Source organism: Planktothrix sp. PCC 11201, assembly GCF_900009135.1.
Lineage (GTDB): Bacteria > Cyanobacteriota > Cyanobacteriia > Cyanobacteriales > Microcoleaceae > Planktothrix.
The window spans coordinates 441,785-672,470 of sequence record NZ_LT797688.1; the positions used below are offsets into that span (position 1 = coordinate 441,785).

Genomic DNA, 230,686 nt, shown 5'->3' on the forward strand with positions numbered 1-230,686 from the left:
TGCGGATTTGTGCGGTAGGGTCTTGCGCTAATCGTAATTGAATATAAGCCACCACACTATTTTGAAGAATTCGATTATAAAAATCAGCAACTACGTTACCTTTATAAACATCTTCTAAAAGTGCGATCGAGGAATCGGCAAATATAACATCGGTTGCCTGTTGTTTCCCTGTAATAATTTCGGGTAAAGCACGTAAACAAGGTTCTATCAGATTAACTAGAGCTTTTTGATTGCTATCTTGCAGCCAGGTTGTTTTGAATGTATCCCATTCTTGCCATAAATATGCTTGGTCAATAAATGGCTGTTTATTTATATAATTCTGTACATCATATTCCAGATATGCTTTTGCTTGCAAGATTTGTAAGCTTTCTTCTAGCCATCGCTTATAGGATTTAGCGATCGGTAAAACAAAAGTACCTTGTTCGGAACGCTTTTCAAATAAGCCTAAAGACTGCAAAGTAGTTAATAGTATTTTGTGCAACATTTCTTCCATTAAAGCAGCTTGTTCGGCGGTGGAAGCTTTGATGTCGATCGCTGGAAGAGACTGTTCCGCAAGATATGTTGGCAAACTATCCATGCAGGAAGGAAGTTCATTTTGATAATTTACGATCCATTCTTCTATGTCTTGATGCTGAGTGTTACTCCCGGATGGTAGTTGCTTTAACAAAGCTAACTGATTTAGTGGCGATCGTAGCAGGGTTTGGATGGCTGCTATACCTTCTTGGGGTTCTATTGAACCGACTCCTGCTTGTATCATGCGATCGCGATATGCACTTGTCGCCACCACACCGACACTACCCCAATAGCCCCAGTTCATCACTTTCACTGGACAAGACCATTCCTGCGCCAGTTGACTAGCAAACGCATCTTTAAAGGTACATCCAGCCGCATAATTACTTTGCCCTGGCATTTTGGCAAAGGACTGCATGGAAGAGAAAAATAGGACAAAATCTAACGCTTCCTTGGCGAACACTTGCGCTAGACGCACGCTTACATCAATTTTCGCCCTTAGCCCAGCCTGGAATTGTAGTTCATCCATTTTAGCCAAGCTTTTGTCTGCCAGGACAATTGCCGAATGAATCACGCCATGAATATTACCGTAGCTGTCTTTAATTTCCTGATACGCTGTTTGTAAAGTCTCTAGGTCGCTGGCATCAGCTTCGATGTAGATTGGTGGAGTGCCGAGTTTTGATAAAGCGTCCAGTTTTTCCTGAATCGAAGCATCTTTTTTTCTTCTGCCCAGCCAAATAATCCGCGCTTGATATTGCTCGATCATCCACCGACTCCAGGCTTCGCCAATACCACCTGCGCCGCCAATCACCACATAAACCCCATGAGAACGATAGCAAGGTTGTGATACCTCACTTTCAAAAACAGGTATCAAAGCTTGTTTAAACCATTCCTTCCCTCGATAGGCAATTGCATCGCCATTTTTATCTGCGGGTAATGTCAGCATATCGCGAACAGGCCAATTTTGCGGGGCTGCGTCCATATCTAACAAACGAATTTGCCAATGGGGATATTCTTTGGCAAGGGAACCGATCAGTCCGTGTACGCTGGCGTATGTGGGGTTGATGATGTCTTGTTTGTGTACTGCTTGTGTTTGTGTGGTAATAACTGTCCAATGTAGTTCTCGATCGCCATAACCGTACTCCAGCAGCACTTTCAGTAAACGAAATAGATAAAGTGTTCCTTGGTTTTGCTCACTAATCAGTGATTCCTGTGCTACAGAAGTTATGGGAAGATCCGGGGCTATCCAAATAATATGCAATGTGTTCTTCTGAGATGATAATGCTTCAATTTGGCGGGTTGTCTCTTCGAGTTTTGTTTCAGAACACCACAAAACATCAGAATAAATCTGTCTAAAGGTAGCTTTTTGTTGTTCGTTACCACCTATAATCAAAATGTGATCGCTAGTAAAAGTGTCGCCCTGATCTTCTATTTGCTGAAGCGAGATGGCATTCCATACAGGGGTTAACAAGGTTAAACTAGCTTCTGGTGAGACTAACGCCCGATCAAGTCCTCGTGAAGAGAAACCTCGCATCCTAACGCAAATCTGTCCCCGATCGTCGCACAGATCGATATCAAGTTTTTGCATCTGTGCATTGCTATGGCTAGATTCACGAATCCAAGCCCAACTTGGCATTAATCCTTTATCATGTATTTCCAGCGCTTCTAGTGCGAATGGTAAGGAGGGTTTGGAGACAGAGGAAACCTCGCTGTCTATAGCCAAACCTAGCGAAGCCTGCAAAGCAGAATCCATCAAACTCGGATGCAAAACAAATTCATCTGCGGTGTTGGCAACAGAGGTAGGCAAGCAGAGTTTGGCGAGTACCTGGCGATTTCCTATGTAGACAGTATCAATCCCCCTGTGTCCTGGGCCGTATTTAATGCCGACTGATTCAAAGATTTGATAACATTGATCCGCAGAAAGTTTGTTTTGCTGACACTGAGTTTGTAAATTCACTAGATCCAAAGCTTGGCTTTTATCTAAAAAGCAAAGCTCCACAAAGCCTTGGCAATGTAAGATAGTATTTGTCTGGTTGGAATCAGTATAAATTTCAAAGCTAATGGTCGTGATGTCTTCTACTTGCAATGCGGTATGCACTTTTAACGGCTGGTTTTCAACAATAATTGGTTTTACCCAAGCTACGTTAGAAAAACGCAGGTCGTATTCTTCTATTTGTGTATTGATCGCCACAGTAACCGCCTTACGAACCATTTCCAGATAAGCAACTCCAGGTAGAACTCGTTTACCTTGCACCAAATGATCGGCTAAGAAAAACTCTTTACCGCTAAAGCTAGAACTAAAACATTGCCGGAAAAAGTTTGAGGTATTTTCGTGGATCAGTGGGTGTAATTTGACAATACTTTGTTCCTCTGACAAGGCGGAATTTTCAGGTTTGATATTAAGTAATTTTTCGATCCAGTATTTTTCTGGTTCAAAGGGATAGGTTGGCAGACTGACACGATCGGGTTTTGACTCACCATAAAGTTTGTACCAATCAACCTGCAATCCCTGACTCCAAAGCTCAACTAATTTGGCGAATTTTCGGCGTTGAATCCATTTTTCGATCGCCTCCTGAAGTTCATCATCGTCAGTAAATAAAGCTAATGATTTTTTATTTCCTTTCACCTGTCCGCGATACAGATCTTCAATCCCAGTTTCACGGGCAATAAAGCGACTAAGTTTTTGTTTGAGTTCATCTAAGGAATGAACAATCAAAGCTAAACGTTCTTCCATTGCTTCACGCCCTATTTGAAGAGTATAGGCGATCTCACGCAGGGTTAAGTTGGCGGCTTGCTTTGAATTCAAGTAATCGGATAAATTTTGAGCAACACAGTAGAGACGATTTTCATTTTTTGCTGATAATGTAATGATTTGTGCTTCATTATTGCGATCGCCTTCTCTCATCTCACTAACCCACTCTTCCCTGACATACTCTTCTACAATCAAGTGAGCATTCGCTCCACCAGCACCAAAAGAAGAAATTCCCGCTCTTCTGGGATATTCTTTAGTTTCACCCTCAATCTTGATCGCTGGTCTTTTCCATGTTGACAGTGTTTGCTGCAAAACAAAGGGGGTTTTGTCAAAATTAATATTAGTGTTTAATTCAGTAGCATGAAGACTTGGCACAATTTGCTTGTGTTTCAGTTGCAGAATAATTTTTGTTAATCCTGCAATACCTGCGGCTGCTTCCAGGTGTCCCAGATTGGATTTAACTGAACCTAATGCACAGAAATTGGTAGCGGTGGTATATTTTTGGAAGGCTTTGGTTAAACCGCTGATTTCGATCGGATCGCCTAACTCGGTTCCCGTTCCATGTGCTTCAATATAACTGAGCGTGCGTGCGTCTATTCCAGCTTTATTCAAAGCTTCTTCGATTAATTCGGCTTGTGCATTCGGATTGGGTATTGTGTAACCATTGGTTTTTCCGCCATGATTCACACTTGAAGCACGAATGACTGCATAGATATTATCGCGATCGGCAATTGCTCGCTCAAGAGGCTTAAGCAATACCGCACCTACGCCTTCACCTGGCACAAAACCGTTAGCGCCTTTGCCAAAGCTTTTACATTTCCCATCTGGTGAAAGCATATTAGCCGCACACAATTGAATATAAGAAGAAGGATGAAGATATAAATTAACGCCCCCAGCAATAGCCAACTCGCACTCCCGACGACGAATATGTTCGCAAGCTTCGTGAATAGCCGTTAACGAAGAAGAACACATTGTATCGATCGGTAAGCTTGGCCCCCGCAGATTTAAAATATAAGAAACGCGATTAGCAACCGAGCTAAAAGATGTATGCGGGTAAACTATTTCGCCACGCTGCCATAGTTCTGGGCCATATAAGTTAAAACCTGTTTTGGTAATACCAACAAATACTCCGACTTGCTGTTGAAACTTATCTCGTAGTGTTTCTCTGGTGTAGCCTGCATCTTCGATCGTCTCCCAAGCAGTTTGCAAAAACAGGCGTTCCTGCGGATCGATACCGATAGCTTCACGAGGAGAAATCGAAAAGAACAGAGGATCGAAATCAGCAAAATTGGTAATAAAACTTCCCCATTTACTGTAACTTTTACCTTGAACAATAGCCTCTTCTAAATTCTCATGATAAAAGCCTTCCAAAGACCAACGTTCTGGAGGAATTTCTGTTACACAATCTTTGCCTGAGAGTAAATTTTCCCAATAAGCTTGGGGTGTATTGGCTTGAGCATAACGACCAGCTATACCAATAATTGCAATTGGTTCATATTGCCAAGGTGTCTGTACTTTTAAAGAAAGATTAGATGATATTTTAAACTCTGGAGTAACTTTAAATTCGGAGACAATTTTAGGTTTTGAAGGTGTTGATTTGTCAGTTGTAGAATCAGTAGCTAAACCAGTCCAGTTAATACATTTTTGTCTGTATTCGGTCATTAAATATTTTGCTAGTTCGCTGAGTGTCTGATGTTCATAGAGCAGAGTTTTGGAAATTTCACCAAAAATTGTTTCCAAACGAAGGTTCATTTGAATAACAATCATTGAGTCAATTCCATAGTGTTCTAGAGGTTCTTCTGCCTCGATGCGATCGACGGATAATTTAATAATGCTGCCAAAAAGAGTTTTACATTGGTGTAATGTTTTGGTTAATAGGTGGCGATCGTCGATCGCAAAATCTGAAGATGAAGGCTGATCATAACTAAGCTCTGTCGATGCAGCAAACAACCCTTGTCGAATTTTGCTCAGATTACCTGACAACACCATAACTTGATTTGGTTTTAAATTAAGTACACGCAGCAACGCATTTATGCCACTGTTAGTTTGCAAAGCTTCGATCCCTGTATTTTGTTCTAAGGCATTTAACTGTTGCTCATCCATACCCATACCGCCTTCTTTCCAGAAAGGCCAATTAATCGAAAGGCTTCGACCAAAACGTTTATTTGACGCACACAAAGTATGACGATAATGAGCATAAGCATCCATAAAAGCATTAGCAGCAGCATAGTCCACCTGACCAGCATTACCCAGCACTGCAACACCTGAAGAAAACAAGATAAAGAAATCCAGATTAATTTCCTTGGTAGCTCGATCCAAATATACCGTACCGCAAACTTTAGGTGCTAACACCTGTTGAAACTCTGCAACCGTTTTTTTAATAATAAAATTGTCCCGAATAATCCCAGCTGAATGCAAAATCCCATCAAGTTTAGTGAAATCCCGTAAAATATTTTGGATCAAATCATCCACTTCTTTCGGTTGACTGATATCAGCTTGTCGATATTCAATTCGCGCACCTAATAGTTTCGCTTCTTGTTGCAGTAATTCTTGTTTTTTCTTACTTAACAAAGAGCGACCCGCTAGAATAATAGTTGAATTCTTGACAGAACGAGCAATTTCTTTAGCAAAAATCAAACCTAAGCCACCAGCGCCGCCAGTAATTAAATAGACTCCCCCTTCTTTCCAAGGTATGTAAGTAGCTTGCTGTTCTGAAATAGGAAGTTCTTTCCAAGAAATTACTTGACGTTGGGTAAGTCGGTATCTGATTTGTAAATCTTCTGGGCACTGACTATTTTCTGGGATTTGTTTAATTAATTGGTCGTTTGTGTTGTGGCGATCGACTTCAATAACTTGCCCAATAATTTTGGGATTTTCCCAATGTGCAGTTTTCAGCAAAGCAGAAAGTCCTTGAAACAGACAACCAGTATCTTCAGGGTCATCTGTTCCGTTACCTGGAATTACAATCTGTACTAATATTTTGCCTTTCGGTTGATTCTCTAAAATTTCTTTGAGATGCGTAAAAACCTGTTCGCAAATAGATTGATAGCGTAGCGCCAAATCTTCACTCTGAGATTGAAGTACACGACAAATGACATTTTGAGATAAATGGCTTTCTTCACCCGTAGGCACATCCATTTCACAGAATAGAATCAGGTGTTGACTATAATTTAGAGAAGCAAGATCGACTGAATCTGACTCGATCGAAGTCGCCTTTTCTTGCCAAACTGGGTGACACATCAATACCCCAAAAGTTTCATCAGCTTCGACTGGTGATTCCGACAATCCATCGGATTTAGCCTTATGTTGAACAGGTGTCGGAAGCCAGTAACTTTCACGCGCAAACGGATAGGTTGGCAAACTGATCCGCTTGGGTAAAGTTCCGGTGTAAAATTTATTCCAGTTCACAGAAAGCCCTTTGACCCAAAGCTTGAGGATTTTGTCAAATTTCCTGCCCTCAATCCACTTTGCCAGTATTTCCTGTAAATCATCATCAGACCCAAAAGTTTCTACAGTATCTTTGTTTCCTTTAGTGCTACCTTCATATAAGTCTTGATTTTCTTCGCGATCGCTAATATAAACCGCCAGCTTTTCTTTAAGTTCCTCAATCGAAGAAACCACAAAACCTAAACGATATTCCATTTCCTCACGTCCAATTTGAAGCGTGTAGGCAATATCACTAAGACGTAATAGATTAGTTGAAGAAGAATTGTAGCTGGCAATGAGAAAGTTATACAAGTTGCTGGCAATTTCAACCAAACATTGCTTATTCTTAGCTGATAAAATAATTGCTCTAGCTTCGCCGTTGTCTGGCTGTTTGGCGGCTGTCTGGCTAATATATTCTTCTAAAACCAGATGAACATTAGTACCGCCAATGCCAAAACTACTGACTCCGGCACGCCTGGGTATGGGGTTTTGTTCCGCATCCTGTAAAGCCGTCCAAGCTTGAGTATTTTTCGCTAAATAAAAGGGGCTGTCAGTTAATTGCAAATAAGGGTTTGGTTCTTGAAGATGACAATTACCGGGAATGATGCGATGTTTCATCATCAATAAAACTTTTAGAACACCGGAAATTCCCGCAGCGGCTTCCAAATGTCCGATATTAGTTTTCACGGATCCCAGCGCACAATGGGGCTCTTTTGCAGGCTCACTTCCGTTTTGTTGATAAAGTTGGGCAAACGCGCCCTTGAGTCCGTTAAATTCGATCGGATCGCCAAGGGGAGTTCCCGTTCCGTGAGCTTCAATATAACTCACAGTTTCTGGGGCAATTCCTGCTTGGGTGTAGGCTGAAACTATTAATTCTTGCTGTGCTATTGGATTAGGTGCTGTGGGCGAAGTTGCCTTACCACCGTGATTTTCTGCCGAACCACGAATAATTCCGTAGATAGAATCATTGTCCTCTATGGCTTTTGCCAAGGGTTTTAACAAGATAGCGCCAACGCCCTCGCCTCTGACATAACCATTAGCACTTTTATCAAAGGTTTTGCAGCGTCCATCTTCACTTAACATACCGCTTTGATCGGCTGCAATCACCAATTGAGGGTTAGCAATAATATTTACTCCTCCAGCTATAGCCATTTCACAACTTCCTTGGCGTAAGCTTTCGATCGCACGATGAATAGCCACTAAAGAACTAGAACAAGCTGTATCTATCGCCTCACTAGGCCCGCGAAAATTCAGTAAATACGAAACACGATTAGCCAGCATAAAGGGAAACATTCCATAATATTCTGGGGAATTTTCCTTCATTAGTGCTTGCTGCATTAAATCTTTATAGTCTGTAGTAGTGACTCCTACATAAACAGCGGTTTTGCTTCCAGACAGATCGCTCGCCCGATAACACGCGTCTTCAATTGTCGCCCAAACTGTTTGCAAAAACAGCCGAAATTGCGGGTCTATTAACTCGGCTTCTACTGGGGAAATTCCAAAAAATAAAGGATCGAAGCGATCGACATCAGTAATAAAACCGCCCCATTTAACATTAGTTTTGCCACTTTGATTCTGGCGATCTCCGTAGTAATCTCGCCAGTTCCAACGGTTTTCAGGTATTTCACTAATTAGATCGCGGTTAGCCTCTAAATTATGCCAAAACTCTGTCAGATTTTCTGCGCCCGGAAATTTGCCGCTCATGCCAATAATGGCAATAGGAGCAACTTTAGTTTGATTGTTTTGAGTCAAGATAGAATCAACGATTGTGATAGGTAAAGGTTCAAAACCTTGGTTTTTCTCTATTTGCTCTGGTGCGACTTGAGGTTGGCTGGGTAAAGCAGCTTTTTTTGAGAGTTTGTATTTTTTTAGTAAGGCTTCTTGATGATTTTCTATTAGTGAGTTGGTGAGCGATCGCAAACTTGAATACTCAAAAAACAGCGTTGGCATTAATTCCAAACCATAGGTTTCATTTAAATAATTAGTAAAACTCGTAAAGCTAATCGAATCAAAACCATAAACAAAAAACTCAGCGTCAATTTCAATTTCTTCCGGTTTAACTTTCTGTAAGCGACAGATAAATGCAGCAATATCTTTATGCAGTAATCGTATTAGCCATTTCCGTTGACTTTGCTCATCCTGATTTGTCTGCTCAGAAAACTCTGATTTATCTATTTGAACTTGCTGTTGATTTTCTCTAGTTGATGATGACGATAATAAACGCGATCGAATTTTTTCAGTTTCGCCTTGAGCCACAAAAACCTGGTTAAACTCAGAAGCTAAAGCCCACTCATAAGCTTTTAACCCTGCATGAGTTTCCAATGCAATCATCCCAGTATTTTGCTGCATCAAAGTTTCAGTCTGTGCATCTACTCCCATGCCACCATCTTTCCACAAAGGCCAGTTTAGGGAAATAGTTTTACCAAAACGCTTTCCTTGCTGAACAAGGAGATTTCGCGCTTCAGCAAAGCTATCAAGAAAAGCATTTGCTGTGGCATAATCAGCTTGACCAATACTGCCAAAAACGCCTGCGATCGAAGAAAATAAAACTAAAAAATCAAGTTTTATATTTTGACAAACTTCATCTATCGCCAAAGTTCCGGCTACTTTAGGACGCAATACATTAATAAATTCTTCACTTGTTTTATTCACAATATAAGCATCTTGATTCAATCCAGCACTGTGAATAATGCCATTTAATTTGCCATACTTTTCTTGAATTTTTTGAATCAGATCTGCCACTGCTTTCTTATTGCTGATATCGCAACTTAGATAGCTAATTTCGATATCCGCTTGTTGAAGTTCTTGCAATAGTTTTTCTTTAGCTGCATTCAATGGAGAACGCCCACTTAGAATCAGCTTCAAGCCTTTAATTTGACTAAAATATTTGACAAAAATTTGTCCTAAACCGCCTAAGCCACCCGTAATCCAAACTACATCACCTTCATGTAATAAATCTGTATTAAAAAGAGATTTTTCTTGGCTATTACTAAAGTCGGATACTTCGTTTAGCTTTTTGGTTTTTCTGGTTCCAGTTTGGGTATAGAATACTTCTACATCGGGTGTGTCTGATTTGATTTCTGTTGCTACTAATTCAACAAAACTTTCTGTTCGATCGTCGATCGCATAACGAATTATTTTGCCTACTATTTTGGAATTTTCAAATCTCGCTGTTTTAAGTAAAGCAGCCAAACCTGCATAAAGATAAGTATGTTCATTTTCAGTTAAAAGTATAATTATTGGCTGAATAAGTTTAGGCTTTTGGACAATACAGCTTTTGATTTGCTGAAAAACTCGCAGAAAGTTATCCTGAACTGTTTCGGCAATATCTGCATTCACTAATGTTAGGGTTTCAATGTTTGCTGTAGGCCATTTATGGCGCAATAAGTTTTTGAGTTTTGGGTTTTCTTGAACAAGAATAAAGATAGGAACATTTGTGTCTAAAGATGTTGCTTGCTTTGAGTATTGATAATCAGATAAAGCACTTTCTTGCCATTGAGTGCTGGCATAAATTACATTACGTTGTCCCAGAGTTTTTTCAGTAATTGCCCGACCTTGTAATGCACCTGGAATGGTAGTGGTAAAGCCTTTAAATGAAACAATTATTTCGCCCTTTTCATCTATTAAGTCGATATCGTGTTTATTGGCAGAGTTCAATCTTAGATATGCGTAAGCTTGTTCAGGTATTTCTTTATATATCCAAAGATTATCTAAGGCAAAAGGAAGAGGCAAATGTTCCTGCGATCGATTCAGTAAAGAAAAGAGAACACTTGTTAAGATTGCACCATTAGTTATGCTGGGATGAAGGACATAATCTTCTCTTCCTGATTTCAGACTATCGGGTAATTGAAGTAAGGCTATTGCTTCTTTTTCGTTGTGCCATAATTGTTTGATTGTTAGTAAACTAGAGCCATGCGTAGATTGCAAAAGTCGATCGCAATCAGCCGTTTCTATCCTAGCTGAACAGCGAGAAAGAATATCCTGAATATTAAGTTTAGGGGGTGTTGCTGGGTACAAAATCCGATCAACGACCAGTTGGCATTGAAAATGTATTTTTTCTTGAGAAGTCCGATCTTGTGTGGTGATAATCAAGGGAAGTCGATCGCTTTCTTGATGCAATTGAACAGATACATCTTGAACTTGTCCAGTAATAAAAAGAAGCTGACTCCAAACAATATTTTTGAGTCCAATAATTTTCTGCCCTGTGCTAATCTGACCAGCACTGCAAGCCATTTCCAGGTAAGCTGTACCTAGCATAACTTGTTGATGATCTCGAAGAAAAAATTCTTCTCCTGTGAATCGACTGACAAATCGATCGCCGACTTGTTGATGCAATAAGGGGTGCATTAATGTTTGTGGAGAACGGAAGATCCGAGAAGAAAAACCTCTCATCACTACACAAATTTTGCCGATATCATCGCATAAATCCAAATCAAATTTTTGAATCGGGCTATCTCCTTTATTCTGCTCAGAATAGCGTATCCAAACCCACATTGAAATACTACATTTCGCCTTTATTTCCAGCGTTTCCAAAGCATAAGGTAAAGAGGAATGTTGTTCTGTATCAGATGCCTGTATACCAAGAGCAAAACCGATCGCCGCTTGCAATGCTGAATCCAGCATACTCGGATGAAGTGTAAACTGTTCGCGATCGTCCCAAACCGAGGAAGGCATTTTTAGTTCTGCTAATATCTGATTATTACCAAAATGAACTGCTGCTATACCTTGATGTCCTTCCCGGTATTCAATACCCATAGCCATAAAAACTTGATAGCATTGCTCTGGAGTGAAATGATTTTGATTTGTTGTTTCCTGCAAATCTTCCAGATCCAGATAAGTTTCACTATCAGGTGTTTTTAAGATAGCAATACCTTGACAGTGCATGGTGCGACTTTGCTGATTAGGAGAGTGTTTATCGTCAGTATAAATTTCAAAACCAACTTGTGAATTTTCTTTGGCAAACAAGCGGATATGAACCGTTTTTTCTGGATCATCAATAACTAGCGGTTGTTGCCAGATAATATTCTTGAGTTGTATGGCACCCAAATCATTAACTGAGGTGGCATTTTGCACCGCAACTCGTGCCATTTCCAGATAAGCAACACCAGGGAGAATTTTTTGACCTTGCACAAGATGATCGGCAAGGAAAAATTCTTCACCGCTAAAGGTAGAGGTAAATTTGTGTTCGTTGAGAGTAGAAGTATTACAGTGTAATAAGGGATGAAGAGCCGTAAAAAGCGGAGTAGGTTTAACTTTTGTTGGTATCCAGTGACTTACTTGAGCAAAAGGGTAAGTTGGCAAGCTGACACGGGCAGGTTTTGGGAAATTTTTCTCCAACGCATAAAGGTTTTCCCAATTTAAATAAACTCCTTGAATCCATTCCTGTGCAAGTTTATCGAGTCTGCCTTCAAGCATCCATTGTTGTAAAATTGCCTCGCTATTCTCGCCAAGGCGAGCAGTTTTTTGCTGTTTAACTTGCTTATTCTGCCAACAATTTTCTTTAATGTTGTCACCTTTTAAAAAGGCTTTTAGGTTTTCAATTAGTTGCTGTTTGCGATCGACCAGAAAAATCAGCCTAGTTTCCATTGCTTTTCGACCTACTTGTAAGGTGTAGGCGATATCTCTAAGACTGGCTATTTTCTGTGCTGCAAAACCTTCAGACTGAGAGACTAAATAATCATAAAGCCTTTGGACAACTTCTCTAAGTCGTTCTTCATTTTTGGCAGACAAAGGAATCAGTACAGATTCACTTTTCTCTATAATTTCTGTAGTTTGTGCAGAAATGACTTCGCTGGGTTCAGCAATATATTCTTCCAGAATTATATGTGCATTTGACCCGGTTGCACCAAAGGAGCTTAAGCTTGCGCGTCGTGGGTAGTTTGGGGGCTTTTCCCAGTGCTGGGTTTGATGTTGAATATAAAAGGGCGATGCTGGCAAATCAAGGTGAGGATTGATTTCTTGCGAGTGTAGTGAGGGAACCAGTGTTTTATAGTATAGTTGCAAAGCTACTTTGGTTAAACCACTAATGCCTGCGGCTGATTCTGTGTGACCAATATTAGATTTAACTGAGCCGATCGCACAAAATTGCCTATCATTAGTGTAAGTTTTAAAAGCCTTGGTTAAGCCCTGAATCTCGATCGGATCGCCCAGAGAAGTGCCCGTACCATGAGCTTCCACATAACTAATTGTTCGTGGGTTAATACCAGTTTTCTCTAAGCATTGTAGAATCATATCGCCCTGAGCTACTGGGTTTGGTACACTAATCCCAGACACTTTTCCCACATGATTAATTGTGCTGCCTTTAATGACAGCGTAAATATGATCCCGATCTTGGATAGCCTGTGCCAAAGGTTTCAAAACCACAGCACCTACCCCTTCACCTGAAACATAACCATCCCCACCGCTGCCGAAAGTCCGACAACGCCCATCGCTGGAATACATATCGAGTAAGCCATAAGTCATATATTTATTCGGGTGCAATGACAGGTTTACTCCTCCTGCGATCGCAATATCACTTTCCCCATGTCTAATACTTTCCAAAGCCAGGTGTAGGGAGGTGAGTGAGGATGAACATACGGTATCGATCACCATTGAGGGGCCGTGAAAGTCGCAAAAGTAGGAAACTCGGTTAGCGATCGACGCATAGTTCAAAGATAAAAGAAACTCTTCCCCACGCGCAATAGCTTCTGCACCGAGAAAAACATAATCTTTGTGCATCACACCAACAAACACACCAACACTTTGCCTACGATGTGCGTCTTGCTGGCGAGATACAAGAGTTTCCGGTGTATAGCCAGCATCTTCAATACATTCCCAGCAAGTTTGCAAAAACAGACGTTCCTGTGGATCTAGCACTTCAGCTTCTCGCGGAGAAATCCGAAAAAACTGGTGATCGAAGCAATCTGGGTTTTGGATAAATCCTCCCCATTTTGATATATTTTTACCTGATGGAGATTTGTATTTGGCAAATTTTTGCCAGTCCCATCGTTCTTTAGGTATTTCGCTAATACAATCTTTACCTGCAATTAAATTTTGCCAGAATTCATTAATATTATTTGCCCCAGGATAACGCCCTGCTATCCCAATAATGGCAATATCGCCCTCTTGTTTAGCTGGTGTTTTCGCAAAATTAGTAAGTAATAGATTATTATTCTCTTGGCTAGTAAGGTTTTGATTTATCAAATTCTCATTTATCAGGTAATCAGCTAGCTCGGCGATGTTTGTATATTCAAATAATAAAGTAGGAATAAGTTTAACAGCAAACGTTTTCTCTAATGCTGTAACAACTTCTAGCAGCATTGCCGAATCTAAGCCTAATTCATAATAACCAGCATCGCTATCTATTTCATCTGGAGAGCATCCTAAGTATGGGGCAATAATCTCTTTTAGTAAATTTTCTATACTTTCCCAATCTTCAGATTTATCAAGCTGAGGTAAACTTAAATTTGATTGTGGATTGCTAGAGGTTTCCTGATTTTGATTCGGCTGAGGTGTTGGAAAACTGTCTGATTTTTTGAGATTTGGATTAATAAAAGCGGCTTCTAGCACCAATTTATTAACAAATTTTTTCAATTCAGCAAATTTTTGACCAGATTCGTTAAAGAATTCCAGATCCATATAGATCATGTCTTTTTTTCTTAATACTGATGCCGTTTTAACCCTGACAATGCACTTTTGGTGAAACAAATCAGATGCACGGAAATTTTCATAAAATAATGGGAGAAATAAACGCTGTTCACCTTCAACCAATGCAGCAAATAAATTTGATGAAGCTACACTGCCACCATCCATAATAGTAGGATGAAACATAAATTCAGTATTAGTAGCAATTGCTTCTTTTGGCAGAGAAACTTCGACAATTTGTGCATCATCCAGCGTGTAAATTGTTCCTTCTGCCTTCATTATTCCTGAGTGAATCAGCTGTTGAGAACGGCACTGTGCATAGATATCACACAAGCTGATTTGCGTTTTACTGGCGGACTGGAGAGTTTGAAAATCCAGATGTTCTTCAAAAATTGGCGCTGTGCTGTGATGATACATTTCCGCTTTTATATAAAGTTGCGGCTTTTGGGTTACACTGTCATTGTGTTGTTCTCGGTCTTGTAATGCGATCGACCACAGCCCCTTAGATACTTCATCTGCTTGTAACAAAAGCTTAATACTGCCACTTGTTCCAACTATCAAAGGACGATAAATAGACAAGTTACGAAGCTCCAATACCGCAAAATCATACCCCTGCTCCCGAAAAAACTGATACAGTAAATCAACATAAGCCAACCCTGGCAATAACGCCTGACCGTAAGCTAGATGGTTTTTAACAATGGGATGGTTTGCACTGATAGTAAATTCTTTTTTCATCTTATTTGCCTCGTTTCTTTTATCCATGTTTGTCAAAGTTGATGATCTAGGTGCGTTTTATTTATGTGCTGTCGCCCCACCAGGGGTTATGGCTGGCTTCTTTTGTGTCTTGTGCTACTTTTTCCTCGATGACTGTTTCAGGAACGAAACTATTTCCTCGAACATTTACCCGTTTTAGCTGAGGTGGTGTTATCGCTTGTCGTTGCTTACCAGATTCTTCCTGCAACCAACTTTCTATAATAATATGTGCATTGGTGCCACCATCGGCAAAACAGTTGAGTGCAAACACAAGTGGCGAAGTTTCCATCCATGCACTTGATTGACGACAGAAATAAAATGGCGAAGTGTCTATATTGTAATGTGTCAAGGGCATTTGCCCAGATAAAAAGGGTACTTGCTGCTGATGGTTTAACATACACACTAGTTTGATCAAGCCAGCAATACCTTCCGCACATAACGGATGTCCAATATTGGGCTTGATGGAACCTAAGCTACAAGGTGTCTTGTTTTCACTGCGATAAACTGCTTCAATAGCTTTAAGTTCTAGCAAATCAGTTACTTCGGAACCAGAACCGTTAGCTTCAATATGAATAATATCTTGTGGTTGTTTAGCACTTTGGGCTAGGGCGCGTTGCATAACTTCTTTTAGTGCTTTGATATTTGGTGTTGCTGGGCCTGCTGTGCGACCATCGTTATTGATTGCTAGTCCTTTAATGATGGCGTAAATGCGATCGCGATCATGTTGCGCCTGCTGTAAAGTTTTTAACAACACTAGTCCGACTCCTTCACCTAAAGTGATGCCAGAAGCTCGTCGATCGAAAATATGAAACTCCGATCCTTGATTTAACAAATTACGTTGCTGAAATATCCGATGTGCATTTTCGTTAACCAGAAGACTAACACCTCCAACTACAGCTGAGTCAATCTCGCCACTAAGCAATGATTGTATAGCAAAATTCATCCCTACTAGAGCCGAAGAGCAAGCCGTATCAATCACCAAACTTGGCCCTTTTAAATCAAAGAACTGCGAAACATGAGTAGCTAGATAATTCTGTGCCGCTACAATTGGATTTTTCGCTTGATAAAGATCGGCAGCATCCACAAAATGTTGGCTGCGGGCACCCAAGAAAACTCCAGTGGCACTGCCCTTAATCTCTTCCAGAGTATAACCTGCGTGATAAAACAAGTTTAGGCATTCTTCTAACACTAAAAATGCCTGGGGATCTATTACCTTTGCATCCTCTGGCGGAATCAGGAAAAAAGCGGGGTCAAAATCACTGATATTATCAATTAAGCCTGCATAAAATGGTGTTGGGCTAGACCAGCGATCTCCCGAAACAGGACAAATCGAGCTTTTACCTTCTGATAATAAAGTCCAATATTCATCCAGATTTTTTGCCCCTGGAAATTGACAAGACATACCAACTATGGCAATTTCTAATGGCTTTGGCGATGAGGATTTTGGTGAAGTGATACCGGAGATATGAGGCTGGCTTTTTTCGAGAGGTGGAGATATTTGTGTGGTGTGTTCGCTATTTTTCGGCTCGATTTTCTGATGAATAATTGTATTTTTTAAAGCGGGTGCTTGTTTGCTGGTCAGCCAAGAGGCGAGGGATTTTAATGATGAATATTCGTATAAGCTGGAGGGAGCGATTGGTTCAATAAGTTGTTGATTGATTTTGCTTGTCAGTTGAGCCAGCCAGATAGAATCCAAGCCATAATCGGCAAAGGATTTGTCTAGATCTAATTTTTGTTTAGCGATGCCTAATTCTTGTGAAAATAAGTTGATTAAGTTATCTAGGGTAAATTTGTTAGAAATGTTGCTCTGTGTGAGAGGTTCTGCTAATGCTGGCATTTGTTGGTTTTGAATTAATGTTTGTGTGTTATTTATTTGTCTGTTCTGATGCTTCATTAGTTGTTGGGGATTCCACGAAGCAGAATGAACAACAGCAGGTAAAACCACAGGCCCCATCTTGGATGTAAGTATATTATCTAACAGTTGTAGCCCTTCTTGATTGGTTTGATGAAGTAGTCCTGTTTGTTTATATGCTGGGGTATTCGCTGCACCCATTCCGGTTTCTTGCCAACTTGACCATTGAATACTAACCAGGATACCGCCCGTAGCTTCGGCTACATAATCCATATAAGTATTAGCCATTGCATAGTCACTCTGTCCGCTAGCCAGACTGGGAATAATAGCGGATACAGAGGAAAACAAGACGGCGAATTTTAATGGCTGCTGTTGGCATTGTTTCAATAGCGATCGCAATCCCACTACTTTAGGTTCTAGCACCTTTGCTATGTCTGCGATCGACTTACGAACAAAGGCAGGATTTTCTGAGTCCACTATGCCAGCACAATGAAGAAGACCCGCGATCGGCCCAAAGTTCGTTGTGATTTGGCGCAGACTTTCTTGGACAGCTGCTTGATCGCTTAAATTCAGTGACAAAACTTCTACCTTGACACCCTGCGCTTCTAGTGCTTGAATAGCACGGATCTTTTGCTGTACCTTGTCATTTTGCGGAGTAGCCCACTCTGTACGGGGAGGCAATGCTTCCCGTACAGTTAGTACCAGGCGTTTTACTGCATAATGTTGGGCAAAATGTTGAGCACATAAAAGCCCTAAGCCGCCTGTTCCTCCAGTAATCAATAGCACTTCTTCCTCTGCAAACTGAAGTTCTGTACTTTGCGTTTTGGGCGGTTCTAGTACACGCTCTGTCAAACATGACACATAGCGTTTTCGATCGCGGTAACAAACCTCGCAGTTATCATCATTCAACAAAAACTCTGATGCAATCTGTTCTGCCAAAGCTGCCGTTTTCAGTCGAGGCTCAATATCAACATGACGGGATTGCACAAAACTATACTCACTTTGCAGCATCCGATACAACCCTACACGAGATGCACCAGATAAATTTACCTCGTCGTTTTGAAAAGACTCTAAACCTTGAGTTATACCCAGCAGTTTCAGGTTAGTTCTAGATCCTTTTTCGATCAGGCATTGAAACCACAATATCCAGTCAAGGGAATCTTCTGTTATTTCGCCTTTACAACAACCCAAAAGATCTATACAGCCGATGTATTCACTCCAATCTGTATCACTTTGTTCCAGTTGTGACTTGATGCTATTGAATTCAACGATCTGGCTGTTAGGAAATTCTTCTGCCAGCAAAGTCGCTAGTAATCGCGTTTCTTGATTACTGAGAATAGCAACTTTTCCCGTTAATTGTTTTTGGTATTGCGCTCGATCAAATATTGATTCATCAAGTACCCAATACTTTTGTAGATAATGAATTTTTCGTGAGGTTGCACTATCTTGAGTTGTGTTTGGTTGGCGATCGAAACTGCTTTGAGCGAGTCCTGGGAGATCGAACCAATAAAACTCTTTAGCAAAGGGATAGGTAGGAAGACTAATACGTTGGGGATTGCGGTTGTCATAGAACTTCTGCCAATCAATAGTGAAACCTCTCACCCACAGATTTAGCAGTTTATTTATTCTCTTTGATGCGATCCATTCATCAATTATGGTGGAAAACTCTTCTTCACTGGCAAAATCTGCCAGTAAATCTCGATCCTGTTGCAAATGCCACCGATAAAGCAGTGGAATATCTTCCTGTCCTTCAACAAAGGACTTGAGTTTGTTTTCTAATTCATCCAAACTGCTCACAATCAGTGCTAGACGCTCTTCCATTGCTTCGCGTCCTGTTTGAAGAGTGTAAGCAATATCTTCTAATCGGGGTAGTTTAGCCTCAGTTTGAGCAATTAAAAAGTGCCTTAAATTGTCAGCCATTTTAATAAGTTGCTCGGTATTTTTTGCTGACAATACGATCGCTACAGGTTGATGAATATCCTCATTGACATACTCTAAAACATCCTCTTCTGCATACTCTTCGATAATCAAATGTGCATTTGAGCCGCCAGCACCAAAGGAAGAAATACCCGCTCGTCTTGGGTATTCTTTGACTTCGCCGTTGATTTCAACAATAGGTCTTTTCCACTCCGAAAGAGTCTGCTGCACAACAAAAGGTGTTTTATCAAAAGCAATATTGGGGTTTAAATCTTCTGTGTGCAAACTGGGAACAATCTGGCGGTGCTTGAGTTGCAGGATAATTTTGCATAGTCCGGCTATACCTGAAGCAGCTTCCAAATGTCCCAGATTGGATTTTGCAGAACCTATGGCACAAAAGCCAGTATCGGCTGTTTCTTTGTTAAAGGCTTGGGTTAAGCCAGTAATTTCTATTGGATCTCCTAATTCTGTTCCTGTTCCGTGTGCTTCTATGTAGCTAATACTGCGGGCATCAACGCCTGCTTTATTGAGTGTTTGGCGAATTAAATTTGCTTGGGCTTTTGGGTTAGGAACGGTGTAACCATTGGTTTTCCCGTCGTGATTCACATGACTGGCGCGAATAATGGCGTAGATGTTGTCGCGATCGCGAATAGCCGCAGATAATGGTTTAAGTAAAACCACCCCTACGCCCTCTCCAGGCACAAAACCATTACCGCCCTTACCGAAGGCTTTGCACTTGCCATCCTTCGATAACATCCGCAACGCACACATCTGTACATAAGTAGAGGGGTGCAGATATAAGTTAACTCCACCTGCGAAGGCAAGTTGGCAGTTTTGACGACGTAAATGTTCGCAAGCTTCGTGAATAGCGATTAAGGATGATGAACACATCGTATCAATTGATAAACTTGGGCCTTGCAAATTCAAAAAATAAGATGTGCGGTTGGCGACTGAGCTAAAGGAGGTATGGGGAAAAACCTGTTCGCCGCGTTTCCATAGTTCTGGGCCATACAAGTCGAAGCCTGTTTTGGTGATTCCGGCAAATACTCCAACTTGTTGTTGATAGATCTCCCGTAAAGTGTCGCGGGTGTAGCCAGCGTCTTCTAGTGCTTCCCAAGAGGCTTGGAGAAATAAGCGTTCTTGGGGGTCAATACTTAAGACATCACGGGGAGGAATGCCAAAAAACAGCGGATCGAAATCTGCAAAACCTTCGAGAAAACTGCCCCATTTACTGTAACTTTTTCGTTGGGCGATCGCTTCATCGGCATCCTCAACAAAGAAGTCTTCTAATGACCAACGTGAGCTAGGAATTTCGCCAACGCAGTCAATTCCTGCTTGGAGATTTTGCCAATAAGCTTGTAGTGTATCGGCTTGGGAAAAGTGCCCGCTGACACCAATAATTGCGATCGCTTCTGTGACTTGGGAGTTTACCACATTTAGCACTTTCGATTTACTGATTGTAGTTTCAGGTAAAGGAGATTTGGCGATCGCTTTTTTGTTTTTCAACCCAGTCCAAGTCATGCACTCCTGCGGGTATTCATCAACCAAATAAGCAACTAATGCCTGTGATGTTTGGTATTCAAAAAACAAGGTTTGGGAAATTTCTGGAAAAACCTTTGCTAATTCCTGATTCAATTGGATAATAATCACGGAGTCTATACCGTAATGCTCAAATGCGTCTGATGCTTTAATCCGACTTGGTGCTAAACCGAAAGCTTCTCCCAAAAGACCTTTTAGTTGAATCAAAGTTTTTTCCTGAAGCTGTTGTTTTTCAACCTGTGTCAGTGATTTTTCCTGATTATTTCCTTTTAGATTAATTTTTGATCGATCTGATGTTTTTTCTGTTGATTGCTCTCTTAGCAGCCATTTTTTCAAGGTTGGAAGATGACCGCCTGCTACTAAAATCTGACTTGGCCCTGAAGCCAACCCCTTAAATAATGCCTGAACTCCTTGGACTGTATTGATCGTTTCTAGTCCCACGCTCTGCTTCATTGCTGCTTTGTGGTGAGCGTCCAGTTGCATTCCACCCGCTTCCCAAAGGGGCCAGTTAATAGAAAGTGTTTGTCCCCATCGTTGCCCAGCTTTGACTAGATCGTTACGATAGCTGGAAAAGGCATCCATGAAGGCATTAGCGATCGCATAATCAGCCTGTCCTCTATTGCCCATTGTGCCCGAAATTGAGGAAAACAACACCAAAAAATCAAGATTCAAATCTTTACTAGCTGCATCTAAATTAATCACACCTGCTACTTTTGGAGCCAATACTGACTGAAACTCGGCTGAGGTTTTTTTGATAATAAAATTATCCCGCACAATCCCCGCACAATGTAAAATACCATTCAATGAACCATATTCTTTTGTAATTCGTTGCATGAGCAGATCGACATCATTTTTATTGCTGATATCAGCCTGCCAATACTCTACCCTTGCGCCAAGTTTTTGCAGTTGATGAAAAAGAGATTTTTGCTTTTCTAAACTTAGGTCTGATCGCCCAGTTAAAATAATCGTAGAACTCTGGGTTTTAGTAGCAATTTCTTCGGCAAAAATCAAGCCCAAACCACCTGCACCACCAGTAATTAAATAAACGCCTCCTTCTCGCCAAGGGGTTTGGTAAGTGCGATTGGAAATGACAAGCTCTTTCCATGCCAATACTTTACGCTGCCCAAGATAATACCTAATCTGCTTATCTTCTAGGCATTGACGATTTTCATTGAGTTTCTTCAGCAGACTAGTTTCCGTCTCGTCAGCAGAAACTTCAATTACCTGCCCGAATACTTTTGGGTTTTCCAGTTGAGCCGTTTTGAGTATACCGGAAATAGCCGATAAGCATTGTTTTTCTGTTTGTTGAGGAACCACACATTGAATAAAGGTTTTACCCCGATTTTTACTAACTAGAATTTCCTGAATAATTTCAAATATTTTAGTAAAATGATCCTGATAAATTTTCTCTAAAGTTATGTTGTTGGGTAAAGTGTGAGCAGATGCTAAATGCACAAATTCAACACTTGGCATTTCGGATTGCATCTCCACCACAGAGATATGATCCATCCCAGATAATAAGACGAGATGCCGATCATACTCTAACGATTCAACAGTTTGGGTAACAGCTTTTTCTTGCCAGTGTGGATAACAAATTAAAGTTTCTGATGAAGATGAAGACACTGTTGGCAGTTGTTCTATTTCTTGTTCGCGATCGCTACCAAAATACTCGCCAGTAAAAGGGTAAGTAGGCAACCCTGCTAATCGATGAAATAATCCAGATTGATAAAAAACACTCCAATCTACCGATGTACCTTGCTCCCACAACTGAGCAAGTTGTTCTACTTTGCGATCGGATATTAATTTTTGAATTAAGGCTGTTTCTTCCTGATTATTTCTACTAACTAATTTTTCATTTTCTGTGCTTTTTTCTCTATTTTCAAGCCATTGTTTTAACTGTTGAATCAGAGTTTGTTGATTATTTGCAATTAAAGCTAAACGATAGGTAAACGCTTCCCTTCCTACTTGAAAAGTATACAAGAAACGCTCAAATTGAATGCCGGGATTATCTTCCAGATATCGCTTTACATTGTAGGCATAGTGTTGTAAAGTTGACTCACTTTCAGCAGAAAGTAGAAATACGCCTGGTCTAAATACGTTGATTTCTGTTGGCGATCGAGGAATATAATGTTCCAGAACCAAGTGTGCGTTAGTGCCACTAAAACCAAATGAGCTAACCGCCGCCAGACGTGAACCCTGTGCATTCAGGGGCCAAGGTTTTAGCTGAGTATTAACGTAAACAGGACTGTTATCAAAATCAATGTGTTGATTGCCCCGATCAAAGTTAATTGATGGTGGTATTTGTTGGTGTTTCATACTCAGCAAAACTTTAATCACACCTAACACACCAGCGGCAGCGGTTGTATGTCCTACGTTAGCTTTTAATGAACTGATCGCACAGAATTTTCGTTTTGCGGTAAAGGACTGAAAACTTTTATTAAGTGCATGAATCTCTATCGGATCGCCGAGTTTAGTAGCTGTTCCATGAGCTTCAATATACTGTAAATCTTCCAGATTAATATTAGCCTTTTGATAGACTAAACTTTCCAATTCACTTTGAGAAACAAAGCTAGGAACAGTCAAGCTAGAAGTTTGTCCATCCTGATTAATCCCACAACCTCGAATAATGCCATAAATTGCATCGCCATCGCGCTGGGCTTCCTGCAAACGTTTAAGAATAACAACACCAACTCCATCACCAACTACAATTCCATCGGCATTGTCATCAAAGGGGCGGCACTGACCCGTTTTAGAAAGCATCCCTGCATTGTGCATGGCGATAAAAGTACCAGGATGCTGATAAAATGTCACGCCTCCAGCAATAGCAAGATTAATTTCACCATTTTTTAAAGCTTTGCTTGCCACATCAATAGCAACTAAAGAAGAAGAACAAGCTGTATTAATAGTCAGTGCAGGGCCTTTTAAGTCTAGGAAATAAGCTATACGTGCTGATAGAATACTTGTCTCTGAACCGAGCATATCAAAATGGGAAAAACCTTTGCCGAGTGAAGCACTTCCCATCGCACCTATATAAGTTCCTACAGCTTTTTTCTTTAATGACGAAGGTTTATAACCTGCATCTTCTAAAGCGCGATAACATTCTTCTAAAAGTATGCGTTGGGTTGCATCCATCGCTTTGGCTTCTCTGGGTGAGATATGAAAAAACAGCGAGTCAAAATAATCTAAATCGGGCATCATGCCATAGCGAATGGGAAAAGTTTCTGAACAATGGGAGGCGATATAGTCAAGCCATTCGGGTTTATTCAGGTCGGCAATACAATTTTTCCCTTGACTAACTACCTGCCAAAATTGCTCTTGATCTTTGGCTCCAGCACAGCGACAGGAAATGCCGATAATCGCAATATCATTGTTTGTATTGTTGTTTATTACAGGTATTTTCTCTTCAATAAATGCAGCATATTTTTCTGCTGTTACTGATAGATTGTAATTCCATGATCTAATCGGTTTACGCCCTAATTCAACTTGGATATATTGGGCTAAATCCTCTAAATTATGGCACTCAAATATTATACTGCTGGGCAAATACAGATCAAATTCTGTGTTAATAGCTTCCAATAATTCTACTGCATTTATAGAAGTAATTCCCAATTCTCCAAGTTGAAGTCGTTCTATAGATTTGAGTTCCTGTGCTGCAAATCCTAAGATGTTAACAAAAATGTTGACTAGGATGCTTTTTATTTTCTCTAAGTTAGGTACATTCTCATTAAGTGTGGGAGGCGAAATTTCTTTAGACTTGTTCACAGATAGCTCAGTTTTTTTCAGTCCTCCCATTGGTGGATAAGGGATATGACCAATCCGCAACATTTCATCTAATGCGTGGCTATATGGTGTTTGATTGGCGATTTTTTGGGTGTTATAATCACGCCGTTCTTGTTCGCTGCGCTGAGTATCTTTTCTCAATTTTAACAAGTTATAAGTAATCCAACCTTTTTCTAGTGCGATCGCTTGATTAGCATAATTACGATAACTATCCTGACTCACTTTCGGCAAATGCTTGGTATGTTCAGCGTGTTCTGGATCATAAAGATAGTTGGAAATTTCCCTCGATACATCAATAATTTCATCAATAATTAAATTGTGTTTTGATAACAGGTCAATCCACTGTTGTTGAGTAGGGATACTAATTTCCACATTCGGATCGACAATACTACCTCGCAGATTGCCGATATAATCCATGAGCAAAATTTTTCCGTTCTCACTAAGCGCGTCTGCCATTTTCCGAAACAAAGCATCTTTATCACGAATATGAAAAGTGACTTCAACGCCGAGAATAATGTCACAGCGATCGGGGAATTTATCTTTTGAACTATCTTTGTGATAAATATGAGCGCGGGAACCCAAATTCATATTTTCAATCCGGCGATTTCCCAAAACTGCTTGAGATTCAGTAATCGTAAAACCGTAAGTTTGAATATGAGGATAAAGTGCGGCGATTTGAATTACATCCGTTCCATGACCGCATCCAATATCAAGAACAGTGTGAATTTTGGCAAAGTTTTCCCGACAAAAAAGAACCTGACGGACTTCCCGTTGTTTTTCTTTAATCATTTCTAGTTCTTCGGGATACTTTGCCGCATTCATAGCCACACGAGTCATCGAAAAGCCGGGAATTCTTTGGGGAAAAGCGCCGAAAGTTAAATACTCTTCCTGAAATTCTTCATCACAATCTTGTGACATTCTTGTATAAAATTCAACGACTTTATTTTCTTCCCCGCTTGGCTCTAAGTTGCGATTATTCTCTAAGTTACATTCAGCTTCTGAAGGTTGATTCTCATGAGGAACGATCGAGCAAGTTCTTCTCACAAAAGGATAAGTTGGCAAACCATTAATCCTGTCTAAAATTCTTTCATTATGCCACTCATCCCAAGGAATAGTATTACCTTGTACCCAAAGTTCAGCCACAGCGAGAGCATTATCAGCATCACCTTCTTTTACCCTTGCTGCTACTGCTTCTGGATTCTTGATTTTCGCTTGTGTTAAATCACCGTAAAAACCTACTTCACCTAGTTCACGGGTTTCCAGCCAACGATTAAGATATTTCTCAATTTCCTGCGATTGTTTAACTACAAAAGCTAGGCGACAGGTCATACTTTCCCGGCCTACTTGTAGGGTGTAAGCTATCGATGATAGATTGAGATTTTGATGATTCTTTAAGTAGATTAACCAGTCCTGAACATATTGTTCTAAGCGTTCTTCATTTTTGGCTGATAAAACAAACAATACAGGCTCCTGGCTCTCGCTCACAGGCTCTACATTAACAGCGTATTCCTCCACAATCACACAAGCATTCACCCCGCCAGCGCCAATGTTCATAATCCCGGCTCTCCGAGGGACTTCTACTCCATCGACGCTCACGGGTTTCCATTCGCTAAGGTCTTGTTGTAACTCAAAGGGTAGTCGCTGGAAATCAATACTAGGACTGAGTTCTCTGGAACGCAAGGTGGGTACTAGGGTTTTATTGTGCAATGATAAAATGACTTTGGTCAGTTGCGACATTCCCGATGCTGATTCGCAGTGTCCGATATTGGGTTTGACTGAGCCAATGCGATAGGCTCCTTCAACATGATAACGATCGCAAAAAACCTCAGTCAATGCACTTGCTTCTATCGCATCACCCATTTCTGAACCTTGTGCTGTGGCTTCAATATAACTGATGCTTCGCGCATCAATGCCACTATCTTGCAAAGCTTGGCGAATCACAGTGGCTTTTGGTTCAGGATTGGGGGTTTTATAGCCATTTGTCTTACCATCATGATTGACCGCACTACCTCGAATCAAGGCATAGATGCGATCGCGATCTTTAATCGCTCGATCGTAAGATTTAAGAATAACAACCCCAACTCCTTCTCCGGGAACAAAACCATCACCATCTTTTTCAAAAGCAGCACAAATCGAACTGCTGGAAACAAATTTTCCTAAAGAAAGTTCGAGATAGGACGAGGGATGTGCATATAAATTTACACCCCCAACTATAGCCATATCTCCCTTACCAGAATGAATATATTCACAAGCTTCATGTATAGCAACTAAAGAAGAGGAACACATCGTATCGATCGGAAAACTCGGCCCTTGGAGATTCAGGAAATAAGAAACCCGATTTACTAGAGAGGCATAAGATGTAGCTGGAAAAATAGCGTTGTGATCGCTATTTTCAAATTCTGTGCGATATAAATTAAAGCCTTGTTTTGTAATCCCGGCAAAAACACCAATTCTTTGCCGTAAATCAGCGGATATATGGGAAGGTGAATACCCAGCATCTTCTAGAGCTTTCCAACTTTCCTCAAGGAATAGGCGTTCCTGGGGATCAATATTAGCTGCTTCACGGGGGGTCATGTTAAAGAACATCGGATCAAATTGATCGAAGTCCTCTAAAAAACCACCCCATTTGCTATAACTTTTTCCTAATTTCACTGCTTGATTACGATCGGGATGATAATGATGTTGCCAATCCCAACGTTGCTTAGGAATCTCCTCAATGCAGCATTCGCCGTTTTGCAATTTTTGCCAAAATTCGGCTATTGTTTTCGCTTTTGGATAACGACCACTCAATCCGATAATAGCGATCGGTTGTTTTGTAGCAATATTTGGGATTAAAACAGGCTGAGTTTTGACAGATTCAACTTTTAGATCTGGAATAGCGATCGAGGTATTCCAATCAATCCATTTCCGGCAACCATCCGTATAGTTTGTGGCTAAATGATCTGCTAAATCAGCTAAGTTTTGGAATTGATAAAATAGAGTTTGAGATACAGAGCCTAACCTCTCAGTCAACTTGTGATTTAACTGGCTAATTATGATTGAATCAATACCATAATTTTCTAGAGGTTCTTCTGGATCGATCTTGTTTAAAGGTAGCTTAGTTATTTCGGCAAATAAACTTTTTAATTGGTCAAGGGTTTTTTGTTTTAGTTGCCTGTCATCCAGAATAGTTTGAGAATCACTTCCTTGAGACCGAACTGTTTTTTCTGGCAAGTTCAAAAAGAATTGTTTAAGTTTAGCCACATCACCCTCTAGGATCATCACCTGATCCTGATTGCTAGCAAAGGCTTTATACAAAGCACGAATGCCAGCCGAAGTAGGCATAGCAACTAGACCAATACTTTGCGCCATCATTTTCTCGATCGCTTCATCAACTCGCATACCACCCTCTTGCCATAAGGGCCAGTTAATTGATAAACTCCGCCCTTGACGTTGATGTGATTGCACAAGTTGATTACGGTATTTCGCATAGCAATCCATAAAGGCGTTAGCACAAGCATAATCCGCTTGTCCGACGTTACCTATAGCACCCGCTAGTGACGAACAGAAAAAGAAAAAGTCTAATGGTTGGTCTTTAGTCGCCTCATCAAGATTCACCGATCCCATGACTTTGGGCGCAAGTACTTTTTCTAACTCTTGTGATGTTTTTTTTATAATAAAGTTATCGTGAATCACACCAGCAGCGTGAATAATACCGTCGAGATAACCGAAATTTTGGTTAATATCTTCGATCAAATTTGTAACACTTTGCGAATCGCAAACGTCCACCTGTCGATATTCAATATGTGTATTACTTTTTATACATAATTTCTCTAAGCTTTGCATTCGCTGTTGCTTCGTCTCGTTAAGTGGCGATCGACCAGCAAGAATAATCGTTCCATCACAAATTTGTTGGGCAATCTCCTTACTAAAAATCAAACCTAAACCACCAAGACCTCCAGTAATTAGATATTTCCCCTTTTCCTTCCAAGGGATAAGTACTTCATCGTTAGAAATCGGTATTTCCTTCCATCCCCCAATCCGACGCTCTCCGTTGTGATAATCAATTTTTTGGTATAAAGGCGTTTGAGCGTTCGTTTTTAGTTTAACAACAATATTTTCTGCATTGTCATTCGGTGCTATGGTTATTAGTTGACCGATCAGGTTTGGGTTTTCCAGATGAGCCGTCATCAGCAAACCAGCAAGACCAGCAAAAAGCTGATGTTCAGGCAAATTACGAATTACCAACTGAAGTAGAATTTTTCCTTCTTGTTTTGTTGTGAGTAACTGTTGAATTTCTATAAATAGCTGCCACGCATAGCATTGGAAACGTTCAGCGATATTTTTTGATGGTGATTTCAGAACGAGACAATCGATCGTTTCCATCCTGCCAGCGATACTGTCCTGCATCATTCCGTTAGGTTCACAAAGAATCACCAAATGTCTGCTGTACTGCGTGATTAAGCTTAAATTTTCGTAAGCGTTCACAGGGTAAACTCCCTATCAATCAATGGGTTCATTAAAGATCGGCTCCAGACGTACTGCAATAATCACATCACCATTTTCTCAGAAGAGAAGCCACACCAGCCGATTATTAAATTTTGTGACATTTTATATTCTGAAAAATAAATTTCGGATAAACTTATTAAGTTTAAGACTCATTTTGTATTATGAGTGAAGAACTTGAGAAAGCCTCAGAGCGAAGGCTCGGTCGGTCAGAAATAGGAACAGGAACAGGAGTCGAGAAAAATCCCCTGAATCTGAGCGCCAGTTGGTACATCGCTATGCTCTCTAAGGAATTGGGGAAAAAGCCAAAAGCCATTGAGTTATTCGCTCAGTCCTTGGTTGCTTGGCGAGATGAAAAGGGTAAGCCAGTACTCATGGAGCGTTTCTGTTCCCACATGGGCGCTAGTCTGGCGCTTGGGGAGGTAAAAGAGGGGTGTCTTCAATGTCCATTTCATCACTGGCGGTACGATAACTCTGGAGAATGTGTTTCCATCCCTGAGATAGACCATATTCCCCCAACTGCGCGTCAGGCAATTTATGTCACACAAGAAAGATATGGTTACATTTGGGTCTGGTATGGTACCCAGACTCCTCTGTTTTCCCTGCCTGAGTTTCCACCTGCTGAAGACAAGCAGCATTATATGTCTCTTTCCTTAACATTCAATGCCAAAACCTCGGCACTACAGATACTAGAAAATGCGTATGATTATCGTCATGCAGTCACAGTACATAATGCGCCCCTTATTTCCACTGAAGTCACTTTGCTTGATGAGTTTCCTCTAGGTGTCGATAAGCAAAACGAACTAAGTCCTAAAAATGAAGCTTGGTATAGCATTTTAATAGAAAACAAGATTGAGAAATATGGTGGTCTAATAGGTTCATTAGTGAAGATTTTAGGGCTTAGTGTTGAAATAACGAAGGGTCAAGTAGACACCTGGCCTAGTGGACATTTAGCCTCATATTGTAACGATGGCAAAGAAGCCTATTCGATGCTACAGGGCATCACGCCAGTTGGTAAAAACAATACAACCGGGCATTTTTTATTTGCGATCAAGAAAACTGGATTTTTTTTGCTGGATATACTTTTATATGCAGTTTTTAGTCGTCTAAACAAACTTATTTTTGAAGAGGATGTACCCATTTGGAATACTCTAAATAATGATAGGAGAGGGGTTTATATCAAACACGATCGACCCGTCTTGAAGCTCAGAGAATTTTATCAAAGTTGGGTCGATAAGGTTGAGATTTAGTGGGAAAAACTCCTGGTTAAGTAGGTGAATTTGTTAATTGTATTGACACCTCTTTTCACTCAAAAATCAAACCATAATCAAATTTACTACAAAAAGGGGGAGGGAGAGGCAGGCGTTCGCCTGCAATTACTATCCTCTAAGGATAAACTCTTTTTTTTGCCTTTACCAATATATACCCAAGATTCTCACACACACTCTCAAATACTTGGAGCCAACCGTCGATCGTTTCACTCTGAACATATTGCAGATTTTCGGCTTCATACTGTTTGAACCCGGCTTTAACCTTCGGAACCATAAAAGGCATCATAAATTCGGTTACGTCATCAATTTCGATCAGGTCAAAACCAGCGGTATCAAACAGTTCTGGATAGTCTTCCTTTGGAATATGATCCGAATGCAGTTGTTCTTTAGCAAACATCTTGAATTCTTCGCTAGTGTTTGGCCCTGTTATTAAGTCCGCAATTAGTAATGTCGCCCCTGGTTTCAAGATTCGATAAGCTTCTCGTAGGGCTTTGCGGTGCCCCATGTGATAAATACTTTCAAAAAACCAGCCTCCGTCATAGGTTGCGTCGTCACAGGGTACTTGCAACGCATTGCTCTGGATGAAGTGAACTCGATCGGACATCCCAGCTTCCTCGGCTAGCTCTTTCCCCCTGTTATATTGGTACTTGCTGATTGTAATTCCATCAACGAAACATTCTTTGGCTTTTGCAATCCGTATCGCTGGGACACCTACACCGCATCCAAGATCGCAGAAACGTTCCCCCTGACGGATCTCTGACTTATCAATCATAATCTGAGTCAGCCGATCGGCTGCCTCACCAAGATTGGCATCAGGATTATTTTCACCCCAATAGCCAAAATGTAATTGGTTGTCAAAGATGAGATATAAACCCAGTTCTCCGGTTACATCGTACATTTCTGCTACTTTTTCTGGTCTAACACTAGTCATGATTGCGTTATTTTCCTCTATATTTAACTGACCACCTAAAAACATCTAGGAACACACAAGCTCCGTTGACGACATCTAGTCAATTGGCGGTGCATCTGATAATTTCTCGCCAATCTGCTATATTTAGTTGAAGTAAGTAGGTAGGCTCTATAAAACCTCCCTATGTAGACGATTGTAAATCGTTCTAACGCTCTCTAATGGCTGATCTAAGCATCCTTTACATATTGTTACATGAAAAAGTTTAATCCCGCTTACCTACTTATAATTTAATAATAGTATCTTAGATTATGACTAATAAGTTGCCTTTGCTTACTGAGGAGCAAATCACTCAGTTTTATGAAGATGGGTTTTTAGTTGTGGAAAACCTGCTTGACGAAGAATTAGTTAATCGTCTAGTTCAGCGGTTTGAACCTCTATTTTCAGGTGAGTTTGACACTGGAATTTACCCCGATGATTTGACTTGGAACTCCAATTCAGGAATTCCTAATTCTACTAGGCAAGTGGTAGGAGTTTGGAGAAGCGATCTGAGTTTTGCATCGGTTGTTCTTTCCGAAAAGCTTGGTCAGATGGCGAGCCTACTTGGAGGCTGGAATGGAGCACGTTTTTTAGGAGATAGCATTTTTCTAAAACCTTACGGAGCTTGTGAAACAGTCTTACATCAGGATCTAATAGACCCCTTGTATCCCTTCTATCATCAACCCCTTGAATTTGTGGGTTGCTGGATTGCCCTTAGTGATGCCATTCCAGGTGCAAGCACAATTGAATATGTTAAGGGTTCTCATCGATGGGTATCTATAGATACTGTACCAACTGCCATTCCAGGTGCAAGCACAATTGAAAGTGAAAGCTATCTTTGGCAAATGAAAAAAGCTGCTAAGGAAGCAGGTGTTGAGCATCCAGAAGTGTCGCAAATAGAACTAAAACCTGGAAGTTGTACATTTCATCATTGTCGTGTTTGGCATGGATCGGGTAGAAACGTTATGCCCAACACCATTAGGCGTTCTCTTGCGTGTGCTTACATTCCCGCAGAATCTCGATTTATATCAGTTGGGGAAGGAAGTTATCTCCCATACGGTTTTCACGCTGGACGCTATAAGCGTTACAGGGATGACTCAATCAATGAGAGCTTTTTCCCGATTGTCTGGCGGCAAGATGGCTACCGTAGCTCTTTCCTCGCTGATTATTGTGATGATGCACTAGCAAAAACTGCTACTTTTGTAGGAGGTTAAGCTAATGGTACATCAACCAGTCCAATTCAGTGATGAACAAGTTCATCAGTTCCGTGAGCAAGGGTTTTTGATTCTCGAGAAGTTCTTGGATTTGCAGCTAGTGGATCAAATCAATACCAGGCTAGATCTCATTGTTGCAGGTCAGTATGAAACAGGTGTTTTTCCAGATGAGTCTCATGGACGAACAGGAACAAGTCAACCTAATGCAGTTCAACAAATAACCAATGTGTGGAGATGCGATCGCACCATTGCCAGCTTTTCATTTTCAGCAGAGATTGCTCGGTTAAATGCAACCTTGGGAGGTTGGGTTGGTGCTCGCTTTGCCCTAGATAACTACTGGGGTAAACCACCAGGCTCCTCCGAAGTCTCGTTTCATCGTAATCGCGCTTATGTGTCTTCTATTGACCCATGTTCGGTGATAACTTGCTGGATTGCGGTGACAGACTTGATTCCAGAAGCAGGGACTTTAGAATTGGCACGTCAATCTCATCAATGGGTATGTTCTGACCAGGCAAGATTTCTCCATGCACCTGTGGAGGATTATCGCCAACCTTTGCGGACAGCTGCAAATCAAGCAGGTGTGAAGCATCCAGAAATTATCCAACTCACAATTCCAAGGGGAGGATGTGTATTTCTACACGGGGATTTATGGCGTGGTTTAGGGAAAAACACAACTCAAGAACAAACAAGCCGTAGCTTTGCAGTCAGCAGCTTCCCAATGGATGCTCAGTTTCAACCGCCTGGAGTTGGATATGGATATATTTTTGGGCGCTATAGAATGATTGGTAGCCTTGAGATGGATGAAAGCTTTTTTCCTATGCTCTGGACTCCTAACGGTTATCGAACTCCAATGGTGGAAGTTTATTGTCAGGATGCACTTGTTCTTCGGTAGCATTCACATCTATAGTCTAACCCTGTTTTGTCACTCTCGGAAAACAATAATCGAAGCTAATTTCTTAAATTGTGACTTAATCCAGGTTTGAGGTTTTGTTTTCTAACAAAAACTAAAACCTATAGACAAAAAGCTGAAACAAAAGCTTCGTAACTGTTTGGGCGATTCGATTCTCCCAGAGTCAGTAGACCGTAAAGATTTTTAGAAGGCTTACCATCTGTTCATTTGGGGGATACAATCCCCCAAAATACCGATATCATGTACTTTTTGAGCAATAGGGTTGTAGCGTAAGATCTCCAGCACCTGGAAAGCAAAATTAAAACAATTGAGTAGCATTGACATGATTTAATGTTGTAAGGGAATTTAAATATGCTGTTGTTGCGTCACTATAGATTAATTTAGGAGAACGATGAGCAACTATCAACCAGAAAAAGTAGCACAGATGTACGATTCCATCGAAGATCAAGGAGAGACAGCTATCCTTCTCGATCAGTATCATTTGGGCTATTGGGATGAGATAAATCCAAATGCAAGTATTACTGAAGCCGCAGATCGTCTCACTCAGATTATGATTGACAAAGTGACCATTCAGCCAGGACAACGCTTCTGCGATCTGGGATGCGGGGTTGGTATGCCAGCGATACAACTGGCACAAGCCACAGGATGTTTTGTAGATGGAATTACGATTAGTCAGTCCCAGCATGAAAAGGCACAGGAACTAGCAGCAAAAGCAGGTCTATCTGAACAGACAAACTTCATACTAGGTGATGCCTTGGCAACGCCCTGCGAGGACGCAACCTATGATGGTGGTTGGTTCTTTGAATCGATTTTTCATATGGGACACCGCAAAGCCCTGCAAGAAGCTTCTCGAATCTTGAAACCGGGAGCAACCTTGGTGATTTCAGACCTTCCAGCGCGACCCACCATGAGCGAAGAATATAGGGTACTTTGCGAGGAAGAGACTCATTCATTTATTATCCCCAAAGAAGACTATCCAGAACTGCTTGATGCAGCTGGTTTTGACTTGATTGAAATGGACGACGTGACCGAATTCGTGATTACTCCTCTTGTATCCAATATGAAGATTGCTTGCCAACAGCATGAGTCCGATTTCTTGAAATATCTCAATAGCGCACAAATGCAAGATTGGCTGCGATCGTACCAAAATAAGCGTGGTAGGGAATATATCGAGAGTGAAGCGATCAATTATTGGATTCAAATGCTCCAAGATATGTGTGACAACCTTGGGTATGTGCTTGTGACCGCTCAAAAACGAGCATAAATGCTGGTTTAGGACTCTGTATAACTTCCCATACAGTTCAGTTGACATCTCATTTCAACTTTTAGGCTTCTTCAACAAATCGTACCTCAAGAAATAGGAGAAGTATAGCAATGATCACCTATATGTTTCCAGGACAAGGTTCTCAAATCAAGGGTATGGGAAAGAATCTCTTTAGCAAATTTCCCAATTTGACGCAAAAAGCTGATTCAATTTTAGGATACTCAATTGAAAATCTTTGTTTAAACGATCCGCAACAAGAGTTGAATCAAACTCAATTCACCCAACCTGCTCTCTATGTTGTGAATGCCCTCTCCTACCGGAGTAAAATTGAGGAAATTGGTAAAAAGCCCGACTTTTTGATCGGACACAGCTTGGGGGAATACAACGCTTTAGAAGCTTCAGGCGCGATTACTTTTGAAGATGGACTAAAGCTGGTTCAACAAAGAGGTATACTAATGAGCCAAGCTCCTGAAGGAGCTATGGCAGCTGTCATCGGTGCTACTGAAGAGCAAGTTGAAAAACTTCTGAGAAAATTCAGTTTTGATATTGATATAGCTAGCTTCAATTCTCCAGAGCAAGTAGTTATTTCCGGTTTAAAAGAAGATATCGCTAGAGCTAGTGACTGTTTTCAAGAGGCAGGTACAAAATACATTATTTTAAATACAAGTGGTGCTTTTCACTCGCGTTATATGGAGTCTGCAAAAGTCCAGTTTGAAAAGTTTATCAAAGGTTTTACCTTTGCCAAACCCCAAATCCCAGTAATTTCCAATGTCACTGCACAACCATACATCCATAGCGAAATTGCTGAAAATCTGGCTAAACAGATCACCCATTCAATTAAATGGACAGAAAGCATACGTTACCTCTTGGCTCAGGGTGATGTAGAGTTTGAGGAAATCGGAGTTGGAGCCGTCTTGACTAAGTTTTTAACTTATATTAAATCTAAGGAAAAACCGATTGAAATCAAAAAAACTTTTGATAGTTGGAGTGTTCAGGAAAAGGTAGATAAATGGAATTATACCCACATGATTGGTTCAAAGGTTTATGTAAAGGGATATGAAGGCAAATTGGAAACTAGAACAGAAGCTATGGTTCTGTTTGGGCATCGAGCAGCTATTTATATGAAAGGATATAATGGTTACTTTGCCATTGATGAGGTAACTCCAGCTTAATTTAATCCCTCATTCTGTAGATATGACATACAATCAGTGATTGTGATCCTTATTGATGCTTCCCTGTCAATAATATGTTTGTACTATTAATGGCGATCGCTGTTCCAGTTGTGTAAGTCCTGAAATAGTTTGTAAAGAAATATTAAGGAATGAATAAAGACTTGCTATTATTTAGATAGTATGAGATGCTCATCAACAAGCTTTTTATTCTGTCAAGGCTTAGGCAACTGATTTAATTAGTAGGATAATCTGTTAAGCTCAAACCTGGATACTCCAGATAAGATCTAGAGCCATAACTATCCTACAATTTGATGCAAGTGCCACACTTGCATAAGTTCTAAGTTATGTGGAAAAGCTGGCAAGAAATCTCGTTTTCCAAAACACAAGGAAATAATTTATGACACTGACCGAATTACAGCAGAAAAAACTGAAAAAATTGTTCGATGCTTATGATTTCGATTCCAGTCAAAGTCTTGCAAAATCAGATTTTGAGTCATTCATAGGAGATTTAACTAGCAAACTGGAATATCAGAAAGGAAGCGCCGATTATCAGAGAGTTGAGTCTGAATTATTGGAGTTTTGGAATGGTCTGGAGCAAAAAGCAGGACTCAGCCCAGATGGGGAAGTAACATTGGAAGCGTGGCTGTCATATTTTGACAATCTGCTGCTTGACGAAAATTTCCCCTCAGCAGGAATTGACTATGGAGTTAATTTAATCTTCAACATCATAGACAAAGATGGTGATGATAAGATTTCTTTAGAAGAATATACGCAGCTATTGAAGTCTTGGAAGATTAGTGATTCCGAAGTTTCTGGGATCTATTCAAAGTTAGATCTTAACGGTGATGGTTCACTAAGTCGAGAAGAACTGAAACAACTTTACCATGACTTTTATTACAGTAACGATCCTGATGCTCCTGGAAATTCAATTCATGGATTAGTAGCGTAATAGTCATCAGAAATAGTTTGTTAGCTCTAATACTCGTTGGTTAGGAGGTTTAGGTCAACGATTAATTTGCATAAGCTAAGCAAACATTTTAAGTGCTAGGTTGAAAGATAAACTCAACCTACACATTTTTTTTCTTGCCGCCTCATGGGTAAAATGCAGTGATAACTCCCATTATTAGATCTATAACTAATTATAAAAAGCTCCGATGTTATATGATCGGAGAAGGAACATTATTACTTTCATGTAGTGAATATCTTATTGAACAAGGACAGGAAATTTGTGGTATTGTATCCTCAAATTCGTTAATTATAAAATGGGCAAAGGAACAAAAAATTCCTCTAACCGATTCAACTGAGAATTGGAAAGAAATTCTTAAAAAAACTGCTTTCGATTATTTATTTAGTATCTATAGCTTTTTCTTAATTCCTGATGAAGTTTTGTCTTTACCAAGGAGACAAGCCATTAACTTTCATGACTCTTTACTGCCTGAATATGCTGGATTTCATGCGACTTCATGGGCAATTATGCAAGGGGAAAAGCAGCATGGAGTGAGTTGGCATCTGATGACATCAAAAGCGGATGCAGGAGGAATTCTTAAACAGAAGGTCATTGATATTGGTAAAGATGAAACAGCACTGGAAGTTAATTTAAAATGTTATCAGGCTGGGATTCAATCATTTGCAGAATTAATCGATGATTTTGTTCGGGGAACTGTAAATATTAAGGAACAGAATTTAGATCGAAGAAGCTATTTTCCGCGTTATAAACGTCTGTTGCACGGGGGAGTTGTTTCATGGAAGACAACGGCAGAAGAAATTTATAATTTAGTTCGAGCTTTAGATTTGGGGCATTACCCTAAACCCCTTGGTGTTGCTAAGTTTCTGGTGAAAAAAGAGTTTTTTATTATTAAAACTTGTTCTGTCTTGCCGTCAGAGAAGAAATCACAACCAGGAAAAGTTGTCAATATAAATGAGCGCCAGATTCAAATCGCTACAGAAAACGGGTACATTCTGCTTGAAGAAATCCTCACAATTGAAGGGGAAGTATTAACAATCAGAGATTTTGTTGAACGTTTGGGAATTTATCAGGGGATGATCCTAACCGAATTAGATACCCAAATTGCCGAAAAAATAGATGCTTGCCTGAAGAAAATTACCCCCTATGAGACTACTTGGGTAAAACAATGGGAAAATTATCAGCCTGGGAAGCTCAATTGGTATTTTTCGGAAAATATAGCTATTAATTTTAGCGATCGCCCCATTATTTATCAAACTATACCCCTAAAAATTCCGACAGAATTATCAGCCTTTTTCGCTAGTCATCAATCAGAAAATCATCAAGATTTTTTAGCAGTCGCCTTCTTCTACTACCTTGCTAATATCAGCCAACAAGAATGTTTTGATATCGGGTATGGAAATCAAGAACTAATTGAAATATTTGAGGAATCGATCGGGTTCTTTGCCCCTTATGTACCCTTACGAGTCGAGGTAGAATTTAGAAAAACCTTTGCCGAATTTCTGCGTGATTGCCAGAAAAGTCTACAATCAACGAGACAAAATCATACCTATACAAGAGATTTGCGAAGTCGATATCCTTCACTTCAATCAAAGATCCAAAAACAATTATCTTTCCCTATAGTTACGCTACAAATAGACAATCCCGAAGATTATCAACCAAAGGGAGAAGATATTACTTTTATCATCTCTAATCAAAAAGTCGCTGGTTATCTGAAGTTTAATACTCAAGTATTAGAACAATTCAAAGTGGAAAAATTTGTCCGGGATTTTGAATCTTTTATCATAACGGATGTCATAACCAATAACTTTATAAAAAATGATGTTTTGCTTCTCGATTCTTCATCCACAGAAATGAACAACTCCGATCGAGATCGAGTTGATAAATGGAGACTGGTTTATAATCACATCTATGAGGAAGATCGAAAAACCTCCGAACAAGATCCCTTCTTTAACATAAATTGTTGGAAAAATAGTTATACCGGAAATAGAATGTCCGATGATGAAATGCGGGAATGGGTTGATTCTACGGTGCAAAGAATTCAAGAAGAATGTACACCTTCTCGCATTCTAGAAATTGGCTGTGGAACCGGACTTATTTTATCTCGCCTGCTTCCTGATGCCCTCTATTACTACGGAACAGATTTTTCGGAAAATGCCCTTGCCTATATTAAAGAATCTTACGATCACAGTTCCGAGAATATCAAGCATTTAGAACTATCACACAGATCGGCTGACGATTTTTCTTCATGGCCTAAACAAACTTTTGATACCGCAATTTTAAATTCCGTTATTCAATATTTTCCTAGTTTAGCTTATTTAAAAAAAGTAATAAAAGGAGTAATAGAAAAACTAGATGCTGGCGGAACTTGTTTTATTGGAGATGTTCGTAACGCTCTTTTATTGCCAATCTATTATTCTTCTGTTGCTTTATTTAACGCCGCAAAAAAAATTCCTTTGGAGCAATTAAGGCAACAAGTATTAAGGCGCGGAACTCAGGAAGAAGAACTCTGTGTTGCTCCAGAATTTTTTCTAAAAATCGGAGAAGAATTTCCCGAAATTAATCATGTCGAAGTTTTGTTAAAAGAAGGAAATAGTGTCAATGAACTAACCAAATTTCGGTATGATGTAATTCTTCGACTAGGAAAGAAAGAAACAAAAGCGGGGGAAATTCCCTGTTTAGATTGGCACAAGGAAAACTTAAATCGGCAAAAAGTTCAGAAAATTCTACGTGGCGATCGACCTCAGTATTTGAAGATTATCGGTATTCCTAATCGTCGCATTTCACAGGATGTAATGGCCTGGAGTTACATAGAATCAGCAGCAACTAATGAAACAGTTGCAGATCTACATCGCAGGTTACGAGAATTGGAAGTGATCGGAGAAACTCCCCAAGATTGGCAGCTTTTGGCTAAAGAAGAAGATTATGCTGTAACTATCAGTTGGTTAGGAAGCAATGCTACAGGAGACTTTGACGTAATTTTTAGATTACCTTCGGCAGAAAAAATCACTCTCAATAATTTGAGAACCACATCTCAACACATAACTACTTCAAAGGAAGAAACGATGTTTTCTGGAGAAAAATATAATATTCCTGTCAAATATCCCAGAGAAAAACGTATGGTGGATTTGTTTGTGGAACAAGTCCGAAAAAACCCAAACGCTACAGCACTCGTTTATCAGAATCAGAAATTAACTTATCAAGAATTGGCGGAACAGATCGATCGATTAGCAACTTATATCCGCAGTCAGGGAATAAAAGAAGAAGATTTAGTTGGTGTTTTTGTTCAACCTGCGCTGGAAATGCTGATCGCCTTGCTTGCGGTGATGAAAGCCGGAGCCGCATACTTACCATTAGATCCCTCTTATCCTGGGGAACGAATCGCTTATATACTTGATGATGCTCAAGCATCCTGGGTAATCACTCAAAAGGAAATTGCGGTAAACTTACCCGCAGTTAACAGTAAAATTTTATATGTTGAAGATAGAGAAAAAATAGAGCCAACGGAACGACAGATGAAATGGGAAAAAAATGGCGATCAAGGAGATTCTCTAGCTTATGTTATTTATACATCTGGGTCTACTGGTAAACCAAAAGGAGTTGCCATTGAACATCATAGTTTGACGAACTTTTTATGCTCAATGGCAAATGAATTCAATTGTGGACAGGATGATTATTTATTGGCGCTAACTACCTTTTGTTTTGATATCTCGGCACTAGAATTATATTTGCCTTTAATTACCGGAGGTTGTGTTGAAGTTCTGCCTAGCGAAATTACGCGAGATGGCTTAAGCTTACGAGAAAAAATAGAGAATACTAACTCCATTACTATGATGCAAGCAACACCAGCTACTTGGCAAATGTTGCTGTCATCTGGATGGGAACCGAAAAAATCACTAAAACTTTTGTGTGGTGGGGAAGCTCTCAGTGAAGAATTAGCACAGAAGTTATTGCAGAAAGAAATACAATTGTGGAACTTATATGGGCCTACAGAAACAACAATTTGGTCTACTTTAGCTAGAATAAATTCTGGCGATCGAATCACAATTGGTCGCCCGATCGCAAATACACAATGTTATCTCCTTGATGAACAACAAAACCCAGTTCCTGATGGAGAATTGGGGGAATTATATATTGGTGGCGAAGGGGTGGCTAGAGGATACCTAAGACGACCGGAAGAAACTAAGAAAAAATTTGTTAATAATCCCTTTACACCAGAAGGTTCCCCACCTTTATATCGGACTGGCGACTTAGTAAAACGGTTGCCTGATGGACGGATGATCTATGGTGGACGCATCGATTTTCAAGTAAAGTTGAGAGGCTTCCGAATTGAATTAGGGGAGATTGAAAGCGCACTCAGAAAATTAGAAAATGTAGATGATGCGGTGGTTGTGTTGCGAGAAGATGGACTCGATAAAAGACTCGTAGCATTTATTTTAGATAAACAGGGACACAGCTTATCTGTTACGAGAGAATGGACGGAAGAACTCAAAGAATGGTTGCCTCAATATATGATTCCGTCAAGCTTCATTTGTTTGCAAACCTACCCACAAACACTTAATCGCAAGATCGATCACAAATGTTTATCTACAGTTTCCCTAAATAAATTGAAAGAAGATTACGGCTTTCCAGAAAAGTCTTTTAATCAGTTATTAGAACAAGACTTGCGAGAAATTGTTGCTCAGGTCTTAAAGTTAGAAAATACAACTTTAGACATAAATTTAAATATTGGAGAATATGGATATAATTCATTACGCTTTACCAGTTTGAGCGTAGCACTGAATAAAACATATAATATTAAAACAAACCCGACAATATTTTATCAGCATTCAACTATTAGCAAAATTGCTAAATATTTAAAAGATAATTTTCCAGAAACTTTAACACAATATTATCAGCAACATCTAAAAACACTGTCTTCTGATTCAGAACCACCTAGACAAGAAAAGCAAGTTTTACCTGTATTTGATTCAAAGCCAACTCCCAGTAGATTGGATGATGCGATCGCAATTGTCGGCATAGGCGGAATTCTGCCAGGGGGAAATACATTGACAGCATTCTGGGAATCCTTACTCCAAGGAAAAGATGCTATCCGAGAATTGCCACAAGATAGACCCGATGGTGATTATTATTGCCAGAAAATGCAAGAAATTGGAATCAAACAAGTTTTGGGCGGCTTTATTGATAATGTTGATAAATTTGACGCATCTTTCTTTGGGTTGTCACCAAGGGAAGCCGAGTTAATCGACCCACGCCAGCGATTATTGTTACAGACAGTATGGGAAGCTATTGAAGACTCAGGCCATAAACCTTCCGATTTTGCTGCTCAAGAAATGGGAGTGTTTATCGGCGCAACTGGAGCGGATTATTGGGAATTGCAGCAACAGCGCAATCAACAAATAGAGGGCTACACTCTTTCTGGATATTCTACTTCGATAATTGCCAATCGAATCTCCTACTTATTCAACTTTAAAGGCCCAAGCTTTGTAGTAGATACTGCCTGTTCCAGTTCTTTGATGGCAGTTCATCGAGCTATACAGGCAATTAAAACGAACTCTTGTGAGTTAGCATTGGCGGGCGGAGTAAATCTCATGCTCAGTCCCCTATTCCATTTGGCATTATCAAAGGGAGGTTACTTAAGTGAGGATAGCAGATGCAAAACATTCGATCGATCTGCCAACGGATACGTTCGAGGCGAAGGCGTTGGGATTGTGTTGCTTCGTCCCCTCAGTCAAGCGTTAGCAGATGGAGATACCGTGTACGCCGTGATTCGTGGCTCAGCGGAGAACCACAGCGGTCGGACTAATTCTTTAACTGCGCCAAGTGTAGATTCTCAAAAAGAATTGTTAGTCACAGCGTATGATGAAGCCAACATCGATCCCGATTTATTAGGTTATATCGAAGTTCACGGCACAGGCACTAGTTTAGGCGACCCGATAGAAATCAATGCCCTGAAAGAAGCATTTAAAATTATTTATCAAAAATCGGGAAAAGAAGGAAAAGGAAGAAATAATCATTGTGCGCTAGGAGCGTTAAAAACAAATATTGGGCATTTAGAAACTGCTGCGGGAATTGCTGGTTTGCTTAAGGTTGTGTTAGCGATGAAATATGGTTGCCTTCCTAAATCGCTACATTTTCAGGAACAAAATCCTTATATCGATTTACAGGAAAGTCCATTTCGGATCGTTAAAGATCGGGAAAATTGGCAACGTTTAAAAGATGATGCAGGTCGAGAATTACCCAGACGAGCAGGAGTAAGTTCTTTTGGGTTTGGAGGAGCGAACGTTCATATTGTACTTGAGGAATATTTATCCTTAGCATCAACAAATCAAAAATCAAAACCCAATAGTAATAATTCTCAATCCTGTTTGGCAGTGTTGTCCGCTAAAAATGAGAAACAACTAAAAGTTTATGCTCAAAAATTGCACGATTTTCTCAAGAATCAAATTGAGAATCATCAAGAATCGATCGCTCTCCGAGATCTGACATACACTTTACAAATAGGCCGTGAGTCAATGACAGAAAAACTGGCTTGGGTTGTATCGGGAATAGAAGAGTTGCTCGATCGACTTTCCGCTTATCTTCAAAACCGACAAGAAGACCTTTGTATTCGGGGAAGCTCGGAGTCAGGTAAAAAAGTCCCGGCATTTGAGGGAAAAGAAGGAATCGCGTTTATTCAAAGTTTAGCTAAAAGTCAATCTTGGCAGGATATCGCTTCTTTATGGGTGATGGGATGTAATATAAATTGGCAAAGTTTATATCCCCCAGAAAATTACCCGCAACGTTTACATTTACCCACTTATCCCTTTGCCGAAGAGAGCTATTGGCTGCCAAATATAAAACCAGAAAATATAAAATCAACACTAGGAAAACAGACGGAAAATAATCTGCAAGATCATCCATTAATTCAACACCAAGTTGCAGCAGACGGGGGACAAATTTTTACTAGTATATTGCGAGCCGATGCCTTTTACTTAAAGGATCATATTGTTAATGGAGAAAAAGTGTTACCTGGGGTGGCAACGATAGAAATGGCACGCATCGCTGCCGAGATAGCCGAAGGGAAAAAGGTGCGGAAAATTCGACAAATTGTTTGGGCACGCCCGATTCAGGTGAACAGTTCTTCTTTAAACGTTGAACTATATTTGCGACGGATCGATCGATCCGTTATATTTGAAATTCGGGATGAAAAAGGAGCAGGCAAAAATTCTATTTACACGCAAGGAAAAGTAGTTTACGAAGAAGAAATTCAAGAGTCAAATAATGTAGCCAAAACAATAGATATTGAGGCGATTAAACAAAGCTGTTTAAAACATATAACTGGTAAAGAGATCTATGATCGAATACGTAAATTCGGACTAGAATTAGGAACAACATTTCAACCCATTAGAGAGTTAGTTAGTAACGATAAAGAAGCTTTATCTACTCTGGAATTACCTGATATTTTAGCAGAAGACGCAAACAAGTTCATGCTCCATCCTTCGTTAATGGATGGTGCTTTACAAACCGTGTTGGGGGGCCCTTGGGGGTTAACTTCTTCTTCATTGCACATTCCTTATACAATAGGTGAAGTGGAAATTTTCGGATCGGTAGCTCAATCCTGTTATGTATATGCGGTTTGTTCAGGAAAAGGGATGGCTACCAATAATCGCGGATTTGGCGATCGCTATGATGCCTATATTCTAGATCGAACTGGGAAAGAACTTGTCAGAATCAAAAATTTCCTGTTAAGACCTGTACACAAAAAAAATCAGCCCCCAGTAGAAACATTAGATGTGTTAGATGAACAAGCTTTATTAGACTTAACGCTGAATGATTTAGTTGGCATGGTATCTGCTATTTTGAAAATGCCAAAAGAAACAATTGTCATATCAAGAAACATGAGCGATTATGGATTTGATTCCATCAGTTTTATGGAGTTAGTAAATCCAATTAACCAAACATTTAACCTAGAGATTACTCCCGATTTATTTTTCGAGCATTCTTCATTAGAAAACTTAGCAAACTATTTATGCCAAGAATTTCGCAGCCAATTAATTCAACATTATAATTTGACGGCAAAACCGAAATTATTAGATCCGGTTAAACCATCATTAGAAGCATCTTATATTATAGATGAACAGGCTTTATTAGACTTAACGATAAATGATTTGGTTGGTATGGCTAGTTCTATTTTGAAGATGTCGAAAGAAGCAGTTGTCACATCAAAAAACATGAGTGATTACGGCTTTGATTCCATTAGTTTTATGGAATTAGTTAATCCAATTAACGAAACATTTAACTTAGAAATTACTCCCGACCTGTTTTTTGAGTATTCTTCATTAGAAAAACTAGCAAATTATCTGTGCCAAGAATTTCGCAGCCAATTAATTCAACATTATGAATTGGTTTCCCAACCGGAATTTCCCCAATCTGACTATGTAAATACAATAACTGTTGAAGAGCGAATTAACCATAAAAGTACTGAATTAAAGAACGCGAATGAACCGATCGCTATCATTGGTATTAGTGGTATCTTTGCTGGAGCGCAAGATCTAGAATCTTTCTGGCAAGGACTCATCGAGGGGAAAGATTGGATTGTGGAAGTCCCTCCAAGTCGCTGGGATTGGAAAACCTATTATGGCGATCATAAGACAGAGGACAATAAAACTAAATCCAAATGGGGCGGATTTATCAGTGAGGTAGATGTTTTTGATGCTGCCTTTTTCGGAATTTCACCGCACGAAGCGAGATTGATGGATCCACAACAGAGGTTTTTTCTGCAAGCTGTATGGAAAATGGTCGAAAATGCTGGGCTGCAAATGTCCGCTTTATCAGGTACAAAAACCGGGGTTTTTGTGGGCGTAGCTAATACTGATTATGGTGATTTATTGAAAGCTCATGCTCCTTCAGTTGAAGCCCATACATCAACGGGTACTTGTCCCTCAGTTCTAGCCAATCGAATTTCTTATTTGTTCAATTTACGCGGCCCCAGTTTACCCATAGATACAGCCTGTTCTAGTTCATTGGTAGCAGTAAATTATGCCGTTGAATCTATCCGTAATGGTAGTTGCGAAATGGCGATCGCTGGAGGAGTAAATATTATACTCACACCGCATTTTACCCTCTCATTTAGTAAGTCGGGAATGCTGAGTGAAGATGGACGCTGCAAAACTTTCGATCGCAAAGCAGACGGCTATGCTCGTGGAGAAGGTGTTGGGGCAATTTTGTTAAAACCTCTTAAACAAGCAGAAGCAGATGGTAATATCATTCATGCTGTCATTCGTGGCACAGCCATTAATCATGGGGGTCATGCAAATTCACTAACAGCACCCGATCCAAATTCTCAGGCTCAGGTGTTGATTAATGCTTATGAAAATGCAAATGTCGATCCTTCAACTGTTACTTATATTGAAGCACATGGCACAGGGACTAGTTTAGGAGATCCGATCGAAATAAAGGGTTTGAAAAAGTCATTTACAGAATTGCAAAAACGCTGGGGAACAACAAACCCAAAACAATTCTACTGTGGAATTGGTTCTGTAAAAACGCAAACTGGTCATTTAGAAGCAGCCGCAGGTATCGCCGGACTCTTAAAAGTAGTTCTTTCCCTGAAACATGAAAAAGTACCTGGAATTCTTCATTTTCAAGAACTCAATCCTTACATTAACTTGGAAAAAAGTCCATTTTACATTGTTAACCAAACAAAAACCTGGGAGCGTTTACGCAATGCTGAGGGAGAGCTAATACCTCGACGGGCGGGGGTAAGTTCTTTTGGTTTTGGAGGCGTAAACGCGCACGTTGTTTTGGAAGAATATGGAAAACCATCCAGTATTTTAAGGCATTCAAATCGGAATCAAGATTATTTAATCGTACTTTCGGCAAAAAACAAAGAACGTTTAGGAGAAATTGTTAAAAATCTCTGGAATTATCTCAGAGAAAACCAGTTGCAATCTTACCAAAAAACTGCCATTTGGGATATCACTTATACACTCCAGATTGGTAGGGAAGCTATGCAGGAACGATTGGCTTTAGTCGTATCGAGCCTTGAAGATTTGATCGACAAATTAGATGCTTATAATCAAGGAATTTCACCCATAGCCAGAGTATTTTCCGGTAGTGTAAAACCGTCACCAACAAAACTTGAGAAGCAGTCCGAAAAATCAAATAACAGCAGTTTAGTTCAGCAAGCAGTTCAACAAAAAGCACTAGAAAAAGTGGCTCAACTCTGGATTTCGGGTAATTCAATTGATTGGAATTTATTATATACAGAGTCTCCGCAACGGATTGAACTGCCCACTTATCCTTTTGCAAAAACCCGTTATTGGCTCCCTATCGATCGCCAAAAAGAACATCAATCCCCAACTACGACAATCATAAATAATGAAACAATCGAGAATCAAACTTCGGATACAGAAACAAACTTTTTAGAGTTGTATCGATCTGAATGGGTACCCCAACCTTTAGGGAATCAACAATTAAAAAATACTGTCTCTTTACAAATTAGCACAAAAAAAGTATTAGTGGTAACTCCCCCTGAAAACATCTGGCTGGAAAGCTTGTTAGTTAGAGCTTATGCTCAAGATGAAGTCTTATTGATAAAATTAGGGGAGATGGAAAATCCCCAGACTTGGTTGAGTAGTCTCGATCATCTGGAAAATCTCGATGCTATCTACTTTCTTGGTGGCATACAACCATTTTTATTGGATGAAAATTGCGATCGAATAGACCAATTAGAGCGAAGTCAAGAGTTAGGAGTTTTTTCTTTATTCCGGCTACTCAAAGCATTGCATAAGCGTTTAATGGGAGGAGCACCTTTATCTCTAAAAGTAATTACTTGTGGCGTTCACCGCATTCTTCCTGATAGCAAAATATATCCTTTTGCAGCCAGTATAAATGGGATGAGTATCACCCTTGCCAAAGAATACCCGTTATTAAAGGTAAGCTGTTTTGATATTGACCCGGAAGCCTTCGGCAAAAATTACCCGGAACAACAAAAAGAGTTTCTGATCAAATCAATTTTAGAAGAGCCAGCATCCGATCGCGGACAAGAAATAGTCCTCAGAGCCGGACAGCGATATGTCCGCACCCTCTACCCACTGGTGCTACCTCACCCTTCACAGGATCATCTGCGAACTAATGGCGTGTATCTGATTCTCGGCGGAATGGGAGGAATCGGATTAACTTTAAGCCAATATTTAGCAGAAAATTATCAAGCTCGATTGATTTTAATCGGTAGAAGTCAGATGGATCGGCAGAAAAAAGACCAGATTGCCGATCTTGAATCTAGAGGAGGTACTGTTTTTTACGGTCAAGCCGATGCTACAGACTTTAATAGTATGAAACAGGTTATTGCCGAAGCTAAAGCTCGATTTGGCTCGATTCACGGAGTTTTCCATTCAGCTTTGGTATTAGAGGATAAAAGCCTAGCTTCAATGGATGAAAATGCTTTACGAGTTGCCTTAGACCCTAAAGTAAAAGGCAGTGTGATTTTACATCATTTAGTCAGAGAAGAAGATTTAGACTTTATGATGTTTTTCTCTTCCATTCAAACCTTTATGGGCAATCCAGGACAGAGTAATTATGGTGCAGCTTGTGCTTTTAAAGATGCTTATGCTCACTATCTGAATGCAACAGAAAATTACCCAGTTTATATTATTAATTGGGGATATTGGGGAACTGTGGGAATAGTAGCCCAAAAATCCTATCAACAGCGTTTAGCTAAACAAGGTATATATTCTATTCAACCTGAAGAGGGGATAGAAGTTATTCAGCGAATGTTTGGTTCGATCGCATATCAAGCGATCGCCATGAAGACTAGCAGAGAATTTTCAGAAAGCTTAGGCGTAGATCGACAATATCAAGTAGAAGTTTTACCTCAATCTCAATCTCAATCTATTTTATCTTTAGTTGAAACCCTGGCAACAAAACTTCAGCAATCTATCACAATCGAGCCAGAAGGACTAAAATTCTGCAAGGCTTTGACACAATTAGAAAATTGGGGGACAAGATTTTTATGCAAAGTTATACAAGAGATGGGAGGGTTTGATCGAGAAACCCTTCAGATTTTACCCCAATATTCTCGTTTATATGACTGTATAGTAGATATCCTAAGCCGAGCAGGTTTGACACAAATCGATGGTCAAGGCAACATTTATTTGCTAAAAGATCGCATTCAAGAAAGGGAATTCTCCGAGCTAGAAAGAGAAAAACAACAATTATTATCCATTTATCCCCATCTCAAAGCACATATACGTTTATTAGAAGAATGTCTCAGTCATTTTCAGGAAATTTTGACAGGAAAATGTTTAGCAACTGACGTAATGTTTCCTCATTCTTCTCTGGATTTGGTAGAGGGGATTTATCAAGGAAATCCGATCGCCAATCATTTTAATCAACTAGTTGCTAACAGCGTAGTTTCCTATATTTTGGCTCGTCTCCCACAAAGAAAGGGCGATGAGAAAATTACCATCCTAGAAATAGGAGCCGGAACAGGTGGAACTAGTGCTGCTGTACTCAAAGCGATCGCACCTTACAGCCATCTAATTAAATATGTGTACACAGACATTTCTTTAGCTTTTGTTAATTATGGAAGAGAACAATTTAGCACAGATTATCCTTTCACAGAGTTTCGCGTTCTCAACATAGAAAAAGAAGTGTCTGTTCAAGGCTTCCATAAAGGAAACGTCGATCTAGTTTTGGCAACCAATGTGTTACACGCTACTCAAAATATTCGGCGAACTCTTTCTCATACTAAGGTATTGTTAAAGAAAAATGGTTGGCTCATACTCAATGAAGCGACCGAAGTTCAAGATTTTGCTACCCTAACTTTCGGTTTATTATCAGGTTGGTGGCTTTATGAAGACGAAACATTTAGACTTCCCGGAGCGCCATTACTCAGCACAAGTATGTGGGAAAACGTTCTGGAGAAAGAAGGCTTTGGGAAATGTGTTTTTCTCAACGATCGAGAAGATTTTGCCAACCTACGTCAGCATTTAATTATTTCTGAAAGTGATGGTTTAGTGAAACAGCAGATTTCCCATCAAGTGAAAGAGAATAATCAAATTGAATTAATGCTATTGTCTGAAATAAAGCGATCGACCCCTCAAGCATCACCTACAAATAAACAACCCAAGGATTTAGTTAAAGAAACCGATCATAATTCTGCCGATTTATCTGCAAAAACAGCGCAATTTTTGCAAGAAATAATGAGCGAGATTCTGCAAATGCCTGGGGAAGATATAGATGTTAACACAGCATTTGTAGATTACGGAATGGATTCAATTTTACTCAACCGATTTCATCACATTTTAGAAACAAAAATTTGCATTTTGGCGAAAAGCTTGCTTTTGGAATACCAAACAGTAAAGGAATTAACAGATTATTTATTATCCGATCATTGTCAAGAACTCATAAAAGTAATAGGTGGCTCAAATCAAAACTCGGAACAAGAAATAACTCAGAAAAAAGCTCTGACAACCCCAAACAATAACAACAGAAATATTCCTCAGCAAGATCGAGTTACCGAAAACGATATTGCTATTGTGGGGCTTTACGGACGTTATCCCCAAGCTGAAAATCTGACTCAGTTTTGGGAAAATCTAAAATCTGACACTAGTTCTATTACTGAAATTCCCAGAGAACGTTGGGATTATCAAAATTTTTACGATCCTGAAAAAGGGCGTGAAAATAAAATGTACTGCATCCAAGGGGGCTTTTTAAAAGATATTGACAAATTCGATCCTATTTTCTTTGGAATAACACCACTAGAAGCAAAAGCAATGAATCCAGAAGAACGAATTATGCTAGAAATAGTTTGGTCAACTCTGGAAGATGCTGGCTACTCTCGACAAGCCCTAAGTAAACAAAAAGTGGCTGTGTATTTAGGAGCAAATGCCTTTGGGTATCCACTGACAAAAATCAATGGAAATATCAATACTCCGATCGATTTTACCACCTACAATTTACCGAATCGAATTTCTTACTTTTTCAACTTCACGGGGCCAAGCATGGCAATAGATACCTCTTGTTCCTCCTCGCTAACAGCAGTGCATTTAGCTTGTGAAAGTATCAGACGTGGAGAGTGTGACGCAGCAATTGCTGGAGGAATTAATTTATATTTGCATCCATCAAAGTACTTACTACTAAGTCAATTTAGACTGTTATCATCTCAACCATCTTACAACTTATTTTCTCAAGATGGAGATGGATTTATTCCCGGAGAAGGAGCTGGAGCAGTGTTATTAAAATCATTACAACAAGCTAAAAAAGATAAAGATCATATCTACGGTGTAATTAAAGCTTCCGCAATACTTCATAAAGGTCGAAGTAATGATTTTCTTTTACCTTCTCCTCACGCGCAACAATTGTTAGTAAAAGAGGCGATCGCCAAAGCAGGATTTAGTGTTGAAAGCATCAGTTACTTGGAAAGTCAGGCGATGGGATCTGCTGTGGTAGACTCTGCGGAATGGGCGGGAATCAGTCGAGCTTATCGTTCATTAACCGATCGCACAAACTTCTGTGCTTACGGGTCAGTAAAACCGAATATCGGTCATTTGGAGACAGCTTCCGGTATAGCACAATTAACCAAAGTTTTGCTACAAATGAAACACCGTCAATTATTGCCAACGCGCTTTTCTGCGGAACTCGATCCAGCGATCAAATTAGAAAATTCTCCTTTCTATCTCCAACGGGAACTAAGTCCTTGGCAGAGAATTCGGGTCAAGAAAAATGGCTCATGGCAGGAATTTCCCAGGCGTGCTGCTATCAGTTCTGGTGGCGGTGGCGGAATGCTATCCCATCTTATTGTTGAGGAATACGATCCACACACATTAGAAAAAATTAGGCATAAAGGAAGAAAATCATGAGTGAAGAACTGATAGTAGTTTCGGCTAGAACAGAAGAACAACTTACCCTATATATTAGGAGTTTAAAAGATTATTTGCTTTCCCAAAATTCAGCTTCTCTAGCTGATATTGCTTTCACTTTACAAAGAGGTAGAGAAAGCTTTGCAGAACGATTTGCTGTAGTAGTAAAAACCAAATCAGAGCTTTTAAATTTGCTCACTATTTGCTTGGAAGGCACAGGTTCTCCTGCCATTTTTAGAGGCGGAAAGAAAGAATCTCGGCATCGCTTAGAAGTAACTGCTGAAGAACAAAAACAACTATATGAAAATAAAGATTTGCAGACTGCGGCAAGGTGGTGGACAAATCACATTGATATTGATTGGGAACAACTAAATCAACATTCAAATGCTAGACGTATTTCTCTGCCAACTTATCCATTTGAAAGAAAGCGTTGTTGGGTGGATAGTGAAATATCCCAACCCGATCAACCATTAGAAACTTGGGAATTGGTTGCCGACTTTTATAATAAAATGACTCCTTATATGAAGGAGTTATTAGGGACGGAAGATACCCATTTGATCTTTTCACCTTTGGCGGAGAAGATCGCAGGTTTTTCCTGGTTATTAACTTATAATGAACCGGAAAAACATCCCGAACACGCAGCGATCGTAGCGGCTAAACAAAAAGAAGCAAAACGGATTCTTTATAGCGGAATAGATTTTTCTAAAGTATATAAAGTAATGGATATTGGGTGTGGTTTTGGGACAGATTTAATCGATCTGTCTATGACCCATCTCCATATAATTGGTGATGGTTTTACGATCGCATCTAACCAAGCACAAGAGGCAACCAATCGAATCCGAAACAAAGGTTTAGACGATCGCCTACGGATTTTCTGCAAAGATAGCAGCAAAGATCCCTTTCCAGGTTTCTACGATTTAGCGATCGGTTTTGAAGTTTTTCCCCATATTGAACATAAACAAAAAACCTTTGAAAATATTTATCAACATCTCAACCAAGACGGTCGGATTATTTTAGCCGATTGTGTCGCCAATACCGTCACCGAAATTAATATGCCTAAATTGGCGATGTTTACTAGCACCGCCCCTCAGTACAGTAAAATCCTCAGTGATGTCGGACTGAAACTTATTGAGTGCGTAGACATTAGCATTGAAATTTGCAACTTCCTAGACGATCCGCAATTTGAAAGTAATTTTGCTTATTTATGTTCTGTTAACCCAATTATTAAACAATTTGAACAAGAATATCGGGGATGGTATAGTTTTGGGCAGGGAATCAAAAAGAAAGTTTTACGTTATCTTCTGTTAACTATTAGCAAAGCGGCTCCTCATGAAACTAAAGAAGAATTGCGCGAAATTAACCAGCATCATTTCGATTATCCAGTATTTTATAAAGAGGCGATTGATCGCCTCACTCCCACACCAGAAAAACCCATTTCTGCACATTCCACCATTTTACAAACTGCTCCCTTACCAGAAGAAAAGACCATGACAACTCCTATCGATCGAGTCGATATCAAACTTATTGAAAAGAAACTGGTCGATCTTACTAGCCAAGAAATGGAAATGGAGCCAGATCAGATCGATATCACGGCTCGATTTGCTGATTACGGAGTAGGTTCTTTGCAGGGTGTATTACTAATAGATGCAATCAACCGTGAGTTTGACTTAAAATTAAAAATTCAAGTAATTTATGATTATTCGAGCATTAGAGATCTCAGCCAGTTTCTTGTTGCTAACTATGGTGAAACACTAATAAAAAATCAAACACTGAAAAGCGATCGGCCACAAAGCAATACCCTAAAACAAGAAGCAAGTAAAATTCCCGTCCCAGCAGCAGAGAAAGCTCCCTCAATCACAAATACAACAGATATTGCTGTAATTGGAATGTCTGGGCGTTTTCCCGGAGCCGATAACCTATCAGAGTTTTGGGAAAATCTCAAACAAGGTGTAGATTCGATCGCAGAAGTGCCGCCAAGTCGCTGGGACGTGCAAAAATATTATCACCCCGATCCGCAAAAACCTAATTGTAGCTATAGCAAATGGGGTGGATTCCTGCGTGATGTTGATAAATTCGATCCGCTGTTTTTCAACATTTCTCCCGCAGAAGCAGAAGTCATAGACCCACAACAACGTCTATTTCTGCAAAGCTGCTGGCATACCCTCGAAGATGCCGGATATGTCGGACAGCGACTAAATAACACGAAATGTGGCGTATTTGCCGGAGTTATTTATAACGATTACAAAGCACTTTTATATAAACAAGGTCTAATCAAAAGTCATGGGCAAGTCATGTTAGGTAATGCTAACTCAATTCTTGCCTCTCGTGTTGCATACTTTTTAAACCTGAAAGGGCCAGTAATGACCATTGATACCGCCTGTTCTTCCTCTTTGATGGCGGTTCACTTAGCCTGCAAAAGTCTCCGGGATGGAGAAGCCGATATCATGCTGGCTGGTGGCGTGACACTGTACCTATCGGAACAACTTTATGTGGAAATGAGTAAAGCAGGGATGGTTTCACCTACAGGTAAGTGCAGAGCTTTTGATAACTCTGCTGATGGACTTGTTGTAGGCGAGGCTGTTGCTGTGGTAGCCCTGAAACTTTTGGATCGGGCTATAGCAGATGGGGACATGATTTATGGAGTGATTAAAGGATCGGGTACTAATCAGGATGGAAAAACCAACGGAATCACTGCTCCTAGCGGAAAATCTCAATCAGAACTGGAATTAGCAGTATATCAACAGTATAATATCCACCCCGAAAGTATTTCATATATCGAAGCACACGGAACGGGTACTAAATTAGGCGATCCCATTGAAGTAGAAGCCCTTACAGAAGCATTCCGTGTTTATACCACGAAAAAGCAATACTGTGCCCTTGCCTCAGTTAAAAGTAATATTGGGCATACCTCCGCAGCCGCAGGAGTCGTCAGTTTAATTAAAGTACTCCTTTCTTTACGCCACAAAATGATTCCTCCTACACTTTATGTAGAAAAGGAGAATACCCATAATGATTTTGCAGAAAGCCCCTTTTATGTCAACAAAAATTTGCGGGACTGGCAACCGAATTTTCCTCACCCCAGAAGAGCAGCTATTAATTCCTTTGGGTTTAGTGGCTCGAATTGTCATATTGTTGTTGAAGAATATCAAGAGTTGGTTTCAAGTTTTTTCCCGGCTCAAGAACAGGGAAAACCTGTACTTATAGTCTTATCTGCCAGGAATAAAGAACGACTCAAAGAAATGGCAACAAATTTGTGCCATTATCTCGATGATGCGAATAATATAGACCTGTTGCGTTTAGCCTATACGCTTCAAGTTGGGCGGCTGGCTATGGAAGAACGCTTGTGTTTAATTGTATCGAATGTTGAGGAATTACGAGAGATTTTGCGGGACTATGTTGAAGGCGGCGAAGATCGATCGCTAATTTATCAAGGAACTATAAAAGCAGAAGTTGCCGCATCCTTATCATCAGAAGAAATCCGTAAACAAACTCACGTTTCACTTGAGGAATTAGCGAAACTTTGGATTGAGGGAGTAGAAATCGATTGGTTAGCATTGTATCCCAGTCCGACTCCCAAAATTATGTCGTTACCAACCTACCCTTTTGCTAGAGAACGCTACTGGATTCCAGAAAAATCACAAGCAATAAAGGAAGAAGAAAGCCAAGAAGAAAGGGAAAAAGACAACTCAAACTCTGACCATGTTACTTACCAAAATTTAGAAAATTTTCGTCAAAAAATTGAGGAAGATCTCAAAGATATTTTGTCAAAAACTTTAAAAATTCCTGCTGTCAAACTCGAAGCATCAGTGCCTTTTGAAAAATACGGCATTGATTCGGTAGCAATCATCAGCTTAAATCAGGAATTAGCATCTCATTTCGGCGAGTTGCCTAAAACCTTATTGTTTGAGCGACAAAACTTATCCGAACTAGTTCAGTATTTTATCGAACATCATCAAACTGCATTGCTCAAGAAGTGGGAAAATATCCCAGAAGAAAAACCTCACACCGAATCGCAATCTCTTAAAAGTTCCGCTGCTGCTACTAGAAAATTTGATGTCGATTTGCAGCCAATATCTACAGTTAAAGATGTCAACAAACAGCCTAACAAACAATGCCAAGAAATTGCCATTATCGGGATCAGCGGTCGCTATCCACAGGCAGATAATTTAGAAATATTTTGGGAAAATCTGAAGACAGGAAAAAACTGTGTCACAGAAATTCCTCTCGAACGTTGGGATTACCGTCAGTATTACGATCGAGAAAAAAATAAAAGAGGGAAAAGTTATTGCAAATGGGGAGGTTTCATCAATAATGTCGATCGCTTTGACCCCCTATTTTTTAACATAGCTCCCAAAGAAGCTCAAATCATAGATCCACAGGAACGCCTATTTCTCCAGGTAGCCTGGGAAACGATCGAAGATAGCGGCTATACAAGGGATAAACTTCATACAAAAAAAGTTGGCGTGTTTGTCGGAGCTCTTTACTTGGAATATCAGATGCTTGGAGTCGAAGAAACCGCTAAAGGTAGACCAATGTTTTTAGGATATTCTCTTTCTTCGATCGCCAACCGAGTATCCTACTTCTTTAATTTTAGCGGCCCCAGTCTAGCTGTAGATACAATGTGTTCTTCCTCCTTAACTGCAATCCATTTAGCTTGCGAATCAATCAGACATGGAGACTGCGAATTAGCTTTAGCTGGCGGAGTTAATCTATCTCTTCACCCGAATAAGTATCTACAATTAGGTCAAAACGGATTTGCTTCCAGTGACGGACTTTGCCGCAGTTTCGGCGCAGGAGGCGACGGTTATGTTCCAGGGGAAGGCATCGGGGCAATATTACTTAAGCCACTAGATAAAGCCATTAGAGATAAAGACCATATTTATGCAATTATTAAAGGCAGTTCTCTGAATCACGGAGGCAAAACCAACGGCTATACTGTACCCAATCCCAACGCCCAAGGTTTAGTGATCAAGGAAACTCTAAAACGAGCAAATGTAAACGCTCGAACTATCAGTTATGTAGAGGCACATGGCACAGGTACGGAATTAGGAGATCCTATAGAAATTTCTGGTTTAATTCAAGCTTATCAACAAGACACAAAAGACCAGCAATTTTGCAGTATTGGTTCCGCAAAAGCTAATATCGGTCATTTAGAAGCTGCTGCTGGAATAGCAGCTATTACCAAGGTTGTTTTACAACTTAAATATAAACAACTCCCACCTTCAATTCACTCAGAAACCGTAAATCCAAACATCCGTTTTGAGCAGTCTCCATTTTATCTCCAGAGAAATCTTGAAACATGGGAAAGACCGATTATTAAAGAAGACGATATCGAAAAGACTTATCCTCTTAGAGCAGGGATTAGTTCCTTTGGTGCAGGTGGAGCAAACGCACACCTAATTTTAGAAGAATATATAGAACCGAGAAACAACGAACAATTAAACACAGAAATAAACGGACAACCCGTATTAATTCTGTTGTCTGCGAAGAATAAAGAACGTTGCACCGAATACGCCAGAAAACTGTTCGATTTCATCTCTGTTTCCTCTTCGTCCTCCGATGTTTTTCCATCGATGCAAAGTATTGCCTATACTTTACAAGTAGGTCGTGAGGCTATGGAAGAAAGATTAGCTTTGATCGCATCGAGTCCAGAAGAACTGCGGGAAAAATTGTGGCAATATTGCCAAAGATTAGGAGAGAACGCAAATTATTACCAAGGTGTTGTACAAAGTTTAGAGACAGAGATGGAGACACTCCTACAAGGAGAAATTGGAGAAAACTTTGTCCGGCAATTGCTTAATGGTCAAGAGTTAGGTAAATTAGCTGCATTGTGGACTAAAGGTGTGAACATTGATTGGCAGTTATTGTATAGTGAACCTAAACCAAAACGTTGTTCTCTACCTACTTATCCCTTCGCTCAAAAACGCTATTGGATTCCTGAAGTAGAAATATCTCAATATTCTAAATCTCCAGCTATTTACTCTCATCCTTTATTAGATGGATTTGATATTCAAGAAAGTGTAGGCATTGGAGCCGTATTTTACAAGAGTTTAACCGATAGGGATTGGATTGTTAGAGATCATCGGGTGAAAAATCAGCCAGTTCTCCCAGGTGTAGGAATTCTGGAAATTGCGATCGCAGCTTTTTCCTCAGTTCAACCCAACAAACAATACAATATTTCTAGAGTTCTCTGGCTACAACCAATAGTAGTAACCCCAGAAGGAAAAAGAATAAATATTCTCATTACCCAAAAAGACCAAGGATTTGGTTTTGAAATTCGTTGCGGAGATATCCTTCACGCTCAAGGTGAGTTCATTTTAGTAACAGAGAAAGAGTGCAGCAAAGAACCACCTTTGTTTATAGAAGAAATCAAAAAACGTTGTTTTCGGAAAATAGACAAAGTAATTCATTACACTAGTTGTCAAGAAAAAGGTGTTGATTACGGAATCCGTTTCCAAGGACTCGAACAAATCTGGGGAAACGATCAAGAAGCTGTTGGTTTATTTCAATTACCAACTTCTTGTGAAAGCGATTTTAAACAATATGAACTTCATCCCACTATAGTAGATAGTGCGCTGCAAGCGATCGCAGGTCTTTTTGATTCTCTGCAAACAAACAGTGGCGAACCAATGCTACCTTATGCTGTCGAAAAAGTAGAACAAATTCGCCCTTTACCAACTCGTGGTTATGCAGTGGTTAAAGTTTTCGGCAATTCACGTTATGATGTAACACTTACAAATGAACAGGGTGAAATCTGTCTTAAACTGAGCGATGTTGTTCTGAGAAAACTTAAAGATCCTTTAGCTGAATTTTTTTATGCTCCTAGTTGGACAATAGAAGAAAATCATCATTCTTCACGACCAACCGAAAAAGAAAGTATTTTGTTGGTGTATCCCCTGCCTTGTTTGCCTTTAGCAGATGCTCTTGCCCTTGCCCATAACAATCATAAATGTTTTAGGTTTCAATTGGGTTTAACCACTAGAAAATTAGGGGAAGATTTGTGGGAGATAAAAGCCGATGATTTACTAGCTTGGAATAACTCCATTCTTGCTTTAAGGGAAAAAATTGGCTCATCTTCTCTCACTATTTACTTTCTGGGCGGGGTTTATAAAAATAGCGAAAATGATGACAATCTGGAAGTTTTAGAACTAAGTCAGCAACAGGGTGTAATGTCACTCTTTCGACTTTTTAAGAGCATGATTTCGGACAATTTTAGCGATCACCTTCGCTTAAAAATCCTGACCAATAGAGTGTATCAAATTAAACTGGGAGAGGCGATCGATCCTTATAATGCCAGCTTACACGGTTTTACCTCCTCCCTCGCCAGAGAATATCCTCAACTCGAAGTTAGTTGCATAGACATTGACCTCGAAGATTTTGCGGTTGAAGTAACAGAAGAAAAACGACAAGCCTACATAACCCCAATCCTAACTGAACCGCCTCACCCTCAAGGAGAAGCCGTAGCAATACGTCAAGGAAAACGTTATATCCGCAAATTACTACCTATAAACCCGCCTTCCGTTTCCAAAATACCTTTTCGCAGCAAAGGCGTCTATTTCATTCTCGGCGGAGCAGGTGGTATCGGCTTAGAACTTTGTCGTTATTTAACGGAAACTGTCCAAGCTAAAGTTATTCTTGTCGGTAGAAGCGAATTAGATACCGACAAGAAAGAAATAATCCGAAGCATAGAATCCAAAGGTGGCGAAATCTTGTATTTAAAAGCCGATGCTACTGATTTGGATAGTATGAAAAAGGCAGTAACACAGGCTCAAAACCAATACGGAAAGATTCATGGAGTTTTTCATTCAGCGATTATCTTAAAAGATAAAACTCTGGAAAAAATGGATGAATCTTCTTTCAGAATGGCTTTGGATATAAAAGTAAGAGGGAGCGTTATTTTACATAAAATCTTTCAAGGTGAAGCTCTTGATTTTATGTTATTCTTTTCTTCTGCGATCGCCTTTTCAGGTAATATAGGTCAAGCGAATTACGCAGCAGGTTGTACTTTCAAAGATGCTTATGCTCATAGCCTTACTCAAAAACAAGACTTTCCAGTTAAGGTGATTAATTGGGGTTACTGGGGAACTGTAGGAATTGTTGCATCAGAGGATTTTAACAAAAAACTGGCTGCTGCTGGTCTTTATTCAATTCAACCTGAACAGGGTATGGAATCTGTTTCTCGGATTCTGTCACATCCTTTAAATCAGGTGATGTCTATCAATGCAAATCAGAAATTTTTGCAAGGGATTAATGTTGATTTTAACGATGAATTAGTCTTCTTTCCTAAAGAAATTATTCCTAGTTTAAATGCTCTGATAGACTGCACTTTTGGCGGATTTATTGAGTCAGAAAAAATCAAGCGAGGTTTTGAGGAGATTGATCGCCTTGGACAACATCTCACCCTATTATGTTTTCAGAAAGCCGGGGTATTCCGCAATGCTCATGAGAAATACGACAAACAGCAACTAAGAACAAACTTATCCATCACCCCTGACTATTGGCGGTTATTTGATGAATTATTAAACATTCTAGCTCGTGCGGAATGGATTCAATTTCAAGGACAAGAAATTGTCTCTACTACCGCAGTAGAGAACACTTCAATAGAGGAATCAATTAAATTTGTCGAAGCAGAAAAGAATCAATTGCTTTCTTCTTACCCAGAATTGAAAACTCATATAAATTTAGTATGGGTTTGTCTGGATGCTTGTTTGGACGTAATGAGTGGGAAAATTGAGGGAACAGATGTGATGTTTCCAAATTCTTCAATGGAACGAGTTGAAGGTATTTATAAAGGAAATTCCCAGGTTGATCATTATAACCGATCTGTAGCACGTAACGTCTTAGCTTATATTCGTCACCATATCCCGACATTAGGTAAAAGCCGAAAAATCAAAATTTTGGAAGTGGGTGCAGGAACTGGATCTACAAGTACGATGATTTTTGAGGCTGTACGAGAATATGGCGAACATCTTTCATATCTCTATACTGATATTTCTCCTGGCTTGATCAATTATGGTAGAAAAACTTTTGCAGCAGAGCATCCTTTTGTGGATTTCAAAATATTGGATGTGGAAAAAAATGTAGAAACTCAAGGTTACGAATTATTCGATTTTGACATCGTTATTGCTACCAATGTATTTCATGCAACCCGCAATATAAATAATACTCTTCGTTGTGTCAAACCCCTTCTCAAAACTAATGGCTGGCTGATTATTAATGAGGGCGTGAAAAATCTGGAGTTTTTGACCTACACATTTGGGTTACTGAAAGGTTGGTGGATCTACGATGATGAAAAAGTAAGGTTGCCTGGTGGCCCGATTCTCAGTTTAGCTATGTGGAGAAATGTTTTATATGAGGAGGGATTCGGATCTATTTTTAGTCTTAATGAATCTTCTCCGCTAGATTTAGATTTTGGGCAAGATGTAATTCTGGCAGAAAGTAACGGGATAATTAAACGCGATCGCAAGTCAGCAAAAATTTCCACTGTTACCAAAGCTGATTCGGTGAAATTGCGATCGCCATTAATTCAGCAACCTAAACCTAAAAAAGAAAGAAAAACAACCGATCTCAAATCCTATATTGAGGAAAGTCTGGTTCAGAATCTTATCCAAGCATTAGATATGAGTGGGGAAGATATCAATATGAAAAAACCACTTTCCGAATATGGAGTTGATTCAATTACCGGGGTAGATTTAATCAACAGAATTAATCAAACTCTCAAGCTTCAACTAAGAACTACAGCACTCTTCGATCATGCAAACCTAGAAGAATTTTCCAGTGCTATTCTCAATGAATATGGTGAACAAATTCAGGCGTTGTTAGAATTGGAATCCGCAGAACCTTTGGAGCTTTTGGAAATCTCAGAACCCTTAGAAACCTCATTAAACTCGACCTTTTCATTCGCAATCAATGAGGTTGCTGATTCATCCCAGATCAATAGCACACCAATAGATCAGATTGAAGAAAAAGAGCGATCGTCCTCGACCTATCAAGCCGTTTTTGTCAGCAAACCAGGTTTCCCAGAAGATTTAGAAATTCGTCCTATCCAACCAACTGAGCCCGATCAGGAAAAAGTAGAAATCGAAGTTAGGGCTTTCTCTCTCAATTTTGCAGATATTCTATGTATGCGTGGGTTATATCCCAATATGCCATCTTATCCATTTACGCCCGGAGCAGAAGTCTCTGGTGTCGTCTTGCGTACAGGAGCAAAAGTAAAGCGTTTTCAACCCGGAGATGAAGTGATTGCGGTAATGGGAGACTCAATGGGCGGACACTCCGAACTGGTTTTAGTTAAGCAGGAGAATATCCTTAAAAAACCTCCTACTTTAACTTATGAAGAAGCTTGTTCTTTCCCTGTAGCCTTTTTAACTATGAATCACGCCTTCAACTTGGCTAACGTAAAACCAGGAGAAAAGGTGCTCATTCAAACTGCTGCGGGAGGTATCGGTTTGATTGCCATCCAATTAGCCGCATTGCAGGGTGCAGAGATTTATGCTACTGCGGGTTCAGCAGCGAAATTAGAATACTTACAAAAGAAAGGCATTAAGCACCTAATCAACTATCGCACAGAGGATTTCGCCAAAAGAATTTTAGAAATGACCAATGGACAAGGTGTTGATGTAGTTTTTAATACCTTGTCAGATGATGCCATTCAAAAGGGTTTAAATATTCTGGCTCCTGGTGGACGTTATATTGAAATTGCTATGACTGGGCTGAAAAATTCTCGGCAGTTTGACTTGTCCCACTTGGTTGATAATCAAACTTTCCAGTCCATCGACATGAAAAGGTTATATAGCAAACAACCGAAACTTTTGACAGAACATTTGGCAATTATGGCTCAGGTACTTGCGGAAAGAAAGATAGTACCAACCTTGAGTCACATTTTCTCATTTGACCAGATTCGTGATGCTTATTACTGTCTACAACAACGGGAAAACATTGGTAAAGTTGTCGTGACAGTTCCTATTAGAAAAAAGCCTTCTATTGCGACAGTTCCTATTAATCCAATTCAAAAGAAACAGTCTGTTTTGCCGATCGCTATTATCGGTATGTCTGGGCGTTTTCCGGGAGCTTCCAATATCGAAGAATTTTGGGACAATCTAGCTAATGGTAAGGATAGCATTACCGAAGTTCCTGGCGATCGCTGGGATATCAACGCATATTACGATCCTAATCCCCAGCATCTCGATAAAACTTACTGCAAAAAAGGAGGATTCTTAACCGATATAGATAAATTTGACGCTCTTTTCTTTAAACTGTCTGGGAGAGAAGCAGAACTCACCGATCCCCAACAGAGACTCTTTTTAGAAGAAGCATGGAAAGCTTTAGAAGATGCTGGGTATGCAAATGCCTCAATTTCTAACACTAAATGTGGTGTGTTTGTGGGTGCAGATCCAGGCGATTATCGGATGAAGATGCGGGAAGCTGGAGTACCATCTGAACCCCAATCTTTTTGGGGTAATGCAGGTTCGCTGATCGCTGCACGTATTTCCTATTTTTTAAACCTCAAAGGCCCTAGTATTACAGTTGATACGGCTTGTTCGTCATCGCTGGTGGCGATTCACTTGGCTTGTCAAAGTATCCTTCAAGGTGAAAGTCATATGGCGATCGCTGGTGGCGTTTATGTTGGTATAACCCCTAATTTTCATGTTGTAGCTAGTAATGCACGGATGCTTGCACCAGATGGAAAATGTAAAACATTCGATCGCAAAGCCGATGGATTTGTTCCAGGGGAAGGTGTCGGGGCTGTAATCTTAAAACCCCTGGCTGCTGCTTGCCAAGATGGAGATCATATTTATGGGGTGATTCTGGGATCGGGTTGCAATCAAGACGGAAGAACTTATGGAATCACTGCTCCCAGTGTTACTTCTCAAAGTGAATTACAGCAGAGTGTATACCAAAATGCCAACCTCGATCCAGATACGATCGGTTATGTGGAAGCACATGGTACAGGAACAAAATTGGGCGATCCGATCGAAATTGATGCTCTAACCAAAGCCTTTCAGATTTATACTAATCAAAAAGGCTATTGTGCGATCGGCTCAGTGAAAAGCAACATCGGTCATGCCGCAACAGCAGCAGGAATTGTGGGTTTTATCAAAATATTATTATGTTTGAAACATCGCAAATTGGTGCCATCGTTGAATTTTGAACAAAGCAACGAACATATCGATTTTGAGAATAGCCCCTTTTATGTGAATCGGGACTTTAAGGATTGGTTTGTTCAGGAAGGAGAGGTAAGACGAGCCGCGATTAACAGTTTTGGCTTTGGTGGAACTAATGCACATATAGTGGTTGAAGAGTATAGAGAAAAATCCGAAAAAAGAACAGAGGAAGAAGAAGCAGTTTTAATTGTGCTATCGGCAAAAAATGGCGATCGACTTCAAGAAGTTGCCAGAAATCTCTATCGTTTCCTGTTCAATACACCATCCTATTCTCTGGCAGACATCGCATATACTCTACAGGTGGGGCGGGAAGCGATGGAAAAACGGGTGGCGTTTATCGTCGATGGGAAAGATGCCTTAAAACAAAAATTGTCGGAATTTTTGACAGATAAGAAACATGATGAAAAGTTTTATTCGGGAGAGGTTAAAGAAGGAGAAATAAAAATTTCTTCAGTTTCTTCCGCAGATATGTTAGCCACCCTAAATAATCGGGAACTGGAAAAACTAGCTTCTTGGTGGGTGTCAGGTGTGAATCTGGATTGGAATCAGTTACCGAGAACAGTTAAACCTCGACGAGTTTCTTTGCCTACCTATCCTTTTTCGCGCGATCGTTACTGGTTTGATTCATCGGCTTCTGTGAAAATTCCTCAATCCCGAAAAGACTATATTTTTAAACAGGAATTAAAATCTTCAGAACCGCTTTTAGCGCAACACACGATCGATGAAAAACCTGTTTTTCCGGCTGTAGGTTTCCTAGAAATGGTGTTAGCTGGTTTAAACCGGATTATGGGCGATCGATCTGTGATTTTGGCAGATATATTTTGGATCGCTCCACTTTATGTCCTTGATAAATGCTCCGTTCAAATTGTTATAGAAGTAGAGGGCGATACTTTTAAATACCGAATTATTAGCGAAGCAGATGAAAACACAGTTTATTGTCGGGGTAATGGGTATTGGACGCAAGCCCAGGAAACACCAAAAGCACTAGATATCAACCGCTTAAAAAGCAGTATGATCAAACAAGCATTGCCCGAAGAACCATATCGATCATTTGCCACAAATCAGGTAGTTTTGGGAACTCTTTATCAAGGAGTTTCTGAAGTTTGGACTGGTAGAGGGGAGGCGCTAATAGCGATCGATCTACCAATGCAACAAAATACAGAATACCTTTTCCATCCTGCGGCTTTTGTTGCAGCTTTACTCACCCGTTGTTGGATTGATTTTGCTGCACAAGAAATAGAAATTCCCTTCTTTGTCCAAAAAGTAGAATGGTGGAATAACGCAGAGCAACCAGCCTATACTTATGTCATGCAAGGAACAAAGAAAGAACTTGATGTGCAAATTTTAGATCGGCTAGGTCAAGTGTTGGTTCGTTATACTGGAATTAAACTCAAACCCTGGAAAAAAGTAAATCTGGAAAAGCTGATTTATGTTCCGGTTTGGGAACGTTTAGCTGATAGAAATACAATTTTTCAAGAACAACAACCCGATGGTACAACCTTGGTGGTATATCATGAAACTAACGCATCAGAGGCGGAAAAGCTGTTAAAAATCTATCGGGAACAGAAACATCAAATTCTCTCTGTTTGTCTTGCACAAGGAGAGAATCATCAGTTTGAATTTTTGGAAAATCAATTAAAACAACTTACGTCGCCGATGAGAAAAATTTATTTTCTCGCTACCTCAAACGAAACATTCCTGCTATCCGAAAATAGTTTACTGAACAATGTTTGTGAACCTTGGTATGTGATAGGTTTACTGAGTTTAGTCAGAAAATTAGAACAGTTTGGTTATGGGGAGAAACCTTTGCAATGGATATTGTTAACAAATTGTGCTTATGCTTTGCAAAAAGAAGATCAAATAGATCCGTTTGCTTCGGGAATTGTAGGATTAGCTACTGCTTTGGCGCAAGAACATATCCATTGGCAAGTTAATTTGTCCGATCGTCAAAATATACCACTATCTTCTGTTTTTCCTTCATTGTTAGAAGATCGGNGCGCCGTAGTGGGTGGAGTCGTTGTGTTACCCGCCCGAGGAAAGGGGTCGGTCACAAATCCTAATTCTAGTAATTGTTGATAAGCTTTTTTGCCTAAGTCCCTGGTGGGGGCTTGGGAGCGGATAATTTGAATTAATAGAGGGACGGCCAATTCCGGTTGGTTTTTAGCTCGGTGGAGTAAGGCTAACTGATAGGTGGCGGTATCGCGCATTTGTGCTGTGTCCCGGGCTGAATTCCTAAAATTATCGGCAATGCGGTTATCGACGCCAGAAAAACTACCTGCTAACTGTTGATAAAAATTGGATAACTGGTTAAAAACTTGACGAGCTTCCTGGAATTTTTTTTCTGCCTCGGCATAATTTTCACTAGAAACGGCACTATCAGCTTCTTGCATCAGCCGTTTTCCGCCCTCAATACTCAAAAAACTACTATCAAGGGACAAAGGACGAATATCATTAGGATTGAGGGGAGCCAAATCACCCGATGGTGGCGCAACCTCAGTTTCCGTTTCTCCCCCCATCTGTACATTCCCCTGGGCAACAGTTGGAGAAGATTCTTGAGCATTAACGTGAAACGGCGACAGGACAACCCAAGCTACCATCACGGAGACAGATAGATAGGTTGTCAGTCGAAGGAAGCTAACAGTTCCAGAGGATACCATGACTCAATTGCGCGAACGCGATAAAAAAAAACATTAAACTTCATGGATATTATCATTAATCTTGAGCAATCCCATACTGTACCAACAACCTGATCCTGCCTCAACCGATAAGGGTTATATTTTTTTGGGGGGAGGGGCTCGTAAATTGATAGAGCGGGTAACGGGCAAAAGGCAACATTAATCGAGATTTAAACCTTTAAGGAGAAAGGATAGATTAAATATGACATCATCAGTTAACTCATCAAACGTTCCACAACAAAACTATCAAGGCATTGGCGTTCCCGACGGGAGTATCGGCTTTGTTTTGCAACGGGGGGGCGAAGAATTAATCCTAAATAAAGTCTCTGACCGCTTCACGGTGCAATTATCCTCCCCTAACACCCAACTCAAGGATTTACCGCAACCTCCGATTCCCATTCAACACGCGAGTAGTGTTCCCCCTTCCTTAGAGGAGTTACAAGTCGCCTCTGAGCAACTGGATGAGGCGATGGAATTGGCTCGCAATTCCCAAGATATTAACTTTGCGAGTCATGTTTACCAACTCAATAACGACCCTGGCTCCGTTGTCTATTTAACAAATCAGCTTACCATTCAGTTTAAAGAAGAAATTGATCCCTCAACACGAGCGTCTATTGCTTCAGAATTTGGATTAAAAGAGTTAAAACCCATCGACGGTTTACCCCATGGTTTTGTTTATGAGATGACACCTAATTCCTCCGAGAATCCTCTGAAAATTACGAATCGTTTAACCCGTAATACTCAGGTTTTACTGGCTGAACCGAATATTGTGATTAAAAGTCAGCCCTGTTATGTGCCTCGGGATTCCCTATACAATAAGCAATGGTATCTCAACCATAATGGGGGCAACCAACTCGCACCTGGTTCCCATATTTCCAGCGAAAAAGCCTGGGATGTTACCCGGGGAGTTCGTTCTGTGGTGGTGGCGATTAGTGATGATTCTGTGGACATCAATCACCCAGATTTCCAAGGAGTCGGTAAAATTGTTGCCCCCCTAGACCTAAAAGGTAAAGATAATCTTCCGCTTCCAGAAGCCCCTACGGATAATCATGGGACGGCTTGTGCCGGGGTCGCTGTTGCGGAAGAAACCGGAACCGGAATTGTCGGGGTGGCTCCGGGTTGTGCCCTCATGCCAATTCGGACAACGGGATTTTTGGATGATGAATCGGTGGAACAGATTTTTAATTGGGCCATTGATAAGGGGGCTGCGGTGATTTCCTGTAGTTGGGGGGCGAGTGCGATTTATTTTCCCCTCTCAGCCCGACAAAAAGCAGCGATTAGTAAGGCTGTCACCCAGGGTCGTAAGGGCAAAGGCTGTGTGGTGGTTTTTGCCGCTGGAAACGCCAATCGTCCGGTAAACGGAATGCTCGATGAATCCGGTTGGCCGAATGATATTATTAGCGGTCGGGTGAAATGGTTGGCGGGATTTGCGGTTCATCCCGATGTGATTACGGTTTCTGCTTCTAATAGTTTGGGTAAAAAATCTGCTTATAGTAATTGGGGAGTTGGAGTTTCGGTCTGTGCTCCGAGTAATAATGCTCCTCCGGGGATGTGGTTACAGGAAACGGGTTATATCGGTACTCCTCCAGTCCTGAAAGGCACCTTACCCGGTTTGGGGGTCTTTACTACTGACCGCATGGGAGCCGCCGGTTATGATCAATCGGATTTTACGCCCTATTTTGGGGGGACATCGAGTGCGACTCCGGTGGTGGCTGGGGTGGCGGCTTTAATCTTATCAGCAAATCCGACCTTAACAGCCCAGGAAGTTCGCCGAATTCTTGAACAAAGTGCGGATAAAATTGTGGATTCTGATCCTGATCCTCAGTTGGGAATTCGGATGGGAAATTATGATAAAAATGGCTATTCTCAATGGTTTGGCTATGGCAAAGTCAATGCGTTTAAGGCTGTGGAAATGGCACAAAATAGACGCATGGTTCAGCAACAAATTTCTCGGAATATTTCCCAAGAAAATGGTCAAAGTGTGGCGATTCCTGATAATAACCCTACGGGGGTTAGTAGTTCAATTGAGATTACAGAAACCAGTCCGATTCAGGATATCCAGGTAACGGTGGAGATTGAACATAGTTTTTTAGGAGATATTGAGGTTTGGTTAGTTGCACCCGATGGAGATCAGGTATTACTCCAAAATCGAACTTTAGGGATTAAAACTCAGTTGAAAACGACCTATAACTTACAAAATACACTGTATTTGAGACAATTTATCAATATTTCCGCCCAAGGAAATTGGCAGTTAAAAGTTATCGATGCTATTCCTGAGAATACCGGAACTCTCAAATATTGGAAACTGGATTTGGGATTGTAATTAAAGACGATATTATAGAAACCGGGTTTTTCTCAAGAAGCCTGGTTTCTTATTTTATCGGAACTAATAATAAACTTCCTTCAAAGTCTTGGGATTTGCTCGGAGAATTAAACCGCCAATATTGTTGGTATTGATTTAAAAAACTTTGACCAATAATGCCATCAATTTGTAGTAAATCCAAAACTGGAGATGATAAAATAACGGCTTCTAAATTATTTTGATCATAATCCTGAATTGTGACTTTTTCCAAACGAGAAACTTCTGCATCTTCTAACCCACAAAAACCCTGAACTTGAATTGGTTGCCGATGGGAATGATCGATTTTTATTTGATTAGCCAACTGTTTAGAAATAAAAATAGTATCAGCACCCGTGTCTAATAGAAACGTAAACGGCCCTTGATCATTAATTTTAACCGAGGCTAACATCACTCCTAAACGACTTTTTAAGGGGATAGCTTCAGGGACAAATTCAGCAGGTAAAGGCGAAGAATTCAGCAGTTGTAATTGACGGGTTTTAGGATTTAATTTCAGATCAAAATTCCTTAAAAAATCCATGCCCACTACTCCCAATAATTCCTCGGGAATCACCGTTGTAGAAAATTCCAAACCCCGCAATTCTTCCACTCGAACTTGATTAATTACTAACGGGGGTAAACGGTGCAAAATAGCATTCATATTCGGACAATCATCTCCCGCTACGGCATAGGCTAACCCCTGATTCGGAATCGGTTCTCCTGTTAACCCCAACTCCTGAACAACCGTGGTGGCAATCATGGTTGTGGATGCCCCCGTATCTAATAAAAAGCTACCGGATTTTCCCCCAATGGCAAGCTGTAGGGTAAATACTTGACTTCCTTCTAATCGTTGAAGTGGAATTGTTGCCTGACCGATGGTTTTGGGATGGGGTAAATTTAAACCCTCCAGTCTGACGATCGCATTTAAAGAAAAAATACTCAATAACATTGTAGTATTTGATGCCAAATTATGATCAACTACGGGAAGTTCTAAACCCCGGGAAAAAGTAAGAGTTGGGCTGGCTAAACCCTGAATAGATAGGGGCAAAACCGCAACTAAAGTTAAGATCAAAGGAGTCAAGCATTTCATTCGCTATAAAGAGCTTGATAACAAGCATCAGATAGTTCAAAGTTTGCCGTTACATTCTGCACGTCATCTAAATCATCTAAAATATTCATTAACTTCATGAGTGATCGAGCTTTTTCAATATCATTAACTTCAATGATATTATTAGGAATCCAACGCCATTCCGCCTCAACAACATGAAATTTGTGTTCCCTTAAAACTTGGCTTAACTGTTCTAAATTCGTGATTTCCGTATAAACTTCTGCCCCATCGGTATCATTAACAGGCGTTAATTCATAGGATTGGGCTTCCCCTTCTACTAGGGTTTCCAGAAGTTTTTCTTCATCAATTGGCCCGGTTAAGGTAACAACACCTTTCTGGTCAAACATCCAACTTACACATCCGGTTTCCCCCAAGTTACCGCCATTTTTACTAAAAGCCACTCGCAAATCCGCCGCCGTCCGGTTGCGGTTATCCGTGAGTCCTTCAATTAAAATCGCCACGCCGCCAACTCCATAGCCTTCATAACGAATAAATTCTAACTCGGAAGCTCCAGCCCCGAGTTTCCCCGCCCCTTTGGCGATCGCTCGTTCAATATTATCATTCGGAATTGCCGCGGCTTTTGCCTTTTCAATCGCAGTTCGCAATTGAAAGTTTCCCGCCGGGTCACCCCCTTGACGCGCCGCCACAATAATTTCCCGGGAAATTTTTGCGAACACTTTACCTTTTACCGCGTCTACTCTCGCTTTTTGGCGTTTAATATTCGCCCACTTACTATGTCCAGCCATACTTACACAAAATTACAGCAGTATTTATAAGACGAAGGATAATCGATTTTACATTTTGATCAACTCTCAGTAACGAAAAGGTGCAAAAATTTTTTGATCTCATCGAGAACAGGGTGATTAAAATTCCAGATATCTTTTTTATTTTCCATAATATAGTTAAAATTTGTCATGCTGCATTTTCGTTCTGCTTGCTTGCGTTCTAAACGAGAACAAGTATCAAATCGTAGATAAAGACTAATCCAAAATTTATCATATTCTTTATCACTAATCGATTTATTATTACTTTCCAAACAGTTTCTCCAACTCTCTAAACAATCTGCATAAGTAGATTCTCGAGTTTTAATAAGTTTTAAGACAGTTTCTAACTCTCCTTTACCTTCTACATGGGTAAAATAACAAGCTATTTCAATACAATCATAGCCAGGAATATTAATAGTTATTAATTGTGATATATCAGAAAATTCATTATTTAGAGTAAAAACCTGTCGCAAACATTGATTAATAAATTGTAAACGCTCTTGCTGAGAATATTGATCAATATCGATCACAATTCCAATTTTACTAATTTGTCTTTTTTGAATATCAGCTAACAAAGACTTGAAAGCTTCAACTAACCTTTTTTCACTTAATCCTTCTAAACATTCATAGTCATCAATAAAAATAGGAGGATCAATCTCAATATCATAATTTAATTCCTCAATCAGAGCTTGAAGAAAAAATTTATCATTTTTACTTTCCACAATTAAAAGATTACTCACCTCTGACTCCTTTTCCATGTTCTAAAGCATATTTTAAGGTTTCTACATCCCTTTTAATTCCTATAATATCGTTGGTTTTGGGATGTCTTGCCAGTTCAAAATAAGCACTGATTTCTTCATCCATTTCTAAGCCTACATCTCCAAAAGATTGAATCATTTCTAAACTGTGGGTTGTGGCAAAAATTTGGGTATCTAGTTCTGTTGATAGTCGAAATAAGGTTCTCCAAAATTCTCGTTGATTAGTATAATGTATGCCATTTTCTATTTCATCAATCAACAAAATTTTAGGATTGTTATTGATTAATTTCAAAATAATAGTTGTAGCCCTGATAATAGCATCTCCATACAGTGAAATAGGTAAGCGACGTTTATTGATGCTCCTTAAATATAAAGTAGGTTCACCAATAGAAAAACTATCTACCTCTTGAATTGATGAATCAAGAACTTGTAACAACTTTAAAACTTCACCATCTTTTTCATCCAGACGAGCTTTATCATAAGATTCTGCTAACTCTTTGTTCGACATTCTTAAACCAGAGGGGATAATAGGTATATCAGTTGAGTCTGAGCCACTTACTGAAATTATTCCGTTTGAGCTTGCAATTACCGAAGATTCAGATATACTCTCTTGATTTTGAGTAACTTTAATATTAAGTGATGTTACTGATTCATTTTGAGAAATAAATTCAATCAGTTTTTTAATATCTTTTTGATCTTCAAAAAAATCAGAGTTAATTGTATCAGAAACATAAATCTCTACGATTTTCAGATTTTCTGAATACTTGCCAATAATTTTTATTTTCTCTTGATGTTTTTGATCTAAAAAAAAATTATCCCAAGTGCGTTCAGGTCTGGATTTTGAAATCTCTGAAGACTCTCTCCTAATTCTCTTAAGTTCAATTATGCTTTTAGGGCGAGGAAAGTTATGCAACAGTAAAGCTTCTAAAAAAGCTGTCTTTCCAGCGTTATTTTTACCTCCAATTAGATTCACTTTTTTAAATCCAGAAATTTTAGTGCTTTCAAAGCATCTAAAATTATTAATTTCTATATTTTCAAGCATATTAATCAAATTTTGTTGTAAAAATAGCCCTAATCTACTTTAACTTTAGCATATTGAAGTCAGAAGTTGTCTAGCTAGTTTTACTATTTAGCACGACTAGCAGCTAAACGAGCATAATCCAGATTTTTTTGATACTGAATAACCCGTTGTTGTGCTTTACCATAATTAATATCAGAAGTCGAAACCGCTTTCATATTTTCAATCGCTTTTTCCCATTGAGTTGCTACAAATTCCCATTCATCTTTTGATTTAGATGTTTGTGCTAAATTAGCAGCTTTTGTTGCTGTTGCAATAGCATCTCGAAAATAATTCGCTTCAGTGAGGGTTTCACTATTTTGATTGAGAATAGTTGAAACCCCAGTTTTATTAACCGTTTCAATCTTTTCAGTTCGCCCTGATTCAGTAGGATAAGAAACAACCCAAGAACCTACATTTTTAATATTTTCTATATTTTTAGAATACAGAGGAATGGATACCGCCGTAATTAAACCGACACACCCCATTAAAATTATATTTTTCTTAATTCGGGGATTTTGACAAATTAGATATTCAATTTGATAGAGATACAAAATGCACAAAATCTGTAATAATCCTGCTAATTTTACCCATTCCTGATGAGATCCAAAACGGCAATATTGAATTTGAAGTTTTTGCGTTATATAAGAATAACAATCCTGAATCGGATAAAAGGGAATTAAAACCCCTAAAACAATTAGTATAGATAAAAAGAAGACAATTAAAGCATAGGTTCCTTCCCATAAACTTCTATAATGGGGTGTCCAAGGGGAAAAATATCGTAATGATCGGTTAAAAATCCAGTGGTGCGCGTAGGAATAAATTACCCCAGAGATTAAAAATGCTATTCCTAATGCTTGTAAAAAAGGTCGAGGATCGGTTTTGATATCTGAAGTAATACTCCCTATCAATCCTCCCCAAAATGTAGTTATTTTAATAATAAATATAACCCAGATAATTAGTATAATTGTCCTCAACCAAGAATTCGGATAGGGAAACCAAGCTGGCCATTTTAACCAGGTAATAAAATTAAAGCTCGATTTGTTTTTGACAGGCTTATTTTTTTTCTCCAAACTAATACATTCAGTCCAAACAGGTTTTTCCAGTGCTAATTCTTTACCTTGAATTAAAACTGATTTAATATAAGGACAGTTTAATTTTTGTATTACTCCTTTAACAAATTCAACGGATTTTTGTTGAGGCGGAACAGGAGTAGATTCTAAGGTTATTTCAAGATAATCTTGTTTTAGTTCAGCGAAAGCAATAATCTCTTGTTCTATCATTAAATAAGTGATTAATTTAGCAATTTCTTGGGGATCACCCTGTTTTGCTAGGTCAAATGATGGTTTATTTGTCATAATTTGTATTAGAGGTAAATGGAAAGCAGCAGACAGGGGGGTGATGTGGAGAATTAAAGCGGGTAGGGATATCGATCAATAGCGATCGCTCAAACTTACTAAATTTTAGTATAGGGGATAAAATCATAAAAATAAACCGTAAATTTACGCAAATTAAGATGTAATTATTGTAAGCTACATAAGCATAGTCCACGCACCATCAACATTATTTAATACAACAGAGTTCTAGGTGAGTAAAACACAGCCTACGAGGTATATTATTAAAATGAAACGTACATTAACAATTCTTGAACATTATTTACAAACCAAATATTGTAGACAATTTAACAGTCGAGAACAATTATTAACCTGGCAAAATCAACAGGTTCAAAACTTTTTAAAAATAATTTTGCCTCAATCTCCCTTTTGTCAACAGTATTATCAAGGTTTAGATATCCAAGATTGGCAAAACTTTCCTATAATTGATAAAGCTAAAATGATGGAAAATTTCGACCAACTCAATACCGTTAAAATTTTAGCATCAGAAGCGTTTGAAATTGCCTTTCAAGCCGAAAAAACGCGAGATTTTAGTCCTAATCTTCGGGGTTATACCGTGGGTTTATCAACGGGAACCAGTGGAAATCGAGGATTATTTTTAGTTAGTTCTCAGGAACAATGGATTTGGGCAGGAACAATTTTAGCAAAATTATTACCCAATTTTATATTATTTCCTGAGAAAATAGCATTTTTTCTAAGAGCAAATAGTCGATTATATGAAACGGTAAAAAGTCGGAGTTTACAGTTTCAATTTTTTGATTTATTAGAACTAATTACGGATCATATTCAACAATTAAATGATTATCAACCCACTATTTTAGTCGCTCCTGCTTCTTTATTACGATTGTTAGCAGACGCTCAAAAACAAGGTATTTTAAAAATATTCCCAAAAAAAATAGTCTCTGTTGCTGAAGTTCTTGATCTTTTAGATCAGAATTATATTAGCAAGGTTTTTAATCAAGTTATTCATCAAGTTTATCAATGTACAGAAGGATTTTTAGGTTATACCTGTGACCATGGAACTTTACACTTAAATGAGGATATTGTTGCTATTCAAAAAGAATATTTAGACCCAGACAAATCTCGATTTATGCCGATTATAACCGATTTTAGACGCACAACCCAACCGATTATTCGTTATCGTCTGAATGATATTTTAGTAGAACGAAAAACTCCTTGTCCCTGTGGGTCAGTATTAATAGCAATTGAACATATTGAAGGGCGGCAGGATGATATTTTTTATCTACCCCATGGGTCTAGTAATGGTGAATGGGTAACAATTTTTCCTGATTTTCTTCGCAGAGAAATTGTTATGGTTTCTGATGAAATTGAGGATTATCAAGTCATGCAGTTAAGTTTAAATCGGATAGAAGTTGCTTTGAAATTCAAAAATAATAAAAAAGATCTGATTCAAGCAGGTGTTTTTAAATCCCTAGAATCGCTTTTTAAACGTCTTCATGCTCAGATTCCTGAAATTATCTTTCTGGATGACTTTCCTTCAATTCCAAAGGGTCAAAAACGTCGGAGAGTTTGGCAACGTCAGAAACTGGGTTTCTAAAAAGTTAATCCTTCTGCAAGTTGTTTTAAATATTGTTGTCGCCATTGGGTATCAGTTTTACGATCAGTTGGAATTTCTAATATTCTAATACCTGTTTGGGGGAGAGTATTTAATTTTTGTTGCAGTTGTTCCCAAGATTGGATTTGTTCATAGTCAATATTATAGGTCGCTGCTAATTTTGCAAAATCAATATTTTGAGGAGTGGCAAAATATTCCTCGAAGGGAGGATCAAATCGAGAAACAGACAACATTTCAAAAATCCCACCACCATTATTATTAATTAAAATAATAGTTAAATGTCCGATAAATTTATTTCTGATTAAAAATCCATTTGTGTCATGAAGTAAGGCTAAATCCCCCGTTAATAAAATACTGCTTTGCTGATGATGGGCAATTCCCAAAGCTGTTGATAAGGTTCCATCAATGCCATTTGCTCCTCGATTAAAAAAGGGTTGAATGTTTGAATTATTCGGACACCAAAAAAATTCTACATCCCTTACTGGCATACTATTAGCAATAAAGATTGGTGTATTTTTAGGTAGAATTTTAGAGAGTAACCAAGCAATTTTAGGTTCTATTAATGATTCAATTAGATTTAGTTTTTCGTCGATTACATTTCTGGATTTAGCTTCTAGTTCATACCAAGAATGAGCATATAACTTAGATTTATTTAAATGAGTTGGTTCTGGATTTTTAGCTTGATTGATTTGTTTTGAGAGTTGTTCTATTGATATTCTGAGATTGGTCGTTTTTCCATGTAAACCATCTAGGTTATGATAACTCGGATCAAGAATAAAATAATCCGGTTGTTGCTGGTCTAACCAATTTCTTAGGGTTTTACTGGTGGGTAAATCTCCAATTTGAATCACAACTTCAGGGGCTAGTTTTTCTGCTAAGGTTGAGTTTCTCAGGATTAAATCATAGGTTGAAATTAAATAGGGATTTAGGTTATAATAATTCCTGACGGGGGATAATCCCTCGGCTAAAACGGGATAGTTTAAGTATTTAGAAAGATCAGCGATCGCTTGACAATAAACCTCTGGATTTTGAGGTTGAGCTACTCCGGCGATAATAATTCCTTGGGAATAATTATACCATAGTTTTAAATAATTAGATATATCAAAAGTAGAGAAAGTTTGAGTTTTTGCTAGATTTATTTTAGCAAAAAAATCATCAGGAAATATGGCTTTTAATGCTTCTGTTTGCGGCTGAAAAACCGGATGTAAAGGATCACGAAAGGGAATATTAAGATGGACAACGCCGGAAATAGGAAATTGCGATCGCTCCCAAGCATAAATTAAGGTTTGTCGCAAATAACGTAACAATCCTAAATCTAAACTGGGGATGCTTAATTCCGCTTGCCAGTTGGGATAATTATTATATAATCTAACTTGGTCAATCGTTTGTCCTGCATGACAATCTCTTAATTCAGGGGGGCGATCTGCGGTTAAAATTAACAGAGGAACTCGGCTTTCTTTAGCTTCTATAATAGCGGGATAAAAATTAGCCCCGGCGGTTCCTGAAGTGCAAACCAAAACCGTCGGCAAACCAGATTTTTTGGCAATTCCTAAAGCAAAAAAAGCAGCGGAACGTTCATCTAAAATTGGGATGGTTTCAATGCTAGAATGTTGAGCAAAAGCAATTGTTAAAGGGGTAGAACGGGAACCAGGGCAAAGAATAGCAGTTTTTAATCCTAATTGAGCCAAAGTCTCTACTAATACAGAAGCCCAAATTGTGTTAATATTACGGAAGTCAATCATTTTATCTCAATTAATTTTAAGTTTAATTTAACTAAGGAACTCAACCATGTCTTTTGTAGGTTTACATATTCATAGTGATTATAGTTTACTGGATGGGGCATCTCAATTACCCCAATTAATTGACCGCGCAGTAGAGTTAGGAATGCCGGCGATCGCTGTTACCGATCACGGTGTTATGTATGGGGCAATTGAGTTAATTAAAACCTGCCGCAATAAAAACATAAAACCCATTATTGGCAATGAGATGTATGTGATTAATGGTGATGTTAAAGTTCAGGATAAGAAACGAAGAAAATATCATCAAGTGGTCTTAGCTAAAAATAGCCAAGGCTATAAAAACTTAGTTAAATTAACCACCATTTCACACCTGGAAGGGTTTCAAGGAAAAGGCATTTTTGCACGTCCCTGTATCAATAAAGAACTATTAGAACAATATCACGAAGGGTTAATTGTTACCAGTGCTTGTTTAGGAGGAGAAATTCCCCAAGCGATTTTACAAGGACGTTATGATGTGGCGAGGGAAGTCGCTCAATGGTATCAAAGGGTATTTGGAGAGGATTTTTATTTAGAAATTCAGGATCATGGTTCTCCAGAAGATCGGATGGTAAACGTTGAAATTGTTAAAATTAGTCGAGAACTAAATATTAAAATTGTCGCTACAAATGATTCACATTTTATTTCTTGTAATGATGTGGAAGCCCATGATGCTTTACTTTGTATTAATACCCAAAAATTAATTAGTGAAGAAAAACGGATGCGCTATAGTGGCACAGAATATTTAAAATCTGCCGAAGAAATGGCGCAATTGTTTCTGGATCACTTACCAAATGATATCATTCAAGAAGCGATTAATAATACCGTAGAAGTTGCAAATAAAGTTGAACCCTATAAGGGTATTTTAGGAGAACCTCGTATCCCTGACTATCCCATTCCTGCCGATCATACGGCGGATACCTACTTAGAAGAAGTTACCTGGAAAGGGTTACTAGAACGGATGAATGCTAAGACTAGAAGCGAGATTAAACCTGTCTATAAAGAGCGCTTAGAATATGAGCTTAAAATGATGCAACAGATGGGGTTTTCCACTTACTTTTTAGTGGTTTGGGATTATATTAAATTTGCCAGAGATAACAATATTGCCGTTGGGCCAGGACGAGGTTCGGCCGCGGGATCATTAGTAGCTTATGCCCTAAAAATCACCAATATTGATCCGGTTTATCATGGTTTATTATTTGAAAGATTTTTAAATCCTGAACGGAAATCTATGCCTGATATTGATACGGATTTCTGCATTGAAAGGCGGGATGAAATGATTAAATATGTCACTGATAAATATGGAGAAGATAAGGTAGCCCAAATTATTACCTTTAACCGCATGACTTCTAAAGCAGTGTTAAAAGATGTCGCCAGGGTGTTAGGAATTTCCTATAAAAATTCGGATAAAATGGCAAAATTAATTCCGGTTTCTCGGGGAAAACCCACCCGTTTGCCCGTCATGATTTCCGATCAAAGTCCCGCGCCGGAATTCAAAGAAGCTTATGATCATGAAGATGTGGCTATTCATAATGATGCCGGGGAAGAAGTTGGAACAATTAAAGTTAAACAATGGTTAGATATGGCAATTCGCATTGAAGGAACTAATAAAACCTTCGGAGTTCATGCGGCGGGTGTGGTAATTTCTAAACAGTCTTTAGACGAAATTGTTCCCCTACAACGTAATAATGATGGAGCGGTCATTACTCAATATTATATGGAGGATTTAGAGGCAGTTGGATTATTAAAAATGGACTTTTTGGGTTTAAAAAATTTAACCATGATTCAAAAAGCCGTTGATTATATTGAACAAAAACATCACTATAAAATTGATCCCGAGAAACTTCCTTCTGATATTGAAAGAAAAGCCCAAGATGCCTATAAAACCCATAAAAAGTTACCTGAAGATGTGCTAAAAACTTATAAATTACTAGAAAAAGGGGATTTAGATGGTATTTTCCAGTTAGAATCTTCTGGGATGATCGATATTGTTAAAAAGCTCAAACCTTCCTGTTTGGATGATATTTCTTCCATTTTAGCCCTGTATCGTCCCGGGCCGTTAGATGCAGGTTTAATTCCCCAATTTATTGATCGTAAGCATGGACGAGATGAAATTAGCTATGACCATCCCCTGTTAGAGCCAATTTTAAAAGAAACCTATGGAATTTTATGTTTTCAAGAACAAATTATGAGATTAGCTCAAGATTTAGCGGGCTATTCTTTAGGTCAAGCTGATATTCTTCGCCGATGTTTGAGTGGATCTACGCAAATTTTAGATGCTGCTACCGGAAACTTAGTTTCCTTAAAAGAAATTGCACAATCTCCTGAATATTGGTTAGGTAGAAAAGTCTTTTCTCTCAATCTTAATACTCAAAAAATTATTCAACAACCCATCACGGAAATTCATCCGAATGGAGTTCGGGATATTTGGCAAATTACCACGAAAACGAATCAGCAAATTAAAGCCACTGACGATCATCTTTTCTATACAGTCTTAGGATGGCAACCATTAAAATCCTTTAAAATTGGCGATCGCGTGGGTTTAGCCAAAACTATCCCTATTACGAATGAAAGTAAAGTATCAGATGCTCAAATCAAGTTGGTCGCGTATTTAATTGGAGACGGTCATTTATCCACAAAGAGTCCAGCTTGTAGTTATTTTTGTAACAGCGATCAAGAATTAATAGATGATTTTAATGCGTGTGCAAAAGAACTTTTTGGCAAACCAGCACCCATTGATCATCAAGTACATCCGGGGCGAAAATCCGTCACTTATGCTCGTATTGGATTTGTTTCTTCTTTCAATAAATGGGTAGATGATCATATTAAACGAGCTCACTCTAGGGAGAAAGAAATTCCCGAATGGGTTTTGACATTATCTCGGAATCAATTACAACTTTTCTTAGGAACTTTATGGTCAACTGATGGAAGTTTTGATACTAGCATTGGTCATACTGACTATACTTCAACTTCTCCGATTTTGATCAAACAAATTCAACATCTACTACTACGTTTAGGCATTGTTTCACTCTTTAATGTGAAAACTATTAAATATAATGGTCAACCTCACATTTCTTATCGAGTCCAAATTACCGGACGAGAAGATATGCTCAAGTTTTGTGAATTAATTAAGCCTGAATTGAGTTCTTATAAAACAGAGCAAGCAGAACTTTGTTATTTATTGATCAAAGATAAAGTTCGGAATCAATCAAAACATACAATTCCACCGGAAGTTATTACACTAATTGCTCAGGCAAAAAAAGCAACTAGGATGACATGGGATAAAATTGATCAGACTGTGGGAGTGGCAAGGGGTACTATGTCTTCTGGTTTAAATTTCCAGAAAACACCCTCTCGTAGTCTATCTCGTCATCGTGTGGAAAATTTTGCGATTGCATTTCAAAATGACCAATTAAAAGCGATCGCGGAATCGGATGTTTTTTGGGATGAAATTGTTGGAATTGAGTATATAGGCAAAGAAGAAGTGTTTGATTTAAGCATTCCTGAAACTCATAATTTTATTGCCAATAATTTTATTGCCCACAACTGTATGGGTAAAAAGAAAGCAGAAGAAATGCAGAAGCAAAGGGAACTCTTTATTGACGGTGCAACCAAAAATGGAGTCGTGCAAAAATTGGCAGAAAAGTTATTTGAGCAAATGGTTCAATTCGCAGAGTATTGCTTCAATAAATCCCATTCCATGGCCTATGCCTATGTTACCTATGAAACCGCTTATTTAAAAGCTAATTATCCCGTTGAATATATGGCGGCTTTATTAAGCGCTAATAGTGGGGATACGGATAAAATTCAAAAATATATTGAATCTTGTCAAAAATCTCTGGGAATTAAGGTTATCCCGCCAGACATTAATCTTTCGGGGATGGATTTTACCCCGTCGGATCAGAGTATTATTTTCGGACTTTCTGCGATTAAAAATGTGGGAGAAGGTGCGATCGAACATTTATTAGAAATCCGTCAAGAGGGGGGAGAATTTAAGAGTTTTCCCGATTTGTGCGATCGCATTAACCTACAAATGGTTAATAGTCGCGCCTTAGAAGCCTTAATTAAATGTGGCGCCTTAGATAAGCTTAACCCCAACCGTCGCCAAGCCATTGATCATTTAGATAAATTAATTTCTTGGGCGCAAAGTAAAGCCAAAGATCGAGCCGTTGGTCAACAAAGTATATTCGATATTTTAGGGGGTGGAACTAATACAAAAAACACCCATGAAGATGCACCAAAACCAGCAAAACTTGAGGATTTTAAAGTTCAGGAAAAACTCCAATTTGAAAAAGAATTATTGGGATTTTATGTCTCTGAACATCCTTTACAATCCATCTTAAGATCGATTTCTGTAGAAGAAAGAGTAACTTTATCGGAATTAACTGGTAAAAAATCTAAGGTTAAAGTGGTTGTTGTAATTACCGCTATTAAACTACATACCACTAAAAAAGGTGATCGGATGGCATTTTTACAAATTGAAGACTTAACTGGACAAATGGAAGCGATTATTTTTCCTCGAACCTATCAAGAGATTAAGGAATTTCCCCATGAAAATGACTTAGTATTAATTACGGGTAAAACTGACAAACAGGAAGATAAAATTCAGCTTATTATTGATGAGTTACAATCGGCGGATACCCTCCCTCGGATTGATAAAATTCCCGCTCTTTTATTAGAAGATTTGGAAATAGAGGAATCAAATTCCATGGTACTTTTACACCTAACACTTGAAGATGTTTATAACTTATCTCGACTTCAAGACCTTAGTGCTTTACTCGAAGAACAATCATCCGGTGATCAACGAAAAGCGAATATTCCTGTTGTTGCTAAAGTGATTGGTAAATTTCCTGACCATTATCAGGTGGTTAGTTTTGGACGTAAATTTTGGGTACAAAATGCTGAAGATACTATTCATGATTTAAAATCAGCTAGATTTGATGCTGAAATTCAACCGAAATTAGAGATATTAATGTGAATTCAAGCCTAAAATAAGGCCGGAAATATGAAAGTTTATTGGTCTTTAATTGAGTCTTAGATCCCCCCTAAACCATCTTAAAAAGGGAGAAAGATGATTAATCCAATTTAGACAAGATTAAGAGTTAGATTCAATCTGCAACTGGCGACGAGCTTCTAATTCCCAATGTTCAATTTCTGGCCATTTCCAAGGTTCACTTAATCCGGCTTTGACCATAGAACAATTTAAGCCTTCTTGCCAATATTTTAAAGATTCTTTTTTATTCCCTTGAGCAGATTTAACTTGTGCTAAAAGGTAATAAGCAGCAACGGATTGGTGATCTAAATCTAATGCTTTTAAAAGTAGGATTTCCGCTTGAGAATAAAGGTTTTTTTGATAATAAGCCCAGCCTAAATTTTTATACAGTGAGGCTAAAACCATCGGTTGCTCAACTCTTAATAAAATGGGTTCAATGAGTTCAATAGCAGTTTGATAATTGCCTTTTTTTATTTGTAAACGGGCTAAATTATTAATTGCTGAATATTGAACTTTTAGGGAAAATTCTATTGCTCGTTCATAATGAATTTGAGCCGAATCAATATCCTGTAGTTTTTCATAAGTTGCCCCTAAATTAAAGTGAGCACTCGCTAAATTTGGATGTAATTCAATTGCCCAGGTTAAAGACAGTTTTGCACTGAAAAACTCTCCTTTCATATATTGCTCATATCCAATTTGATTTAAAAACCTTCCAGCTTTTTCGCGCGGTTCAAATCCATTATTTTTGTAAGATTTAATCTCAATATTTTGTAAGCCAAATGCTTGTAAAATAGTTGATTTTTGTTGAGAATAATCTTGATTGTCTGCAAATAATTCATGAATTTTTGTTCTAACTTTTTGCTTTATATATTGCTTAACAAGAGGATTAAGAGTATTTTTTGATTTTCCTGATTCAGAGGTTTTTTGTAAGAAGGAACGTCTTTCTAAAGATGCCCAAATTGTTAAGAATTTATTGGGATCGCTAATACTTTTAATTTGAGATTGTAGTTCCTCGGCAGAGGGATTTTTCGACAAAAGTGCTAACCCATTTAATACTTGGTATTCGTCGGCAGATAGTCGTTCAAATTGATCATAAAAAACCAGATCGAGATGTCTACCTAACCAAGCTAAACTATCAAAATTACCGAATAAAAGTTGATTATACTCAAAAAATTCTTCTAAATTTTCGTTAAATAACTCTTGAACTTTTTGGGCTACTAATCGTAATAGTAAGGGGTGACCATCACAGGATTGAACTAATTGAATAATTTTCTGCTCTTGTGAGATAGAATTTGGTAGAATCCCACAAACTAATTGTTTTCCATCTTCTTCTAATAACCCCGGCAATGGTAAAACTTTTACAGGCTGATTTATTCCAGCTTGAAGTGATATTTCTGGAGGTTCTTCTTGACTTAATAAGATTAAACAACTCGAATGAGCGAGTTCACTAACTTGTCGGAATAGTTCACCATATTCTTGAGCATCATCTTGGTAAGTTCCCGCCAATTGTCCTTTTTCAAATAGGTTTTCGATTTCATCAAACACGATTAAACACCGACGTTTGCGAAAACATTCAATCAATTGAAAAATGCCATTGACACCTGTTTCAACGGAGGTTTGATCACCGGAGAGAGTTTGAATTAAATCGGTCAAAATTTGATCGAAGGGGGGAGCATAACGCAGACAACGCCAAATTACGAGATCAAAGTCAGGGTGAATTTGTTGGATTAATTTAATTGTCAGTGCCGTTTTGCCAATTTGCGCCATTCCGACAATCGCAACTAAACGGTTGCGATCGCTAATTACCCACTGTTGTAACTGTTCTAACTCGCCCGTGCGTCCCAAAGATTCACCGAGGTCGGGGGCGTGTTCCCAGTCAATTTTAGAAGCTGGATAGGGTTGGCTTTGATATGAAGGGACGGTGACCGTAGATTGAAATTCTAGGATCAGTTGGTGTTTCAACTGGGCTAACTTTCCAGGGCCATTGCCTTTAATATTGAATTTGCGATAAACTTCGCCCAGTCGCTTACGAACGGCGATCGCACTCAGTTCTAACTGTTGGGCGATTTCAGCCGTTGAGTAACCGGCCACAGCCAACTGTAGCGCCTCCAGTTCAGCTTGGGAGACACCACGAGCGATGGCCAGGGTTTTGATATATTCAGGGGGTAGGGGATGATCCAAGATTGTAACCGTAATTATGACAGGTTTGTGTGATGTTTTTGAATTGCGTGAACCATGTACCACTCGCATAATGTCTAAAGTATAAGAGGGCAAATTGCCATTTGCCCCTACATAACCATTGGCATCGCAGACGATTCGCGGCGTGCCAAGGGCGATCGCTTGTTATTTTTGGCGGACAATAGTCAATATGCGATCGTCACTAAGACAAGACTCCTTTTTTACAGCTACCACACACAGCCCTTAGAAACCCGGTTTCTTAGAGAAAGTCTGTTTGCTGAGCTACTCAGCAAACATTTCGGCTAAAATCTTTAAAACAGCTTGCTGTTCATCTAGGCTAATTTGTCCTAGCTGTTTGACTAATCTAGTTCGATCGACTGTTCTAATTTGGTCGAGAACTATTTGTCCTTCTTTCCCTTGAAACTGACAAGTAACTCTGGTTGGGTAAGGTTGACCTTTAGTGGTCATCGGTGCCACGATGACTTTAGCAATATGATGATTCATCTCATTAGGAGAAATTACTACACAAGGTCGAGTTTTCTGAATTTCACTGCCAACAGTGGGATCGAGATTAACTAAAAAAACGTCGAACCGATTCACTACCATTGCCATTCTTCAATTTCCCAATTGGTAGTGCTAACACCATCAAGTAGCTGGTCATCTTTTTTTTGTGCCATGATCGCAAGTTTTTCATCCCAACCAATACGCCGAGGGACTGTTGTTATATAAGATGATTGGATTAATAATTCCACTTCTGTACCTTCAGTCAGATCGCAGGGATTATTTAAGATGAATGTGCCATTACGGTATGTGGCTCTGAGAATCTGGGGCATGAGCTATTACCCTAAATTTAGTTAGCCTTTATCCTACTACAATTGATCTAGTTTTGTGAAAGTGGGAAAGGAGCGATCGCACTCCGTTTAACTTACAGAAACAGAGGATGCGTGTGGTTTTGGGAAAGGGCGATCGCAAAAGTTTCTGTTTGTTGAATTTTTTGCTAAGGGCGATCGCATGGATCGAGAAACCGGGTTTCTTCCTAAATATTTCGGTGGGATGCAAAATTTATCGCAGAAACACGGTTTCTGACCTCATGGATTTAATAATCTTGCAGGTAAACCGGGCAAAGATAAAAGAGTAAATAAAAATTTCATCAAAGGTGCAGTAGATTCTTTAGCTAATTCCCAATGAGCTTGAGAAACATCGGCATCCCACACTTGCCAAAATAATTTACCTAAACTTTTTAGCGCAAAATCATGGTTAATACAGGCTTGGTCTTGTGCGTTTTTAGGTATAGGTATCAGACATTTCTTACCATCACTGAGTTGAGTAGCGTCTCTGCTATCCCCGATGCCGCACCAAGGGGCAAATCCACTGGCGAGACTGGCGAAAGGATTAATAATGGCGCTGGCTACGTTTACAACCCAATCTGGATAAAGCCCTAATGGATCTTTATAGTTGATTGTATTGTTATTGACGTACTGGTATAAATTGCCGTTTTGGGCAGCGAAACCAATCGGATCTTTCGCCGTCCATTTCCCCGCAACTGCATCATAATCCCTAAACCCAAACCGCACTAACTCCGTATCCACATCTATCAACCCCCCGGCAAAACTAATATGCAGTTCAAACTCTGGATTACTATCAACAATAACTTGACCAAAGCTGTCGTATTCCAGAACTTTGACGAGTTCACCATTGGTATCGCAGACGACTCGCGGCGTGCCGAGTTGGTCGGTGGTGATGTAATACCAGTTGTTATCCCGTTCTAGGGCAAAGAGTAAGCCAAAATCATCATAGTGATAGCGGCTTAAACTGCCTGATGGTGAACGCACGGCGGTGAGTTGAAAGGGATGGTTGGGGTTGCCGTAGAGGTATTGGGTTGTGCCTTTTTCATCGGTACGAGCAACCCGACTGTTCATGCTGTCGTAGGTGTAGGTGATTTTTTTACCTTGTGGTTGTTCGTTGAGAGATTCAGGAAATGTGTCAGAAGTGACATTAGAATGCGAAAGGTTGTTCAATGCAGCCATACAATGTTTTCAGAGAATAAGGGCTAAGAGGTATTTATGATGCCGAAAAAGTTGCTGTTAAGGATCGGGTGACAACCCCAATCCCTTCATTTTTTGTTCATTCAACCAGTTCTGAGCATCACTCTTGGTTTGCGCCCATTGTTCTGACAAACTTGGCTTCGGTATCAGATTTTCATTGATAGGCTCATCCCACCAAATTCTCTGATATATATTGCTACCAGGAAGTCTTTTACCTGGTGGATCATTATAATTCAGTGAATTATTACCCTCAGAATTATACATATATCGCAAGAATGAGTTCATGGTAGTTGAGTTTTGCAAACTGAATCTAATTGTGCCATCATTATTTGGCGTAATATTAAGATGATCAAAACTTCCTATAAAATGCTCGGTAATATCTGCTTGTAGAGTAGCCAAACCAAACTCTATCAGACCAAAACCACCAGCAAAATCTGTCAGTGGTTCCAAAGATTCACCATTTCGTAAACACTTAGCATTTTTCTTGTAAAACATATCTCGTGCTTTGTTAACTTTTAGGGCATTTTGCATATTTTTTGCTTGAGGGGTATTCGGGCCAAATACTCGTCTCTCCCGGCTACTAGGTCCAGTTCCCATCAAAAAATCTTTGAACATTGTGAATTCTTCGTTTAGCCCTGTTGGATCTATTAAATTAACTGGATCATTGGCAACATACCGAGAAAGATTTGTATCCCCACTATCAAAACCAATTGGATCTCTTACTGTCCACTTACCCGCCATAAAATCATAATCTCTGAAACCAAAACGCACTAACTTTGTATCAGTTTCCATCAACCCACCAGCAAAGCTAATAGGCAATTCAAACTCTGGGTTACTATCACCAATAACTTGACCAAAACTGTCAAATTTGAGAACCTTAACAACTCGATCGCTCTTATCAAAAACTACTCGCGGTGTCCCTAATTGATCCGTAGTAACACCATACCAACTATCACCACGCCGAATAACTATCAAAAAACCAAAATCATCATATTCATAAACACTCAACTTTCCCGAATTATCGCGCACTGCCGTCACCTGAAACGGATGATTTGGATTCCCATAAAGATACTGCACTGTCCCCTTTTCATCAGTCCGCGCCACCCGCCGATTCATACTATCGTAGGTATAGTTAATTGCCTTACCATCAGGCCAACTCACCTCTAACAATTCCCCAGTCGCACTGTACTTGAGCGTCATATCACCACGCTGCATTAAGAAACCATCCGCATCAAATTCGTAAGGCGTTCCATCCAACTCAATCAAACGATCTTGAGCATCATAACTGGCGGTATGCTGTTGGGTTCCTAACTGCCACTCAGTCCGGTTGCCGTTGTCATCATAGACATAACGCTCGACTATTTCACCGTCACGCTTAACTAAAATCAATTGACCATCAAGATCGTAAGTGTAATCGTAAACATGGATTGTACCCGTCACCGTTTCCCGCTTCTGGACAATGCGACTGAGTAGGTCATAACTAAGCTGTAATTGATAGATGACTCGCCCGTTAACCAGATTTTTCCGAGAAATGACGCGACCGGAATTATCGTACTCAATGTCAACATTCATCTTGCCATCAGTAATCTGAGTCGGCGCACCAGTTGCCTGATTTCTTACTACTTGAAATTGACCGTATTGGGTCAGCAACCCGTCCGCATCTCGTTTCATTTCGATTTCCGGTTCGTCATCTAACTGCATCCCGACTAGGGAAAAATTATTATCGTAACGATAGCGGTAAGTCCCATTTGCAACGCCATTCCACGCCATTTCAGTCACTAAACCGCCGTCATAAGTAAAGGTCATTTCTTGGGGAGTCTCGCCATTTGCGGGAGTGCGGACGAGTTTTGTCACCCGTTTCGACTCTTTTTCGTAGGTGACATCTACCGTTGCTTCTGGGTAGGTTGCCCGTTCTAAATCGCCAGATTGATTGTAAATTCCTTGGACAGTTCGACCACTGGGAAGGGTAGAATTTGTCAGTTGTTGTTCGGAGTCGTAGGTGCTGGAATAACCCCCCCCGCCCCCCTTGCTAAGGGGGGAGTTAGAGTTAGAGGAATTTTCTTCATAGCCCCCCCTTGCTAAGGGGGGGTTGGGGGGGATCGCAGGCGGTACATAACCAGCTTCTAAATTTCCTGGCGTATAGTTCAGGCAATGCACCGCACCATTTGGCACGATAATCTGAGTCAAGTTGCTATTAGCATCGTAAGCAAAATTGTAAGTTCTGCCACTGGGTAAAGTCGTCTGAATAATTCGCCCAACTTCATCGTAGGTGTACTGAACTTGATTCCCCTCCGCATTGCCAAGACTGCTGAGGCGACCTTGCTCATCGTAGCTGTAATTAAGAATCGTTTGATTACCTTGCATGGCACTAATTAAACGCCCCCGATTATCGTAATTAAAACTGACAGATTCTAAGCCAGCAGTCTCAGTTTTAATCACCCTTCCTCCTTCATCTAAATTTAGAATGCTGCGCCGTCCTGCTGGAGATTGGTAGATAATTTGCTTGTTTTTTGCATCAAAAGTAGTAGTCGATTTACGTCCGTTAAAATCTACCGTATCGGTGAGAGAAATTAAACTCAAGGGGTCGTTAGGATCGGCAAGATTGCAATCTCGCGTTAATGATAAATTTGCTGTCAATCCGCCAGGTGTTTTCAGGACAGTTCGCTTTAACAAAGATGCTTGTTTGCCAAAACGCGGATCGGGTTGTTGTTCTTGGATGAAAGTGCTGCCATCAGGATAAGTAATGGTTTCTGTACCATCTTTGCCAGTTAGCGCAATAATCGCGCCTGTACCGCCACAACCTTTATTAACCTGACGTTCCTCACCTGTAGATAAGCGCTCAGTTAAATAGGTAGATTCGCGTCCTGTAGCGGTAATTTTAGCAACTAAAAAGCCACTTTCAGTGCGTTTGCGTGCCAGTAAATCGAAGTTGCCATCAGGTTCTTGACGGCTGTGTAAACGTCCTAATTCATCGTATTCAAACTGATAAATATTCCCTTTGGGGTCAGTGAAGCTACTTAGCAATCCCTCATGAATATAGCTAAATTTGCTGGTTTTATTGGCAGGATTAGTGACACTTTCTAAATAGCCATCAGCATTGAGATTAAAGTTGGTACGCTGACCATAAGGGGCAATAATAGCAATGGGAAGACCATCGGAATTGCGCTCAATTTGGGTGATGTTGTTGTCACCATCAGTAATAGCTTTTAAATAGCCATTATCATCGTATTCAAAGCCATAGATTAACGCTTTAGTTAGCGTGCTAATGGTGCGGAGATGGCGGCCTGTGTTGTCGAATATGTAGAGTTGACCGCCACCTTCACTGGGAATAGCGATGTCGTCAAAAATAGATGCTGCATCTGCTTTACGTCGTTGACCATTGCCAAAATATAGAGTTTTTCCTGCTAGATCATAAGCGTGATGAACGTTCAAAGTCCAACCGCCTAAACCTTGAGCGATCGCATTCCAAGTTCCCAGGGTACTCGTTCCTTCTTTCCGTTGATTATGTTCCGGGTTGGGATAGATATAAGTAGTGCAAATCCTGACAGGTTGCTTCCCAGATAATAGACGACCTTCGATATCTTTTCCATCCCAGATAAAGGTGTAACTTTGATTAGGTTCTGGCGGAAAAGTTTTGATAAAATGTTGACCAGCAATGTCAATTTCTATCTCAATTCGTTCTAATTCACCCGCAACATGGGAACCGCTAACAGGAATTGTGCGGGTATAGGCTGCTTGACGGCCTGGAGTGCGATCGCTACTGTAATTTAGGCTAAATGGCGTTCCATTAATCCCTACAACAGCACCTAAGATTTGGTTTTGAATTTCGATGAAAGAAATGGGTAGCATGATTTTTTTCCTCTAAATTATTGTGGGTTTTTATTTTCTTGATAGCCCGCGCAGGCGGGCTTTTTTCGTGTAGCCCCAGGTTAGAAACCTGGGGTTTCTGTGAGTTATTGATATCATCCACTACAAGAACCTTCTGCTAACTCCTCACTAGGTTCATACAGATTTGGGTCAATTGGTTCTCCATTTAATCGGTCAACTAAATTGGCAATATCTGGCCCCCACATTCCAATAATGCTGTTAATTCCAGACAACCAACCTTCAATACTTCCCTCCTTAATTGCGCCACCAATTGCTAAACCAGTATTGCCAATTTTGCCTAAGTATTCAAACAATGTCTTAGCCGTACTATTGAACACTCCAGCGAAGTTTGTACCGAGAGTTATAACAGAATTAAAGATGTTACCAATGGCGCTAAACCAATCGCCATTTTTAATTGATTCAATGCCGCTATAAATCATTGTCGGTACACTCTGCAAACTATTGAAAACTTGCACAAGCATCTTTTGGGAGATAGAAGCAGCTTGACCAATAAAGCTGGACAACCCAGAAGTAACAGCACCTGCGACACCTCCTAAAATTTGCAAGAAGCCCATAATATTGTCACCAGACATCATGGAACGAACACCATTAAAAGCACCCGTAGCAACAGATTTTAATCCTTGAATTGCTAATTGAGCGCTTTTAGTTAGCGCATTTCCCATACCTGCTGTCACTGCATTTACCGCCGCCATAACAATGCTGAAAATACCGCCTAACCAGTCGCCATTCATAATAGATTGAATCGCATTAATTCCAGCACTAGCCGCCGTTAAAGCAATACCTAATGGGGCTAAAGGAGTAAAGCTCAGAATAGTTCCTAAAATGCCAATGACACCGGAAATAATGCCTAATATCTTATTCCAAAAAGCCTTTTTCCGTGCTTTCCGTTCTGCGATTCGTTTCTTAATAATTTGGTCGAGCATCTGTTTCCCTTGCTCGGCTAAATCATTAGAAATATCAACCGCTTGTTCCGCTAAAGCGATTTTATTTAAAACCTCCTCGTACAACGGAGCAATAACATCATGTTCCCCTTGTAACTCTGCCGAACGCTGTAACTCTTTCAACAATTGTTGGGACGCAGCTTGCAGGTCAGATTCAGCCGTTTGTAACAATTCATTGTCTAACTGTTCATCTAAATCAATCTTATTAATCTCACTCTTATACGACTCAATTTGCCCAATCATCCCATCCATTGCACTTAGCAGGGTTTCTTGAATATTCGCCGCTTCTTTTCCTTGCAATGCTAAGTTAATATCACCCCGCGCTTCTGCTAATAAAGCCTTCACATTATCAGGTAAATCCGGTTGCTGAGTTTCCAAATCTTTCAGGGAAGTAAGAAGTCCCGCCAATTGAGTTTTTAACTGCATGGGATCTTCCGTTGGATCTAGGGTTGCTAACCCTAAATCGCCGCGAACATTATTCAAAGATTGTCGTAAATCATCCTCAGCTTGCAGTTGTTTAAGTTGTTCAATTTTAGCGGTAGTTTCTAACCGTTTACGTTCTAATTCTAAGCGATCGCGCTCCATCCGTTCCTGCACCGCTTCATCAATTTCTGCCTGATGACTTTGGGCAATTTCTTGTTCTAATTGTGCCTGTGCTAAGTTCAATTTTTCCAGCGTTACTAACTGGATAAAAGTTTGCTCGGTTTGTTCACGAATGCGAGTAATCCCATCCAAACGGGCTTGGGCAATAGCTAATTCCTGAGTTTTATTATCCCGTTCCTCCTGAGTTTCTGCAACCTTTGCATTCAAATCATTTAATAACTGTTGGGCTGTTTCTTGTTGCGTTTGCAGTGTTTTCATCTGCGCTTCTGCGGTTCTTCTCGCCGCACCAAAGGCATCTGCTTGAGCTTGGGCGCGACGTTGTAACTCGCGATTATTCAGCATTTCGACATAATAACTATTTGCTAAAATCTGATCGTTCGCATTACCAGCACCGCCAGCACAACCACCGCGATCGCCTGCTAAATCGTTATAATCTCGGTAATAAATCTCCGCCGCTGTCGCCATATCATTGCGCTGTGCAACATCCAATAAATGCTTGGCTTCTTGATAGCCAGCCGCCGTTGCTGTCTGCAAACGCTGAATAATTTGGAACTCTAAAGTATTGACTTCTTGCTGTTTTTGTGCAGCTTGTAAAGTGTAATTAGCATTCGATTGGGTAGCCTCCACTAAAGCTTTCAAAATTGTTTGATGTTCTCTAGCAGCCCTCAAATGTTGATCATTTTGAGCCAACAAATCGGTTTTCAACTGTTGTAAAGATGCCGTAAGAGCCTGACTAGCCGCTTCTGCTTGTTCCGCCAATCGTTGGGCTTCGGCCAAAGCAGCACGGGCATCATCTAATTGTTGTTGCAAATTGCTGTAATCGGCATCCGGGTCATTAATATAAGCATCCAGCAATCGCTGTTCTGCTAAAATCACCTCATTTTGTGCCGTCAACATCGTGCGTTTTTGAGTTAGCGCAGTTTGCTGTGCCGTGAGAACTGTTGCTTTATTATTCAGCCATTTCAAGGATTGATTAATTTGAACTAAATTAGTGTTCAAATTATCTAATTCTTCCTCAGTTACACCTTGATTCTGCAAAGTAATAATCTGATTTTGCAGCGCTTTTTGTTGATTTTCCAGGCTGGCACTGAGGGATTTAGTGCTTGCCAATTCGTCACTCAAAGCCACAGTTTGACGTTCAACAGTACCTTCAGCATCAGCTAATTGTTGCTGTGTTTCAATGGCTTTTGTATTCAGTTCACCACGACGTTGCAAAATATCAGCAATAGCAGCGCGATACTCCTCAGAATTAGTATCATATTCTGCCCATTGTTGCTGCACTTGAGCATTTTGGGCAGCGGCTTCTGCTTCAGCTTCTTCTAACTGTTGTTTAATGATCGGAAGTAGGTTTTCTAAACTCGCAAGTTGAACTTGATCGCCGGGAATTGACTCTCGCGCTGCTTCTAATTCGGCAAAGAAATTACGCGCTTCATCAATAGGAGGTTCCGCAGTATTCGCCGCATCGTTAGCAGCAACCCACTGATTTTTTAGCGGTTCAATACGTTCTTTTTCTTTGCGCCATTTGTCAGCTTCGACTAACTGTGCATATCCCTTTGCTCGTAATTGAGGGAATATTTGGGAATATTTTTGCCAGACAATCCAGTCATAGTCAACGTGGGTTACAGTTTCCCAATGACCTTTGCCACACTCCGGTTTCACCCAACGCTGTTCTGTCCAAGTAGGGCCATTTTTACGACTCACAGCCCAGTGATATGCTGCTTGTTGTTGATACCAATTGGCTTGCGCTAAAAGTGCATGACCTTGGGCTTCGTGGGAGGCTTGGGCTGCTTTCGATTTATCAAATAGCGCTTGCAGAGGGTTGCGTCCTTCTACGGAATCTGCATTGAGAAGAACATCCGCCCGAGTTGCATTTAATAGATTAGAAATTTCCTGATTGGAAGTGCGACCTTCTAATGTTGCTGCTTTTAATAGGTCAATTGCCGTACCGTTTTCTGAGTTTTCTGCTAGGAATAACGGACGTGCAGCAAGGCTAGTTTCTTGCGTTATCAGTGGGAGTTGCGCTTCTTTTTCTTGCTGATATTGTTTCGCGATCACATCGTGATTTTCCCAAGCAGTCCACTTCAATCCATCCCCTGTGGAACGGGTATAAATTTGACCGTTAATACCTTGGTATGTCTGCACTACTTTCCCATCAACAACTTCTTGGGAAATGCCGTCAAGGGTGTTAACAGGACTCGCTTGCCAATCAGTCCAACGCACGTTAGGGATGAGGGTACGACTGTAGAATTTGCCGTTAGATCCACGGGCACTGAATACCACTTTGTTATCAATATTATCGACTGAAAAATCACTAGCAATATCAACACCACTTGTAATGGCTGACCAGTTATTCCAGTTAACCCCATTAGCAGATTGGCGAACATAGAGAGTATTATCAGTTCCTCGCGCAACTTGAATTAGGGCATTATTAGTGACTACCATTTGAACATCACTGTTAATGCCACCGTTAGTATATTGCCAATTACTCCAAGTCTTACCGCCATCGCTAGAATAACGACCATAGCTCAAGTTATCTTTACCGCGTACTGCTTCTACTAGCTTGTCTTTGTATTGAATACGAGTGACGGGGTTAGGATTTTGATCGCTATTTTGTTGCAATTCTCCCAAATATTGCTGATTAATTTCGGCTTTAGCGATCGCACTTTCCAATGTTTCCCAATTGTTCCATTTCAAGCCATCAGTGGAATAGCGAACATAAGTGCGATCGTCAACTCCTTTGTAAGACTGTATTATCTTACCGTCAACCAATTTTTGTTCAATGGGATTGATCGTATTAAGTGGACTCACTTCCCAGTTAGTCCAACGCACGTTAGGGATGAGGGTACGACTGTAGAATTTGCCGTTTGAGCCACGGGCACTGAATACCACTTTGTTATCAATACTATCGACTGAAAAATCACTAGCAATAGCAACATCACTTGTAATGGCTGACCAGTTATTCCACTTAACGCCATCAGCAGATTGGCGAACATAGAGAGTATTATCAGTTCCTCGCGCAACTTGAATTAGGGCATTATTAGCGACTACCATTTGGACATCACTATTAATGCCGCCGTTGGTATATTGCCAATTACTCCAAGTCTTACCGCCATCGCTAGAATAACGACCATAAATCAGGTTATCTTTACCGCGTACTGCTTCTACTAGCTTGTCTTTGTATTGAGTACGAGTGACCGGATTTAAGTTATGAGTATCAGACTGTTGTAGGTTTTGTAAATACTGTTGTCGCCAGTCAGATTTAGCAATAGCAGTATCAATCTGTTCCCAATTTTCCCACTTAACACCATCAGCAGATTGACGCACATAAATCTGGTTATCAAAGCCTCGATAGGACTGAATTAACTTGCCATCAACTACATCTTGAACGATATCGCTCATGGTAGAACCAACGGGCTCCCAATTCTTCTGCCATTGCGTACCATTAACAGCAGTACGAGAGTAGATTTTATTATCGGAATTGCGAACGGTAAATACTAAGTTTTTCCCGACAACATCCATTGAGTAATCAGTTGTCATCGCACCACCAATCGGGAACCAGTTAGCCCAATTCACTCCATCTGTGCTAGAGCGTCCCCAAATTTGATTGCCGCTACCCCGTACTGATTGGAATAGTTTATTATCAACAACTGTCGTCTTAATGCTATCGAAATTAGTGCCGCCACCCGTATGTAACCACTGTGTCCAAGTTTTACCACCATCAGTAGAGTTACGGACATAAATTAGGTTATCTTGACCTCGACGGGATTGTACTAATTTGTTGCCGAAATTAATCTGATTGATGGGCGTATCGTCATAATTAGTTGCATCTTCCCATTCTTGACGCACTTCGGCAGCTTTCGCTTCACTAGCAGCTTGTTTTGTTGCTAAATCATGGATTTTTGCTAATAATTTTTTGACTTTTTCGACATAAGTTTCTAAAGCTGGATTACCATTAGTTTGATCAATTAAAGATTGGGCAATTGGTAAGACTTCCTGAGTGGCAAATGCGATCGCGTCTGGCTGTTTTTTATCAAATTTCTCTTTAGCGACTTGCAGTTTTTGAGCTAAGTTAGTAAATTCGGCAAGTTGTTGCGACTCAGCACCATATCGAATCGCAATCGGAGCAATTTCTTCCCACAATTTAGCATCTTGCTCAATCCGCAACTTAATTCTTTCAATTGCATCCTCGGTAGAAGTAAAAGCAGTATCCAATTCATCAGCGCGAATTTCAACCGCACCAAGGGTCATAATTCCATCTTCTAAATTAGCCTGAGCGCGATTATAATTCCCATCCGGTTCGGCCAAATTATTATTAATATAGGCAATCAATTCATCAACCGAATTAGATAAATCCTGTTGCTGTGTAACTAATTCCTTAGTCTGTTGATTTCCTGCTAAGAATTGCTCCGTCCAATTCATTGCACCCAGACGCAAATCTTGATTAATTTGGTCTGCCAATAATACATGATCTAAAACCGTACCAGAATTAATCGCCGCATCTGTCGCATTTTCAGAATTTAATTGAGACTGCAAAGATTCCAAGCGTCCATCATTACTCTGAAGTTTTTGGCGAATCTCTAACTCTTGCTTTTGACGCAAAGGTGTCAATGCTTCCGTTGCCTGATTCAACAAGTCTTCTAACTCATTAGCATTACTCTGATTTGATGTTTTCAAAGCTTCCAAATTGCTTGATTGTGTCTTAGCTTGATTAATCAGATTTGTCAGCGCTTGCTTGCTAACATCATCTTGAGTATTAGCTAATGCTTCCTCCCAATTAGCAATCTGTTGATTTTGGCTATCAATTGTATTTCCTAAGTCATTCCTCACATTTTTTAAATGTTCTAACTGGGTATTGACTTGTGGCTCTAATTGTGTAGTAAAGAAATCAACATCAGATTCAGAAGCGAGAATCCCAAACCCAATCAATTGCCGCAAAGCTGTGGAATGTAATTGAGCAGTTTGCGATAGTTCAGTCGCTAAATTTTGCGCCTTAGTGGTTGCCTCCTGGATAATTTGAGTTTGTGTATTTTCCTGAACTTGTAGCCGTTTTAATGTAAGAGTTAATGTAAGAGTACGTTCATCTGCTATAAAAGAATAGGGAGAATAAGAAATCTTTGAACCCAAAGCAGTCAGTTCAGATTGTTTCTGATCCAGTTCGGATTGTTGCTGAGATATCTTTTGATTAAGTTCGTTGATTTTTGTCGAAGTTTCTTGTCTTTGTTGCCATACAAGATTACGCTGATCTGCAACAAACGAAGCTTGCTGCAAACTAGCACGATAAGCCTTAGCTTCGGCGCTATTATAAACGTAGGAACTGCCATTCCAATACCATATTTTTTGTTGATGTGCGGCGGCTTGATTGAGATAATCTCGCTCGGAGGCAGCTAATGGATTATCACGGTCAATTAAGCTTTGTAGCAGTAATTTTTGACTCCCTAATTGCAGTTTCGTAAATTCCAGAGATTGTTGGGTATCGGTAATCGATTTTTGGATAGATTTTTCCAGTTCTAAATTTGCCTGAGCATCCTTCAATTCTTGTTGTAAAAGTGCTAGGCTATTGCGTTTTGGTTGTCCATCTTTACGAATATCTAACAACGCTTGAGTTGCTGTTTCTAGTGCCTGATTTGCTTCTTGCCATTCTTGCCAATCTTGCTGATATTTTTGCTCTAAAACTCCCGCTTTATTGAGTAAATCTAACCGACTTTGCAGACGATTTACTTCCGCTTCTACTTGTTCAAAGTATTTATCAGTGAGTTCAATTTCCCGATATTTCTCAATTAGCTTTTGTTCAGTATCAGCTTTTTGTTGATTCAATTGTGCCAGTTGTGCAATTAAATCCTCTCGCTGCTGTTGTTGATTTCCTAGCTGAGTGTTTAAATCGTTTAATTGATTCTGAGTTTGGTTAATTTCAGATTGGAGGTTGTTAACTTGCTGATTAATTTCTTGCTGTTCTTGTTGCAGTTGTTGGAGTTGATTTTGCTGGTTAGCAAGTTGAGAATTTAATGCGTTTTGTTGCTGATTTAAAGACTGTTGCTGTTGTTGTAAAGTAACAATTTGTTGCTGATTTACCGCAATTTGAGGCTGTAAAGTAGCAGTTAGTTGTACTGCATTAACTTGTGCTGCATCTCGTTGTTGTGCGTAGGAATTAGCAGCCGCTTGTTCAGCATTACGATTAGCTTCCGCTTGTGGGTTATAAATCGAACCATAGATAGGTTGTGAATTCTTCCAGCCATAACCAACAACTCCCCAAGTCTGAATCTGTCCATTCCAGTAATTAGCAGCATTTTGATGCGCTTGTCGTTGCTGTTCCAATGAATTAACAGCAGCATTAGCTTGGTTAATTTGATTCTGATAACCTTGCGCTACAGACTGCTGTTGTTGAATCTCAGAATTTTTAGCAACAATTTGATTTTGAAGATTAGTAATCTCAGACTGAGTAGCAGCAATTACCCCCTGTTGTTGCTGAATTTCTACCGATTTTTGTGCTAAATAATCTTGGGTTTGTGTTAGCTGATTTTGCAGGTTATTTAAAGTGCCTTGAGTTGGCGCGATCGCACTTTCCGTAACCGTAATTTGTTGCTCTTTTGCCACAATTTCTTTTTCTTTCGCCGGAATTAGATTATCTTGCAAATTAGCTTTCTGTAAACCCAATTCTCGATATTCCTGATTCAGCTTATCTAAATCTTTTTGAGTCTGAGTGTCTTCAGCTTTAGCATCAGCAAGACGTTGAGGCAAATTATCAAAACCTTCTAAGAAATTCGCACCACTCCCTTCATAGGATTTGAGAGTTTCGATTTTCGCTTCTGGATTAATCGAATTAGGTGCGGTTTCCAATTCCTTAATTAAGCCAGAAATTGCTAATCTTTCAGGAGAATCCGCGATCGCCAAAGCTAACTGATCCTGCTGTAATTTCGCCCAATCTAATTCTTGATTGAGAGTTTCTAAATGATCCGTCCAGTAGTCAATTTGTTGACTTAAAATTTTGCTATATTTGGCATTATTTTCATTTTGTAAAACATCATTAACATTGCCTATTATCGGATTTTCATTTTTTAAAACACCACCAATATTGGGAGGTATGGGGTTTTCAACATTCAACGGTTGAAGTTTAGCATTTTCCTCATTTAACTGTTGAATTTTTAGAGCAACTTCTAGTTTTTCAGTTTCCAATTGTTGCACTGTTTTCTTAATAGCGGTGAGTCGTTCCCGATAAGGCAATAAGAAACCAACAGTTTCTAGGAAATTCTGTAAATCCTTTTGTGCCGAAGCGCGTTCTGTTTGAATTGCTTCTACTTCTGTCTGCGTTTCTTTCAAGCGATTTTCTGTTAAATTAGTCGCCTGTTGTTGTGTGGGAATTTTCTGATTTTCTAACGTTTGTAACTGTTCTTCTGCTTGAGAAATTTGCAGATTTAGGGTTTCTAACTTCTGCTCTTGTACAGGTGTATGCAAGGCGAGTAAATCTTTTTCTGCTTGCAAACGTAGTTCATCCGCCGTAATTTCATACTCAATTCCCTGCTCTAAAACAGGCCAATCTTTTACTATTTCTGTTTCTGAAAGTTTCCGCACCTGTTCTCGTAGCACATTTACTTGTTGCTGAGATTGAGAAGCTAACTGTTTATAAACATCCCGTTCCTGTGCCGCTTGATTAGCTAATTGTTGCGCTTGATCGCGGGGGGCCATATATTCAGGATAATGTACCACCCATCCATACACAGGTTCCGTATTGCGTCCAGATGCTCCTGTGCGTCGAGTTCCTACCTGTTGCCAACGGTTGTTCATTTGACTATTATTCCAATCGGCACTGTTTTGATTTTGTACCCGTAGCTCCTCAGTTAAATTCACCAATTTTTGATAATTTTTGGCAATATTTTCTTGATCAGATAACTGTTTTTTCAGCAATTCTAAAACAGTATTCGCATCATTAGTATTACCATTTACTAAACTCAGATTTTGTTGATTGTTGAGGAATTCTGCATATTGATTTAAAGCCGTGCTTTGTTGTTGCGCTTGTTGGGCTAACTGTAAGTAGCTTTGAGCATTTTGAGCCGCAATTTGTGCTTGCCCTTGATTTTGTTGTTTTTGTTTCAGTAAGTTGGGATCTGTTCCATATCCCCAAATTTCTTGTGTCCCCCCGCAACGACGTTTTTCAGTTCCAACAACTTGCCAACGAGTGGGGTTAATGGAATTTGCGATCGCATTATAACGTTGTGCTTCTGTATTTTGAACATTTGCCTGTTGACGGAAATTAGAGGCAGATTGTTGTTGAGCATTAGCAGCATTTTGCCAAAATTGAGGATTAATTTGTAAATTATCATTAACATCAGCGAATGGATTAGTTAATTTGTATTTTGCCTTCGCTAAATCTTTTTCCGCTTTCTGAATATTTTCTTGAATTGCTGCTAATAATTCTTGGGTTTCAGCTTCTAAAGCCGTTTTTTGTTCCCCTAAACTAGCTAACTGTTCCTGCAATTGTTGTTGCTGAATTAACAAGTTTTGCAGTCGAGTCGCTTCAATTTGATAATGTTGGGTTGCTAAGGCTAAAGCTTCTGTCCATTGTTGGGCTTGGGCGGCAGAAATAGCAGCATCGGTATTAACTTGTTGATACTGTTCAAAAGCACTGACAATTTTCGCTTTAACTTCTGCATCTAATTCAGTTAAAGTTAGTTCGGGGTTGCCTAAATCTAATAAGGTTTGCCACTGGTTTACCAGGGCTTCTTGAGTTGTTTCTAAATCAGAAATCGCCTGTTCTGTGTTATCTCCGGCGGCTCTAGCGAGGGTTTGAACTCGTCCTTCACCACTAAAAGGAATCAGCGTAACTGGGTCTTGAGTTTCGGCTATTTTTGGTTCTGTAATTAGCGATCGCCGAATGGCTTCTTTAATATCAATAACACCATATCCGGTTTGTTGATCCCATCCTTCGGTGTTAATATCTCGGCTAGTTTCTATTAGTAAATCTTTAACTTGTTGCCAACTTAAATCGGGATTTGCAGCCCAAATTAAAGACGCAGCAGCAGTTACATAAGCCGTAGAACGGGATGTCCCCACAAAAGCAGTTTGATCATCCTGCCATTCTCCACCAGGGGCAACTACTGTTAACCCTTTGCCATAGGCAGAATAGTCGGTTTTTCCTTCAAATTGATCAATAGATCCAACGGTAATAATATTATCAAAAGTCTGACTAGCTTCTCCTAAAGCTGACATCACACCTCCGGTATTTCCTGATGCCACAACCAGCAAAACGTTGTGATCTTTGGCGTATTGAATTGCCTGCTGTTCCTGTGGGGTTAATTCATAGCGAGTTGTTACACCAATATCATCTAGTTGGGATAAATCAAAACTTAAATTAACAATTCCTTGGGTTTTTCCTTGAGATTTTAACTGATTTACATATTTCACTAATTCCGTCGCCCAATCATTATTTTTAACGGTGTAGTTTTTGGGTTTTACTAGGGGATTAATACTGTTAAAAATCTCGTTAACTTTCTGACTATGCTGATTTTGGTTAAAATCAATAATGCCAACAACGGGCTGTTTAGCATTAATTGGTAATAAATAATAAGCCTGATCAGCATTCAGTAAAAATTGATCAAAAACCGTTGAATCAGGGTTGCTTAATGCTTCTGCTAAGGAAACAGGTAAACCCATCGACTCAGCGACTCCTGGATCGCTTAAAAAGTCTTTAATTACCTGAATATTAGCTGGATTAATCCCTGTTTTAACTAAATCATCCGGTTGGGTTAATAGTTCAAGTAAATCTGGATTTGCGTCAAAAATATTATTAATTCTTTCTAATGCTTCTTCGGCTGCATCGGAGGATAAAACCTCTAATAGATTACCGGAATTATTGCTATTAATAATAACGTTTAATTGGGCTAAATCTTGATTAAGATTAACCAGGGTTTCAGGAGGTAAATTAAGGTTAGGTTTTTCTTCTGGATTGGGTTTGGGTTGAGTAACGTCAGGATAATCATTAATCGGATTATTATTTCCCGAAATATTAGGTTGACTACCAGGAGGATCAATGGGTATAATAATCGGTTCTGGCAGGGTATTAATTGCATCAATAATATTAATTTGATTACCGACAGAAGGGGTATAATCAACATTAATAATCCCAGCTAAATATTCTTGATTGATTTTATCAAGAATGGTTTGAACATTAATCAGGTATTCATGATTTAGATTCGGGTTATTGGCAATTAAATCAAGGGTTAAATTAGGGGTATCAGGAGAAATTTCCGGTATCGTATAATCAAAGTTTCCAGGGGAATGATCAGGAATCAAAAAGTCGATTCCTAGTTCTTCTGCGGTGAAAATAGGGGGTAAACCATTGATAGGAGAAATATCAATGTTTCCTCCATCAACAGGACACATCTTAGGATGTAAATCCGCTACGGGAATAATCACACTGGGGGTGATAATTTCCTCTAAAATAAAGGTTTTTCGTTTTGAATGCCGTTTTTTGCGAGGAGTTTTCGACGGAGCTTGATTTTTGCTGTCGTTTTTATCATTTAACCAAGACCAACCCATAGATTGCGCCCCTGATTTCAAGAATTTTATTGTTGTGAGTTACAATATAGCACAACTATCTCACAAATATTGTAAATCTTTTGTAAAGCCGTATTTACGCTATATATATTGTTTTATTAGATTTTTTAGTCTTAATAACACTATATATGGTTTATTTTTAGATAAAAATTTAGATTAATGTAAAGATTTTGTAAAGATAATTTATACTTTGTATAGTAAACTACTTAATTTTTGAGGATTAAACTTTAAGTTATATTAACAAAGCTATACTATTCTGGATTAAACTTATACAATGTATAGCTACTTAAAGGGTTTAACTTCAGGACTGATAGCAGTTGGCAGAATTGCTGAGAGACAGTCCCTTCAAGTGATTATTGATGATGGGTAGGAAGTGCCAGCATCTTCCCTGACTGACCTCTATATCATATAAAACCGCTATCAGCAGAGGCGATAGTAACCCCTTAACTCACTTACATTTTTTAACTTGATTATGGCTTATCAACATCGTTTGGCGACTTTGGAAGATGTGGATGCGATCGCACCTTTAATGTTAGCTTTCGCAGAAGAACGTTCTAGTATTGATCCGTCATTAACTCTGAAAAAGGATTATGATTTTCGTCAATATATCACCTATCAATTGCAAAAATCCAACTGTTTTTGTTTGGTTTTAGAAGATCAAAAATCTAATTTTATTGTGGGGTTTTTCTTCTTTTTTGCTTATGATGAAGCCCCACCCCCACAATTACCAGAAAATTTGCGTCATCAATATGAACAAGAAAGCCCATTTTTATCTCGACGTGTTGCTTCGGCGTTAGGTTTATATGTACAGCAACAACATCGCAATGCGGAAGCGATTCAACAATTAATTTTAGCAGGCATTGGGTATGTTGATCAATTAAAAGTCAGTGACATTGATGTACTAATTTCGGCGGAACAAAAGGGGATTCAATCATTATTAGAACGTTTGGGTTTTACCAAATCTGCCGTGCAGTATACTCGTCATTATGACATTTCATCGGATGCAGAATTACCTTCTTTACATCCTGCCCATCCTGAGCTATTAGATTTAGAATTACCCGAACCAAGTGCGATTCCTTTACGCAACCCAGAAACGAATGAATTAGTTAGAAATGATCGGGGAGAACCTGTATTTTTATTCCCTTTACGAGATGAAAAAGGTCAACTAGTTAAAACCAGTAATCAACAACCAATTTATCCTATCCCTTTACGCGAACCAAAAAACAATGAGTGGGTGTTTGATCGGGTCGGTCAATTAATCGTTTCTCCAGTTTTATTGGATGAACAAGGTGAAGTTTTTGAGTATCAAGGTATTCCCCAATTTTATCAACCTGCGTATCAATTTATTAATGGGAGTTTGTCTTTACAACAGGATGAAAATGGTTATTATATATTCTCTGATGTTGAACGGGATCAACAAGGCAATATTGTCAGAACTCCTGAAGGATTTCCTGTGTTTAAATTAAGATAAGAGAATAGGGATTAGAAATATGCAGTTAAAATCAGAGGTAAATTGGATTAAACATCCTGATGGATACTGGATTTTAAGAAATCCTCAATTCGTCACATTTTTACAAGTTGATGAACTCGATAAACGTATTATTTCCCAACTGGGTCAAACCAGTATTCAGCAGATTATTGCTGAATATAAAGTGTCTTTAGAAGATATCCAAGAGTTGCTAAAAATGTTAGCAGCAACGGGAATGTTAGAAGGAACTCAACCCCCGGCTAAAAAATTTAAGTTAAGTCAAATTCTTTACTTCAAAGTTCCTTTGTTTAAACCGGATCGCTGGTTAACCCAAATAGTTCATAAGTTTAAATGGGTTTGGACAGAACAATTTGCAATTATCCTGGCTGTTTTCTTCATTCAAACTATTATTATCTGGTTCTTGTTTTCTCATCGATTAATTCTCACCCATGACCAAGTTTGGGGAAGTTTTACCCAGGGAAATTGGGCACCTATTTTCAAACTGTTGGGATTCAGTTTGTTGGTGATTTTATTCCATGAGTTGGGTCATGCTTTGACCTTAAAACATTATGGGGGAATTGTGCCAGATATCGGGTTATTGTGTATGGGTTTTATTCCTGGATTTTATACCAATACTACTGACCAATATTGTTTAATTTCTCGGCGAAAACGGGTTTTAGTGGTGGCGGCTGGGATAATTATGCAGTTAATAATTTGGGCGATCGCTTTTTGGCTATTTCTATTTGCACCTGTTAATAGTGAACTCAAACAAAATAGTTATCTGTTAATGACGGCTGCTTTATTAACTGTGATTTTAAATCTCAATCCCCTGAACAAATTTGATGGGTATTACTTGTTAGTGGCTTGGACTGGTATTAATAATTTAAGGGCGCGATCCTTAGAGTTTTATCAACAACTTCTTCGCCTGGAACACAGTTCGGAATCACCTGCTAACCAAATTACGTTATTTTTTTATACCCCTTTAAGTTTGGTTTATACCTTTTGGATATTGGATTATTTAGTTTCAACTTTAAGATTATGGTTGAGTGAAAATTCATCCCTAATCTTTGATTTTTACTCAGGAATTTTATTTCATTAATTTAACCGAGGAGACGGAACACCATGAAAATAAATCGCATTGTTAGATTAGGAATTGCTTGTTTAACACTCAGTCTTGCTAGTTTTTCCTCTAGCACAATTCCTGTGCAAGCTCAAACTCTAGCAACCTCTCAAACTAGCTCTAATATTAATACTAACTCTCCAGAAATAATGGCTCTGAGCAGCCCGACTCAACAACCCAGTTATAACCTTTCTCAATATTTGAATCAACTGGCTAATTCCTGTAATCAAAATTCATATTTGCCGGGTTCATCTCCAAACCAAAATTCTGTTTCAACACCTGAACCCGCTACAATGGCTGGTTTAGCATTGATAGTTGTGTTCGGACTGGGTTTACGGAGAAGACAGAAACAATATTAAATTGAGGAGACTTGATTTAATTAGAGGAAAAACTTCTGATCTGGAATTAAATAACTAACAAGATCAGAAGTTTTTCCATGCCCTATAATAGAATAGAAGGTTAGTTAGAAGATGTTCGTTTAAATGGGGAAACAGTATTTAAAATTACAACTCTTAACGGTTGATCAACTTTCTGCTGTTGTGGAACTCGATCAACGGTGTTTAGGGGGACTTTGGACAAAAGACGGATATCAAAGGGAAATAGAGAGTCCCAATAGTGATTTAATCATCTGGAAACGGGAAGGAAAAACCGGGGATCAAGAACCTAAAAAAGAAGAATTCCAACTCCCTCAAATAGAATTAACTGATGTTGAGAGTTCGAGTGATCAACTAATTGGAATTGGTTGTTTGTGGGCAATCTTAGAAGAAGCCCATATTACGATTTTAGCGATTGATCCAGAATATCAAGGAAAAGGGTTAGGTCAGGCGTTATTATTTCAATTATTAGTATCGGCTTGGAAACGTAAACTAGAACGAGCTACCCTAGAGGTGAAAGTTTCTAATCAACCTGCGATTAATTTATATAAGAAATTTGGGTTCAAAGAAGCAGGATGTCGTAAAGGATATTATCAAGATACCGGAGAAGATGCGTTAATTCTGTGGCGCGGTGATCTCCATCATCCCCATTTTCCCAACACTCTCCATCATTGGTATCAAGAGATTTGTTTAAAATTGAATTAATTTAATGTTGAGATTTAACCTCTATTTTCTGATATTGATATGGACGATTTTTTGCCCCCCAAACCCCTTTACCTTGAGCATCAAAGCCTCGATCTTGAGTTTCCATCCCATTTTGATCTAACTTAATCGTATTCGTAACTTTAACCGCTCCTTTAAAATTAGTGACACAGCCTCCGGGTTGAGTTTCACCAATATATTGATTTCCCACAGGTTTCAAAAATACACTGCACTTTACATTCTCTATTTCTTGATCACTGATCACCCGGTCTGATAGAGGTTTCTTGCATAAATCTATCCATTTTTTAGGATTAATAGGTTTAAAACTAATAGACTCAATCCTATTTTTATCAATACTGGGAATAATTTCCAAAAATCTCTGACGATAGGGTTTTGATAAATTGCGAGTTAAAGCTTGTTCTTGATACAGAAAAATCCCTTGAGATTGTTGAACAGAAAGGTCTGTATTGTTTAACTTTACCTCACAAGTTGTCATCCGAACACTGGGCGCACCAGGAATTGCTTTAGCCTGGGCTGAAGTCTCCATTATACCCGTCAAATAGGATGTGACCTGCTGAACATGACCCGCCATCGGATCAGGTTGAGTCCCACATCCACTTAAAATAACCAGAACCCCTAAAATAGAAACAGGAGATAGTTTGATCATGAGAATATCCAAAAGGTCGTAAGCCCTTGGGGGCTTCTCAACATTGTATTAACATAACCTGTAAATTATTATTATGCCAACTTACACCGGAATTTCTAGCGAAGCCTTTCGTCATCCCCTAGATAAAGAAGCAGAAGTTGCTTTAAGAAGTGTTCCAGGCTTTGATTTAATCGCGAGTAAATTTGTCGAATTTATCTACGAACGTCCTCAATATGTTTACTTAATGGGAAATGCTTTGCAAGTAGGGCCTAGACAATATGCTAGTATTTATCATGTTTTTCGGGAATGTGTGCGAGATTTAGATATTTTTCCCGAACCGGGTTTATTTGTCTCTCAAAATCCCCAAGTTAATAGTTATGCCTTGGGACAGGAACACCCCTATATTATTTTGAATACGGGTCTTTTAGACTTAGTAGATGAAGCCGAACTAAGAGTCGTTTTAGCCCATGAATTAGGACATATAAAATGTGGTCATCCGATTTTAAATCAGATGTCAATTTGGGCGATGGGTGTGGCTTCAATGATTGGGGAATTAACTTTTGGGTTAGGAAATTTAGTCAATAGTGGCTTAATTTATGCCTTCTATGAATGGCGAAGAAAAGCCGAATTATCGGCAGACCGGGCGGCATTATTAGTAACGGATGATCTCAAATCTGTGATGAAATCCATGATGCAATTAGCGGGAGTGAGTACGAAATATGCCCATGAATGTAGTTTAGATGAATTTATCCGTCAATCCGAACAATATCGCGATTTAGATCAAGATGGTTTAAATCAAGTTTATAAGTTTTTATTTTATAATGGCGGTCAAGGCATGATGTCAAGTCATCCCTTTCCCGTGGAACGAATTCAATATTTAAAAGAGTGGAATGATTCAGTTGAATATGGTGAAATTCGTTCCGGTCATTATCAACAAGCCACCGCAGAAGGTTCGGTTAACGTAAAAGCCGAAAAATCTCAGGATGAAGTCGAAGATTTACGCCGACAAATTGAGGAATTACAAAATCAAATTAATCGAATTAAGTTTAAATAATTTTGTTTTCCGTTAAACTCCGCAATAATTCCACCGCTACCCGTCGATAATCCGAAGCGGCTTCCCTGGAATTATGACTTTTTGCCTGAATAATTGGCACCCCTTCCAGGGGACAACGTTCATGGGCTTTATAGGCGCGAATAATGTTTTTAAATACCGGAATCCCCGCTTCTTGTAGGGATTTTTGGGCATCAAAAGCATCCCCTAAACTACGGGGGTCAACTTTAGTCATCAAGACCCGATGGGGAACCTTTGACGGGGTAATCGCTGATCTCACGGTTTCAATTAAAGCGACTAAATCCATGGGTGCGGCTTGGGTCGGTAACACCAAATAATCAGCCACCTGCACTACGGCTAATAACGCATCGGATTTTAACGCTGGAGGCGTATCCACCACTACCAATTCATAGTCCTGTACCTGCTGCAATCGAGACAGTAAACTCGGGTCAGTCTCCGAAGAATGCTCAAAGGGCATTTCTCCCCCGTGACCCTGTTCAGCCCACCAACAGGCGGAACCCTGGGGGTCTGTATCGACTAAAAGGGTGCTAAAGTTGTGGGCGAGAATAGCAGCCAGGTTAATGGCGGTTGTGGTTTTACCCACTCCCCCTTTTCCATTGGCGATCGCAAGAATTTTGGCCATAGTTATAGATCCGGTGGCAAGCACATTTCAGTTTAACGGATCAAGAGACAGCCTTGACCGTTAATTATTAACTGAAAAAGAGTTAATCTAAACCCGTTATCCTTTAAGCTAAAAATCAATATAGCGGAATGTAAGACTATGGATGCCACTAAACTCTGGCAACGCTACCAAGATTGGCTATACTACCATGACAGCTTAGGACTGTACTTGGATATTAGTCGGATGCGATTTGACGATGATTTTGTTGCATCCTTATTGCCCAAGTTTGATCAGGCTTTCAAAGCCATGGATGCCTTAGAAAAAGGGGCGATCGCCAACCCCGATGAAAACCGGATGGTCGGCCATTATTGGTTGCGCGACCCCGATCTTGCCCCCACCCAGGATCTCAAGCTAGAAATCGTTGAAACCCTAGAAAAAATAGAAACCTTTACAGCCAAGATTCATCAAGGGGAGATCAAACCGCCGAATGCAGCCCAATTCACTGATATTTTATCCATTGGCATTGGCGGATCGGCTTTGGGGCCTAAATTTGTGGCGGAAGCCCTAGCCCCAGATCACCCAGTCCTGAATATCCATTTTATTGATAACACTGACCCTAGAGGCATCGATCGGGTTTTGGCTAAACTTGGCGATCGCCTCAAGAGTACCCTAGTGTTGGTCATTTCTAAGTCCGGTGGCACTCCAGAACCGCGTAACGGCATGATTGAGGTACGAAATGTCTTTTCTGCTCAAAACCTGAACTTTGCCCAACAAGCCGTAGCTGTTACGGGTGTCGGGAGCAAACTCGATCAACAAGCCCATGCTGAAGGCTGGTTAACCACCTTTCCTATGGCCGATTGGGTGGGGGGACGAACTTCTGAATTATCGGCCGTTGGGTTATTGCCTGCGGCCTTACAAGGCATTGATATTCGGGGAATGTTGGCTGGGGCGAAAGCCATGGATATCGCCACCCGCACACCGGAGGTAAAAACCAATCCGGCGGCATTATTAGCCTTGGCTTGGTATTATGCCGGAAATGGTAAGGGCGAAAAAGATATGGTAGTTTTGCCCTATAAAGATAGTTTGCTGTTGTTTAGTCGTTATTTACAACAGTTAGTTATGGAATCTTTAGGGAAAGAAAAAGACCTTGATGGCAATATTGTCTATCAAGGAATTGCAGTTTATGGGAATAAAGGATCAACGGATCAACACGCCTACGTTCAACAATTACGCGACGGAGTTCCTAACTTTTTTGCCACCTTTATTGAAGTGTTGAAAGATCGATCTTCCCCTTCGATTGAAATTGAACCTGGGGTCACATCCGGGGATTATTTATCGGGATTTTTACTCGGAACTCGGCAAGCATTGTATGAAAATCAGCGGGATTCGATTACTATTACGGTTCCCGAAGTTAACCCCACAATTGTCGGGGCGTTAATTGCTTTGTACGATCGGGCGGTGGGTTTATATGCGTCTTTAGTAAATATTAACGCTTACCATCAACCGGGTGTTGAAGCAGGGAAAAAAGCAGCCGCAGAGGTTCTGGACTTACAACATAAAATTATTCAAGTTCTGCAAAACTCAGGTCAACCCCTATCTTTGGAAACCCTCGCCCAACAAGCGGGAGTCCCCGATCAAATTGAAGCCATTTATAAAATTCTGCGACATTTAGCAACGAATAAACGCGGGGTATTATTAGCAGGAAATCCAGGAAAACCAGCATCCTTAATGGCAAGTTATCAATAATTGAGTGTTGACAGTCAAATATTGAGGTGTTAGTTATTAACTGTTAATTATTAACTGTTAGCGATCAGAGATCTCGCACTGCTTACCTCCCCTGCCCCCCCTGCCCCCCCATCTCCCCTGCTCCCTGCTCCTCTGCCCCCCTATCCCTATGCCTCTAACAATTCTAGTTGTTGATGATGATTTAGGGACTCGCCTCTCGATTAGTGATTACTTGGACATTTCGGGCTATTCGGTAATTGCCGCGGAGAATGGTCGGGAGGCGCTGCGCCTGGTGGAGCAATATCAGCCCCACCTGATCGTGACAGATATTGGTATGCCTGAGATGGATGGCTATGAACTGATCAAGCAAGTCCGCGCTCGTCCTGTTTTTCGTCTGCTTCCGGTGATTTTTTTAACCGCCCATACCAGTACCAAAGAACGAATTCGGGGGTATCAACTCGGATGTGATAATTATTTGCCCAAACCCTTCGAGTTAGAGGAGTTGGGGGTCGTGATCCGGGCTTTATTAGAGCGATCGCAATTAATTGAGTCGGAATGGCGAGTCCGTCTGGCGGATACGGTAAGTGATGTCTCCGATGGGGTTTTAGATCCCGTCGCGACCCAGTTGCAACCAACTTTCGAGATTAGTCTAACCCAACGAGAGTATCAAGTCCTAGAGTTGTTAGCTGAGGGACTCTCTAATATTGCCATTGGCGATCACTTACACCTGAGTCCCAGAACCGTTGAGAAATATGTCAGTAGTTTATTAAGAAAAACAGATAGTAATAATCGTACAGAGTTGATCCGATTTGCCCTAAAAAATAATTTGATTTCTTGATTTAGAGGGAATGGGGAATGGCCAATAATTTATTACAAAATATTAAGCTGTATTGCAAAGCGTCACAACTGAAGGGGGAAAAATGGTTTCCTGGTGAGGGTCTGTGATACCATCACTCAAGAATAAAAAGACAAGATAGATATTGGGGGAAGACCTTTGACACTACGGGTTGCTGTTGTTGGTTCTGGCCCTGCGGGTGCTTCCGCGGCCGAAACGCTAGTTAAAGCAGGCATTGAAACCTACCTGTTTGAACGCAAGCTGGATAACGCCAAACCCTGTGGTGGGGCGATCCCGCTTTGTATGGTCAGTGAGTTTGACTTACCGGCTCACGTCATTGATCGGCGGGTGAGAAAAATGAAAATGATCTCTCCCTCAAACCGTGAGGTCGATATTTTCATTGAAAAAGAAGACGAATATATTGGAATGTGCCGTCGGGAAATTCTCGATGGGTTTATGCGCGATCGCGCCGTCTCTTTAGGAGCAATTTTAATAAATGGTACTGTTCATCAATTAAAAATTCCTCAAACTAATTCCGCCCCCTATGTGCTGCATTATCATGATCACAGCACGGCCGAGGATGGCGTAGGTACACCGAAAACCCTAGAGGTGGATGTAGTCATTGGGGCTGATGGGGCGAACTCCCGCATTGCTAAAGCCATTGATGCCGGGGATTATAATTATGCGATCGCTTTCCAAGAACGCATCCGCATTCCCGAAGATAAAATGGCCTATTACGAAGATCGGGCGGAAATGTATGTCGGTAACGATGTTTCCCCCGACTTCTACGCTTGGGTATTCCCCAAATACGACCATGTAGCCGTGGGAACGGGGACAATGAAACCCAACCAAGCCATGATCAAACAACTGCAAGCGGGAATTCGCGCCCGGGCTGCCCACCGGATCGAAGGCGGTAAAATTATTAAGGTGGAGGCTCACCCCATCCCCGAACATCCCCGTCCCCGTCGGGTGGTGGGACGAGTGGCTTTGGTGGGAGATGCCGCCGGGACAGTTACCAAGTCCTCGGGAGAGGGGATCTACTTCGCCGCCAAGTCGGGCCGGATGTGCGCCGAAACTATTGTGGAACGCAGCAATAGCGGTAAACGCATTCCGACAGAAGCGGATCTGAAGGACTATATTAGACTCTGGGATAAGAAATATGGCATTACTTATCTGGTGTTAGATATTTTGCAACGGGTATTCTATCGGACGGATGCGACCCGGGAAGCCTTTGTAGAAATGTGTTCGGATCGGGATGTGCAGAAGTTAACCTTTGATAGCTATTTGTACAAAACCGTTGTTCCGGCAAACCCTTTAATTCAGATGAAAATTACTGCAAAAACCCTGGCGAGTTTGTTACGCGGCAATGCGTTAGCACCTTAATCAGTTATCAGTTATCAGTGTAGAGACGTGCCATGGCACGTCTCTACACTGATTATAAGGAGAAATTTAAGTATGAGTTCAACAAACCCGTCTGAAACCCAACTAAATGCGACGGATATTTTGCAATTGGTACAACAGGAGAAAACAGCAACCTTGAGTCATTTAGTATCGAGTGTTGTTCATGAAATTAATAATCCATTAGGCTGTATTACCGGAAATATTACTTATATTAAAGATTATGTTAAAGATTTATTGAATTTAATTGAATTGTATCAAGAACATTATCCTAATCCGGTCGATGAAATTACCGATGAAATTGATTCTATTGATTTAGAGTATTTAATCGAAGATGTGCCAAAATTGTTAGCTGCGATGGAAAATGGGGCAGAACGGTTACATCAAATTAGTAATTCTTTACGGACGTTTGGGCGGTTTGAAGGCGATCGCCAAGTCTTATTTAATATTCATGATGGCATTGATAGTGTATTATTAATGTTAAAAAGTCGCTTCAAAGGCACTAAAATTAGATCTCCGATTGAAGTTGTTAAAAATTATGGGAATATTCCTGAAATTAATTGTTATCCGGGACATTTCAATCAAGCTTTATCTTATTTAATTAATCATGGGATTAATTCCCTAGATAAAAAAGCAGAAGCTCACCCTGGCGATCCTGAATTTAAACCTACAATTATCATTAAAACCGACTTAAACCAAGATTCTGTGGTTTTATCAATTCAAGATAATAGTTTAGGAATATCTGAGGACGTTCAAAATGCAATTTTTGAGGATTTATTAATTACAAAACCTGTATTACAAGGAAGTGGAATTGGTTTATCAGTTAGTCGTCAAATTATTGAAGATCGGCATCAAGGCAGAATTCTCTGTCGGTCATCGGTGGGAACTGGAACAGAATTTATTATTGAACTTCCTCTGTCTTCATGAGTTAATAATAGATTGACAAAATTTTACGAGGACTTGAAAATGACTCAAAACTTGCGTGTTGTTGCTCGTGTTGTGGCGTTACCGAATCAGGTGGAAGCGTTAAAAGCGGTATTATTAGGGTTAGTGGAACCGACTCGCCAAGAAGCAGGTTGCTTACAATATGATTTATTACAAAATCAGGAAGATTCAACGGATTTTACCTTTGTGGAAACATGGGAAAGTTTAGAGCATTTACAAACCCATTTGGCAAATGTTCATCTTCAAGCTGCTGCACTTGCAATTAAGGATTTAGTTGCTAGTCCACCGGATATTCGGTGTTATGATCGGATTTTATAGGGTTTAATTGTTGAGATTAAAAATAGGATTTAAGTCTAAAATAAAACCCTTTAAAATATTTTCTCCTGATAATTGAAAAGGGTTTTGTAAGATTTCAACAGGTTGATTGATTCGATATATTTCTACTTTTTTTTGAATGGGATCAATTAGCCATCCTAATTCTACCCCATTTTGTTGATATTCTTTCATTTTATTTTGCAGCGTGGTTAAACTATCGGTTTTTGACCGTAATTCGATCACAAAATCTGGACAAATAGGGGGAAATTTTTCTCTTGCTTCTGGTGTTAATTGTTGCCATCTTTGTAGTTGTATCCATGACCCATCGGGAGAACGATTTGCCCCATTAGGAAGTTTAAAACAGGTAGAAGAATCAAAGGTAACTCCAGTTTTATCTTGTTGACTCCAGGTTTCTAACTGAAACAAAATAGAAACATTTCTTCGTCCTGTTTCTCCTCCAGTTGGTGGCATAATTATTAAAACTCCATCAGCAGTTTTTTCAAATTGTAAGTCTCTATTTTCGCTACAAAGTTCAAAAAATTGTTCATCGGTTAAATTGTGAATAGAGGGTAAATTGAGAGTTAATCTTTCCACCATAAAAGTTACCCTTTTTAGGACTATTAAAAGATGATTTAATTATAACTGTTTTTGGTAGAATTACCAATAGTATTACAAACAACTCCCCAAATTCCTGATAAAATTATCCAATTCAAGGTATTTACTCTAAAATCAAATAAACTGACATCAAAACAGTTAAACAAAATTAACGCTAAAAAGGTAATTAAATAGCTATAATAAATTAATCGCTCTGAAGGATTAGTTAAGCTATTTTTTAATAACAAAAATCCTTGACTTAAAATCCCACCTATTATTCCCATAAAAAATACTGTTGTAGGAATCCCCATTTCAGCAAACAGCATTAAAAATAAATTATGGGGATGACCTAACCAAACATTCATTTTAGCTTCATATAGGGGCGTAAAATTTCTTAATCCCCATCCGGTTAAGGGGCGAGTTTGGGCTAAATTTAAGGCAAATTTCCATTGGGTAATTCTGAGGGTTTCTACCGGACGCACAAAATTTTCATCGGTAATTCTTTGCCAAAAATAAGCGGGGATAATCATTCTTAACCCTTCTTTAATCGGAGAAGGTGCAAAAGCTGACCCGAAAACAGCCGTTACTCCTGTAGTCACTAATAAGATTAACCACCACCATCCTAAATATAAAGCATAGGCTAAACTTGATAAAACTGCTAATCCCCAGGCATTACGGGAGTTGGTTAAAATCAAGTCAATTGCTGTTAATAATATTGTGATAATTAATAGTGTTATTTTCTGGTTTTTATTCAGAATATAACCATCGTCATTCTGGGATTTATTTTGCCATTCTTGAATGAGTAACCCTAGGGTTAATGTGAAAACAATCACTAGATATGCTGCCAAAATATTAGCATACATAAATACCGAGGACATTCGACCCACCGGGTTACCATTTAGTTGTAAACTCCAGCCTAAAATACCCTGTAAACTATCAATTCCCGACCAGCTAAAATATTGTTGTCCTAGTCCCAAAATTGTCACGGGAATAGCACCAAATATCATTAACCATGATAACTGTCGCAATTGACTAGGGGTTTGGATAATTTCACTTAACCCCGCAAACATAATAAAATAGGGAATAAAATTATTTAAACCCAGGAAAGATTCAAGGGGATTATCTGCTAAAATAGAAATAATAACTAATAAAATACTAACAATAGCTAACCCTTGATTAATGGGATTTTTCCGAATAAATTGAAACCGTCGTTGATAACTAATAATTATCCCTAAAAAAATAGAAATGCTGCCAAATATTGGTAGAATAGGAAATAAAAACACCCCCCATTGTAAACAATTCCAAGGTAACTGTAATCGTCGTTCTGGGTGGGGTAAAAGTATGGATTGCATGGGTTAAAATCGGTCAAAAAACCTTAAATCAGTATTAAGAATAAGCCCAATCTGAACGGGTTAAACGAATTTGTGCTAAAGTAAATATGGTGGGAATAATCCTAGCATAATTGGTAGAAATTGCTCGCCATCCTAAGTCAGCCACTAACCACGTCCATAATAACGGCCCCAGGAAAGAAAATACACTGCGAGTTAACCCATATTTAGTTGCCGTAACCGCCATTCCTCGATTTGCGGCTTGAATTGCAACATAATTTTGAAATTGAGTGGCTGCGGTTGCGCCTCCTGTGATTAAGGCTTCTTTTGCTACTTGATATTTAGCAAAATGTAAAGCAAATTGACGGGCTATTTGTCCTAAAATTATCGGTCGAATAACAGAATTAACGGCTACCAAACTTCCAGCTTTAAATAACCATCCTAACGGATCTTTTTGGGCAGAAATTGGTAAGGGTTGTAAAGGTTTTGTTTCAGTTAATGCTTTTTGAATTTTTTGGGTGAGGTTAGTTTGTTCTGACTGGGGTAAACGTTTCCAAACTTGACCTAAAAGATGCAAAAAAACCTCCGCTTCTAAATCAGAAGTTGACAGGTTTTTTGCATAGGAAATTCTCAAATAATGACAGACTTGAATTAAGGCTTGGCGGTAAGTCACCTGTTGAGTTTTTCCCCGTAAAACCGTCACCCCATCGGCGGCAAGATAGCGAAAACGCTGTTCTAAAGCATCTAACCAGGCTTCCCTGTCTCGACTTTGAACGTCGATGGGGGTGGGAGTTTTTACATAGTCTAAAGGGTTCAAACCCCGACTAAACAAGAGTTCCGTTAACTGTTCCAACTCATCTTCTGTTGCCAGTTCTAATCCAGATCTAAGTTCGTCCAATGTTGATATCCTCCTCAATTGGGAGTTTTTCCGTTTACCATTCTACTACAATTTGGGAAAATTTGTTATTCTTGAAATTATCCATAATCCGTGTTTGTCTTCCTGTCAATTAAAGTTACTATTTCTAATATTCCCTGAAGGAATAGAAGCAATTAATTGGCGAGTATAGGCTTGTTTGGGATGACGATAAATTTCTTCGGCGGTTCCGGTTTCTTCGATTTTTCCTTGATTCATCACAATCATGCGATCGCTCATAAATTTTACTACACTTAAATCATGGGAAATAAAAATATAAGTCAGATTAAATTCAGATTGTAACTCTTTTAAGAGGTTCAAAACCTGCGCCTGTACCGACACATCCAGGGCCGAAACCGATTCATCACAAATAATAAATTTAGGATTTAATGCTAAAGCTCTAGCAATACAAATTCGTTGTCTTTGTCCCCCGGAAAATTCATGGGGATAACGGCGTATTAAATCAGGATTTAATCCGACTCTTTCTAATAAATAAGCCACGCGATCGCATTTTTCCTTAAAACTATCTCCCACTTGATGAATAATTAAAGGTTCCATTACCGCCTCCCCAATGCTGATTCTAGGGTCAAGGGAACTAAACGGATCTTGAAAGATAATCTGCATATTCCGCCGCACCCAACGCATTTTATGATTAAACTGTTGCTGATTTCGATAATTGGTAAATCCACTAAAGATAGCTGTTTCTAAATAAGGTGCGGTAATATCCTGACCTTCAAATAATACCTGACCACTCAAGGGTTTAATCAGTTGTAAAATCGCTCTGGCTAAGGTGCTTTTTCCACAGCCTGATTCTCCAACTAATCCCAAGGTTTCCCCGGGATAAACCTCAAAAGAAACATCATTAACCGCCATAAATAACCGTTTAGTTTGACCCCATACTCCGGGGATTTTAAAACCAACCCTTAAATTTTTAACCGATAAAAGCGGATGATCTGAGGCCAGACTTGATAAAAAGGATTTAGAACTTAAAGCACTATTAGAAATATTATTATAAATTTTATTAACTTCCGATTGAGGTTTTTCCCGAATTTCTTTTTCTCCATTTTCCAAGGTAACAACTTCCATAAAATCCGCCACCGTGGGTAGTCTGACCGCCGGGTTATCTAAGGTAGGACGACAAGCTAATAATCCTTTAGTATAGGGATTTTGAGGGGCTGTAAAAATTTGCTTAATCGTTCCTGACTCGACTATTTTTCCCTGGAACATGACCGCCACTTGGTCAGCAATTTGAGCGACAATTCCCAAATCATGGGTAATAAAAATCATCGCCATTCCCCGATATTCTTGTAACTCTTGAAGTAACTCTAATATTGTGGCTTGTACCGTCACATCTAAGGCCGTTGTCGGTTCATCCGCAATTAATAATATGGGGTTACAAGAAATAGCCATAGCAATCATTACCCGTTGCAATTGTCCCCCGGATAATTCATGGGGATAGCGATCTAACATGGCTCGTTTTTGAGCATTCACCTGTTGAATTACTTCTCTTTTTCTGGTGCGTTTATCCTGTAATTCCTGGGGAGAACGGGATGTTGCTTGATGGTTTTGTTCTTCTAATGCTTGCTGCATTAATTGATCATCACTGGGAAGTAATTTGACTTCCTGTAATAAGGATGCGGCTTTCCACATCGCCTGTTTGGGAGAGATTTGTTGATGCTGAATAATAGCTTCTGTTAACTGAAACCCAATAGTAAATACGGGATTTAAGGAGGTCATAGGTTCCTGAAAAATCATGGAAATTTGACCACCTCGATAGGTTTGTTTTTGAGTTGATGAAAGTTGTAATAAATTAACGGGTTGAGAATAGGAGTTATAGTCTTCAGATTCGGGAATTTGAAACCAAACTTCCCCGCTAACTTGAGTAGTTGCGGTGGAAAGTAACCCCATAATTGCCAATGCTGTGACGGATTTTCCTGAACCGGACTCGCCCACAATCCCCAGGGTTTGTCCCCGTCCGACCTGGAAGGAAATACCATCAACGGCGGCGACCGTCCGCTCGTCGGTTTCAAACTCCACCCGGAGATTATTCACGTTCAGGACAGGATATTGCATGGAAGTTACCATCTACATATATATGAATCAATTTAACAGAAGATGGGGAAATAGGGGATAGAAGGGGGTCGCACTAACCGGAAAGGATAGCATTAATGGTAAAATAATAAAATATCTACTTTACCCAATTATGAATATTAAAGCTATTGTTCACGAAGCAGAAGATGGAGGGTATTGGGCAGAAGTTCCTGCACTTCCTGGATGTGTGACTCAAGGAGAAACGTGGGAAGAAGTGATGGAAAATCTGCAAGAAGCGATAGAAGGTTGGTTAGAGGTGGCAAATGAAAGTCTAAAGGAAAAAGAAACTGACCGCATTGTGGAAATTGCAGTATGAAATCAATTTCTGGGAAAAATTTTTGTAAGATTTTGGAAAGAAAAGGCTGGATTTTGAAAAGAATCAAAGGTAGTCATCATATTTATCAAAATCCCCAAAATAATAGGATTGTTTCTGTTCCAGTTCATCGGAATCAAGATTTAAAGCTCGGAATATTAGGTGTTCTTATGAAAACTGCAAACATATCTGAAGATGAGCTAAAATAATCAACTTTTCTTGAATCAATCGCTATTTATTCTGAAGTATAGCAAGTCTCAATCAGTTATAAAAATAGCTCGAAATCCAAATAATCGTAGGGGCGAGGCGCGCCTGGCCCCTACAAGGGAATGTAAGTATTTTTTAGGGTTAATAACCCCGATCATTGTGAGTGTACAATTCATTTAGACTTGCTATAGAAGCTAGAAAAAATTTAACGGATGTTCCCTTTTTTCCTGATCTTCTTGTTCCAATGCAGAGCATTGGAATACTAATATTGAGGCTCTGCCTCAAGTAATAATAGGAGGTGGAGCCTCCATAAATAGCATTTCTAGGTAGAACCTAGAAACGAGGGGAAAACCCTATGAATTTTCCTATTTATTCCTCTTTCTTCTTGTTCCAATGCTCTGCATTGGAATACTAATTTTGAGGCTCTGCCTCAAATAATAATAGGAGGCGGAGCCTCCATGAATAGCATTTCTAGGTAGAACCTAGAAACGAGGAATTGTCAAGGGGAAATCAGGGGAAGTGGATGATCTCTTTTTAGGTTTTACCCTCAACTATTTTAATTTCTTCTTCTGTTAATCCATATAATTCATAAACCAGTTGGTCTATTTTTTGTTCTAATATTGTTGTATCTGCATTCGGGTGGGATTTTTTGGCGGTGAGGATTTGATCAACAATTTCGATAAAAGGCATTTGATCTTCTATAGGTAGTGGATAAAAGGGTAACATTCCTAAATGAAAAGCTTTTACTTGTGCTAAGGCTTCTCCCTTTTCAGGATTAATGCTGGTATAAAAAAAATCAACTAACTTTGAGTTTAAAATACTTAATAAATATCTAAGATTAAATCTCTCGTCTTTTTTAAGAATGATGTGAGTATTATCTCTCATAATAAATCCATCTTCAATAATTGTTCCGATGATCCGATCACTTGTTTGCCTAAAAATTAATTTCTCATTCGCTGTAAATATTGATCTTTCTCTAGGGGCTGCCAGCCATTTTCCATAACTAATCCAAAAATCTCCATTCCATAAATTTACATATTTATGAAAAGAACGACCCCCGATTAAAGGTTGAAAATTTGAGTTTAATTTAGTTTCATCAGTATAAGGTTTTTGCTTTAGTATTTCTTCGGTTTGTGGCGGAAAACCTTTCCCAATTTCATAGGGCTTTACACCATTTTTTATCTCAAAATTATCTTTTACATAATAAGATTTTGAACGTATTTTATCTAAAATTAATAATTCTTTTTCACTTAATAAAAAATTAAAAAATTTCTGATTCAACAGAGAAGAACTTTTTATATTATTTACCTTTACATTGGAATTTAGATGATGTGATTTTGCTTTTATAAAATATTGATATTTTTTACATTTTTGTATGAAAATAATATCACAGTCTACCGTTGCATCAAATATTTTTTCCTTAAATTCATCTATACCAAAGAAATAGAAATTATTAAGTAAAGTTTGCCTAAAATTATACCCAGCATCAATTAATTTCCATGTGTTAGGGATAATAAAAGATAAACATCCATCAGATTTCAAAATATTTTTTAATGCTAATAAACAAAATATAAAATAGCTATCTTTTAAGAGTTTATTGATCCCTAATTCGCCATAATTATTACATAAAATATTTAATTCTAGTTTTGATTGGAATACTCCATAAGGAGGATTTCCAATCACAACATCAAACCCAATAAACTTTCCTTCATCATCCAAAATTTCAGGAAACTCAAACCGCCATTCAAACGCATGATCATAAATTTTACCACTTTCGATTTCCTCAATTTCCACCCTTAACTTATCAATCTCATTATTTAACTTAATAATTTTTTTCTCTCGCGCTTTTTGTTCGGTTTTAGTTTCCTCAAATAGCGAAAGTTGATTCTCTAAATTATAAATTTCTCCCTCTAACTGTCTTAATTTAGTTTTCTTGGGGTCAATTCCTTGAAGTGTGGTTTTGAAATTACTTTTAATACTATTAATTAACTTTTCCATCTCCCGCTTTTGCTGTTTATTCTCCGCATGGCGATAGGTCTGGACAGCTTTTTGATAGGCTTCAATATCAATACCACTTTTCTTTAATGCTGGTTTTAAATCCGCATCCAAGGGAAAACGACTAATTAAAGAATTACCGCACTTAATATTAATATCAATATTCGGTAGGGTTTCCAATTCCGTGTAATTACTCTCCGGTTTATAATAGGCATTTTTTAACAATTCTATCCATAACCGTAACCGACAAATTTTAACCGAGTTGGGGTTAATATCCACCCCCAATAAACAATTTTCGATAATCGTTTGCTTTTCGTGAAATAGAGTTTCTTGGATGCGTTGACTTTCCCGATTTTGCGGCGTATAGCTAAAGGGTTTATTATCTTCATCGGTGATGATTAATTCATCATTTTCTACAACAATCTGATATTCTTTTAATCGTTTTCCGGTTTTATCCTGTAAAATTTTCAGATCATTTTTAATCGCAATAATTTCATTTAACGCTGAAACTAAGAAATGTCCCGAACCCACCGCCGGGTCACAAATTTTTAGACTATTAATAATTTGATTAGCTTCGGTTCTATCTTCTATTTTATTATATAAATCATCAATAGTTTGGCAATTCCAACCTTTAATTTCATTAAATTTCTGGACAACGGCTTTCCGCAAAGTTTCCCGACACATATACATGGTAATAAAACCAGGGGTAAAATATGACCCGTCTTGATAACCGTTAATTTTCTCAAAAATTAGTCCTAAAACCGAAGCGTTAATTAGGGTTTTCTGATCTTCCTGAATTCCTTCTGACCCTTCGCTACTAAAATCATAAGCATCGAGAAACTCAAATAAATATTGTAGGGTATTCAGTTCTCCGGTGCGTTTATTTCCGTTAGGATCTTTTAAAACAGTTGTTGATAAAATCGGGAGTTTTTCGGCTCTCAGATTACTAATAACAAGGGTTTGATGTTCGAGTTCGGTGGGTTCAAATAGGGAACTATTCAGATAGGGAACCGGAGAAAATATCTTGTTTATATCGGGCTTTCTCTCACTAGATTTAACCGCTAATACCTGAAAAAATAACCGATCTAAATCATCGAAGTTATGAATTTTATCTAAATTTAAAAAGGCAAAATTGCGATAGGCTCCGCCTCGACATTCGCCTTTATGGTAAGTTATTAATTGAGATTCTAATAATTTTAAGAATAAAATCCGGTTTATCCAAGTAATTGATAGATCTAAAGCAATATTAAAAACCTGGTCGGGTGCAGTTTCTCCAAATTGTTCGGGTTTTTCTATTCGGGAAATTTTATCTAAACTATCGAGTTGTAAAATAGCATTTTCCAGCAGTGAAGCTGGATTTCGTTTTCCTTCCGGTTGACGTTTGATCAGTTTTTTATTCTTTTCTTTGGTTTCTGTTAGACCGATCAGATGGAGTAATTCACTATAAAAGCCTTTATCCAGGGTATTGCTATCATTAGCAGTCGGTAATTTTAATAAATGTTGCGGGGAAAGTAACTTAAATAAAGCGATTATTTTTTCATCATTTTCGGGGTTATCATCTCTAACAAATGCTTCGTAGTCTTGAATATTAAAATAAGTGAATTGTAGTTCATGTTTAATCTTTTCTATGGCAGGTTTGGCAATTTCTTTATAGAAAAAGTCGGTCGTTTTACCCGTTAAGCGTCCGGCTGCAAAATCTTCAAATTGTTGAATTAATTGTTTATTCTCACAAAAATATTTTTCAAAAATCTGGGCATCAAAAATAAACCATTCATTAATATTAGTAGCAATTAAATGTTTGATTTCTAGGTTATTATGGGTAATTCGTTCCCTCAAAAAATATAAAACTAACTCTTGTAAGGCTTTGGCGTTCAGGTTTTCAACCTTAACCATTTCCGCTTTATTTTTAGGTTTCTTGACTTCCAGAATAATACCTACACTGCTTTGAGAATCTTTTTGATTGTGAATCACTAGATCGTTACGTTCTTTGGTATTAATAAAATAATTAGGGCTATAATAGGTATTTTTCAGGAAATCAGCCATGAGATTTTTATGAAATTCTTCTGACTCCTTTTCGTTGATTTGCTCTAGGAGATTAATCAAATTAGCTTTAAATTGTTCAATATCGCTGCGGCTGACTTTGACTTTCAGAAAGGCTTTATTTAAGGATTCTCTGGGTTGTCTTTGGTTATTCATGTATCAGCAACAAAGTTACTCAACTACTTATATAGCAAGTCTAAATGAATTGTACACTCATAATGATCAAGACTATTAACCCTAAAAAATGGACACAAATTCGGTGTGTAGTGTAGTAGGGGCGAGGCGCGCCTCGCCCCTACGATGATTCGGATAGCTATATTACCCGCCCACCGACACAATGTAACGAAATATTACAAAAATGCCGTCATAGAGGCATAACGTCTTGACATCTGGAAAAAGGTTCGTTATCTTGAGACACATACCCGGGTACACAAGTTCACAGTCCTATGCAAAATAAGCAAAAGGTAACTCTCTATATTCCGCCGGAACTGCATCGCAAATTAAAAATAAAAGCGGCAGTTGAATCAGAGCCGATGTCGTCCATTGCTGAACGGGCAATTGTTTTTTACCTGAACAATTCCGAATTGGTAGACGAAGTGGAGGCATCTTATGGACAAACCCATCGGGTCTACTCCTGTCCAGACTGTTCCAGTTCGATCATTATTAAGGACGGGGAACTAGCCTCATTAAGAGAGCAACCCAGCATTAATAACGATGATGAACTATCAGTCGGGTCTGTGAGAGAAATGGAATCTAGCACGGCCCAACCAGGAGAAGAAGAACTGGTTCCCTGCTAAATCCCTAGCTTCATCGGAGGTTAGGACTAGCAGATTCTGTAAACGTTAAACCGTCTCTATTGGATCGAGGACTATGCAAGAAGAACTCAGTATCTTAATTGAAGCCCGATATCCTCTGATCTACCTCGTCACCTCCGAGGAAGAGCGGTCTGAGCAGGCTATAGCCAAAATCGCACAAGCCAAGCGCCAGAGAGAGGTTTATGTGTGGACAGTCACTCGCGGTTTAGTCAAATACGATCAAGCCCGAACTGCGGTTCAATCTAACACAGTCTCTCCGCAAGCGGCGATTGAGTGGGCGATTCGGCACAAAGAGCCTAACGTAAGCGGAAGTATCTATATATTTAAAGATTTGCATCCCTTCAAGGATTCCCCTGAAGTGACCCGGTGTTTGCGGGATGCGATCGCCAGTTTCAAAGGCACAAATAAGACGATCATCTTAATGTCGCCGATCCAATCTATTCCTATCGAGTTAGAGAAAGAAGTTGTGGTTCTGGACTTCGCTCTGCCCGATATGAAGGAACTGAATCTAGTATTAACCTCCCAACTGGAGCAAGCCCGGTCTCGACGTTTAACCACCGAAGGACGAGAAAAACTGCTCAAAGCCGCTTTAGGCTTAACCCAGGATGAGGCGGAAAAAGTCTACCGGAAAGCCCAGGTCACCGCCGGACGTCTGACGGAAGAAGAAGTGGGTGTTGTTCTCACCGAAAAGAAACAACTAATTCGACGCAATGGCATCTTAGAATACATTGATGTCGATGAAACCATCGATTCCGTGGGCGGTTTAGAAGAACTGAAACGCTGGTTACACCAACGTTCCAACGCCTTCACCGAAAGAGCCAGGGAATATGGTCTACCTCAACCCAAGGGGATGTTAATTTTAGGGATACCCGGATGCGGAAAGTCCCTAATTGCGAAAACCACCTCTCGGTTATGGGGATTACCCCTACTCCGGTTAGATATGGGTCGGGTCTATGACGGTTCCATGGTGGGCCGTTCCGAGGCCAACCTAAGAAACGCCTTGAAGACGGCTGAATCAATCTCCCCCGTGATTTTATTTATCGACGAACTAGATAAATCCTTTGCGGGCAGTGGCGGATCAGCAGATTCCGATGGTGGAACCTCTAGCCGTATATTTGGGTCATTCCTGACCTGGATGCAGGAAAAAAGCTCTCCCGTATTTGTGATGGCAACGGCCAACCGCGTCGAACGCCTTCCCGGGGAATTCCTGAGAAAAGGTCGATTTGATGAGATCTTCTTTGTGGATCTACCCACCCAAGAAGAACGCCAAGATATTTTCAAAATTCATCTGTCCAAACGTCGTCGGGAAATCGAACGCTTCGACATAGAACAACTGTCTAAGGTTTCCGAAGGCTTTTCTGGAGCAGAAATTGAGCAGGCAGTAATCGCTTCGATGTACGAGGCCTTTGCTCAAGACCGCGAGTTTACGCAGCTTGATATCATTGCCGCGATTAAATCCACCCTGCCCTTGTCCAAGACCATGAACGAACAGGTCACCGCACTACGAGATTGGGCAAGACAGCGTGCACGTCCGGCTGCGTCCTCCGTCGCTGAATATCAGCGCATGGAGTTCTAAAGGCTTACTCCTAGTCCAAATAGGAGTTAAGGCTAGTCCCTAAAACTGACTAGCAGTTCCCAAGAACGAAAAAAGCCGTCCCCTTATAAAGACGGCACTGATTCTAACCAAACCGTTGTTGTTTCGTTTTCAGTTCACGGAGGATACCGAAATGTCTCACTTTAGCACACTGCGTACTAAAATCGCCGATTCCGAAATCCTGAAAGCTTCTCTGAGTGATCTTGGTATTAGCACCAAAACTAATGCCGATGTCCGTGGCTATAATGGCCAACGGGTTCGTGCCGACTTAGTGGCAGTCCTTGAAGGCGAATATGACCTCGGTTGGTCTCGCAATAGCGATGGTACTTTTGATTTAATTGCTGATCTGTGGGGTGTGGCTAAAAAACACAACCAAACCGAACTGATCAACTCTATTAACCAAAAATACGCCGTTAACAAGACCTTAGCTGATGTTAAACAGCGCGGTCTACAAAACGCCAACGTGAAATTGGTTGTCCAAAAATAGTTGGTCTAAGCGTTCCCAAGCTTGCGGGTTAACCTAAATTTATAGGGGTTGACCCGTTTTTCTATTTGCAACTAGATCAATTTATAAGATATCTTGGTAATATTCATCAAAGTGGATCGGTAATCTACTACTTAAAAAACGTAGCAAATTCTCATGCAAACTGAAGCTTTTAGCGAGCTTTTTCCACTATTCAAAGGGGCCAATCCTGAAACGTTAGAATGGCTGCTATCCGTTGCTGTCAAACATGAATATCCGGCTGATAGGGCGGTGGTCATGGAGGATGCCTGGGGAAATGCAGTCTATTTTGTCGTTTCTGGGTGGGTGAAAGTCCGACGCTTATCGGGAGATGAAGTTGTCACATTAGCCATTTTGGGACGAGGAGATTTCTTTGGGGAAATGGCGATTTTAGATGAATCTCCCCGGGCTAATGATGTGATCGCCCTGTCTTCCGTGCGATTAATTAGTGTTTCGGCCCAACGCTTTATCCAGACGCTGTTTAAAGATCCCCAACTTCACCATAGAATGTTGCAGTTGATGGTGCGTCGTTTACGTCAAACCAACCAACGTTATCAAATTCGTCACCGACCTCCGGCGGTTAAACTTGCCAATACCCTGGTAGAATTAGCTGAAAATTATGGTCAGCCCACGGAAAAAGGGGCGGATATTTTTAATATTCCTTTCCAAGATTTAGCGGATGTTACGGATATTTCCTTGGAAGAAACAACTAAAATTATGGATAAAATTATGAGCAAAGGTTGGATGAATATTGATGAAGAACGACAAGTCATTCATTTACTCAATCTCAAACATTTAAACCATCTTTCTAGTCAATAAATCCCAAACATTCAACGCTAAAATTTAGCGTTCTTAATTTTCCCTTCTGTTTAACGGTATATTCGGTTCACGGGGGGGGAAATTATTGTTTATTAACAAATTTTTTTAGCTATAAAAATCATGACTGAAGCGACTCAAACCCTGGCTTATAATCAGGCTACAATTACTCCTAAATTACGGTATTGGGTAGCCCTTTCCAAACCCGAATCCCATTTATTTGAAGTCACCCTACGCATTCAAAAAGAGATTATTTCGTCCTGCGTATTAGATTTAAAAATGCCCGTTTGGACTCCGGGATCTTATTTGGTGCGGGAATATTCCCGACATTTACAGGATTTGGGTGTTTGTGATCAGGATGGAAACCCTTTAAATTGGAAAAAAATCAGTAAAAATCATTGGCAAATTCAAACTAATTCCGCCACAGAAATTACCGTTTATTATCGAATTTTTGCCAACGAATTAAGTGTGAGAACTAATCATTTAGATGCTTCCCATGGTTATTTTAATGGGGCGGCTTTATTTTTATATGTCCCAGGCTACGAACAACAACCCCTGCAAGTTACCATAGAAACCCCTAAAAATTGGAAAGTTAGCACAACTTTACCAACCCTTTCCCATCAACCCAATACATTTTATGCTGATGATTTTGATACCTTAGTTGATAGTCCCTTTGAAATTGGAACCCATCGTTTATATGAATTTGAAGTAGCGGGAAAACCCCATCAATTAGCGATTTGGGGCGAAGGAAATCTTGATCCTGAAAGGTTAATTACGGATTTCCAAAAGGTTATCGCCGTCGAATCGGAATTATTTGGAGGACTACCTTATGAACGTTATTTATTTTTATTACATCTTTCTAATCATGGCTTTGGCGGCTTAGAACATAAAGAGTCTTGCTCTTTAATTTATTCTCGATTTGGCTTCCGTAGCCCTGATAAATATAATCGATTTATGCAGTTAGTCGCCCATGAATTTTTCCATTTATGGAACGTCAAACGCATTCGTCCGAAAGCCTTAGAAGTGTTTGATTATGAACAGGAAAACTATACTCCCTCCCTGTGGTTTTCCGAAGGAACCACCAGTTATTATGATATGGTAATTCCCTATCGGGCGGGAATTTTTGATGTTAAGGGCTTTTTTAATGCTATTTCCAAAGAAATTACCCGTCTACAAACCACTCATGGGCGGTTAGTTCAACCTTTAAGTGAATCAAGTTGGGATACTTGGATTAAACTTTATCGACGAGAATCCCATAGCGATAATAACCAAATTTCCTATTATTTAAAAGGGGAATTAGTTTCATTTTTACTAGATTTGTTAATTCGAGAAAAACATGGAAATCGGCGATCGCTTGATGATGTAATGCGTCAAATGTGGGAAACCTTTGGTCAACCAGAAATTGGCTTTACTCCCGAACAATTAGAACAGATTATCGAGTCCGTTGCTGAAACATCTTTAAGCGATTTTTTCCAACAATATTTGCATGGAATTACCGAACTACCCTACGATGAATATTTAGAACCCTTTGGTTTACAAATAGTTGCGGAAACCACCGACGAAACCCCCTATTTAGGCTGCAAAGTTGCGTCAGAAAAAGGCAGAGAAATCATCAAATTTGTAGAAACAGATAGTCCCGCAGAAACCGCCGGATTAGATATTAATGATGAACTTTTAGCTTTAAATGGCTTTAAAGTCACCTCCGACCAATTCCATGAGCGCTTAAAAGATTACAAACCAGGGGATAGAATAGAATTAACATTTTTTCATCAAGATTTATTGCGAACTTGTCAAGTTACCTTGACCGCTCCCCGTCCTAATCATTACAAAATTGTTTCCGTGGCGCAACTCACCCCCCAACAGAAACGAAACTTTGAAGGTTGGTTAGGCTGTCCCTATCACAAATTATGAGATGATTAGGGGGAAATATTCACAGGTTAGGTTAATGGAAGTCCCGCCGCCTCCTTCAATTACACCCCGTCAAATGAATCTTCTGCGGGTTGTAGCATCGATGGCTTGGTCAGATGGAGAATTAGCCACTGAAGAAGTTAATCTGATGCTAGATCAGTTGAGCCGTGTGTTTGCCAAACAGGAACAACAACACCAGGAACTTCAACAGGAATTAAGGGATTATTTAATGCAAAATATCCCCTTAGAGGAGTTAATTCCTAAACTAGAAACCCAAGCCGAACGGGAATTGGTACTCATTTTAGGATATGAAGTGATTAACTCCAGTTCTCGTACCCCAGATGAACCTAAAATTAACCCCGAAGAAGCCGCCGCGTATCAAAAGTTATTAGACTTACTGAATCTCCCTCCAGAGGTGGTTCAACGCTTAGAAGTTGAGATGGATAATCCCTCTCATTCTAAAGCGGAACTAATTGAAACCATGACTCGTAAATTAGGAGAGTTTATTCAAAAATAAAAGATGACTCAATAGATGGGGGATAACTTCTAAATCCCCCTTATATTTTTCAGGGGAAAAACCGCATTATCGAGTTCAAAATATGAATAAACAAGCTCACAGGGGCCGGATTGCAGCTATCATTCAAATCCTTAACGAACAAATGGCGGATTTAGGGGTAACTAATCGGGCTATTTTTATTAATGATGTTTTGCAATTACTTTGTGAAGCAAAAAATGCGGAATCCTTAGAAAAATCAATCATTGTTAAGAAAATTTGGGGGATTTTAGAATCAATTTCACCGCGTAATATTCGTCGAGTTAGGATTTATGGTCGCATCCGACAAGAAAAACAGTTACTCTGGTTAGAAGATATTACTCAAGATCCTGAAAATCAACTATTATGGTCTGAAGAAATTATTCTTAAAAAGCCTAATATTTTTAAGAAAATTTCGGTTTCAAATCAAAGTGATTTACCCATTGAATCCTTATCTAACCAGCCAAAATTAGGTCAATTACAACAAAATTTAATTTGGGCGATCGCTGTTACTGTGGTATTAATATTAATGGGATTTCTTCTGTACAATGCGTTACAATTTCAATTATTAGAATCCCTACAATCTAAGCCACAAACCGATATAGAATCATCTCCTAAACCATCAGAAACTTTATCTTCAGCCCAACAATTTAGTCGAGGAGTGAAAATAGCAGAAGAAGCCTCCGCCGAGGGAAAATTTGCTGATACCCGTCAAGAATGGTTAGAAATAGCCCAGAAATGGCAGCAAGCCGCCGATTATATGGAAGCAGTTTCTCCCGATTTTGAACGCTATGCTACCGCCCAAAATCGGGCTGCATTATATCGTCGAAATCAAGAACAGGCTAAAGGAGAAGCTGATGCGATGAATAATTAAGGTTTTACCAAAAAACCCAAGTCTAATTTGCCATCAATTGAATTAGTTTGATTATTTATGAGAAATGATTTTTCTTTTTCAGGGGGATCTAATTTAGGACACCAACCAATGATTAATGCCAAATCCAACCGCCCGATCATATAATAACAGTTCAGAGGCAATTTTTAAAGCCGAATTTTGACCAATTTCGGTTTCAAAAACTGAGGAAAAAACGGTATCAATTTTATTGTTTTGGCAAAAGTTCTTGAGTTTTTTAGGAGATCCAAAAATAGCGGGTTTGATCACAAAAATATCTGACCATCCCTGCTGATAACAATAGTTTAATTGTTCTAAATTAGCAACGGATTCATCTAAGGCGAGGGGGGTAGAATAGCGATCGCATAATTCTAACATTAATTCTAACTGATCAATAGATAGGGGTTGTTCTAAAAACTCAATTTCAATCAAGTCTTGATGAATATTAATTAAATCACAGGTTTCTAACCATTTTTGCGCCTGCTCAAAGGTTAAACCGCCATTTGCATCTAACCTGAGACGGATTTTCAGAAACACGGTTTCTAAAGTTTCAGTTATACTATTAATTAACTGTTGAAAAATATTGATTTCTTCCGTAATATCATCAACGCCTATTTTCCATTTTAAAGTCTGATATCCTTGCTGAAATAGGGTTTTCCAAGTAGTTAATACCGTTTCTCCAGTTGGTAATAATCCGCTATATTGAAGTTTAGCTAAATCAAATAAACTGTTAGGATTTAACTCTATTAATGCAGACTCAAACCCAAATTGACAAGTAGGTAAATTGTCAGGAATAGTAAAAATAGTTTCTGTTGAAATCAGACAGGGAAGTTGTTGACAAAAAGCGATCGCATCTTCTAATGTTTCCGACCCAAACCAGCTTAAAGGGGCAATTTCCCCCCATCCTATATTACCCTGTTCATCGGTTAAATTTAAAATAATTCCCTCTCTAATATTCCAAATTCCGTGAGCGGTTTTAAGCGGGGTTTTAAACGGACGTTGATAGGATTTAAATTGAAATTGATAATTCATTCCGATAAAAATTTAACAATTACATTAATCCACGCTTGAGGATTTTCGATTAAAATATTATGACCACAATTTGGGATAATTTGCAACTGGGAAACGGGACATAATTGGTTAATTTCTTGATTAATCTGTTTAAATTTATGATCCAATTCTCCCACTAACAGCAATAGGGGTATTTGATTTTTGGGTAATTTTTCCCAGAGGGACATTTGATTTCCGGTTCCCAAATAACGCAGAGATTTTGATAATTCCATGGGATTATTCTTTAACCGACGCTCAAAAATTTGATCAAATTCAGGATGATTTTTTAAGGTTTTAAATAGAGGTTGATGATACCATTGTTCTAAAAATATGGAAAATTCTATGGTTTGCAGTTGTTGGGATTTTTGGGTATCTGAAATCAACCGTTGTAAGCGTTCAGATTCGGTTTTAAGTCCTGGGGATGTAGATTCTAATATTACTTTTTTAAAATATTGGGGAAAATATAAGGTTAAATATAATCCTAATCTTCCCCCCATAGAATATCCCATTAAATAACATTGAGAAATATGCAGACGGTTTAAAACCTCTATTAATGCGGCTGCTGTTTCCGGCATTTTATAACAGCTATCCTCTCCTAAAACTTGGGTTTCTCCATGTCCAGGCAGGTCAAGGGTTAAACAACAAAACTGGGGGAAAAGTGGAGAAATTCGGGCATCAAAATCCTGACTATTTCCCAAAAATCCATGTAGAAATAGAATAATAGGTTGATTAAGATAGCCGTTTAGGGTATAATGAAAATCGTAGTTCTTTAGCTTTAAGAACGGCATGGAATTTGGTGAATTTATTAATCTAGTAGCCAATGTAAAAAGGGAACAGAAGCGGCACAAAACGCCATAAATCCAAATAATCCGAATAACATTCCAAATAATAGAAATTCTTCTCCTTTTTGTTTAGCTAGTTTAACAATTAAATAGCTGTAACCATAACAGGCGATAAAAAAAGTAATGATGAATGCGGTAAAATAATATTGCATTGTGTTTTAGCTCAATTTAGATTCGGCCACTTTTAAGTAGCTTTACTAATTATTGTACTAAACTTTTGTTAAATAGGGGCAGATTTGAAATAACTTGAAAAAACGCTGTAGTAGAGACGTTCCATGGAATGTCTCTACTTGCCGGGATATTAATAATAAATGAGTTTTAACGAATATTTTCCAAAGGAATATCTAAAAGGCCGTATTTATCCCATCCTGGAGCATCAAAATGCCACCATTCTGTAATTAAGGGAATAAATCCCTGTTGCTTCATTTTAGCAGCTAGTAAGTCACTATTCCGACGAACTTGGGGAGAATTTCCAGAGTAATCTCTGGCGGCTTTATTGGTAAAATCATCAAAGGCGGTTGGCATTTCTAATTCTGCCCCGGTGCGTAAATCAACTAAGGTTAAATCAACCGCTGCCCCTCGGTTATGACGAGACCCTTTGGCGGGGTTAGCAACATAACGATTATCGGGTAAAATTGCCCACATTTGCCGAGTTACAGATAGGGGACGATAACAGTCATAGACTTTTAATCCTAACCCCATTTGTTCTAAATCCTGTTGAACTCTTGATAGGCGTTGGGCAACATCAGAACGTAATAAACATCGAGGGGTGGAATATATTTTTTTCTTTAAAAAATTGTTAGTTGTGGCGTAGCGAATATCGTGACGAATGTTCAGGTTAACGCTTCTAATATCAACTAATTTGTCTGCTTCTGGCACTTGGTTATAATCTTGGATAACTAAAGGAGGAGACTTAGGAGGGGCAGCAGGAGGGGCGGTTAAATTTTGAGCATGAACGGAATTACAGTTAATACCCAAAATTAGGAATAAAAATAAGAATAATCGCATCATGAGTTTAGAAAGCATAAGGTTAAAATGATGGTGATGTGATTAGTACAAATTCCCGTAAGGGCGAGGCGCGCTTCGCCCCTACGATGAATAAGATGAATTAGATTTTCATACTTTTATGTGCAACTGATTAGACTTGCTATATATCCCCAAAATTAGGTTTAAAAACCCGATTTCTTGAGGTTTATATATCTAACCGTTGGTAAACTTGATCAAGGTTTTTCAGGTGATGTTTTGGATCAAAACAAGCATCAATTTCTGCGGGAGATAATGTTGCTTTAACTTGATCATTTTCCCTAATTAAAGATTGGAAATCCCCGTCGGTTTTATTCCAAGCAATATGAGCGCAAGATTGGACAATTTTGTAGGCTTCTTCGCGGCTAATCCCTTTTTCAACTAAGGTTAATAATACCCGTTGACTGAAAACAACACCACCATAAAGGTTCATATTGCGCTGCATATTTTCAGGATAAACTAACAGATTTTTGACTAAATCCGTCAGTTCAACTAACATAAAATGAGCCACAGTTGAAGAATCAGGTAAGACCATTCGTTCCACGCAACTATGGGAAATATCCCGTTCATGCCAAAGGGCAACATTTTCTAATGCAGCTACCGCATTTCCCCGAATAATTCGCGCCATTCCGGTTAAGCGTTCACTGCGAATAGGGTTGCGTTTATGGGGCATGGCAGAGGAACCTTTTTGACCTTTGGCAAAGAATTCTTCTACTTCTAAAACATCGGTACGTTGCAGGTTACGAATTTCTACCGCAAACCGTTCAATACTAGCGGCTAATAAGGCCAAAGTTTGCACATATTCCGCATGAATATCCCGGGAAATGACTTGGGTGGAGGCGGTATCGGGTTCGAGTCCTAATTTTTGACAAGCGATCGCTTCTATCCTCGGATCAACATTAGCATAGGTTCCCACGGCTCCAGAGACTTTGCCCACCGCCACGGTTTGACGCAGACGCACCAAACGTTCCCGGTTACGAAAAACTTCCGCTAACCATCCGGCCAATTTAAACCCAAAGGTGATAGGTTCAGCATGGATACCATGGGATCGACCGATCATCACCGTATCTCGATGTTGTTGCGCTTGGTAACGAATGGCCTGACTTAAGGCTTCCGTACGTTCTAACAACACATCCACACTGGCTACCAACTGCAAGGCCAGGGCCGTATCCAAGACATCGGAACTGGTTAAGCCTAAATGAATGTAGCGTCCGGCATCCCCAACATATTCGTTGACATTGGTTAAAAAGGCAATCATGTCATGGCGGACTTCTGCCTCAATTTCCAGCACCCGCTTGATATCAAAATTCGCCTTAGCCTTAATTTCTGCAACGGCTTCCGATGGGATATATCCTAACTCCGCCTGAGCCTCACAGACGGCTATTTCTACTTGTAACCAAGTTTGCAGCTTGTAAGTCTCTGTCCACAAATTGCCCATTTCAGGCAAAGTATACCGTTCTATCATATTCTGGGTTTGGATTTGATCGCTTTGATGTTAAAACAGACGTTAATCGTTCAACAGTAGACGGGTGAAACAGTTGTAGCCCAATTTCCTATCTACTGCATCCGAGGTCGGTCACTCACATCCCATTTAGCACAACTGTCCTATTTTAACTTTTGATGTGGATTAGCGATCGCAAGCCTTAAAAAAGAAATCATGGTAGAGACGTGCCATGGCGCGTCTCTCTCCGTGGTAAAATTCATTTCAGGGGTTAACCATTACCTGGAATTAATATTAATCGAGTTGATTGGGATTAATTCCTAAACGTCGTAATTGTTCTTCCAGTTGTTGTATTTTTTGTTCGGCTAAATAGGTTTGTTCTTGAGATTGTTGTAGACGTTCTTCGGCAGTTAAATAACGGCTTCCCTGTTGATTATACCAATATAGCCAATCCCTCGTAATTCCTACATGGGTTCCCCGTTCTCGACCTATTCCTAATTGTAATTCCGGCAACCAAACCTGTTCCCCAGGTTGTAATTTATATTCACCCTTTTCTAGTTTATAAACTTCTAAAGGCGGTTTACGTTTCCGTAGGGGATTATAAACCACATAATATAATGCCCCCATTTCTGCATAAAACTGTTTCTTTTTCGTATATTCTCCTCGGCGTTTATGGGATACAACCTCAATGATTAAAATAGGAACTTCTTGTTCTTCCCAAAGTACATAACTCAAGCGTAAATCTTCATCGATAATTCGAGGAACTCCCACACTTAAAAAACCATCAGGGACAATAGCAGGTTGTTCAGGATCATAATAAATTCCCATATCCACGCCAAAAAACCAATCCATGCGTTCAGACCAAATAGAAGCCAGGAGGATTTTTAACAGTCCAGGGATTAAATCTTGCAGTTCGTTATCCACAGGGGTATCGTCGGAGTCGGGCAAATCTTCCGCAGAAGGTAAACAAAGATTCAGATCGTATTTTAATAGCATAATGGATTTTGGGTAATGGGTAATTAAAGAACTTTCGTTAATACAAAAACACTCCCAACATTTCCCCGTCCGATTCTTAAATCTTCATCTAAATAGGTAATATCTAACCAACCTTTTTGATCACGCGCTTGTAAACTAAAATCAATTGCAATAAACTTTTTCCCACCTTCAATATCCGCAATAAAACTATCAGGAGATTGATAACCAATAAATCTTTGAGAACCGATAATAAAGCGATTAAATTTAACATTCACTCGTTTTTCCGAAACGGGTTCAAATTCGGCAGCTACACTGACTATTCCTTCTAATAATGGTAAACTTTGCACTTCTGCAATATTATAAACTTTTCGATCCGCCACCCGAATACATTGATAAATTTGCCCCAACTGAAGCAAGGGAAATCGACCAATTCCGAGTAATTCATCACTACTGGTGTACAATAGTCGCCAATTTCCATTCAGGAGTTCAGGAACTTCTAGGGGTTGGGGGTTGGGATTAAATTCTTCCAGTTGAGTCAGGGCGGATAAAATAGCCGCTTTATCCCCCGGGGTGGCGAGTAGACCGCGATTTTTCCCGGCAATCATTTCTAATAAAAGGGCTTTTTTGGAGTTGATCATAGTTTTATCTTATGTTTAATGAATTATTGGTTAGATTTTTTAAATCTATAAGACTCAAAATAGATTAAAAAAATATGATACTGTCCATAACCAATGATTGTGTAAAATTAGATTAAGTCTAACTCAATTCTATTTGACGCCGAAAACTAAAAATGCTTAACCCATCCTTGCGAGAAATCCCAGCCCATGAACCGGCTGATGTGATTCCTTCCAAACAAGAAATTTCACTGATAGCTTGGTTGGAGTCCACCGGACGTCTAATCGAACGAGATACCGTCAGTAGTACCACAACCGTTGACTATTTGGAGGAGGAAGAAGAAATCACCGATCTGATTTCCGTTGATGACTCTGCCTATGACGATGATGATGATGATGATGATGATCTATCAGAAAGCTAGAAATAGACGCTAGGAAACTAGCGATTTCTGGGATTGTGATTTTGTGGTGTTGAGGATTAAAAATTTCTGTGGATAGCAAACTTTATTCGGTTAAATCGTCCAACTGGTCTGGACAAACCCTATTGTTCCTCTTAAGTTTAGGGTTGGGTGTGTTCGCTTTTAGTTTAGACCGGGTGAACAGTAATTCATTTCAAGTTCAAGGCTCGTTATTTTTACCCGCTTTGATTGGTGCGATCGCCGTTTCTGTCTTAGGATATTGGGCAATCCCGCTTTTAGTCAAGATTAAAGCCGGACAATTTATTCGAGAAGATGGCCCCCAAGCTCACTTACAAAAAGCCGGAACTCCAACCATGGGAGGGATATTTTTTATTCCTGTGGGAGTGGCGATCTCTTTAATTCTAACTCAATTTCATCCGAATGTGATCGCCGTTTCTGCCCTCACCTTAGCCTATGGATTTATTGGTTGGTTAGATGATTGGCAGATTTTAAGACGTAAATCAAATAAAGGGATTTCTCCTCGAATGAAATTGGCGTTGCAGGTAGGTTTTGCAACGCTATTTTGTGTGTGGTTAGCAGTGACTCAATCTGCCACTTTCACCACCGTTGCTTTACCTTTAGGACTGGCAATTCCTCTGGGATTGTTATTCTGGCCCCTAGCAATTTTTGTCCAGGTTGCTGAAAGTAACGCCACCAATTTAACCGATGGTGTGGATGGGTTAATGGGCGGGTTAGGTGCGATCGCATTTTTGGGTTTAGGAGCCTATGTCGCCCCCAACGCACCGGAATTAACCACTTTTTGTGCTTGTATGAGTGGCAGTTGTTTAGGATTTGTCACCCACAACCGCAACCCCGCAAAAGTATTTATGGGAGATACGGGAGCCTTAGCATTGGGAGGCGGTTTAGCCACGGTTGCCCTATTAACCAATAGTTTATGGGTGTTATTAATAATTAGCGGAATTTTCTTTGTGGAAACCCTCTCTGTGATTGCTCAAGTTAGCTATTATAAAGCTACAAAAAACGCCGAGGGTGTGGGCAAACGTCTGTTCAAAATGGCTCCTCTACATCACCATTTAGAATTATCAGGATGGCAAGAAACCCAAGTGGTCGGGAGTTTTTATTTAATTAATGCTATCTTAGTGTTAATTACCCTGCTTCTAGGATACAATCCTTTCTAGGTTTTTTGCCGAATCATGATTAACCTTTCTGTTGTTATCCCGGTTTATAATGGCGAGACTGATTTGCCGGATTTAATTGAATATTTGCGATCGCAAACCTATCCGGCAGATCAAGTAGAATATTTATTAGTTGATAACAATAGTCGGGATAATTCTGTCTCTATTGTTCAGGAATTAGCCACATCTACTGCAATTAATATTCGTTCATTATCAGAAAATAATATCCAAAGTTCCTATGCCGCTCGCAATGCCGGAATTAGAGTTGCAACCAGTGATATTATTGTCTTTACCGATATGGATTGCCGACCGGAACCCCAATGGTTAGAGCAATTAATTCAACCCTTTTCTAACCCTAATATTGGTTTGGTAGCAGGTGAAATCATCGCCTTACCCAGTCAAAATCTATTAGAAAAATATGCCGATAAACAAGAAACTTTATCCCAAAAACATACCTTAAATAATAGCTTTTTACCCTATGGTCAAACCGCTAATTTAGCCATTCGGCGTAAAATTTTTGAACAGGTGGGTTTATTTCGTCCCTACCTAACAACTGGGGGCGATGCGGATATTTGTTGGCGGATTCAACAACAAACCAATTATCAATTAGAATTAGCATCCCAAGCAATAGTTAAACACCGTCATCGGTCTACCTTAAAAGCATTAAAAAGTCAGTGGCGACGCTATGGAGAATCGAATCGGTATTTGCATGAACTCCATGGGATTGATTTAATGGAATCCTTAACTCCTTCCGATTATCTGTATCGCTTAGGACGTTGGGTTTTAAAAGAATTACCCCTGGATATGGTCAAACTTTCAACCGGAAAAGCAGAAATCGTGGATTTAATTAGTACCCCCATCTCCTTATTTAATAGAAATGCTCGTTTCCAAGGACAACAACAAGCCAAATTATCAGATCAAGCAAAAGTAATTGAACGACTTTAAAATTGAAGTATTATAACAGTCGCCACATCTATTAGGACATTCTTGAAAACTAAAAGCTGCTCACAGTAAGTATTTACCTATAGCGAGATTGCCTATTCCCTATTGCCTCTTGCTATATCACAACTATTTTAACTTTTTTTAGGGGATAATTCAGATTAGACCTGTTTGTTGATCCAATCGCTATGACTCAATTTAGACTGTCTCAACAACACTTAAATTTGTTGTCTCTATGTCCTCGCAAATTTCAATATACCTATTTAGATCAGTTAGTTTCACCCACTTCTCCAGAACAGGAAGAACGCATCGCCTGGGGTAATCAGTTTCACCTGTTAATGCAGCAACATGAGTTAGGATTACCTGTGGATTTGTTACTCACCCAAGATCAAGAATTAAAACGCTGTTATACTGAGTTTTTAGGTGTAGCATCGGATATTTTTAGGTTAAATTCCGATCCTGCAACCTGCGTTTTTAGAGAAGCAGAACATTATCGCAGTTTAAATTTTAATCAGGATTTATTAGTCGTTATTTATGATTTAATTAAAGCCGAAGAAAAACAGGCCCAAATCTTTGATTGGAAAACCTATCCCCGCCCTCAAAATCGCCAGCTTTTAGAAAATAATTGGCAAACTCGTTTATATCCTTATCTTTTAGTTGAAACCAGTCAATATTTACCTGAACAAGTTTCAATGACCTATTGGTTTGTTAAGTCTCCCCAAAAACAACCACCTCAATATTTACACTTTCCCTATACTCAACAACAACATCAGAAAAATCAACAGGACTTAAATCAACTAATTGATCAATTTCATAACTATTTAGACCATTATCAACAGGGTGAATCTTTCCCTCAAGTTGATCAAAGTCAAGGAAATTGTAAATCCTGTCAATTTGCTATCCGTTGTCAACGGGTTTCTGAAGAATTAACTCTTGATCAGCCTTTAAATTCTCTGAATCTATATAATATTGATCAAGTTCAAGAAGTGATAATTTAAACCCATGTGGCAAATTCAACCAAATTTAGAGACTCCTGATTGGATTATCCCGATTATTCAAGAATACGCCCCTCAAATTTCAGGAAAATATATTGCTCAATTATTATTACATAGAGGTATACAAACCCCTCAACAATTGGTAGGGTTTCTCAACTATAATTCTTATCAACCATCCAGTCCCTTTGAATTTGGAATAGAGATGGAAAGAGCAATTGAACGATTGATTTTAGCCCGAAATCAACAAGAAATTATCACAATTTGGGGGGACTTTGATGCTGACGGAATCACAGCAACTTCCGTATTATGGGATGGTTTGGGACAATTTTTTAGTCGAGAAAATCAGCAGTTATCCTATTATATCCCCAATCGTTTAACCGAATCCCATGGGTTAAATCATGCCGGAATTGATCAATTACATCAACGGGGATGTCAGTTAATAGTTACCTGCGATACCGGAAGTACCAACTTAAAAGAAATCGAATATGCGAATCAATTAGGCATTGATATTATTGTTACCGATCATCATACTTTACTCGCAGAAAGACCTCCGGTAGTTGCTATTATTAATCCCCGTTATTTGTCTTTAGATCATCCTTTATATCATTTATCGGGGGTGGCGGTTGCTTATAAATTAATTGAAGCCCTATATGAAACATTACCCAATATTCCCCAACGTCCCTTAGAAGATTTATTAGATTTAGTCGCCATTGGTTTAATTGCAGATTTAGTCCAACTTAAAGGGGATTGTCGCTATTTAGCTCAATTAGGAATCGAAAAATTACAACAACAATTAAAAAATCCTACCCGTCCAGGGGTTGCCAAACTGTTAGATTTATGCAAACGAACAGGCGATCGCCCTACCGATATTTCCTTTGGTCTTGGCCCTCGAATTAATGCCGTGAGTCGCATTTATGGGGATGCTAAATTCTGCGTCGAACTCCTAACCAGCAAGGATAAAAAACGCTGTCAAGAATTAGCGATAGAAACCGAATTAGCTAATACCCGACGCAAAGGATTACAAAAAGAAGTTAGTCTTGATGTGATGACAAAATTGAAAAAAATTGACCTATCTACGACTCAAGTTATTGTATTATCCGATCCCCAATGGCAAGGAGGAGTTTTAGGTTTAGTGGCGGGTCAAGTGGCTCAAGAATATGGACGACCGACTATTTTATTAAGTACAGAAGGAACCATAGATTTAAGCAATTATGAGCAAGAAGTAAGCGAAAATTCAGAAGTTAAATTGGCCCGGGGTTCTGCTCGTTCAGTGAATCAAATTGATTTATATGAATTAGTCAAAAGTCAAGCCCATCTTTTGCATCGATTTGGAGGACATCCCTTCGCCGCCGGGTTGAGTTTACCGATGGAAAATATTTCGATCTTTATAGATGCTATTAATCGCCAAATGCGAGAACAATTAGATACTAATTTACAGGAGATTGGACAACAAAATATTCAAGTGGATTTGGTTTGTACCGTCGCCGAATTGGGGTTTGATTTATTCCAGGAATTAAAACTCTTAGAACCCTGTGGGATGGGAAACCCAGTTCCTAAAATCTTAATTCAAAATTGTTGGTTTACTAATGCTTGGAATACTTCAGAAAAGGATTTAAGAGGACAAAAAGTTCAATATATTAAAACCACCTTTGAACTATGGGATCAGTCCATATCAACGGGATTTCCTGGGGTATGGTGGGGACACTATAAAGATGAGTTACCCGTTGGAATATCAGATGTGATTGTAGAACTAGATTTTAATACATTTAAAAAACAATATGAAATTAGAATCTTAGAATTACAATCTGCTCAAGATCAGACTCCCCCAGCATCGATTCATCTGGCTGATCATCCTATTTTAGATTATCGGAATCAAAACATTAATCAACCTTTATCCGATATACTAATTATTAAAGACTGTCCCACCTGTTGGGAGGACTTACAATCTTGGTTTCGACGCGCCCATACTGAAAAAAAACCCTTAGCGATCGCTTATACCCTACCAGAATTACTACCTCCTGAAAAAATTTGGGAACAACTGATCGGCATTGCCAAATATCTTAGTCGCACCCACCAACCCGTTACTAGTCAGCAACTCAGAAATCAATTAAACTTAGGAATAATTCCCTTGAAAATTGGTTTGAAAATCTTAAAACGATTAGGCTTTAACATTGAATATCAAGATCAGAGGCTAGATATTAGCTGGCAAAAATTATCCAGTTTTCATCCTTCTGAAACCCTCAATCAATTAATCCAAACCTTCTTGGCTACCATCCAAGAAGAACAATTCCGTCGTCAATATTTCTGTAATGTTCCTTTATCAACCCTGGAATCAATCGCGATTCAAACCATCATCAAGGAAGAAAACAAAAACTTAAATTAACCATTAAACATAATGGTGTTAAAAATTCCTGAATTGGGAATGACCCATTTCTCCTAATCTTGTTGTACAATAAAAAATTGTACTCTTAAAATATCCCTGTGTGATTTCTAAAAAGGCAGGGAATCTAACTATGGTCGTTTGTCCCCAGTGTCAATTTGAAAACCCAAATCTAAATAAGTTTTGCCAAAGCTGCGGTACTTCCCTCACCCAGAAATATTGTCCTGAATGTGGGGCGACTGTTCCCTTAAACACCCTGGAATGTCACAACTGCGGGACAGTAACTGGAACAGTTTATCTGGCCGTGGTTAGCCCTTCGTCCTTAGTTGCTTCTCAACCCGATCAATTAGAATCTTTAAATAATGACCATTTAGAGGGGGCTAATACCGTCGCAGAATCGATTTTAGATCGAATTGAGACTGAACCCCTCACCCCTGATACTCCTCAAGAGTCAGACCCAACACCTGCGGCCATTGAACCTGAAGAAGAAATTTTCTCCCAAGCGGATATCGAGGCCATTACCATCGCGCCCCAGGATGCCCTGAGTCCCGTCGCAGACCCGTCACCGCAGGAGGATAGTCTACAATCGCTCGAACTCCCGATTGGAGCCTATTTAGACCCCCAGCAGCGTTATCAACTCCTTGATTCCTTACCGCCCCTAGAGTCAGGAAAAACCGTTACGGTGAAGGTTTTAGATACCCAGCCCTTGCAGGTGTCTCCCCTAAACGCCCTAGAAAAACAAGCATCTACCCCCTCAGACCCCCAATTAGAGACCTTTATTATTACGGCGGCCGGGCCATATTTTTCCTTGGCTTCCGAGCATTCTAACTATTTCCCTCGGTTACAAGATGCCTGGGAACAGCCTTTTTATAGTGTGATTCTTTTAGAAGATTTTACTAATTTACCCCTATTATCTGACCTGTGGAGTAACAAGAAAAACACAGCCCAACAAATTGTTTATTGGTTAGAGGACTTAGTAAAACTCTGGGTATTGTTGGAACCTTGGAACTGTCGTCAAAGTTTATTGGAAACCCAGAATTTAAGAGTTTTCTCTGAAGATTCTCAACAGTTGTGTTTAAAACAATTGTATTTTGAATCGCCCAATTCTGCCCTGAGTTTATCGGATTTAGGATTATTATGGCAGGAGTTATTTCAACAATCCCAACGAACTTTAGTGGGCTCCTTAACAGAAATATTACGCGATTTACTCGAAGGAAAAATTACAACTATTGAACAATTGCAACAGGCCTTAACGGTGGTTTTAGAAGAAATTAATTGTCCCTCGACTCCAGCCTCCCGACCCATCGACCCAACGGAACCCCTATTACCGAGCTTAACTCAAGCTCCAACGGTGATTCTGGCTCAGAAACTCAAATCCCTAGAGGCGGTGGGACGTACGGATATCGGACGTCAACGGGATCACAATGAGGACTGTTTTGGCATGGAAACCCAAATCAAGATCGAAGAAACACCCCTGGGACAAACAAGCTCCGTCCGGGGTTTATATATTCTCTGTGATGGGATGGGAGGACACGCTGGAGGGGAAGTGGCGAGTCAAATGGCGGTTGACACCCTGAAAGACTATTTCCAAAACCAATATCCCGAGGGACTCCCCACGGCAGAAATCCTACAGGATGCAATTCTTAAAGCCAATGAAGCGATTTATACTGAAAATCAACAGGGAGTCCGTTCCGGTGTGGGTCGCATGGGCACAACCCTAGTGATGGCTTTAGTGGTTGGTCACCAAGTGGCAGTGGCTCATGTGGGAGATAGTCGATTATATCGTTTAACTCGCACCCATGGGTTACAGCAAGTCACCGTTGACCATGAAGTCGGACAACGGGAAATTCAAAAAGGAATTGACCCTGAACTGGCTTACTCTCGTCCCGACGCCTATCAATTAACTCAAGCCCTAGGGCCGCGGGAGGAGCAGTTTGTTCATCCCGATGTGCAGTTTTTGGAAATTGAGGAAGATACGGTTCTGATTATAGCATCGGACGGCTTAACGGATAATAACCTCTTAGAAATATTCGGCGAAACTCAACTGGCTCCCCTACTTAAGCCCGAAACCTCTTTAGCCACAGCCGTAGACAGTTTAATTGCTCTGGCGAATCAACATAATGGTCACGATAACATTACGGCCATTGTGGTTCGAGCTTGGGTGTAGTGAATCTGGGCTGGTAGAGACGTGCCATGGCACGTCTCTACTGTTCCCTGTTCCCTGTTCCCTGTTCCCTGTTCCCTGTTCCCTGTTCCCTGTTCCCTGTTCCCTGTTCCCTGTTCCCTCGTGCGTAGCGCTATAACTGATTTATGTTAATTCTAACGTTGTTAGACTCCAAACAAAAAACCCCCCTGAGACAGTGGACATTTGCACAGGAGGCGGTAATTCGAGTTGGACGGGCGGCGGATAATCAAGTTGTAATCGTTGATACCTTGGTTTCCCGTTATCATCTGGAGTTACACCGCCCAACGGATGAAACCCAGAATTCACCGTGGTTACTCGTGAGCAAGGGAACGAATGGAACCTTTGTGAATGGGGTTCTCACGAATCAGGGATTAGTGGGGGATGGCGCTTTAATTGAATTAGCAAAAGATGGCCCCTTATTACAAATTCAACTCCAGGCCAGTGTAATTGCGATTCCGGCTACTCCTCCCTCCTGTAAGCATGAGGGGAATACGCCAGGGAATTTATTTTGTATTCATTGTGGGCTTCCCATTCAGGTTGAACGCACAATCCGACAGTATCAAGTATTGAGAACCATCGGACGGGGAGGAATGGGAACAACCACCCTAGCCTGGGATTCTACCACCGCTAAATCGGCTGTACCTGTTGTCGTTGTGCTCAAAGAAATGAATGCGGATATGGCACAAATTGCCAAAGCCCAAGAATTATTTGAACGGGAAGCCCGTACCCTAAAAGCCTTAAACCATGAGGGAATTCCCCAGTTTTATGACTTTTTTGTCGAAGATGGCAAAAAATATTTAGTCATGGAAATGATCCATGGCACGGATCTGGAAAAGTATATCCATCAACGGGGGCCAGTGATTCCCCAACAGGCGATTCAGTGGATGATCCAAACCTGCGAGATATTAGACTATATTCACTCCCTCGATCCGCCTCTGATCCACCGAGATATCAAACCTGCAAACCTGCTTTTGCGACGACGAGATCATCGAATTGTCGTCTTGGACTTCGGAGCCGTGAAGGAAATCGGAACACCCCCTGGAACCCGCATTGGGGCGGAAGGATACAGCGCCCCGGAACAGGATCGGGGACAACCCCTGACTCAATCGGATTTATACGCGATCGGTACAACCTTAATTTTTTTACTGACCGCCGAAACACCCCTCAAATTCTATGGTAAACGAGGAAACAGTTATGGTTTTGAACTCGATAACGTTCCGACTATTACGCCTCAACTGCGAAAAGTAATTGAACAAGCCACGGAATACCGACCCAAAGATCGCTATCCAACGGCTCAACATCTATCTCAAGCCTTAGCCCAGTGCCTAAATTGATAAAATCGTGAGGAAGATTTATGCAAAGGAGAGGAGGAGGAAAGGGCAAAGGACTAAAAGCTATGGATAGACAGGAATACAAAACTTTAAACAGTGGAATTTAAAAGGGTGAATTCCTGATTGATTACAGACTAACTGAAATCAGGGAGGGTTTGATAAATAGGTTTCTAATCTTCGTCTTCGTCCCACGCTTCAACGGCTAATAGCTCGCTGAGGGGATCTTGCATGGAGAAACCAAACTCTAACAATTCCTGTTTCCAATATTTCCAGTCATCGCCATAGAGAAGGGCAATTTTCCATACACTATCGGAAGGTTTGATAATGTCAGACTTGACTAGGGAATGCACCTGACGTTGTAATTTATCCATCGGGTGTATAACCTTTTGGCTCATAATACCTCTTAAATTGTTCTAATTTCTAAAGGGTTAACGCTTTCCAACCTGAACGATTTTTCTTTGCATACAGGGCTGATGCCGTTCAAAGCAACTTCCTCGATCATGAGTATAGCACAAACTTTGAAAAAGCAATCTTTTTTTTGAATTTAGGTGTTAATTCTCGATGACAATGGCTGGAATTTCACCCTAAAGCCAATTATAGCGGGGAAAACCCAAAAGTGTCATCCCAACTGATTGACCAGGAATCGATCTCTAATTAATCGGTATCCGTAATACACAATACCCAAATTTGATAGTTTCGCTTATCGATGCCAAACCAAGTCACATCCCAAGAAACACCCGCAAACCACTCTGTCCAAGGTTCTTGAGAAATATACATCTGAATTTCATCATAGCGACTCCCAAACAAAGCCTCACAAAATTTTATCCCAATATCCTTCGCTTGTTTGGCAGTTCCTTCAAATTCTTCATCTGCTCCCCCTAAAAATAAGGCCTCTGCTAATTCTCCATCTAAGGTGAAGGCACTGGTGTCTTCCGTTAGGTCTAAGTCTGTGGTTAAGGGGGTTTCAATTTCTAAAGCTGATAAACCATCCATCACTGGGGGTAGGGTGACAAATTGTTCAAAAAAATTAATTTCATTCAGTAAGTCCCTGGAGCCAAACCAATTTAACACCGCGTGAGGAGAAACCTTAAATCGGGCGAACTCCGCCCCCCCATTAACCAGAATTTTTCTTAATTCTTGCAGGAGTTTATTAACAGATGGATCTTCTAGGGGGGTATATACGACTTGTAATTCTTGCCACATTTGCTCAATTTCTTCTTCCGAAGGACGGTATTGGTCTCGATTAGGAACTAACATCAATGTTGATCTCCAGTTAACAATATTTTATATACTCTACTTGAGTCTTTAAAAACTCACAAGATTATTTGCAAAAAATATTATAAAAATTAACAGAATTAATTGGATTTTTGTGGTACTTATTATGATATAAGGAAACCCAAATAAACTAAGGTACTAAGAAAAATTATCTCAGGATATTACAGGTTTATGTTTTATGAAAAATACCGTAATCCTAGTATTATTTGTAAATTTGTAATTATTGTATCAATTTATCGGGGAAAGCATCGGAGGTTTCTGATGGTTCAGGTTCTTCGGGACAAAATTCTAGTTCAATTTCAATGGCAAGTTGAGGTTCTGATAAGTTATGATAGCTGGTGATCGCTTTAAATCTCAATTTTCCGGTTTTCCAAGAGGCAGCACCTAATTTTAAGAGTTTACAATCAATTTCTTCACTGACGGTATTTACGCTACTTTGATTTACTGTTAAAATCACCTTTTTTTCAATATTATATTCGGAGTTAATTCTCTCTAATAAATGAAAATCAAAAGCAGTTATGCCATCGGTTTTATACCCCTTAATATACATTTTTTTGTTAAGAATATCTATCAGGATTTCTTTAAAATTTTCCACGGTAAATGTATTCTTATTGAACATCAAAATATCATCATTATTTAACGGATAAAACGAATTATTCATTTTGATATTATCCTCAAGATTTGAGCTAAAAAGTTGGTTTTATTTGTAAATTTGTAGTTGTTGTCTAAGTTCATCTAAATATTCTTTTTATACATTAACATACAATCATCACTCAGCGTATAAAATATATTGTTCATGTTGTTTTGTCCTCAAGATTTTATCTGATAAAGTTTAAAAAAATTATGTAAGTTTAACTGGTTTTATTTCTTCAATAGCACAATTAAATTATAAAAAATATGCCCTCATGTCTACTCACCTCGACTTGTTGACGGATGGTGTTTTCGTACAACTGTCTTGCACGCCGTGCCACTTCTTCACGACTTAAAAGGATGGTTTGCATAGTTTAACTCTCGATCGCTACATTGGTATTGTACCGCAAACATCGAGTGCTATTTCTTTTAACTCAAGCACTCACTTATCCTAAAATTATTATAAGAAATTGCAATCGCTTTTTTTAAGAATGCGATCGCTCTCCCTATAATTATCCCAATAAAGTGCGATCGCTCCTTTTTTAAGAGTGCGATCGCTTTCCCTACAATTATCATATTGATATGATGGAAACTGGTGATATAATAAATTAAGTAATTCTGGAATCGCCATGGCTAAACTTCAGATTGAAAACTTGCCTGATGAACTATATAGTCAGATTGAGTGTCTTGCCTCAGAGAAAAATTTTACTCTTAATGACGCAGTTATTCATCTGTTGACGCAATCCTTATCATTTGAGCCTGACAAAATAATGATAAATAACCAACCTATGTCAGCAATTCTACAAAGAATTAGTAATCGTCCGAGAGTTAACCCCAGGGATTTTGGATTAACAGATAGCACTATTTTAATTCAAGAGGATCGGAATAGATGACCGTTGCTTTACGATGCGTAATTGATACAAATATTTGTATTAAGTTATTTGTTGCTGATCTATTGACCTCTAAAGTTAATCAACTATTTACTCATCTTGATGATCCTTCTGTTGAGTTTTTTGTACCCGATCTTTTTTATATTGAATGTGCTAATGTTCTCTGGAAGTATGTACGCGCTAACCTCTACACGGCTGAACAGGTTAAAGCCGATTTGAGTGACTTAAAAGCACTACGATTTAAAGTCATTTCAACAAAAGATCTAATGAGTAACGCTGTTCAAATTGGTTTAGACTATGGGATCACAGCTTATGATGGCTGTTATGTAGCACTTTCAGAAAAAGTTAAAGCACCGTTGCTAACTCTGGATGAACGGTTAGTAAATTCCTTGAGAGATAGCAGGTTTGATGTGAGACTTTTTACAATTTTTACAGTACCCATTAATTCTAATTAACCAACATAGCTTCCACCTCAAATGAAAAAGTGTAATCGCACACTGCCATATTAAAAGGAAATACGATCGCACTCCCTGAAATTATTACAAGAAAAAGCTATCGCTCTTTTAGGATTTCATTAGTTAACATTTTTTATTCTCCCACTAACTGATAAGGTGTGCACATTCTGGGTAGTTCATAACTGAATTCAAATTGATATGATGAAAACTGGTGATATAATAAATTAAGTAATTCTGGGATCGCCATGGCTAAACTTCAGATTGAAAACTTACCCAACGACTTCAAAAAAAATCTCTCTGAGTTATTGTCCCGTGTAGAACTTGGAGAAGAAATTATTATTTCCAATCAAGGGGTGGCGATCGCTAAGTTAATTCCGTTTCGTCCTTCATCCAATCGACGGGATAGTTTAGGGCAAGATCAAGGTAAATTTATCATACCAGATGACTTTAATGAACCGTTACCCCAAGAAATTTTGGCAGCATTTGAAGGAAATGAACAGTGAAATTATTGTTGGATACTCAATGCTGGTTGTGGTGGTTTGCCCAACCTGAGCGATTAAATCAGGAAGTGATCGCACAGATTGCCGATGAAAGTAATGAATTATGGTTTTCTGTTGCTAGTGTTTGGGAAATTGGGATCAAAGTTGCAATCAGAAAATTACCATTGCCAGAGCCAATAGATACCTACATTTCTAGTCGTATGGTGCAGTTAGATATGCGATATTTGGAAATCACAGCACCTCATGCACTGCGATCATCTGCGTTACCATTACATCATCGAGATCCCTTTGATCGTATGTTGATTGCTCAGGCTCAAATTGAGAATATGACGCTGGTGAGTGCTGATTCAATATTCAAGCAATATAGCGATATTTCTATTCTTTGGGCTGCTAATTAATGTTAGATAGCTGCTCTTTTTTTTAAGAAGGCGATCGCTGTCCCTATAATTATCACGAATTTGGGGTTAAAACCAGCATTCTCATGCTTCTGGCTCGTGCAAAGACTGGCGCAATGTTAGAACAATATCCTGGGCTGACTGGTGTCTAAATTTTCCTGCATGGAAATCAGCCAAGTTTTTTTTTGCATCCACAGCCATTTCTGCCCGGCGACTTTCTTGGTGACGGTTTTGCAGAATTTTGATCAGCATTTCCTGCTGTTCGTAGGGAAGTTGTAAAGCAGTTTCTAATACTTGGTCGAGGGTATTCATGGGATTATATAGCCTCTGATTTGGAAACACCAAATGCAAATTTGAGTGAATTATATCACTCATCCTTAACCGTTGCCAGCTACGACGATATATTTTCTTGCCGCATCACTTGCAAATCAGGTAGAATGACTAATAGTTTCTGAAGTCTAAAATGGAAACCATATTAAATATTGAATATCTGACGAGCCAAGATGGAGAGGCGATCGCCGTGGTGATTCCTATTGCTCTATGGCGACAACTTTTGCCTGATGAAGAATCTTCTTTGGAAGAACTTGGGGAAGCGGTAGAAGACTATTGTTTGAATAAAGCGATGAATGAAGCTGTTAATACTTCCTTACTTGATCGAGCGATGGCTTTGGCTTATCTTGAGGAGTAATGATTTTGGAAGTTCAATACCGTCAGGCTTTTCTAAAAGACTTGAAGCAACTTAAAAGTTAAACATCATACCAACGCATCTATGAAGTTGCGTTTACAACTCTAGCAGCTATCAATATCGCTCTCCCTAAAATTATTACAAGAAAGTGCGATCGCTTTTTTTAAGACGGCGATCGCTCTCCCTACAATTAAAACTACACCGATTAGGCGAATATTCTAATTAATTCGCTTCAATCTAACGCACCACTCGGACTTCAATTGCAAGGCTAAGATTGCTCCACAATCTATCAGTTGTCAGAACAGGTTGATTAAGAGAAATCCCTAACGCTAGACAAGCGCGATCACCAAATGAAAGCCCAATTGATTTAGTTTTTGGTCGCAGCATTCCCGACTGTAATGCTTGTTCTTGATCAAAAGCTACAACCTCAAGATTTAGATTAGATAGAATCTGCTGAATGACGTTTTCATTTATTCCTGCTTCTGCTAACTTTGCTATCACTTCAGACAAGTTAACGGTACTGATGGCAGCATTGCCAATAAACCGCGAAATTTCTTCGCTACCCATTTCTTGATTCAGCAAAGCCAAGACAGCAGAGGCATCTAAAACAACTTCACTCACCTGTCCCCTCCAATCTTCGCTCCTGAATCAACTCCTCCGAGAGTTTTCTACTAGCAGGAATATATTGCCTGAAAAGAGCTTGAGCCTTTTGGACGGAGGTTTGAGCCTGATCCGAAATCGGTTGATCTTCTATAACGAGAACGGCATTATACTGACCCACTGGTATATCTACAGGAGAATCGACTAACAACTTGCCATTGCTTGTTATCGTTACCTTTAATCCAATAGTTCGCATCGTCAATTCTACTCATTAATTTAACTATTAATTATAATTATAAAGATCCCAAAAATGACTAACAATCCCAATGACAAGCAAGGGCAATCTCATCAATCTTTCTTGTCAGACTGCGATCGCTTTCCCTAAAATTATCACGCATAAAGTGCGATCGCTTTTTTTATAAGAAGGCGATCACACTCCCATATAATGATTGTAGCAATGGATAAGAATATAAGTAAAAAAAATTGAGTTGACTGACGCTAGAAAACTCAACTTTTTTTGTTATGACTTAAACAGGTAGAAATAAGCTAACGATTTTTCTATTTACCTCCAAAAAGTTTATATACTCCGTATCCGATAGCCGCAGCAGCCGCAACAGGTGCAGCAGCAACGATGGCAGTACCAGCAATTGCACCTCCCCCAACAACACCACCGATACCTGCAAGAGTACCCATAATTGCAGCACCAGAAGCACCACCAGCTACGGTTGCTAAACCAGCACCAGCTATACCAGCAGCAGCCCCAATATTTGTAGCTGTTCTTGCCGCTGCACGAGCACCATTCTCTTCATCAGACAAGTCAGGTTGGTTTTTGAACAAAGTTTCATTCATTATTTTTGCCCCAAGATAAGCTGGGCCTGCTGCTAATACCGCAGGCCCAACAGCCATCCCACCACCAACCACGCTACCTGCGGCAGCTAAACCCGAAGTAATTCCTGCTCCTGAAGTTGCTGCAACAGTCAACCCCGTAGCTGCACTGGCAGCCGCACCTACCGCAGCACCAGTTTCTACAACCGCTTTAGCTGTTTTGACTGTATTTCCATCAATACCCGTAGTTTTTTCTACAACAGTCTCCGTACCCTGTTCAAAAGCTTTTTCAACAGCTTGACGGGCGATATCTTCAAAACTCATATTTGTAATTCCTAGTTTGATATTTGAATACTGTCTTTATTATTTCTTAAAAATCGAAGTTTTGTCTAGCTCAAAAACATCCTATTTTGACAACAATTTTTACCGACGTTCATCTTCTTATAATCTAGTTTTATACAAAAATATACAAAAATGTCTAAAAAAATCAGCCCATGTACGCTATAATACACAAAACTCTCCCATCTCCTAGCCCAAATGAACCTTAAAGAAATGTTAAAAGTGGCTGATAAGATAGTATTTGCTAAAACGGGTAGGCATCTTGATGATTTAGAGGAAGCGGTATTGCGGGGAACACTGGAACGGGAAACATACAAACAAATTGCTAAGGATTTTGATTGTTCGGAGAGTAATGTGAGAAATACAGGATCAAAATTATGGCAGATCTTTTCAGAGAAGTTAGGGGAAGATGTTAATAAATCTAATTTTAAATCTGCAATGGAGAGGTTGAAAAACTCTAATGTTTTAAACTTCGCACAAAATGTTAGTCATAGTTTTAATATTTGTGGAGAAAGTAGACATCCGCCGGATATACCCAACCCTTATCAGCAAAACGAGAATATTTCTCAGTCTAAATCAACTGAAACTCTGCATAATGATTTAAGTGAAATGCCTGATTTGGGTGCTTTTTATAATCGCACTCCTGAACTAGAAACCCTGACAAATTGGATTTTACAAGAACAATGTCGTCTAATTGCTATTACGGGTATTAGTGGTATTGGGAAAACGGCGTTAACGGTGCAACTGGTTCAACAAATTAAGGATGAATTTGAGTATATAATTTGGTGTGATTTTGACTCATCGCCGACTTTAGCGGAATTTCAAAGTAATTTGATTCGGATAATTTCTCAGTCTGAACAGTTAGATTTATCTGCCAATAATCAGAAATTTTTACCTCTAATTAAATATTTGCAAAAGTATCGCTGTTTAGTTATTTTAGATAATATTCAAAATCTTTTTAGTAGCGGCGAATTAGCGGGAAAATATAAACCAGGCTATGAAGATTATCGCACTTTATTTAAACAAATTAAAGAATTATCTCATCAAAGTTGTGTTGTGTTAACGGGTTGGGAACAACCTAGAATTATAACTGAGGTTAAAAGCGAAAATTCTCTAATTCGGACTTTACGACTGACGGGTTTAGATGTTCTGGCGGCGCGGGAAATATTTAGAGATAATGGGTTAACAGAAATTGACCCCTGGGATGCAATTATTCAACGCTATCAAGGCAATCCCTTCTGGTTAAAAAGTATAGCAAATTTGATGCAGGATTTGGGAGAATGTGAAATTGAGGTATTATTGAATAATACTCTATTGTTACCTGAAGATGTGAAAGAGAGTTTACAGCAACAGTGCGATCGCTTATCGGAAATAGAAAAACAAGTGATATCTTTATTGGCAAAGGAAAACCATCCGGTTAATTTAGTTAAACTGTTAGAAAATAGTAAAATTAATTCATCGGATTTAATTAATGCCCTACAGTCTTTATTAAAACGGTGTTTAATTGAACAACAAGGAAATTTTTATACTGTTTTACCTTTAATTAAGCAATATATAGAAAGTCTAAATCAGTTGTACAAATAGCTAGAAATCCAAATAATCGTAGGGGCGAGGCGCGCCTCGCCCCTACACACCTCTCTTACCTGAAAATATTATATAATTTAGTTATATATACTTTAAAAAACGGATGGAATCCTCAACAATCAGACAGTTTACTCTGAATGAATATCACCGTTTAATTGAGTTGAATTTCTTTCAGACTGATGAACGGGTAGAATTAATTCGGGGAGAAATTGTTAAAATGGCGGCTAAAGGAACTGCCCATGCGGTTTGTAATACTCGGTTGATGACAAAGTTAGTTATTTTAATCAACGAACGCGCGATTATTCGAGGACAAGAACCGATTATCTTACCCTCTAATAGTGAACCTCAACCGGATGTTGCTATTGTCAAAAATCGGGATGATGATTATTTATCTTCCCATCCTCAACCAGAAGATATTTTACTGGTGATTGAGATTTCTGATTCTAGTTTAAATTATGATCAGGATGTGAAATTATCCCTTTATGCTGAAGCTCAAATACATAACTATTGGATTTTTAATTTAATAGATGATCATTTAGAAACCTATACCGAACCTTATCAAGAACATAACGGTATATTTCGCTATCGAACTAAACGAATTTTTCTTAAAGATGAATTGGTTTTAATTCCAGGTTTTAACGATATTTATATTAATTTGTCAGAGATTTTTTGGGGGATATTGTAGTGAGGTGGTGCGTGAGATACATCTGACGCACCCTAGGGGTTTAAGGAATAGCAATAAACTGGTTAATGGCGTCTATAAGTTGATCAATTTCTGAGGTTAGGGTAAAGTAATGAACACAAGCTCTAACGCAGTTGGGATCGAGGAGAGTTCTCAGGAAAATACCTTGGTTTTCTAAAGTATTAACTAAGGATTTATGGGATTTTCCATCAGTGAGTTGAAAGGAAACTAAACCCGCTTCGGGCGGAGAATTTCTTAAACATTTAATTTGGGGAATTTCTAATAATTTTTGCCATAAATATTGACTATTTTGACAAATTTTTTGATAGCGTTCTGTTGCCGTTCCCCATTGATGATGGAGAGCGATCGCCTGGCGTAAAGCCGCATATAATGGATAGGCGGAAGTTGCCACTTCATAGCGTTTTCCATCCGGTGTCCAAGAAATCGGTTTTCCCTGTTCATCACCCATAATACTGCGCCATCCAATAAAGGTTGGAGATAATTCTGATCGAGATTGGGAACTAACATATAACCCCCCCAATCCATCTGGCCCACAAAACCATTTATGACCTGTAAAGGCATAAAAATCAACCCCAGTTTCTGTTAAGTTTAGGGGTAAAACTCCTACGGATTGAGCCGCATCTACTAATACTTTTGTGTTATAATTATTGTGGCAAAGGTTAACAATTTCTGTCAAGGGTAATACTTGTCCTGTATTCCATAAAATATGACTAATGACTAATAGACGAGTATGGGGTTTTAAATACTCAGAAATCATCGCTACGGGATTACCTTGGTTTAAGGTTTCTCTCAGGGGAAAAAACGAAACTTCCAGATCAAAACGACGTTGAATTTCTTGAATAATTGCTAAAATTCCGGGGTGTTCACAATCGGAAATCAACAGATGATCTCCGGGTTGCCAATCAATTCCCCAGAGGGCAATATTACAGCCTACAGTAACATTTTCGGTGAACGTGAGGGTTTCCGGTGAGATTCCTAATTCCTTAGCCAGCAAATGGCGAGTTAATTGGGTTTCTTGGTTTTGCCATTGGTTGACTTTCCCCGAAAAGGGGCCATGGGATTGCATATATTTATACCCTTCAACAATGGCATCTATTGACACCTGGGGCAATGGCCCTTGTCCACCATAATTAAAATAGGCTTTATTCGTTAATGCGGGAAAATTTTGGCGATGGGTTTCTAGGGACGGAGTTGTCATAATCCTGAGTATTCGTTATTTTTTGTTAAGGAACACTTTTAAGTTTAATCTGAAGGGGATATCTGAATTTATTATTGACACTCAAATCATCATGTTAATCACCGATAAACAACTGTTACTTTATCAACGCTGTCAGAGGCGGGCATTTTTAGACCGTTATGGCGATATTTCTCAACAAGATCCGCCGAGTGATTTTTTACTCAAACTAATCCAGGATAGTTTTGCCTATCAGCAAAGTATTTTATCAAATTATCCCTATTCTAAACTAAATTCTTTTTTTAGAAATTGGGAGTTGGGGGCAAAACAAACGATAGAATTAATGCAGCAAGGAGTGGAGCGAATCTACCAAGGGGTTTTGCTGAAGTCAGAGGTAATTAATGCTTCTGATTTTATTGTAGATGGGTCATCCATAGAATCTGATGAGATGATTCAGATCCGATTATTGAGTTCTCCTGAATTATTGGTTAAACAGCCGGGAATTTCTAAATTTGGAGATTGGATTTATGTTTCCCAGGATATTAAGTTAGGTAAACGTCCTAAACTCGATTATCAAGTGATATCGGCGTTTCATGCTTATTTATTAACAGATATTCAAGGAATACAGCCGGAAACAGGTTGGTTGATTTTACGAGGAAAAGCACCCTATGCGGTTAATTTAGAGCAACGTCTGCCGCAGATGGAGAAGGTTTTAAATAATTATTTAAACATGGTTTTATCGGGTCAGGAACCGGAGGTCTTTATTGCGAGACAAAAATGTAATTTATGTCAATGGCATAGTTATTGTTTGGAGGTGGCGCGATCGCAAAATCATATTTCTTTGATTCCGGGGGTGACTCCAACCCGTTATTTACGGTTACAAGAACTTAATTTAACCACCGTTGAAACCTTAGCAAAGGCTACCCAGGAACAATTAGAAGTGTATCCCGAATTTGCCGAAGGAATTGCCTTACAAATTATCAAACAAGCAGAATCAAATTCAGAGAATAAAGCGATTAAACGTCGGGAAGAATTTATCAGTTTTGAACAACATTTTAATTCTAGCGAATGGATTGATATTTTTAATGATAACTCTCAAACAAAATTAAAAAAATTTCCCGTTGAAATTTATTTTGATATTGAAGCTCAACCCGAATTAAACTTGGATTATCTCCATGGAATTTTAGTGGTAGATAACCGTTCAAATCAACAAAAATTTTATCCGTTTTTAGCAGAAAATCAGAACCAAGAGGAATTGATTTGGAAACAGTTTTTAGAATTAGTTTGGATGTATCCCATCGCTCCTATTTTCCATTTTTGTGACTATGAACCTAAAACCATTAAACGATTGGCAATGGTTTATAATACCCCAGATTATTGGTGGAAACCCGTGTTAAACCGATTTATTGATCTTCATGCCAAAATGACAGAAACCGTCACCCTTCCGGTGGAAAGTTACGCTCTGAAACCCGTGGCGAAATGGTTAGGATTTGAATGGCGTGATCCGAAAGCAAATGGGGCTCAATCTGTTTGTTGGTATGAACAATGGTTAAAAACAGGCGATCGCAAATTATTAGATGCTATTGTTCAATATAATGAAGATGACTGTCGCGCTACATTTCATGTTAAAAAATGGTTAACAGAGTTTCTTAATGATTCAATGTAATATAGATTAATCATGAAAATTATAGAGCTTTAAAGGAAGATTAAATCTATGACTCAAGAACAAAAAACCGATCGTCAACGAGGACATCAAGCCAATGAACGGACATTTTTAGCCTGGTTAAGAACCTCTATTTCTTTAATTGCTTTGGGGTTTGCTATCACTCAATTTAGTTTGTTTTTACATCAATTAAAATCCTCTTTTTCAGAAAAAAGTTTTTATAATAATCATATTTTTAACTCCGATAATATTGGGATTATTCTAGTGATTACCGGAATGATTATTATTGTAATTGCAGCTTGGAATTATAATCAAGTTTTTTGGCAAATTGAACAGGGAAATTATCAACCCAACCGTTTGTTAATTTGGATGATGACAGCCATTGTTATTATCCTAGGATTGATGAGTTTACCGTTATTTTTCCGTCGAGATTTACCTCAAAAAAATGTTCCTAATTCTTTGGAATTACAAAGTAATCGATCTTTACCTTTTATTGCCAATATTTTAATTGGGCTTCGATATTAATTTCCTATCCCTTAGATGATCTCGCAAAAATAAAAGCATAGGTGAATTTCATGCGAATTTTATTATCTATTTTATTCATAATTTTAACCCTAACCTTTTTCTTGATTTTTAGTACCTCAAGTGTGGCGATTTCCACAATAATTGATTTTATGGGTCAAGGGGATTTATCCACGGGATTGATCTATAATAATACAGAAGTCGGTGGTTTATCAGGAATCACCTATAACCCCGAACAACAGGTTTATTATGTTATATCCGATGACCCTAGTAATATCAATAAAGCTCGATTTTATACCCTAAAGATTGATTTAAGTTCCGGTTCTCTTACGGAAACAGGGGTAACTGTAATTGGTGTGACTTTGTTATTAACAGAAACCGGAGAACCCTTTACTAAAGATAGTCTTGATCCTGAAGGAATTGCTTTTTCTGGAAATGGTATTTTTATTGTTTCGGAAGGGAATCTTTATCAAAATATTCCAGCTTTTATTAAGGAGTTTTCTTTGGAGGGTAAACTATTACGTTCTTTACCTATTCCTGAAAAATTTATGAATGAGAATGGAAATAAAAATCAAGGACTCCGTTCTAATTTATCCTTAGAAAGTTTAACTCTAACGCCCGATCAAAACTATTTATTTACAGCGAGTGAAAATGCCTTAATTCAGGATGGAGAAATAGCGAATTTAGATCGGGGAACACCCTCTCGAATTTTGCGATATAATTTGCAAACTAATCAACCGGATCAAGAGTTTTTATATATTACCGATCCCTTAGCCAATTCTTCTTTTATTGCAGAACAGTATAATAGACAGGGTTTAGTTGATTTATTGGCAATTGACGATCAGCATTTAATCAGTTTAGAGCGGTCTTTTTCCTTGGGTTTAGGATATACGATTAAGTTGTTTTTGGTCAATTTAGAGCAAGCGGATAATATTCAAGATTTGCCGAGTATAAAACAAGCAAATTCAGAAATTGTACCCGCAGAAAAAACGTTATTACTCAATTTAAACCGTTTAAATATTTTGATCGATAATATAGAAGGATTAACTTGGGGTTCTCCCTTACCCGACGGCGGGCGATCGCTCATTCTAATTAGTGATAATAACTTTATGAGTTTACAAACTACCCAAATTATCGCATTAAGAATTAATCCCAACGTAGTAAGCCCTTCAGGGCTTTGAGGCGTAAACGCCTCACTACAAGCTTTGAGGCGTGAACACCTGACTACAAGAGCATAACCAAAGTTTAACCTGGGAGACTTGACAACCGATTGGGGTGATCGGCTATGCTTAAGGGAGAAACGTCGGTACTCAGTCTCTCGCTCTTAAATGGAGTAGTCCAGCCCGCGCTTGTCGGGTTTGAGAGGGGATCAAAAACCAAACCTCATTGGGGGTGAAATTCTTCTTTACCTAGCAGGACAACACCTTTTTCGTCGGATTATAAGGACTTTTGTATCGGGTTTGGTGACTTTCCAAGGGCCAGTGGTCGAACTGGCAATATCCATTTAACCTGTGCATAAAGTCGATTAAAAGAACAAAATTTAATTAATTTATTAACCCATTTTTATGAGTGTCTAACTCGATAAAACCTGACTATTACTGTGTCCCCACACAGGGCAGAGTTTTATCATCAGCATTAATTTTTAACCCTAGAACTATATCAATTGAAGTCGGGAAACCTCAGTCTTGAGATATTTCCGGCGACGCTTTGGTTAGGTTTAAAACTCTCCGTTATTAATATTAATGGAGAAGAATCAAAGGTTGTATTCCTACAACAACCTCCAGTTTTTGGTACAAATTTTTCAGTTCAAGATTAAGTTAAAACCCTCCGAATATTCGGAAAAGTTTATTATGAATACCTTAATGATTAAATCCTACGAAGGTCAAAAAGATTGGTCTGCGATCGCTCATTTATTTAAAGCCTGTCAAACCGTTGATCATCTTAGCGAAGATGAAAGTTTAGCAGAATTAAAATTAGGACTATCTTCTCCTAATGTTAATCCTCAAAAAGATATTCGTCTGTGGACAGATACGGAGAATCAACTTTTAGGGTTAATTGGGATTGAACCCTTAGCCTCTAAACTGGTAATTGATGGATATTTTGGTCTATATATTCATCCGAGTATCCGCTCTAGCAATTTAGGAAAAGAAATGTTGCGCTGGTGTGAAACTCGCTTGCGAGAAATCGGACAACAAAAACGACAACCCGTACAACTACGAACCTATACTTTAGAAAACCAAAACCAACAAAATCAACTCCTAAAAAAACAAGGATTCAAAGTAGATCGTCAATTTATTACCATGGCGAAATCCTTAGAATCTCCCCTTTCCATTCCCCCATTTCCCTCGGATTTTAGATTATCTCATTGCCAAGGAAAACAAGATATTTCTGCTTGGGTCGATTTATTTAATGAATCCTTTATTGATCATTGGGATCATCATGAACTCACCCTAGAACAAGCCAAATATTGGCAGAATCAACCTGAATATCAACCTGAATTAGATTTAGTCGCCGTTGCTCCTAATGGAACCTTTGCAGCCTTCTGTAAGGCTCAATTAAACTCTGATCAAATCGGTTGGATTCAATGGTTAGGAACTCGACGAGGATTTCGGAAATTAGGTCTAGGAAAAGCCATGCTCTTTGCTGGTTTATCCCAACTGCAAAAAGCCGGAGCAACTACCGCAAAACTGAGCGTAGATGCCGATAGTTTGACCGGAGCCACTAAGCTCTATGAATCCGTTGGTTTCCGACCAGTAGCCACTTGGTTATCCTGGGTCAAACCCTTATCCCGTCAAAATATCAGCCAACTTTTCCCCCAACAAGTCACGGCTTAAATCAGGTATAAAATAAGGTAGAGACGTTGCATACAACGTCTCTACCGGGGAATGTGTAGAAAACATTGACAGATTTCATATTAGATTTTCTCCTAAAATTCTCTCAATTTCATTAAATATTTTAGGGGAAAATATGGGAAGTATTAATTGTCAACCATTAATATTCCTTTAAAATAAAATTGAATTTTTTCTCACTTCTTCCGGTTCTGGTTTTATGCGTAAATCTTCAATCAGTTGGTGGAGATGATCGGAATTGGCTTGATACATTTCTCCGCAAAATTCACATTTAGCTTCCGCACCGTTATCTTTTTCAATCATATCTTGAAGTTCTTCCGTCCCGAACATTTTTAGAGCCCCTAATACCCGTTCAAAAGAACAACTACAGTCAAAGCGAACTAATTGAGATTCGGGCAAAATTACTAATCCTATATCTCCTAGTAATTCCTGTAAAATATCCGGTAGGGTTTGACGCGCTCTCAATAAAGGAGTAAACCCAGATAAACTCGCCACCCGGGATTCTAACTTAGCAATTAATTCTTCATCCGTTGCTGCTTTTGGTAAGATTTGTAATAATAAACCCCCCGCCGCTTGTACCCCTTGTTTATCCACAAATACCCCTAAAATTAAAGCCGAAGGTGTCTGTTCAGAATTAGCCAAATAGTGGGTAATATCATCACCAATTTCACCGGAAACTAATTCAACTGTGCTGGTATAGGGATAGCCATAACCCACATCTCGCACCACCCGCACATAACCATTCTGGCCGACGGCCCCACCGACATCCAATTTGCCCAGGGAATTCGGCGGTAATTCCACCTCGGGGTTGCCCACATAACCTCGGACAGTGCCATTTAACCCGGCATCCACTAAGACTCCATCCAATGGCCCATCGCCCTTGATGCGGATATTAACTCGGGATGTAGCCCGTTTCATACTCGATGCTAAGAGCAACCCGGCGGCCATTGTGCGTCCTAGGGCTGCGGTTGCCACATAGGAGAGTTTGTGTCGTTGTCTGGCTTCTTCCGTCAGACGGGTGGTAATCACTCCTACAGCCCGAATTCCGCCCTCTGCCGCCGTTGCCCGAATCAGTTGATCTGCCATTTTTACAATTTTTCACAATTTGTACCTGCTCCCATTTTAATTTTTTCTGGGATCAGGTGTTAGGGGTCAGTCAAAATTGATTTTGATTTGATATAATCAAAAAATGTTATAATCAAAAAACTAACAGTTATTAAAGTAGAATTATTATGCTCGGTACGTTTCAACAAAGTAGTATCCGTATTGAAGTAAACGCCAAGGAAGCTGATATTCGAGATAGTTTATTGCGTCCGATTCAGTTGCAAAAATGGTTATGGCCTCAACAGTTTAACCCGGGAATTCCTGAACAACTTCAATCGGGATTAACCTTTACCAGTTCCCTTGGCCCGGTAAAAATTCAACATTATGTGGATGTCAGTCAACCGAATTGTTTAAGACTGTTATTAAGTCAAGGAATTGATGGTTTCCATGAGTGGTATTGGGGGGAAGGTTGGGTACAATCTCGTTTAGAAGGAATTTCTATATTACCTTTGAATTTGGGTCAAACCATCAGTTTAATCCAGTTACGCGAGTTCCTAGTTAAGAAAAATATCCCGCAAACTTAGGTTTTATAAAACCGATAAAAAGGTTTTAATCCCTAATCCTAAGACCGCCAACATAAATAATCGCTTGATCCAAATATTACTGGTATTAAGGGCAATTTTTGCCCCTAATATTCCTCCCAAAAACATTGCTAAACTTAGCAACATTCCTAATTTATAATTAACTAGTCCATAGGAGATAAAAATTAGAGTAGCAACTAAGGAGGAAAACAGATTTATGACTTTAGTGACCGCGACAGCTTCAATAAAGGTTTGATTAAATAGCATCACATAACTTGCCGTTAGTAGGGTCACATAACCACCACTAAAAAATCCCCCATAAATTCCTAATAAAAAGGTGACTAGATATCCTAAAGTTTTTGCTAACTTTGAGGGAGGGGTTGGGTTGGGTTTCACTCCGGTTTGGGGATTTAAAAATACAAAAATTGCGATCGCAACCATAAATAAAGAAATTAATAAAGATAGGGTATTTTTAGAAATTGTAAAAACTAAAAAAGCACCTAAAATTGAACCTAATATTGTTAAAATAATTAAACTTGGTAAACGCTGAGGATTAATTTTTTTTTCCCGAATAAAAGGAATTGTTCCCCCTAAACTTAGAAAAGTTAATGCTAACATATTAGTGGCGATCGCCATATCCGCTTCTATCCCCATTTGTAGCATCACCGGGACGGTAATTAAAGACGTACAACCCGTGACCACACTAATAATTCCGGTCAAGAAAAAAACTAAAACTAGAGTTAGTAAAAAAATGGGTGTCAGTAAGTTTTCCATCTGATCAAAATTATTGGATCATAATTGGAATTTCAATGATCAATCATCGGACTGTATCACAATATTTCGGGATTCAATTTCTTGGATAAAAATTTTTAAACTTGGATTATTGCGATAATATTTTATCAAGGTTTTATGTTTACTGTAAGGATCAGAAACGATTCTATAATATTCAGGTTTTTTAGCATCAATTGTAAAATTATTTTTAGTTTTAATAAGAGCTTTATTTAACGTATCTAAACAGTTTTTTATTTTTTGCTTCCGATTATCTGTATAGTAAAGAGGAAGTAACCAGCATTCAATAGAATGTACAGCGATCGCAAAAATAATTCTATCATAATATTTACTATAAAAATCTTCCCCGATTAAAATCTTGAATTTTTCTTTAACTTTTTCTATTAATTTTTCCGGACTCAATTCACCATTTTTGTCTTGATGAGAAATCCCATAATTAATATCTTCTGAAACGTCAGTATCAATGTGAATAATCAGATAGTCATTAAATTGAAAAGATTGTTTAAAATCTTGGGTCTGAAAATATTTAAAAACCAGTGTCCAACCTCCATAGTCTGATTTATCCTCATTATCCTTATCTCTTTCGGGTTGGAGAGGATTAACAATTAAATCATTTGTGTTAAAATATCCACTTAAAATATTTTCAATCACAATCTGATCTGTAAGTCCTTCAGTAATTAATCCAAAAGTAATCATAACTAAAAATTTTTAGGTAGTCCCCCAATATAACCGCGTAAAAATGCTTCTGATAATCTCACAGGTTCCTCTCCCTCCGGTGGTTTTGGGGGTAAAATCCTTTCTGCTTTAGTATAACCTAAGCGATTACGGTAAATTACAAAAAGTCTTTGTTGATCATCCTCCAAATCTAATCCATCTAAAATAGCAGGATTATGAGTGGTAAAAATAACCTGTCGATCATATTTTTTTGCTAACTGTACTAATTCTTGAACTAACCGACGTCCCAATCTGGGATTTAGGGTAACATCAATATTATCGACTGCAAAAAATTTAGGGGTGTTATCACTGATAAACAGACAAAAATAGAATAGTAAAAATAAGAATCCTTCATTAGAACTATTTTGATCAAAGTATTTTTGTTTTCGTGAAAGAAGATATCGATCAGCAATTTCAATGCTTTTTTGATTCAGGGATAATTCATCAGAAATCCTGAAATCCTTCAACCAATCTATAAGCTGCATTTTTTCTTTTATCTCTTGAATTTTTTCTTGATTTTTTTCTGCATTTAAAACCGTTAATAGTTTTAATAATCCTTCTCCATGAATTCCCAAAGGTTGAATTTGACCTTCTTCTTTAAAAATTCGTAAACTTGAATTCTCTGGAGAAAAAATCAAAAAGTTTTTTAAAGTTGAATTATCAGGATTTCGCATGATAAAACTTTTTACATTTTGTTTAACATAATCTGATTTTGATAGATTTGGTGGGGAAATACCGTCATTTTCAAGAGATTCATAAAATAACCTGCTCATCATCTTATATTCAGAGATTTCCTCTGAAATTTCCGAAATCTTACTAATCCAACTAGAGTAGGGTTCCCCATCATGTTGTAAATTATAGGTAATAATCTTATCGTTTTGAAACTGGAAAGATGTTTCAATTTCTTTGTTAAGATCATCAGAATTAAAAGCGGATCGCATGAATTGAGGTTCCGTTATTCTAATTCCTCTGGATGCTAAAAACTCATGATCAAGTTTATCACTTGCTGCGGCTGAACTTAACGCGATCGCTTCCAAAATATTCGTTTTTCCACAACCATTTTCACCAATCAAAACCGTTACCCTTCCCAGTTTAAGTTTCAATTGATCAATGGATTTAAAGTTTTTAATGGTAATCTCTTGAATCATGGTTATCTTCTGGTTTCGGATTTAAAAGGTTTGTGAAAAATTAATTTTTAGCATTCTTTAGAGAAAGTCAAGTTTTTAATCATTATATCATAAGTCTTTGGAATTGTTAATCACTTTGAGACAAAATTAAGTTTAAAATATTCATTTCCTTAGAGTGAAACAGTTGATTTTCATTAAATAAATTTTTACCCAGTTTATCCATCGAGTTAGTATTAAAAACCACATAGGGAAGATTTCTATAATTACCATCGACAGGTAGAATATTATCCGCAGAAGCGAGAGCATAAACTAAGCGTCTTAGAATATCTTGAAAGGATGGAGGTAACAATTTGCGATCGCTTAAAAAATACTCCTCTAATTCAGAAAAGGTTAAAAAAGTTTGAATGGGAAAAGCATAATAGCGATCGCAACTTTTAGAAGTTTGTATGACTTGTTGCGATCGCTCTTTAACCTCGACTAAAGTATAGACTAATTCCAAAGCAGAAGCAACCAGTGTCTTAATTTGTTTGGGATAATTTCCCTTTGCTAAACCCCACAGTTGTTTAAAAAAATCGCTATTTTCTAAAGCAAAAATCCGAGATAAATCAATATAATTAATTTCCCTAACCGTTTTTTCCGATAACGGAATAATCAATAAACTTCCTCGCACATAGGTTTTTTCTAAAGGGGGGAGATCCAAAAATTGATCTAAACTTTTTTCCAATTTAGATAAAATTTCCCATCCCAAAGATAAATAAGATACTTCCTGTTGAGTTTTAGAGGTGACAGGAGGACGATAAATTTCTATTTTTTGAGCGGATAATAAATTTAATAATCGTTGAGAAATCTCTTTTAAGTGTTGATCTTGACGATGCTTTTTAGACTCTTTTTGTACTTCCTGATATAGAGTTACCATTGACCCCAAAAAACTATCTCCTCCTTGTTTAATCGACTTTCCCCCAATCGGAATCATCACATAACTTTGAAATCCAATTTGACCCGATCCCACAATTCTAGTCATAATTGATGCTTTTAAAATAATCAGAATATTCAACGCACTTAAACAGGATTCTTGTAAATAAATTTTGGCTAATTCCTGAGATTCTGCTGGAGATAAAGGGTGATTATCTTGATCAACTTTAGGGGTAAAATAGATTGCTTTATCCGATAGATAAAACTTAATGAATTTTTCCCCTTGGTCTAAACTTCCCCCGCGACCTCTGTAGATAACTTGAATAATTTCCATTAAATTTTGTTCGATTTGAAACCCGGGAATTTCTACTAAAATATATCGGGTATTCGGGAAGGATAAACCGCGCGATGCGGAAGCAGTCATAAAAATCACATTAACGCTATCCTTGAATTGTTGAATATTGGCGATTTCCTTCTCAGAAAGACTCGCATGAATTTCTAAATAATCTTTTTCTGCTTCAAAGTTAGGGAGTTGCTTCGCAATTAGATCAATCAGTTTTTTGAGTTTATCCTTATTTTGAATATAAACAATAATTTGACCTTGATTTTGATTTAACCTTTGCAAAATATCGCTTTTAATAATATCGATCATTTGATTAATTAACGTTAGATCATCCTCATTATTTTCTTGGTCACTGACTGAGTGAATCAAAACCTGATAATCTATTGTTAATTGAGAAGCGGGATAGGAATTTGCATTAATTAAAGTTGCTGGATATTGATTTAAAAATTTAAACTGATCCACCCATAAACACTGTTGCTGGGTTGGGGAAACCTGTCGAACAAAAATTTTATCTGCTTGGACATTTTGATCGGATAAATGACTTTCAACCACATCCTTTAAGGTTAAAGAAGCATCCGCAGTAATCACTTTAATATTAAACCCATAATCAGGATTTAATAAGTCATATTCTTCGATAAAAGTTTTAATTCCATGTAAAAAAGCAACCCCTTCCGGTGATCCGGTAATTTCATCAATCATAATAAAAATATTTCTCAACCGTTGCGATAGCAGTTTAACTTTTTCAGGAATGACACGACGGGTAGAAGAATTATAAACACTGCTAAAAATTCGTTTTAAATGTTTTAAGGTATTTCCTGATCGGGTTTCTTTTAACGCTTGAATTGATGCGGTCGCAATAATATTATTAGGAAATTGATCAGGATGAATTAAACAAGTATGAATTGCTTCCGATAAACTCGCTAAAACTCCCGCTTGATTTCGCGGTTTTACTTCTAAAACTTCTTCGGAATTTCGCCCAAATCGTTGGGAAGATTTCAACTGATAATCGCGCTCTAAACTAGCATTTAAAAACTTAACTTTTCCGATTTGTACATCTTCGGAAAATCGATGATAATAAGATTCAACCGCACAACCTCCTTTTTGATCATTTAAAATCATCGCATTAGTATTTAAACAAATAATATTATTGTTTAATTGATGGGTAACAGGATCGCAAAATTTTTCGATAATATCCCGATTGACTTGAATCCGGGGACTGACATAAAATAATAGTGTTCCGGTTTCTAAATGGTGTAAAATGTAGTTAGCAATAGCTGTGGTTTTACCAATTCCTGGGTTTCCGGTTAGGAATAAATAGGGAATTTGGGGATCAGAGAGCGATCGCTGAATTAACTCAGCATGAGCATCTCTTAGAGATAGATTATTTTGGGTTAAATGGAGCGATCGCTGTAAGGTTTCAGGAATATTATCAGCAGTATTAAAAAAGTCTGATTCTCTTACTTTTAAGACTTCTTGATGAGTAATTGATGTAATTTGATTCGGTTTTGCTTCAATAATTGAGTTTACCAATTCACTCCCATTTTTAAAACTTTTTGACGCATTACTTTTGATCACATTCAAAACCCGTTTACGATTTTCTGAAATGTTAATTTTGACTTTATGGCGATAGATTTCATAACAGGTTTTTAATATTTTTAAAGATGATTCAGAATTCAGAGAAATTCCATTGATCAGGCGATCGCTATATCCAAAACAGTTAAATTTTACGCTATCACTAGACTTTAAATAGCAATTTTTTAACAAAAAATCATAAAAACTCCAAGCATAACTACCAGCTTGAATAACTTTTACTGCTTCTTTATCTTTAGTCGAAAAAGCAGAAAAATATTGTTCTAATTTTTGAGAAAAAACCTGATAATTATTCGTCTCTCCCGTATCAATTTCTAACCCACAAAATTGAGATTTTGAGCGAATATAATTTAACTCTTGTTTTAATAATTTTTTTAGGGTATCAATATTTTTAATATCCTGAATTGAATAGACCGCAGAAGTAGTAAAAGTTGATAAATCCACCACTAAAATTCGATATTGATCACGATAGCGAGTCAATAATAATGTATCTGCTTTTAAAAACTCTCCCGTGTCTTTATAGTGAATAATATCAACATTATTAAACCCTTGAGTTTCTAAAACCTCTCGATAAGCAGTATTTTCATTTTTTTCGATCAGATTAAAACAGTTATCATTATAAAAATCGCATTGAAAATAGAGAATCTCAATTTCTCGATCATCTTTCCATCCCGTTGCTTCCCTATATTCTCGAATAAAAGTTACCCCGGAAGTCCAACCTTTTTGTAAAAATAATTTTACCCAAGTCAAAATCGTTTGGCGATCTGACCGATCAAAATAATGATTTTCATTGGCTAGTTTTTCACTAATTTTATAGAGATAAATCTGACTTAGGGGAGCAACATAAATATCCTGATAGGATTGTTTAAATTGTCTTTGTTTAAAATAAGTTAAAATTCCTAAATTAAACCCAATTTCAAAGATTCTACCTAATTGTATTCCGAGTTGAGAGATCATTAATTATTCCTCAATTCTTAATTATTTATCAATCATAGATCGCACTTCTAACCATAGTTAAAAATGCTAAAGTATTAAAATTAATATTTTTGGGAGAGTAAGTAAAGCTGGAAAGTGTTCCCAGTCCTTCATCTCCGATGAGTTTACTATAAGGATTTAACTTTAAAACAATATTAGTATTGTTATTATAGCTTTTTTCATAACGGGAAAAATGAAACAAAATAATATAGTTTAAAATTGTTTTTTGGAGAGGAGAAGAATCGTCTAATAATCCTGAAATCACATCTCTTGTATGTTCATCATCATAGATATTTAACAGGGTACTATAACAAACTACACTATTAAAAATAGTTCGCTTTTTATCAACTGTAACTCCCGTAAACAAATTTAAAAATACTTTAGTCCTTTGACTGGGATCATTAGAGAGTTTTTTCAATTCTTCTACATCGGGAATATAGAAAGATTCTTGATTTTTAGTGTTTAAATTCAAAGCAGGATAGGTGTCCATAAAAACCGGATAAAGTTTGAGATCGGGTTTTTCATCTTTGAGGTATTTAATCACCGTTTCCGACATAAAAAATAGGGAGTCTGGGTCAGATTCTGAGCGAATTAATCCCAAACGTCTACTATAGGGTGCTTTCGCAACATATAAGAAATGTCGATATCCTTTTTCTTCATATAATTTAGTGATTTCATCTCGAATTACCGTTGGTTTTTGATACAGTTGTTCATGCTTTTCATTACTAGAAAAGGTTTTAAAGTTATTGATCTGAATGACGTCGGATTTATCAGGATCTCTTTCAATTAAAACAATCTCACCATAAATATTAGAAATCCGTTGGTTTTTATCCGGTTCATTCCAAACCGCATCACTCACCCAACTGGAAACAACAATAATCGCTAATTTATCTAATTGCGGTTTAAAATCACTATTAAATTTAAACCGTTTGGGAAGTAAACAATAGAGAGAAGATAAAGCATTTCTAGTGCGGTATTCAATTCCTTTATTTTCTGTATTTAACCCTTGATCATTTGCTAAACAATCTCGTCTTAAAATATGTGCTAAAGATCGAGTTAAAGTCCTTAAGTATTTCTCATCTTCGCTATCATCAACGGTACTTTGGACATGAAATCGCAAGATAGGAATAAACAAATTTTGGTCTTTGAGGGGATTTTGACAAACGCTAATACACAAATAGGTTAATAAACTAAAGACTTGGCGATAAATTCTAGCTTCAGGAGATTGATTATCTTTAAATATAGTTTCTCTCAGGTCGGTAATATTATAATAAATCGCTATTAGCTTTTTCTCTTTAAAATGTTTATCATAGAGAGAAAGAGGTTTGAATTTTTCGCCTGGTTTTTTTATTTCTTCAGCATTTAATTTTCTGATTGGATAAAACACCACAGGTAGTGCTTTAATTCCATCAATATTATACCTGAGAGCAAATTTCTGTTCTTCCTCTACGGTAAAATAACGCACATCATCAAAGGTAAAAGTTACTTCTAAAGATGCTAAAGAGTCTTGACTCAGTTGATTTTCTTCGACTTTTAAATAAGCTAATGCTTCCCTCCCAGATGAGCGTGAACGACTGGTATCATCATCTTCTAGGTTGATTTTAAAAAAGTTTTGACTATTAATAATATTAATGGGTTTTTCGTGAAGAATATCTTTGTATAAACGTAATTTAACTGTCTTTTGTTCACAGTTTAAAACCGTTTTTTGCATTAGAAAATTTTGCAAAAATGATTTTAAACGATTGACTTTTTGATTAACTTCCCAACCAGAATTAGCGATTTTATTTTTGATGGTTGATAAGAGTTGAGTAATTGCTTCTGGGTTCGTTTGATGGGACTGAAAACCTTTTAAAACTTCCTGTTCAAATTGAAGAATGGGGTTATATTCCTCATCGGGTGTGTTTCCTGTTTCATCAATCGCAAAAATTAGATAATACAAACAAACGGTTTTTAAAACTCTAGTTTTAAAACTTTTTGCTTTGTTAGAATTTTGTAAATATTCTCGATGTCTGGGACTGGTGGGGTCAATTTCTGCGATATGATAATCTAAGGAAGATTTTTCATTATAAGCACTAACGGAACCATTCAGCTTTAAACGTATTCCTAAATTAAATTCTTTAAAATTATTACTATTGCGATTATAACTTTCACCCATTACTCCTTGATAATCAGGAATAATGGGTAAACTATCAAACGCATCGGATTGAGAAAATGCAGTTCTGAGGTTAACGGTTTCTCCTAAATAAGTAATGTCATAATGGGCGTTATCTAAATTCGGATCATTGACATATTCAATCACTATTTTTAAGCGATTAATTAAGGTTTGTAACAGCGTTAAGTCGGGGGAATTTACGTTAGGATGAGTTTTTTGCCATCCTTTTTTGAGATACTCTAAATAGTCAATTTTTAGATCGCGTAAAAGACGAGGTAACGCTTCTTGATCGATAATGCTTCTGAGGTTATTTAAACTGGAGTCGGGTCGAGCTAATAGTTCATTGAATAACTCATTGAGATCCCGTCTTTCTGGTGAATCTTCATCGGTAATAGTTTCAATATGATGTCGAATATATGCGCATAAATTGTCTTGAAAATCTGCCAATCCTGTAAACCGAATATTAAAATGATGTGCTTTAATAATCGCATCACTTCCATTGCTACGATGGGGGGTAAAACTATTTTCCAGGATTAGGCGTTTGGAGTTAAATGGGGATTGTTTATTAAAATCATAGTTAAAAGGAAGATCATCTTTTTCCTGATTAAATTCTCCTAGATCACTACAAATTTTAGCTAGGATATTTTCAGGAGATTCGGGTTGACAAGCTAGATTTAATTTTTCTTTTAATAACTGTTGAATTTGTCTAATTTTATCACAGAATTTAGCAGCATCTTCAAAATTAACGGTGGCGGCGCGAATACCGTTAGTTTGAGTTAAGGGATTGAGGGTTTTATTTTCAGTTGCTATTTTATAAGCAAAATCATAAGCACGAATGAGGAGACGATTTTGATCGTCGGGAGCAAGTTGAAAAATTGGGGTATTTGTTGTTTTAATTTCTTTTAGAATAGTATCTAATAGGGGAATATAATCTAATTTAGGCAGAGAATCAAAGGTTTCTTGCAGAATATGTTGATCAGTCATTGTCAAAATATGTCATAATTGTATAAGTCATATCCATACTACAATCTTTTATGGTAACTGTAAAGTCTGAATTAACAACAAAACCCCTAAACCTAGCTGAATATCTCAATTACAACGATGGTACAGATACCTGCTATGAACTGGTTAACGGAGAACTAATTCCCATGAGTTTAGGAACAGGAAAACACGGTGCAATTATCAAATTTTTAGAGCGCACTTTTGATGCAGAAATCGAGCGTATGGGTTTAAATTGGACTGCTATTCAGAGTGTTTTGGGCATTCAATCTCCCCGTGGGGGAAGATGGGATACAGTTAGAATTCCTGATGTTGTGATTTTACCACTAGAACAATGGCGAGAATTACAAAATAAAGAAGCGGTGATTACACTGAATCAACCCGTACCTTTATTAATTGTTGAAGTGGTGAGTGAGTCTACTAAACGAACGGATTACCGCGCCAAAAAAGCAGAATATAGTGTTTTAGAAATTTCTGAATATTGGATAGTTGATCCTTTAGACAATAAAGTCACAATTCTGACATTAGTTGATGAATGGTATGATGAATTGGAGTTTACTGGAGGGGTTCAAATTCAATCAAAAACTTTTCCTAATCTGGAACTAACAGCCGAACAAATATTAAAATATCAGATATAATATCTGATCTATTTCCGTCTAAATTTTCCTATACTGGTTATTATTAACTGCTATGATTACTTTCAATTCCGCATCAACTCCCCTACTCGGGTTATCTTTGGAACAACTCACCGACTGGGTACAACAGCAGGGACAACCCGCTTATCGAGGAAAACAATTATATGATTGGATTTATCACAAAGGTGCAAAATCTATAGGGGAAATTACGGTATTTCCGAAACAATGGCGCGAGACTATGGGGGATGTGAATATGGGTCGCTCCACGATTCATTATAAGGCGATCGCTCCTGATCAAACCATTAAATATTTATTAAAGTTAGCCGATGGTCAAATTATTGAAGCCGTGGGAATCCCTAGCGAAAAACGCTTAACGGTTTGTGTTTCTTCCCAGGTAGGTTGTCCGATGGGGTGTGATTTTTGTGCGACGGGAAAAGGCGGCTTTACTCGCAATTTAGAACCCCATGAAATTATAGACCAAGTGTTAACAGTTCAAGAGGATTTTCAACGACGAGTTAGTAATATAGTATTTATGGGAATGGGAGAACCTTTATTAAATACAGAAAACGTGATTGCTGCGATTAAATCCCTGAATCAAGATGTGGGAATCGGACAACGAATGATCACTGTTTCTACTGTTGGTTTACGGGGAAAAATTCGGGAATTTGCAGAATATGATTTACAAGTGACTTTAGCGGTAAGTTTACACGCTTCCTATCAAAATATTAGAGAAGAATTAATTCCCAGTGCCAAAGCTTATCCCCTATCCCAATTATTTGCAGAATGTCGAGAATATGTTAAATTAACCGGAAGAAGAATTAGTTTTGAATATATCCTTTTAGCGGGATTAAATGATTTACCCGAACACGCCATAGAATTAGCCAGTCAGTTAAGAGGATTTCAAAGTCATGTTAATTTAATTCCCTATAATCCGATTCAAGAAGTTGATTATAAACGACCCAATACCCAAGGAATTAATGAATTTATGGATATCTTAAAAGATCGTAAAATTGCCGTGAGTGTGAGATATTCCCGGGGGTTAGAAGCGGATGCAGCCTGTGGACAATTACGAGCTTCTCAGGCTTAGATTTTTCCATAAGCGGTATATTTGTATCTCTATACCGCTATAATAAAAATCCAAAATACAATATCTAATAGACAATGAATTCCGTAGAATCTCCCCCAAGCCATCAACCTCCTGAAACCATAGCCTTAACTACAAAAGAATGGTTACAAACCAATCTATTTAATACTTGGTATAATACCCTAATTACAATTGGAATTAGTTCCCTGTTATTATCAATGTTAACAGGGTTTATCTCTTGGGCTTTTACTACTGCTAAATGGAGTGTAATACCCGCTAACTTTCCCCTCTATTTTGTGGGACGTTTTCCCGTCGATCAATATTGGCGATTATGGATAATGTTAGGGATAATTGCTATTTTATCTGGTATAACCTGGGGATTTTTAGCTAGAAATAGCAGGATTTTATTTAGTAATAATATCTTAATTGGGATTGGATTAACAGGAGTTTTGGCGGTTATTACTCCCACTCCGATAGTTTTTCGTCTGCTATTAATTGTGATGCTATTATTATTGGTGGCGTGGGCTTGGGGGGGTAAAACTATCGGAAATACTCAACCAAAACTGGGAAAGTGGTTGCCCTTTTCTTGGTTTTTATTACTCTTAATTTGTGTTTGGTTTATTGGCGGTGGACTGGGATTAAAAGTAGTCGAAACCAACCTATGGGGAGGACTGATGTTGACATTGTTGATGTCAATTATCAGTATTTTATTGTCTTTTCCCATCGGAATATTATTAGCATTAGGACGACAAAGTAGTTTACCCGTAATCAGAATTTTATCCACGGTTTATATTGAAATAATTCGAGGATTACCCTTAATTACAATTCTATTTATGGGGCAAATTTTACTGCCTTTATTCCTTCCTGAAGGAGCGCGACCCGATCGCATTTTACGCGCTATTATTGGATTAACTATGTTTAGTTCCGCCTATTTAGCCGAAAACATCCGAGGGGGGTTACAGGGGATTCCCAGAGGTCAAACCGAAGCCGCCAAAGCCTTGGGATTAAATACCCCCTTAACGGTGAGTTTAATTATTTTACCCCAAGCCTTAAAAGTTGCAATTCCTTCGATTGTTGGTCAGTTTATTAGCCTATTCCAAGATACAACTTTACTCTCCATTGTGGGATTAATGGAATTATTAGGAATGAGTCGATCCATTTTAGCCAACCCTAAGTTTTTAGGACGACATTTAGAAGTTTATATTTTCGTTGGGATTCTGTATTGGATATTTTGTTATGGAATGTCGATAGCCAGTCAAAAATTAGAACAACAATTGAATACGGAACATAAATAAATTCAAAACTGTGTAGGTCGGCGGTAAGAAGAAAGACGCAACAAACCCCCCGAAATAAGGGAGGTTTGAGGGCTATCTCCTTGATTTTATCAACCTTTTAACGGGGTTGTCACCCCGTGAGGTGCTTCTGTGGGGTTCGACTCTGGATTGTCAGCATCCACAGAATCCTTAATCCGATTTAGCCAGCGTTCGGCTTTAGAATAATTGTCTTTTTGGACTTGACCAATGGTTTCCTTAAAGTTCAACTGCACCCCCCAAACATCGGTAAAGAAGCGTTTTTCTTGCTTCATCCGGTCAAAGAATAAAACACTTTCTGTATGGGTGAGTTTTCCTTGCTGTTTCGCGATCGCCATCATCACCGCAAACACATCATCCGCCATCTTCGCATCGCCACAAACATAATAATGACACTGGGGATGGCTGAGAATTTGCCAGATTTTTTCGGGCTGCTGTTCCATCAGGTTCTGTACATATTGCTTTTGTTCTCCTAACCGCGAGAACGCCACCTCTAACCCCGTAAGAACGTTGCGATCGCGCCACACTTGCAACTGTTCCTGATAAATAAAATCACTAGGATTCCGACAGCCAAAATAAAGGTGTGCTTCACCCAAGCTGATTCCTTGGTTTTGCAACGCTTCCCGATGTTGCAGGAAAGCAATCAGAGGAGACACCCCCGTTCCTGGCCCCACCATTAAAATCGGAGCATGGGAGTCCGTCGGCGGGCGGAAAGTAGAGGTTAGAACTTCGATTCTCACCGAGGAACCCGGTTGCAGTCCGGCCAGATAATTAGAACACAGTCCTTGACGCACTTTCCCCGCATCAGTTGTCACTTGTAGCACACCCACAGTAATTTGAATCCGTCGGGGATGGAGGAGGGGACAGGAGGAAATAGAATAAAGCCGGGGTTTTTGCTTGGGTAACAGTTCCAGCAGGGGAGCTAGTTCAATCGCGGCCGAAGGAAATTCGTCCAGCAAATCCACCACGCTCATCAAATTATCCATAAGGTTTTTCTTGAGGGCGATGCTATCCGGGTTTTCATCCCCCTGGCGTAAAATTTCTAACCAGGTTTCCAGGCGATATTTTTCCTGGGGGTTCTGCACCACAGAATAGAGATAGGCCAGTAACTCGCTCAAGGGTTCCGGCAATGCCAGATCCAGATCTTCAGACAGGACTTGATTAACCGTATTAGGAACGGTAACGGGGGTTTGATCCTCTAACGCCTCCCCACTAGCCGTCCTATATTCAGCCGTAAAGTAACTGTCCGCATTGAGATTGAGGCGATCGCACAATCGCTGCACCAACTCCGGGGGATTAGCCGGATACACCGCAACGTGATCCCCCGTTTCATATTGCAGATCCGTATCGGTCAAGTCAAAAACAATCAAGCGGGTGGAACGACTCCCAGGAACCACTTCTTGCAGAAGTTCTTGATTGGCAACCAGGGGAACCGCCATACCCCGTTCCCCGGTAGTGGGGGAGAGTAGGGCTTCAGCCAGAAACGTCACGGTGAGTTTAGGGGTATCGGTGGCGGTACTACCAGAAGTGGTATCCTCGCCCATGACCCGGGATACTAAACCTAACCACTGCTTAAAGGTATCAGCCTGTCCTTTAATTTCATCGGCTTTATGTATCGGTACAATACAGTTTGCCCCGGCTTTTGCCAAGGCTTTATCGACGGAAACCCCAGCGGCACAGAACTGTTCATACACCGTACTGCCAATCCCCAAAACCGAATAACTCAGACCGTTGAGGGAAGTCCGGGGCTGTTGTTGTAACCATTGGAGAAATCGCTTCCCGTTGCTGGGCATTTCCCCATTGCCAAAGGTCGAAGTCACAACCAATAACAGCTTTTCCGATGCCAGAGTATCGGTGTTATATTCATTCAGTGCCATCACCTGCGGACGGTAACGACTGAGTTGACGGGCGGCTTTGCGGGCAAAACCTTCCGCCGTTCCGGTTTCCGAGGCATATAGAATCAAAATTCGATCCTGTTTATCGCCCTGCTCATCGGCAACGACCGTGAGTTTTTCCAAATCCAATCCATCTTCGACTCCCCAACGGTCAGCTGCGTGATGATAGGCGGGCTCCAGGTAAAAATCTCGCATTTGGTGATGCCACACCGGACAGGCACTCCCCCCCGCCGCTGGAACCACCCAACCCCAATCCCCAGGACATTCCCGTCCGGCTTTCTTTTCCCGGAGGTCATGGGTGAGGAATTGGCGGGAGGCAGTTTGGTGATCTACCATGGTTACCTTGGCTTTTTGGAAGGAATAGAGGATCGCCGTATTCAGTTCTAAAGCTGCCCGATCCCGCCACAACGTTTGTTCCGAACTGGTATCGAGTTTCAGGACTTGGGCAATTTCCTCAATTTTGTTGTAGCGGTACTCATCGAGGAAATCCCGCATAATCTCAGTATCCATATACCAGCCATTGAAGGGCATACAGCCATAATGAATTCCGCCGATGTGAACGGAGAAGTTACTAATGGCGGGAATCGCATACCAACGCATCCCAATGGCTTTGAACTCGGGGACGGTGGGATGTTCAATCTCCACTTCTAGCACTTCCTCCGGTTTCCAGTGATACATCTTGGGAGTTTGACCCGGAAGCTCAATCACCAAGGGCAGAATATCGTAAGCGCTGCGGGGTTGGGGAGGTTCCCAGCCAAAGTTAATAATGGCAGTGGTGAGATCCAGATTCGCCGGATCGCCTAAAATACTGCCATCAGGCTGCCGATAGGCGGCATAACGGAACAGTTGAGAATTCCAGATCCTCGGCCCCCAGCGTTCCTTCGGCTGTCGGGGGCGAAATACCGTCATGGTGATTTGTAGGTTGCCCCCATTGGCTGCAAATTGGGCGTGTTCCTGAAGTTCGCGGAACATTTCATCGGGGTCACTGATATGACGGCGATCGCGCACCACCATATTATTCCAAGCAATTCGCCCCACACATTTAGAAGCATTACGCCAAGCCACCTGAGTCCCATAGGCGACTTCTTCATAGGTATGGGTATAGGTTCCCGTGGCTTTGACTTCCTCCTGAATTTCTTTCCAGCGACGTTCCTGATCCTCTGCTTCCCAAGCCTGTTCAGAGGAAATCAAATTGAGAAACTGTTTGGCTTTTTTCAGTACCCGTTCTTGATTGAGCATGGGCATCTTCACCACGTTGATGATCCGATCCAGCAAGATCTGCCACCCTTGACGCAATTCGGGGGTAAAGTTGGGCAAGTATCTTTCAAACAGAACAAATAGGGTTTCTGACATCGCCGGATAAGCACAGGTCGGTACGTCGGCAAAGCTGTGAACCTGTCCTAAAAACCGGAGTTCTTGCAACATCTCATCACTGCTACCCGTTCTCAGACAACGTACCAAAAATTCTAGGGCTTGGAATAAATGTAAGGATAAATAATCCATATCTGCCCGTCCAAAAATAGGCAAGACAAAGGGATATTTCTCAAACAGAATTTGATAAAATTCCATCCCCATTTGTTGTTTGTTCTGGCTAAAGATCTCCCAGCAGGCTGCCATTTCCTGTAACAATTCCGGGGGTAATGCGGCTTCATACTGATGGAGGGTTTCCACCATAGGCAGAATAATATAAGTATTAAAAAATTTGTAGAGAGCAGAATTCTCTCCTTGTATTAAATCTTCCCGATCATATTCTTCTAAATAGGGAATGGACGGCAACATCCACATCCACACCTGACGGGCTTTGATCCAATGTTCCGGGCGCAGTCCCGCATCGGCAAACAAATTCCCATATTCGGCAACGGTTTTAAACCCATGTTCGCCTTCTGGGGGAACACCCATCAGGGGTTCACCGACAATCACTTGGGTTTCGGGTTGAAGTTGATGAATGGCACAATCAAACAACTCATAGAAAAAGTCGCTAATACTATCGATCGCTTCCCCAAACAAATACTCAAGTTCTGGTTCTTCTAACAACAGGCGCTTGAGGAATTTTTCCATTTGTAACTCTTTCCAGGCCCGCAACTTATTCCAGACATCTTTAATAATGACTTCATCCTGTGGCGTTAGGGATGTGGCTTGAGGAAGCTCAACTTCAACTTTTTCCACCTTCCCACGCCGACCCAAACTACTCTGTTTACTAATTAATGTCACCGTGTTGCTACTACCCTCACTGCTGCTTTGGGTTAAGCGGAGTTTCAGCTTGAGTTGGGGAGCTTGTTCCCAGGTGGTGATGGGAAATTCCAGTTCCGCATTGCGATCGCCATTGAAACAATTTTCCGTCCCAAATGTCACGGTTCCCGCATCTTGCCAGGGATGGGTCATGTCTCCTTCCCGATAACATAGGGTAATGGCAATGGTGCAGTCTCCCTGATTCTTCAAATCCACTAACCAGTTGGGCTGCATTCGAGCCAATAGATCTTTTTGCAGTCCAGTCTCCCCCTCATTAGAAATGACCTGCACTCGGCACTTATACTTGTAGCGGTTGCCAATGGGCAAGTCCGTTGCAGAAACTTCAGTGAGATGGATAATTTTCTGGTTGTGGAGGGTTTGAGGATCTTGCATCTTAGACAGAGTTGATAAAAGGGTGATGGAAGTGGGTCAGTTGTGAAACACAGCTTTAATTTTACTGATTTTGGGGACTTTTGGGGAATTCTCTCTAACCCTAATATTTTCAGGAGGGTAAGGTTAAGCAAAAAACTATCCGAATTGTGCCTAGGGATAAACACCATACAATAGTATATAGAGCAAGGAATCCACTGTTGAATATTAACCCCAATTTTAAGCCATGACACAAATACAACCTAATCCCTACCCAATTGAATCACCAACTGAAGATATTGCAATTATTGCCACCGATGTGCATAAATGGTATGGCAATAATTTCCACGTTCTCAGAGGGGTTAGCCTTTCAGTAAAACGCGGGGAAGTTGTGGTGATTATGGGGCCTTCGGGTTCAGGAAAATCGACATTTATTCGGACATTTAATGCCTTAGAAGAATTTCAACAGGGCAGTATTGTCATCGATGGAATTAATTTATCCCATGATTTAAAAAATATTGAAGAAATTCGCAAAGAAGTGGGAATGGTGTTTCAACAGTTTAATTTATTCCCCCATTTAAGTATTTTACAAAATATCACTTTAGCTCCAATTTGGGTACGACGTTGGCCGAAGGCGAAAGCCGAAGAAGTGGCCTTACAATTATTAGAAAGAGTCGGGATTTTAGAACAGGCAAAAAAATATCCGGGTCAATTATCCGGGGGTCAACAACAACGGGTAGCGATCGCTAGAGCTTTAGCCATGCAGCCTAAAATTATGTTATTTGATGAACCCACTTCTGCCCTAGACCCGGAAATGGTACGCGAAGTTTTAGACGTGATGCGAACTTTAGCCGAGTCGGGAATGACAATGGTTTGTGTTACCCATGAAGTCGGATTTGCGCGGGAAGTTGCCGATAGAATTGTGTTAATGGCCGATGGAATATTAGTCGAAGAAGCCACCCCGGAAGAATTTTTTACCAATCCTCAAGAAGAAAGAACTCAAAAGTTTCTGTCTCAAATTCTTTAACTGCTGCTGTGGAGACAGGAAATTTTGTGTCTCCACAATCATAATATTCTAATTGACATCCTCAAAGTTATAAAACCTTAATCGCCATCAGATATTTTAAGATATTAAAATATCTTAAGTAACTAGGATCAGCCAAGGTGAACACAGAACGAGTGGTTGTGATTGGGGCTGGAATTGGGGGATTAACGGCCGGGGCGTTATTAGCCCATCGGGGATATTCGGTTTTAATCCTAGACCAAGGAATTGTCCCGGGGGGATGTGCTTCTACCTTTCAACGTCGGGGGTTTACCTTTGATGTCGGGGCGACTCAGGTAGCGGGACTCGAACCGGGTGGGATTCATCACCGTATTTTCACGGAATTGGGGATTGAATTACCACCCGCGACTCCCTGTGATCCCGCTTGTGCCGTTTTTTTACCTGGTGAAACTGAACCGATTCAGGTGTGGCGAGATCTCGCCAAATGGCAACAGGAAAGACAGCGACAATTTCCCGGGAGTGAACCCTTTTGGCAATTAATGACTACCCTATTTCAAGCCAGTTGGCGGTTTCAATCCCGTGATCCGGTGCTCCCTCCTGGGAATTTATGGGATTTGTGGCAATTGATCCAAGCGGTTCGCCCCGATACCTTGATCACCCTGCCTTTTACCCTGATGACGGTGGCTGATGCCCTACGGTTGTATAATTTAGACGGCGATCGGCGTCTGAAAACCTTTTTAGATCTGCAACTAAAGTTATATTCCCAGGTAGACACTGAAGAAACGGCTTTGTTGTACGCGGCAACGGCTTTGGGGGTCTCTCAGGAGCCGCAAGGATTATCTCATCTGCAAGGAAGTATGCAGGTATTGAGCGATCGCTTAGTCCAAGCCCTAGAACAAGATGGGGGTAAACTGTTAATGCGGCATACCGTTGAAGCCATTGAAACAGAACCGGAGCAAGCGATCGCCGTGAAAATTAGGAATCAAAAAACTGGGGAAATTGTTCATGAAACCGCCGATCATATTGTTGCTAATATTACCCCACAAAACCTAATTAAATTGTTAGATAAAAACAGCAAAAATCATCGGCGATTTTCCATTTCATTACCTCTTTATCAACGACGAATTGAGCAACTTCCCCCGGCATCAGGAGCATTTGTGATCTATTTAGGAGTGCAAGCGGTCGCCCTACCGCCCGAATGTCCACCCCATCTACAGTTCCTCTATGATCAAGGGCCGATTGGTGAAAATAATTCTCTCTTTGTCTCCGTCAGTCACCCCGGAGATGGACGAGCCCCCGCCGGACAAGCCACGATCATTGCTTCGAGTTTCACTGAAACCCAACAATGGTGGGATTCTCAGGACTATCAGGGTTTAAAACAACACTATATGAACACGGCGATCGCCCGTTTAGGGTCTTACTTTCACCTAACCCCAGAAACCATTCTGCATCAGGAAGCCGCCACACCTTGCACCTTTGAACGCTATACCGCCCGGGATCAAGGAGTTGTTGGCGGAGTCGGTCAACGGGTTTCCACCTTTGGGCCCTTTGGCTTAGGGAATCGTACCCCGATCAAAAATCTTTGGTTAGTAGGAGATTCCACCCATCCCGGAGAAGGAACAGCCGGAGTTTCCTATTCGGCTTTAACCGTTGTTCGTCAAATTGATGCGATTAATTATTAGTAATAAGTTTCCGATTTTTAGGAACTTGAACCGATCTCTAATCTCTTTAAATCTCGGTCTAGCCAAAACTGTCTAAAGCGGTTACAATTAAAATTAGTCAGGCTAGTATCTATCAACCAATAGATTTGAAAACGATACGCATAGATAACTGCACCGATGATCGCCGGTAGCACTGCCATTTAGGGATAATTAAAAAGACAACCCATCAAAAGATTGAGTCAATAATGGACAAACACAAAACAATCATTATGCTCGGCCCTTCTCCCGCAGAAAAAGGTGGAATGGGAAGTGTTGAAACCTTGATTCTCAACATAGCCTCAAGGGAATTCACTATTAAGCATATCACGACCTGGAATGGTCAGGTGAGTCGGTTTACCAAGCTGTCCACCGCTATCGTCTTTATCAAAGCTTTTTTGGCGTTTTTATGGAAGTTGTTAAAAGGGGAAGTTGATCTGGTTCACATCCATATCTCAGAACGGGGAAGTGTGATTCGCAAAAGCCTAATTGCCTTAGTTTGTATGGCAACGGGAAAACCGTTTATTCTTCATGCCCATGGCTGTGAATTCCATGAATTTTATGACAAATTGCCCCAAGGGATACGGCAACTGATTACAGCGATATTCCAACGTTCCGCTTATTTGATTGCTTTGTCAGAAAGTTGGAGGAATTATTATATTGAAACTTGTCATCTTGCACCCGAACAAGTGGTGGTTCTAAATAACCCGGTCGCCCTGCCTGAACAATGGCAAAAAACCGAACCCATAGGCAAACTCAAATTTGTCTTTTTAGGAAAAATCAATAAACGTAAAGGGATTTTTGATTTATTAACTGCTTTTGCGAACCTGGAACCTAGTTATAGAAATCAGGTTGAATTAGTCCTAGCGGGAAGCGGGGAAGTTGAACAGGCTCAAAATTTAGCGATACAATTAGGAATTAAAGATCAAATCGTTTTTCCAGGTTGGATTGACCAACAGCAACGCGATCAATTATTAGCTCAAAGTGATGTGATGCTACTTCCCTCTTATAATGAAGGACTGCCAATGGCGATTTTAGAAGCCATGAGTTGGGGACTTCCGATTATTACTACTCCCGTCGGGGGTATACCCGAAGTCATCGAAAATGGCAAAACTGGATTATTGATTACCCCGGGTCATGTCCAAGACCTGACCACAGCCATGCAGTCTTTAATTGAAAATCCCGCCTTCAGATTATCTTTAGGTTCGGCCGCGCGTAAACGGGTAGAACCTTTGTCCATTGAGCATTACAGTGATGCTTTATTTAACCTCTATCATCATATTTTTGAATACAAAGAAAATCACCATCATCCTCAAGAAGACACGGAATCAGATGGACTACACAAACAAACCCTGTAGAGAGAATCGATTCAGATCACACAGTCTTGAGGTGTAACTTCTACAATTGTATAAATACAGTGATGCTCAAAATGTTTGAGTTCCAATCGGTCGGTCAATGCTGAACGAAATCAGGGAGTATCTCGCCTTTAGGCATGGTGTAACAACACGGGTAAATGATTAAGTAGTTATGGAACCTCAAGAGTATCCAGAAGATATTGATTTTATAAAATACTGGCTGATTCTGAAGCGTCATTGGTTGCCATCTGTGGGGGTTGCCTGTATTGCCATCGGACTGGCAACATTCTCGGCAATGTCCGTCGAAAAAACTTTTGCCGCCGAAGGAAAGCTGCGATTAAAGAAAATTAGTCCCACCTCGGCATTAGTTTCAGATCCCGAAGGAAAAATTGGTAGTCTCGATACCCTGAGTGCCAAGGATAGTCCCTTAGATACTGAAGCGGAAGTGATTCGGTCTGCGGACATTGCGGAACAAACCATTCAGCAATTACAGCTAAAAAACAGAAAAACTGGCAAACCCTTAGTCTATGAAGACTTCGTTAAAAAATTAGGGGTAGAGACGGTGAGAGGAACGGACATTTTGAGTATTTCCTATGAAAGTCCCAACCCGGCTGAGGCTCAAAAAATTGTTGATAAAGTTATGCAGCTTTACATCAAAAATAATATTTTAGTAAATCGCCGGGAAGCCGTTGCTGCTCGTCAATTTATTACGGAACAGTTACCACGAAAAGAAAAAGAACTCACAGATGCAGAAATTGCTTTAAGAAATTTCAAAGAAAAATATAATATTGTTAATTTAGAAGAAGAACTCAAGACAGTTGTTAGTACAATTGAAAATCTGGATAACCAAATTGATCAAGCTCGAGCTTCCCTAGAACAGGTCAATGCTCAGGTTCAAGCTATGCAGCAAAAGCTAGGAGGGAGTTCAGAAGCCGCGATTACTCGAAGTGCGCTGAGTTCTTCCATAGGAATTCAACAGGTTGTAGCTAAACTAAATAACGTTGAAGACCAACTTGCTGTTTTGAGAACTCGTTTTTTAGACAAAACACCAGAAATTATGGCCTTAGAAAATGAAAAAGCTGCACTTGAAGCCCTCCTAGAAGAAAGGATGCAACTTGTTTTAGGAAATAAACCAGCACCACCGGGAGGGGTACAAAATGGCTTACTAGAAGAAAAGTTAATTGAACAACTCGTACCTTTGGAATCAGGAAAGCAAGGGTTGGTTCAGCAGTTAAATTCTTTGATTCAGGCGCAATCAAGACAGAAAGAAAGGGCTTTACTATTACCTCGTTTAGAACAAACTCAAAGGGATTTGATGCGACAGCTTAACGTAGCTCAAAGTACCTATGATATTCTGACAAGCCGACTACAGCAAGTCCGAATCGCCGAGAATCAAAATGTGGGAAATGCCCAAATTCTGACTCCAGCAATTGTAGCAAAAAATCCTGTTTCTAGCAGTAAAAAAACGATTTTGATGGGTGGAGTTGTGGCTGGGGCAATGCTCTATGTGGTGATGGCTTTTGTACTGGAGTTAATGGATCCATCCATTAAAACTATTAAGGAAGTTCGCAAGTTATTGAATCGATATACCTTGTTGGCGATGATTCCCGCCTCCAAGGAAAAAGTTCGCTGGGCGGGAATAAAAATCGAACGGACAACACCAAATATTCCGGTTTTGGATGAACCCCATTCTATTATTAGTGAATCCTACCGGATGTTGCAAGCTAATTTGAATTTTATTAGTCCTGATCGGGAATTAAAAGTTATTGTTGTTACGAGTGCCGTTTCCAGAGAGGGAAAGTCTAAAGTTTCTGCAAATTTAGCCGTGGCGATCGCCGAATTAGGTAAGAGGGTATTGCTAATTGATGCCGATTTACGTCATCCTCGACAACATCAGATTTGGGACTTAAATTATGAGTTAAATCCCAAAGGATTAAGTGATGTGATTGTCAATCAAGCGGAGTGGGAATGGGCTGTGCGGACTGTTGTACCTAACTTAGATATTTTGCCTTCGGGTGTAATTCCACCCAATGCTTTGGCTCTTTTGGGCTCTAAGCGAATGAATTTTTTAGTGGCAGAGTTTCGGAAAAATTATGATTTTGTCATTTTTGATACGCCCTCTTTATTACTCGTTGCCGATGCTTTAACTCTCAGTAAGGTCACCGATGGAATTTTAATGGTAGTTAGACCGGGAACCATTGATACTGTAAGCATAACAGCCGTACAAGAACTGTTAATTAAATCTGGCCAAAATGTATTGGGTTTAGTGGCGAATGATGTCAACATTCGTGAAGAACCTGATAGTTACTTTCACCATGCCAAAGTCTATTCCTATAAGGAGAAGAAAAATTCTAAAAAGTTCTTATCTAAACAAAAGTCATAAATCCGATAATGGTGTTTTTATAAAAATTTACATTAATCCCATAATAAATGCTGCAAAAAATTACTCGAACACTTCAAGAAAAACTGCAACCAGATCAGCGAAAAGCTTTCTTTAACATTATCTTGTTACTAGGGGAAAGAGTCTTTCGCATGGGCATTGCTTTTATCATGCTGGCATGGGTAGCCCGTTATTTGGGAGTCAAAGAGTTTGGAGAACTGAATTATGCCCTAGCATTTTGTGAAATTTTTTCGCCGCTCTTTGAAATAGCATCATCTCAATTTATTTTTCGAGACTTAGTAACTTATCCCGACTTAAAATCAGAAATTTTAGGAACTTATTTTTGGATTAAAACTATCACTGGAGTGGTTGTTTTTATCTTAACAGCAATCACAATACTTGTTTTACAACCCGATAATATTTTAACGATTAAGCTGGTTGTTATTTTATCTATTCCTTCATTCTTACGAGGATTTAGTGGAATTGAATGCTGGTTTAAATCCCAGCTAGAAATGAAGTACACCGTCTTCATCCGCAACGGTTTGTTCATATTAGTAACTTTAACTAGAATTTTTCTGCTTAAAATTCAAGCGCCTCTGATTGCCTTTGCTTGGCTGGTGATGATTGAAAATAGTCTGAATATTGTGGCGTTAATTATTACCTATAAAATCACTGGGAACGATATTTTTGCCTGGAAAGCTAAGTGGAAAAGAGCTAAACAATTGATGAAAATTAGTTTCCCATTGATATTTGCCAGTCTCTCTATTGTGATTTATATGCGAATTGATCAGGTGATGTTGGGTCAATTATCCGATTCCAAAACTGTTGGGATTTATTCGGCTGCTGTGCGACTCTCGGAATTATGGCCCTTTACTTCGACGATTATTGTTCAATCCATTGCACCTTCAATAATTGCGGCTAAAAAAGTGAGTGAAGAACTTTATTATCAAAAACTGCAAAAGCTGAGTAACTCCCAAGCTTTACTGGTTTACTGTATTGCCATTCCGATGACTTTTTTAGCAACACCATTCACCGTTTTAATATTTGGTGAAGAATATGCTCTAGCTGGCCCAATTTTGGCGGTTCATATTTGGTCTTCAATGTTCGGTTTTCTCGGTTACGTCAAAGATATCTGGATCACAACAGAAGAATTAACCGGATTTGCTTTTGTTTTTAGTACGGCGGGTGCGGCCATGAATGTGATCCTAAATTTTTGGTTAATTCCCAAGTATCAAGGTATGGGTGCTGCCATTGCCACGGTCATTTCCTATGGATTTGCTGACTATGTAATGTGCTTTCTTTATCCACCAGCTCGAAAGTTTGGTAAAATTATGACACAGGCAATGATGTTAAATTTGGTCAAATTTAATGTAAAATAATCCTTGGGGTATCTACAGAAAGCTCAATCATCTAGGGATAGATTACTTTTGGAGTTTTTGATATAATTTTGCCTATCGCTATTCTCAAACATTCGTGAACGCTAGAATATGATTGTGAGCGAAGCGGGGGGGCATGGATTGTTGGGCAATTGGTATTATTTACAACATTATTATTCTCAGGAGATAGGATTTTGGAAACCCTGCCATTAGTAAGTATTCTGATTAATAACTATAACTATGGACAGTTTCTCGCTGATGCGATTGATAGTGCTTTAAATCAAACCTATCCTCATATAGAAGTGGTGGTTGTTGATGATGGATCTTCCGATAATTCACGAGAAATTATTGCCAGGTATACCGATAGAATTAAACCCATTTTAAAATCTAATGGCGGTCAGGCTTCTGCCTTTAATGCCGGGTTTAAAGCCAGCCAAGGAGACTTAATTTGCTTCTTAGACTCTGACGATATTTTTCTTCCCGATAAAATCGAAAAAATTGCCTATATTTTCAACCAATACCCTGATATTGGCTGGTGTTTCCATACCCTGAAATTATTTGCCAATGACACAGGATCTGAACTTCAAGACCCTTATTTTCCCTCAGAAGCAAAGGGAAAATCCGGTGTTTATGATATCAGATCCACTATTCAACAAGGTCACTTAACGGGTTTCATCCCCTGCTTACCAGCGACATCAGGAATCTGCTTCAGACATTCATTATTAGCACAAATTTTACCAATGCCGGAAGCTGAGAGTGTATCTATTAGTGATAGTTATATCAAATATATTGCCTTAGCCTTAAGCCCAGGGTTTTGTTTGCTAGAAAAAATTGGATTACAAAGAATTCATAAACACAATATCCACACCTTAAGTAGTCAGAAGGCCACTTTATCAGTTAAACTCCAGGTGGTGACGGCATATTGGATGAAAACCAACTTCCCAATTCTTCATAAATATACAAACACAATGTTAGCTTTTGGGATTTGCTTGGCTTGGAGGATAAAAGTTAAAGACGAGATTTGCAATTACTATATCAACGCTTATTTATCATCGATTTCGCCTTGGGAAATTGCCAAAATTTATGCTAGAGCAATTTACTATTTCCTAAAACCATGAACCCCAAGTTAGATGCTTTTGAGAGAAGATTTACAATTTTTGGGATGATGTTTCTCACCGGGATTTTTCGCCTCGCCAGCTTCTACACTAGCCCGGATGCTCTGAATGACACGGCTCCCATGTCCAATCCACTCGATAAAGTTTCCTCCCTGTTGCAGCAATTTCTTTATATCACTACACTGCTTCTGCTCTTAGCTAGGGGACAAAGTACAGTTCGCGCCATGATCCGAGATCCTACGGTTTGGATGCTGATCATATACACCTTTTTGTCATTTTTGTGGTCTGATTTTCCGTCTCTCTCCAAACGAAAAGGGATTACAACGATCCAAACCAGTTATTTTGGACTATATGTTGCATCCCGTTTCACCATGAAACAACAACTACAAATGTTAGCTTGGGTGTTTGGATTTATTGCTGTTTTTTCTTTTTTCTTTACCCTAGCTTTTCCTGGATCAGCCATCGAAGCTGGAGCGAATGCCGGATCTTGGCGGGGCCCATTCACTCAAAAAAATTTGTTAGCTCGATTCATGGTTTTAGGAGCGATTGTTTGCTTACTCGTTGCCTTAGATAAACCCGAAAAGCCTAAAATAGCTTGGGGATCTTTTGGAATGTGTATTCTGATGATTCTGTTAACAGGATCTAAAACGGCTCTGTTATTACTAATCATGATCCTGGCTCTTTTACCTCTATATAAACTGTTGCGCCAGAAAGATACCTTAGTAATTCCTATCCTCGTTCTAACCACTTTAATTGCCGGATGTTTAACCATTTTTGTCGTGGAATACTGGATAGAAATTCTGGCGGCATTAGGTCGAGATCCTACACTGAGTGGTCGCACAAACCTATGGGAAATTGCCATTGAAAAAATTTCTGAACGTCCCTGGTTAGGCTATGGATATCAGGGATTCTGGCTAGAAAGGGGAGAAGCAGAGGTGATTTGGAAAGAAGAAGGTTATAAACCCCCCCACGGTCATAATGGATATATTAATACTGCTATTGATTTAGGTTTAGTTGGTTTATTTTTATTTTTGTTAATCATCTTTGTGACCTATGCTCGGGCTATTATTTGGTTGAAAAATGGAAACACTAGCATCGAATTCTGGCCGGCTTTCTTCATCATTTTTCTATTAATGTACAACATCACTGAAAGTACCATTATTGAATTCAATTCCATATTTTGGGCTTTAGTGGTGATGGTTTCCCTATCAATGAAACGAGTTAAACCCAGAAGAACAACCATGATTTACCCTAGCTATCCAGTCGATTCTTCCTAAACATAATGCTTGCATATCAGTTAAAATCAATGCCTAATTAACCCTCACCGAATTTGAATAATCATGACCGATATTGCCATTTTTCTGATGGATTTAGGAGGCGGAGGTGCCGAACGGGTGATGATTAATTTAGCCCAAGGTTTTGCCCAACGCCAAAAAAGTGTTGATCTGGTTTTAGTCAAAGCCGAAGGCCCCTATCTCTCCCAACTGCACCCCCAAATTAATGTTGTAAAACTAGAAAGTTCCCGATTAATTTCTAGCCTGCCCCGTTTAATCAATTACTTAAAAGAAAAACAACCTAAAGTTTTATTTTCCGCCCTAGAAGATACCAATTTTGTTGCACTCTTGGCTAAAAAATTAGCCGGAGTTTCCACAAAAGTTGCCGTTACTGTTCATAATCATCTCTCCCGGGAAGCGGAAAATGCCACCCAACTTAAACGACGACTAACTCCTCAATTAGTCGGGTGGTTCTATCCTTGGGCCGATTATGTGATTGCGGTATCCCAAGGTGTTGCCGATAATTTGATTCAACTTGGGGTTCCTGCTCACAAAGTTCAGTCCATTTATAACCCGATTATCACCCCAGAACTGCTACAAAACCTGCACAACCGGGTTGATCATCCTTGGTTTGCCCCTAACCAACCTCCGGTTATTTTAGGTGTGGGTCGCTTACACGCCCAAAAAGATTTTCGGACGCTAATTTTAGCCTTTGCTCAACTGCGTCAACAGCAACCCGCCCGCCTGATCATCTTAGGAGAAGGAGAGGAACGTTCGGCTCTACAATCTTTGATTCAAACCTTGGGTCTGGAAACCGATGTGGCTTTGTTAGGATTTGTATCAAATCCCTATGCTTATATGGCGGCATCGGCTATTTTGGTTCTATCTTCGGCTTGGGAAGGATTTGGGAATGTCTTAGTCGAAGCCATGGCCGCCGGGACTCCCGTTGTTTCCACAAACTGTGACAGTGGGCCGTCGGAGATTTTAGCCGCGGGTCGTTATGGTCAGTTGGTGACCGTTGGTGACCCCCAAGCCATGGCCACGGCGATCGCTTCCACCCTAGCAACTCCCCCGGACTCGCAAATGCTTCGAGAACGGGCGCAGATATTTTCCCTGGAAAATGCTCTTGACCAATATCAACACTTGTGTATTTAACTGTTATTTTCCACTAATCCCATAATATGATCACGTTATTACCCGATCATCTTCAAACCCTGTTTAATGACCTCAAACGCGATATTGATCGCTATGTTGTCATGGATAATGCTTCTTGGCTGTTGATTTTTTTGACTAAACCGGGATTATGGGTTTTAACTCAATATCGTTGTAGTCGTTGGGTTGATCAACAAGTTCACCTACCGATTATTCGTTTTGTGTTAAAAGTATTGTGTGCCATTTGGCAAAAACTAATTGAGATCATCACCTGCTGCGAATTGCCCAATAAAGCCAATATTGCTCCCGGTGTATTTATTCCTCATGCCTTTGGAATTATTATTCATTATCAAGTAACAATTGGTGAAAATTGTACACTCAGTCAAGATGTTACAATTGGGATTGGCGGACGAGGGGAAAAACGAGGCTGTCCTCAAATTGGCGATCGGGTTTTTATTGGGCCAGGAGCGAGGATTTTTGGGTCAATTACCATTGGTAATGACGTTGCAATAGGCGCGAATGCTGTTGCCACAAAGAACTTACCTGATCAAGCCGTTGCCGTTGGAATTCCTGCTAAAATTATTAGTTATCAAGGCTCTAAAGATTGGATTATTTTGGGTGCAGATCAATTAATTAACCCGGAAATTTCTTTAGAGAAATAATTTCAACTTTTAGGGATCAAGGTGCATCAGAGAAACGTTGCCTACAACTTTAATCTTGTTTTTAATAATTCTTGAGGGAATGTAAGATGAAGCGGAAAATTAGTTTAGGGATCTTAGCTTATAACGAAGCTCTTGTTATCCCAATTACTTTAGAATCTTTATTTCAACAAACTTTATTCACCGAGCCTAATCCTAATTGGGAAATTGAAATTCTTGTGATTCCCAATGGTTGTAAAGATGATACGGCTTTAGTATCTCAAACCTTACTAGAAAAATGGCTTCAATCTTCCGGTATCCCTCAAATCACGGGTAAAATTTGTGAGATTCCCGAACCCGGTTTAGCTAATGCTTTCAATCGTTATGTGCATGATTTTTCCGATCCCGAAAGTGACTATCTGATTGTGATGGCGGCAGATATTCAGTTTCTTGAAGTTCAAACTCTGTACTCCATGATTCAAGTGTTAGAAACCCAATCTGAAGTATTTGTGACGGTTGATAAACGGATTAAAGATGTAGCTGTCAAACCCGCTCAGAATTTAAAAGATCGTCTGTCAACTTTAATTTCAGGGTTATCGGGAAATAATCCCGTAGAAGGTAGTGCGGCTTGGATCAGTGGTCAACTTTACTGCGCTCGTTCTTCCGTGTTAAGATCCATCTGGCTACCGACAACTTTACCGACGGATGACGCCTTTTTGTATACCATGATTGTCACCGACGGATTAAAATCTCCAGAGAACCCAAATCGTGTAATTTTGGCGCCCTCTGCATCCCATATTTTTGAAGCCTATACGGATATTAGTCGTCTTTTTCGTCATGAAAAGTGGTTGATTTTTGGTCAAGCTGTTAATCAATTGCTCTACGCTGATTTAAAAGCACATCAAACTGAAGAACAGAATATTGGGGCATTAATTCAGCAAAGAAATCAGCAAGATCCTCTGTGGCTGAATCAACTAATTCAGCAAAAAATAGAGGAAAAAAATGGTTGGTTAATTCCCCGTTTTATTTTAATTCGTCGGTTTAAAAGTTTAGTTAAAAAACCCCTACCTAAAGCCATTTTATTTTGTCCTCTAGCCTTAACTGCGTTTTTAATTGATCTAGTATTAGCAATTCAAGTGAATCAAGAAATGCAAGAAAAGAAAGGATATAGCAATTGGGTAGCATCGGGAAGTTGGGGAAAATAAGCACTCTTAATTTGATTTAATTGTTTTATAAATAAAAAGTCTAACCATGAAATTTGCGGATTTTTGGAAACCGATTCAGTTTCAATTAAACTCTCGACTCTCTAATTGGTTGGTGTATCTAATGGGATTTTGGAGAAAATCTTTAGATCATCAAGCCACGTCTCAACTGCTGAAGGATAATATTGTTTATCAACAACAGCAAGAACCGATTTCAGATTTTGTCTTTGAATCGGTAGATAGAAGAAGAACAATTCCCTGGAATAGTTTAAATAACCTAGATCAGTTATATCAAGATGATATTATTTTTGAGCCGGAATATGTTTGGAAAGTTGATGTTAATGACAAGTTTAAAACCTTGAATCTTTGTCCATCTGGAACAGTTTTAGTGAATCAAAACCTATTATTAGATTTGGACTATGGAACCGCCGCGGGTTTAAAACTTAAAGGACAATTTAAAACCAAAGAAGTTGAATATCCGTTAGTTGTTGCACCCTGGTCACATTTTTTTGGAGGATATTTTAGTTTTGTATCTTTAGTAATTGTCAAACTGTGTCGGATTGAACAGGTTTTTGGTAAAGAAATTTGGCGGTCAGCAAAAGTCTGTTATCCTTTGTTTAAAACTCAATTTGAAACGGAATATTTGCAAAAATTGGGCATTGATCAAGATCATCTGATTGATACCGCCAATATTGATTATAAAATCAAGGCAAAATCTTTAATTATTGCCAATAATCAAAGTAATATTAATCGCGTTAGTCCATCGGATATTCAACTGTTGAGGAAAAAGTTTTTGTCCCCGGTGGTTAACTTACCTAAAAAACGAATTTTCTTCCCCAGACGCAGTAAACGAGTCTTAGAAAATGAAACTGAAATTCGACAACTGCTGCAAGAATTTGATTTTGAAGTAATTGAAGATATTCCCCGCACCGTTGAAGAACAAATCGCTATTTTTCAACAAGCTGCTGTAATTGTTGGCGTTCATGGTGCGGGATTAACGAATCTTCTCTGGTGTGACCCAGGAACAAAAGTAATTGAATTGTTTTATAGTGGTTATACAAAAGCAGGATTTTACTATTTTTGTAAAGTCTTAGGTTTAGATTATTCCTGTATTTTCGATGATGCGATCGCCATTGAACATTTTACTAATCAATTTCATAACCTAACCATTAATGTAGACACCCTCAGAAAAGAATTGCTGAGGGTGTTAACCTAAGTGGGTTAAGCTCCGAAAATCTGATAAGAAAGACCTTTGATCTTCTCAAGTAATTTGATTTGTAGGGGATAGGGAAGAAACTTCAGCCATGAGAATAATAATTGTCGGGGTGAGGGTTTTTCATCGGTGCGTTTACTTGCTGAAATAGGAATTTTGGTGGTTAAATCTTGGTGAGTATCCAGACTTTTTAAGGCTTTTTCATACTGCTGGGAAAAGTATTCTTCTGCGGAAATTCGCGCTATGGCTAAAGGCTGATGTTTTTTCTGATATTCGGGTAATTTTTCAGGAGCAATCCGCACTTTTGTCCAGCATTCCGGTCGGCGGGTAAAGAAACTCTGATCAATTAAGGGATGATTAAAGTTTGTATCCGCTAAATAATACCGTTCTAAAATCACAGGATTGGTATTAATTTCCCAAATTTGAGGAACGCCATCGAGAATGCTATAGTCGATCCGTCCATATTGTATGCGGGCGATTTTAGCGACTTCTTTCAATTGGGATTCATAGGGATTAGTTTTTACATAATCTCTTTCTTCTAATACCATCTCCTCATTCTGTAAATCCAAATATCTCATTTTTAACATCCAATTCGGACTAAAAAATAGATGATCGGGAATGATTTGATCTCCGACAATAAACGCAGCATATTTTTTGAATCGTCCAGTTTCGTCTGAGGTATCACAAAATTCCGTAATAATTTTGTCTTCTCGACTATCCCCTGTTTCTAACAGTTCCGCGATCGCTTTTTTCATGTCTTCAGGAGTTTCTAGTAATGCTGTTCGGCTCCCAGCATGATCGGTTTCTCCGCGTAAAAATACAGGAAATCGTTCCGGTTGAGGCCTTTCAATAATGCGATAAATATTAAACTTATTCCAACCTTGTTGATACAAAGTTCTTAACAGTTCATAGCGTCGCATAGAGCGAGTTGGATGATTCAGCAGGCGAACTCCTTGACCTGAATTGGCAAGTTGTTCCCAGACTTGAGCCGCCATTTCCGATTCTTCAGGACTTAAACGCTCTAAATCTGAAAAGATATAGGTTCCCACTGGAAGACTTTTGATTTTATCTAATTGTTCATAAAAAACCGGGCGGATTTGAGGTAAAAGGTTTCTGCCCCAAGATTCTAAATGTTGGTTAATCGTAAAAGCGTGTTTTTCGGTCACTACATAAAATATCATTGAAAAGTTCCTTTTTTCGATTGATCAGTGTTGGCGATTGACAGAAGTTGTTACAATTAATACCCGTGTATCCAAAATCAAACCAATACTAAGATTTTGCTCAGTAGGATTTGGGATTCAATGATCGGATGCACTCTTAAAAAATTTCCTTTTCTACAATGTTATCCCTGATTAACTTAAATGACAACAGTTTGATTTAAGATGATCAATGTTGGTTTAATTAAAATTATCTATCAATTGTGGATTACACTGAGTTCAGATCGTGCCTGAAAGGTCAGTAACTCCGTGAAAATACCCTATCTCTTACGCTCAAGTACCCTGGTATTCGCAGTTGGGACTTTGTTGATCATCATTGCTTGTCAATCTTCTATATCTATTATGTCTTCTAATACAACACCCCAAACCACCCATAAATCTCACTTTAAAACCCAGACGGGCGAACAATACGTTTGGAGTCCAGTTAAAATTGGCGGCGGCGGATTTGTGACCGGAATTGTGATTCATCCAACGGTTCCCAATCTGATCTATGCTAGAACTGATGCCGGGGGAGCTTTTCGTTGGCTGGAAAATGAGCAACGTTGGGAGCAATTGTTGAGTGCCCAAACTATTTCCCAACCCGTGTCCCTGAATATTGAAAGTCTAGCCATTACTCCCCAAAACCCCAATTTGATTTATCTAGCAGCCGGAGCTTATACTAAAACGAACTCGGGAGAACCACCTTCTGGGAAATTTTTGAAATCAGAAGATCAGGGGAAATCTTGGCAAATTCTGCCTTTTTCTTTACCGATGGGAGGAAATGAATGGTGGCGCTGGACGGGAGAACGTTTAGCCATTGATCCGAATAATAGTAATATCGTTTACTTTGGCTCGCGATTAAATGGGTTATGGCACTCTGAAAATGGGGGGAATACTTGGCAACAAATCGATCCCCAACAATTACCTCTAGGAAAACCCCATTCTGAAACTCAAAATAAAGCCGGAGTTAGCTTTGTTATTTTTGATCCGAAATCAGGAATATTAGAGGGGAAAACTCAAAGTATTTATGCAGGAGTATCAGGGGAAGGAATTTATCACAGCAACGACGCCGGAAAAACCTGGCAAGTTTTAAAAAAATTATCGAATTCTGATTTAGTTCCCCAACAAGCTGTGATCAACTCCAAGGGAGAATTATTCATAACTTTGTATTTGAGGGAAAAAGATCCCCAGGGTGCAGTTTGGAAATTCACAACCGAGGGATGGCAAGATATTACTCCCTCCTTGAATAAGAATTATAGTGCCATTACCGTTGATCCCCAAGATAGTAATTCCCTATTTGTTGCCACCTATCCTTTGACCCCTACCCGAATTTATCGGTCACAAGATGGGGGAAAAACTTGGATAAAATTAAACAATAATTTGGATCGAATTCCTTGGTGGCCGACTTGGAGTTGGTGGACATTAACCGGAGGAATTGCTATTGATCCCGTCCATCCTAATCATCTTTGGCTAACCACGGGACTAGGAGTTTTAAAAACAGAAAATAACCGCGATCAAACTCTTAATTGGTCAGTCCGAGTGAATGGGATCGAGGAAACCGTAACTTTTGATGCCATCAGTCCCCCAGGAGAAGCAAGTTTAATTACTGCGATCGCCGATCTTGATGGATTTCGTCATCAAAATTTAGACACCTTTCCCCAAACTACCCATGGAAACGGAGCATTTAATACTACTACCAGTCTTGCCTATAGTGCAGGTGATCCTAACTTTATTGTTTCTGTGGGTGCAAGTCATCATGATCCCAGTGTAATTCGGGCGGGATTTTCCGAAGATAATGGCAAAACTTGGCAAAATTTTGCCTCTATTACCCAGAAAACCCATCCTCCCAGTTTAGTCTTTGGGAATGTGGCGGTTTCCGCTACGGATGTTAATAATATTGTCTGGCAACCTAGTGATAATAAACCGCCCTATTTTACGCAAGATCGAGGGAAAACTTGGCAGAAAATTGATGCTTTTGAACAACCTGATATGGGCGGAGGAGCCCATAGCCACTTATGGAATAGTCAACAAATTTTAGCCGCCGATGGGGTTAAAGGCGGAACATTTTATCTTTATCATCACGTTAAGGGAAGATTATTTCGCAGTGATGATGGGGGGAAAACCTGGAAAATTGTTAATGACAAGCTACCTGGAGGTGTTTGGCAAGGAGCCAGGGTAAAAACTGTTCCCGGTCAAGAGGGAGAAGTTTGGGTGAGTTTACAAGACCAAGGACTGTATTACTCCCGCAATTTTGGTCAAGATTTTATCAAAATTTCCCAGGTTGAAGAAAGTCAAACCATTGGTTTTGGTAAAGCAGCCCCCAATCGTCAGAATCTAACGCTGTTTGTTCATGGTAAGATCGCTAATCAATCAGGGGTATTTCGCTCTACAGACTCCGGTACAACTTGGTTAAGAATAGCTGATTATCCTCTAGGATATTGGGGAAGCTCACGGGTATTAACCGGAGATATGAAAGTATTTGGTCGCGTCTTTTTAGGAACAGGTGGTAATGGGTTTATTTATGGACAACCTTTCTGAATGATTCGTTGAGTTAATTGACATTTTGATCCCCCACAATGCTCCCCCTCATTTTTAATGAGTTTAGAGGGGAGCTAGAGGTGTTTTACCGTAGTGTTCATAACTGTTTTTATCCGCTTCCATTCTAATATAAAGAAACGTTAAGATTGGGTTATTGCCAGGTTAAATCAGTGTTAAGCTGAAACCGATTATAATTTGGATTAACAACAGATATGAATCTAAATATTCCCATCTCTGCCAAAAAAATTATTAAATTTTTGCTGGTTATTATTTGTATTTTGACTAGCTTAAGTTTATTAACAGAAATAATTAGTAAATTTTTAGACAATAGAATTTTTGAGTTCTTCTCAGATATTTTTAATTTAGGGACAGAACGCAATATTCCGACACTATTTTCCGTTCTCATTCTTTGGCTTGCCTCTTTTTTATGTGCCTTAATTACTTTTATTAAAAAAGAGAAAGGGGATCGGTATACTATTCATTGGGGTTTTCTGGCTGTAATTTTTCTACTTTTAGGCTGGGATGAAGGAGTTCAACTTCATGATGCCTTAACTAACAGCGCCCTAGCTACTAACCTCTCCTCAATAGCTGGGATTAAAAAACAAGGAGTCTTCACCTTTAATTGGGTTGTAATTGCCATACCGATTGTTTTTTTACTCGGATTGTCTTACCTAAAATTCGTTTGGTCTTTTCCTATCAAACAAAAAAAATTATTAATTATTGCCGCCATCACATATGTGATGGGAGCTTTAGGAATGGAAATGATCTCTGCTTTGATTTTTGATACAATCGGCAATAAACAATTAATTTATATGTTCACTAGCACATCAGAAGACGCGTTAGAAATGCTAGGAGTCGTTATCTTTATCGACTTCCTCTTACTTCACCTTGGTTTATATATCGATCAAATTACGATCAATTTTGTTAAAGGAGATGAACCATTACCATCAGCCCATTTATTACCATCATCAGCCCATTTAATAGATGAGAAAATGCAAAATTATGTCGATTAATTTGGTTTAAAAAGGCGTAATACCAGATTCAAAAGCCCAAAGGAAACATTCATGCTTCAAAAGTAATACATTGGCTGCTGCTGATTCTGGTATTTTTAGAGGGTTTGAGATCCCAAAATGTCCTAAAATATCCAGGATTGCAGGGATCACCATTAACAGTTGACGATTGCTCCTCAACTCGATTTGATATTTTCCCGTTAAATAACGCAAAATGACTTTATGGTGACATCAATGAAATTGTGTCAAAATCGAAGTCATGCTAATCTACACAACCCCGACATTCGACGCACAAGCGAAACAGCAGGGCATCCAGAGTCAAGTGGCAGAATTACTCGTCACCATCAAGACTCAGGGGACAGTGGCTGTGCAGGCGCTGTTTGAGTGGAATTATCCCTACTTAAAGCGACCCGTGCGGAACTTGCGTTTACTGGGCAAAATTCTCTGGGTGAATAATGACCCCATTTTATGTTTATTGGCGGTTTTTCCCCGGGGAGGAAACGAGTATGAGGCATTTTTAAGAAATCCTGATGAATATGGTATCAGTCATTTAGATTCGTTAATTGATCCCAAAGAATTAGAAAATAGTATTAATGCTCAACGGGAAGAACAAAAATCCTTTCCCCGTCGCCCCAGTTTGCCCGAAGATTTACGTCAAATTTGGTTAAAAGGGCCAGATTGGATTAAAAATACCACCGATGCGGTGATTTGTGAAAGTGAAATTTGGGTCACACAATTTAAACAACCCGACACTCAACTGCAATGGCGGACTTATTATGACATTGTGGATAGTTTGGTGGAGAAAAAGTCGGGAATTGAAATTACACCCACTGACTTTTTAGGGATTGAAATTGCCGGGCAACCGGAGCAAAATCGCTATATTATTTATAGTTGGATTCTCACCTGCGATACTCCCAACCGCAGCGTTTTATTTTTACTTTCTACCTTTGATCATTATCCCAATTCCCAGGATATTCTGGAAGTCGGTCAAATCACCCGTCTGTTTAATTCTACTTCGGGAGAAACCTCAGAAAACCCTAATCAAAGTAATATTTTAACCCAGGAATTAACCTTAGAGGATTTAGCCCGCTATACCCGCCGCTCCTATCCCGATTATTTATTAGGAGATTCGGAAATCTGGTTAGAAATTGAGCAGGAATTTGGAATTAATTGGGCGTTATCGATGGAGGAAGAAAAAATTCTCCATGAATTATCTACCCCAGAAATTAGTAATAGTTCCCTGCCAGTTTTTATTAATGGACGGGCGGGCAGTGGTAAATCAACCATGTTATTTTATCTGTTTGCCGATTATTGTTATCGATATCAAAAATATTATTTACAACATCGTCAACGATTAAACTCGGTGCCCCATCCTTTGTTTTTAACCTATAATGAACAATTATTAGGGAAAGCCAAAGAAGGGGTAAAAAAACTCCTCAAAAGTCACCATAAATTTCTATTAGAAGCCGATGGACAGGGAAACAAACCCTCGATTGATATTTGTTTTAAATCCTTTCAACAGTTTTTATTAAGTTTACTCCCCCCAGAAGAAAGCGATAAATTTGATCCCGATAAATATATTAGTTTCCATGATTTTAGGCAACGGTGTAGCCGTCGCTATAGTCGTTATTCCCCCGAACTTTGTTGGCATATTATTAGAACCTTTATTAAAGGTTATACCCTCACGGGACAAAATGAAGGGTATATGACCCCCGATGATTATGAAGAAATTCCCCGACGAGAACGGAGTTTATCCCTGGATATTTTTCAAGCCATTTATCGGCAAGTTTGGCCTTGGTATTATCAATTAACCACCCGCGAAAGCTATTGGGATGATCAAGATTTGATTAGAAAAGTTTTGGAATTTAGTGGAGATAATTTACCCGTTTATACGGCTATTTTCTGTGATGAAGCTCAGGATTTTACTAGTTTAGAACTGCGCTTAATTATGCAGTTATCCATATTTTCCCATTGTGATTTATACCCCCCGGTTTGGTGTTTACCCTTTGCCTTTGCTGGAGATCCCTTTCAGACTTTAAACCCCACGGGATTTCGCTGGGAAAGCGTCAAGGCGACCTTTTTTGATCAAGTGATTGCAGCCCTTGACCCGACGCGAAAACTTAATTTAACCATGACTTTTTATGAGCTTGAATCTAATTATAGATCAAGTCCTTCCATTGTCAAAGTCACGAATTTAATTCATCTATGGCGACATATTTTATTTAAAATTCAAGAGTTAAGACCCCAGGAGTCTTGGCAATCTTATCTGGAGTCTCCCACCCCGCAAAAATTTATTTTTGAACAGAATAATTTTTCCGCCGACTCCCTCAAACAACATATTGAAAAATCCCCGATTTTTATTGTTCCCTGTGAAGCGGGAGGGGAGTTAGACTATATTAGACGAGATGAATTTTTATCCCCTTTATTTCCCGATGCTACGGAAGAAAATCCTCCTAAGAATATTTTGAGTGCAATTCAAGCAAAAGGATTAGAATTTCCTCTGGTTATTTTATATAAATTTGGGGATCAATTTGCCAAGGAATTTAATAAAAAACCTTTAATTGATTATGTTCAAGGGACGGGGAATCATCCCTTGGAATTAGAATACTTTTTTAATAAACTTTATGTCGCAGCTAGTCGAGGAATGTCGGATTTAGTCATTATTGATACGGAAATTGGCGATCGCTGTTTATGGCAATATGCAACAGTTGAAACAGACCCTGCGATAGAGATAGAGACGCGCCGTGGCTCGTCTCTACAGTATGATCAATATTGGTTAAATCAAGTTAACAAACCGGAGCATTGGCAAACCTATATCGGAGGAGTCCGTTGGGGGGATAATTTAGATGGATTACAACGGGATAACCGAGCCTCCCAAGCCCAAAAATTTGAAGAGAATGGTCGGAATCAAAAAAATGCCGCTGACCTCCGACGGGCGAAACAATTTTATCGAGAATTAGGATATTTAGAAAGATCTGATTTATGTGAAGCCTTTGCTTTAAAATTCGATAAACGGTTTCGAGAAGCGGGGCGTTTATTCCTGAAAAGAGGTCAGGAATTAGAGGCGTGGGAATGTTTCTGGGATGGAATGTGTTGGCAAGCTTTAGCGGAATGGTATCATCAATTTCCCCAGAAAAAAACTATAGAAAAACCCTTGGTTGAATTTATGGCACAAACGTCAAAAACCTTGCCCAATATTCGACAATTTACTCAATTTTTAGAGGAAGGTTTGAGTAGTCAACTGATTAAAGAAAACCGTTTAGTTAAGGCTTGGAAATCGGCGGTACAGGATTATAGTCGTCAAGTGAGAATATTGATGCGGGAAAAAATCCTAGACCCGGAAGAATGGCAACGGTTAGGAGAGGTTTTAGAGGGATTAGATGAAGCCAAATACCATGGGGTTTTAGAATTAGCTGGAGATTGTTATTATCGGGCTAAAAACTTACGTCGGGCTGTTCGGTGTTGGCAAGAAAGCGGGGCAAATCAAAAACGAGAATATTATCTGGCTAAAGCTGAATTATCGGGATTTCCTGAAGGTTTACCCTATTTGGAAAAAGCCTTAGATTTTGAACGAATTATTGTGGAATGGGAAAAATCTGGGAAGTCGGGAAATCAACAATGGATTAAACAGTTAGATTGTTTAGGACGGGCTTTAGAGCGACAAAATCGTCTGCGGGATTGGATTAATTATTTAATTAGAATTAAACGTTGGATTGATGCGATCGCAGCGATCGAAAAATGTGGTAAACTAGAGACCATTCTATTTAGGTTTGAACTAATTCGACAAATTTCCCGTTCTAATTTAACCCCTGAACAAGCCAGGGATTTTCGGGGTCGCTATTTAGCCTTAATTGAAAAAGCCCTATCGGTCTCCAACTGGCGACAAAAGTTAGCCGTGGTTGAGGTGGGAATTGCTTTAGAAAAAATTGGGGAATTAGTCCCCACTCTTAAATTTTATGAGCGATTTATTAGTAGTAATGAACCCGCTTTAAAACAGTTTGCTCAACAACGATGGTTAGCAACTAAACTCAAACAAAAAGAATATGCCTTAGTTGCCGAACCCATCCGGGCGCAGGAAATTCAACAAGATATTACTCGCCGGGCCAAGGATTGGAACATCGATCCCACCACCCTCAATTCCGACCCTCCCCGGGTGGATTTAATCGAAAATCCCAAATTACTCCAACTTTCGCCTCCCGACCCCTCCCAGGCGAATCCTGACCTGGATGATGACAGGGTTCAGGGTCTACCCCCCGGCACAAAAATCCGCCTTTTGGGGCCAGAAGCCGATGGCTTTAGTTTCCAAATTGGTCATATTCAAGTTAAACGAGCCAAACGGAATAATAGTTTATGGGTACTTTTGACGGATATTTATAGTTCCAAAGCCCTACAAATTGATGTCGATGGGATACAAGGAAAAGTCAGAATTGGAGAATTAATATTAGAAGTGGCTGACGGTCATCAACTTTCTTTTAATAGTATTACAGGAGATTATCGAGGCACGGTTTTTTATCGAGATGAAAAGCCGAGGGTAGAGTTGCATATTCGGGGAATTTCTAGTATTATCTCCCTTTAATCAGTCATCAGTTATCAGTGTAAGAGTGATCAGTTTAATCAGTCATCAGTAGAGATGTGCCATGGCGCGTCTGTAACAGTTATCAGTGTAGGAGTAATCAGTAGAGGTAGGTTAATTTGTGATTTAGGTGATTAATCAAGATATGATAGAGCCCTGAAGGGCTCACTACGAATCAGGAATATTAGGTACACTTTTATGTCAGAACAATTTTTTACACAACCGATTCCAGAAATTAGTGTTCAAGAGTTAGAAAACTTACTTAAAACGGTTTCCCAAGCAGAGATTCAGTTAATTGATGTGCGGGAACCTCAAGAAATTGAAATGGCGAAAATAGAAGGATTTATTAACTATCCTTTAAGTCAATATAGCGACTGGTCAGATAAAATTTTAGTTCAACTTGACCCGCACCAAGAAACCTTAATTCTGTGTCATCATGGCATGAGATCTGCCCAAATGTGTCAATGGTTGATTCAGCAAGGTTTTACCCAGGTCAAAAATATTAATGGAGGAATTGATGCTTATTCCGTTTTGGTTGATTCCCAGATTCCTCGATATTAAAATCCTAGAAAAAATATCCCTTTGATTTCAATAATAATGATAGAAACTCAAATCAAAAAGTCAGATTTTGTCCTTTCTCCCTACAGGAAAAGTAATAATTTATGGGGAACTTATCAAATCTTAAATACCGTTATTCCCTATCTGCTGTTATGGATTTTAGCCGTTAAAGCCGCCGCTATTTCTCTGTGGTTGCTACCACCGATTATGGTGTTAATCACCCTATTTTCAGTCCGTTGTTTTTCCTTAATGCACGATTGCGGACACTACTCCCTATTTAGTTCAAAAAAGGTGAATCGAGTCGTGGGTTTTATCCTTGGGGTCATCAACGCCATCCCCCAATATCCCTGGTCAAGAGGACACGCCTATCACCACAAAACCAATGGGGACTGGGAACGTTATCGCGGCCCCTCGGCTTTAATTTCCACGGAGGAATTTGCTAAACTGAGTCCATCGGCTCAGGGGTGGTATGAATTTCTCAGACATCCATTCATGATTTTTCCCGGAGGTTTTTTCTACCTAGCCATCAAACCTAGACTCGCATTAATCCTGGGAATTTATGGTTGTTTTATTCATGTTTTAACTTCCTTCAAACAAGATCCAAATATGAGTTGGAGGGAGCGTTTCTCCTCTTATCAATCCAGAAATTGGTATACTACTGGGGAATTTTGGGATCTACTTTTTAACAATATTTGTGTGGTTGGGGGCTGGATTATCCTCAGTCATTATCTGGGATGGGGGTTTTTCTGGACAGTATATTCCATCACCCTAACCTGTTCAGCGGCGCTGTTTATTTGTGTGTTTTTTGTACAACATAACTTTGAGGGTTCCTACGCCCATAAAACCGAAGGTTGGGACTATCTCCGAGGTGCAATTGAGGGCAGTAGTTACCTGGAATTACCTCCGATTTTAAAGTGGTTTTCCGCCGATATTGGCTATCATAATATTCATCATCTTTGTGAAAGAATCCCCAACTATAACCTTGAAGCTTGTCATAATCAGAATATACATTTACTCGCCGGGGTCAAAACCCTGAGAATTTCAGATATTCCTGATTGTTTTAAGTTTATTCTCTGGGATTCTACGGCTAACCGTCTAGTCTCAATCCGGTCATTTCGTCAAGCTACTGCTTTAAATTCTCTAAACAAAATGCCAGCAGCGATTAAGTCCGTTTAAACCCCCTAACATGGAGACCCTTGATTATGGTAGATCAATCTGTTCAATCTAATTTTTCCGATGCTATTGATCAAGGATATTACTTAGATCGAGATTGCACCACTTTATCCCGTCATGTTCTCCAACAACTCCATAGTTTTTCCCACGATGCTCAGGATATTAGCGCTTTAATGAATCGCATCGGATTGGCGGGAAAACTCATCGCCCGTCGCTTATCTCAGTCGGGTTTAGTGGATGATGCGTTGGGGTTTACCGGGGCCGTAAACGTGCAGGGAGAGTCCGTACAACAGATGGATGTTTATTCTAATTCCGTGTTTATTTCGGTGTTCAAACAAAGCGGTTTAGTCTGTCGTTTGGCCTCCGAAGAAATGGAAAAACCCTTTTATATTCCCGAAAATTGCCCGATTGGACGCTATACTTTGCTCTATGATCCCCTTGATGGTTCATCGAATTTAGATACGAACTTAAATGTCGGATCAATATTTGCGATTCGTCAACAGGAAGGCAACGATGAAGACGGGGAAGCGAAGGATTTATTACAAAGTGGACGCAAACAAATTGCCGCCGGATATATTCTTTATGGCCCGAGTACGATTCTCGTTTATTCTATTGGAACCGGGGTTCATGCGTTTATTCTTGACCCGAGTTTGGGAGAATTTATTCTAGCGAATGAGAATATTAAAATTCCAGATCATGGGCCGATTTATAGTGTGAATGAAGGGAATTTTTGGCAGTGGGATGAATCCATTCGAGATTATACCCGTTATGTCCATCGTCATGAAGGATATACGGCCCGTTATAGTGGGGCTTTAGTGGGAGATGTTCACCGAATTTTATATCAAGGCGGTGTGTTTTTATATCCGGGTACGATTAAGAAACCCGAGGGAAAATTACGGTTATTATATGAGTCTGCACCCATGGCATTTTTAATTGAACAAGCCGGAGGAATGGCTTCAACCGGAGCCCAAGAAATTTTAGATGTGATTCCCGGAAAACTGCATCAACGTACCCCTTTAATTATTGGGAGTAAAGAGGATGTAATGTTAGTTAAATCATTTATTGAAGATCGCAAACGTCGGGAACAAGAAGGAGGAATTGAATAAAAACGGTCTCCCAACCCAGGCGCAAAGAGGGTTGGGAGACCCAACCCCTACGGTAAAATATTACAATCGATTTAGGATTGCTATATATAGCGCCACGCATTACAGTTAGGACACTTTTGAGTTCTGAAACCCTTTCCCTGTTCCCTGTTCCCTAGCGCTATACTATTAAAACCTTAAATTTTGACGGGGTTTAAAGGTTTCAATTTGACGTAATTGTTCATATAATTCTCGTTCTTGGGGAGTAATGGTTTTAGGAATAACCACTTGAATTTCAATTAATTGGTCTCCCCTTTCTCCTTGAGGATTGGGATACCCTTTATTTGCTAATCGTAACCGTTGACCGGAGACAACTCCCAAAGGTAAACGCATTTTAACTAAACCATCTAAAGTCGGAATATCAATTTCTCCTCCTAATATAGCTTCCGTGGGAGTGACCGGAATTTGACAATAAATTTCCGATTTTTCTAATCTAAAAAAGGGGTGGGGAGTAATATTAATTTTTAAAAATAAATCCCCGCCATTCATCCCTTGATTTTTTAATCTAATTTGTTGACCTTTCACCATTCCCGGGGGTAAATCCACTTCTAAAGACCGTCCATCCTCCAAACGAATCCGTTCTGTTCCGCCAGTATAGGCCTTTTCCAAAGGTAAGGTTAATCGCGCCTCAATATCCCGTTTTGTTTCCCGAGGAGTGGGTTTATAAACGGCTTTTGTCCGAGGGGAATTATAGGGGTCAGCCGCCGTCATTTGAGCCGCTTTCGGGTCAACGGTTCGGACTTCTCGCCGCCGTCCTAATAATTGGTCAACAAAGGTATCAAAATCCGAAAAATCCCCATAATCTACATCTTCAGTTTGAGAAATTGTCCGACGACTCCCCCAGTTTTTCAGGCCGGAAAAAGCATTTTTTTGCCAATCTTGGAACCCTTTTTGTTTCCAAAATTGACTGTAATCATCATATTGCGCTCGTTTTTCAGGATCGGATAGAATATTATAGGCTTCTCCAATATCTTTAAAGGTTTCTTCGGCTTCCTTATCCCCAGGATTTAAGTCGGGGTGATATTGTCTGGCGAGCCGTCGATAGGCCTTCTTAATTTCATCAATGGATGCTTCACGCGAAACCCCTAAAATTTGATAATAATTCCGAAAATTTTGCATAGGTTGATGTTAGGATTTTAAAGGTTAAATTTAATTTAAATTTAGTAGAAACCCGGTTTCCAGGGGTTTCTAGGGTTATTACAACCAATCATCATCATCATCCCAATTATCGGTTTGAGTGGGGCGACGGGAACGAGTTGTACCCCCGCCCAAACTACTACCATTGTTATTGCGTTGGTCATAACGGGGATAACTGCGAGTTTGAGGTTCATAGGGATCAACTCGACGTTTTTCACCAGAAAAAGTTCGGCGAATGGAACCAAATAAATCATCCTCATCATCCTCCATGGTAAAGACGGAGACTTCCCGACTTAACTCATATAAAGCGTCCTGTAAATCCACACTAATTTGATCAATTCCTCGGTCATCATCCCGTTCTAAACTATCTCTTAAAGAACGAATTAAGGTTTCAATTCTTGACCGTTGACGTTGAGCAAATTGCATTCCATAATCTAAGGCTACTTCCCTTAATTGTCGTTCTGCTTGATAGGTTAAAGCTTGGGCGCGGTTGCGTTTTTCGACCTTTTCCCGTTGCAAACGGTCAACTTCTGCATACTTTTCCGCATCCTTAATCATGCGATTCACTTCTTCTTGAGACAGGGTAGAAGCCCCTTGAATAATTACACTTTGTTCCCGTCCGGTGGTTTTATCTAAAGCGGTGACTTGTAGAATACCATTGGCATCAATATCCAGCGCCACTTGAACTTGCGGAACCCCTCGGGGGGCGGGAGGAATCCCAGTTAACTTAAATCGCCCTAAAGATTTATTATCAACGGCTAATTCTCGTTCCCCTTGTAGGATATGAACTTCCACTAAAGTTTGATTATTTTCAGAAGTTGAAAAAATATCAGAACGCCGCACGGGAATAGTTGTATTGCGAGGAATTAATTTTTTCATCACTCCCCCAATAGTTTCTAATCCCAAGGATAACGGAGTTACATCTAATAATAAAACATCCCGCACATCTCCCCCCAAAATACCCGCTTGAATTGCCGCCCCAACAGCCACTACTTCATCGGGATTAACTCCTTGATTCGGTTCTAAATCAATTAAACTTCTCACTAATTGTTGCACCATGGGCATTCGGGTAGAACCCCCGACTAAGATCACATCATCAATATCATTAGAGGTTAATCCGGCATCGGCTAAGGCCTGTTTGACCGGACGGCGTAACCGTTGAATTAAATCCCCACATAACCCCTCAAATTCCCCTCTAGTCAGGCGAATTTCTAAGTGTTTAGGGCCATCTTCGGTAGCGGCAATAAACGGTAAATTAATATCGGTTACTCCCACCCCGGAAAGCTCGATTTTAGCTTTTTCGGCGGCTTCTGTTAAGCGTTGTAAAGATTGGCGATCGCGCCTTAAATCCACCGCTTCTTCTGATAGGAATTGTTCCGCCAACCAATCCACAATTTTCTGATCAAAATCCGTTCCGCCCAGTTGGGTATCTCCACAGGTCGATTTAACTTCAAATACCCCTTCCCCGACCTCTAAAATCGAGACATCAAAGGTGCCACCGCCCAAATCAAAGACTAAAATCGTGCCATAATCTTGCCGTTCCAAACCATAGGCTAAAGAAGCCGCCGTCGGTTCATTTAATATGCGTTTAACCTCTAATCCGGCAATGCGTCCAGCATCTCTGGTCGCTTGTCTTTGAGAATCATTAAAATAGGCGGGTACCGTAATTACAGCCCCGGTAATTTCTTCCCCTAAATAGCGGGTCGCTTCTTCGACTAATTTTTTTAAGATCATCGCCGAAAGTTCCTCCGGGGCAAAATCCTTATTCACCCGGGGACATTTAATCCGAATATTATCGGTTTCATCCCGTCGCATCGTGTAGGGAACCCGTTTAGAGGCGGCGGTGAGGTCAGAATAGCGACAACCCATGAGTCGTTTCACCCCATAAAAGGTATTTTGGGGATTCAAAACCGCCTGTCGTCTAGCCATCTGTCCCACGATGCGTTCTCCTTCCTTGGTAAACCCAACCACGGAGGGGGTGGTTCGCATCCCTTCAGAGTTAGCAATCACAACGGGTTTTCCGCCCTCCATGACCGCAACCACGGAGTTTGTTGTTCCCAAGTCAATGCCGACTACTTTGCCCATGCGTTGCTTATCTCCTTGTCTATATGGTTTCTGGCTAGATCACTCCTATTCTATCGTGTTGTTACGCATTGTAACGTCTGACCCGTGCGGTGAACCCCCGGGCGTAATATTTTCGCAAGTATGGGAAAGATTATCGAAAAAATGGGTTTAAAACCCCTAAGTTCTACTTAGGCTTTATATTAGGTTGTCTATTGACATCTGATTGTGCTACCATTTCCAGTCACACCGAAAAGATAAACAACCTGTCTAAAAACCTAGTATGCCTAACGGCAAAACGCGCTCACCTTGACAAGTGAATCTATAGGGTTCTACTGCACAGTTCTAGTTTCCCCCAGCAGTGGGTAAAAGATTCGTGGGAAGCTCAACAACCAGTTTTTTTGAAACCAATTAGTTTCAAGTCAAAAAGAACTCGCATTCGTGCGAATAGGGTAGGGCATACCCGCTCTTTAGCTTGGGGAGAATCCCACCTCTGGTTAAAGCACTGCAGGGTAGGTGACTTACTTCAATTTTTGATATGGATATTTTACACCCAACTTTGAAAACGCCCTCTGGTGAACCCCCAGGGAGTAATATTTTCGCAAGAAAAAATCCCCCGAAATCTGTGGCGGGGGATGGGGGAAAATACTTGACCTATAAGTAACTGGAATCCAAACTTTTTGCTTCTTCTTCCGTTTGGGGTAGATGTAAACCACATTCCTGTTTTAAGCCGCGAAAACGAGTATCCCGTTCATTTTCATCCGTTGCCATTAAAGGACGGCTAGAATGCCAATCTCCCACGGTGGCATAACCGAGATCAAAATAGGGATGGTAGGGCAAATCATGGGCTGTTAAATATTGGTAAATATCCCTGGAACTCCAAGACAAAATCGGATGAACTTTGTATCTTCCCGACTGTTGAACAACCGGATTTAAGGTTTTGCGATGGTGGGTTTGATCGGCGCGTAATCCCGCTAACCAAGCCGTCGCCTTTAATTCTTTTAAAGCCCGTTGCATCGGTTCAACCTTACGAATTTTGTCGTAATAGTTTAAAGATTCAATATCATCTTTTTCCCATAATCGACCGCGTAGTGCTTCCATGCGGGCTGGACTCATCGGAGATTGATAGACTTTTAAATTTAGGTTGAGGCGTTCTGTTAACTGTTCGGCAAAAATATAGGTTTCTGTGGGTAAATAACCCGTATCAACCCAAATAATCGGAATATTTGGAACAACGCTAGTGACTAAATGCAACATCACCGCCGCTTGAATTCCAAAACTGGTACTCATGACCAAGCCATTCCCAAATACTTCCGCCGCCCATTTGACAATAGTAACGGCATCGGCATCAATCAATTGTTGATTAGTTGCATCCAAATCGAATTCGAGTGGTTGAATCCCTGGAATTGCCTTATGCTCTGAGGTTTGATCCCGAAGATCACGGTGCTGTTGGAAAGAAGTGTGACCGTTAGTAACGGGAGAAGATACATACCCGAGATTCCCGTTGACATTGGGATCGATCAGATTCAATTGTGGCATAGTTTTTGTGGTTTCCCTTGTTAGTAAACGATAAAGGGCCTTGGGAATTGACTTAACACTGGATTACCAGGGTTAGTCATTTTCGCACTTTCTAACCTTATGCAAAGGGTTTGGAACACCCCTACAGCTAACCCGACCCTGATATTTTGTGACTTTATGGATTCTGTTTTAATTTTACAATAAATCGTTTCTGCAATGATCAGATCAGAAGTTGGCTGCTAAAGGTTAAGTTATGCTGGTGTTGCTGATGTATGCTCATGGTTCCTGTATGACTAGCACCCTAACTTCTGTTCCCTTTGTGGATTTGAGTTTGATCCACGAACCCCTTAAACCCGAAATTCAAGCCGCGATCCAGGCTGTAATAGATAAGGGCGACTTTGTTTTAGGTCAGGCCCTGACGGAATTTGAAATCGCCTTTGCTAAAGCCTGTGGTGTGCCGTATGGGGTAGGAGTGGCCAGTGGCACCGATGCGATCGCTCTGGGTTTACAAGCCTGTGGAATTAAACCCGGGGATGAAGTTCTGCTTCCGGCTAATACTTTTGTGGCTACGCTGATCGGGGTATTACACGCGGGGGCCACTCCAATATTAGTCGATTGTGACCCCCATACGGCCCTGATTGATCTCAACCATGCGGATCAGGTGGTCACGAAAAAAACCAAGGCGATTATTCCGGTGCATCTCTATGGCCAAATGGTTTCCCCCCATCAACTGTTTGCTTTTGCTCAGGCCCATAATTTAATTATTTTTGAAGATGCAGCCCAAGCCCACCTAGCCGAGCGAGAAAGTTATGGTGCTGGAAGTATTGGGTTAGCTGCGGCTTTTAGTTTTTATCCGAGTAAAAATTTGGGTGCTTTTGGGGATGGGGGAATGGTTGTAACCCAGAATGAAATTGTTGCCCAAAATCTGCGGAGTCTACGCAATTATGGAGCTCCTCAAAAATATCTCCATACCGAAAAAGGAACAAATAGCCGTCTTGATACCTTACAAGCCGCCGTTCTAAATGTTAAGTTACCCCATTTAAACACTTGGAATCACGATCGCAATTTTGCTGCGGAAAAATATGATGCGTCTATTCTATTGTTGCGAGAACGGGGTATTATTCCGATTGAAAATCAGAGTGCCGATGGTCATGTTTATCATCTCTATGTGATTCGGGTAACGGAAGAATCGGCGGTTAATCGTGATACCCTCAAAGATAGATTAACGGAACAGGGAATACAGGTCGGAATTCATTACCCCATTCCTTGCCATTTACAACCCGCTTATCAATATTTAGGTTACAAAGAAGGAGACTTTCCTCAAGCTGAAAAATTAAGTCAACAAATTTTATCCTTACCCATGTATCCCGGATTAACAACTAACCAAATTAATCGAGTTTTGACATCAATTGGGTCTGTTATATCTTAGATTATCCTAAATCCCTTGGGCAAGGAAATTCCTTGGGCGGGGAGACCCCGCCCCTACTTTTTCAGGTCAACGGTTAACCGTCAATAAGTGTTATGAAAATCAATCGTAAAATTCCAATCACGCTGGAAAAATCTCTATTAAATTGGATGATTGTTGTGTTAATGGTGTTGTTGTATGCACCACTTTTAATTCATTGGTATGACGGTTGGCTGCATAAAACGATCAGCATTGAACATGAATATTTTAGTCATGGTTTAATTGGGTTGCCTTTTGCAGCTTATATTGCCTGGACAAAACGACATCAGTGGAAACGTTTACCCAATACCAGCCATCCGTTAGGCATCGGATTAATTCTGATTGGGAGTGGTTTTTATTGGAGCGGTTTATCAGATTTAGTTAATCTTTCTTTTCCTTTAATGTTGGCAGGACTTTGCCTATCGTTTAAAGGAATTGAAGGCTTAAAATTACAAAAAATGCCCTTAGTGTTTATATTACTAGCAACCCCCCATCATTTACCCTATTTAATAGAACCCCTAGCCTTACCTTTGCAGAAATTTATTGCTCATGTTGCTGGATTTATTTTGATTCAGTTTGGCTTGAATGTTCAGGTAGAACAAATTTATTTGTTTGTGAATGATCAAATTGTTGAAGTTGCCCCACACTGTTCCGGGTTAAAAATGTTATTTACCAGTCTTTATGTTGGATTAATGTTACTGTACTGGACAGGACTTTTAAGTTCAAAAAAATTAAGTATCTTCTTTTTATTGAGTGCGGCAATAATTAGTATTATTGCCAATATTATTCGCAATACCTTGTTAACTCTGTTCCATGGCACAGGTCAAGAGGGGTTATTTTCCTGGCTGCATGAAGGTTGGGGCGGAGATTTATATTCAGCCTGTATGTTGGGTTTATTAGTTGTATTAATTAATGGCTTACAACATTATATAGGAATCGATTCCGAAGATCCATTAGAACAACCCGATCAATAACTGATAACTAATATGATTCTGCAACAAAAACAGTATAAAATTATCATTGTCATCTTAATGATGGTATTATTAATCGGTGCAGCACTGCCGGGCTATATTAATCAAAAGTGGTCATGGATGGATATGCCCCAACTCCAAACCTTGCCCCAACTTCAAACCATTAGAAAGGAAGGTTTGACAATTCCAGGATGGCAAACGGTTAAAATTGAATCCTTGGGTGCGGGCAGTAAACAGTGGTTAAAACAAGAAGTAAAACGCGATAATCAGACAGCAACGGTGCTATTATTTCCTCAAAATTACTATAAAGATCAGCCTCAACTGGAATGGATGGATCTGAATGGATTGCTCGGGTGGAAAACCGATGATTTCAGTTACGATCGCTTTTCCCTAAAATCCACCGCCGGTGAAATTAGCCCGGCGGAAATTGAAGTTCAATTTTTTAGAGCCTGGACTGCAACTCAGACCTGGGCCGTGACTCAGTGGTACGCTTGGCCCAACGGTGGAAATCCCGCCCCAAGTCGTTGGTTTTGGATTGATCGTTGGGCCCAACTCCATCAGCATCGCGCCCCCTGGGTGGGTGTTAGTCTTTTGATTCCGATTAAACCCTTAGATAATATTCAGGATGTCTGGCCCGTGGCCGTTTCCCTGGGTGAAAGTATACAAGCATCCCTAATGGCTAAAGCCTTATTTATAGCAGGGAACATCGGAACCGGGAATGGGGAGGCAAAAACAGGTTTGCTGTCTCAGTATGAGTCCTAACTGCGTAGACATCACAATTGCTACACCACAATTCCTTCACCGACGCTGCTAGATGAGTTAATTATGAATCAACGTTGTCGCCAGACCTTTGTATCCCTAGTCCTCGCCAGTCTTTATTCCACCAGTTGGATAGTCTGTTTCGCCACCTTGCTCTGGGGATTTTCCAGCCGACAAAGGGTTATGGCCCAAACCGTCAATCTTCCAGAAAAATGTGTGATTCCCCAAGGAGTAGTCACCCAACCCTATCCGGGGGCAAAGTTACGGCCCCCGAGCTTTCCCCAACCCACCTGGCCCCAAATAATACAACTGTTTGACCGGGCCGGAAATCCCGTCTTAGACCGTTCTGGAGCCGTTGCCCCCCCCATTGATAATATTTATTTCCGGCGTTTAAGTGAAAATCGCGGGGTCAATTATCGTCTTGGCCCAGGGGATCAACTCTATATTGATGTATTTATTAATGGCCAGCGTTCTAATGATCTCAGCGTCCCCGTTACGGCCGTTACCCCCGATGGTGCGATTTTATTACCTTTAATTGGAGCCATTCGGGTTCAGGATTTAACCTTGGAGCAGGTACAAAGGATTATTAATAGCCGTTTAACTCCTTTTGTCCAAAATCCCCAAACCAATCTTTCCCTATTAACCCAGCGTCCGGTCAGGGTGACGGTGACCGGGGAAGTGGCTAGACCCGGATTTTATCCCTTAGCCAGTCCTGAACTCCCGATTGCCCTGACAACGGCCCAGGGAACCACAACGGCGGCGGATTTAAGAATGGTCAAAATTCGGCGTACCTTAGCTAATGGCCAGGTGGTAGAAACGGATGTGGATTTGCTGACACCGTTATTATTAGGCGTGAGACCTGTGGATTTGTTACTTGAAGATGGGGATGTGATTGTGGTTCCCTCCCAGGAGGTGCGGGCCTATCAAGGGCCAACTCGGAATATTTTAGAAACCTATAGTTTGGCCGCCGCCCCCACAGCCGTTAGTGTAACCATTGTGGGAGATGTCACCCGACCAGGATTTTATCAACTTCCCCCAGGCAGTGGACAGGTAACAACGGCTATTCAAGCTGCTGGTGGGGCAAGAATCACCTCGGATTTACGGTCGGTTTTGATTTGTCGGATGACGGCCGATGGTCGCTTAATCGAAGATATTATCGATTTGTATACTCCCATTCAAGAAGCTACGGCTTTACCGAATGTTTCATTACAAAATGGCGACGCTATTATTATCCCGAAACTACAACCGGATGAAGGGTCAGGTTATGATCAACGGTTGGTGGCGACATCAACCTTAGCCAGTCCTCAAATTACGGTAAGAATTTTGAGTTATCCTGTGAGTACGGTGGGAACGGTAGCATTACAAAATGGTAGTAGTTTTATTGATGTATTAAATTCCGTTCCTTTGAATTTAGCGGATTTACAGGAAATTGCTTTAATTCGTTATGATCCAGAAACTGGAAAACCCACAAAACAACTTTTAAATGGTAAAAATGTATTAGCGGGGGATGCCACGGATAATGTTTTATTACAAGACAATGATGTGATTGTTGTTAACCGCAATTTAATCACTCGGGTGAGTTTTGCTTTAAATACTTTTACTCAACCTTTTCGCGATATTCTCGGATTTCTCCTATTTTTCCAACAGTTACAAAACGGGGTGGAAAATCTATTTAGTCCTGGTGGTAGCAGTAGTGGTAGCAGTAATAGTAACAAGAAAAAATAAGCAGTTAATACCTATCATCCTATTTTTTATTACCCATTACCCATATTATTATGACTTTACCGATTGTTAAACGATATTTAATTGCTTTTGATCAATATAAATTGGCGGGTTTTGCCACCTTTATTGTCGCGTTGGGGGCATCGGGAGCCGCTGCAATGTTGATGGAACCTCCGGCTATTCCTCCCTATAAAGCAACGGGTATTCTGATGGGTCAAAGTAGTCCGGTGATCTTTTCTAAAACGGGTGAGGTAATTCAACAACAAGGACAACAACTCACTTCTGAAATGTTACTTCCTCCAGCCATTTTAGAACCGATTCTGAAAGAATATCATCTGGTTCCGAATGAGGAATTGAAAAAAAAATTATCGATTCAGGTGCAGCCGGCTGCTGCTGGTACTAAAGATGCTCCCGGTTCTCCGATGAAAATTACCATTGCTTATTTAGATCCTAATCGAGAACGGGCGGTAACTTTTGTGAATAAACTTATGAAAACAATGTATGAACAAAGTCGTGTCATTAATACTCAACAATTAAATAGTATTATTAATCTAATTCAAGAAAGATTAAAACCAGCCGAAGCAGAATTGAGACAGGCAGAAAAAGAGTTAGAAAATTATGATAAACGGGAAGGAGCTACAATTTTAAGTTTAGAAGGTGGCTCCTTACCCGCAGCAATTTTAGCCAATGAAGAGCAGCAAAAACAAATTCAGTTACAGTTAAGTGCCCTGAACGCTCAAGTGGCAAGTTTGGAATCTCAGTTGGGTTTAAATGCTGACCAAGCCTTTGTGGCTCAAGCGTTAGCCTCTGATCCAATTATTGCTCAACTGCGGGTTCAATTGTATGAAATCGAATCCCAATTAGTGGTTTTACGCAAGGATTATAAAGATCAACATCCTTTAGTTGCAGAATTAGTCAAACGTCAACAAGCCGCCGAAAAACAGTTACAATCTCGAGCTTCAGAAGTATTGGGAGGAGGTGGAATTGCGGCTCCTTTAGTCAGTGTGGATAAAATTAGGGTTGATTCTTCTCTTGATCCAACTCGTCAACAATTAGCTCAAAATTTAATTGGGTTAAAAACTCAAAAGGAAAGTTTAGAACAACAATTAATATCATCCCAAAAAACCGGAGAAGACCTCAAGCGGAATTACGCTGATATTCCGAATAAACAATCGGAAAAACAACGGCTAGAACAGCAAGTAGCTTATAAAAAAGCCTTGTATGATCAAATGCAGGTGAAGTTAGTGGATGCGAAAGCGGCTGAAGCTGAAATTACCAGTAGTTTAGCGATCGCCAAAGACGCACAGGCTCCTGATATCGAAATTCCTAAAGCGTTGAGTATGGCTTTAATCCTGGCAATGGGAGGACTCGGAGGAGTTTTAGGCGGGGCGGTGATTATTTTTGTCCTGGGAATGTTGAGTGGGAAATTCTACACCTGGGAAGAAATTCAAGGAGCGTTTAAAGAGCGAGAAGTTCCCCTTTTGGGTGTGGTGCCTAATGTGTTTTTATTCCCAGAAGATTATGTTTTACCGTTGTTACTTAAACGTTATTCCCCCTATCTGGAATTTTATGAAAAAATTCGCAGTAATTTACAACGGGTGGGAAATAAATCTCCTAAAGTTATTTTAATCACTAGTGTGGGAACCGGGGAAGGAAAAACCTTAAGTGCCTATAATTTAGCGATCGCCGCGGCTCGCAGTGGTAAACGGACTCTATTAATTGAAGCGGATTTGCGATCACCTTCGGAAGTAGAATCTTTAGGATTGGCCCTGGATTCCCAGAGTGCGGTGGAACCCCTACAATATTATGGAGATTTATATGGTTGTATTCGTCTAGTTCCCGATGTGGCTAACTTATATGTGATTCCCAGTCCGGGGGGAGTTCGTCACCCAGCAACGGTTTTAGAATCGAGTGAATTGCGCCGTTTGTTAGAAGAAGTCCGCTATCGGTTTGATTTTGTGGTGGTGGATAGTCCGGCTTTAGAAGGCAATAATGATGTTTTAACCTTGGAACCCTACACCGATGGGATGGTAATTGTTACCCGTCCAATTTACACCGCCTCGGGGCTATTAGGAGAGGTTACGGACAGATTAATGGATACCGAGTCAGCCGATCCCAAAAAATATCGTCCGCGACTTTTAGGGGCAATTGTGAATGGGGCGGATATTTTTGTTGACTACTTTGAGGAAGACTCCCTCGAACATGACCAACCCGTTCGAGCTCAACCTCGCCCTCGACCTGCGTTAAAACCTAAAGCTCCTAATAAGAAGCAGAAACGATTACCTGCTAGGGCGAGGAAGTGAGCAGGGGGAGCAGGGGGAGCAGGGGAGGCAGGGGAGGCAGGGGAGGCAGGGGAGGCAGGGGAGGCAGGGGGAGTAAACTATTACCGATTACCCATTCGTAATTCGTAATTTGAAATTGATTTAGGGTTTTGGGTTGCAAAATCAAAAATTGTGTTATAGTAGTAAATGACCTGGACTTATGCGATTGGAACGCCCAAATCTTGTCAGAACCGGAAGGTGGCAGCAATACGGGATGCTTCTGATAGGCGTAAACTCCGGGTCACTTTTTTGAGACGATATCGGGATTGAAAACGGATTACAGACCAAGTTGATTAACCTTTAGCCAGCAAGTGTGTAATTACTAATATTTTAAGAAACTGGAGTCGTTATGGCGGGTTTCGGAGATCTTGTCCAAAAAGCGGTTTATTTAGGGGTGGGTTTAGCCTCCTATGCGGGTGAAAAAGCTAGTAAAACTCTGGCAGAATTACGCACAGATGCCCAAAAACTAGCCGATGAGCTAGTCAAGCGGGGCGAAATGACCACAGAAGAAGCGCGTCGTTTTGTGGAAGATACGATTCAGCAAGTGCAACAACCGACGAATGAACCCACGCCCCCATCCAAAAAACCAGAACCTCGTCGGATTGAGATTTCTGATGATGATGATTCTGGGGATAATGGGGTTGATCAGTTAAAAGACCAGGTGCGGGATTTACAGGAGGAATTGCGTCGTCTCCAGAAAGATTAGGAGGTTGACCCGACAGAAAAAATTCAAGGTGAAGGGTTAATTCAATCGCGCTATACTAGAATTCTGGTATAGCTGTTTTTTGCTATATTTTATATAAATTATTTAGAAAACTGGTTATCAGTGTCATGGAAGATTGGTCAAAAAGTATTGTAGAAGCGATAGAAACAACCGTTTCTGACATGGAGAAGTTTTTTACAGACGTGACTGAAGAATTGAACGAAATACTAAACGAACTCACCAAGATCTCGGAAGAAATTACCGATGAGGTACAAAATAAAATTCTTCCCGAATTGGATGAATATATCAATGATATCTTTGAACCGATTATTGATATTTATTTGGATTTGGATTTAGAGGACGAGGATGAACATTTTGATCCCTTTGTCACATATATTCAACCCACGGAAACCGAACATCCGGCTTGTCGAGGATGCCAACATTATCACGGACAAGTTTATGGGGGAAATTTATTAGTTTGTGGAATGCACCCAATGGGTGCCCAAGCAGAAACCTGTCCAGACTGGGAAGGGTAATTACGAATTACAAATTGCGAATTGCGAATTACGAGTGAGTAATGGGGATTGATTTTTTAGGTTTTCTAATAATTGAGTTTCTGACTTGGGATAATCAGTTAATAAATTCACCATTAACTGATGACTGATAACTGAATTAACTGATAACTGTTAACTGATGACTGATAACTGAATTGACTGATGACTGATAACTGTATGCCTCAAATTCCCTTATCTTTGCATCTACGAGAGTATCAACAGCAAGCGGTGAATAACTGGTTTGCTAATCGAGGGCGGGGAACGTTAAAAATGGCAACGGGAAGCGGTAAAACCATTACTGCTTTGGCGATCGCTACTCAATTATATGATCAAATTAGATTACAAGCAATTATCATTATTTGCCCCTATCGCCATTTAGTAATTCAATGGGAAAAGGAGGCTAAAAAGTTTGGATTACAACCGATTTTAGCTTTTGAAAGTGTCCGTCATTGGCAAAAACAATTATCGGTGGAACTCTATCAATTAAGAGCCGGAACTCAGTCTTTTTTAACGGTTATTACCACTAATTCTACCTTAATTTCTGAAGGTTTGCAATCTCAAATTCGTTATTTTCCTGAAAAAACTCTGATCATTGGGGATGAAGCCCATAATTTAGGAAGTCCCAAGTTAGAAGAAAGTTTACCCCGAAATATTGGCTTGAGATTAGCCCTTTCTGCGACTCCTGAACGACATTTTGACCAAAGTGGCAGCGATGCTATTTTAGAGTATTTTGGGCCAGTTTTACAACCGGAATTAACCCTAGCTGAAGCCATTCGTCAAGGGGCGTTAGTGCGGTATTTATATTATCCAATTTTAGTCGAATTAACCGAAGCCGAAAGTCGAGCTTATCATCGATTAACCACTCGCATTGGTTGGGCATTGATCAAGGATAAAGACTGGGAACAGAACGAAACTATCACCGCTTTATTAATTCAAAGATCTCGGTTAATTGCCTCCGCCAGTAATAAGTTAGATGCCCTACGTCAGTTAATGAAAACCCGGTTACATACAACTCATACTTTATTTTATTGTGGGGATGGCAGTGTAGAAACCCTAGAGGATTATTCCCCCCGACAATTAGAAGCCACGGTTGAATTGTTAGGGTCAGAATTAGGATATCGGGTGAATACTTATACCGCCGAAACTCCTTTAATTGAACGGGAAAAATTACGCCAACAATTTGAACAAGGAGAATTACAAGGGTTAGTTGCTATTCGTTGTTTAGATGAAGGAGTTGATATTCCAGCGATTAAAAATGCGGTAATATTAGCTAGTAGTTGTAATCCTCGGCAATTTATTCAGCGACGGGGAAGAATATTAAGACCCCATCCAGGGAAAGAAAGGGCAACGTTATTTGATATGATTGTATTACCGCCAGATTTGGATAGAAATACCTTAGAAGTTGAACGAAATTTGTTAAGAAAAGAGTTAAAAAGGTTTTTGGAATTTGCCAATTTAGCTGATAATGCCGGGGAAGCGAGATTAAAATTACTTCAGTTACAAAAACGATATGGGTTATTAGATTTATAATCTTATTTTGGATTGCAAATTTCGTTGTTGGGCTTTAGCCCCTCCCCGGAGCGCTGAAGCGCAACAACGGGCAACAATGGCAAGAAGTTGACAAAATATTGTAATATTGAGGGTAGTGCCGACTGCCATAATAAGGGGATAATTAAAATGTTTAAATATTCTGAAAGTATTATTACCACTATTGCTAATGTTTTCTCGGAGAAAAAATCTACCTATGGGGATAACATTAATCCTAAAGAAGCTCAAGACCCGATTATCAATGCTTCCCCAGAAGTGCGAGAAATTATTGAACGGGTATTACAAGCGGAACGAGATAAATTGTATATGAAAAATCCCCGTAATATTAATGATGATATTCTCAAAATTATTAAGGATGTGGTGAAATGAGATTAATTTCAATTCAACTCTGTAACTTTCGACAATTCTATGGGAAAACTCCAGAAATTCATTTAGGGTTTGGAGAAAAGAATACAACGGTTATTCATGGTAATAATGGAGCCGGAAAAACCACCTTAATGAATGCTTTCACTTGGGTTTTATATGAAAAGTTTAGTGCAGCATTTTCTATTTCTGAACACCTTGTTAATAAACGAGCTTTAAATGAAGCCGAACCTACAAAAGCCATAGGATGTTGGGTTGAATTAGTTTTTGATCATGATCATAAACGATATTCAGTTAAACGCATTTGTCGAGCGTATAAAAATGGGAATGAGATAGAACAGAGTCGCAGTGAATTATCAATGCAGGTGGCTGGAGATGATGGCCGATGGGCAATACCACCTCACCCACCGGAGGAAATTATTAATCGAATTTTACCCTTAAGTTTACATCAATATTTCTTTTTTGATGGAGAGAGAATTGAGCAAATTGTTAGGGATGAACGCAAAGTAGAAATTTCTGATGCGACTAAGGAATTATTAGGGGTAGAAGTTTTAAATCGAGCCATCAAACATTTGGGAGAGGCTAAAAAATCCTTAGAAACGGATTTAGCAATTATTGGCAACCCCGAAACTAAAAAATATTTACAAGACAAGAAAAAAGCCGAACAGGAAATTGATAAATTGTCGCAAAGACATACAGAAATTAATCAAGAATTAGATAACCAAAAACAGCTAAAACTAACCCTAAGTGAGAGATTAATGGAGTTGAGTGGGGCGGCGGAATTACAAAAGTTGCGGGATGAATTAGAGCGCAAAAAACAATCATTACGAGAACAACTCCATCAAGCTCATGTTGCCATTAATCGGGCTATTTCTACTAAAGCCTATACGGTTTTAATCCCGGAATTAACGGCGGAATTTAGAAGTTTATTTTCAGGTATGCGAGAACGAGGAGAGTTAAATACTGGAATTACAAAACAGTTTGTGCAAAATTTATTAGAGCAAAAAAAGTGTATTTGTGGGGCGGAATTAATTTCTGGAAAAACTGAATGTGCACAGGTTGAACACCTATTAAATCGGGCTGGGACTGCGGATATTGATGAAACGGCGATTCGTTTGAGTACCCAAGTCGATGAATTAGATAAACAAGGGATTCAATTTTGGGAAGAAATTAATCGTCAACAACTTAATATTCAAACTTGTAGAGAGGAATTACAAAGGGTTGAAAATGAACTCGATAGTATTACTAATAAACTTAGAAAGTTTCCTGATGAGGACATTCAGGAGTTACAAAAACGTGTAGATGAAATTGAACTTAAAATTAGTGAAATGAATCGAGAAACAGGTTCAAATCAGCAACAAATCCAAACCTTTAAACAGACTATTGAGAGTTTATCTCGACAAATCGATAAGCAGCAAATGAATGAAATGAAACAACTCTTAGTTCAAAGAAGAATTGCGGTTACTCAGGATACGATTCTGCGTTTAAATGAAGTTAAAGACCGTTTAGACCAACAATTTCGCTATCAGTTAGAAAAACGAGTTCAGAAGCTATTTAGTCAAATTTCCTTTACGCCTTATGTACCCAAATTAACCGAAAAATATGAATTAAAATTAGTAGAAACTACCGCCGGAGAGGAGGCCGAAGTCGCCGCTTCCACGGGAGAAAATCAAATTTTAAGTTTATCATTTATTGGGGGAATTATTGAAGGGGTGAGGGAATGGAGTCAAAAAAATACCTTAATGGGCCCCGATAGTAGTACCTTTCCGATTGTTATGGACTCTCCTTTTGGCAGTTTAGATGAAATTTATCGCCGACAAATTGCGAGTATTATTCCTCAATTAGCGAATCAATTAATTGTTTTAGTAACTAAAACCCAATGGCGAGGAGAAGTGGCGCGAGAAATGGAAAAACGTATCGGACGGGAATATATTTTATCCTACAATTCTCCTAAAACCGATTGTGAGGAAGACTGGATAGAATTAGCCGGAAATCGTTATCCCTTAGTCCATCAAAGTCCCAATGAATTTGAATATACGGAAATTTTAGAAGTAGAATATGATTTTTAAACGCATAAAAAATACTCAAACTGAATAATAGGCAATTAGATATACTCTGATCAATATAACACATCAACTTGTTTTTGTCTAGGGTAAATTGTGCTTATTTTTTACAAGATATCTCTTTGACGTCAAAACGTTTACAAAATTTTATACTTATGCTTTCATCCTAGGGTTACGCTTAAAAATCCACAGTTGAAACGGGAGAGAAATGGACTATTTAACAGAATGGACAGAAAGTGGTGTAGATGAAGAACTCACTCAACTGAATGTGATTCCTTTAGAGGGGTATCGTCCGTTGGATTATCTTCTCTATTCCGATACCCTGCCGCGATTAAATACAGGTCGGATATCTCAGCCTATTCTTAACCGTTATCAACATCTTTATCATGGGGGTTGGTGGTGTTCCGGGATTGATATTTTGACGGGAAATCCTGATTTATGGGGCTGTTTTAAGCCGATTAAACCCCGTTTGACTTCAGACGAGTGTAAATTAATTAAATATGAACATCCTCCCAACACACCTATGGGGATTTTTGCACTTAGAATTTCTCGAACAATTTGGGAACAAATTGCTCAAAAATATGGGGTTAAAATTAATCCTTCTGATCTACAAACCCATCAACCCGACTTAGGATTTTGGCGATGGGTGATTGCTCATCCCGAACTACCTTTATGTATTACAGAAGGAGCAAAAAAAGCCGGAGCATTACTCACAGCCGGATATATTGCGATCGCACTTCCAGGGATTCATAGCGGGTATCGAGTTCCCCGAGATAAATATGGAAATAGAATTGCTAAACCTGCTTTGATTCAGCAGTTACAGCAATTTGTCAATCCCAATCGTAAAATTTATATGGTATTTGATCAAGATACCAAACCTAGAACTATTAAAGCCGTCAATTCAGCTATTCAGCAAACGGGATATTTATTGACAAAAGCAGAATGTTCTGTGTATATAGTCACCTGGAATCCCAAGTTAGGTAAGGGAGTTGATGATTTAATTTCAGAACAAAGTAAAACTATATTTGAGCAGGCTTATCAAACTGCAAAACCCTTAGAAACCTGGAAGGCTTTCTCCTTTAATCGGTTAACTTATCCAGCAAATATTGATCTAAATAGTCGTTATTTATCCTCAATAAAAATACCTGAATCCGCTAAATTAATTGCGATTAAATCTCCTAAAGGAACCGGAAAAACTAAAATTTTAGAAAACATAGTTCAAGAAGCAATTAAAAACGGTAAGTGGGTATTAGTCATTGGTCATCGAGTTCGATTAATTGAAGCCCTCTGTCAACGATTTGGATTACAATATATGAAATCCCCTATTGACACCCATAATTCGGCTTTAGGATATGGATTATGTATTGATTCTCTCCATCCTAATTCTGGGGTAAAATTTCAAGCCAAAGATTGGTCAAATGGGTTAGTTATTTTAGATGAAGTTGAACAAGTATTATGGCATGGATTAAACTCAGAAACCTGTCAAAACCATCGGGTTTCTATCCTTAAATCCTTTAAAACCCTGATGCAAAATATTTTAGGGGGAAAGGGTCAAGTGGTGATTTCCGATGCCGATTTAAGTGATATTTCCATTGATTATTTAACTAGCCTATCGGGGGTACATCTGCAACCTTTTATTATTCAAAATGAATGGCAACCCTCAAGGAATGAAGCCTGGAAAATTCATAATTACTTAGGAAATACCCCCGACCAACTAGTGAAAGACCTAGAACAACATATTGCCGAAGGGGGGAAACCTTTTGTGTGTTTGTCTGCTCAAAAATTAGCCAGTCAATGGGGAACTCGTACCCTAGAAACCTATTTACAAACCCAATTTCCCGATCGCTCTATTTTAAGAATAGATTCCGAATCCTTAGCCGATCCCAGCCATCAAGCCTATGGCGCAATTTCTAATTTGAATCATGTGCTAAAACAGTATGATATTGTATTAGCATCGCCCTCAATTGAAACGGGAGTTAGTATTGAGATTAATAACCATTTTACCTCGGTTTGGGGAATATTTCAAGGGATTCAAGCGGAAAATTCTGTTCGTCAAGCCTTGGGACGAATTCGAGAGAATATTCCGCGATTTATTTGGATGGCAAACCGAGGATTTAATCAGGTAGGAAATGGGGCAACCTCCATGAGTTCTTTACTCAGTAGTGGACAAAAATTAACCCGCCTCAATATTCGTCTATTACAACAATCTGATTTTGAAGAATTAGATGATTTAGAAATAGGATTTCAAGCGGAATCCTTAATGGGTTGGGCAAAAATGGCAGTGCGATTTAATGCAGGCATGGCGCGTTATCGAGAGACAATTTTAACTGCGTTAATGGCAGAGGGTCATCAAATTATTGAGATGCCACAGGCTAAAAAAATACCTAAAAATTCGATTAAATCCACTCAAAAATTTAAACCCGAATGTTCAGAACGTCCTAGTCTCAACGAACTAATTCTAGCAGTCAAAGATCAGAATTATCAAGCGGAATCCGTGGCGGTGATTAACGCCCCAGATCTGAGCGATAGTCAATATTACTATCTCCAACAACAATTAGTCAAAACCCCGGAAGAACGCCGGGCTATCCGTAAACATGAGTTGAAATTACGTTATGGTATTGCTGTTAATTCAGATGTGATTAATAAAGATGATCAAGGATGGTATGAACAACTCAGAATCCACTATTTCTTAACCGTTGGTCGTCCCTATTTAATCGGTCGAGATGCCCTGATTGCTAGACGGTTAATGGAACAGGGACAGGGAAATATTTTTGCTCCTGATTTTAACCGTTCTCAGTTAGGAGCTATCATTGGGATTATGGAATTATTAGGGATTCCTGCCTTACTCAAAAATCCAAAACGAGATTTAAAAAATACCGATGCTGACTTACAAACCATTGCCGAAATAGCCCTAAAAGATCGCAATGCCATCAAGACTATTATTGGTATTGGACTGGCTAAAAATTCAAGTCCGATTACTATTTTACGGCGGTTTTTAGATAAAATTGGTTATCGTTTAACCTGTGTGCGATCCCAAAGTGAAGGTAAGAAACGAGTCCGAGTTTATCACCTGGTTGACCCCCAAGATAACCGAGAAGAAATCCTGCAACATTGGTTAAAATTAGAGGGTCAATATCCGGGTCAATTAGACAGAATTTTATCTAAAAATACGCCTGCTCCTGACCCTTTCCGATTCACTCCTGACTATATCCAACTCTCTTTATTTATGCCAGGTAATAGTTATAGCAAGAGGCAATAGGGAATAGGCAATGGGCAATAGGTAAATACTTAAGCTGTTGTGCATTTAAACTGTATATTCGCTTCGTGCGAGGACGCGCTGCTGACGCAGGGCTTCGCCAACGCACTGCATAAAATTCAAGATTTCTGCATAACTAATTTAGATACTGAACAGCTTACTGTGAGCAGCTTTTAGCTTTCAAGAATGTCCTAATAGATGTGGCGACTGCTATAACAACGGAGGAAAAGACTTCACCGCCAGCGATTTGCTGCATCGGTAGTCTTTTCCCATCCTCTTTTTTATGGGATTAATTAACATTCCGTTAAAAAAAGCGATGACTTAGCCACCGAACTAATTGTTAATTCTGTTTTAAACTGCCACAATGTTGTTTTAAACAGGTTTCTAACAATTTAGCATCAAAAATAATCGGCAAAAAGTGAATACTTTTGACTTCCCTAAAATAGAATAAAATGGGTACAGGAGTCCAAAAAATTTCCCAGTTTATCCAGTCTTGGTAGGGAAATCGACGCAGCAGTTTACCCGAACGATAAACGTCTAAATCCGTGGGGGTGAATTGTAGACGAATGAGGGCGGTTTGCACTAACAAAAATAGGGCAAAAATTGCAATCCCTAAACTCACCCATCTTTGAATTAAAAATAGGGGAAAAGCACTAATCAGCAGCACCATCGGAATTATATAATTCGGAGGTAACTCAACGATATTAGATGTTTGGGTTGTGGGTGTTGTGGTCATTTGTTTTTTTTGAGTCAAAAGCAGTTCAATAAATTCTACCAAAATTATCATCATTTTTGCAGCTAGTGCGGGTATTATCAGGCAAATATCTTAAAAATTTATCAACCCTTGACGGAGCTTCCCATCCCTTGAAACATAATCCAAGATAGGAAGAAATCAATGATAAAAATAGATAATAGGGCGGTGACAACGGCCGTTGTGGTGGACTGACCGACACCTTTTGCTCCTCCGGTGGTAGTTAATCCCCAACTGGTTCCAATAATGGCAATGGTCGCCCCAAAAACTAAGCCTTTAACTAACCCACTACAAACATCCCAAACTTGTAGAAAATTCCGTACTGAATCTAAAAAGACCGTTGAAGAAATATTGTACATAGTAGTAGAAATTAATAGGCCGCCTGCTAATCCTGTCACTAAACAAATTACGGTTAAAATTGGTAACATCGAACAACAGGCGATTACCCTGGGAATTACTAAATAATCCACCGGGTCAGTTTTTAACATATAAAGAGCATCAATTTGTTCCGTGACCCGCATTGTGCCGATTTCCGCCGCAAAAGCCGAACAGACTCGCCCGGCGACAATCACGGCCGTTAATACCGGACTGAGTTCCCGGGCCAGGGACAGGGCCAGAACTCCCCCGACAATATTCACAGCCCCCAAAGCGACAAATTCCCGTGCTACTTGAATCGTGAATACCATTCCCACAAAACTCGCCGTGAGCAGAGCAATCATCAAGGATTCTGGGCCAACTATTACCATTTGTTCCAAAGTGTTACGACGGTGAATTTTACCCTGGAGTAAATGCACCACCACCTGACCCGCCAATAACAGGGCGGCCATAAATCGCTGTAGCCAAAGTCCAAAGCTGGAACGAGTTTTAGAATTACTCAAGGGAATCACAACGGGATAAAGTTCAACCGATACTTAGAAATATACAAATCTTCAACAAGATTTATAAAGCATAAATCTTAATTTTTTTGAATTTATATTTAAGATTTCTCACAGATTCGATTAAAATGGGCGATCGCTCCTATCTTAGAAATTGATAGGCTAGATTTTCCCTGATCTCCAATCTAACTGAAGTCAACGGCACTCGCCAACAAGTTGAAGATAGCTGATCTCCTTTGGACAAATTTATGAGTATTTTGCCCCATTTCCTTCGTTCTTTACTACTAGCAATTACCTTTAGTTTCATCGCCCCGCTCTTATTGATTGCGGTGGGGTTAATCACCTTTGTCCTGATGAGTCACCTGCCTATTATACAAAATTTAGGGACGTTGGGCTGTCACCAAATGCTCAAATTTCTTGCCACCTTTGGCAATGGACACCCCTTACAAGGTTGTTTGGTCATTGCTCTAACCTTTAGTTTAGTGGGCGGGTTATTCGATACCTATGCTTGCTGTCAAAATCAAAGAATCAACTAACAATTAGCCAAAGTTTATACAAATGAGAGATTTAAGTCATTTAATATCGAATTTATTACTTTTATTAAGTCTCAGTTTAACATATTACCAGATTATTATAAGTTTATCAATGGTTACATTTGGTGTAAAAATAGACATACTGTAAAAATTCAAGATCATACAATGGCAGATATTGTTGATATTGCTGTAAGTGCGGGTTCATTTACAACCCTGGTAGCCGCTGTTCAAGCCGCAGGTTTAGTGGAAGCCTTAAAAAGTCCTGGCCCTTTTACTGTGTTTGCACCCAATGACGAAGCGTTTGCAAAACTTCCCCCTGGAACAGTACAAACCTTAGTTCAAAATCCACCGCAGTTGGCTAGAATTCTAAAATTTCATGTCATTTCGGGTAAACTAACAAAAGCCGATTTAGAAAAATTAGGTTCTGTTACTTCCTTGGAAGGTTCACCCATTCCCATTAACTGTTCCGATGGTTTTGAAGTCAAAAATGCCACGGTACTTGCTCCCGATATTGAAGCGGATAATGGCATTATTCATGTCATTGATACCGTGATTTTAATGGGTTAATTGATTAGGAAAAATAACCCGTAGGGGCGAGGTCTCCTCGCCCAAAACATGGGTATTAAATTAATCTAAAAATCTCTATCAAGATTAATAATTATTAATCAAGGAGAATAAAAGTGGAACTCTATTTGAAAGAATTGTAGAAATTATAGATACGAAAAAACCAGAGTATTTTTTATTAGAGAATGTCAAACGTATTTTAACCATGGAACAGGGACACCATTTTAAAGTTATTTTAAATGCTTTAGCGTCTCTTAACTATTTGATTGAATGGCGAATTATTAGTCCGATTAATTTTGGTATTCCTCAAAACCGTGAGCGGATTTTTATTTTTGGAACTCGTTGTAAATCTGATTTTAACCCTATCAGTTTAGAAGATAATCAAGAGGGAGGTGCAAGGTTAGGGTATACTATTTTTGGTATTAATGGAGTTGCTTCTACTATTTAACGATTTCTAATGCCTTACAATGGCGATTACAATACACAAGAATCATCGACCAAGCCACTTTAGGAATCGAGGGTGTAGAAAATTTAATGGGATAAACATTAAACAACTAATCCTACACCCTACATCCAATTTAACGATAATCAGAGTTTTGAATATCTCTTAATCGTGCTTCAGGGCGTTTAAACCGATCTAATTGAGCTTCAAAAAATTGCCGATTTGCGATCAAATGTTTAGGATTTTGATCATCTAAAGGATACAGTAAAGCCGTGCGTAACGCTTGAATTACCGCAGAAGTTACACAATACATTGACCGTTGGAAAGTATTCGCCAACTGAATCAACATATCATCCTCACCTCGGCAATGTTTTTGATAATATTCGACTAAATAAGGCGGCAAGAAATGTAACATATCTTGCATTAATAATGTAGGAGGAATTCCCGCTGTCCCAACGGGAAAAATATCAGCATAAAGAATCCCATAATGGAAGTCATTTTGATCATCAGGAACTTGTTTCGCTTGAGCATTATAAGATTTGGTTCCTCGGAAGGGAGATGTCCGATAAAACACCGCTTCAACGTAGGGTAATGCCGCCTCATATAACCACATAAACCCTTTAGATTTAGGGATAATTTCATAGCATTTCCCATCAATATAAACATGATGATAAATAGGTCGTCCAGCAATGGCAAAAATCCCATTAACCAGAAAATTCATCGCTTCAGGAACACTAGTAATTTTGCCTTCATCATAAAGATCACTCATTTCAAAAAATACTGGCGCCATCACTTCCCAGAATAATCCTAAATTACTATAATAGGACATCATTTTGACCTGTTCTAAGAATAAATCCGGGAATAGGTTATATAATCCCATCATCATTGGATTTTTCTTAAAATAGGCTTTAATGGCTTTATCGGCATTAGCTTTATATTCATCGGTATCTAAATAGGGATCAAATTGTCCTCCCATATCTCGATGCCAAAACATTGCTTGCATACAAGCTTCGGCAAATTCCATATTAACTCGATCATGCCATAAATGATGTAATAATTTTGGCATTTTTACAGTTTCACCCTTTTCTATAAAGGCTAATAATTCCGGGTGTGCTGTTGCTTCTCCTCGCCAAATTCTTAAATCGGCATCATCGCCTGCATAATGATTATGCAAGTCTAAATATTCTTGAGGAATGAAGTATTTTAAAAAGGGTAAGGGATTTAAAAACACTTGTTCTGCAATATAAAGTAAATCCCGCCAATAGAAATCCATTGGTACTGCATAAGCTTTATAAATCCCGATAATTTGCATTAGGTTTTCTGGGGTATCGGGTAACATTGCACCCCCAGCCTCTAAGCGTTGAATAATCTCGGAAAATTCATGGGTTGAGGGGGGTAATTTTGTTTGAGATAAAGTTGCAGTTGTCATGATTTTTCCTGGTTTTAATTGTTGTTAAAAATTGGGATAAATAGGGCGGGTCTAGTTAGGTTAATGGTGGGTTCAGAAAGATTGATTTGAACCCGACCTAGGGG

At 39.4% G+C, this 230,686-nt stretch carries 135 protein-coding genes, 1 other RNA gene and 1 pseudogene (1 of these 137 only partly in view); 84 read left to right on the forward strand and 53 right to left on the reverse strand.

The genetic code is table 11. The features are described 5' to 3' along the window. Both PL11201_RS25770 and PL11201_RS02880 read right to left on the reverse strand, forming a co-directional pair. A protein-coding gene (locus tag PL11201_RS25770; protein ID WP_159451505.1) for an SDR family NAD(P)-dependent oxidoreductase crosses the window boundary here: on the reverse strand, window positions 1–15,046 show its 5' portion. 8,795 nt of this gene lie to the left of the window's left edge; only the first 15,046 of its 23,841 coding nucleotides appear in the window; its start codon is at window positions 15,044–15,046; its stop codon lies beyond the left edge, outside the window. Window positions 15,047–15,107: 61 nt separating this feature from the next. Then, on the reverse strand, window positions 15,108–28,619 hold the full coding sequence (locus PL11201_RS02880; protein ID WP_144017654.1) for an SDR family NAD(P)-dependent oxidoreductase: 13,512 nt from the start codon (window positions 28,617–28,619) through the stop codon (window positions 15,108–15,110). Between the two features lie 182 nt (window positions 28,620–28,801). Between PL11201_RS02880 and PL11201_RS02885 the strand changes: the two genes are divergently transcribed. Continuing rightward, window positions 28,802–29,887 (forward strand): aromatic ring-hydroxylating dioxygenase subunit alpha, encoded by a 1,086-nt coding sequence (locus tag PL11201_RS02885; protein ID WP_079677117.1) that lies wholly within the window; start codon window positions 28,802–28,804, stop codon window positions 29,885–29,887. Window positions 29,888–30,023: 136 nt separating this feature from the next. Here PL11201_RS02885 and PL11201_RS02890 read toward each other — a convergent pair whose 3' ends face one another. Next, a complete protein-coding gene (locus tag PL11201_RS02890) occupies window positions 30,024–30,884 on the reverse strand; it encodes an SAM-dependent methyltransferase (protein ID WP_079677118.1) in 861 nt (286 codons plus the stop codon). Between the two features lie 242 nt (window positions 30,885–31,126). Between PL11201_RS02890 and PL11201_RS02895 the strand changes: the two genes are divergently transcribed. The 7 genes and pseudogenes from PL11201_RS02895 to PL11201_RS25780 all read left to right on the forward strand — a co-directional run. Beyond that, window positions 31,127–32,068 carry a phytanoyl-CoA dioxygenase family protein gene (locus PL11201_RS02895; RefSeq protein WP_079677119.1) on the forward strand — a complete coding sequence of 314 codons (942 nt, stop codon included), beginning with the start codon at window positions 31,127–31,129 and terminating at the stop codon, window positions 32,066–32,068. 4 nt (window positions 32,069–32,072) lie between these two features. Further along, on the forward strand, window positions 32,073–32,960 hold the full coding sequence (locus PL11201_RS02900; RefSeq protein ID WP_079677120.1) for a phytanoyl-CoA dioxygenase family protein: 888 nt from the start codon (window positions 32,073–32,075) through the stop codon (window positions 32,958–32,960). A gap of 409 nt (window positions 32,961–33,369) precedes the next feature. Next, complete coding sequence (locus PL11201_RS02905; protein ID WP_079677121.1) at window positions 33,370–34,242, forward strand: SAM-dependent methyltransferase; 873 nt, start codon at window positions 33,370–33,372, stop codon at window positions 34,240–34,242. 110 nt (window positions 34,243–34,352) lie between these two features. Next, window positions 34,353–35,414 carry an ACP S-malonyltransferase gene (gene fabD, locus PL11201_RS02910; RefSeq protein ID WP_079677122.1) on the forward strand — a complete coding sequence of 354 codons (1,062 nt, stop codon included), beginning with the start codon at window positions 34,353–34,355 and terminating at the stop codon, window positions 35,412–35,414. A gap of 397 nt (window positions 35,415–35,811) precedes the next feature. Further along, a complete protein-coding gene (locus PL11201_RS02915; protein ID WP_079677123.1) occupies window positions 35,812–36,363 on the forward strand; it encodes an EF-hand domain-containing protein in 552 nt (183 codons plus the stop codon). Between the two features lie 212 nt (window positions 36,364–36,575). After that, complete coding sequence (locus PL11201_RS25775) at window positions 36,576–51,224, forward strand: amino acid adenylation domain-containing protein (RefSeq protein WP_144017655.1); 14,649 nt, start codon at window positions 36,576–36,578, stop codon at window positions 51,222–51,224. Between the two features lie 521 nt (window positions 51,225–51,745). Next, a pseudogene (locus PL11201_RS25780) lies at window positions 51,746–64,786 on the forward strand (SDR family NAD(P)-dependent oxidoreductase); the annotation flags it as partial. Window positions 64,787–65,334: 548 nt separating this feature from the next. Here the strand turns inward: PL11201_RS25780 and PL11201_RS27005 are convergent. Next, window positions 65,335–66,045, reverse strand: a complete 711-nt coding sequence (locus PL11201_RS27005) for a hypothetical protein (protein WP_079677124.1) — start codon at window positions 66,043–66,045, stop codon at window positions 65,335–65,337. 220 nt (window positions 66,046–66,265) lie between these two features. On the opposite strand from PL11201_RS27005, the gene PL11201_RS03055 reads away from it, so the two are divergent. Next, window positions 66,266–68,386 (forward strand): S8 family serine peptidase, encoded by a 2,121-nt coding sequence (locus PL11201_RS03055; RefSeq protein ID WP_079677125.1) that lies wholly within the window; start codon window positions 66,266–66,268, stop codon window positions 68,384–68,386. 49 nt (window positions 68,387–68,435) lie between these two features. On the opposite strand, the gene PL11201_RS03060 is transcribed toward PL11201_RS03055, so the two are convergent. The 5 genes from PL11201_RS03060 to PL11201_RS03080 all read right to left on the reverse strand — a co-directional run bounded on the left by PL11201_RS03060 (window position 68,436) and on the right by PL11201_RS03080 (window position 73,446). Next, window positions 68,436–69,491 carry a retropepsin-like aspartic protease gene (locus PL11201_RS03060; protein WP_079677126.1) on the reverse strand — a complete coding sequence of 352 codons (1,056 nt, stop codon included), beginning with the start codon at window positions 69,489–69,491 and terminating at the stop codon, window positions 68,436–68,438. After that, complete coding sequence (locus PL11201_RS03065; protein WP_079677127.1) at window positions 69,488–70,255, reverse strand: YebC/PmpR family DNA-binding transcriptional regulator; 768 nt, start codon at window positions 70,253–70,255, stop codon at window positions 69,488–69,490. Before PL11201_RS03065 ends, PL11201_RS03060 begins: the two co-directional genes overlap by 4 nt. A gap of 59 nt (window positions 70,256–70,314) precedes the next feature. Then, window positions 70,315–71,013 carry a DUF3226 domain-containing protein gene (locus PL11201_RS03070; RefSeq protein ID WP_079677393.1) on the reverse strand — a complete coding sequence of 233 codons (699 nt, stop codon included), beginning with the start codon at window positions 71,011–71,013 and terminating at the stop codon, window positions 70,315–70,317. Beyond that, entirely contained in the window at window positions 71,006–72,073 is a 1,068-nt protein-coding gene (locus tag PL11201_RS03075; protein ID WP_079677128.1) for an AAA family ATPase, read from the reverse strand. Before PL11201_RS03075 ends, PL11201_RS03070 begins: the two co-directional genes overlap by 8 nt. A gap of 83 nt (window positions 72,074–72,156) precedes the next feature. Continuing rightward, window positions 72,157–73,446 carry a hypothetical protein gene (locus PL11201_RS03080; protein ID WP_079677129.1) on the reverse strand — a complete coding sequence of 430 codons (1,290 nt, stop codon included), beginning with the start codon at window positions 73,444–73,446 and terminating at the stop codon, window positions 72,157–72,159. 265 nt (window positions 73,447–73,711) lie between these two features. Here PL11201_RS03080 and PL11201_RS03085 point away from each other — a divergent pair, with 265 nt between their 5' ends. Next, entirely contained in the window at window positions 73,712–75,040 is a 1,329-nt protein-coding gene (locus PL11201_RS03085; protein ID WP_079677130.1) for a F390 synthetase-related protein, read from the forward strand. Here PL11201_RS03085 and menD read toward each other — a convergent pair. Next, complete coding sequence (gene menD, locus PL11201_RS03090; RefSeq protein ID WP_079677131.1) at window positions 75,037–76,800, reverse strand: 2-succinyl-5-enolpyruvyl-6-hydroxy-3-cyclohexene-1-carboxylic-acid synthase; 1,764 nt, start codon at window positions 76,798–76,800, stop codon at window positions 75,037–75,039. The genes PL11201_RS03085 and menD overlap by 4 nt on opposite strands. A 46-nt stretch (window positions 76,801–76,846) precedes the next feature. On the opposite strand from menD, the gene dnaE reads away from it, so the two are divergent. Further along, complete coding sequence (gene dnaE, locus PL11201_RS26390; protein ID WP_159451506.1) at window positions 76,847–81,811, forward strand: DNA polymerase III subunit alpha; 4,965 nt, start codon at window positions 76,847–76,849, stop codon at window positions 81,809–81,811. A gap of 117 nt (window positions 81,812–81,928) precedes the next feature. Here the strand turns inward: dnaE and PL11201_RS03105 are convergent, their stop codons facing one another. The 6 genes from PL11201_RS03105 to PL11201_RS03130 form a co-directional block, all read right to left on the reverse strand. Next, on the reverse strand, window positions 81,929–84,007 hold the full coding sequence (locus PL11201_RS03105; protein WP_159451507.1) for an NB-ARC domain-containing protein: 2,079 nt from the start codon (window positions 84,005–84,007) through the stop codon (window positions 81,929–81,931). A 279-nt stretch (window positions 84,008–84,286) separates the two neighbouring features. Next, window positions 84,287–84,616, reverse strand: coding sequence for a type II toxin-antitoxin system PemK/MazF family toxin (locus tag PL11201_RS03110; RefSeq protein ID WP_079677133.1), 330 nt, complete (start codon window positions 84,614–84,616; stop codon window positions 84,287–84,289). Further along, window positions 84,604–84,837, reverse strand: coding sequence for an antitoxin family protein (locus PL11201_RS03115; RefSeq protein ID WP_079677134.1), 234 nt, complete (start codon window positions 84,835–84,837; stop codon window positions 84,604–84,606). The genes PL11201_RS03110 and PL11201_RS03115 overlap by 13 nt, the downstream gene beginning before the upstream one ends. Window positions 84,838–85,092: 255 nt before the next feature. Beyond that, window positions 85,093–86,031: an RHS repeat domain-containing protein gene (locus PL11201_RS03120; protein WP_079677135.1), complete on the reverse strand. Its 939-nt coding sequence runs from the start codon at window positions 86,029–86,031 to the stop codon at window positions 85,093–85,095. 57 nt (window positions 86,032–86,088) lie between these two features. Further along, a complete protein-coding gene (locus PL11201_RS03125) occupies window positions 86,089–89,898 on the reverse strand; it encodes an RHS repeat domain-containing protein (RefSeq protein ID WP_079677136.1) in 3,810 nt (1,269 codons plus the stop codon). A 113-nt stretch (window positions 89,899–90,011) separates the two neighbouring features. Further along, window positions 90,012–102,011 (reverse strand): DUF8189 domain-containing protein, encoded by a 12,000-nt coding sequence (locus tag PL11201_RS03130; protein ID WP_079677137.1) that lies wholly within the window; start codon window positions 102,009–102,011, stop codon window positions 90,012–90,014. A gap of 490 nt (window positions 102,012–102,501) precedes the next feature. Here PL11201_RS03130 and PL11201_RS03135 point away from each other — a divergent pair, with 490 nt between their 5' ends. The 4 genes from PL11201_RS03135 to rimI all read left to right on the forward strand — a co-directional run bounded on the left by PL11201_RS03135 (window position 102,502) and on the right by rimI (window position 105,696). Continuing rightward, complete coding sequence (locus tag PL11201_RS03135) at window positions 102,502–103,500, forward strand: hypothetical protein (protein WP_079677138.1); 999 nt, start codon at window positions 102,502–102,504, stop codon at window positions 103,498–103,500. 19 nt (window positions 103,501–103,519) lie between these two features. Further along, window positions 103,520–104,596: a site-2 protease family protein gene (locus PL11201_RS03140; protein ID WP_079677139.1), complete on the forward strand. Its 1,077-nt coding sequence runs from the start codon at window positions 103,520–103,522 to the stop codon at window positions 104,594–104,596. Between the two features lie 23 nt (window positions 104,597–104,619). Next, window positions 104,620–104,976 (forward strand): PEP-CTERM sorting domain-containing protein, encoded by a 357-nt coding sequence (locus PL11201_RS03145; RefSeq protein ID WP_079677140.1) that lies wholly within the window; start codon window positions 104,620–104,622, stop codon window positions 104,974–104,976. 123 nt (window positions 104,977–105,099) lie between these two features. After that, window positions 105,100–105,696 (forward strand): ribosomal protein S18-alanine N-acetyltransferase, encoded by a 597-nt coding sequence (gene rimI / locus PL11201_RS03150; protein WP_079677141.1) that lies wholly within the window; start codon window positions 105,100–105,102, stop codon window positions 105,694–105,696. 1 nt (window position 105,697) lies between these two features. Here the strand turns inward: rimI and PL11201_RS03155 are convergent, their stop codons facing one another. Beyond that, the gene (locus PL11201_RS03155) at window positions 105,698–106,360 is read right to left on the reverse strand and encodes a chromophore lyase CpcT/CpeT (protein WP_079677142.1); all 663 of its coding nucleotides are present in this window, start codon (window positions 106,358–106,360) and stop codon (window positions 105,698–105,700) included. Between the two features lie 73 nt (window positions 106,361–106,433). Here PL11201_RS03155 and PL11201_RS03160 point away from each other — a divergent pair, with 73 nt between their 5' ends. Next, window positions 106,434–107,393, forward strand: a complete 960-nt coding sequence (locus tag PL11201_RS03160) for a M48 family metallopeptidase (RefSeq protein WP_079677143.1) — start codon at window positions 106,434–106,436, stop codon at window positions 107,391–107,393. Here the strand turns inward: PL11201_RS03160 and PL11201_RS03165 are convergent. Beyond that, complete coding sequence (locus PL11201_RS03165) at window positions 107,386–108,033, reverse strand: ParA family protein (protein WP_079677144.1); 648 nt, start codon at window positions 108,031–108,033, stop codon at window positions 107,386–107,388. The genes PL11201_RS03160 and PL11201_RS03165 overlap by 8 nt on opposite strands. A gap of 138 nt (window positions 108,034–108,171) precedes the next feature. Here PL11201_RS03165 and PL11201_RS03170 point away from each other — a divergent pair, with 138 nt between their 5' ends. From PL11201_RS03170 to PL11201_RS03190, 5 genes are all read left to right on the forward strand, one after another. Further along, window positions 108,172–109,758 (forward strand): glucose-6-phosphate isomerase, encoded by a 1,587-nt coding sequence (locus tag PL11201_RS03170; protein ID WP_079677145.1) that lies wholly within the window; start codon window positions 108,172–108,174, stop codon window positions 109,756–109,758. A 148-nt stretch (window positions 109,759–109,906) separates the two neighbouring features. Continuing rightward, window positions 109,907–110,575 carry a response regulator transcription factor gene (locus PL11201_RS03175; RefSeq protein WP_079677146.1) on the forward strand — a complete coding sequence of 223 codons (669 nt, stop codon included), beginning with the start codon at window positions 109,907–109,909 and terminating at the stop codon, window positions 110,573–110,575. A 156-nt stretch (window positions 110,576–110,731) separates the two neighbouring features. Further along, window positions 110,732–111,955, forward strand: coding sequence for a geranylgeranyl reductase (gene chlP, locus PL11201_RS03180; protein ID WP_079677147.1), 1,224 nt, complete (start codon window positions 110,732–110,734; stop codon window positions 111,953–111,955). A 72-nt stretch (window positions 111,956–112,027) separates the two neighbouring features. Beyond that, window positions 112,028–112,897, forward strand: coding sequence for a sensor histidine kinase (locus PL11201_RS03185; RefSeq protein ID WP_079677148.1), 870 nt, complete (start codon window positions 112,028–112,030; stop codon window positions 112,895–112,897). A 39-nt stretch (window positions 112,898–112,936) separates the two neighbouring features. Continuing rightward, window positions 112,937–113,233: a putative quinol monooxygenase gene (locus tag PL11201_RS03190; RefSeq protein ID WP_079677149.1), complete on the forward strand. Its 297-nt coding sequence runs from the start codon at window positions 112,937–112,939 to the stop codon at window positions 113,231–113,233. A 3-nt stretch (window positions 113,234–113,236) separates the two neighbouring features. On the opposite strand, the gene PL11201_RS03195 is transcribed toward PL11201_RS03190, so the two are convergent. From PL11201_RS03195 to PL11201_RS03210, 4 genes are all read right to left on the reverse strand, one after another. Then, window positions 113,237–113,827, reverse strand: coding sequence for a Uma2 family endonuclease (locus tag PL11201_RS03195; protein ID WP_079677150.1), 591 nt, complete (start codon window positions 113,825–113,827; stop codon window positions 113,237–113,239). A gap of 35 nt (window positions 113,828–113,862) precedes the next feature. Further along, window positions 113,863–115,176: an O-antigen ligase family protein gene (locus tag PL11201_RS03200; protein WP_079677151.1), complete on the reverse strand. Its 1,314-nt coding sequence runs from the start codon at window positions 115,174–115,176 to the stop codon at window positions 113,863–113,865. A 34-nt stretch (window positions 115,177–115,210) separates the two neighbouring features. Next, window positions 115,211–116,050, reverse strand: coding sequence for a YaaW family protein (locus PL11201_RS03205; RefSeq protein ID WP_079677152.1), 840 nt, complete (start codon window positions 116,048–116,050; stop codon window positions 115,211–115,213). Between the two features lie 105 nt (window positions 116,051–116,155). Beyond that, a complete protein-coding gene (locus PL11201_RS03210) occupies window positions 116,156–118,138 on the reverse strand; it encodes an ABC transporter ATP-binding protein (RefSeq protein ID WP_079677153.1) in 1,983 nt (660 codons plus the stop codon). Window positions 118,139–118,268: 130 nt separating this feature from the next. On the opposite strand from PL11201_RS03210, the gene PL11201_RS03215 reads away from it, so the two are divergent. Both PL11201_RS03215 and PL11201_RS03220 read left to right on the forward strand, forming a co-directional pair. Beyond that, entirely contained in the window at window positions 118,269–118,472 is a 204-nt protein-coding gene (locus tag PL11201_RS03215; protein ID WP_079677154.1) for a type II toxin-antitoxin system HicB family antitoxin, read from the forward strand. After that, window positions 118,469–118,678, forward strand: coding sequence for a type II toxin-antitoxin system HicA family toxin (locus PL11201_RS03220; RefSeq protein WP_079677155.1), 210 nt, complete (start codon window positions 118,469–118,471; stop codon window positions 118,676–118,678). The genes PL11201_RS03215 and PL11201_RS03220 overlap by 4 nt, the downstream gene beginning before the upstream one ends. Before the next feature lie 532 nt (window positions 118,679–119,210). On the opposite strand, the gene PL11201_RS03225 is transcribed toward PL11201_RS03220, so the two are convergent. After that, complete coding sequence (locus tag PL11201_RS03225; RefSeq protein ID WP_079677156.1) at window positions 119,211–122,867, reverse strand: DUF7149 domain-containing protein; 3,657 nt, start codon at window positions 122,865–122,867, stop codon at window positions 119,211–119,213. Between the two features lie 290 nt (window positions 122,868–123,157). On the opposite strand from PL11201_RS03225, the gene PL11201_RS03230 reads away from it, so the two are divergent. From PL11201_RS03230 to PL11201_RS03260, 7 genes are all read left to right on the forward strand, one after another. Then, on the forward strand, window positions 123,158–123,508 hold the full coding sequence (locus PL11201_RS03230; RefSeq protein ID WP_079677157.1) for a slr0373 family blue light stress response protein: 351 nt from the start codon (window positions 123,158–123,160) through the stop codon (window positions 123,506–123,508). 73 nt (window positions 123,509–123,581) lie between these two features. Beyond that, window positions 123,582–125,102, forward strand: coding sequence for a stress-responsive protein Ycf46 (locus PL11201_RS03235; RefSeq protein WP_079677158.1), 1,521 nt, complete (start codon window positions 123,582–123,584; stop codon window positions 125,100–125,102). A gap of 151 nt (window positions 125,103–125,253) precedes the next feature. Then, window positions 125,254–125,607, forward strand: a complete 354-nt coding sequence (locus tag PL11201_RS03240; protein ID WP_079677159.1) for a DUF1257 domain-containing protein — start codon at window positions 125,254–125,256, stop codon at window positions 125,605–125,607. Between the two features lie 153 nt (window positions 125,608–125,760). Beyond that, window positions 125,761–126,441 carry a Crp/Fnr family transcriptional regulator gene (locus tag PL11201_RS03245; protein WP_079677160.1) on the forward strand — a complete coding sequence of 227 codons (681 nt, stop codon included), beginning with the start codon at window positions 125,761–125,763 and terminating at the stop codon, window positions 126,439–126,441. A gap of 120 nt (window positions 126,442–126,561) precedes the next feature. After that, window positions 126,562–128,349: a M61 family metallopeptidase gene (locus tag PL11201_RS03250; RefSeq protein ID WP_079677161.1), complete on the forward strand. Its 1,788-nt coding sequence runs from the start codon at window positions 126,562–126,564 to the stop codon at window positions 128,347–128,349. Between the two features lie 34 nt (window positions 128,350–128,383). Then, window positions 128,384–128,863 (forward strand): tellurite resistance TerB family protein, encoded by a 480-nt coding sequence (locus PL11201_RS03255; protein WP_079677162.1) that lies wholly within the window; start codon window positions 128,384–128,386, stop codon window positions 128,861–128,863. A gap of 82 nt (window positions 128,864–128,945) precedes the next feature. Beyond that, complete coding sequence (locus PL11201_RS03260) at window positions 128,946–129,752, forward strand: hypothetical protein (RefSeq protein WP_079677163.1); 807 nt, start codon at window positions 128,946–128,948, stop codon at window positions 129,750–129,752. A gap of 93 nt (window positions 129,753–129,845) precedes the next feature. On the opposite strand, the gene PL11201_RS03265 is transcribed toward PL11201_RS03260, so the two are convergent. From PL11201_RS03265 to PL11201_RS03295, 7 genes are all read right to left on the reverse strand, one after another. Further along, window positions 129,846–130,799 (reverse strand): o-succinylbenzoate synthase, encoded by a 954-nt coding sequence (locus tag PL11201_RS03265; protein WP_079677164.1) that lies wholly within the window; start codon window positions 130,797–130,799, stop codon window positions 129,846–129,848. After that, entirely contained in the window at window positions 130,796–131,605 is an 810-nt protein-coding gene (menH, locus tag PL11201_RS03270) for a 2-succinyl-6-hydroxy-2,4-cyclohexadiene-1-carboxylate synthase (RefSeq protein ID WP_079677165.1), read from the reverse strand. Before menH ends, PL11201_RS03265 begins: the two co-directional genes overlap by 4 nt. 17 nt (window positions 131,606–131,622) lie before the next feature. Continuing rightward, complete coding sequence (locus PL11201_RS03275) at window positions 131,623–131,811, reverse strand: hypothetical protein (protein ID WP_079677166.1); 189 nt, start codon at window positions 131,809–131,811, stop codon at window positions 131,623–131,625. A gap of 166 nt (window positions 131,812–131,977) precedes the next feature. Beyond that, the gene (locus PL11201_RS03280) at window positions 131,978–132,685 is read right to left on the reverse strand and encodes a M15 family metallopeptidase (protein ID WP_079677167.1); all 708 of its coding nucleotides are present in this window, start codon (window positions 132,683–132,685) and stop codon (window positions 131,978–131,980) included. Window positions 132,686–132,851: 166 nt separating this feature from the next. Continuing rightward, complete coding sequence (purB, locus tag PL11201_RS03285) at window positions 132,852–134,147, reverse strand: adenylosuccinate lyase (protein ID WP_079677168.1); 1,296 nt, start codon at window positions 134,145–134,147, stop codon at window positions 132,852–132,854. 270 nt (window positions 134,148–134,417) lie between these two features. Then, window positions 134,418–135,119 carry a Uma2 family endonuclease gene (locus PL11201_RS03290; RefSeq protein WP_079677169.1) on the reverse strand — a complete coding sequence of 234 codons (702 nt, stop codon included), beginning with the start codon at window positions 135,117–135,119 and terminating at the stop codon, window positions 134,418–134,420. 23 nt (window positions 135,120–135,142) lie between these two features. Further along, entirely contained in the window at window positions 135,143–135,736 is a 594-nt protein-coding gene (locus PL11201_RS03295; RefSeq protein WP_079677170.1) for a PAP/fibrillin family protein, read from the reverse strand. Window positions 135,737–135,888: 152 nt separating this feature from the next. Between PL11201_RS03295 and PL11201_RS03300 the strand changes: the two genes are divergently transcribed. From PL11201_RS03300 to PL11201_RS03330, 7 genes are all read left to right on the forward strand, one after another. Then, entirely contained in the window at window positions 135,889–136,134 is a 246-nt protein-coding gene (locus tag PL11201_RS03300; protein ID WP_079677171.1) for a DUF3134 domain-containing protein, read from the forward strand. Window positions 136,135–136,202: 68 nt separating this feature from the next. Then, on the forward strand, window positions 136,203–137,309 hold the full coding sequence (gene mraY, locus PL11201_RS03305) for a phospho-N-acetylmuramoyl-pentapeptide-transferase (RefSeq protein ID WP_079677172.1): 1,107 nt from the start codon (window positions 136,203–136,205) through the stop codon (window positions 137,307–137,309). A 15-nt stretch (window positions 137,310–137,324) separates the two neighbouring features. Continuing rightward, a complete protein-coding gene (locus PL11201_RS03310) occupies window positions 137,325–138,251 on the forward strand; it encodes a glycosyltransferase family 2 protein (RefSeq protein ID WP_079677173.1) in 927 nt (308 codons plus the stop codon). Between the two features lie 182 nt (window positions 138,252–138,433). After that, the gene (locus PL11201_RS03315) at window positions 138,434–139,243 is read left to right on the forward strand and encodes a PD-(D/E)XK nuclease family protein (protein WP_079677174.1); all 810 of its coding nucleotides are present in this window, start codon (window positions 138,434–138,436) and stop codon (window positions 139,241–139,243) included. Between the two features lie 4 nt (window positions 139,244–139,247). Next, complete coding sequence (gene recJ, locus PL11201_RS03320) at window positions 139,248–141,623, forward strand: single-stranded-DNA-specific exonuclease RecJ (RefSeq protein ID WP_079677175.1); 2,376 nt, start codon at window positions 139,248–139,250, stop codon at window positions 141,621–141,623. A 130-nt stretch (window positions 141,624–141,753) separates the two neighbouring features. Next, a complete protein-coding gene (locus PL11201_RS03325) occupies window positions 141,754–143,787 on the forward strand; it encodes a serine/threonine phosphatase (protein ID WP_079677176.1) in 2,034 nt (677 codons plus the stop codon). A gap of 143 nt (window positions 143,788–143,930) precedes the next feature. Further along, the gene (locus PL11201_RS03330; protein WP_079677177.1) at window positions 143,931–145,139 is read left to right on the forward strand and encodes a protein kinase domain-containing protein; all 1,209 of its coding nucleotides are present in this window, start codon (window positions 143,931–143,933) and stop codon (window positions 145,137–145,139) included. A 167-nt stretch (window positions 145,140–145,306) separates the two neighbouring features. Here the strand turns inward: PL11201_RS03330 and PL11201_RS03335 are convergent, their stop codons facing one another. The 4 genes from PL11201_RS03335 to PL11201_RS26395 all read right to left on the reverse strand — a co-directional run bounded on the left by PL11201_RS03335 (window position 145,307) and on the right by PL11201_RS26395 (window position 147,672). Then, window positions 145,307–145,531, reverse strand: coding sequence for a DUF4327 family protein (locus tag PL11201_RS03335; RefSeq protein ID WP_079677178.1), 225 nt, complete (start codon window positions 145,529–145,531; stop codon window positions 145,307–145,309). A gap of 259 nt (window positions 145,532–145,790) precedes the next feature. Beyond that, the gene (locus PL11201_RS03340; RefSeq protein ID WP_079677179.1) at window positions 145,791–146,393 is read right to left on the reverse strand and encodes a hypothetical protein; all 603 of its coding nucleotides are present in this window, start codon (window positions 146,391–146,393) and stop codon (window positions 145,791–145,793) included. 238 nt (window positions 146,394–146,631) lie between these two features. Next, window positions 146,632–147,072, reverse strand: coding sequence for a KGK domain-containing protein (locus PL11201_RS03345; protein ID WP_079677180.1), 441 nt, complete (start codon window positions 147,070–147,072; stop codon window positions 146,632–146,634). 429 nt (window positions 147,073–147,501) lie between these two features. Continuing rightward, complete coding sequence (locus tag PL11201_RS26395; protein WP_159451508.1) at window positions 147,502–147,672, reverse strand: hypothetical protein; 171 nt, start codon at window positions 147,670–147,672, stop codon at window positions 147,502–147,504. Between PL11201_RS26395 and PL11201_RS03350 the strand changes: the two genes are divergently transcribed. The 4 genes from PL11201_RS03350 to PL11201_RS03365 all read left to right on the forward strand — a co-directional run bounded on the left by PL11201_RS03350 (window position 147,671) and on the right by PL11201_RS03365 (window position 149,284). Continuing rightward, the gene (locus PL11201_RS03350; protein WP_234996596.1) at window positions 147,671–147,934 is read left to right on the forward strand and encodes a hypothetical protein; all 264 of its coding nucleotides are present in this window, start codon (window positions 147,671–147,673) and stop codon (window positions 147,932–147,934) included. The two genes, PL11201_RS26395 and PL11201_RS03350, sit on opposite strands and share 2 nt — an antisense overlap. Next, window positions 147,931–148,386 (forward strand): type II toxin-antitoxin system VapC family toxin, encoded by a 456-nt coding sequence (locus PL11201_RS03355; protein ID WP_079677182.1) that lies wholly within the window; start codon window positions 147,931–147,933, stop codon window positions 148,384–148,386. The genes PL11201_RS03350 and PL11201_RS03355 overlap by 4 nt, the downstream gene beginning before the upstream one ends. Before the next feature lie 245 nt (window positions 148,387–148,631). After that, window positions 148,632–148,889, forward strand: coding sequence for a type II toxin-antitoxin system Phd/YefM family antitoxin (locus PL11201_RS03360; RefSeq protein ID WP_079677183.1), 258 nt, complete (start codon window positions 148,632–148,634; stop codon window positions 148,887–148,889). Next, a complete protein-coding gene (locus PL11201_RS03365) occupies window positions 148,886–149,284 on the forward strand; it encodes a type II toxin-antitoxin system VapC family toxin (protein WP_079677184.1) in 399 nt (132 codons plus the stop codon). The genes PL11201_RS03360 and PL11201_RS03365 overlap by 4 nt, the downstream gene beginning before the upstream one ends. Before the next feature lie 81 nt (window positions 149,285–149,365). Here the strand turns inward: PL11201_RS03365 and PL11201_RS03370 are convergent, their stop codons facing one another. After that, window positions 149,366–149,593, reverse strand: coding sequence for a hypothetical protein (locus PL11201_RS03370; RefSeq protein WP_079677185.1), 228 nt, complete (start codon window positions 149,591–149,593; stop codon window positions 149,366–149,368). Between the two features lie 151 nt (window positions 149,594–149,744). Here PL11201_RS03370 and PL11201_RS03375 point away from each other — a divergent pair, with 151 nt between their 5' ends. Then, window positions 149,745–149,969, forward strand: coding sequence for a hypothetical protein (locus PL11201_RS03375; protein WP_234996597.1), 225 nt, complete (start codon window positions 149,745–149,747; stop codon window positions 149,967–149,969). A 234-nt stretch (window positions 149,970–150,203) separates the two neighbouring features. Here PL11201_RS03375 and PL11201_RS03380 read toward each other — a convergent pair whose 3' ends face one another. The 3 genes from PL11201_RS03380 to PL11201_RS03390 form a co-directional block, all read right to left on the reverse strand. Continuing rightward, window positions 150,204–150,587: a PIN domain-containing protein gene (locus PL11201_RS03380; RefSeq protein ID WP_079677186.1), complete on the reverse strand. Its 384-nt coding sequence runs from the start codon at window positions 150,585–150,587 to the stop codon at window positions 150,204–150,206. Continuing rightward, the gene (locus PL11201_RS03385; protein WP_079677187.1) at window positions 150,580–150,822 is read right to left on the reverse strand and encodes a hypothetical protein; all 243 of its coding nucleotides are present in this window, start codon (window positions 150,820–150,822) and stop codon (window positions 150,580–150,582) included. The genes PL11201_RS03380 and PL11201_RS03385 overlap by 8 nt, the downstream gene beginning before the upstream one ends. Window positions 150,823–151,124: 302 nt before the next feature. Continuing rightward, window positions 151,125–151,715 carry an RNA polymerase subunit sigma-24 gene (locus PL11201_RS03390; protein WP_079677188.1) on the reverse strand — a complete coding sequence of 197 codons (591 nt, stop codon included), beginning with the start codon at window positions 151,713–151,715 and terminating at the stop codon, window positions 151,125–151,127. Window positions 151,716–151,928: 213 nt separating this feature from the next. Here PL11201_RS03390 and PL11201_RS03395 point away from each other — a divergent pair, with 213 nt between their 5' ends. Together PL11201_RS03395 and PL11201_RS03400 are read left to right on the forward strand one after the other, a co-directional pair. Next, window positions 151,929–153,314 carry an NB-ARC domain-containing protein gene (locus tag PL11201_RS03395; RefSeq protein WP_200816690.1) on the forward strand — a complete coding sequence of 462 codons (1,386 nt, stop codon included), beginning with the start codon at window positions 151,929–151,931 and terminating at the stop codon, window positions 153,312–153,314. A gap of 103 nt (window positions 153,315–153,417) precedes the next feature. Then, window positions 153,418–153,999, forward strand: a complete 582-nt coding sequence (locus tag PL11201_RS03400; protein WP_079677190.1) for a Uma2 family endonuclease — start codon at window positions 153,418–153,420, stop codon at window positions 153,997–153,999. Between the two features lie 40 nt (window positions 154,000–154,039). Here PL11201_RS03400 and PL11201_RS03405 read toward each other — a convergent pair whose 3' ends face one another. Further along, window positions 154,040–155,215, reverse strand: a complete 1,176-nt coding sequence (locus PL11201_RS03405) for an aminotransferase class V-fold PLP-dependent enzyme (RefSeq protein ID WP_079677191.1) — start codon at window positions 155,213–155,215, stop codon at window positions 154,040–154,042. Window positions 155,216–155,306: 91 nt separating this feature from the next. Here PL11201_RS03405 and PL11201_RS03410 point away from each other — a divergent pair, with 91 nt between their 5' ends. The 4 genes from PL11201_RS03410 to PL11201_RS03425 all read left to right on the forward strand — a co-directional run bounded on the left by PL11201_RS03410 (window position 155,307) and on the right by PL11201_RS03425 (window position 160,210). Next, window positions 155,307–156,857 (forward strand): TM0106 family RecB-like putative nuclease, encoded by a 1,551-nt coding sequence (locus PL11201_RS03410; RefSeq protein WP_079677192.1) that lies wholly within the window; start codon window positions 155,307–155,309, stop codon window positions 156,855–156,857. A gap of 48 nt (window positions 156,858–156,905) precedes the next feature. Then, window positions 156,906–157,379, forward strand: a complete 474-nt coding sequence (locus tag PL11201_RS03415; RefSeq protein WP_079677193.1) for a YidH family protein — start codon at window positions 156,906–156,908, stop codon at window positions 157,377–157,379. Window positions 157,380–157,429: 50 nt separating this feature from the next. Next, the gene (locus tag PL11201_RS03420; protein ID WP_079677194.1) at window positions 157,430–158,557 is read left to right on the forward strand and encodes an esterase-like activity of phytase family protein; all 1,128 of its coding nucleotides are present in this window, start codon (window positions 157,430–157,432) and stop codon (window positions 158,555–158,557) included. A gap of 669 nt (window positions 158,558–159,226) precedes the next feature. Then, window positions 159,227–160,210: a GNAT family N-acetyltransferase gene (locus tag PL11201_RS03425; RefSeq protein WP_079677396.1), complete on the forward strand. Its 984-nt coding sequence runs from the start codon at window positions 159,227–159,229 to the stop codon at window positions 160,208–160,210. 168 nt (window positions 160,211–160,378) lie between these two features. Here the strand turns inward: PL11201_RS03425 and hslO are convergent, their stop codons facing one another. Beyond that, window positions 160,379–161,311 carry an Hsp33 family molecular chaperone HslO gene (gene hslO / locus PL11201_RS03430; protein WP_079677195.1) on the reverse strand — a complete coding sequence of 311 codons (933 nt, stop codon included), beginning with the start codon at window positions 161,309–161,311 and terminating at the stop codon, window positions 160,379–160,381. Window positions 161,312–161,457: 146 nt separating this feature from the next. Here hslO and PL11201_RS03435 point away from each other — a divergent pair, with 146 nt between their 5' ends. Continuing rightward, entirely contained in the window at window positions 161,458–161,853 is a 396-nt protein-coding gene (locus PL11201_RS03435; RefSeq protein ID WP_079677196.1) for a hypothetical protein, read from the forward strand. Between the two features lie 3 nt (window positions 161,854–161,856). On the opposite strand, the gene PL11201_RS03440 is transcribed toward PL11201_RS03435, so the two are convergent. The 5 genes from PL11201_RS03440 to PL11201_RS03460 all read right to left on the reverse strand — a co-directional run bounded on the left by PL11201_RS03440 (window position 161,857) and on the right by PL11201_RS03460 (window position 171,436). After that, window positions 161,857–162,624, reverse strand: a complete 768-nt coding sequence (locus PL11201_RS03440) for a sulfite exporter TauE/SafE family protein (RefSeq protein ID WP_079677197.1) — start codon at window positions 162,622–162,624, stop codon at window positions 161,857–161,859. Between the two features lie 39 nt (window positions 162,625–162,663). Continuing rightward, on the reverse strand, window positions 162,664–163,335 hold the full coding sequence (locus PL11201_RS03445; RefSeq protein WP_079677198.1) for a phage tail protein: 672 nt from the start codon (window positions 163,333–163,335) through the stop codon (window positions 162,664–162,666). Between the two features lie 2 nt (window positions 163,336–163,337). After that, window positions 163,338–164,501, reverse strand: a complete 1,164-nt coding sequence (locus PL11201_RS03450; protein ID WP_079677199.1) for an AAA family ATPase — start codon at window positions 164,499–164,501, stop codon at window positions 163,338–163,340. 106 nt (window positions 164,502–164,607) lie between these two features. Continuing rightward, window positions 164,608–168,282: a helicase-related protein gene (locus tag PL11201_RS03455; protein ID WP_079677200.1), complete on the reverse strand. Its 3,675-nt coding sequence runs from the start codon at window positions 168,280–168,282 to the stop codon at window positions 164,608–164,610. 28 nt (window positions 168,283–168,310) lie between these two features. Next, a complete protein-coding gene (locus tag PL11201_RS03460; RefSeq protein WP_079677201.1) occupies window positions 168,311–171,436 on the reverse strand; it encodes a hypothetical protein in 3,126 nt (1,041 codons plus the stop codon). Between the two features lie 50 nt (window positions 171,437–171,486). Between PL11201_RS03460 and PL11201_RS03465 the strand changes: the two genes are divergently transcribed. The 3 genes from PL11201_RS03465 (at window position 171,487) to PL11201_RS03475 (ending at window position 174,465) form a co-directional block, all read left to right on the forward strand. Continuing rightward, complete coding sequence (locus tag PL11201_RS03465) at window positions 171,487–172,089, forward strand: Uma2 family endonuclease (RefSeq protein ID WP_079677202.1); 603 nt, start codon at window positions 171,487–171,489, stop codon at window positions 172,087–172,089. Window positions 172,090–172,141: 52 nt separating this feature from the next. Next, window positions 172,142–173,173: a dual-specificity RNA methyltransferase RlmN gene (gene rlmN, locus PL11201_RS03470; protein ID WP_079677203.1), complete on the forward strand. Its 1,032-nt coding sequence runs from the start codon at window positions 172,142–172,144 to the stop codon at window positions 173,171–173,173. A 74-nt stretch (window positions 173,174–173,247) separates the two neighbouring features. Beyond that, a complete protein-coding gene (locus PL11201_RS03475) occupies window positions 173,248–174,465 on the forward strand; it encodes an amino acid ABC transporter permease (RefSeq protein ID WP_079677204.1) in 1,218 nt (405 codons plus the stop codon). A gap of 89 nt (window positions 174,466–174,554) precedes the next feature. On the opposite strand, the gene PL11201_RS03480 is transcribed toward PL11201_RS03475, so the two are convergent. Further along, complete coding sequence (locus tag PL11201_RS03480) at window positions 174,555–178,997, reverse strand: nitric oxide synthase oxygenase (protein WP_079677205.1); 4,443 nt, start codon at window positions 178,995–178,997, stop codon at window positions 174,555–174,557. 223 nt (window positions 178,998–179,220) lie between these two features. On the opposite strand from PL11201_RS03480, the gene PL11201_RS03485 reads away from it, so the two are divergent. From PL11201_RS03485 to PL11201_RS03535, 11 genes are all read left to right on the forward strand, one after another. After that, complete coding sequence (locus tag PL11201_RS03485; protein WP_079677206.1) at window positions 179,221–180,000, forward strand: amino acid ABC transporter ATP-binding protein; 780 nt, start codon at window positions 179,221–179,223, stop codon at window positions 179,998–180,000. 137 nt (window positions 180,001–180,137) lie between these two features. Beyond that, window positions 180,138–181,658, forward strand: a complete 1,521-nt coding sequence (crtD, locus tag PL11201_RS03490) for a C-3',4' desaturase CrtD (protein ID WP_079677207.1) — start codon at window positions 180,138–180,140, stop codon at window positions 181,656–181,658. Window positions 181,659–181,906: 248 nt separating this feature from the next. Continuing rightward, on the forward strand, window positions 181,907–183,031 hold the full coding sequence (locus PL11201_RS03495) for a glycosyltransferase family 4 protein (protein WP_200816691.1): 1,125 nt from the start codon (window positions 181,907–181,909) through the stop codon (window positions 183,029–183,031). A gap of 169 nt (window positions 183,032–183,200) precedes the next feature. After that, a complete protein-coding gene (locus tag PL11201_RS03500; protein WP_079677209.1) occupies window positions 183,201–185,411 on the forward strand; it encodes a GumC family protein in 2,211 nt (736 codons plus the stop codon). Between the two features lie 47 nt (window positions 185,412–185,458). Then, window positions 185,459–186,787 (forward strand): flippase, encoded by a 1,329-nt coding sequence (locus tag PL11201_RS03505; protein ID WP_079677210.1) that lies wholly within the window; start codon window positions 185,459–185,461, stop codon window positions 186,785–186,787. Window positions 186,788–186,978: 191 nt separating this feature from the next. Next, complete coding sequence (locus tag PL11201_RS03510) at window positions 186,979–187,902, forward strand: glycosyltransferase family 2 protein (RefSeq protein WP_079677211.1); 924 nt, start codon at window positions 186,979–186,981, stop codon at window positions 187,900–187,902. Further along, window positions 187,899–189,176: an O-antigen ligase family protein gene (locus PL11201_RS03515; RefSeq protein ID WP_079677212.1), complete on the forward strand. Its 1,278-nt coding sequence runs from the start codon at window positions 187,899–187,901 to the stop codon at window positions 189,174–189,176. The genes PL11201_RS03510 and PL11201_RS03515 overlap by 4 nt, the downstream gene beginning before the upstream one ends. Window positions 189,177–189,239: 63 nt before the next feature. Further along, a complete protein-coding gene (locus PL11201_RS03520) occupies window positions 189,240–190,328 on the forward strand; it encodes a glycosyltransferase (protein ID WP_079677213.1) in 1,089 nt (362 codons plus the stop codon). Between the two features lie 26 nt (window positions 190,329–190,354). Further along, on the forward strand, window positions 190,355–190,987 hold the full coding sequence (locus tag PL11201_RS03525) for a serine O-acetyltransferase (RefSeq protein WP_079677214.1): 633 nt from the start codon (window positions 190,355–190,357) through the stop codon (window positions 190,985–190,987). An 86-nt stretch (window positions 190,988–191,073) separates the two neighbouring features. Then, a complete protein-coding gene (locus PL11201_RS03530; protein WP_079677215.1) occupies window positions 191,074–192,168 on the forward strand; it encodes a glycosyltransferase family 2 protein in 1,095 nt (364 codons plus the stop codon). Between the two features lie 46 nt (window positions 192,169–192,214). Beyond that, window positions 192,215–193,381 carry a glycosyltransferase family 61 protein gene (locus PL11201_RS03535; RefSeq protein ID WP_079677216.1) on the forward strand — a complete coding sequence of 389 codons (1,167 nt, stop codon included), beginning with the start codon at window positions 192,215–192,217 and terminating at the stop codon, window positions 193,379–193,381. A 5-nt stretch (window positions 193,382–193,386) separates the two neighbouring features. Here PL11201_RS03535 and PL11201_RS03540 read toward each other — a convergent pair whose 3' ends face one another. Continuing rightward, entirely contained in the window at window positions 193,387–194,559 is a 1,173-nt protein-coding gene (locus tag PL11201_RS03540) for a hypothetical protein (protein WP_079677217.1), read from the reverse strand. A gap of 378 nt (window positions 194,560–194,937) precedes the next feature. Between PL11201_RS03540 and PL11201_RS03545 the strand changes: the two genes are divergently transcribed. From PL11201_RS03545 to fbp, 6 genes are all read left to right on the forward strand, one after another. Continuing rightward, window positions 194,938–197,112, forward strand: coding sequence for a WD40/YVTN/BNR-like repeat-containing protein (locus PL11201_RS03545; protein ID WP_079677218.1), 2,175 nt, complete (start codon window positions 194,938–194,940; stop codon window positions 197,110–197,112). Window positions 197,113–197,324: 212 nt separating this feature from the next. Beyond that, complete coding sequence (locus PL11201_RS03550; protein ID WP_079677219.1) at window positions 197,325–198,125, forward strand: hypothetical protein; 801 nt, start codon at window positions 197,325–197,327, stop codon at window positions 198,123–198,125. Window positions 198,126–198,381: 256 nt separating this feature from the next. Further along, the gene (locus PL11201_RS03555) at window positions 198,382–202,698 is read left to right on the forward strand and encodes a helicase domain-containing protein (RefSeq protein WP_079677220.1); all 4,317 of its coding nucleotides are present in this window, start codon (window positions 198,382–198,384) and stop codon (window positions 202,696–202,698) included. Window positions 202,699–202,893: 195 nt separating this feature from the next. Continuing rightward, the gene (locus PL11201_RS03560) at window positions 202,894–203,256 is read left to right on the forward strand and encodes a rhodanese-like domain-containing protein (protein ID WP_079677221.1); all 363 of its coding nucleotides are present in this window, start codon (window positions 202,894–202,896) and stop codon (window positions 203,254–203,256) included. Window positions 203,257–203,292: 36 nt separating this feature from the next. Continuing rightward, complete coding sequence (locus PL11201_RS03565) at window positions 203,293–204,429, forward strand: fatty acid desaturase (RefSeq protein WP_234996598.1); 1,137 nt, start codon at window positions 203,293–203,295, stop codon at window positions 204,427–204,429. 26 nt (window positions 204,430–204,455) lie between these two features. Next, the gene (fbp, locus tag PL11201_RS03570) at window positions 204,456–205,532 is read left to right on the forward strand and encodes a class 1 fructose-bisphosphatase (RefSeq protein WP_079677222.1); all 1,077 of its coding nucleotides are present in this window, start codon (window positions 204,456–204,458) and stop codon (window positions 205,530–205,532) included. A 165-nt stretch (window positions 205,533–205,697) separates the two neighbouring features. Here the strand turns inward: fbp and PL11201_RS03575 are convergent, their stop codons facing one another. The 3 genes from PL11201_RS03575 to cysH form a co-directional block, all read right to left on the reverse strand. Further along, window positions 205,698–206,687, reverse strand: a complete 990-nt coding sequence (locus tag PL11201_RS03575; RefSeq protein WP_079677223.1) for a DnaJ C-terminal domain-containing protein — start codon at window positions 206,685–206,687, stop codon at window positions 205,698–205,700. 78 nt (window positions 206,688–206,765) lie between these two features. Beyond that, complete coding sequence (gene dnaK, locus PL11201_RS03580) at window positions 206,766–208,790, reverse strand: molecular chaperone DnaK (RefSeq protein WP_079677224.1); 2,025 nt, start codon at window positions 208,788–208,790, stop codon at window positions 206,766–206,768. Window positions 208,791–209,420: 630 nt separating this feature from the next. Further along, window positions 209,421–210,305 carry a phosphoadenosine phosphosulfate reductase gene (gene cysH, locus PL11201_RS03585; protein ID WP_079677225.1) on the reverse strand — a complete coding sequence of 295 codons (885 nt, stop codon included), beginning with the start codon at window positions 210,303–210,305 and terminating at the stop codon, window positions 209,421–209,423. Between the two features lie 268 nt (window positions 210,306–210,573). Between cysH and PL11201_RS03590 the strand changes: the two genes are divergently transcribed. From PL11201_RS03590 to PL11201_RS03645, 12 genes are all read left to right on the forward strand, one after another. Beyond that, complete coding sequence (locus tag PL11201_RS03590; RefSeq protein ID WP_079677226.1) at window positions 210,574–211,713, forward strand: DegT/DnrJ/EryC1/StrS family aminotransferase; 1,140 nt, start codon at window positions 210,574–210,576, stop codon at window positions 211,711–211,713. A gap of 92 nt (window positions 211,714–211,805) precedes the next feature. Further along, the gene (gene crtB / locus PL11201_RS03595; RefSeq protein WP_079677227.1) at window positions 211,806–212,702 is read left to right on the forward strand and encodes a cyanoexosortase B; all 897 of its coding nucleotides are present in this window, start codon (window positions 211,806–211,808) and stop codon (window positions 212,700–212,702) included. A 12-nt stretch (window positions 212,703–212,714) separates the two neighbouring features. Then, the gene (locus PL11201_RS03600; protein ID WP_079677228.1) at window positions 212,715–213,461 is read left to right on the forward strand and encodes a cyanoexosortase B system-associated protein; all 747 of its coding nucleotides are present in this window, start codon (window positions 212,715–212,717) and stop codon (window positions 213,459–213,461) included. 63 nt (window positions 213,462–213,524) lie between these two features. Further along, window positions 213,525–215,183 carry a polysaccharide biosynthesis/export family protein gene (locus tag PL11201_RS03605; RefSeq protein WP_079677229.1) on the forward strand — a complete coding sequence of 553 codons (1,659 nt, stop codon included), beginning with the start codon at window positions 213,525–213,527 and terminating at the stop codon, window positions 215,181–215,183. A 50-nt stretch (window positions 215,184–215,233) separates the two neighbouring features. After that, window positions 215,234–217,483, forward strand: a complete 2,250-nt coding sequence (locus tag PL11201_RS03610) for a GumC family protein (RefSeq protein ID WP_079677230.1) — start codon at window positions 215,234–215,236, stop codon at window positions 217,481–217,483. Between the two features lie 167 nt (window positions 217,484–217,650). After that, window positions 217,651–217,747: signal recognition particle sRNA small type (gene ffs, locus PL11201_RS03615), an RNA gene on the forward strand. A 103-nt stretch (window positions 217,748–217,850) separates the two neighbouring features. Further along, complete coding sequence (locus tag PL11201_RS03620) at window positions 217,851–218,207, forward strand: phasin family protein (RefSeq protein ID WP_079677231.1); 357 nt, start codon at window positions 217,851–217,853, stop codon at window positions 218,205–218,207. 125 nt (window positions 218,208–218,332) lie between these two features. Continuing rightward, window positions 218,333–218,740 carry a hypothetical protein gene (locus tag PL11201_RS03625; protein WP_079677232.1) on the forward strand — a complete coding sequence of 136 codons (408 nt, stop codon included), beginning with the start codon at window positions 218,333–218,335 and terminating at the stop codon, window positions 218,738–218,740. A 195-nt stretch (window positions 218,741–218,935) separates the two neighbouring features. Next, window positions 218,936–220,288: a DNA phosphorothioation system restriction enzyme gene (locus PL11201_RS03630; protein WP_369821824.1), complete on the forward strand. Its 1,353-nt coding sequence runs from the start codon at window positions 218,936–218,938 to the stop codon at window positions 220,286–220,288. 147 nt (window positions 220,289–220,435) lie between these two features. Then, complete coding sequence (locus tag PL11201_RS03635; protein ID WP_042156089.1) at window positions 220,436–220,675, forward strand: hypothetical protein; 240 nt, start codon at window positions 220,436–220,438, stop codon at window positions 220,673–220,675. Further along, on the forward strand, window positions 220,672–222,738 hold the full coding sequence (locus PL11201_RS03640; protein WP_079677234.1) for an AAA family ATPase: 2,067 nt from the start codon (window positions 220,672–220,674) through the stop codon (window positions 222,736–222,738). Before PL11201_RS03635 ends, PL11201_RS03640 begins: the two co-directional genes overlap by 4 nt. Window positions 222,739–222,940: 202 nt before the next feature. Then, a complete protein-coding gene (locus PL11201_RS03645) occupies window positions 222,941–225,991 on the forward strand; it encodes a plasmid replication protein, CyRepA1 family (protein ID WP_079677235.1) in 3,051 nt (1,016 codons plus the stop codon). A 337-nt stretch (window positions 225,992–226,328) separates the two neighbouring features. Here the strand turns inward: PL11201_RS03645 and PL11201_RS03650 are convergent, their stop codons facing one another. Together PL11201_RS03650 and PL11201_RS03655 are read right to left on the reverse strand one after the other, a co-directional pair. Beyond that, a complete protein-coding gene (locus PL11201_RS03650; RefSeq protein ID WP_369821826.1) occupies window positions 226,329–226,778 on the reverse strand; it encodes a DUF3119 family protein in 450 nt (149 codons plus the stop codon). A gap of 47 nt (window positions 226,779–226,825) precedes the next feature. After that, window positions 226,826–227,617 carry an MlaE family lipid ABC transporter permease subunit gene (locus PL11201_RS03655; RefSeq protein WP_026794222.1) on the reverse strand — a complete coding sequence of 264 codons (792 nt, stop codon included), beginning with the start codon at window positions 227,615–227,617 and terminating at the stop codon, window positions 226,826–226,828. A gap of 245 nt (window positions 227,618–227,862) precedes the next feature. On the opposite strand from PL11201_RS03655, the gene PL11201_RS03660 reads away from it, so the two are divergent. From PL11201_RS03660 to PL11201_RS03670, 3 genes are all read left to right on the forward strand, one after another. Then, on the forward strand, window positions 227,863–228,150 hold the full coding sequence (locus PL11201_RS03660) for a hypothetical protein (protein ID WP_079677236.1): 288 nt from the start codon (window positions 227,863–227,865) through the stop codon (window positions 228,148–228,150). A gap of 162 nt (window positions 228,151–228,312) precedes the next feature. Next, entirely contained in the window at window positions 228,313–228,714 is a 402-nt protein-coding gene (locus PL11201_RS03665) for a fasciclin domain-containing protein (RefSeq protein WP_079677237.1), read from the forward strand. 97 nt (window positions 228,715–228,811) lie between these two features. Further along, a complete protein-coding gene (locus PL11201_RS03670; RefSeq protein WP_079677238.1) occupies window positions 228,812–229,159 on the forward strand; it encodes a DNA cytosine methyltransferase in 348 nt (115 codons plus the stop codon). Window positions 229,160–229,289: 130 nt separating this feature from the next. On the opposite strand, the gene PL11201_RS03675 is transcribed toward PL11201_RS03670, so the two are convergent. Next, complete coding sequence (locus tag PL11201_RS03675; RefSeq protein ID WP_079677239.1) at window positions 229,290–230,582, reverse strand: CO2 hydration protein; 1,293 nt, start codon at window positions 230,580–230,582, stop codon at window positions 229,290–229,292. Window positions 230,583–230,686 lie beyond the last annotated feature (104 nt).

What these genes read in the sequence shown, in the direction of transcription:
- PL11201_RS02885 (WP_079677117.1), top strand. Translation starts at nt 28,802, where the DNA reads ATGAGTGAAGAACTTGAGAAAGCCTCAGAGCGAAGGCTCGGTCGGTCA.
- PL11201_RS02890 (WP_079677118.1), bottom strand. Translation starts at nt 30,884, where the DNA reads ATGTTTTTAGGTGGTCAGTTAAATATAGAGGAAAATAACGCAATCATG.
- PL11201_RS02895 (WP_079677119.1), top strand. Translation starts at nt 31,127, where the DNA reads ATGACTAATAAGTTGCCTTTGCTTACTGAGGAGCAAATCACTCAGTTT.
- PL11201_RS02900 (WP_079677120.1), top strand. Translation starts at nt 32,073, where the DNA reads ATGGTACATCAACCAGTCCAATTCAGTGATGAACAAGTTCATCAGTTC.
- PL11201_RS02905 (WP_079677121.1), top strand. Translation starts at nt 33,370, where the DNA reads ATGAGCAACTATCAACCAGAAAAAGTAGCACAGATGTACGATTCCATC.
- fabD (WP_079677122.1), top strand. Translation starts at nt 34,353, where the DNA reads ATGATCACCTATATGTTTCCAGGACAAGGTTCTCAAATCAAGGGTATG.
- PL11201_RS02915 (WP_079677123.1), top strand. Translation starts at nt 35,812, where the DNA reads ATGACACTGACCGAATTACAGCAGAAAAAACTGAAAAAATTGTTCGAT.
- PL11201_RS25775 (WP_144017655.1), top strand. Translation starts at nt 36,576, where the DNA reads ATGATCGGAGAAGGAACATTATTACTTTCATGTAGTGAATATCTTATT.
- PL11201_RS03055 (WP_079677125.1), top strand. Translation starts at nt 66,266, where the DNA reads ATGACATCATCAGTTAACTCATCAAACGTTCCACAACAAAACTATCAA.
- PL11201_RS03060 (WP_079677126.1), bottom strand. Translation starts at nt 69,491, where the DNA reads ATGAAATGCTTGACTCCTTTGATCTTAACTTTAGTTGCGGTTTTGCCC.
- PL11201_RS03065 (WP_079677127.1), bottom strand. Translation starts at nt 70,255, where the DNA reads ATGGCTGGACATAGTAAGTGGGCGAATATTAAACGCCAAAAAGCGAGA.
- PL11201_RS03075 (WP_079677128.1), bottom strand. Translation starts at nt 72,073, where the DNA reads ATGCTTGAAAATATAGAAATTAATAATTTTAGATGCTTTGAAAGCACT.
- PL11201_RS03080 (WP_079677129.1), bottom strand. Translation starts at nt 73,446, where the DNA reads ATGACAAATAAACCATCATTTGACCTAGCAAAACAGGGTGATCCCCAA.
- PL11201_RS03085 (WP_079677130.1), top strand. Translation starts at nt 73,712, where the DNA reads ATGAAACGTACATTAACAATTCTTGAACATTATTTACAAACCAAATAT.
- menD (WP_079677131.1), bottom strand. Translation starts at nt 76,800, where the DNA reads ATGATTGACTTCCGTAATATTAACACAATTTGGGCTTCTGTATTAGTA.
- dnaE (WP_159451506.1), top strand. Translation starts at nt 76,847, where the DNA reads ATGTCTTTTGTAGGTTTACATATTCATAGTGATTATAGTTTACTGGAT.
- PL11201_RS03110 (WP_079677133.1), bottom strand. Translation starts at nt 84,616, where the DNA reads ATGGCAATGGTAGTGAATCGGTTCGACGTTTTTTTAGTTAATCTCGAT.
- PL11201_RS03115 (WP_079677134.1), bottom strand. Translation starts at nt 84,837, where the DNA reads ATGCCCCAGATTCTCAGAGCCACATACCGTAATGGCACATTCATCTTA.
- PL11201_RS03120 (WP_079677135.1), bottom strand. Translation starts at nt 86,031, where the DNA reads ATGGCTGCATTGAACAACCTTTCGCATTCTAATGTCACTTCTGACACA.
- PL11201_RS03125 (WP_079677136.1), bottom strand. Translation starts at nt 89,898, where the DNA reads ATGCTACCCATTTCTTTCATCGAAATTCAAAACCAAATCTTAGGTGCT.
- PL11201_RS03130 (WP_079677137.1), bottom strand. Translation starts at nt 102,011, where the DNA reads ATGGGTTGGTCTTGGTTAAATGATAAAAACGACAGCAAAAATCAAGCT.
- PL11201_RS03135 (WP_079677138.1), top strand. Translation starts at nt 102,502, where the DNA reads ATGGCTTATCAACATCGTTTGGCGACTTTGGAAGATGTGGATGCGATC.
- PL11201_RS03140 (WP_079677139.1), top strand. Translation starts at nt 103,520, where the DNA reads ATGCAGTTAAAATCAGAGGTAAATTGGATTAAACATCCTGATGGATAC.
- PL11201_RS03145 (WP_079677140.1), top strand. Translation starts at nt 104,620, where the DNA reads ATGAAAATAAATCGCATTGTTAGATTAGGAATTGCTTGTTTAACACTC.
- rimI (WP_079677141.1), top strand. Translation starts at nt 105,100, where the DNA reads ATGGGGAAACAGTATTTAAAATTACAACTCTTAACGGTTGATCAACTT.
- PL11201_RS03155 (WP_079677142.1), bottom strand. Translation starts at nt 106,360, where the DNA reads ATGATCAAACTATCTCCTGTTTCTATTTTAGGGGTTCTGGTTATTTTA.
- PL11201_RS03160 (WP_079677143.1), top strand. Translation starts at nt 106,434, where the DNA reads ATGCCAACTTACACCGGAATTTCTAGCGAAGCCTTTCGTCATCCCCTA.
- PL11201_RS03165 (WP_079677144.1), bottom strand. Translation starts at nt 108,033, where the DNA reads ATGGCCAAAATTCTTGCGATCGCCAATGGAAAAGGGGGAGTGGGTAAA.
- PL11201_RS03170 (WP_079677145.1), top strand. Translation starts at nt 108,172, where the DNA reads ATGGATGCCACTAAACTCTGGCAACGCTACCAAGATTGGCTATACTAC.
- PL11201_RS03175 (WP_079677146.1), top strand. Translation starts at nt 109,907, where the DNA reads ATGCCTCTAACAATTCTAGTTGTTGATGATGATTTAGGGACTCGCCTC.
- PL11201_RS03185 (WP_079677148.1), top strand. Translation starts at nt 112,028, where the DNA reads ATGAGTTCAACAAACCCGTCTGAAACCCAACTAAATGCGACGGATATT.
- PL11201_RS03190 (WP_079677149.1), top strand. Translation starts at nt 112,937, where the DNA reads ATGACTCAAAACTTGCGTGTTGTTGCTCGTGTTGTGGCGTTACCGAAT.
- PL11201_RS03195 (WP_079677150.1), bottom strand. Translation starts at nt 113,827, where the DNA reads ATGGTGGAAAGATTAACTCTCAATTTACCCTCTATTCACAATTTAACC.
- PL11201_RS03200 (WP_079677151.1), bottom strand. Translation starts at nt 115,176, where the DNA reads ATGCAATCCATACTTTTACCCCACCCAGAACGACGATTACAGTTACCT.
- PL11201_RS03210 (WP_079677153.1), bottom strand. Translation starts at nt 118,138, where the DNA reads ATGCAATATCCTGTCCTGAACGTGAATAATCTCCGGGTGGAGTTTGAA.
- PL11201_RS03215 (WP_079677154.1), top strand. Translation starts at nt 118,269, where the DNA reads ATGAATATTAAAGCTATTGTTCACGAAGCAGAAGATGGAGGGTATTGG.
- PL11201_RS03220 (WP_079677155.1), top strand. Translation starts at nt 118,469, where the DNA reads ATGAAATCAATTTCTGGGAAAAATTTTTGTAAGATTTTGGAAAGAAAA.
- PL11201_RS03225 (WP_079677156.1), bottom strand. Translation starts at nt 122,867, where the DNA reads ATGAATAACCAAAGACAACCCAGAGAATCCTTAAATAAAGCCTTTCTG.
- PL11201_RS03230 (WP_079677157.1), top strand. Translation starts at nt 123,158, where the DNA reads ATGCAAAATAAGCAAAAGGTAACTCTCTATATTCCGCCGGAACTGCAT.
- PL11201_RS03235 (WP_079677158.1), top strand. Translation starts at nt 123,582, where the DNA reads ATGCAAGAAGAACTCAGTATCTTAATTGAAGCCCGATATCCTCTGATC.
- PL11201_RS03240 (WP_079677159.1), top strand. Translation starts at nt 125,254, where the DNA reads ATGTCTCACTTTAGCACACTGCGTACTAAAATCGCCGATTCCGAAATC.
- PL11201_RS03245 (WP_079677160.1), top strand. Translation starts at nt 125,761, where the DNA reads ATGCAAACTGAAGCTTTTAGCGAGCTTTTTCCACTATTCAAAGGGGCC.
- PL11201_RS03250 (WP_079677161.1), top strand. Translation starts at nt 126,562, where the DNA reads ATGACTGAAGCGACTCAAACCCTGGCTTATAATCAGGCTACAATTACT.
- PL11201_RS03255 (WP_079677162.1), top strand. Translation starts at nt 128,384, where the DNA reads ATGGAAGTCCCGCCGCCTCCTTCAATTACACCCCGTCAAATGAATCTT.
- PL11201_RS03260 (WP_079677163.1), top strand. Translation starts at nt 128,946, where the DNA reads ATGAATAAACAAGCTCACAGGGGCCGGATTGCAGCTATCATTCAAATC.
- PL11201_RS03265 (WP_079677164.1), bottom strand. Translation starts at nt 130,799, where the DNA reads ATGAATTATCAATTTCAATTTAAATCCTATCAACGTCCGTTTAAAACC.
- menH (WP_079677165.1), bottom strand. Translation starts at nt 131,605, where the DNA reads ATGCCGTTCTTAAAGCTAAAGAACTACGATTTTCATTATACCCTAAAC.
- PL11201_RS03275 (WP_079677166.1), bottom strand. Translation starts at nt 131,811, where the DNA reads ATGCAATATTATTTTACCGCATTCATCATTACTTTTTTTATCGCCTGT.
- PL11201_RS03280 (WP_079677167.1), bottom strand. Translation starts at nt 132,685, where the DNA reads ATGCTTTCTAAACTCATGATGCGATTATTCTTATTTTTATTCCTAATT.
- purB (WP_079677168.1), bottom strand. Translation starts at nt 134,147, where the DNA reads ATGATAGAACGGTATACTTTGCCTGAAATGGGCAATTTGTGGACAGAG.
- PL11201_RS03290 (WP_079677169.1), bottom strand. Translation starts at nt 135,119, where the DNA reads ATGCTATTAAAATACGATCTGAATCTTTGTTTACCTTCTGCGGAAGAT.
- PL11201_RS03295 (WP_079677170.1), bottom strand. Translation starts at nt 135,736, where the DNA reads ATGATCAACTCCAAAAAAGCCCTTTTATTAGAAATGATTGCCGGGAAA.
- PL11201_RS03300 (WP_079677171.1), top strand. Translation starts at nt 135,889, where the DNA reads ATGCTTAACCCATCCTTGCGAGAAATCCCAGCCCATGAACCGGCTGAT.
- PL11201_RS03310 (WP_079677173.1), top strand. Translation starts at nt 137,325, where the DNA reads ATGATTAACCTTTCTGTTGTTATCCCGGTTTATAATGGCGAGACTGAT.
- PL11201_RS03315 (WP_079677174.1), top strand. Translation starts at nt 138,434, where the DNA reads ATGACTCAATTTAGACTGTCTCAACAACACTTAAATTTGTTGTCTCTA.
- recJ (WP_079677175.1), top strand. Translation starts at nt 139,248, where the DNA reads ATGTGGCAAATTCAACCAAATTTAGAGACTCCTGATTGGATTATCCCG.
- PL11201_RS03325 (WP_079677176.1), top strand. Translation starts at nt 141,754, where the DNA reads ATGGTCGTTTGTCCCCAGTGTCAATTTGAAAACCCAAATCTAAATAAG.
- PL11201_RS03330 (WP_079677177.1), top strand. Translation starts at nt 143,931, where the DNA reads ATGTTAATTCTAACGTTGTTAGACTCCAAACAAAAAACCCCCCTGAGA.
- PL11201_RS03335 (WP_079677178.1), bottom strand. Translation starts at nt 145,531, where the DNA reads ATGAGCCAAAAGGTTATACACCCGATGGATAAATTACAACGTCAGGTG.
- PL11201_RS03340 (WP_079677179.1), bottom strand. Translation starts at nt 146,393, where the DNA reads ATGTTAGTTCCTAATCGAGACCAATACCGTCCTTCGGAAGAAGAAATT.
- PL11201_RS03345 (WP_079677180.1), bottom strand. Translation starts at nt 147,072, where the DNA reads ATGAATAATTCGTTTTATCCGTTAAATAATGATGATATTTTGATGTTC.
- PL11201_RS03350 (WP_234996596.1), top strand. Translation starts at nt 147,671, where the DNA reads ATGGCTAAACTTCAGATTGAAAACTTGCCTGATGAACTATATAGTCAG.
- PL11201_RS26395 (WP_159451508.1), bottom strand. Translation starts at nt 147,672, where the DNA reads ATGGCGATTCCAGAATTACTTAATTTATTATATCACCAGTTTCCATCA.
- PL11201_RS03355 (WP_079677182.1), top strand. Translation starts at nt 147,931, where the DNA reads ATGACCGTTGCTTTACGATGCGTAATTGATACAAATATTTGTATTAAG.
- PL11201_RS03360 (WP_079677183.1), top strand. Translation starts at nt 148,632, where the DNA reads ATGGCTAAACTTCAGATTGAAAACTTACCCAACGACTTCAAAAAAAAT.
- PL11201_RS03370 (WP_079677185.1), bottom strand. Translation starts at nt 149,593, where the DNA reads ATGAATACCCTCGACCAAGTATTAGAAACTGCTTTACAACTTCCCTAC.
- PL11201_RS03375 (WP_234996597.1), top strand. Translation starts at nt 149,745, where the DNA reads ATGGAAACCATATTAAATATTGAATATCTGACGAGCCAAGATGGAGAG.
- PL11201_RS03385 (WP_079677187.1), bottom strand. Translation starts at nt 150,822, where the DNA reads ATGCGAACTATTGGATTAAAGGTAACGATAACAAGCAATGGCAAGTTG.
- PL11201_RS03390 (WP_079677188.1), bottom strand. Translation starts at nt 151,715, where the DNA reads ATGAGTTTTGAAGATATCGCCCGTCAAGCTGTTGAAAAAGCTTTTGAA.
- PL11201_RS03395 (WP_200816690.1), top strand. Translation starts at nt 151,929, where the DNA reads ATGAACCTTAAAGAAATGTTAAAAGTGGCTGATAAGATAGTATTTGCT.
- PL11201_RS03400 (WP_079677190.1), top strand. Translation starts at nt 153,418, where the DNA reads ATGGAATCCTCAACAATCAGACAGTTTACTCTGAATGAATATCACCGT.
- PL11201_RS03405 (WP_079677191.1), bottom strand. Translation starts at nt 155,215, where the DNA reads ATGACAACTCCGTCCCTAGAAACCCATCGCCAAAATTTTCCCGCATTA.
- PL11201_RS03410 (WP_079677192.1), top strand. Translation starts at nt 155,307, where the DNA reads ATGTTAATCACCGATAAACAACTGTTACTTTATCAACGCTGTCAGAGG.
- PL11201_RS03415 (WP_079677193.1), top strand. Translation starts at nt 156,906, where the DNA reads ATGACTCAAGAACAAAAAACCGATCGTCAACGAGGACATCAAGCCAAT.
- PL11201_RS03420 (WP_079677194.1), top strand. Translation starts at nt 157,430, where the DNA reads ATGCGAATTTTATTATCTATTTTATTCATAATTTTAACCCTAACCTTT.
- PL11201_RS03425 (WP_079677396.1), top strand. Translation starts at nt 159,227, where the DNA reads ATGAATACCTTAATGATTAAATCCTACGAAGGTCAAAAAGATTGGTCT.
- hslO (WP_079677195.1), bottom strand. Translation starts at nt 161,311, where the DNA reads ATGGCAGATCAACTGATTCGGGCAACGGCGGCAGAGGGCGGAATTCGG.
- PL11201_RS03435 (WP_079677196.1), top strand. Translation starts at nt 161,458, where the DNA reads ATGCTCGGTACGTTTCAACAAAGTAGTATCCGTATTGAAGTAAACGCC.
- PL11201_RS03440 (WP_079677197.1), bottom strand. Translation starts at nt 162,624, where the DNA reads ATGGAAAACTTACTGACACCCATTTTTTTACTAACTCTAGTTTTAGTT.
- PL11201_RS03445 (WP_079677198.1), bottom strand. Translation starts at nt 163,335, where the DNA reads ATGATTACTTTTGGATTAATTACTGAAGGACTTACAGATCAGATTGTG.
- PL11201_RS03450 (WP_079677199.1), bottom strand. Translation starts at nt 164,501, where the DNA reads ATGATTCAAGAGATTACCATTAAAAACTTTAAATCCATTGATCAATTG.
- PL11201_RS03455 (WP_079677200.1), bottom strand. Translation starts at nt 168,282, where the DNA reads ATGATCTCTCAACTCGGAATACAATTAGGTAGAATCTTTGAAATTGGG.
- PL11201_RS03460 (WP_079677201.1), bottom strand. Translation starts at nt 171,436, where the DNA reads ATGACTGATCAACATATTCTGCAAGAAACCTTTGATTCTCTGCCTAAA.
- PL11201_RS03465 (WP_079677202.1), top strand. Translation starts at nt 171,487, where the DNA reads ATGGTAACTGTAAAGTCTGAATTAACAACAAAACCCCTAAACCTAGCT.
- rlmN (WP_079677203.1), top strand. Translation starts at nt 172,142, where the DNA reads ATGATTACTTTCAATTCCGCATCAACTCCCCTACTCGGGTTATCTTTG.
- PL11201_RS03475 (WP_079677204.1), top strand. Translation starts at nt 173,248, where the DNA reads ATGAATTCCGTAGAATCTCCCCCAAGCCATCAACCTCCTGAAACCATA.
- PL11201_RS03480 (WP_079677205.1), bottom strand. Translation starts at nt 178,997, where the DNA reads ATGCAAGATCCTCAAACCCTCCACAACCAGAAAATTATCCATCTCACT.
- PL11201_RS03485 (WP_079677206.1), top strand. Translation starts at nt 179,221, where the DNA reads ATGACACAAATACAACCTAATCCCTACCCAATTGAATCACCAACTGAA.
- PL11201_RS03495 (WP_200816691.1), top strand. Translation starts at nt 181,907, where the DNA reads ATGCTCGGCCCTTCTCCCGCAGAAAAAGGTGGAATGGGAAGTGTTGAA.
- PL11201_RS03500 (WP_079677209.1), top strand. Translation starts at nt 183,201, where the DNA reads ATGGAACCTCAAGAGTATCCAGAAGATATTGATTTTATAAAATACTGG.
- PL11201_RS03505 (WP_079677210.1), top strand. Translation starts at nt 185,459, where the DNA reads ATGCTGCAAAAAATTACTCGAACACTTCAAGAAAAACTGCAACCAGAT.
- PL11201_RS03515 (WP_079677212.1), top strand. Translation starts at nt 187,899, where the DNA reads ATGAACCCCAAGTTAGATGCTTTTGAGAGAAGATTTACAATTTTTGGG.
- PL11201_RS03520 (WP_079677213.1), top strand. Translation starts at nt 189,240, where the DNA reads ATGACCGATATTGCCATTTTTCTGATGGATTTAGGAGGCGGAGGTGCC.
- PL11201_RS03525 (WP_079677214.1), top strand. Translation starts at nt 190,355, where the DNA reads ATGATCACGTTATTACCCGATCATCTTCAAACCCTGTTTAATGACCTC.
- PL11201_RS03530 (WP_079677215.1), top strand. Translation starts at nt 191,074, where the DNA reads ATGAAGCGGAAAATTAGTTTAGGGATCTTAGCTTATAACGAAGCTCTT.
- PL11201_RS03535 (WP_079677216.1), top strand. Translation starts at nt 192,215, where the DNA reads ATGAAATTTGCGGATTTTTGGAAACCGATTCAGTTTCAATTAAACTCT.
- PL11201_RS03540 (WP_079677217.1), bottom strand. Translation starts at nt 194,559, where the DNA reads ATGATATTTTATGTAGTGACCGAAAAACACGCTTTTACGATTAACCAA.
- PL11201_RS03545 (WP_079677218.1), top strand. Translation starts at nt 194,938, where the DNA reads ATGTCTTCTAATACAACACCCCAAACCACCCATAAATCTCACTTTAAA.
- PL11201_RS03550 (WP_079677219.1), top strand. Translation starts at nt 197,325, where the DNA reads ATGAATCTAAATATTCCCATCTCTGCCAAAAAAATTATTAAATTTTTG.
- PL11201_RS03555 (WP_079677220.1), top strand. Translation starts at nt 198,382, where the DNA reads ATGCTAATCTACACAACCCCGACATTCGACGCACAAGCGAAACAGCAG.
- PL11201_RS03560 (WP_079677221.1), top strand. Translation starts at nt 202,894, where the DNA reads ATGTCAGAACAATTTTTTACACAACCGATTCCAGAAATTAGTGTTCAA.
- PL11201_RS03565 (WP_234996598.1), top strand. Translation starts at nt 203,293, where the DNA reads ATGATAGAAACTCAAATCAAAAAGTCAGATTTTGTCCTTTCTCCCTAC.
- fbp (WP_079677222.1), top strand. Translation starts at nt 204,456, where the DNA reads ATGGTAGATCAATCTGTTCAATCTAATTTTTCCGATGCTATTGATCAA.
- PL11201_RS03575 (WP_079677223.1), bottom strand. Translation starts at nt 206,687, where the DNA reads ATGCAAAATTTTCGGAATTATTATCAAATTTTAGGGGTTTCGCGTGAA.
- dnaK (WP_079677224.1), bottom strand. Translation starts at nt 208,790, where the DNA reads ATGGGCAAAGTAGTCGGCATTGACTTGGGAACAACAAACTCCGTGGTT.
- cysH (WP_079677225.1), bottom strand. Translation starts at nt 210,305, where the DNA reads ATGCCACAATTGAATCTGATCGATCCCAATGTCAACGGGAATCTCGGG.
- PL11201_RS03590 (WP_079677226.1), top strand. Translation starts at nt 210,574, where the DNA reads ATGACTAGCACCCTAACTTCTGTTCCCTTTGTGGATTTGAGTTTGATC.
- crtB (WP_079677227.1), top strand. Translation starts at nt 211,806, where the DNA reads ATGAAAATCAATCGTAAAATTCCAATCACGCTGGAAAAATCTCTATTA.
- PL11201_RS03600 (WP_079677228.1), top strand. Translation starts at nt 212,715, where the DNA reads ATGATTCTGCAACAAAAACAGTATAAAATTATCATTGTCATCTTAATG.
- PL11201_RS03605 (WP_079677229.1), top strand. Translation starts at nt 213,525, where the DNA reads ATGAATCAACGTTGTCGCCAGACCTTTGTATCCCTAGTCCTCGCCAGT.
- PL11201_RS03610 (WP_079677230.1), top strand. Translation starts at nt 215,234, where the DNA reads ATGACTTTACCGATTGTTAAACGATATTTAATTGCTTTTGATCAATAT.
- PL11201_RS03620 (WP_079677231.1), top strand. Translation starts at nt 217,851, where the DNA reads ATGGCGGGTTTCGGAGATCTTGTCCAAAAAGCGGTTTATTTAGGGGTG.
- PL11201_RS03625 (WP_079677232.1), top strand. Translation starts at nt 218,333, where the DNA reads ATGGAAGATTGGTCAAAAAGTATTGTAGAAGCGATAGAAACAACCGTT.
- PL11201_RS03630 (WP_369821824.1), top strand. Translation starts at nt 218,936, where the DNA reads ATGCCTCAAATTCCCTTATCTTTGCATCTACGAGAGTATCAACAGCAA.
- PL11201_RS03635 (WP_042156089.1), top strand. Translation starts at nt 220,436, where the DNA reads ATGTTTAAATATTCTGAAAGTATTATTACCACTATTGCTAATGTTTTC.
- PL11201_RS03640 (WP_079677234.1), top strand. Translation starts at nt 220,672, where the DNA reads ATGAGATTAATTTCAATTCAACTCTGTAACTTTCGACAATTCTATGGG.
- PL11201_RS03645 (WP_079677235.1), top strand. Translation starts at nt 222,941, where the DNA reads ATGGACTATTTAACAGAATGGACAGAAAGTGGTGTAGATGAAGAACTC.
- PL11201_RS03650 (WP_369821826.1), bottom strand. Translation starts at nt 226,778, where the DNA reads ATGATGATAATTTTGGTAGAATTTATTGAACTGCTTTTGACTCAAAAA.
- PL11201_RS03660 (WP_079677236.1), top strand. Translation starts at nt 227,863, where the DNA reads ATGAGTATTTTGCCCCATTTCCTTCGTTCTTTACTACTAGCAATTACC.
- PL11201_RS03665 (WP_079677237.1), top strand. Translation starts at nt 228,313, where the DNA reads ATGGCAGATATTGTTGATATTGCTGTAAGTGCGGGTTCATTTACAACC.
- PL11201_RS03675 (WP_079677239.1), bottom strand. Translation starts at nt 230,582, where the DNA reads ATGACAACTGCAACTTTATCTCAAACAAAATTACCCCCCTCAACCCAT.